Annotated in this window: 242 protein-coding genes, 6 tRNA genes, 1 other RNA gene and 2 pseudogenes (2 of these 251 cut by a window edge); 62 read left to right on the forward strand and 189 right to left on the reverse strand. The window is 31.7% G+C overall.

Annotated features, from left to right (window positions below; translation table 11 throughout):
- From MSM_RS03045 to MSM_RS03060, 4 genes are all read right to left on the reverse strand, one after another.
- A protein-coding gene (locus MSM_RS03045; RefSeq protein WP_004036549.1) for a DUF362 domain-containing protein crosses the window boundary here: on the reverse strand, nt 1-219 show its 5' end (the start). 537 nt of this gene lie to the left of the window's left edge; only the first 219 of its 756 coding nucleotides appear in the window; its start codon is at nt 217-219; the stop codon falls past the left edge of the window.
- A gap of 2 nt (nt 220-221) precedes the next feature.
- Complete coding sequence (locus MSM_RS03050; protein WP_004036548.1) at nt 222-1409, reverse strand: pyridoxal phosphate-dependent aminotransferase; 1188 nt, start codon at nt 1407-1409, stop codon at nt 222-224.
- Nucleotides 1410-1477: 68 nt separating this feature from the next.
- Nucleotides 1478-2182 (reverse strand): DNA repair and recombination protein RadB, encoded by a 705-nt coding sequence (gene radB / locus MSM_RS03055; RefSeq protein ID WP_004036542.1) that lies wholly within the window; start codon nt 2180-2182, stop codon nt 1478-1480.
- 39 nt (nt 2183-2221) lie between these two features.
- Entirely contained in the window at nt 2222-2803 is a 582-nt protein-coding gene (locus tag MSM_RS03060) for an L-threonylcarbamoyladenylate synthase (protein ID WP_004036540.1), read from the reverse strand.
- A 59-nt stretch (nt 2804-2862) separates the two neighbouring features.
- On the opposite strand from MSM_RS03060, the gene pgsA reads away from it, so the two are divergent.
- Both pgsA and MSM_RS03070 read left to right on the forward strand, forming a co-directional pair.
- The gene (gene pgsA / locus MSM_RS03065; protein ID WP_004032366.1) at nt 2863-3429 is read left to right on the forward strand and encodes an archaetidylinositol phosphate synthase; all 567 of its coding nucleotides are present in this window, start codon (nt 2863-2865) and stop codon (nt 3427-3429) included.
- Entirely contained in the window at nt 3426-3671 is a 246-nt protein-coding gene (locus MSM_RS03070) for a DUF357 domain-containing protein (protein ID WP_004032367.1), read from the forward strand. Before pgsA ends, MSM_RS03070 begins: the two co-directional genes overlap by 4 nt.
- A gap of 138 nt (nt 3672-3809) precedes the next feature.
- Here MSM_RS03070 and fbp read toward each other — a convergent pair whose 3' ends face one another.
- The 12 genes from fbp to ftsZ all read right to left on the reverse strand — a co-directional run bounded on the left by fbp (nt 3810) and on the right by ftsZ (nt 26579).
- Nucleotides 3810-4904, reverse strand: coding sequence for a fructose-1,6-bisphosphate aldolase/phosphatase (gene fbp, locus MSM_RS03075; protein WP_011954007.1), 1095 nt, complete (start codon nt 4902-4904; stop codon nt 3810-3812).
- 172 nt (nt 4905-5076) lie between these two features.
- On the reverse strand, nt 5077-16131 hold the full coding sequence (locus tag MSM_RS03080) for an Ig-like domain repeat protein (protein WP_011954008.1): 11055 nt from the start codon (nt 16129-16131) through the stop codon (nt 5077-5079).
- A 279-nt stretch (nt 16132-16410) separates the two neighbouring features.
- Nucleotides 16411-17556, reverse strand: coding sequence for a tRNA uracil 4-sulfurtransferase ThiI (gene thiI / locus MSM_RS03085; protein WP_004036532.1), 1146 nt, complete (start codon nt 17554-17556; stop codon nt 16411-16413).
- A gap of 1 nt (nt 17557) precedes the next feature.
- Complete coding sequence (locus tag MSM_RS03090; protein WP_004032371.1) at nt 17558-18745, reverse strand: potassium/proton antiporter; 1188 nt, start codon at nt 18743-18745, stop codon at nt 17558-17560.
- Nucleotides 18746-18864: 119 nt separating this feature from the next.
- The gene (alaS, locus tag MSM_RS03095) at nt 18865-21558 is read right to left on the reverse strand and encodes an alanine--tRNA ligase (RefSeq protein WP_011954009.1); all 2694 of its coding nucleotides are present in this window, start codon (nt 21556-21558) and stop codon (nt 18865-18867) included.
- A 178-nt stretch (nt 21559-21736) separates the two neighbouring features.
- Nucleotides 21737-22042 carry a 50S ribosomal protein P1 gene (gene rpl12p, locus MSM_RS03100; protein WP_004032373.1) on the reverse strand — a complete coding sequence of 102 codons (306 nt, stop codon included), beginning with the start codon at nt 22040-22042 and terminating at the stop codon, nt 21737-21739.
- Nucleotides 22043-22110: 68 nt separating this feature from the next.
- Complete coding sequence (locus MSM_RS03105; protein ID WP_004036529.1) at nt 22111-23118, reverse strand: 50S ribosomal protein L10; 1008 nt, start codon at nt 23116-23118, stop codon at nt 22111-22113.
- Nucleotides 23118-23786, reverse strand: a complete 669-nt coding sequence (locus tag MSM_RS03110; protein WP_011954010.1) for a 50S ribosomal protein L1 — start codon at nt 23784-23786, stop codon at nt 23118-23120. Before MSM_RS03110 ends, MSM_RS03105 begins: the two co-directional genes overlap by 1 nt.
- A 156-nt stretch (nt 23787-23942) precedes the next feature.
- Entirely contained in the window at nt 23943-24425 is a 483-nt protein-coding gene (locus MSM_RS03115; RefSeq protein WP_004032376.1) for a 50S ribosomal protein L11, read from the reverse strand.
- Complete coding sequence (locus tag MSM_RS03120) at nt 24425-24895, reverse strand: transcription elongation factor Spt5 (protein WP_004032377.1); 471 nt, start codon at nt 24893-24895, stop codon at nt 24425-24427. Before MSM_RS03120 ends, MSM_RS03115 begins: the two co-directional genes overlap by 1 nt.
- Before the next feature lie 233 nt (nt 24896-25128).
- Complete coding sequence (locus MSM_RS03125; RefSeq protein WP_004032378.1) at nt 25129-25308, reverse strand: protein translocase SEC61 complex subunit gamma; 180 nt, start codon at nt 25306-25308, stop codon at nt 25129-25131.
- 137 nt (nt 25309-25445) lie between these two features.
- A complete protein-coding gene (gene ftsZ, locus MSM_RS03130) occupies nt 25446-26579 on the reverse strand; it encodes a cell division protein FtsZ (RefSeq protein WP_004032379.1) in 1134 nt (377 codons plus the stop codon).
- A gap of 822 nt (nt 26580-27401) precedes the next feature.
- Here ftsZ and mtrH point away from each other — a divergent pair.
- Nucleotides 27402-28343, forward strand: a complete 942-nt coding sequence (gene mtrH / locus MSM_RS03135; protein WP_004032380.1) for a tetrahydromethanopterin S-methyltransferase subunit H — start codon at nt 27402-27404, stop codon at nt 28341-28343.
- 72 nt (nt 28344-28415) lie between these two features.
- Here mtrH and MSM_RS03140 read toward each other — a convergent pair whose 3' ends face one another.
- Nucleotides 28416-28928, reverse strand: coding sequence for a pyruvate kinase alpha/beta domain-containing protein (locus MSM_RS03140; protein WP_048058612.1), 513 nt, complete (start codon nt 28926-28928; stop codon nt 28416-28418).
- A gap of 184 nt (nt 28929-29112) precedes the next feature.
- Between MSM_RS03140 and MSM_RS03145 the strand changes: the two genes are divergently transcribed.
- The 8 genes from MSM_RS03145 to MSM_RS03180 all read left to right on the forward strand — a co-directional run bounded on the left by MSM_RS03145 (nt 29113) and on the right by MSM_RS03180 (nt 34594).
- Nucleotides 29113-30318 carry an ISNCY-like element ISM1 family transposase gene (locus MSM_RS03145; RefSeq protein ID WP_011953615.1) on the forward strand — a complete coding sequence of 402 codons (1206 nt, stop codon included), beginning with the start codon at nt 29113-29115 and terminating at the stop codon, nt 30316-30318.
- A 120-nt stretch (nt 30319-30438) separates the two neighbouring features.
- On the forward strand, nt 30439-31296 hold the full coding sequence (locus MSM_RS03150; RefSeq protein ID WP_011954012.1) for a coenzyme F420-0:L-glutamate ligase: 858 nt from the start codon (nt 30439-30441) through the stop codon (nt 31294-31296).
- Between the two features lie 85 nt (nt 31297-31381).
- A complete protein-coding gene (gene tfe / locus MSM_RS03155; protein ID WP_004032383.1) occupies nt 31382-31903 on the forward strand; it encodes a transcription factor E in 522 nt (173 codons plus the stop codon).
- Between the two features lie 6 nt (nt 31904-31909).
- Nucleotides 31910-32404: a TIGR00295 family protein gene (locus MSM_RS03160; RefSeq protein ID WP_011954013.1), complete on the forward strand. Its 495-nt coding sequence runs from the start codon at nt 31910-31912 to the stop codon at nt 32402-32404.
- Nucleotides 32405-32406: 2 nt separating this feature from the next.
- On the forward strand, nt 32407-33321 hold the full coding sequence (locus tag MSM_RS03165) for a DUF5591 domain-containing protein (RefSeq protein ID WP_011954014.1): 915 nt from the start codon (nt 32407-32409) through the stop codon (nt 33319-33321).
- A 204-nt stretch (nt 33322-33525) separates the two neighbouring features.
- Nucleotides 33526-33810, forward strand: coding sequence for an iron-sulfur cluster assembly protein (locus MSM_RS03170; protein ID WP_004032386.1), 285 nt, complete (start codon nt 33526-33528; stop codon nt 33808-33810).
- A gap of 90 nt (nt 33811-33900) precedes the next feature.
- Nucleotides 33901-33975: transfer RNA gene (locus MSM_RS03175), tRNA-Ile, on the forward strand.
- Between the two features lie 103 nt (nt 33976-34078).
- On the forward strand, nt 34079-34594 hold the full coding sequence (locus tag MSM_RS03180) for a hypothetical protein (RefSeq protein ID WP_004036521.1): 516 nt from the start codon (nt 34079-34081) through the stop codon (nt 34592-34594).
- Here MSM_RS03180 and MSM_RS03185 read toward each other — a convergent pair.
- Nucleotides 34588-34863, reverse strand: coding sequence for a HypC/HybG/HupF family hydrogenase formation chaperone (locus tag MSM_RS03185; RefSeq protein ID WP_004032388.1), 276 nt, complete (start codon nt 34861-34863; stop codon nt 34588-34590). The two genes, MSM_RS03180 and MSM_RS03185, sit on opposite strands and share 7 nt — an antisense overlap.
- 93 nt (nt 34864-34956) lie before the next feature.
- Here MSM_RS03185 and MSM_RS03190 point away from each other — a divergent pair, with 93 nt between their 5' ends.
- Complete coding sequence (locus tag MSM_RS03190) at nt 34957-36258, forward strand: FAD-dependent oxidoreductase (protein ID WP_011954015.1); 1302 nt, start codon at nt 34957-34959, stop codon at nt 36256-36258.
- Nucleotides 36259-36260: 2 nt separating this feature from the next.
- Here the strand turns inward: MSM_RS03190 and MSM_RS03195 are convergent, their stop codons facing one another.
- From MSM_RS03195 to MSM_RS03205, 3 genes are all read right to left on the reverse strand, one after another.
- Nucleotides 36261-37307, reverse strand: a complete 1047-nt coding sequence (locus MSM_RS03195) for a glycosyltransferase (RefSeq protein WP_011954016.1) — start codon at nt 37305-37307, stop codon at nt 36261-36263.
- Nucleotides 37308-37313: 6 nt separating this feature from the next.
- Nucleotides 37314-38276, reverse strand: a complete 963-nt coding sequence (locus MSM_RS03200) for a hypothetical protein (RefSeq protein WP_004032391.1) — start codon at nt 38274-38276, stop codon at nt 37314-37316.
- A gap of 104 nt (nt 38277-38380) precedes the next feature.
- A complete protein-coding gene (locus tag MSM_RS03205; RefSeq protein WP_011954017.1) occupies nt 38381-39442 on the reverse strand; it encodes an mRNA surveillance protein pelota in 1062 nt (353 codons plus the stop codon).
- 46 nt (nt 39443-39488) lie between these two features.
- On the opposite strand from MSM_RS03205, the gene MSM_RS03210 reads away from it, so the two are divergent.
- The 5 genes from MSM_RS03210 (at nt 39489) to MSM_RS03230 (ending at nt 47270) form a co-directional block, all read left to right on the forward strand.
- Nucleotides 39489-40799, forward strand: a complete 1311-nt coding sequence (locus tag MSM_RS03210; RefSeq protein WP_011954018.1) for a prephenate dehydrogenase — start codon at nt 39489-39491, stop codon at nt 40797-40799.
- Nucleotides 40800-41180: 381 nt separating this feature from the next.
- Nucleotides 41181-43373, forward strand: coding sequence for a CDC48 family AAA ATPase (locus MSM_RS03215; RefSeq protein ID WP_011954019.1), 2193 nt, complete (start codon nt 41181-41183; stop codon nt 43371-43373).
- A gap of 111 nt (nt 43374-43484) precedes the next feature.
- Complete coding sequence (locus MSM_RS03220; RefSeq protein ID WP_011954020.1) at nt 43485-44318, forward strand: methanogenesis marker 8 protein; 834 nt, start codon at nt 43485-43487, stop codon at nt 44316-44318.
- A 21-nt stretch (nt 44319-44339) separates the two neighbouring features.
- Nucleotides 44340-45614, forward strand: coding sequence for a phosphomethylpyrimidine synthase (thiC, locus tag MSM_RS03225; RefSeq protein ID WP_011954021.1), 1275 nt, complete (start codon nt 44340-44342; stop codon nt 45612-45614).
- The gene (locus MSM_RS03230; RefSeq protein ID WP_004036507.1) at nt 45615-47270 is read left to right on the forward strand and encodes an ATP-dependent DNA ligase; all 1656 of its coding nucleotides are present in this window, start codon (nt 45615-45617) and stop codon (nt 47268-47270) included. It abuts the gene before it with no gap.
- Here MSM_RS03230 and MSM_RS03235 read toward each other — a convergent pair.
- Nucleotides 47264-47902: a queuosine precursor transporter gene (locus tag MSM_RS03235; protein ID WP_011954022.1), complete on the reverse strand. Its 639-nt coding sequence runs from the start codon at nt 47900-47902 to the stop codon at nt 47264-47266. The genes MSM_RS03230 and MSM_RS03235 overlap by 7 nt on opposite strands.
- A 103-nt stretch (nt 47903-48005) precedes the next feature.
- Between MSM_RS03235 and MSM_RS03240 the strand changes: the two genes are divergently transcribed.
- Nucleotides 48006-48401, forward strand: coding sequence for an exodeoxyribonuclease VII large subunit (locus MSM_RS03240; protein ID WP_011954023.1), 396 nt, complete (start codon nt 48006-48008; stop codon nt 48399-48401).
- A 129-nt stretch (nt 48402-48530) separates the two neighbouring features.
- Nucleotides 48531-49910: a phosphoglucosamine mutase gene (glmM, locus tag MSM_RS03245; protein WP_004032407.1), complete on the forward strand. Its 1380-nt coding sequence runs from the start codon at nt 48531-48533 to the stop codon at nt 49908-49910.
- Here glmM (MSM_RS03245) and MSM_RS03250 read toward each other — a convergent pair.
- The 11 genes from MSM_RS03250 to MSM_RS03300 all read right to left on the reverse strand — a co-directional run bounded on the left by MSM_RS03250 (nt 49891) and on the right by MSM_RS03300 (nt 60006).
- Complete coding sequence (locus MSM_RS03250) at nt 49891-50790, reverse strand: DUF116 domain-containing protein (protein WP_011954024.1); 900 nt, start codon at nt 50788-50790, stop codon at nt 49891-49893. The genes glmM (MSM_RS03245) and MSM_RS03250 overlap by 20 nt on opposite strands.
- Complete coding sequence (locus MSM_RS03255; RefSeq protein WP_011954025.1) at nt 50783-51406, reverse strand: TetR/AcrR family transcriptional regulator; 624 nt, start codon at nt 51404-51406, stop codon at nt 50783-50785. Before MSM_RS03255 ends, MSM_RS03250 begins: the two co-directional genes overlap by 8 nt.
- A 139-nt stretch (nt 51407-51545) precedes the next feature.
- Nucleotides 51546-52682, reverse strand: coding sequence for a tetratricopeptide repeat protein (locus tag MSM_RS03260; RefSeq protein ID WP_004036497.1), 1137 nt, complete (start codon nt 52680-52682; stop codon nt 51546-51548).
- Between the two features lie 22 nt (nt 52683-52704).
- Nucleotides 52705-53409 carry an anaerobic ribonucleoside-triphosphate reductase activating protein gene (locus MSM_RS03265; RefSeq protein ID WP_011954026.1) on the reverse strand — a complete coding sequence of 235 codons (705 nt, stop codon included), beginning with the start codon at nt 53407-53409 and terminating at the stop codon, nt 52705-52707.
- Nucleotides 53409-54509: a histidinol-phosphate transaminase gene (hisC, locus tag MSM_RS03270; RefSeq protein ID WP_011954027.1), complete on the reverse strand. Its 1101-nt coding sequence runs from the start codon at nt 54507-54509 to the stop codon at nt 53409-53411. Before hisC ends, MSM_RS03265 begins: the two co-directional genes overlap by 1 nt.
- Before the next feature lie 9 nt (nt 54510-54518).
- A complete protein-coding gene (locus MSM_RS03275; RefSeq protein ID WP_004032413.1) occupies nt 54519-54995 on the reverse strand; it encodes a gamma carbonic anhydrase family protein in 477 nt (158 codons plus the stop codon).
- An 11-nt stretch (nt 54996-55006) separates the two neighbouring features.
- Entirely contained in the window at nt 55007-56296 is a 1290-nt protein-coding gene (gene glmU, locus MSM_RS03280) for a bifunctional sugar-1-phosphate nucleotidylyltransferase/acetyltransferase (RefSeq protein ID WP_011954028.1), read from the reverse strand.
- A gap of 125 nt (nt 56297-56421) precedes the next feature.
- Nucleotides 56422-57795, reverse strand: coding sequence for a phosphoglucosamine mutase (gene glmM, locus MSM_RS03285; protein WP_004032415.1), 1374 nt, complete (start codon nt 57793-57795; stop codon nt 56422-56424).
- Nucleotides 57773-59011: a 2,3-bisphosphoglycerate-independent phosphoglycerate mutase gene (locus tag MSM_RS03290; protein ID WP_004032416.1), complete on the reverse strand. Its 1239-nt coding sequence runs from the start codon at nt 59009-59011 to the stop codon at nt 57773-57775. The genes glmM (MSM_RS03285) and MSM_RS03290 overlap by 23 nt, the downstream gene beginning before the upstream one ends.
- Nucleotides 59012-59082: 71 nt before the next feature.
- On the reverse strand, nt 59083-59271 hold the full coding sequence (locus MSM_RS03295) for a hypothetical protein (RefSeq protein WP_011954029.1): 189 nt from the start codon (nt 59269-59271) through the stop codon (nt 59083-59085).
- 36 nt (nt 59272-59307) lie between these two features.
- Nucleotides 59308-60006, reverse strand: a complete 699-nt coding sequence (locus MSM_RS03300; RefSeq protein WP_011954030.1) for a TIGR00297 family protein — start codon at nt 60004-60006, stop codon at nt 59308-59310.
- 93 nt (nt 60007-60099) lie between these two features.
- Here MSM_RS03300 and MSM_RS03305 point away from each other — a divergent pair, with 93 nt between their 5' ends.
- A complete protein-coding gene (locus MSM_RS03305) occupies nt 60100-60738 on the forward strand; it encodes a LemA family protein (RefSeq protein ID WP_004032419.1) in 639 nt (212 codons plus the stop codon).
- 68 nt (nt 60739-60806) lie between these two features.
- Here the strand turns inward: MSM_RS03305 and MSM_RS03310 are convergent, their stop codons facing one another.
- From MSM_RS03310 to MSM_RS03350, 10 genes are all read right to left on the reverse strand, one after another.
- Complete coding sequence (locus MSM_RS03310) at nt 60807-61388, reverse strand: 30S ribosomal protein S3ae (protein ID WP_004032420.1); 582 nt, start codon at nt 61386-61388, stop codon at nt 60807-60809.
- 450 nt (nt 61389-61838) lie between these two features.
- Nucleotides 61839-62201, reverse strand: coding sequence for a hypothetical protein (locus MSM_RS03315; protein ID WP_011954031.1), 363 nt, complete (start codon nt 62199-62201; stop codon nt 61839-61841).
- A gap of 29 nt (nt 62202-62230) precedes the next feature.
- A tRNA-Thr gene (locus MSM_RS03320) sits at nt 62231-62303 on the reverse strand.
- Nucleotides 62294-62647, reverse strand: coding sequence for a hypothetical protein (locus MSM_RS09055; protein WP_029143417.1), 354 nt, complete (start codon nt 62645-62647; stop codon nt 62294-62296). Before MSM_RS09055 ends, MSM_RS03320 begins: the two co-directional genes overlap by 10 nt.
- A 127-nt stretch (nt 62648-62774) precedes the next feature.
- Nucleotides 62775-63098 carry a NifB/NifX family molybdenum-iron cluster-binding protein gene (locus MSM_RS03325; RefSeq protein WP_011954032.1) on the reverse strand — a complete coding sequence of 108 codons (324 nt, stop codon included), beginning with the start codon at nt 63096-63098 and terminating at the stop codon, nt 62775-62777.
- A 1-nt stretch (nt 63099) separates the two neighbouring features.
- On the reverse strand, nt 63100-63669 hold the full coding sequence (locus MSM_RS03330) for a flavodoxin family protein (protein WP_004032423.1): 570 nt from the start codon (nt 63667-63669) through the stop codon (nt 63100-63102).
- A gap of 58 nt (nt 63670-63727) precedes the next feature.
- On the reverse strand, nt 63728-64486 hold the full coding sequence (gene mtnP / locus MSM_RS03335) for an S-methyl-5'-thioadenosine phosphorylase (protein WP_004032424.1): 759 nt from the start codon (nt 64484-64486) through the stop codon (nt 63728-63730).
- Between the two features lie 6 nt (nt 64487-64492).
- On the reverse strand, nt 64493-65941 hold the full coding sequence (locus MSM_RS03340) for an RtcB family protein (protein WP_004036471.1): 1449 nt from the start codon (nt 65939-65941) through the stop codon (nt 64493-64495).
- A gap of 240 nt (nt 65942-66181) precedes the next feature.
- The gene (locus tag MSM_RS03345) at nt 66182-66502 is read right to left on the reverse strand and encodes a hypothetical protein (RefSeq protein ID WP_004032428.1); all 321 of its coding nucleotides are present in this window, start codon (nt 66500-66502) and stop codon (nt 66182-66184) included.
- Between the two features lie 36 nt (nt 66503-66538).
- Nucleotides 66539-66961, reverse strand: coding sequence for an archease (locus MSM_RS03350; protein WP_004036467.1), 423 nt, complete (start codon nt 66959-66961; stop codon nt 66539-66541).
- A gap of 93 nt (nt 66962-67054) precedes the next feature.
- Between MSM_RS03350 and MSM_RS03355 the strand changes: the two genes are divergently transcribed.
- Complete coding sequence (locus tag MSM_RS03355) at nt 67055-67234, forward strand: hypothetical protein (protein WP_004032430.1); 180 nt, start codon at nt 67055-67057, stop codon at nt 67232-67234.
- A 71-nt stretch (nt 67235-67305) separates the two neighbouring features.
- Nucleotides 67306-67602 (forward strand): zinc ribbon domain-containing protein, encoded by a 297-nt coding sequence (locus MSM_RS03360; RefSeq protein WP_004032431.1) that lies wholly within the window; start codon nt 67306-67308, stop codon nt 67600-67602.
- Between the two features lie 3 nt (nt 67603-67605).
- Here MSM_RS03360 and MSM_RS03365 read toward each other — a convergent pair whose 3' ends face one another.
- The 5 genes and pseudogenes from MSM_RS03365 to MSM_RS03390 all read right to left on the reverse strand — a co-directional run bounded on the left by MSM_RS03365 (nt 67606) and on the right by MSM_RS03390 (nt 71537).
- Nucleotides 67606-68724, reverse strand: coding sequence for an ORC1-type DNA replication protein (locus tag MSM_RS03365; RefSeq protein WP_011954033.1), 1119 nt, complete (start codon nt 68722-68724; stop codon nt 67606-67608).
- Between the two features lie 28 nt (nt 68725-68752).
- On the reverse strand, nt 68753-69472 hold the full coding sequence (locus tag MSM_RS03370) for a 6-hydroxymethylpterin diphosphokinase MptE-like protein (protein ID WP_011954034.1): 720 nt from the start codon (nt 69470-69472) through the stop codon (nt 68753-68755).
- A 48-nt stretch (nt 69473-69520) separates the two neighbouring features.
- Complete coding sequence (locus tag MSM_RS03375; protein WP_011954035.1) at nt 69521-70090, reverse strand: YczE/YyaS/YitT family protein; 570 nt, start codon at nt 70088-70090, stop codon at nt 69521-69523.
- Between the two features lie 108 nt (nt 70091-70198).
- Nucleotides 70199-70853: pseudogene (locus MSM_RS09060) on the reverse strand (YczE/YyaS/YitT family protein).
- A 9-nt stretch (nt 70854-70862) separates the two neighbouring features.
- Nucleotides 70863-71537 (reverse strand): YczE/YyaS/YitT family protein, encoded by a 675-nt coding sequence (locus MSM_RS03390; RefSeq protein ID WP_004032437.1) that lies wholly within the window; start codon nt 71535-71537, stop codon nt 70863-70865.
- Nucleotides 71538-71649: 112 nt separating this feature from the next.
- On the opposite strand from MSM_RS03390, the gene MSM_RS03395 reads away from it, so the two are divergent.
- From MSM_RS03395 to MSM_RS03405, 3 genes are all read left to right on the forward strand, one after another.
- Nucleotides 71650-72792, forward strand: coding sequence for a pyridoxal-phosphate-dependent aminotransferase family protein (locus tag MSM_RS03395; RefSeq protein ID WP_011954038.1), 1143 nt, complete (start codon nt 71650-71652; stop codon nt 72790-72792).
- A 351-nt stretch (nt 72793-73143) separates the two neighbouring features.
- Nucleotides 73144-73722, forward strand: coding sequence for a zinc ribbon domain-containing protein (locus MSM_RS08975; protein ID WP_052287717.1), 579 nt, complete (start codon nt 73144-73146; stop codon nt 73720-73722).
- Between the two features lie 9 nt (nt 73723-73731).
- Nucleotides 73732-74154, forward strand: coding sequence for a DUF4064 domain-containing protein (locus MSM_RS03405; protein ID WP_011954040.1), 423 nt, complete (start codon nt 73732-73734; stop codon nt 74152-74154).
- A 338-nt stretch (nt 74155-74492) separates the two neighbouring features.
- On the opposite strand, the gene MSM_RS03410 is transcribed toward MSM_RS03405, so the two are convergent.
- Entirely contained in the window at nt 74493-75707 is a 1215-nt protein-coding gene (locus MSM_RS03410) for an ATP-binding protein (RefSeq protein WP_011954041.1), read from the reverse strand.
- Between the two features lie 321 nt (nt 75708-76028).
- Here MSM_RS03410 and MSM_RS03415 point away from each other — a divergent pair, with 321 nt between their 5' ends.
- From MSM_RS03415 to MSM_RS03435, 5 genes are all read left to right on the forward strand, one after another.
- Nucleotides 76029-76823: an RpnC/YadD family protein gene (locus MSM_RS03415; RefSeq protein ID WP_011954042.1), complete on the forward strand. Its 795-nt coding sequence runs from the start codon at nt 76029-76031 to the stop codon at nt 76821-76823.
- A 35-nt stretch (nt 76824-76858) separates the two neighbouring features.
- A complete protein-coding gene (locus MSM_RS03420) occupies nt 76859-77062 on the forward strand; it encodes a hypothetical protein (protein WP_011954043.1) in 204 nt (67 codons plus the stop codon).
- Between the two features lie 128 nt (nt 77063-77190).
- Nucleotides 77191-77601: a GerW family sporulation protein gene (locus MSM_RS03425; protein WP_019262429.1), complete on the forward strand. Its 411-nt coding sequence runs from the start codon at nt 77191-77193 to the stop codon at nt 77599-77601.
- A gap of 87 nt (nt 77602-77688) precedes the next feature.
- Nucleotides 77689-78198: a DUF2953 domain-containing protein gene (locus MSM_RS03430; protein WP_048058677.1), complete on the forward strand. Its 510-nt coding sequence runs from the start codon at nt 77689-77691 to the stop codon at nt 78196-78198.
- On the forward strand, nt 78188-78478 hold the full coding sequence (locus MSM_RS03435; RefSeq protein WP_011954045.1) for a hypothetical protein: 291 nt from the start codon (nt 78188-78190) through the stop codon (nt 78476-78478). Before MSM_RS03430 ends, MSM_RS03435 begins: the two co-directional genes overlap by 11 nt.
- On the opposite strand, the gene MSM_RS03440 is transcribed toward MSM_RS03435, so the two are convergent.
- A complete protein-coding gene (locus MSM_RS03440) occupies nt 78471-80009 on the reverse strand; it encodes a thiamine pyrophosphate-binding protein (RefSeq protein WP_011954046.1) in 1539 nt (512 codons plus the stop codon). The genes MSM_RS03435 and MSM_RS03440 overlap by 8 nt on opposite strands.
- Before the next feature lie 2 nt (nt 80010-80011).
- The gene (locus MSM_RS03445) at nt 80012-80467 is read right to left on the reverse strand and encodes a dCTP deaminase (RefSeq protein ID WP_004032444.1); all 456 of its coding nucleotides are present in this window, start codon (nt 80465-80467) and stop codon (nt 80012-80014) included.
- A gap of 67 nt (nt 80468-80534) precedes the next feature.
- On the opposite strand from MSM_RS03445, the gene dmpI reads away from it, so the two are divergent.
- Nucleotides 80535-80723 carry a 4-oxalocrotonate tautomerase DmpI gene (gene dmpI, locus MSM_RS03450; protein WP_004036440.1) on the forward strand — a complete coding sequence of 63 codons (189 nt, stop codon included), beginning with the start codon at nt 80535-80537 and terminating at the stop codon, nt 80721-80723.
- Between the two features lie 13 nt (nt 80724-80736).
- Here dmpI and MSM_RS09395 read toward each other — a convergent pair whose 3' ends face one another.
- The 7 genes from MSM_RS09395 to MSM_RS03475 form a co-directional block, all read right to left on the reverse strand.
- Entirely contained in the window at nt 80737-80871 is a 135-nt protein-coding gene (locus tag MSM_RS09395) for a hypothetical protein (protein WP_004032446.1), read from the reverse strand.
- Between the two features lie 184 nt (nt 80872-81055).
- On the reverse strand, nt 81056-83926 hold the full coding sequence (locus MSM_RS03455) for a DUF3427 domain-containing protein (RefSeq protein ID WP_011954047.1): 2871 nt from the start codon (nt 83924-83926) through the stop codon (nt 81056-81058).
- Between the two features lie 5 nt (nt 83927-83931).
- Nucleotides 83932-84318, reverse strand: coding sequence for a (deoxy)nucleoside triphosphate pyrophosphohydrolase (locus MSM_RS03460; RefSeq protein ID WP_004032448.1), 387 nt, complete (start codon nt 84316-84318; stop codon nt 83932-83934).
- 16 nt (nt 84319-84334) lie between these two features.
- Nucleotides 84335-84796: a hypothetical protein gene (locus MSM_RS08980; RefSeq protein ID WP_011954048.1), complete on the reverse strand. Its 462-nt coding sequence runs from the start codon at nt 84794-84796 to the stop codon at nt 84335-84337.
- Nucleotides 84789-86765, reverse strand: coding sequence for an AAA family ATPase (locus MSM_RS03470; RefSeq protein WP_011954049.1), 1977 nt, complete (start codon nt 86763-86765; stop codon nt 84789-84791). The genes MSM_RS08980 and MSM_RS03470 overlap by 8 nt, the downstream gene beginning before the upstream one ends.
- A gap of 6 nt (nt 86766-86771) precedes the next feature.
- Nucleotides 86772-86939, reverse strand: a complete 168-nt coding sequence (locus tag MSM_RS09200; protein WP_011954050.1) for a hypothetical protein — start codon at nt 86937-86939, stop codon at nt 86772-86774.
- Nucleotides 86936-88960, reverse strand: coding sequence for a DEAD/DEAH box helicase family protein (locus MSM_RS03475; RefSeq protein ID WP_011954051.1), 2025 nt, complete (start codon nt 88958-88960; stop codon nt 86936-86938). The genes MSM_RS09200 and MSM_RS03475 overlap by 4 nt, the downstream gene beginning before the upstream one ends.
- A 506-nt stretch (nt 88961-89466) precedes the next feature.
- On the opposite strand from MSM_RS03475, the gene MSM_RS03480 reads away from it, so the two are divergent.
- Nucleotides 89467-90987 carry a cobalamin-dependent protein gene (locus tag MSM_RS03480; RefSeq protein WP_011954052.1) on the forward strand — a complete coding sequence of 507 codons (1521 nt, stop codon included), beginning with the start codon at nt 89467-89469 and terminating at the stop codon, nt 90985-90987.
- 136 nt (nt 90988-91123) lie between these two features.
- Here the strand turns inward: MSM_RS03480 and MSM_RS03485 are convergent, their stop codons facing one another.
- A complete protein-coding gene (locus MSM_RS03485) occupies nt 91124-91552 on the reverse strand; it encodes a hypothetical protein (protein WP_004032453.1) in 429 nt (142 codons plus the stop codon).
- A gap of 145 nt (nt 91553-91697) precedes the next feature.
- Between MSM_RS03485 and MSM_RS03490 the strand changes: the two genes are divergently transcribed.
- Nucleotides 91698-92075 carry a DUF4258 domain-containing protein gene (locus MSM_RS03490; RefSeq protein ID WP_004036396.1) on the forward strand — a complete coding sequence of 126 codons (378 nt, stop codon included), beginning with the start codon at nt 91698-91700 and terminating at the stop codon, nt 92073-92075.
- Nucleotides 92076-92216: 141 nt separating this feature from the next.
- Here MSM_RS03490 and MSM_RS03495 read toward each other — a convergent pair whose 3' ends face one another.
- The 13 genes from MSM_RS03495 to MSM_RS03555 all read right to left on the reverse strand — a co-directional run bounded on the left by MSM_RS03495 (nt 92217) and on the right by MSM_RS03555 (nt 100214).
- The gene (locus MSM_RS03495) at nt 92217-93674 is read right to left on the reverse strand and encodes a sodium-dependent transporter (RefSeq protein ID WP_011954054.1); all 1458 of its coding nucleotides are present in this window, start codon (nt 93672-93674) and stop codon (nt 92217-92219) included.
- Nucleotides 93664-94749: a CapA family protein gene (locus tag MSM_RS03500; RefSeq protein ID WP_011954055.1), complete on the reverse strand. Its 1086-nt coding sequence runs from the start codon at nt 94747-94749 to the stop codon at nt 93664-93666. Before MSM_RS03500 ends, MSM_RS03495 begins: the two co-directional genes overlap by 11 nt.
- Nucleotides 94739-96151, reverse strand: coding sequence for a signal recognition particle-docking protein FtsY (ftsY, locus tag MSM_RS03505; protein ID WP_011954056.1), 1413 nt, complete (start codon nt 96149-96151; stop codon nt 94739-94741). The genes MSM_RS03500 and ftsY overlap by 11 nt, the downstream gene beginning before the upstream one ends.
- A 116-nt stretch (nt 96152-96267) precedes the next feature.
- Nucleotides 96268-96708: a prefoldin subunit alpha gene (pfdA, locus tag MSM_RS03510; protein WP_011954057.1), complete on the reverse strand. Its 441-nt coding sequence runs from the start codon at nt 96706-96708 to the stop codon at nt 96268-96270.
- Between the two features lie 10 nt (nt 96709-96718).
- Entirely contained in the window at nt 96719-96943 is a 225-nt protein-coding gene (gene rpl18a, locus MSM_RS03515; protein WP_004032460.1) for a 50S ribosomal protein L18Ae, read from the reverse strand.
- Between the two features lie 21 nt (nt 96944-96964).
- Nucleotides 96965-97636 carry a translation initiation factor IF-6 gene (locus tag MSM_RS03520; RefSeq protein WP_004032461.1) on the reverse strand — a complete coding sequence of 224 codons (672 nt, stop codon included), beginning with the start codon at nt 97634-97636 and terminating at the stop codon, nt 96965-96967.
- A gap of 38 nt (nt 97637-97674) precedes the next feature.
- Entirely contained in the window at nt 97675-97920 is a 246-nt protein-coding gene (locus MSM_RS03525; RefSeq protein ID WP_004032462.1) for a 50S ribosomal protein L31e, read from the reverse strand.
- 12 nt (nt 97921-97932) lie between these two features.
- On the reverse strand, nt 97933-98088 hold the full coding sequence (locus tag MSM_RS03530) for a 50S ribosomal protein L39e (RefSeq protein WP_004032463.1): 156 nt from the start codon (nt 98086-98088) through the stop codon (nt 97933-97935).
- Between the two features lie 21 nt (nt 98089-98109).
- Nucleotides 98110-98694, reverse strand: coding sequence for a DUF7411 family protein (locus MSM_RS03535; RefSeq protein ID WP_004032464.1), 585 nt, complete (start codon nt 98692-98694; stop codon nt 98110-98112).
- Between the two features lie 5 nt (nt 98695-98699).
- Nucleotides 98700-99056, reverse strand: coding sequence for a DNA-binding protein (locus tag MSM_RS03540; protein ID WP_004032465.1), 357 nt, complete (start codon nt 99054-99056; stop codon nt 98700-98702).
- Nucleotides 99057-99079: 23 nt separating this feature from the next.
- Entirely contained in the window at nt 99080-99517 is a 438-nt protein-coding gene (locus tag MSM_RS03545; RefSeq protein WP_004032466.1) for a 30S ribosomal protein S19e, read from the reverse strand.
- A gap of 105 nt (nt 99518-99622) precedes the next feature.
- On the reverse strand, nt 99623-99880 hold the full coding sequence (locus tag MSM_RS03550) for a YhbY family RNA-binding protein (protein ID WP_004032467.1): 258 nt from the start codon (nt 99878-99880) through the stop codon (nt 99623-99625).
- Nucleotides 99849-100214 carry a ribonuclease P protein component 4 gene (locus MSM_RS03555; protein WP_011954058.1) on the reverse strand — a complete coding sequence of 122 codons (366 nt, stop codon included), beginning with the start codon at nt 100212-100214 and terminating at the stop codon, nt 99849-99851. Before MSM_RS03555 ends, MSM_RS03550 begins: the two co-directional genes overlap by 32 nt.
- Nucleotides 100215-100495: 281 nt before the next feature.
- Between MSM_RS03555 and MSM_RS03560 the strand changes: the two genes are divergently transcribed.
- Complete coding sequence (locus tag MSM_RS03560) at nt 100496-100906, forward strand: PH domain-containing protein (RefSeq protein ID WP_004032471.1); 411 nt, start codon at nt 100496-100498, stop codon at nt 100904-100906.
- Nucleotides 100907-101195: 289 nt separating this feature from the next.
- Here MSM_RS03560 and MSM_RS03565 read toward each other — a convergent pair whose 3' ends face one another.
- The 7 genes and pseudogenes from MSM_RS03565 to MSM_RS03590 form a co-directional block, all read right to left on the reverse strand.
- Entirely contained in the window at nt 101196-101741 is a 546-nt protein-coding gene (locus tag MSM_RS03565) for an adenylate kinase family protein (protein ID WP_011954059.1), read from the reverse strand.
- 11 nt (nt 101742-101752) lie between these two features.
- Nucleotides 101753-102846: pseudogene (locus MSM_RS03570) on the reverse strand (OBG GTPase family GTP-binding protein).
- A gap of 58 nt (nt 102847-102904) precedes the next feature.
- Complete coding sequence (locus tag MSM_RS03575; RefSeq protein WP_011954062.1) at nt 102905-105673, reverse strand: STT3 domain-containing protein; 2769 nt, start codon at nt 105671-105673, stop codon at nt 102905-102907.
- 206 nt (nt 105674-105879) lie between these two features.
- Entirely contained in the window at nt 105880-108030 is a 2151-nt protein-coding gene (topA, locus tag MSM_RS03580; protein ID WP_011954063.1) for a DNA topoisomerase I, read from the reverse strand.
- Between the two features lie 170 nt (nt 108031-108200).
- Nucleotides 108201-108350, reverse strand: coding sequence for a hypothetical protein (locus MSM_RS09205; RefSeq protein ID WP_004032476.1), 150 nt, complete (start codon nt 108348-108350; stop codon nt 108201-108203).
- A gap of 55 nt (nt 108351-108405) precedes the next feature.
- Nucleotides 108406-109995, reverse strand: a complete 1590-nt coding sequence (gene serB, locus MSM_RS03585; protein ID WP_011954064.1) for a phosphoserine phosphatase SerB — start codon at nt 109993-109995, stop codon at nt 108406-108408.
- A gap of 12 nt (nt 109996-110007) precedes the next feature.
- Nucleotides 110008-110553 (reverse strand): TATA-box-binding protein, encoded by a 546-nt coding sequence (locus MSM_RS03590; RefSeq protein WP_004032478.1) that lies wholly within the window; start codon nt 110551-110553, stop codon nt 110008-110010.
- 194 nt (nt 110554-110747) lie between these two features.
- Here MSM_RS03590 and cyaB point away from each other — a divergent pair, with 194 nt between their 5' ends.
- From cyaB to fen, 5 genes are read left to right on the forward strand one after another with little or no spacing between them, the layout of a single operon-like run.
- Complete coding sequence (gene cyaB / locus MSM_RS03595) at nt 110748-111287, forward strand: class IV adenylate cyclase (protein WP_011954065.1); 540 nt, start codon at nt 110748-110750, stop codon at nt 111285-111287.
- A gap of 55 nt (nt 111288-111342) precedes the next feature.
- The gene (locus MSM_RS03600; protein WP_004032480.1) at nt 111343-112515 is read left to right on the forward strand and encodes a homocitrate synthase family protein; all 1173 of its coding nucleotides are present in this window, start codon (nt 111343-111345) and stop codon (nt 112513-112515) included.
- Nucleotides 112516-112524: 9 nt separating this feature from the next.
- The gene (gene hacA / locus MSM_RS03605; RefSeq protein WP_011954066.1) at nt 112525-113778 is read left to right on the forward strand and encodes a homoaconitase large subunit; all 1254 of its coding nucleotides are present in this window, start codon (nt 112525-112527) and stop codon (nt 113776-113778) included.
- Nucleotides 113779-113785: 7 nt separating this feature from the next.
- Nucleotides 113786-114349 carry a chorismate--pyruvate lyase family protein gene (locus MSM_RS03610; protein WP_011954067.1) on the forward strand — a complete coding sequence of 188 codons (564 nt, stop codon included), beginning with the start codon at nt 113786-113788 and terminating at the stop codon, nt 114347-114349.
- 12 nt (nt 114350-114361) lie between these two features.
- The gene (fen, locus tag MSM_RS03615; protein ID WP_011954068.1) at nt 114362-115345 is read left to right on the forward strand and encodes a flap endonuclease-1; all 984 of its coding nucleotides are present in this window, start codon (nt 114362-114364) and stop codon (nt 115343-115345) included.
- Here fen and MSM_RS03620 read toward each other — a convergent pair.
- Both MSM_RS03620 and MSM_RS03625 read right to left on the reverse strand, forming a co-directional pair.
- Nucleotides 115342-115992 (reverse strand): DUF2119 family protein, encoded by a 651-nt coding sequence (locus MSM_RS03620; protein ID WP_011954069.1) that lies wholly within the window; start codon nt 115990-115992, stop codon nt 115342-115344. The genes fen and MSM_RS03620 overlap by 4 nt on opposite strands.
- A 40-nt stretch (nt 115993-116032) precedes the next feature.
- The gene (locus tag MSM_RS03625; RefSeq protein ID WP_004032485.1) at nt 116033-117283 is read right to left on the reverse strand and encodes an adenosylhomocysteinase; all 1251 of its coding nucleotides are present in this window, start codon (nt 117281-117283) and stop codon (nt 116033-116035) included.
- Nucleotides 117284-117532: 249 nt separating this feature from the next.
- Here MSM_RS03625 and MSM_RS03630 point away from each other — a divergent pair.
- From MSM_RS03630 to MSM_RS03640, 3 genes are all read left to right on the forward strand, one after another.
- Nucleotides 117533-117642 (forward strand) — tRNA-Met (locus tag MSM_RS03630).
- 180 nt (nt 117643-117822) lie between these two features.
- Nucleotides 117823-118989, forward strand: a complete 1167-nt coding sequence (locus MSM_RS03635) for an aldo/keto reductase (protein ID WP_011954070.1) — start codon at nt 117823-117825, stop codon at nt 118987-118989.
- Nucleotides 118990-118998: 9 nt separating this feature from the next.
- Nucleotides 118999-119754, forward strand: coding sequence for a HesA/MoeB/ThiF family protein (locus MSM_RS03640; RefSeq protein WP_011954071.1), 756 nt, complete (start codon nt 118999-119001; stop codon nt 119752-119754).
- Nucleotides 119755-119809: 55 nt separating this feature from the next.
- Here MSM_RS03640 and MSM_RS03645 read toward each other — a convergent pair whose 3' ends face one another.
- From MSM_RS03645 to MSM_RS03815, 35 genes are all read right to left on the reverse strand, one after another.
- Nucleotides 119810-121015, reverse strand: coding sequence for an ISNCY-like element ISM1 family transposase (locus MSM_RS03645; protein ID WP_011953615.1), 1206 nt, complete (start codon nt 121013-121015; stop codon nt 119810-119812).
- A gap of 102 nt (nt 121016-121117) precedes the next feature.
- Nucleotides 121118-125584, reverse strand: coding sequence for a UvrD-helicase domain-containing protein (locus tag MSM_RS03650; protein ID WP_011954072.1), 4467 nt, complete (start codon nt 125582-125584; stop codon nt 121118-121120).
- A 155-nt stretch (nt 125585-125739) separates the two neighbouring features.
- On the reverse strand, nt 125740-126702 hold the full coding sequence (locus tag MSM_RS03655) for an RNA-guided pseudouridylation complex pseudouridine synthase subunit Cbf5 (RefSeq protein WP_011954073.1): 963 nt from the start codon (nt 126700-126702) through the stop codon (nt 125740-125742).
- Between the two features lie 78 nt (nt 126703-126780).
- Complete coding sequence (locus MSM_RS03660) at nt 126781-127002, reverse strand: 50S ribosomal protein L14e (protein ID WP_004033248.1); 222 nt, start codon at nt 127000-127002, stop codon at nt 126781-126783.
- The gene (gene cmk / locus MSM_RS03665) at nt 127002-127520 is read right to left on the reverse strand and encodes a (d)CMP kinase (RefSeq protein WP_004033247.1); all 519 of its coding nucleotides are present in this window, start codon (nt 127518-127520) and stop codon (nt 127002-127004) included. The genes MSM_RS03660 and cmk overlap by 1 nt, the downstream gene beginning before the upstream one ends.
- Nucleotides 127520-127786, reverse strand: coding sequence for a 50S ribosomal protein L34e (locus MSM_RS03670; protein ID WP_004033246.1), 267 nt, complete (start codon nt 127784-127786; stop codon nt 127520-127522). Before MSM_RS03670 ends, cmk begins: the two co-directional genes overlap by 1 nt.
- A gap of 117 nt (nt 127787-127903) precedes the next feature.
- Nucleotides 127904-128479, reverse strand: a complete 576-nt coding sequence (locus MSM_RS03675; RefSeq protein ID WP_004033244.1) for a DUF106 domain-containing protein — start codon at nt 128477-128479, stop codon at nt 127904-127906.
- Between the two features lie 9 nt (nt 128480-128488).
- Nucleotides 128489-129049, reverse strand: coding sequence for an adenylate kinase (locus MSM_RS03680; protein ID WP_004035455.1), 561 nt, complete (start codon nt 129047-129049; stop codon nt 128489-128491).
- A 40-nt stretch (nt 129050-129089) separates the two neighbouring features.
- Entirely contained in the window at nt 129090-130454 is a 1365-nt protein-coding gene (gene secY, locus MSM_RS03685; RefSeq protein ID WP_011954074.1) for a preprotein translocase subunit SecY, read from the reverse strand.
- Between the two features lie 37 nt (nt 130455-130491).
- Nucleotides 130492-130929 carry an uL15m family ribosomal protein gene (locus MSM_RS03690; protein ID WP_011954075.1) on the reverse strand — a complete coding sequence of 146 codons (438 nt, stop codon included), beginning with the start codon at nt 130927-130929 and terminating at the stop codon, nt 130492-130494.
- A 9-nt stretch (nt 130930-130938) separates the two neighbouring features.
- A complete protein-coding gene (locus MSM_RS03695; protein ID WP_004033237.1) occupies nt 130939-131397 on the reverse strand; it encodes a 50S ribosomal protein L30 in 459 nt (152 codons plus the stop codon).
- Between the two features lie 13 nt (nt 131398-131410).
- Nucleotides 131411-132052, reverse strand: coding sequence for a 30S ribosomal protein S5 (rpsE, locus tag MSM_RS03700; protein WP_004033235.1), 642 nt, complete (start codon nt 132050-132052; stop codon nt 131411-131413).
- 2 nt (nt 132053-132054) lie between these two features.
- A complete protein-coding gene (locus tag MSM_RS03705; protein ID WP_004033233.1) occupies nt 132055-132636 on the reverse strand; it encodes a 50S ribosomal protein L18 in 582 nt (193 codons plus the stop codon).
- An 11-nt stretch (nt 132637-132647) separates the two neighbouring features.
- On the reverse strand, nt 132648-133094 hold the full coding sequence (locus tag MSM_RS03710; RefSeq protein WP_004033231.1) for a 50S ribosomal protein L19e: 447 nt from the start codon (nt 133092-133094) through the stop codon (nt 132648-132650).
- Nucleotides 133095-133220: 126 nt separating this feature from the next.
- Nucleotides 133221-133550, reverse strand: a complete 330-nt coding sequence (locus MSM_RS03715) for a 50S ribosomal protein L32e (protein ID WP_004033229.1) — start codon at nt 133548-133550, stop codon at nt 133221-133223.
- Nucleotides 133551-133565: 15 nt separating this feature from the next.
- Nucleotides 133566-134102 (reverse strand): 50S ribosomal protein L6, encoded by a 537-nt coding sequence (locus tag MSM_RS03720; RefSeq protein WP_004033227.1) that lies wholly within the window; start codon nt 134100-134102, stop codon nt 133566-133568.
- A gap of 8 nt (nt 134103-134110) precedes the next feature.
- The gene (locus MSM_RS03725; protein WP_004033225.1) at nt 134111-134503 is read right to left on the reverse strand and encodes a 30S ribosomal protein S8; all 393 of its coding nucleotides are present in this window, start codon (nt 134501-134503) and stop codon (nt 134111-134113) included.
- A gap of 12 nt (nt 134504-134515) precedes the next feature.
- Entirely contained in the window at nt 134516-134659 is a 144-nt protein-coding gene (locus MSM_RS03730; RefSeq protein WP_004033224.1) for a 30S ribosomal protein S14, read from the reverse strand.
- A gap of 16 nt (nt 134660-134675) precedes the next feature.
- Nucleotides 134676-135188, reverse strand: coding sequence for a 50S ribosomal protein L5 (locus MSM_RS03735; RefSeq protein WP_004033223.1), 513 nt, complete (start codon nt 135186-135188; stop codon nt 134676-134678).
- Nucleotides 135185-135913: a 30S ribosomal protein S4e gene (locus MSM_RS03740; RefSeq protein WP_004033222.1), complete on the reverse strand. Its 729-nt coding sequence runs from the start codon at nt 135911-135913 to the stop codon at nt 135185-135187. The genes MSM_RS03735 and MSM_RS03740 overlap by 4 nt, the downstream gene beginning before the upstream one ends.
- Nucleotide 135914: 1 nt before the next feature.
- Nucleotides 135915-136268: a 50S ribosomal protein L24 gene (gene rplX / locus MSM_RS03745; RefSeq protein ID WP_004033221.1), complete on the reverse strand. Its 354-nt coding sequence runs from the start codon at nt 136266-136268 to the stop codon at nt 135915-135917.
- A gap of 8 nt (nt 136269-136276) precedes the next feature.
- Complete coding sequence (locus MSM_RS03750; protein WP_004033220.1) at nt 136277-136675, reverse strand: 50S ribosomal protein L14; 399 nt, start codon at nt 136673-136675, stop codon at nt 136277-136279.
- 5 nt (nt 136676-136680) lie between these two features.
- On the reverse strand, nt 136681-136998 hold the full coding sequence (locus MSM_RS03755; RefSeq protein ID WP_004033219.1) for a 30S ribosomal protein S17: 318 nt from the start codon (nt 136996-136998) through the stop codon (nt 136681-136683).
- Nucleotides 136999-137011: 13 nt separating this feature from the next.
- Nucleotides 137012-137290 carry a ribonuclease P protein component 1 gene (gene rnp1 / locus MSM_RS03760; protein ID WP_004033218.1) on the reverse strand — a complete coding sequence of 93 codons (279 nt, stop codon included), beginning with the start codon at nt 137288-137290 and terminating at the stop codon, nt 137012-137014.
- 73 nt (nt 137291-137363) lie between these two features.
- Nucleotides 137364-137705 (reverse strand): stress response translation initiation inhibitor YciH, encoded by a 342-nt coding sequence (yciH, locus tag MSM_RS03765; RefSeq protein ID WP_011954076.1) that lies wholly within the window; start codon nt 137703-137705, stop codon nt 137364-137366.
- A complete protein-coding gene (gene rpmC, locus MSM_RS03770) occupies nt 137706-137912 on the reverse strand; it encodes a 50S ribosomal protein L29 (RefSeq protein WP_004033214.1) in 207 nt (68 codons plus the stop codon). It lies immediately after the preceding gene.
- A gap of 38 nt (nt 137913-137950) precedes the next feature.
- Entirely contained in the window at nt 137951-138703 is a 753-nt protein-coding gene (locus MSM_RS03775; RefSeq protein WP_004033213.1) for a 30S ribosomal protein S3, read from the reverse strand.
- Nucleotides 138703-139167 (reverse strand): 50S ribosomal protein L22, encoded by a 465-nt coding sequence (locus tag MSM_RS03780; RefSeq protein WP_004033210.1) that lies wholly within the window; start codon nt 139165-139167, stop codon nt 138703-138705. The genes MSM_RS03775 and MSM_RS03780 overlap by 1 nt, the downstream gene beginning before the upstream one ends.
- 12 nt (nt 139168-139179) lie before the next feature.
- Nucleotides 139180-139590: a 30S ribosomal protein S19 gene (rpsS, locus tag MSM_RS03785; RefSeq protein ID WP_004033209.1), complete on the reverse strand. Its 411-nt coding sequence runs from the start codon at nt 139588-139590 to the stop codon at nt 139180-139182.
- 15 nt (nt 139591-139605) lie between these two features.
- The gene (locus tag MSM_RS03790) at nt 139606-140331 is read right to left on the reverse strand and encodes a 50S ribosomal protein L2 (protein ID WP_004033206.1); all 726 of its coding nucleotides are present in this window, start codon (nt 140329-140331) and stop codon (nt 139606-139608) included.
- Between the two features lie 12 nt (nt 140332-140343).
- Nucleotides 140344-140604: a 50S ribosomal protein L23 gene (locus MSM_RS03795; protein ID WP_004033205.1), complete on the reverse strand. Its 261-nt coding sequence runs from the start codon at nt 140602-140604 to the stop codon at nt 140344-140346.
- A gap of 24 nt (nt 140605-140628) precedes the next feature.
- Nucleotides 140629-141393 (reverse strand): 50S ribosomal protein L4, encoded by a 765-nt coding sequence (rpl4p, locus tag MSM_RS03800; protein ID WP_004033203.1) that lies wholly within the window; start codon nt 141391-141393, stop codon nt 140629-140631.
- Between the two features lie 2 nt (nt 141394-141395).
- Complete coding sequence (gene rpl3p, locus MSM_RS03805; protein ID WP_004033201.1) at nt 141396-142406, reverse strand: 50S ribosomal protein L3; 1011 nt, start codon at nt 142404-142406, stop codon at nt 141396-141398.
- A gap of 337 nt (nt 142407-142743) precedes the next feature.
- Nucleotides 142744-143571 (reverse strand): putative RNA uridine N3 methyltransferase, encoded by an 828-nt coding sequence (locus MSM_RS03810; protein WP_011954077.1) that lies wholly within the window; start codon nt 143569-143571, stop codon nt 142744-142746.
- Nucleotides 143572-143789: 218 nt separating this feature from the next.
- The gene (locus tag MSM_RS03815; protein WP_011954078.1) at nt 143790-144404 is read right to left on the reverse strand and encodes an METTL5 family protein; all 615 of its coding nucleotides are present in this window, start codon (nt 144402-144404) and stop codon (nt 143790-143792) included.
- Between the two features lie 70 nt (nt 144405-144474).
- Here MSM_RS03815 and MSM_RS03820 point away from each other — a divergent pair, with 70 nt between their 5' ends.
- Complete coding sequence (locus tag MSM_RS03820) at nt 144475-145968, forward strand: acetyl-CoA carboxylase biotin carboxylase subunit (RefSeq protein ID WP_011954079.1); 1494 nt, start codon at nt 144475-144477, stop codon at nt 145966-145968.
- 16 nt (nt 145969-145984) lie between these two features.
- Complete coding sequence (locus MSM_RS03825) at nt 145985-146902, forward strand: biotin--[acetyl-CoA-carboxylase] ligase (protein ID WP_004033191.1); 918 nt, start codon at nt 145985-145987, stop codon at nt 146900-146902.
- On the opposite strand, the gene MSM_RS03830 is transcribed toward MSM_RS03825, so the two are convergent.
- The 9 genes from MSM_RS03830 to MSM_RS03870 all read right to left on the reverse strand — a co-directional run bounded on the left by MSM_RS03830 (nt 146892) and on the right by MSM_RS03870 (nt 156702).
- Nucleotides 146892-148046 (reverse strand): TIGR03576 family pyridoxal phosphate-dependent enzyme, encoded by a 1155-nt coding sequence (locus MSM_RS03830; protein ID WP_004033189.1) that lies wholly within the window; start codon nt 148044-148046, stop codon nt 146892-146894. The genes MSM_RS03825 and MSM_RS03830 overlap by 11 nt on opposite strands.
- Nucleotides 148047-148373 carry a hypothetical protein gene (locus MSM_RS03835; protein ID WP_004033187.1) on the reverse strand — a complete coding sequence of 109 codons (327 nt, stop codon included), beginning with the start codon at nt 148371-148373 and terminating at the stop codon, nt 148047-148049.
- Nucleotides 148374-148463: 90 nt separating this feature from the next.
- Nucleotides 148464-148985: a FumA C-terminus/TtdB family hydratase beta subunit gene (locus MSM_RS03840; RefSeq protein ID WP_004035464.1), complete on the reverse strand. Its 522-nt coding sequence runs from the start codon at nt 148983-148985 to the stop codon at nt 148464-148466.
- Nucleotides 148986-149171: 186 nt separating this feature from the next.
- A complete protein-coding gene (locus MSM_RS03845; RefSeq protein ID WP_011954080.1) occupies nt 149172-150617 on the reverse strand; it encodes an ABC transporter ATP-binding protein in 1446 nt (481 codons plus the stop codon).
- A complete protein-coding gene (locus tag MSM_RS03850) occupies nt 150610-151329 on the reverse strand; it encodes an energy-coupling factor transporter transmembrane component T (RefSeq protein ID WP_011954081.1) in 720 nt (239 codons plus the stop codon). Before MSM_RS03850 ends, MSM_RS03845 begins: the two co-directional genes overlap by 8 nt.
- Before the next feature lie 9 nt (nt 151330-151338).
- Nucleotides 151339-151920, reverse strand: a complete 582-nt coding sequence (locus MSM_RS03855) for an MptD family putative ECF transporter S component (protein ID WP_011954082.1) — start codon at nt 151918-151920, stop codon at nt 151339-151341.
- Between the two features lie 50 nt (nt 151921-151970).
- Nucleotides 151971-153716, reverse strand: coding sequence for an ABC transporter ATP-binding protein (locus MSM_RS03860; RefSeq protein ID WP_011954083.1), 1746 nt, complete (start codon nt 153714-153716; stop codon nt 151971-151973).
- On the reverse strand, nt 153716-155506 hold the full coding sequence (locus MSM_RS03865; protein WP_011954084.1) for an ABC transporter ATP-binding protein: 1791 nt from the start codon (nt 155504-155506) through the stop codon (nt 153716-153718). The genes MSM_RS03860 and MSM_RS03865 overlap by 1 nt, the downstream gene beginning before the upstream one ends.
- Nucleotides 155507-155727: 221 nt before the next feature.
- Entirely contained in the window at nt 155728-156702 is a 975-nt protein-coding gene (locus MSM_RS03870) for a helix-turn-helix domain-containing protein (RefSeq protein WP_011954085.1), read from the reverse strand.
- Between the two features lie 181 nt (nt 156703-156883).
- Here MSM_RS03870 and MSM_RS03875 point away from each other — a divergent pair, with 181 nt between their 5' ends.
- Nucleotides 156884-158704 (forward strand): DUF2070 family protein, encoded by a 1821-nt coding sequence (locus MSM_RS03875; protein WP_011954086.1) that lies wholly within the window; start codon nt 156884-156886, stop codon nt 158702-158704.
- Here the strand turns inward: MSM_RS03875 and MSM_RS03880 are convergent.
- The gene (locus MSM_RS03880) at nt 158699-158971 is read right to left on the reverse strand and encodes an EMC6-like membrane protein (RefSeq protein WP_004033160.1); all 273 of its coding nucleotides are present in this window, start codon (nt 158969-158971) and stop codon (nt 158699-158701) included. The two genes, MSM_RS03875 and MSM_RS03880, sit on opposite strands and share 6 nt — an antisense overlap.
- Before the next feature lie 88 nt (nt 158972-159059).
- On the opposite strand from MSM_RS03880, the gene rqcH reads away from it, so the two are divergent.
- Complete coding sequence (gene rqcH / locus MSM_RS03885; RefSeq protein WP_011954087.1) at nt 159060-161066, forward strand: ribosome rescue protein RqcH; 2007 nt, start codon at nt 159060-159062, stop codon at nt 161064-161066.
- Here the strand turns inward: rqcH and MSM_RS03890 are convergent.
- Nucleotides 161063-161782: a metal-dependent hydrolase gene (locus MSM_RS03890; protein ID WP_004033157.1), complete on the reverse strand. Its 720-nt coding sequence runs from the start codon at nt 161780-161782 to the stop codon at nt 161063-161065. The genes rqcH and MSM_RS03890 overlap by 4 nt on opposite strands.
- A gap of 11 nt (nt 161783-161793) precedes the next feature.
- Nucleotides 161794-162921, reverse strand: coding sequence for a hypothetical protein (locus MSM_RS03895; protein ID WP_011954088.1), 1128 nt, complete (start codon nt 162919-162921; stop codon nt 161794-161796).
- 183 nt (nt 162922-163104) lie between these two features.
- Here MSM_RS03895 and MSM_RS03900 point away from each other — a divergent pair, with 183 nt between their 5' ends.
- Both MSM_RS03900 and MSM_RS09065 read left to right on the forward strand, forming a co-directional pair.
- The gene (locus MSM_RS03900; protein ID WP_004033155.1) at nt 163105-163314 is read left to right on the forward strand and encodes a class III signal peptide-containing protein; all 210 of its coding nucleotides are present in this window, start codon (nt 163105-163107) and stop codon (nt 163312-163314) included.
- A 1-nt stretch (nt 163315) separates the two neighbouring features.
- A complete protein-coding gene (locus tag MSM_RS09065) occupies nt 163316-163489 on the forward strand; it encodes a class III signal peptide-containing protein (protein ID WP_011954089.1) in 174 nt (57 codons plus the stop codon).
- Between the two features lie 25 nt (nt 163490-163514).
- Here MSM_RS09065 and fwdF read toward each other — a convergent pair whose 3' ends face one another.
- From fwdF to MSM_RS03920, 4 genes are all read right to left on the reverse strand, one after another.
- Nucleotides 163515-164522 (reverse strand): tungsten-dependent formylmethanofuran dehydrogenase subunit FwdF, encoded by a 1008-nt coding sequence (gene fwdF, locus MSM_RS03905; RefSeq protein WP_011954090.1) that lies wholly within the window; start codon nt 164520-164522, stop codon nt 163515-163517.
- Nucleotides 164523-164530: 8 nt separating this feature from the next.
- Complete coding sequence (locus tag MSM_RS03910; protein WP_004033148.1) at nt 164531-164722, reverse strand: 4Fe-4S binding protein; 192 nt, start codon at nt 164720-164722, stop codon at nt 164531-164533.
- Nucleotides 164723-164839: 117 nt separating this feature from the next.
- The gene (locus MSM_RS03915) at nt 164840-165298 is read right to left on the reverse strand and encodes a phosphopantetheine adenylyltransferase (RefSeq protein WP_004033147.1); all 459 of its coding nucleotides are present in this window, start codon (nt 165296-165298) and stop codon (nt 164840-164842) included.
- Between the two features lie 126 nt (nt 165299-165424).
- On the reverse strand, nt 165425-168763 hold the full coding sequence (locus MSM_RS03920) for an Ig-like domain-containing protein (RefSeq protein ID WP_011954091.1): 3339 nt from the start codon (nt 168761-168763) through the stop codon (nt 165425-165427).
- Nucleotides 168764-169296: 533 nt separating this feature from the next.
- Between MSM_RS03920 and MSM_RS03925 the strand changes: the two genes are divergently transcribed.
- Genes MSM_RS03925 through MSM_RS03935 form a run of 3 tightly spaced genes read left to right on the forward strand, consistent with a single transcriptional unit; the run spans nt 169297 to nt 172921 of the window.
- Entirely contained in the window at nt 169297-170841 is a 1545-nt protein-coding gene (locus MSM_RS03925; protein WP_011954092.1) for a radical SAM protein, read from the forward strand.
- Nucleotides 170842-170899: 58 nt separating this feature from the next.
- The gene (locus MSM_RS03930; protein ID WP_004035505.1) at nt 170900-172012 is read left to right on the forward strand and encodes a pyridoxal phosphate-dependent aminotransferase; all 1113 of its coding nucleotides are present in this window, start codon (nt 170900-170902) and stop codon (nt 172010-172012) included.
- Between the two features lie 3 nt (nt 172013-172015).
- Nucleotides 172016-172921: a cation diffusion facilitator family transporter gene (locus tag MSM_RS03935; protein ID WP_004033141.1), complete on the forward strand. Its 906-nt coding sequence runs from the start codon at nt 172016-172018 to the stop codon at nt 172919-172921.
- Nucleotides 172922-172930: 9 nt separating this feature from the next.
- On the opposite strand, the gene MSM_RS03940 is transcribed toward MSM_RS03935, so the two are convergent.
- From MSM_RS03940 to hdrC, 9 genes are all read right to left on the reverse strand, one after another.
- Nucleotides 172931-173014, reverse strand: a tRNA-Ser gene (locus tag MSM_RS03940).
- Between the two features lie 68 nt (nt 173015-173082).
- An RNA gene (gene ffs / locus MSM_RS09070) (signal recognition particle sRNA) lies at nt 173083-173398 on the reverse strand.
- A 313-nt stretch (nt 173399-173711) separates the two neighbouring features.
- Nucleotides 173712-174104 carry a CBS domain-containing protein gene (locus MSM_RS03945; RefSeq protein ID WP_011954093.1) on the reverse strand — a complete coding sequence of 131 codons (393 nt, stop codon included), beginning with the start codon at nt 174102-174104 and terminating at the stop codon, nt 173712-173714.
- A complete protein-coding gene (locus tag MSM_RS03950) occupies nt 174064-174996 on the reverse strand; it encodes a 2-phosphoglycerate kinase (RefSeq protein ID WP_004033138.1) in 933 nt (310 codons plus the stop codon). Before MSM_RS03950 ends, MSM_RS03945 begins: the two co-directional genes overlap by 41 nt.
- Nucleotides 174997-175119: 123 nt before the next feature.
- A complete protein-coding gene (locus MSM_RS03955; protein WP_004035508.1) occupies nt 175120-175809 on the reverse strand; it encodes a metallophosphoesterase family protein in 690 nt (229 codons plus the stop codon).
- 13 nt (nt 175810-175822) lie between these two features.
- Nucleotides 175823-176347 (reverse strand): DUF2096 domain-containing protein, encoded by a 525-nt coding sequence (locus tag MSM_RS03960; protein ID WP_004033135.1) that lies wholly within the window; start codon nt 176345-176347, stop codon nt 175823-175825.
- Nucleotides 176344-176610 carry a DUF749 domain-containing protein gene (locus MSM_RS03965; RefSeq protein WP_004033134.1) on the reverse strand — a complete coding sequence of 89 codons (267 nt, stop codon included), beginning with the start codon at nt 176608-176610 and terminating at the stop codon, nt 176344-176346. Before MSM_RS03965 ends, MSM_RS03960 begins: the two co-directional genes overlap by 4 nt.
- 268 nt (nt 176611-176878) lie before the next feature.
- Nucleotides 176879-177775: a CoB--CoM heterodisulfide reductase subunit B gene (gene hdrB, locus MSM_RS03970; protein WP_004033133.1), complete on the reverse strand. Its 897-nt coding sequence runs from the start codon at nt 177773-177775 to the stop codon at nt 176879-176881.
- A gap of 22 nt (nt 177776-177797) precedes the next feature.
- Nucleotides 177798-178823: a CoB--CoM heterodisulfide reductase subunit C gene (gene hdrC / locus MSM_RS03975; protein WP_048058613.1), complete on the reverse strand. Its 1026-nt coding sequence runs from the start codon at nt 178821-178823 to the stop codon at nt 177798-177800.
- Nucleotides 178824-179011: 188 nt separating this feature from the next.
- On the opposite strand from hdrC, the gene MSM_RS03980 reads away from it, so the two are divergent.
- Nucleotides 179012-179764, forward strand: a complete 753-nt coding sequence (locus MSM_RS03980) for an archaeosine tRNA-ribosyltransferase (RefSeq protein WP_011954095.1) — start codon at nt 179012-179014, stop codon at nt 179762-179764.
- On the opposite strand, the gene MSM_RS03985 is transcribed toward MSM_RS03980, so the two are convergent.
- The 4 genes from MSM_RS03985 to dph5 all read right to left on the reverse strand — a co-directional run bounded on the left by MSM_RS03985 (nt 179756) and on the right by dph5 (nt 182547).
- Nucleotides 179756-180181 (reverse strand): hypothetical protein, encoded by a 426-nt coding sequence (locus tag MSM_RS03985; RefSeq protein WP_004033130.1) that lies wholly within the window; start codon nt 180179-180181, stop codon nt 179756-179758. The two genes, MSM_RS03980 and MSM_RS03985, sit on opposite strands and share 9 nt — an antisense overlap.
- Nucleotides 180182-180184: 3 nt before the next feature.
- Nucleotides 180185-181108, reverse strand: a complete 924-nt coding sequence (locus MSM_RS03990; protein WP_011954096.1) for a coiled-coil domain-containing protein — start codon at nt 181106-181108, stop codon at nt 180185-180187.
- A 186-nt stretch (nt 181109-181294) separates the two neighbouring features.
- The gene (locus MSM_RS09210) at nt 181295-181450 is read right to left on the reverse strand and encodes a hypothetical protein (RefSeq protein ID WP_004033128.1); all 156 of its coding nucleotides are present in this window, start codon (nt 181448-181450) and stop codon (nt 181295-181297) included.
- A 284-nt stretch (nt 181451-181734) separates the two neighbouring features.
- Nucleotides 181735-182547, reverse strand: coding sequence for a diphthine synthase (dph5, locus tag MSM_RS03995; protein ID WP_011954097.1), 813 nt, complete (start codon nt 182545-182547; stop codon nt 181735-181737).
- Nucleotides 182548-182618: 71 nt separating this feature from the next.
- Here dph5 and MSM_RS04000 point away from each other — a divergent pair, with 71 nt between their 5' ends.
- Nucleotides 182619-183626 carry a class I SAM-dependent methyltransferase gene (locus MSM_RS04000; RefSeq protein WP_011954098.1) on the forward strand — a complete coding sequence of 336 codons (1008 nt, stop codon included), beginning with the start codon at nt 182619-182621 and terminating at the stop codon, nt 183624-183626.
- Here MSM_RS04000 and MSM_RS04005 read toward each other — a convergent pair.
- From MSM_RS04005 to MSM_RS04070, 14 genes are all read right to left on the reverse strand, one after another.
- The gene (locus tag MSM_RS04005) at nt 183610-184425 is read right to left on the reverse strand and encodes a CPBP family intramembrane glutamic endopeptidase (protein WP_080513220.1); all 816 of its coding nucleotides are present in this window, start codon (nt 184423-184425) and stop codon (nt 183610-183612) included. The genes MSM_RS04000 and MSM_RS04005 overlap by 17 nt on opposite strands.
- Complete coding sequence (gene mtnA, locus MSM_RS04010; RefSeq protein ID WP_004035519.1) at nt 184426-185355, reverse strand: S-methyl-5-thioribose-1-phosphate isomerase; 930 nt, start codon at nt 185353-185355, stop codon at nt 184426-184428. It lies immediately after the preceding gene.
- 343 nt (nt 185356-185698) lie between these two features.
- Entirely contained in the window at nt 185699-186382 is a 684-nt protein-coding gene (locus MSM_RS04015) for an amino acid ABC transporter ATP-binding protein (protein WP_011954100.1), read from the reverse strand.
- An 11-nt stretch (nt 186383-186393) separates the two neighbouring features.
- Nucleotides 186394-187044 carry an amino acid ABC transporter permease gene (locus tag MSM_RS04020; RefSeq protein WP_004033122.1) on the reverse strand — a complete coding sequence of 217 codons (651 nt, stop codon included), beginning with the start codon at nt 187042-187044 and terminating at the stop codon, nt 186394-186396.
- A 16-nt stretch (nt 187045-187060) separates the two neighbouring features.
- On the reverse strand, nt 187061-187882 hold the full coding sequence (locus MSM_RS04025) for an amino acid ABC transporter substrate-binding protein (protein WP_011954101.1): 822 nt from the start codon (nt 187880-187882) through the stop codon (nt 187061-187063).
- Nucleotides 187883-188060: 178 nt separating this feature from the next.
- A complete protein-coding gene (locus tag MSM_RS04030; RefSeq protein ID WP_004035521.1) occupies nt 188061-188927 on the reverse strand; it encodes a radical SAM protein in 867 nt (288 codons plus the stop codon).
- Nucleotides 188928-188989: 62 nt separating this feature from the next.
- Nucleotides 188990-189550, reverse strand: a complete 561-nt coding sequence (locus tag MSM_RS04035; protein ID WP_004033119.1) for a methanogenesis marker 17 protein — start codon at nt 189548-189550, stop codon at nt 188990-188992.
- Nucleotides 189551-189565: 15 nt separating this feature from the next.
- Complete coding sequence (locus tag MSM_RS04040) at nt 189566-190807, reverse strand: methanogenesis marker 15 protein (protein WP_011954102.1); 1242 nt, start codon at nt 190805-190807, stop codon at nt 189566-189568.
- Nucleotides 190808-190809: 2 nt separating this feature from the next.
- Nucleotides 190810-191253, reverse strand: coding sequence for a methanogenesis marker 5 protein (locus MSM_RS04045; RefSeq protein WP_011954103.1), 444 nt, complete (start codon nt 191251-191253; stop codon nt 190810-190812).
- A gap of 4 nt (nt 191254-191257) precedes the next feature.
- Nucleotides 191258-191734 (reverse strand): methanogenesis marker 6 protein, encoded by a 477-nt coding sequence (locus MSM_RS04050; protein WP_004033116.1) that lies wholly within the window; start codon nt 191732-191734, stop codon nt 191258-191260.
- Nucleotides 191712-193253: a methyl-coenzyme M reductase-associated protein Mmp3 gene (gene mmp3, locus MSM_RS04055; RefSeq protein ID WP_011954104.1), complete on the reverse strand. Its 1542-nt coding sequence runs from the start codon at nt 193251-193253 to the stop codon at nt 191712-191714. Before mmp3 ends, MSM_RS04050 begins: the two co-directional genes overlap by 23 nt.
- 57 nt (nt 193254-193310) lie before the next feature.
- Nucleotides 193311-194315, reverse strand: a complete 1005-nt coding sequence (locus MSM_RS04060; protein WP_011954105.1) for a methanogenesis marker 2 protein — start codon at nt 194313-194315, stop codon at nt 193311-193313.
- 4 nt (nt 194316-194319) lie between these two features.
- Entirely contained in the window at nt 194320-195453 is a 1134-nt protein-coding gene (locus tag MSM_RS04065; RefSeq protein ID WP_011954106.1) for a DUF2117 domain-containing protein, read from the reverse strand.
- Nucleotides 195454-195465: 12 nt separating this feature from the next.
- Nucleotides 195466-195966 carry a type II toxin-antitoxin system VapC family toxin gene (locus MSM_RS04070; RefSeq protein ID WP_004033112.1) on the reverse strand — a complete coding sequence of 167 codons (501 nt, stop codon included), beginning with the start codon at nt 195964-195966 and terminating at the stop codon, nt 195466-195468.
- A 328-nt stretch (nt 195967-196294) separates the two neighbouring features.
- On the opposite strand from MSM_RS04070, the gene MSM_RS04075 reads away from it, so the two are divergent.
- Genes MSM_RS04075 through MSM_RS04090 form a run of 4 tightly spaced genes read left to right on the forward strand, consistent with a single transcriptional unit; the run spans nt 196295 to nt 198712 of the window.
- Complete coding sequence (locus MSM_RS04075; protein ID WP_011954107.1) at nt 196295-197086, forward strand: helix-turn-helix transcriptional regulator; 792 nt, start codon at nt 196295-196297, stop codon at nt 197084-197086.
- Between the two features lie 5 nt (nt 197087-197091).
- Nucleotides 197092-197901: a helix-turn-helix transcriptional regulator gene (locus MSM_RS04080; protein ID WP_011954108.1), complete on the forward strand. Its 810-nt coding sequence runs from the start codon at nt 197092-197094 to the stop codon at nt 197899-197901.
- Nucleotides 197898-198188, forward strand: coding sequence for a winged helix-turn-helix domain-containing protein (locus MSM_RS04085; protein ID WP_004035531.1), 291 nt, complete (start codon nt 197898-197900; stop codon nt 198186-198188). The genes MSM_RS04080 and MSM_RS04085 overlap by 4 nt, the downstream gene beginning before the upstream one ends.
- A 17-nt stretch (nt 198189-198205) precedes the next feature.
- A complete protein-coding gene (locus tag MSM_RS04090; protein WP_004033108.1) occupies nt 198206-198712 on the forward strand; it encodes a MogA/MoaB family molybdenum cofactor biosynthesis protein in 507 nt (168 codons plus the stop codon).
- 44 nt (nt 198713-198756) lie between these two features.
- Here the strand turns inward: MSM_RS04090 and pyrE are convergent, their stop codons facing one another.
- From pyrE to thsA, 6 genes are all read right to left on the reverse strand, one after another.
- Nucleotides 198757-199281 (reverse strand): orotate phosphoribosyltransferase, encoded by a 525-nt coding sequence (pyrE, locus tag MSM_RS04095; protein WP_004033107.1) that lies wholly within the window; start codon nt 199279-199281, stop codon nt 198757-198759.
- 15 nt (nt 199282-199296) lie between these two features.
- The gene (locus MSM_RS04100) at nt 199297-199530 is read right to left on the reverse strand and encodes a PRC-barrel domain-containing protein (protein ID WP_004033106.1); all 234 of its coding nucleotides are present in this window, start codon (nt 199528-199530) and stop codon (nt 199297-199299) included.
- Between the two features lie 68 nt (nt 199531-199598).
- Nucleotides 199599-202268: a PEP/pyruvate-binding domain-containing protein gene (locus MSM_RS04105; RefSeq protein WP_011954109.1), complete on the reverse strand. Its 2670-nt coding sequence runs from the start codon at nt 202266-202268 to the stop codon at nt 199599-199601.
- 70 nt (nt 202269-202338) lie between these two features.
- Complete coding sequence (locus MSM_RS04110; RefSeq protein ID WP_011954110.1) at nt 202339-202803, reverse strand: GNAT family N-acetyltransferase; 465 nt, start codon at nt 202801-202803, stop codon at nt 202339-202341.
- 33 nt (nt 202804-202836) lie between these two features.
- Nucleotides 202837-203859 carry an adenosylcobinamide amidohydrolase gene (locus MSM_RS04115; protein WP_011954111.1) on the reverse strand — a complete coding sequence of 341 codons (1023 nt, stop codon included), beginning with the start codon at nt 203857-203859 and terminating at the stop codon, nt 202837-202839.
- A gap of 54 nt (nt 203860-203913) precedes the next feature.
- Nucleotides 203914-205533, reverse strand: coding sequence for a thermosome subunit alpha (gene thsA / locus MSM_RS04120; RefSeq protein WP_004033102.1), 1620 nt, complete (start codon nt 205531-205533; stop codon nt 203914-203916).
- A 136-nt stretch (nt 205534-205669) separates the two neighbouring features.
- On the opposite strand from thsA, the gene MSM_RS04125 reads away from it, so the two are divergent.
- On the forward strand, nt 205670-206290 hold the full coding sequence (locus tag MSM_RS04125; RefSeq protein WP_004033101.1) for a cyclase family protein: 621 nt from the start codon (nt 205670-205672) through the stop codon (nt 206288-206290).
- A 7-nt stretch (nt 206291-206297) separates the two neighbouring features.
- Here the strand turns inward: MSM_RS04125 and MSM_RS04130 are convergent, their stop codons facing one another.
- The 11 genes from MSM_RS04130 to MSM_RS04180 form a co-directional block, all read right to left on the reverse strand.
- Nucleotides 206298-207149: a coiled-coil domain-containing protein gene (locus MSM_RS04130; protein ID WP_004033100.1), complete on the reverse strand. Its 852-nt coding sequence runs from the start codon at nt 207147-207149 to the stop codon at nt 206298-206300.
- A 204-nt stretch (nt 207150-207353) separates the two neighbouring features.
- Nucleotides 207354-208403 carry an aspartate-semialdehyde dehydrogenase gene (gene asd / locus MSM_RS04135; RefSeq protein ID WP_004033099.1) on the reverse strand — a complete coding sequence of 350 codons (1050 nt, stop codon included), beginning with the start codon at nt 208401-208403 and terminating at the stop codon, nt 207354-207356.
- A gap of 9 nt (nt 208404-208412) precedes the next feature.
- Nucleotides 208413-209234 carry a 4-hydroxy-tetrahydrodipicolinate reductase gene (gene dapB / locus MSM_RS04140; protein WP_004033098.1) on the reverse strand — a complete coding sequence of 274 codons (822 nt, stop codon included), beginning with the start codon at nt 209232-209234 and terminating at the stop codon, nt 208413-208415.
- Between the two features lie 13 nt (nt 209235-209247).
- Nucleotides 209248-210141, reverse strand: coding sequence for a 4-hydroxy-tetrahydrodipicolinate synthase (gene dapA, locus MSM_RS04145; protein ID WP_011954112.1), 894 nt, complete (start codon nt 210139-210141; stop codon nt 209248-209250).
- On the reverse strand, nt 210138-211358 hold the full coding sequence (locus MSM_RS04150) for an aspartate kinase (protein ID WP_004033096.1): 1221 nt from the start codon (nt 211356-211358) through the stop codon (nt 210138-210140). Before MSM_RS04150 ends, dapA begins: the two co-directional genes overlap by 4 nt.
- 192 nt (nt 211359-211550) lie before the next feature.
- A complete protein-coding gene (locus MSM_RS04155) occupies nt 211551-211748 on the reverse strand; it encodes a 30S ribosomal protein S17e (RefSeq protein WP_011954113.1) in 198 nt (65 codons plus the stop codon).
- On the reverse strand, nt 211741-212076 hold the full coding sequence (locus MSM_RS04160; RefSeq protein ID WP_004033094.1) for a chorismate mutase: 336 nt from the start codon (nt 212074-212076) through the stop codon (nt 211741-211743). Before MSM_RS04160 ends, MSM_RS04155 begins: the two co-directional genes overlap by 8 nt.
- A 118-nt stretch (nt 212077-212194) precedes the next feature.
- Nucleotides 212195-213064 (reverse strand): shikimate kinase, encoded by an 870-nt coding sequence (locus MSM_RS04165; protein ID WP_004033093.1) that lies wholly within the window; start codon nt 213062-213064, stop codon nt 212195-212197.
- A complete protein-coding gene (locus MSM_RS04170; RefSeq protein WP_011954114.1) occupies nt 213064-214143 on the reverse strand; it encodes a glycosyltransferase family 4 protein in 1080 nt (359 codons plus the stop codon). The genes MSM_RS04165 and MSM_RS04170 overlap by 1 nt, the downstream gene beginning before the upstream one ends.
- Nucleotides 214140-215225, reverse strand: coding sequence for a cobalt-precorrin-5B (C(1))-methyltransferase CbiD (cbiD, locus tag MSM_RS04175; protein ID WP_004033091.1), 1086 nt, complete (start codon nt 215223-215225; stop codon nt 214140-214142). Before cbiD ends, MSM_RS04170 begins: the two co-directional genes overlap by 4 nt.
- 30 nt (nt 215226-215255) lie before the next feature.
- On the reverse strand, nt 215256-215516 hold the full coding sequence (locus MSM_RS04180) for a thioredoxin family protein (protein WP_011954115.1): 261 nt from the start codon (nt 215514-215516) through the stop codon (nt 215256-215258).
- A gap of 140 nt (nt 215517-215656) precedes the next feature.
- On the opposite strand from MSM_RS04180, the gene MSM_RS04185 reads away from it, so the two are divergent.
- Nucleotides 215657-217738 carry a DEAD/DEAH box helicase gene (locus tag MSM_RS04185; protein ID WP_011954116.1) on the forward strand — a complete coding sequence of 694 codons (2082 nt, stop codon included), beginning with the start codon at nt 215657-215659 and terminating at the stop codon, nt 217736-217738.
- 17 nt (nt 217739-217755) lie between these two features.
- Here MSM_RS04185 and MSM_RS04190 read toward each other — a convergent pair whose 3' ends face one another.
- Both MSM_RS04190 and MSM_RS04195 read right to left on the reverse strand, forming a co-directional pair.
- On the reverse strand, nt 217756-218052 hold the full coding sequence (locus MSM_RS04190; RefSeq protein ID WP_011954117.1) for a DUF2098 domain-containing protein: 297 nt from the start codon (nt 218050-218052) through the stop codon (nt 217756-217758).
- A gap of 30 nt (nt 218053-218082) precedes the next feature.
- Nucleotides 218083-218361, reverse strand: coding sequence for a PRC-barrel domain-containing protein (locus MSM_RS04195; RefSeq protein ID WP_011954118.1), 279 nt, complete (start codon nt 218359-218361; stop codon nt 218083-218085).
- A gap of 115 nt (nt 218362-218476) precedes the next feature.
- On the opposite strand from MSM_RS04195, the gene MSM_RS04200 reads away from it, so the two are divergent.
- Together MSM_RS04200 and deoC are read left to right on the forward strand one after the other, a co-directional pair.
- A complete protein-coding gene (locus MSM_RS04200; protein ID WP_011954119.1) occupies nt 218477-220141 on the forward strand; it encodes a tRNA uridine(34) 5-carboxymethylaminomethyl modification radical SAM/GNAT enzyme Elp3 in 1665 nt (554 codons plus the stop codon).
- Between the two features lie 76 nt (nt 220142-220217).
- Nucleotides 220218-220940, forward strand: a complete 723-nt coding sequence (gene deoC / locus MSM_RS04205) for a deoxyribose-phosphate aldolase (protein ID WP_011954120.1) — start codon at nt 220218-220220, stop codon at nt 220938-220940.
- A 119-nt stretch (nt 220941-221059) separates the two neighbouring features.
- Here deoC and MSM_RS04210 read toward each other — a convergent pair.
- The 8 genes from MSM_RS04210 to tes all read right to left on the reverse strand — a co-directional run bounded on the left by MSM_RS04210 (nt 221060) and on the right by tes (nt 226669).
- Nucleotides 221060-221132: transfer RNA gene (locus MSM_RS04210), tRNA-Phe, on the reverse strand.
- A gap of 3 nt (nt 221133-221135) precedes the next feature.
- A tRNA-Val gene (locus MSM_RS04215) sits at nt 221136-221207 on the reverse strand.
- A gap of 130 nt (nt 221208-221337) precedes the next feature.
- A complete protein-coding gene (locus MSM_RS04220; protein WP_004033084.1) occupies nt 221338-221538 on the reverse strand; it encodes a histone family protein in 201 nt (66 codons plus the stop codon).
- Nucleotides 221539-221737: 199 nt separating this feature from the next.
- Nucleotides 221738-223018 (reverse strand): tRNA (N(6)-L-threonylcarbamoyladenosine(37)-C(2))-methylthiotransferase, encoded by a 1281-nt coding sequence (locus tag MSM_RS04225; RefSeq protein WP_004035564.1) that lies wholly within the window; start codon nt 223016-223018, stop codon nt 221738-221740.
- Nucleotides 223019-223023: 5 nt separating this feature from the next.
- The gene (locus MSM_RS04230) at nt 223024-223650 is read right to left on the reverse strand and encodes an HVO_0476 family zinc finger protein (RefSeq protein WP_011954121.1); all 627 of its coding nucleotides are present in this window, start codon (nt 223648-223650) and stop codon (nt 223024-223026) included.
- A 25-nt stretch (nt 223651-223675) separates the two neighbouring features.
- A complete protein-coding gene (gene hacB / locus MSM_RS04235; protein WP_011954122.1) occupies nt 223676-224161 on the reverse strand; it encodes a homoaconitase small subunit in 486 nt (161 codons plus the stop codon).
- Between the two features lie 9 nt (nt 224162-224170).
- The gene (locus MSM_RS04240) at nt 224171-225160 is read right to left on the reverse strand and encodes a beta-ribofuranosylaminobenzene 5'-phosphate synthase (protein ID WP_011954123.1); all 990 of its coding nucleotides are present in this window, start codon (nt 225158-225160) and stop codon (nt 224171-224173) included.
- 12 nt (nt 225161-225172) lie between these two features.
- A complete protein-coding gene (gene tes / locus MSM_RS04245) occupies nt 225173-226669 on the reverse strand; it encodes a tetraether lipid synthase Tes (RefSeq protein ID WP_011954124.1) in 1497 nt (498 codons plus the stop codon).
- Nucleotides 226670-226842: 173 nt separating this feature from the next.
- On the opposite strand from tes, the gene MSM_RS04250 reads away from it, so the two are divergent.
- Nucleotides 226843-227409 (forward strand): CDP-2,3-bis-(O-geranylgeranyl)-sn-glycerol synthase, encoded by a 567-nt coding sequence (locus tag MSM_RS04250; protein ID WP_011954125.1) that lies wholly within the window; start codon nt 226843-226845, stop codon nt 227407-227409.
- A 20-nt stretch (nt 227410-227429) separates the two neighbouring features.
- On the opposite strand, the gene MSM_RS04255 is transcribed toward MSM_RS04250, so the two are convergent.
- The 3 genes in view from MSM_RS04255 to wecB are tightly spaced (at most 2 nt apart) and all read right to left on the reverse strand, a layout consistent with a single transcriptional unit that may run on beyond the window.
- Entirely contained in the window at nt 227430-228452 is a 1023-nt protein-coding gene (locus MSM_RS04255) for a hydantoinase/oxoprolinase family protein (RefSeq protein WP_011954126.1), read from the reverse strand.
- A gap of 2 nt (nt 228453-228454) precedes the next feature.
- Nucleotides 228455-229552 (reverse strand): ATP-grasp domain-containing protein, encoded by a 1098-nt coding sequence (locus tag MSM_RS04260; RefSeq protein WP_004033076.1) that lies wholly within the window; start codon nt 229550-229552, stop codon nt 228455-228457.
- On the reverse strand, nt 229536-230686 hold the 3' portion of the coding sequence (gene wecB, locus MSM_RS04265) for a non-hydrolyzing UDP-N-acetylglucosamine 2-epimerase (protein WP_011954127.1). It continues 172 nt past the right edge of the window; only the last 1151 of its 1323 coding nucleotides appear in the window; its start codon lies beyond the right edge, outside the window — the gene reads right to left on this strand; it ends in the stop codon at nt 229536-229538. Before wecB ends, MSM_RS04260 begins: the two co-directional genes overlap by 17 nt.

The raw sequence follows: 230686 nt of genomic DNA on the forward strand, positions 1-230686 counted from the left end.
ATTGTCAAAATCAATATTCCATTCTTTCCTAAAATCATCACTTAATTTAGAATAGCTAATGCCTGCACAATTATTTTCAGCAGCCAATTTTTCCAAATCTTTTAAAACAGAATTATCAATTTGAGTTTTGGGATTTGCAGGATTTGAAACTTTATAAAAATTAGGTAGCGGATGATGATATCTGAATCTGAAATCCTCATCCATAATTTCGAAACACATGATTATTTCCTTAATGCTTCAACAGCTTTAGGGAATTCTTCACAGAATACTTTTATTTGCTCCTCAGGAATAGAATAACTTATACGCAAATAATTATCCCCAAATAAATTACTGGTATATTCTCCTTCCCTTGTGAATATTTTTCTCTTAAGCAAGTAATTTGACATATCTTTAGGACTGATACCTGCACCAGATAAATCAATTGCCATCATATTAGCTTCAGACGGATAAACCGGTAAAAACACACCATCAATTTCATCAACAACCTCTTTAATTAATTTTTGATTATTGAATGTGATTGATTTTATTTTATCTTCCCATTCGCTTTTGGATTTTAAACCTGCAATTGCACCATACTGAGCAATTATATTAACTCCCAAATCATTGACAACTGCATTTTTTAAAACATCAATGATATCGGAAGTTGAAACCACTGCCCCAATCCTAACACCAGCCATTCCGAATATTTTTGAAAAACTGTAAATAGTCAGGGTTTGTTCAGGCGCATAATCTGCAGCCAGATAATGATTCCTTGCAAAATCTTTGTATGTTACATCATCTAAAAGATAAATGTCATTTTCAATAGCAATCTCAGCAAACTCTTTTATTTCTTCTTCAGTATAACCTGAACCTAATGGATTTAACGGATCGATTAAAACTACCATTTTAGTGTTTTCATCCATATTCTCACGAAGAAGTTCAGGAGTTAATTTATAGCCACATTCCTCATTATAAACCGGAACATACCTTACTTCACCTGCAAATCTGTTTGCAAAGTTTCCGATAATTAAATAACCCGGATCAGACATGACCACATTATCCTGAGGTCCCAATAATGCCTGCATACAAAGGTATAATGATTCAGTAGCTCCAGCAGTTAATAAAACATCTGAATTTTTAAAACCTAAATCGTCTAAAATTAATTGCTTAAGTTCTGAAAATCCTTCTGGAGGTGGATATTTACAGTATTCTTTAGCTTTAGCACAGCTAGCCATAGCATCAGCTATAATATCACCATGTAAATGATTTGTGTTTTGACCCATCCAAATCATATCTTTATCCATGAATACATCTTCAAAAAAATCGTTTGAAGATTCATATCCTTCAGGAGGAACTCTTACAACCTTTTCAAATTTCTTTTTAGGATGTTTTATGTTACCTTCCTCATAACTGCTTAAATTATTTTTCATAAAAATCACATAATACTAATAAAATTCCAAAGTAATTATTTATTTTAAGTTATTTATAAAATTAATGTTTAAATAATTCCCCTTTCCACTATTTTAAAAGTAGCCTGTTTACCTTCACCGATACTTCTATGTCTTTTTAGTGTAGCTACTCTTTTATTAAACTCATCATTTCGCTCTAACTGAATAATAGTTTTACTCCAGTACTGCAAAATAGTTCCTCCGACTGCTTTAACAACGTCCTTGTTATCATCATCAAAAGAACTGTAAATTTGATTGGTAAGTACAACTGCAACATCATAATTACGAGCTATTTTAGCTAAAATCCCCATCTGTTTACCTAATTCCTTATTAAGTCTTGAAGATTTCATATCATCAACACGATAAAGAGCAACAGCTGAATCCAAAACACATAAATCCACATCATCATGATGCTTTCTAATCCAGAGCTCAATAGTTTTAAGATTTTCATTTTGCTCTAAAAATGAAGTCGGTTCAAAAACTATAATATTATTAACTATTTTAGGAAAATCTTCCCCTGCTATTTGTTTAATTCTGTTGATTGAAATTCCCCCTTCAGTATCAACATAAACAACTTTTTTACCCTGTTTAGCTACATTAACTGCCAATACCAAAGAGATATTACTTTTACCAGAACCGGGCGGACCGAATATCTGAGTAACAGTTCCTTTTTCCACTCCCCCGTCCAATAAATTATCAATACCTGAATTAGTTGGGATTTTATGATTATCCTCAAAATTAGCCAAGACTTTCATAATATATTATTTAGTTATACAAAGTATATATTTTTAAGCTTACCTTTTAACAAAAATAGGTTCTTCAGCAGTCAAATCAATAATTGTTGATGGATTTTTAGATTTTAAAGGACCTACATCAATAACCAAATCAACTTCACATCCTAATTGTTTCAATATTTCTTCAGGAGTGTCCAATGTATTTTCACTTGATATATTGGCGCTGGTGGTAGTTATTGGAAAAAGTTTAGCTAAATTACATGCAATCTCACTTTCAGGAACACGGATACCCACATTAGCAGACCCGCTTGTCAGATGTCTCGGAACAATTTTTGACTTTTTTAAAATAAATGTATAAGGTCCAGGCAAATATTTGTCCATAAAATTAAGCTGGTTTACAGAAGCCCTTGAAACCAAAGGAATTGCATCTTTAGAAGAAACTAAAAGAGAAATCGGTTTTAAATAGCTTCTTTTCTTAATATTATAAACTCTTTTAACAGCTTTTCTATTGAAAATATTAGCTCCCAAACCGTAAACAGTATCGGTAGGATATAAAATAACTCCGCCATCAGCTAAAACTTTAACAGCCTCATCAATGACCTTTTTATCTACTTTATTTTGATTAGTTTTTAATATTTTCATTAAATTACCCGAATATTTTGTGAACAATTATATATGAGTAAAATCTTTATATATAAATTATGCTTGAAAGTCTACGTCCTTTTTTAACAAAAATATTAAATCCGCTGGCCAAACATTTAAATATAAATCCGAATATCGTAACAGTGATTTCTCCGTTTATTGCAGTTCTTGCTGCTTACGGATTTGCCAATCATTTACTGATTATTGGAACATTAGCTATTTTACTAAGCGGATTTTTAGATGTTGTAGATGGTGCAGTAGCCAGATATCACAACAAAACTTCAAAATTTGGAGCATTTCTGGACTCAACAATGGACAGATTTGCAGACGCCATAATCTACATAGGAATAATATTTGGAGGATACTGTGACTGGTTTATCGGTGTTCTGGCCATACATTCAGCAATTACAGTCAGTTATGTTAGAGCTAGAGCAGAGTCCCAGGGAGTTGAATGTAAAGTTGGAATAGCTGAAAGAGCTGTCCGTATGATAATATTAATGATCGGAGCAGTTATCGGATATTTAACAAGCCCAATTTACTTTACATACACCATAATAATTTTAGTAATATTATCCTACATTACAGTAGGGCAAAGAATATATCACGTATGGAGACAACTTAAATGAATGATTTAGAAAGTGCAGAAAAAATAAGTATTGACATTAAGAAATTGGAACGCAATCTGAAACAGGTTGAAGACATAAACTTTGAAGGTAAAGAAAAAGAAGTTTATGACAGAGCTGTTGATTATATGAACGATTCAAAATATTATCTTGAAAAGAAAAAAGATATGCGTACAGCATTTGGATGTATCGAATATAGTCATGGATTATTAGATGCTCTTAGAATGATTCATGGTTTAATTTAAACAAAAAATCAATTAAATTCCACCATTTAATAAAAAAACCGTCCCCATTTACCATCTGCAGCTTAAAAATAAAGTATTTGATTTACAATAATATAAAAAAAGTAAAAAAAAGCAGAGATTAATTAAAATCCCTTAAATTTATTCCATATCTTCGAATCTATCTTCGAGTTTTGCCATTACACCAGGTAATGAAGTATATTCCATTTCTTCAGCAGGTAATCTGTGAGGTTCAAATGGACCGTGTCTTCTGATGTAGGTAGCGATTCTTGCAGATTCTTCCCTAGTAGGATCAAATGCAGGGTCATCAAATAAGTCAACAGGACCTATTAATTTAGCATCAGATACTTGGAAACCTAAACCGATTACTCTAGGTGGTCCGTCAAATCTAATTGGGTTTGCATCTCTTTCAGATACAGGCATCATAGGACCGTTGTGGGAACCTCTCATCCATCCACTTACCATGTGAGGGAATGCAAATGGTTCTACACATTCACCATTAGCTGGGAAACCAGATTGTGCTCTTACAATAGCTGCAGGGTCATCTTTACCAACGTATTCTCCAGCCATTAAGTTTAATCTTTCAGTACTGATAGCTGCTGCGATTTCTCCGTTTTTCTTCCATACTCTTTTAATTACGTATCTTCCAGTAGAACCGATTAATGCGAGTAAATCGTACATTTCTTCAGGACAGTTTAAGATAACTTTTCTGTGTTCAATTACATCAAATACTTCAAATTTGAATCCATCATGTAAACTTGGGTCAATAACAAGACCTGCAGTGTTAAATGGATCTGCGAACATTTTAAAAATAGGTAAGTTAAATGCACCAGGTTCGGTTTTGTCACAGCAGTATACTAAAACAGGGTCACTTGGCCTTTCTTTGAATTCCATTTCAGCAACACCAGGACCCATACCTTTAATGTTTCCAGAAAAGGTGTCAGATAATAAATCTTGACCTGCACCGTATAATTTTAATTCACGTGCTCTTTCAGTAGCTTTCATGAAAGCATTGTAAGCAGTTTCGTGAACTTCTTCGTTTTCTTCCCCATTTCTATGAGTCATAATCAAGTCAATGTCGTCTCCACAACGGGAGATATAATAATCAGTTAAAATATTTGTCTCTAAAGCTTCTGCTAAAACTTCATCACAAATATCCATTAAATCTGGGTGTGCTACACAATGTCCAGACACACTTCCAATATCAGCTTTAATTACACTAACAGTTGTTTTCATTTAAACACCTCAAAATTGTATATTCTAAAGTTTAGTAGAAAATAAAAAGTTAAGCAACTAGCTTAAAAAATTATTTAATATACATTCATATTTTTGGATTGTATACTATTTAATAATTATGTTTTAAAATAAGTTAAAAAAAGAAAAAGATAAGAAGTTAAATTTTAACTTCTTAAGCTGAAATTGTTATTTTATTTGATGCCCAGCATTTGTCATATGTTGATGTTATGATGTAATCGCCAGGCATTAATCTGATGTTTAATCTAGCTACACCGTTTGCGTCGGTTGTTTTATGATAGAATACACCGTTTACATTAAATGTTATGTTTACACCTGTTACTGCTTTACCTTGACCGTCAACAAGTGTTGCGTTAAATGAACTGCCGTCAAGATACTTCATGGAGATATCCTCAGCAATGATTCTTGGTAAAACAGTTACCTCATTAGCTCTTTGTTCACCAGTTTCTGGATTGTAAGCAGTAATAATATATGAATTAGGATCTAGTCTAATATTTAAACTAGCCATACCGTTTTCATCAGTTACACGAGTGTAGAACACACCATTAATATTAAATTTAACAGTAGTATTTGCCAATGCATTTCCATCACTGTCTAAGAATTTAGCCACATATGATGTTCCATTAAGGAAGTATAATGTAGTGTCATTTCCTAAAATTGTGCTTTTAACTAATACAGTAGCATCAGCAGTTGCCATATCATAATCATCAGTTCCGTTAAATACTGCACTTACTTTGTATTCATTAGGAACTAATCCAATACCCATTGAAGCCATACCGTTTTCATCAGTGATTTTAGCATAAACCCTGCCATTTATTGTGAAGTAAACAGTTGCATTAACTATTGGATTTCCAAATCCGTCAACAAGTTTAGCAATAAGTTTTTGAGAACCTCCGAAGTATTTAACAACATCATCCATTATTAAAGTGGTTCTGGTGTTTTTATTAACTGTTATAGTTCCGTTAACAACCATGGAATCATATTTGTTATCTCCAGTGTAGAATGTTACAACTTTGTAGCTTCCTTCATCCAAACCAGGAATGATAACTTTAGCAGTACCGTTAACAACTGTTCCGTTATAATCTGTTCCGTTTATTGTTACAATTACACTTCCGGTTCCGTCTTCAGGAACACTAACAGTTATTGTAGCATTTTCACCTTTAACAATATCTGCAATATCAACAGTCATATTATAATCAGACACTTTGGAAACAGTAAAAGCAGTAGAGTTTTTAATAGGTGCATAAATGTCATCACCATTATAGAACACATCTACACTGTAAGTACCATTAGCCAAATCAGAAATAGTTACACTAGCCATTCCATATTTAGTCATAACAGTGTAATTTTTACCATTAACACTTATAATTACCTCACCAGTTGCATCTTCAGGCAATGCAACACTAATTACAGCATTTTCACCAACTTTAATATTATCAACAGCAATATCAATTGTAGAAGCTAATTTAGTTACATTGAATTTAGCACTATCTTCACTAGCTAAATATTTGTCATCACCATTAAATTTAGCAACAACATCATAAGAACCACTAGCCAAACCAGATAAAGTTAAAGATCCTTTACCATCAACAACAGCAACATTATAAATTGCATCACCAACAGTAACACTAACTACTCCAGAAGTTATTTCAGGAACAGCAATACTAATAACAGCATCCTCACCAACTTTAATATTATCAACAGCAATATCAATTGTAGAAGCTAATTTAGTTACATTGAATTTAGCACTATCTTCACTAGCTAAATATTTGTCATCACCATTAAATTTAGCAACAACATCATAAGAACCACTAGCCAAACCAGATAAAGTTAAAGATCCTTTACCATCAACAACAGCAACATTATAAATTGCATCACCAACAGTAACACTAACTACTCCAGAAGTTATTTCAGGAACAGCAATACTAATAACAGCATCCTCACCAACTTTAATATCACTAACATTGACAGTAGTTGTAGAAGCTAATTTAGCTACATTGAATGTTGTTGAATTGTATGAAGTTTTATAGTATTTATCACCATTATAGTAAGCAAATACAGGACAATCACCAGTAGTTAAATCAGCTATTTTTAAAGTAGCTACACTATCTGTAATATCTACAACATAGGTTTTACCATTTACGAAGAATGTAACAGTTCCTGTTGCACCATTAGTAACAGTTGCAGTAATTACTGCTTCTTCACCGCATTTAATGTTTTTAGCTTCAACAGCAATTGAAGAATCAATTAAATCAATAGTGAATTTAGTGGAATTATAACTTTCAGTTACAATGGAATTTCCATTATATTTAGCTTCAATATAATATACTCCAGCAGGCAAATCACTTAAAGTTAATTTAGCAGAACCATTAACAATAGCTACATCATATTTGTCACCGTCTACAATAACAGCAATGTTTCCAGTAGCTTTTTTATCAATAGTCACATCAATTAAAATTTTTCCAGGTTCTTCAGAAGTAATGTTGAATATTAAATCAGAACTTCTAGGATAGTTGTTTTCAACTACATTGTTTTTACCTGCTTTAATTTCAACAGCAGCATCTCCACCCAGATTACGAGTAATCAATAAGTTGCCAGTTACATTAGATCCGTCTACATTAATAAATGAAACTGCATAATGGCCGTCAACGTATATTCTGTTGTCACGTATATCAAATGAACGGTCTCCGTACATGTATTGAGCATAGCTGATACCATACATATAATTTTCAGGACTATAATCGCCCACGTTGTAAGTGTAGATTGTGTTGTTGTATATTTTTGCATTACCGTTTTGCACTTCAATACCTGAAACTAAAGCCCAGCTACCACTAGCAGAAGCTAAACCTGTTACATTAATTAAGTTATTTGCAATGTAAAGTTCAGATGTTCCGCCAGTCATACTTGCAAAGTAAATACCTAAGTTTGGACCGTTACTTATACTTGTAATGTTGTTTCCAATCATAGATACTTCACATTCTACGCCTTGTATTGCATATGCAGTACCTGCAGCATCTTTACCACCAGCAGTAGACATTTTAAAGTCATTATTGGAAATCATTAAGTTTTTATTGTATCCAATGTTAATTCCATAGAGGTAATTGCTTGTACCAGCAGGAATAAGTGTATCAATCATTGAGAAATTATTTCCATCAATTACACAGTCATTAGATCCGACAATAAACATACATTGTAAAGTAGGGAAGCTGGCACTTCCATCATTTGCAGTAGTGTTTACATTGTTTTTGGAAAATGTTACATTATTACATTCCCTCATCCTAATTGGATTTACAGTGTTTACACCCATCATGAAGTATTTCATATCATAATTAGATGCAAATAGGTAAGGTAAAACAGCAGTAATATTATTTCCATTAATGAATGAATTAGAAACACCATCTATATTAATAACGCATGCAGTTAATGTATCATCTTTAGGACATGATTCAAAGAAAATATTGCTGTTAACAACATTTAAGTTTGAAACACCATTTGCATTAATTGCAACAGCATCTACACTTTCTTTAATAATATAGCTAATGTTCATATTAGAAACATTTACATTATTTCCAGCTACCAATATGAGAGCTCCACCATTATCAGCACATGAAACATTAGAGATTAAAGTTAATCCGTTTAATACTACATTATCTGAAAGCACAGCAAATGCTATGTTTCTTAATACTGCATTATCGCTGGTTATTTTAAGAGGAGTTGTAATAGAAATAAGATTTACAATATCTGAGAATTCTCCTTTAAATATTAATTCATCGAAAGGAACTTCTTCTCTTAATAATCCGTCTTCATCAAAGTAGATAAAGAATGTTTCATTAGTTACAACATTTCCGTAAACTGAAACATCAGAAGTAGCATTAATTAAAGTGTATGTTTCATCACCATAAGTTACAGCAATATCATATTTACCTGCAGTCAAATCAGAAATAGTTACATTAGCTTTTGAATCAGTAAATGAAAGAACATATTCTTTATTATTGATTTTAAGCATGAATTTTTCAGTTAAATTAGATAATGAATCAACAGTCACATCAATTATTACATCAGTGCCTTCAAATACATCTTTTGCAGTAATTGTAACATTGACAATTCCTCCAGGAAGGTTGTCTTTTACAATGTTTGTTTCAACAGTAGAATTAACTGCATTATCACCTAATTTATCTCCAGCAATTAAATAGTTATTGGTAATTACATTATCTCCACCAGTTGCAAGAATTGCTGCATCACCAGTAGCAAGTACAATATTATTATATTTAATTGTGTTTTTAGCACTTTGAACAGTAAGCATACCTCCAAATGTGGAGTTAATTAATGTAGTGTTAGTTGCACTGGATTTAATAGTTCCAACACCACTAATAGATACATTTTCAATAACTGCATTTTTACCGCTTACAGATAAAGAAGCAGCAGTTACATTAGCTACTTTAGCTCCTGCCTGAACTGTTAAAGCTGCAGTTGCACTACTATTAGATACAACAGAATTAGAACTGACAGATATAGCTTTTGCAGTGTTATTGTAAGCAACTGAACCTGATCCGATAGTTAAAGTACCTGAAACAGTGTTGTTGTAAGCAATAGAACTAGCTGCAACACTCATACTAGCTCCTCCAATTAAAACATTGTCACAGTAAGTGTTGTTGTTAGGAGTAGCACCCCATGCAGGAACAATACCATTACCAGCATAATTAATTACATTTCCTGCAATTAAATTATTATTACCGTTAATTCCAATACCGTAACAAAATGCCGCAGCAGGACTTGGACCTGTTATTTTATTATTGATGATTTTATTGTAATCATTACTTAAATCACAGCCTGCATCGTTAAAGGTATTCAAGTAAAGTAAATTACCTACATTACCTTCACCGACAATAGTGTTATTTTCAACAGTACAATTTTGAACGTGAGTTAAAACAATACTGCTTGACCCACCATTATTGCTGGTGTAAATGTAGCTGTTCTTAAGAGTTACATTAGTAGATCCGTGACGTATAGCAGTAGTTCCAACACCAGAACCAACTCTTTTATTTTCAACAATTACACTAATATTATTTAAAACTACATTATGAGCATCATAAATCCAAACCTGAGTGTTATGGAATATAATACCAGACACATTGGATCCGGAACCTCCATTATTGATTGTAAAGCATGAACCTGGATTTTCTCCAAGTAAACTACCTGCAGTAGTGTTTAAATCAATAAATGCATCACCAGTAGTTGAAATCATATTAATTGGTTTATTAATAGCTAAATCAAATTTAACATCATCATGACTATAGAATTTACCTCTGAAGTCTAAAGTTGCACCTTCAGGAACATAATCTGCTAAAGTACCGTTAATAAAGTAATCAAAGAATGTTTCATTAGTTACAATACCATCAAATACTTTAAATGTTGTGCTGTTGGTTGAAGATTTAAATTTGCCATCACCATCATAATCCACTTTAACAGTATTTTCACCAGCAGGCAAATCAGATACTTTTAAAGTAGCTTTACCATCAGTTAAATTAACAGTGTAAGTTTTACCACCAACCATGATGTTTGCAGTACCAGTTGCAGCAGAATTAAGAGTTATGCCAATAACTGCTTCTTCACCAATCCATGCATTATTTACATCAATTATAATATCGGTAGACATAGGATAATTATTTTTAACTACATTATTAGTTCCTGATTTAAATATTGCTGCATCATCACCGTTTAACTCATGTGCATACAATGTGTTTCCAATTATTTGTGAATCTTTAGCAGATTTAATTAATACTGCATATTTTCCTTCAGAATAAATGGTATTATTCTGAATATCAAATTGGTGGCTTCCGCTGGTTGATTGTACATAAGTAATTCCTGCAATATTATTGTCATCATTATATTCGTTTACATTTTGAACATAGATAGTGTTATTATATGCTTTAGCTACAGTATCCTGGAATTCCATACCTGAAACCAAAGCAAATTCGGCAGGTCCAGCAAAACCAGTTACATTAATCCAATTATTCTCAACAGTAATTTCAGTAGCACCATAATAATTTTGTGAGTACACTCCTAAATTAGGACCGTTAGATACTGTGGTTAAATTATTTCCTTTAACTACAAAATTATTATAAGGACCTGTAACCTGTACAGCATAAGCAGCGCCGGCACCCTCTTTACCACCAGTAGTATTAAGTAATACACGATTATCTTCAACAATTACACTGTTGGATTCATAAAAATCAAGTGCATAAATATAACTTGAATTTCCTTTCAGAGTTATTAAATCAGTATGAGAAATAGTATTGTTTTTAATTAATAAATTATTAGCAGTATGAGCAATAAATGCATCGAAAGTAGGGAAATTAGCATTATTTCCTTTAGTCCAAGCAGAATTATCCACTATATTATTAATAATTTTAACATTTTCTGATTTTTCCACACCAATTGCAAATACCAAATCAGTGTCAATACTTCCCCAATGGCTGTACTCAACATCCACTAACGGACATGAAGTAGTAATTATATTTGAATCAACAACAGCATTGTTACTTTTTGCTATTTTTATACCCTGAGCAAATACTTTACCGTCAACATTGTTTCCAGTAAAAGTAATTGTACTGTTTACTAATTTAAAGTTATCTGCACCACTAGCATAAACTGCAATTGCATTATTAGAACCATCAGTAGCATTATAATCAATAGTAATATTATTCACTGTGACATCACTACCGATAGCATATATAAGTACACCATCAGTATCAGCAACATAATCAGTAGCATTTAAAGTTAAATTATTTAAAGTAGTTCCTTGTTCACACATTATTGCAATATTTCTTAATACTGCATTATCACCATTAATAACAATAGCTCTTGGAACATAAACAACATTTACACCAAGATTAGAGAATTCACCTTTGAATATCAAAGTATCAAAAGTAATATCTCCCAATAACATTCCGTCATCACCAAAGTAATCAAAGAATGTTTCATTAGTTACAATATTGGTTAATTCTTTAGTGGTAACTGGAACGGTTAAAGTTTGACTGCCTGATTTAACAGTAATTTGATCATTACCTTTTACAGTGTAAGTTACACTAGCTACCCCATTATCAGTAGCTGCAACATCACTGGATAAAGTTCCATTAACAGCTTCAAAATTAACATTAATAGATGGAATAGATTTAGCTAATTCTTTAATTACGCCATTTGCATTATAATGATTGAAGTTAACTGTTAAAATTTTTTCATTTCCAACTATGACCTTTTCAATACTTGTTGGATCAACACTCATGACAACCCAGTTAGAAACATCAACATCATCACATGGTTCATCATAATAATCTAAACCAGCACCAACTAAAGTTGAAGGATTGCTGTTAGTTCCCCACCAGTTATATTGAGCATTAGCACTTGGTTCACGGCCTTCATTGTAAATTAATTTATTAGTTCCTTTTCCAAGTAATGCAGAGTAATGTAAAGTTAAAATACCTGAATTGTAAATATCATCACCATAATAACCAGTATTTCCATTGGAAGCTGCATTAGCATCAAAAATGGAAGTTTCAATATTTAAGGTACCTTTATTATAAATAGCTCCACCATCTTTATTAGCTTTGTTTCCAATGAATTTGGAATCTTTAATGGTTGCAGTACTTGAATCAGATTCAATGTGAATTGCTCCACCATTTCCTACAGTAACTACATTATTTTCAAATGTTGCATTATTAACATTTAAAGTTCCTTTATTAAGCCAAATACCACCTAATCTAGCAGTATTATCAGATAGTGTAGAGTTAATTACATTTACAGCACCACCATCAATATATAAAAATGCATAAGTAGTACCTTTACCAACATTATTACTGGAAATAGATGTATTGATAATATCAAGATTACCTGAATTAAATATTAATCCGTAACCGTCATTTTCATAAATATTTGAATTAACAATAGTCATTACACCAGTATTATATATTGAACTTACAGTAGGAGTACTTCCTGATTTTTGAGTGTTTTTGTAAATGCTTACATTATTTAAGTTTACAGTTCCTTTACTTTGCATAACTCCACCATAATTATTTAATGCATTGGTAAATGCAACATTAGTGAAGTTAACAATTGTATTCTCATTTATATTCATGATTTTAGAAGCATTACCATCAATGATAACTTTTCCTGAACCAATCATTGCAAATGATTTAGCTATTGTTAAAGAATTAGCAATATAAGTACCTTCACCTACATGAATAGTGTAACCTTCAGCAACTAATTCAATTGCTTTTGCAATAGTAGCTACAGGACTATCCTGACTACCATCATTTGCATCACTACCAGTAGATGATACCCAAACATCAGTTACTGGAAGTTTTGCAACAACTTCAATAGTTAAAGTTTGACTACCTGATTTAACAGCAATCTGATCATTGCCATTTACAGTGTATGAAACAGCAGCAACACCATTAACAGTAGAAACAAGATTACTTGCTAAAGTACCATTAACAGCACTAAATTCTACATCAATAGCAGGAAGAGGTTTTGACAAGCCATTTATAGTATCAAAACTTGAATATTTGTTGAAATTAACAGATATTGTTTTTACATCACCTATTTCAGCATCTGTTACAGTAGTTGGATCTGCACTCATGATTACCCAATTGTTTAATGTTACTGTTGAAGGCACTAAATTCTTAGGAGAATTAGTTCCCCACCAGTTGTAATTAACTGTAGCAACACCAGATGCAGATTCAGCATTAGATATTGCATAGTCTCCTTCAGCAACATTATCTAATAAAACTGAATATGAAATGGTTGAATTACTGCCACCATTTAAGTATAATGCAGCACCTAATTTAGCCTGATTGTTTTTGAAAACAGAATCTGTAACACTGACATTACCGTTTAATGAAGTGTATATTGCTCCTCCCTGACCACCAGTGAATTTTCCAGGATTAGCTTTGTTATTAATAAACATAGATTCTTTTATAATACATTCTCCACCAGAAACAAATAATGCTCCTCCCTGACCAGTATTTGCACTATTACTTTCAAATGTAGAATTAATTATATTAACAATACCTATAGTTGCATCAGATGATTTAGTTGCATAAATAGCTCCACCATATTTAACAGCATTATTTCTAAATACAGTATTGGAGATAGTTGCATTTGCTGAAGTTGTATAAACTATACCATAAGAATTAGAAAATGAAGTCATATCATTATTATAAAACTCAGAATTATCAATAACTAATAATGTATCATTTTGATTGTTTACAACACCTTTGCCTGCAGAATTTTGATAAAATTTAGAATTATTAATATTTAATTTATTTTTATTAGTAATTATAGTTCCAGAATTACCAGTGGCCTTATTTGAATAAAAGTTAGAGTTAGAAATGGTTAACTTACCTTCATTTGAAATAGCACCTACAAGAGCATCATTACCATTTGTGAAAGACAAATTAGTTAAAACAACAGTTGCATCAGCAGTTACTTCCATAATTTTTGAAGCATTACCATCAATTACTGTATTAGCACTACCTTCTAAAGTTAAACTTTTAGAAATGCTTAAAGTTTTATCATTTACATAATTACCATCAGCAATATGAATAGTATAACCATCTCCAGCAAGTTCAATAGCTTTTGCAATAGTAGCTACAGGATTAGCTTGACTACCATCATTATCATCACTACCTGTAGTTGCTACCCAAATATCAGCTGCTGCTTGTTTTGCAACAACATCAATAGTTAAACTTTGACTACCTGATTTAGCAGTGATTTTATCATTAGTTGTAGTAGTGTATGTTACAGTAGCTATACCATCTACACTAGCTACATTATTTTTACTTAAAGTACCACTAACAGCACTAAAGTCAACATTAATTCCAGAAATAGACTGAGCTAAATCTTGAATACTACCAGAAGCATCAGTATAATGATTAAAGTTAACACTTACATCAATAGCTTTACCACTTTCAGCATCAATAGTAGTTTCAGGAGTACTCATAACTACCCATTTATTTACATTATCACCAGTATAAGTATTAGTTCCCCACCAGTTGTAATCTAAATTAACAGTTGGAGTAACTCCAGATGCAATATTTAAATTTTTACTGAATCCATTATTCATAATAGAAGAATAAGTTAAATTAACAATGGAATTTTTAAAAATATAAGCTAATGCACTAGTATCTGCATTACCAAAAGTATTGTTTTCAATTATACAGTTAGTCATATTTAATGCAGTTACAAAATTAGCATAGCCCAAATATAACAAATATTGACCATTAATTCCACTTTCTGTTTTTCCAATTACATTATTGGAAATTACAGTATTGGAAATAGTTAAAGTACCCTTATTTTCTATAAGAGACATCATAGGTCCACTAGCTCCAGTTATACGAGAATTAGTTAAAGTTACAGTTGCATCTTTGTTATCTAAATAAAACACATTTCTTAAATGTACCGCAGCACCAGTTACAGAATCAGATAATTTAGGATTAATAATAGACAAATTATCAAAATTATATTCACCAGTGCCTGAAATATAAACAATAGATCCCCTAGTTACTCCACAGGTCACATCTTTTATTGTAGAATTAATAATATCTGCAACACCTGTTGTGTATAACTGCATTGCACCAAATTTAGCACTAATATCTGTAAAAGTACAATTAATTACTTTAAGATTTCCATTACCACCTACTCTTAAACCACAGGAACTACCACTAGCAGATGAAACCCCTGTGAAAACAAGATTAGTGAATTCTAAAGTACAGTCATTTTCAAGACATTCAAATACATTTGCACCATTACTACTTAATATAACATTACCTTCACCAACAAAAGATAAAGTTTTATTAAGACTTATTTTTCCCTGATTATAAGTTCCTTCTTTAATATGAATAGTAGATCCACTTTGAGCTAAGTCTACAGCTTTGCTGACACTAGCTACAGGACTAGCTTGACTACCATCATTATCATCACTACCAGTAGTTGCTACCCACACCTCACCAGATGGAGAATCGCCAACTACCTGAGAATCCTCTGAACTTATCTGATTAGCAAATACAACATCATCGACAGATATGTCTTCACTAATACCAATTGCATCAGATGAATTCATAACTATCTCATTACTATCTGCTGCACTTACACAAGATATTGAAAATGCCACAATAGCTATGAGACAGATTAATAAAATTTTCTTATCCATGAGTATCCTCCTTTTTATTTTATTTTGAAAATTTTAAGTTTTTGAAAGTTTTTATATTATCAAACATCACCAATATATCATTATAACCCCCACAATAAGTTAAACTAGCTTTAAACCAGCAAAACACACATCTATAAATTCAAAATAAATTTATCAAAACTAAACAAATTTTGAATATGATTTATATTTATATTATAAGGATATATTTAAGATTTATCAAATAATTTTGAAAAGTAAAAAATAAGTTACATCAGAATTTAAAAAAAAGAAGAAAAAAGATTAATCAATGGAATCAAAGGCTTTTTCAATAGCTTCTTTTTGATTCATTGCCCTGCAAGCCTCTTCAACCCTGTCAACATCTGCTTTTGTTTCAGGATATTTGGGAACTGCATGACATCCCCCGTCATCCAATTTAGAAATTTCAAAAGTTCCGATATCTTCAGCTATTCTGGTAATTTCCAATTTGTCCAGACCTATCAAAGGGCTTAAAATCGGCATGTCAACACCATGACGGGTAGCCAATATATTAGACAATGTCTGTGAAGCTACCTGACCTACACTGCTTCCGTCTACAATAGCTGATGCTCCATATTTATGTGCTAATTTTTCAGCTATTTTATACATCCCTGACTTGCATAAAACACAGGTCATTTTTTCCGGAGCACAGTCTTTAGCCTGCTGCAAATACTCCCCATATTTTACAACTTTTTTTGTAATAGGAACTCCTTTTGCATAACTTTGAAGCTGATCAATTATTTTATCAAAGTTTTCATGAACTTTAGGTCCTGTAAATGGAGCATTATCACAATGAAGTGCTATAACCTCGCATCCTCTTTTCATCATAAGATAAGCTGCCACCGGAGAATCAATACCGCTGGACACCAAAACAACAACCTTTCCCTGAGTTCCCAGTGGAAGGCCTCCCGGACCGTCAATTTTTTCATGATAAATAAAAGCTTCATCATCTCTTACTTCAACATAAATTTTAAGTTCAGGATTTGTTAAATCAACAGGACATCCTACTTTTTTAACAACTACAGAACCGCAGAATGCAGCCATTTCCTGAGATGTGAAATCATGGTTTCCAACCCTTCTGCATTTTATGGCAAATCTTGTATCTTTGCCTATGAATCCATCATCAACAAGATTATCTACATATTCACCTAATGTTTTTTCAATATCTTCATAGTTTCCATATGTTGAAACAGCCGGAGAGTAAGATACAACACCAAATACCTTATTTAAATTTTCCAAACACTCGCCATAGTTTTTTGGAAAGATATATATTCTTCCCTGGTTTCTGTCAACTTCACAGTCAATAGCTGCTTTAATATTTTTAACCAATTTGCGCTCAAAACGTGCTCTTACTTTTGAGCTTTTTAAACCAATTTCACCATAACGTGCTATAACTACATCATAATTCATATTATTCCTCTTTTAATACTTTAAGGTGTCCAGCCATAAATTTAAGAGTAGATCCCTGTACCAGTACTGAAATACAAGTAACAACCATTACAATATCAAATATCATTTGTGCATTATAAATACCATGTACCAATGGATAAAATGCAAATACAATAGGTACTGCCCCTTTAATTCCTGCCCATGAAACAAACGCCTTTGAAGGTCTGTCTATATCAAATGGAGCCAAAGATATCAGTACTGCAATTGGCCTTGCCACAAATGTCAGTATCATTGCAATCCATATTGCCGGAATTAACATAGGTATAAGTTCCTTTATTGATGAAAATGCACCAAGTAATACAAACATCACAATCTGCATAATCCATGCAATACCTTCGAAAAAGGATAATTGAGTATATTTATATTTGATTTTACAATTACCTATTATTACTGCCGCAATATATACTGACAGGAATCCATTTCCCCCAACAACTTCAGTAGCTGCAAATGAAAGAATAGCTGCAGACAATAACAGTACCGGATACAATCCCTCAACGCTTAATTTAATCCTTGCAAGCAATTTTGAAAATCCTTTACCTAAAATTGCTCCCATTATTAAACCTAAAGCCAGTGATTTAAAGAAATTAAATATTAGAAGCAACATAGATGTCTCAGGATGAATTATTAAATAAATCACTGATGTTACAAGTATATAAGCCATAGGATCGTTTGTAGCACTTTCTAACTCAAGCATGTGATCCAAATTATCTTTAATATGTAACTTTTGTGTTTTAAAAATTGAAAACACTGCTGCAGCATCTGTAGAAGATATAATTGAACCTATTAAAAATGAATCCAACCATCCTAACCCGAATAGTAAATGAACCAGTATTCCTACAACAATTGCAGTAATAAAAACACCGACGGTAGATAAAGAGATTCCTTCCCATGTTACTCTTTTAATGTTGGCAAGTTCAGTGTCCAAACCCCCCGAAAACATGATAATAATCAGAGCAAAAATACTTATCGATTGAATCATATTATAATTCGTTATCGATGATGATATAACCTGGTTGGTGTCTAAAATCAAACCTACAATTAAAAAAATCAATAATGCGGGAACACCGATTTTAGCTGTGAATTTACTTAACAATACACAGACTAAAAGTAAAAATCCTATAAACAACAGTACCAAATGAACATCAAACATAAATATCAAATTATTTCAAAAAATTTAGATTAAAATCGCCATTACTAAAAAAAATATAACAGCTAATATAAACTTTTAATTTTAACATTTATAAGCATTATTGTTAAAGACCCTATTATCTAAATAAGGTCAATAGCAATATTTAATGCTTCATTCATGTTCTCGCATTTAGGCCCTGCTCCCTGAGCAAGAGTTAAACGGCCACCGCCGCCACCACCAAGAACCCCTGCAGCTTTTTTAATTATTTCATTTACTTTTATGCCTGCATCAATAGCATTTTGGGAAGCTGCACCAACAATTTTACCGTCATTGTTACCCATTAAAACAACATCAGCCTTGTCATTATCTGTAAAGTCAGTTGCAATCTTTTGAAGCTCTTTAAAATCAGCATCAATTAACTGTTTAACAACTTTAAGACCATTAATTTCAGTAACATCATCAGCTAATGAATTCATTTTTAAACTAGCTATTTCAGACTTTAACTTGTCAATTTCATTTTTTTGTGCTTTCCATTCAGAAAAGAACCTGTCACAGGTTTTTGGAAGTTGATCGTCATCGACTTTAAATATTCCTGAACTTTCACGAAGCAGTTTGTTTTCGTTCTGAATTGAATCAACTGCAGCTGTACCTGCTGAGAAATCAATCCTTTCAACACCGTCCTGAACCCTTTCGGTTTTATTGATTTTAATTGGACCGATATCACCAGTTCTTAAAACATGAGTTCCTGCACAAGCCTGAACATCAATACCCGGTATTTTAACAACACGAATTGACTTACCCGGCACAATACCACCCTGATAAAGTTTAAATCCATATAATGATTCTGCTTCATCCCTTGTATAAAATTTAATATCCAATTCAATATTGTCCATTACATATTCATTAGCTAATTTCTCAATTTCATTAAGTTCCTCTTGAGAAATACGTTTATAATGAGATAAATCTATACGGGATCTGGATACTCCTTTTTGAGCACCTGCTTGCCAAATATGTTCACCTAAGATTTTACGGGCAGCTGCTACAATAAGGTGAGTTGCTGAATGATGGCGGGCTAAAGTAATTCTCCTGTTCCAGTCGATTTTACCTTCAACTTTTTTACCAACAAAGTTATCCAAATCAACATCACCATCTACATGATGCAATACCACATTGTTAACTTTTTCAGCATAATTGATATTAACAACAGCACCATCAACAGAAATTGTACCTACATCAGAAGGTTGACCTCCTCCTTCAGGATAAAATACTGTTTTATCAAATACCAATGTGTTTTTACCGTCTTTTTCAACTACTCCTAAAACTTCTGCTTCAAATTCTTTCTGATTAAAATCTTTATAGAATAATAAATCTGTTTCAGGATAATCAATTTCAAAAGATTCCTTTTTATTGGAGGTGTCTTTTTCATGAGCTCCTGCTACAAGAGTAAAAAAATTATCCGGAACATTTACAGTAAAATTATCTCCAGCTATTTCAACAACTGTTTCCGGAGGAATTCCATGAGCATCATATAAATCCATTAACATGTCTAAAGGCATTTCTGTTTTACCTTCTTTTTTAAGACGTTTAATTGATCTTTTAACAATACTGGTTCCTTTTTTAATAGTAGATTGATATCTTTCCTCTTCAAGAGAAATAATATTCATAATATGATCTTCAGAATCTTTAATTTCAGGATAGAATTTAGTTAAAAATTCAAGCTGAATTCCCATAACCTCTGCCAAAGACTCTTTCATGTTTAACTCTTTCATGAAACGGATAGTTCTTCTTAAAACTAAACGGGCCAAATAACCTTCCTTTACATTTGAAGGAATAATTCCGTCAGCCAGCATGAAAGCAAGACAACGGGTATGGTCTGCAATAATATAAATTGCTTCCATAGGTTCTGCAGATTCTAAAAGTTCATCTAAAGTAATGCCTAAACTATTAGCCACCTGTTGACGAAGCTCTTTAATATCTCCAATGTCCTCAATATCCATCATACCAGCTATTTGAGCATTACGGGCCAAAATATCAGTATTGACCTTAACATCAGTTAATTCTTTTAACTTATCCACTACAGGAGCAAAACATGCATCATAAGCAGTAGGAGTTCCCTGAGAAATCCAAGCTATTCTTTCCAAACCATAACCTGTATCTACAACTTTAATTGGAATTTCTTCTTTTTCGCCATTGTCTAAAGTTTTATATTGAATGAAAACCAAAGTAGCTAATTCCACACCACGAACACAAACTTCGTAACAAGGTCCTTCATTACCTCCACCACTCCACCATGATTTGATAAAGCAGATTTCCTCAGTGTTAATTCCAATATATTTAAAGAACTCATGACAAAGTCTTATTGTCTCATCTTCCCAGTAAATGAAATTTTCTTCAGTATTTATTACAGTGTGAGATCCCATTGTAAAACAGGTCATGTGTCTACCTGTTCTTCCAACATTATCAACATCATTTAAACGAACAGAAGGTTGTTCAATTTCTAAAGGGTTTGCTGGCGGTTTAACCATACCTGAAGTAACCCAAGGCTGGAAACAGAATATAGAAGCTCCAACTAAAAATACATCATCTCTCCATCTTTTAGCTAAAATAGGATATCTCTTAATAGGAGTATGTCCCTCTTTTTCTAAAAATTCTCTGAAAACTTGTTGAATTTCATATAAAGTATAAGGTTTATCAGTTGCAGGATTTCCAATAAATTCATATTCATCACATGGAGCATCCCCACAGGTATCCCTGTCAACTTGTGCGTAAAATTCATGTCCACAAGTTTTACATTTTTGTTTTTTATAACCAAGTTTATCGAATATTTCAAGCATTTCAATCAATTTTAAAATCTATTTATTATAATTTACTATTTGTTTTTAATATAATAAATATATTTTTAGAAAAAGTAATCACATTAGTAAGTGCTTAAAATAAGTGTTAAGTTGAAAATAAGTTTTAATTAATAAAAATAGTAGTTAATAAAAAAGAAAAGAAAAAGATAGAAAAAATCTATCCGAATAAAGCTCCTAAACCAGCTGCTGCTGCTTCTTCAGCTTCTTCTTCCTCTTCCTCTTCTTCTTCCTCTTCTTCTACAGCTGCTTCAGCTGCTGCTGGAGCTGCTGCTGCAGGAGCTGCTGCCATAGCAGTAGTTTCCATTGCTTCATCAATGTCAACATCTTCTAAAGCTGCGATTAATGCTTTAATTCTAGCATCATCAGCTTCAATTCCTGCTGCCTCTATAATACTTTTAACATTTTCTTCGTTAATATCTTTATCTGCACTGTGCAAAATCATTGCCGCATATATATATTCCATGTTATCACCATTAGTTTTATAATCTAATTTGTAAGGTTTATAATAATAAAAAATTTTAATTAATTATTTTAACCGAAGAGAGCCCCTAACCCAGCTGCTGCTTCTTCTTCTGCATCTTCTTCCTCTTCTTCTTCCTCTTCTTCCTCAACAGTTTCTTCAACAACAGGAGCTGCTGCAACTGCTACGTTAGAAAGTTTTTCAGCTAATTCATCATCTAAAGCTCCTTCAGTACCTGATACTTCGGATGCTAAAGCTAACATTTTAGCTTGTGCGAGACCAATTATTGGCTCTGAGGTTTCAGAAGTCATTATTGCTGCATCAACACCAACATTGATTGCTCTGGTATAAGCAAGAGTAATGATTGTGGAAATAGTTTCCTCTGTAGGAATAGCTGCATTAACAGACAAGTTGAATGCATTTCTGAATGCATTTTGAACATCTGCTAAAGTTTGTTCTTCGTCGATTGCGAGTACTTCAGAAGTATAAATTGCTTCTTCTTCGTATACTGCTCTTAAATCGATCCCAACTTCCATAGGATTAATATCCATTCTTGATAAAGTACTTGCAACAGCAGCAGATACTTCTTCACCTGCTTCTACAAGAACGGTTTCTTTAGAAACAACAATTTTACCTTTATCAATTTTAGCTGGAATTCCAACTTGTTGTAATTCACCGAGGAATGGACCTGGTTCAAAACCTGTGTCTCCTTCAGGTATAACAATATCATCAGTAGCAATAGCACCTGGTTTAGCAGGAGCTGAAGTTTTACTGTCTTCTAATATTTTATACAATTTGAAAGGATTCATTTCAGTTGCAATAACTGCAACTTGACCTTCCATATGCTCTGATAAATCAACAATGTTGTTTTTACTAGCATTACAATCTTCGAGAGCTAAATCAATAAGATTCTTTTTTGACATTCTGATGACAGCTTTGTTATGAAGAGATTTCCTCATTTCTTGAAGCTGTTTTGCAGGAATGTTTAATAAATCTACAATCCCGATAACATCATATTTATCAATTAAAGATTTAAGCTCATTAACTTCTTCTTTTTTCCATTCAGCAACATGAGCCATTAGATCACCCTCACTATTGGACCCATAGTTGTTTTAATAAACATGGATTTAATTTGATTTCTTCCTTTATCTAAATGGCGGTCTAAGACTGTAAGAACAGTTTCAATATTTTCAGCTAAATCTTCATCTGACATATCTTGGCTTCCAACAATAATCTGAATAGCAGGTTGTTGTTTGATACCAACTTTAACTGTGCTTTGTAATCTTTCTAAAAGTGGATCTAATTTGATACTAGCTGGCACTGGTTTTGGCATTTTATTACGAGGACCAAGAATTGGACCTAAAAATCTACCAACAAGTGGCATCATATCAGCTTGAGCTATAAAGAAATCAACAGAGTTTGCTGCTTTTTTAGCTGCTTTTCTGTCTTTTCCTAACTCTTCTAAATCCGCTTTATTAATCACAAGAGCGACACCAGCATCTTTAGCTTGAACAATAAGTTCCCCATCAGCTATGACTCCGATTTTAACTTCTTTGCCACGGCCGTTAGGAAGAGTAACTTCCTCATTAAACCTATTTTCTGGTTTTTTGACATCTAAGTCGCGAATATTAACAATCATATCCACAGACTGTGTGAAGTTTCTCGGCTTTGATTGTTCTTTTGCCTCCTTCACCGCTTCTAATACTTCTTGTGTCATATTATCCCCCATGAACAAATAAGTGTTCATTGGATTATTTTTTTAAATTTGGTTTCATGAGTAATCGATTAAAGAAAAAATTCTTCTTCGATTGCATGAATTAAACAGTATATCAATTATAATCGCAATTATAACATCATATACACTGTTTTATAAGTTTGAATTTTAAATTTGAATAGATAATGTTTATTCAACTAAAACATCATCGTATTTTCCAGCATCAACATCTTTTTGTGCTTCTCTTGGGTCTTTACCATCAACAGAAAGTCCCATACTTACACAGGTTCCCATTACCTCTTTGACACCTGCTTTGTAATCATTAGCTAATAATGAATCAAATTTCATCCTAGCTATTTTTAAAGCTTTGTCAATAGGTAAATCAGCTACAATATCTGCACCTGGCTCATGAGAAGCTTTTTCAATGCCGAGTTCTTCCATAATGAGAGAAGTAGTTGGAGGAGTACCAATTTCAATTTCAAATTCTTTAGTATCTCTATCAATGCTAACTTTAACAGGTACTTTCATTCCTGCAAAGTCTGCACTTTTATTATTAATTTCTTCAACTACTTGCATCATGTTAATACCGAAAGGTCCTAATGCTGGACCTAATGGAGGTCCAGGAGTTGCGCTTCCGCCTTCGATAAGAATTTCAACTGTATCTTTAGCCATCAGTCAGCCTCCTTTTGAATAATTCTAATTTGATCAGCTTTTACAGTAACCGGAATAGGTACTGCTGCTTCTATTAACTCTAGAACTACTTCTTCACGTGATTCATCAATACGAACCACTTTTGCTCTTTCTCCTTTAAACGGACCAGAAATAAGTTCAACAACACTTCCTTTTTGGATAGAGGAAATGATAGGTTCAGGTTTCAAGAATCTTTTAGCTTCTTCAAAAGTAATTCCATGTTTACCTTCTACAACACCTCTTAAATGAGGCACTTTAAGATCCGGATTCCTTAAATCTATTTTTGTTGAAGATTCTACTAATATATATCCTTTTAAAGATTCTGGGACAAGAATTGCAGAAATACCTATGCCTTCAACACTGATAGCTTTATGAGCTAAAAGTCTAGCAACATTTCTTTCCTGACCTGCAGAGGTTTTAAGAGCATATATGGAACTATTAGCATCTTCCATGAAAAAATCACCTATTTTTAAGTTAATAAAATCATATAGTTAAGTTAAAAGTTATTATAAAAACATAATTAAACAAGAAACGAATCATGAAATAATTAGATTCTTATAATATCTATATCTATATTGATAATAGTATTTAAAGTTTTCAAAAAATTAAATTTTGAAATAAAATTAACATTACAAATTAAATTTTATTATAATTTCCTGAGATTAAATTTGTAAAACTGAATTAATTATAATCCTATTAATTCACCGATTAATACAATTATAAACCCAACAACACCAATAATAGCAATTCCAATTGCTACAATTTTTGAAAATTCCAAATATTCCTGTTTGTCCGGTTTTCTTGATACTTTCAATACCCTTTTACAATCTTTAATAGTTTTATCAAAACGTTCTTGAACATTCATATAAATACCCTTTAATAAAAAACTACAGAATTTAATCCCATAGTAGTGAATTATAATAAAATAATAGTAATGAAATAATTTTTAATTTTATTTATTAATAAAGTTTTCTATGAAAATAAAAAAAAAGAAAAATGGAATTAGAATATTCCATCAATGAAATCATCTAATTGATCTTCATTAGAAGTAGTTTCTTGAGAATCTTCAAAATCATCATCAGTTATAGAATTACTGTCTTTAGATTCAGAAATACCTGAAACAACAATAGTTGTTCTAATAGTATTCTCCAAGCTTTCATCAATTTGAGCACCCCAAATAATGTTAGCTTCAGGATCTAATTTATCAGCAACAACTTGCACGATTTTTTCTGATTCATGTAAAGTCATGTCAGAACTACCTGCAATATTAATTAAAGCACCAGTAGCATTGGAAATATCAATATCTAATAATGGGCTGCTTAATGCTTCATGGACAGATTCTAATGCCCTGTCGCCAGAATCAGATTCTCCCATACCAATCATAGCCATACCGGAACTGCCCATAATACTTTTAATATCAGCAAAGTCCAAACTTACAAGACCACTTTTAGTAATCAGTTCAGTAATACCTTTAACTGCCCTACCTAAGATTTCATCAGAAACCATGAATGCTTTGTTTAAAGGAAGGTTTGGTGCTACTTCCAATAATTTATCATTTGGAATAATAATTACAGTATCAGCTGCTGATTTAAGTTTTTCCAAACCATTTTCTGCATTTTCCCTTCTTCTAATACCTTCAGCTGAGAAAGGCATAGTAGCTACAGCAACAGTTAATGCACCTGCTTTTTTAGCTAATTTAGCAATGATTGGTGCTGAACCAGTACCTGTTCCTCCACCAAGTCCGCAGGTTACAAATACCATGTCTGCACCTTCAAGTTCATCTCTAAGTTCATCTTCTGTTTCTTCAGCACATTCTTCACCAACAGAAGGATCTCCACCAGCACCTAATCCGCCGCATGTTTGTTTTCCTAAGAGGATTTTTTTACTAGACTGGCTATAAAATAAATCTTGAGCATCAGTGTTTACAGTAATTGTTGTAGCTCCTTCGATTCCTATTTCATTTAACCTAGAAATAGTATTATTACCTGCTCCCCCAGCACCAACAACAAAAATATTAGTTTTATTTTGTTTAAATAATTTTATTAAATCATTATCAATATCTGAGGAAATTTTTTTAGGTGCTTTCTCTTCCATTCTTTCTTCGGATTCTTTGATTGCATCATCTATAAATTTCACGAGTTAACCCCACATACTCTTTAAATATGTTAACTATTTTTGTAACAACTAATATTTAAATGCCACTACTTTTTAAATTTTAATTAAAAAAAATTAAAATAAATCCATTTGACCTATTATTCAGCCATGAAATGGTGTATAATTATCTAAATATTTTAAAAATAACTAAAATGCATATTAAAATTAAAATAAAATTATAAAAAAGAAATAAACAATATTTTAGCATGATAAAAATATTAAAAAGACAGTAATACCAATTAAATTCAAATATATCACTTATAAATATCCAATATATCTTTTTTTAATTGCTCAATTTATAATTAATCAAAATACCACTCAATACAACATAAAATAAAATATTAACATTAATAATCAACTTTTTTAATATTAATCATGATTAAATATTAACTTATTAAAAACAGTTAAGTTATACCTCCTATTTTTGAAAAAAAGGCAAAACAAATCTATTTTACGTCAAAAAATTGAAAAAAAATAAAATTATTAAAAAATAAAAATAAATAAAAAAATTAAATAAAAATAAAAAGTTAATTAAAAAATAAAAATAAATATTGAATAAAATACAATAGTTTTATATATATCTAAACAGTATACTATTAAATAATCTCAAAGAAATATTGAAAATAAATTAATTAAAAAGAATATTTAATGAATATTATTTAATAAAATTAAAATATTTTTATATAATTACAATAATGTTCAAATTTTTATTGTGACATTATTAAAGAAAACTGTAGTTTTATTAAATAATATTTGATAATTCATGTATCTTCGAGATTGCAAAAACAAACAAAGGTAATTTAAATGTTTAAATTTGATAAAGAACAAACCGTATTTGATTTTGGTGGAGTAAAAATGGGTGGACAGCCAGGAGAATATCCTACAGTTTTGTGTGGTACTATCTTTTACGGCGGACACAACATCGTTAATGATGAATTAACCGGAGATTTCGACAAAGAAAAAGCAGACAAACTCCTTACTGACATGATTGAAATGTCTGATGTAACAGGGAATCCTTGTATTGCTCAAGTTTTCGGACAAACTGAAGAAGCTATTGTAAAATATCTTGAATTTGTTGGAGACAACTATGAACTTCCATTTCTTATAGACTCCACTTCCGGAGATGCTAGAGTAGCCGGTGCAAGATATGCTGATGAAGTCGGTTTAACTCAAAGAGCTATCTACAATTCAATCAACATGTCTGCAGAAAAATCCGAACTTGAAGCACTTAAAGAAACTGACATTGACTCTTCCATTATCTTAGGATTCAATCCAATGAACAGTACTGTTCAGGGAAAAATAGCTATGTGGGAAGACGGAGACGACGGATCTTACGAAAAAGGTTTACTTGAAGTAGCTGAAGACTGCGGAATTACCAAATTTATGATGGATACTGCTGTAACTCCATTAGGACAGGGTGCAGGTATTGCAGGCAGTGCCACTTTTGCAGAAAAATCCAAATGGGGATATCCTGTAGGATCAGGTATTCACAACATCCCGTCTGCTTGGGACTGGTTAAGAGATTACAAAAACGAAAGCGGAAACAAAACCGCATTTACTGTTTGTGATATCGGTGCAAACATTCTTCAGGTAATGGTCGGAGGAGACTTTGTTTTATTTGGACCTATCGATAATGCAACAATCTGTTTCCCAGCTATTGCACAAACTGATATGTTTATCGCAGAAGCAGCTGCAGAACTTGATACTGAATCTATCGAATCACACCCAATAAATAATCTATTATAAAATTACTTATTTCACATATTCCATTTAACCATTAACCATCATCATATTAAAAAAATAAAAAATAAAAAGAAGCTATTGGCGAGGCATAGCTATAATTTCATGAATATTCAAATCAAAAACATTAGTCATGTTGGCAGGAGTTAAAACAACTGCAGTGTCAACACCCTGTGCACGGCCACCAATAGCTATGATTTCTTCATCAACAGGAATTAAACCCGCATCAGCAGCCATAATGGAGATTTCACAAGCTACTTTTACCCCATGTGAAAACATACGAAGAGTATCTGCTATGATATCCGGAGGATTTATACCTCCTAATTTATTAGTGATTCCGCGACCGACCCCACTAAATGCATGAGACCCTATAAAAGTGTCAACACCTTTTTCTTCAAGTTTGTCAATCATTTCATCGGAGATATCCACTTCATTTGGTCCGCTGAATCCGGCATGATGACTTACATTAATTATTTGTGCATCCCCTTCAATAGCATCTGCTAATTTCAAAGCTGATGCGCCTGATGCTGAAGCAATAAGAATATATCTAATCTCATCAGATTCATCCAATCTTTGTTTAACAAGAGAAATTAATTCATCAGTGTAATTTTCTCCTTCTTTTGAGTCTGTAAAATTTTATAGGCTTATTTGTTTTTTAATTTTTTACAGTTGAACTTTCATTTTGATGAAATTTCATTCTAATTTTTCTTTAATTTTAATATAAATGATTTAAAAATAGTAAAATACTTTAATAAGTGAGGACAAATAATATTTTATGACCAAACAAAACAAATCTGCCCTCAATAGTAATATAGACTTCATACAACTTAAACTTTATGATTTTTTTGATGAAAAAATTGATCAAGAAAAAATTATTTCAAAAAGATTGAATAAAACACCTAATTTTGAAAATACTAATCATAAACTATTTTTAGATGAAAATAATACTTTTAAATATGATAATCCCATTTGTCCAGTTTGTGGAAGCCACAAAATAATCAAAAAAGGCACAATAAAGAAAAACAAACAAAATACTAATGGAAAAACAACAGAATTCAAAGAACAGCAATATCAATGCAAAAAATGTGGAAAAAAATTCGGAATATACAATAATCCATTAATTGGTGAAAATAAACAATTTTTACAAGAAATAATGGATAAAATTCCAGGAATAATGAAAATAGGGTACCAATCACTTCGTAAAATAAGTAAATACTTTGAAATATTCCTTGGAATCAGAATATCTCATCAAACAATCAAGAACTGGTCTGACAAAAATCACGAAGAAAGCATCAGCAATGAAAAATTTGAATATTCTGGCTATTATTTATATGATGAGCAATTTTTAAGACTTAATGGAACTAGACACTACAGATTAACTTTATTTGATGCAATACTCAATATTCCAGTCACAGAACGAATAGTACGTCGCAGAATACCAAAAAACACGAAAAAATTTATCTTAGAATCAACAGAAAATAAACCATTCATTTGCCTAACAACCGATTTATTCCCAATGTATCGTAATGTAGCAGATGAAATAGAAGTAAAACATCAATTGTGCATATTTCATCTGTTTCAAACAATAAACCATAAATTAAAAGTATATTGTAGAAGAAACAAGATTAATGGAAAACAAAGAGACCATATTTACGAAAATGCACAAGAATTAAAAAACTGTTTCAGACAAAACTCAAAAAAAGAAGCAATAGAACAATTTAAACAATATTTACAAAAATATACGGCCATACCAGTTGTTTTAAAAGATTTCATAAGAAAACATATCATAAATCACTTCCACAGATACGTAGAATATCTTGATGATGAAAATATAGAAAAAACATCAAATAAAGTCGAAAATTACTACAGACAAACCAATCCTGAAAAAATAAAGAAAATATACAAAACCAAAAATGGAATCCTGACATTTTTAGACTATCAAATGCAAAATTGGACTGAAAAACACATTAAAATCAAATAAGCCTATAAAATTTTACAGACTCCTTCTTTTTCAAAATATGTTATAGATTTTTCCATTGAAATCACCTTAAATAATAATAAATACAATATATTATTTATATTAAATAGTTGAAGGAATTTTATGAGTAAGAATTTGGAAAATATTAAACACATAACTAATGGAGACTACATTGTAATACCAATTGAAACCGGATATATTAAACCTAATGAAAATTTAAATTCAATCATAAATCCTGCAAAAGAGATTATGGAAGACGGAGATTATTTGGTAATAGCTGAAACACCGGTTTCCGTTTCACAGGGCAGATTAGTTGATGAATCCAACTACAGCCCATCACTTAAAGCCAAATTTCTTACAACAGTCTGGAGCAAATACCTTTGGGGATATGTCTTCGGACCCATTTTAGGAATTAAAAAAAGAACCATTAAAAACCTGCGAAGACTTCCCAAGGAAACTTATGCTCATAAAGAGGTAGTGCTGCAATTATACGGTTTGAAACATGCACTAAAACCTGCATCAGAAGCCGGAATTGATTTAAGTAATGCTCCGGGAACTTGTGTGTCTTTACTTCCTGAAAATCCCCAAAAAGTAGCCAAACAGCTGAAAGCTGAAATAGGCAAAAATGTTTGTGTGATGATTATCGACACTGATGCAACATATAAAAAGAATGGAAAATATTTTACCGGACTGCCAATAGCTATTGACGGTATTGAAGCCAATAAAGGCGTAATCGGATATGTCAAAGGACAGTTAGGAGAAAATATGGGATCAACACCATTGGGTTGCAGTGAGAATATCAGTGTTGAAGAAGGTTTGAAAATAGCCAATATTGCTGAAGACTATCAAAAATCATTAGCTACTGAAATGTCAACAATACACAGTGTCAAATCTGTTTTGGGAACTGATGAAAGCAGTGTAACTATAGAAGCTCTTGATTCAATAACTCATACACCTGCTGTAATTATAAGAAAGAAATAATATTTATAGTAGAAAATACATAATTAAATCATTGATTATTATATTATTATTTTTTTAAAATCAAAGCATTTTTAGGAGAAATTAAATGATAGACGATCCCTTAGTAAAATCCTTATTAACCAATGTTGTGGAAGATGAAAGCAATTTACCTATTGTTCAGGCATTAATTGATGGTGTTGAAACAGATGAGGCAATTGCTGAAAAAACTGAAATTAAATTAAACATCGTTAGAAAAATCCTTTACAAACTTTATGATATGGGATTGGCTACCTACAAAAGAAGTAAAGACCCGGAAACACAATGGTTTACTTATTCCTGGAAATTTGAAGAACAGGAAGTGATTAATCATATTAAAAGCGATTCAGAAGAATATCTAAAAATGCTTAATAAGGAACTGGAAAAAGAAGAAGATACAATGTATTTTGTATGTCCTCAAGGACACATCAGACTTGATTTTGAAACTGCTACAGAATATGATTTCATTTGCCCGGAATGTGGTGAAGAATTAGAATTCTTTGATAATACTAATCTAATTAAACAGATAAAAGATGATATTAAAACTGTTGAAAGCAACTACAAATCTTTCACCAAAAAGGTTGATGCTTAAGATAACATGGAATTGAAAATTTTAAAACAAGAAGAAACACCTGAAAATGTAATTGAACATTCAAAAGCAGTCTGTAAAAAAGCCATGAAAATAGCGGATAATTTTAAAGATGCCGATAAAGATCTTATTAAAAAGGGAGCATTATTGCATGATATTGGCAGATCCAAAACTCATGGCATAACCCATGCTGTTGAAGGGGCCAAAATAGTTAGAGAATACGGTTATCCTGAAGAGGTTCAAAATATTGTAGAAAGACATATCGGAGCAGGCCTTAGTGAAGATGAAGCTATTAAGCTTGGCCTTCCTAAAAAATCTTACATTCCACAAACAATTGAAGAAAAAATAGTTGCACATGCAGACAATCTAATTAGCGGAACCAAAGAAGTGGACGTTGATTTTGATATTGCCAAATGGAAAAGAAAAATAGATGAACCTGAAGAAGATATTAAACGATTAATTGAACTAGATAACGAATTAATAAAAGCATTTGAGGATGAATAAATATGAAAGTAATTTGTTCAAGTGAAGAGTCATTATACCGTCCGGAAGCTGTAAGATGGCGTCAAAGAATGGAGTTAATGAAACCTCTGGGAGATACCGTTGTTTTATTGCCCTGCAGTATGAAAAAACCATATTCAAATTCCAAGTCTCATCAAAAATTTAGAAAAGTAAGCAGATCATTTCAAGAACTCATAATAACATCACCTTTCGGAATCTGTCCAAGAGAATTAGAAAATACTTTTCCAATCCAGTCATATGATGTTGCAGTAACAGGTTCATGGTCTCAGGATGAAATAGATGAGTCAGGAAAGCTACTTGAGAAATATGTCAAAGGCAAAAATGTCATAGCTAATGTGCATGGAGGCTATGAAGAAGTCTGCAGACAATATCTTGACGAATGTACATATACATGTAAAGACGGACGTCCAACATCCCCAGATTCCATTTATAATTTAAGAATGGAACTTAAAGAACATAAAAGGAATAATAGACGAGATAAAGTTTTAAATGAACTTAAATCAATAGCTACTTACCAATTTGGAAAAGAGGGAAGCAAACTTATTCCAGAGGATGTTAAGACAAAAGGAAGATATCACAGAAAAATCATCAGCAATGGAAAACAACTTGCTTTATTAAATCAGGACACCGGATTATACAGACTTAATTTAGCAGGTGGAGAAATATTAAAAGATTTGAATATTAATGTTGTTAACATTGACTTTAATTTAGAAACAAATACTGTCTTTGCTCCGGGAATTAGAAAAGCAGATCATAACATCATACCTAATGATGAAGTAGTTGTTGTTAAAGATGATGAAGTCGTAGGTGTCGGAAAGGCAATATTAACCGGCCGTGAAATGGAACAGTGCACAAACGGTATCGGTGTCAAAATAAAACATAGAGTGAAAAACAACTAAAAACTCTTATTTTTTAAAAATTTAAATTAAAAAGTCTTTTAAAATTGAAAATGTATTATAAAATTTAGGCATATCAAAATATAGTTATTAAATGCTTAAATTTCCTTATTTTATTATTAAACAAGCCATAAATCCAAATAACTACTTATAAATATAACAAAACCAAATACTATTAACAAGTTTAAAAATTAGGAGAAAAAAGATATGTCAGAAGATTTAGTAAATGATATTAAAAATGCTGTTTCAGTAATTAATGACCCACACATGGGTGTAAGTATTGTAGAAATGGGTATTGTACAAGACATTATCGTCAATAATGATGAAGCAAAATTAATTATCAAACCAACAAACCCTGGTTGTATGAGTATTGTCCGTATTGCTGCTGATGCAAAAACTGCAGCTGAAAATGTAGATGGCATCAACAAAGTTGAAATTCAAGTTGAAGGCCATGCTATGGCAGACTCAATTAATGAAATGTTAAACAAATAATCAGTGAAAAAACTAGAATAACCGAAAAGGTTATATATAGTAACAATCATAAGTATAAGTGTTGCTTGTATCATAGCGACACATTATCATAGGCTAGTGGCACAGCTTGGTTAGCGCGCTCGGCTGATAACCGGGAGGTCATGGGTTCGAATCCCATCTAGCCTACTTTAAAACTAATTTTACCAACTAACTTTTACCTATAATTTAAAATACTAATTTTTATATACTAATTCTAACTAAAAATTACATTAATGTACAAAAAGTTGGAATGATGATTAAAATGTGGGAAAAGATTAACGAAAAATTCAAAAAATATCCGGCACGTATGAAAGTAGCCGAAAAAATGATTGAATTAGGACTGTCTCTGAACAATGACGGGAAAATATATTGCGGCAATCTTAAAATAAGTGACAAAGCATTAGCTATTGCTGCAGATGTTGACAGACGAGCTATTAAATCAACAATTGAAATAATTCAAAATGATGAAGATCTATTTAATATTTTCAGCAATGTTTTGCCTGCTGGAACTCTTTTGAAAAACATAGCTAAAAATTTAAATCTTGGAGTTATTGAAATAGAAGTCGGATCCCAAAATGAAGGAATACTGGCTGCAATTACAAAAATAATTTCAAAAAAAGGTATAAACATAAGACAGGCTTATGCTGAAGATAACGAACTTGAAGAAAATCCAATTCTCACAGTAATTACCGAAAATCCAATAGATAATGATTTAATAAGTGAATTTTTAAAAATAAAAGGAGTAAATAGAGTATCAATTTACTGATTCAAATCAGCCATTCTGGCTTTTTCCATTTCTCTATCTTCTTCTTCAAGAACTTCTAAAAGTTCTTCCCAAGCTTCTAAAGATTCTTTAGCAGCTTCTTCAGATAGTTTTTCTATTGCATAACCGGCATGAATAAGAACATAATCACCAATCTCAACATCAGGCAAGAGATTAATTTTTGCTTCCTGTCTTACTCCTCCGAAATCTGCAAATAAACTTTCTTTTTCTCTGTTGATTTCAACAACCTTAGCAGGTGCTGCAATACACATAGTTTTTCTCCCTCTTGTAAAATTAATTCAAAAATATAATATATTATCTATAATAAATTAAACCTATATATAATTATCTATGAGGTTGTATAAATGAAAAATATTGTTATCGGATCAGGACCTGCAGGGAGATTAGGGTCTTTGGAACTTGGAAAATTAGGCAAAGAAGTTACTTTAATTGAAAAAAACCATATAGCTGGAACCTGCCTAAATGAAGGCTGTATGGTTATATGTGCATTAACTGACATTACCAAATTCATTGAAAACAATAATAAGTTTAATAGCTATGGATTCATTAAAAGTCAGCTCGATATTTCATATGAAAAAATAGTGGAAAAAATCACCGAAACTCAAAAAATGCTCAGAAAAATAAACGAAGAAGAAAACAAAGGTGCTGGAAACAATATAGTTTATGGTGAAGCTGAAATAAACGGCAGTCAAGTTGAAGTAAATGGAGAGTCCTTTGACTGGGACAATTTATTAATAGCTACTGGTGCACGTCCTTTTATTCCGGATATTCCCGGCAGCCAATACGGTTTAACCAATAGGGATATTTTGAAAATAGATAAAGTTCCTGAAAAATTGAATATTGTCGGCGGAGGAATCATAGCTGTTGAAGTAGCCAATATTTACTCAACTCTTGGAAGTGAAGTCAACATAATAGCCAGATCAAAAGCACTGAAAGAAATCGACAGCGACATTAAAGATTACATTTTTAAAAATCTCCTTTCTGAAATAAATATTCTAGAAGAAACTGATGTTGTTGAATGCAAGAAAAACAAAGTAATTACCAATAAAAATGAAGAATTGGAAGGAGTTCCTTTTTTTGCAACAGGAAGAGTAGCAAATTCAGAAATAGTCAGGGATATTGTTGAGTTAAATCCTGACAATACCATCAAAGTTAATGAAATGATGGAAACAACCAAAGAACACGTATATGCAGCAGGTGATGTTACTGGAGGATATCAGTTGACACCAGTAGCTAGAATGGAGGGCATAACAGCTGCAAGGAATATGGCCAACTACCCAAATAAAGTTGTTTACCATGCAATTCCTCAAACATTAAGTTTGAACACAGAAGTAAGTTTTGTTGAAGATGAAAAAAATAACTGTTCCGAAGAGGATAAAGTTGATATTGGAATTCCTGGAATAGCAGGACCTGGAGCATTCTGGAAAATATTAAGCGGAGATACAGGTTATACAAAAATATCCTTTGATAAAAAACAAAACAAAATTAAAAAAATAAACTCCATCTCACCGTCTTCAGTTAGTGATATTGCATATTTATCATATTTAATGCGAATAAACTCCCCATTGGATGAATATGGAGACTTTTTAGAAATACATCCTTCAACAGATGCAAATTATAAAATTATAAAAAGTATGTGGTTGTAAATTTATTTAACCACATCAATTATTTTTTGAGCCAAATTGGATTTGGTTTCCAAAGATTCTTTAGCATACTTAACAGCATTCTTTTTAAGTTCGTCAAACTCATCAAATGCCCTGAATATATTGTCATTTAAACTGTCAAGGTCAGATTCTATAATGGCTCCTTTAAAGACACCCGCCATATTATGATATCTTCCCCATTTTACTTTTGTTAGTGTTACAATAGGAAGTTTGGAAGCCAGTGTTTCTTCAAGCAATACACCGTCATCTGTTAAAACTGCCAAATCAATATAAGTTAATAAGTGACTCATCCAGTCAATATAACCCAAATAAATTACATTTCCATCCAGATCATCCAAATATCCTTCTTTTAAAGGCAATCCAACCAATAAAATATTATACTCATCAGAGAATTTGGCAAAGTTATTAGCTCCTTTTATTATTCCTTTAAATATTGAAGAACCTGAAGAAAACAGTATTGTTTTTTTATTTTCATCAAATTTCGGAGATTCTTTTAATTTTTCAAGAGCAATATCAGGATTACCATTGCCTACTCCTTCACTTAAAGGATATAAAGTGTGATTTATATTTTTCGGAAGGTGTTCAGGCAGAAAATACTTCATTTCAGGCAATGCATAACATTGATTAAGTTTAGGACATATCTTAGAATCCAAAGGAGTGGAGATTATTGATACTCCCGGTTTACCAGCTAATTTAGCACCAACAGAACCTACAATAGCTCCTCCACCAATAACTCCTACAACAATATCAACATCCAGTTTTTTAATAAGGCTTCTTGCTTTAAATGTTGCAGTCAACATTTTAAATGCTGCTTTAACAGATGAAGCTTTTGTTGCTGCATGGCCTCCGGCCTGAGGAATTTTTATTTTATGCCATGTTCTGCCTTTTTTCTTAAATAATAAACCTGGTGCAGACTCATCCAGAGCTATTTCACATTGAACTCCCTTGGCTTCAAGACCTTCAATTATATTGTATGCTATAACTGAATCTCCTCCAAGTCCCCTACCAGTAATTACAATTAATGCCTTCATAATATTTTAACTCCCGTCAAGTCTTACTTTATATGATTTTTTCTGTTCATGACTGCCATGAGTTGGAGCATAAGGATTATAAAGAAGTCTTCTAAATCCTAATTTTATCAAAGTCGGATTTTCCACATCATACTGTTTTGTTTTTAATATGATTCTTCTGAATAAATCTCCCAATCCGCCACCAGTTAAAACATCCATGAAGAAATCTCCAAATGTCGGATTTAAAATGCCCAATCTTTGGTTGAAAAATACTTTAAGAGTGCTTCTTCTAACAAATGCTGTAAGACATACAGTCACAAAAGATAGTGCAATTACCCACCAGAATCCTCCGATTAAATAGAAACAAATTCCCAATGCAACTGCAAATGAATGGTTTCCAACTTCCCCCAACATGATTTTTCCAGCAAAATCCAATGGAGAATATGCTATACAAACAATTATCAATAATAAAGGAGTGTAAATAGCAGGCAATTCTGAAACTTGCGGAGATCCGACAATCAGCATACAGATTATACTTACAACAGACATGATGACTGTAACCATACAGGTTGATCCCGGCTGCATATCAGAAATGTTAATAGGCTGTACCAGCAATGCAATGAAAATTGAAGATAAACCCATTCCGGAATAGAATCCTGCAATCATAACAAAAAGCATTCCAATACCTCTGAAAAGTTGACCCCACTCAATACCAATTGGAGAAGGAGTTCTTCCCAAAACATCATCCAAAAATGCAAAAAGACCCATAATTAAAACTAATGTATTATATTCCGGTAAGAAAAAGAAACACAATATAATAAATGGAACTAAACCTATAGCTCGAGGAATTCCACCACGTACATTTGGATACAAGTTACCCAAATAACCTTTTTTACCAAAAAAGCGAAATACCATATTTAAAACCAGTGAACCTACAGCTGATAAAATAAATACAATAATAAATGCTTCAATCATACCTGTATACAACATGTTAATCACAGTTTTTCATTAAAAAATATAGTCATTTTTTAATATTGTTACTAGTTATAACTTATAATAATTAATATTATATAAATCTTTATTTAAAAAAGAAATTAAGCTATTTCATATCTTAAAATAGCTGCCATACTACCCAAACCTTTAAGTTGCTCCCCACCTTCATGCTGGCTACTGATAACCATTACTTCACCATTCATATTTTCAACCATGTCCATTAAATTTCCCATATCATTAATAGCTACTGCAGAATCCAGTACCAATAACTGTTTAACTGCACCAAGGTTTATTGCTTTAACAGTTTCTTTTTCACCATAAGCCACTTTAGATGAATTCTTACCTATTTCTTCAAGAAGATTGTTGATGGCAACCATTTCACTGGCTACCCTATTTTCCACAGTTAGTTTCTCAACAGTCCCTTTTTTAAGAACTTCATGAATTCCAACCCTTCCTCCAGAACCTGTACTTTCAATAATTGCCTTATCAGCTAAATCCTTATGCTTATTTTTAATATAATCATAAAAATCATTTTTAACAAAGCCCGGTCCTGCAACTACAATATTTTGAATATCATGGAATTTATTGACTGATTCAATGACCTTTTCATAAAACTGGGCGATTGCCTTTGATCTGTTTTTATCCACAATGCGCTTTCCTGAAACAGAACCTTTAATCGGACCATAATATTCAATACCGAACTGTCTCATCAAACCTAAAGTAGCTGTGTCATCCTCCAAAAGAACAATGATTGCAGCTAATTTTTTAGATGCTTCAATAGCCTGATTGAGTCTTTTTAGTGCCCAGTTTGCCCACTTTTCCTTTTTAATGGTTATTGGAGTGTTAAGTTTAACTTCAACTGTATGGTGTGAACCTAAAGGAATAAGATCTTCCGGACCTTTTGTAATTACCCCGGTAAGCCTTAATTTTCCGGTAAAAATATGAAAAGTAATATTTTCAACATCAATTCTTAAAGTAAATGTTTTTTTGACCCCTCTGTCACTTCTTAATTTATCTCCAGTATTGTCCTGAATACGTCTGGTAGTTTTGGAAGATACACTGTCTCCAACCTCTACAATATGAGACAAATGCCACAAATCATCAAGAGTTTCTGGAACTAATGTCACAATTCCTTCTTTTTTATCCTGTTTTACAATTTTCATATTTCCACATCTAAATTATTTATATATCTGATAACTTAAATTATTAATGATTGAAATGAAAGTTGGAATAATAGGCGGAAGTGACGGTTTGGGAAAAACCCTCATTTACTTTTTAAGAGATGATTTTGACGTAATCATAAGTGCAAGAGATCACAAGAAAGGAAGAAAAATAGCTAATGAATTAGGTATCGAATATATCGAATCAAACACACAGCTGGCTGAAATGTGTGATGTCGTAATCGTATCTGTCCCTATTCATTTTACACCTGACGTTATTCGTGAAGTGGCTCCATTTATGAGAAAAGAATCCCTGATGGTTGATGTAACTTCCGTTAAAGAAATCCCAAGTCAGACTATGAAGGAATCACTGCCTGATGATATTGAATATCTTCCAACACACCCAATATTCGGTCCGAGAACCACAGAACTGGACAATCAAGTAATTGTCTTAACTCCAGATAAAAAAGGAAAGTGGTTTAATAAGGTCTACAATTATTTGGATAATAAAAATATGAGAATAATCGAAACCACCGCTAAAAAACATGATTATATGATGAGCATTGTTCAGGTTTTAACTCATTTTTCATTTATTTCAACTGCATCAGCTATGGAGAAACTAAAAGTAGATATTGGAGAAACTGAAGACTTTGAAAGCCCAATCTACAATCTCATGATTGATATGATTGCAAGGATTGTAGCGCAAAATCCTTATTTAACATATTACATCCAGTCAATGAACAACAACGGTCCCCAAATAAGAAATACTTTTGCCGAAGCTGTTAACGAACTCAGAGATGTTATAAATAATGGAAATGAAGACAAATTTGTTGATTTAGCTATTAAAGCTACTAAAAATATGGGAGACATTAGCGGAGCACTGGGTAGAAGTGATAAAGCTATCAATTCACTAAATCATGAACACAGCTTACTGAACCAATCCATCGGCAAAGAAATAGGACTGAAACATATATACTCCAGAAAAATTCATGTCGGCATTTTAGAAAGGGTTGACAAAAATACGGCTATTCTAAAAAACGGGAACAAAACTAAAAAATTAGTTGTAGCAAACATTGAAGTTTTAAGTGACAGCGAACTTTATGACTGGAAAGTTAAAAATTTAAATAAGAAAACTGAATCAATAAGTTGTGTTTTCCCAATACGTGTTGATAAACATGTTATTTTAGATACAATAATCAATTTGGACAATATAATTGATGCTAAAATCACTGATGTTTACCAAGGCCCTCAAATTAAAAAAGAGGATGTCAGTTTAACTTTTGAGGTTACCGGCCTTTACAAAGACAGTATTGAAAATGCCAAATCTTTATTAACAGGATTTGGTGGAATCATAAGATAAATTAGTTCGTTTGAATGTATACGAAACAAATTTATTATCACAATACTTTATTAAATTACTTCTTTTTATGAAATAAAATAATAAAGTTGTTAATTTTTAAAATAAAACTTTAAAAAATATATATTAATTTATTATAAATAATTTATCTCTTTTTTAAATAAATAATGCTCAATAATTAATTTTTGATTTTACACTTGAACCGAAAGCTTTATATAGTAACACATATCAATATATAATTGTTTCTAAGAAAAGAAACATAAAATAAGCAAAAAAAAAATTATTATATTATTTTTATTATTTAGTGAATTTAAAGGAATTTATCCTAAGCATGTAGTTTTTTAAAACTATATAGTGCGCCATTTAAAAAAAGGAGATGATACCATGGCACAAAATGAAATTACTTTAAAAGTAGCTGAAGCTCTTTCACAAAGAGATATCGGTCAAGGAATCGCAAGATTAGACCCAAAAACCATGAGCGATCTCGGAATTAATGAAAGAGACCTTATCGAAATTACTGGTGACAAAAAAACAGCAGCAATTGCCCTACCTTCACAAACCGACATTGGTCTTGGAGTGATAAGAATTGACGGATTAGTTCGTAAAAACTCAGGAGCAACCATCGGCGGAGAAGTAACCATTAAAAAAGCACAAGTTATTGAAGCTAAAAAAGTTGTTCTTGCACCAACTGAAAACAACATTCGTGTACAAGGAGATGTACGCGGATTATTCCAAGGAAAAGCAATGGTTCAAGGAGACATTATAGGGTCTCAAATCAGAACCAGACCAACCAGCATGGGAATGGGATTTGACAGCATATTTAGTGATTTAATGGATTTCTCACCAATGAAAGAAATTAAATTTGCTGTAGTGTCCACCAAACCGGCAGGAATTGTTGTAGTTGGACCAAACACCGAAGTGGAATTACACGAAAGTCCTGTAGATGTATCCAACATCGAAGGTGTAACTAATTTAGTTGATGTAAGCTATGAAGATATCGGCGGTCTTAAAGATGAAGTTAAAAAAGTTAGGGAAATGATTGAAATTCCTCTTAAAAGACCGGAACTCTTTGACAAATTAGGAATTGCACCTCCAAAAGGAGTGTTAATGCACGGACCACCAGGTACAGGAAAAACATTACTGGCTAAAGCAGTAGCCAGTGAAAGTGATGCTCATTTCATTGCAATAAATGGGCCTGAAATCATGAGTAAATATGTTGGCGGATCTGAAGAAAACTTAAGGGAATACTTTGAAGAAGCAGAAGAAAATGCACCATCAATTATATTCATTGATGAATTAGATGCTATTGCTCCAAAAAGAGAAGATACTCAAGGTGAAACTGAAAGAAGAACTGTAGCTCAACTTTTAACCTTAATGGATGGTCTTAAATCCAGAGGACAAGTTGTTGTTATTGGTGCAACCAACAGGCCGGATTCTCTTGATCAAGCATTAAGAAGACCTGGAAGATTCGACCGTGAAATTGAAATTGGTGTTCCTGATTCTGAAGAAAGGGAAGAAATTCTTGAAATCCATACAAGGAACATGCCTCTTGCAGAGGATGTGGACTTACATAAACTAGCCAGTACAACTCACGGATTTGTAGGAGCAGACTTGGAATCATTATGTAAAGAAGCAGCAATGAGAGTTGTTAGAAGAATTATTCCGGAAATCAAAAACGATGAAGAAATTCCAGAAGAAGTTCTTAAAAAAATCGTTGTTACAAACGATGACTTTAAATCAGCTTTAAAAGAAATTCAACCTTCTGCATTAAGAGAAGTTCTTGTACAAGTACCTAATGTTAAATGGGATGATGTAGGTGGACTTGACGATGTTAAACAAGAGTTAAAAGAAGCTGTTGAATGGCCATTAAAACATCCTGAAAAATTCGAAAAATTTGGAGTAAAACCACCAAAAGGAACCTTACTTTACGGAGTTCCAGGTACAGGAAAAACATTACTTGCAAAAGCAGTAGCCAGTGAAAGTGAAGCTAACTTCATCTCCATCAAAGGTCCTGAATTACTATCCAAATGGGTAGGTGAATCTGAACAAGGTGTAAGGGAAGTATTTAGAAAAGCAAAACAAACTGCACCTACTGTAATATTTTTCGATGAAATCGATTCAATTGCAAGTACCCGTAGTGCAAATGACAGCGACAGCGGAGTAACCAAAAGAGTAGTAAATCAATTATTAACTGAAATGGACGGTTTAGAAGAACTCGAAGATGTTGCAATCATTGCAGCAACCAACAGACCGGACATATTAGATGCAGGTTTAATGAGACCTGGAAGATTTGACAGACACATCAAAGTTGATTTACCAAACGAAGATGCAAGATTATCTATCTTCAAAGTACATACTGAAGGTATGCCACTAGCTGACGATGTAAGTCTTGAAAAATTAGCTAAACAAACTGACGGATATGTCGGAGCAGATATTGAAGCAGTATGTCGTGAAGCAGCAATGTTAACTTTAAGAAACAACCTTGATGCTGAAAATGTACCTTACAAATACTTTAAAGAAGCTCTTGAAAAAGTCAAACCATCTAACAGTCCTGGCGATCAGGTTCAGTATATCTAGATAGGGAAGATTAAATTTCTTCCCTATTTTTTTAAAACAATCGTAATACTTTTTTTAAAATTAATAATAAACAGTAAATTTTTAACATAATGATTAACTAATATAAAAATCATGAGTGAACATATTGTTGAAGCAATCGGATTAAGTAAGGTAACAATCAAGGACGGAAAGGTAATTGATGTTAGCGAACCTAAACTGAATTACTGTCCATTATTTCATCACCACAGAGGAATGGAAAAAATAACTAAGAAAGCTATTTGGGACAATATGCAATTTAGAATCGATGATTTTGGAATGTGTACATCAAATAGACAGCTTAGAATGAAAGATTTTCTTTCTTTTGGAATTTCTGAAATTTTATCCACATTAATTAAGGAAAATGTAATAGACTGTGTAGTAATGGTTTGTGAAGGTTGCGGAACATTAATAGTAACTGAAAGTGAATTAGTTCAAGGTATTGGAGGAAGAGTCTCAGGACTTGTTAAAACTAGCCCGATTCCTGAATTGTTTGACCAATTAGGCAGAAAAAATATTTTAGAACCTGAAACTGCCAAAATTGATCAGACAGAAGGAATCAAATTAGCTATCAAACAAGGTTATAAAAACATAGCTGTAACAATAACATTAGCCCAGGACTGTCTTAAAATCCGGGAACTTAAAAAAGCACATCCTGATGTAAATATTTACACATTTGTCGTGCATACAAGTAACATAACTAAAAAAGAAGCTAGAATTCTTTTTGATGAATGTGATGTAGCAACCGCCTGTGCATCCAAATACATTAGAGAAATTGGAGAAGCTGAAAGTTTAAAAACAGTCGGCCAGTCAATTCCTATTTATTCTAAAACTGAAAATGGTAAAAAATTCTTAGAAATGAGGCTGGAAAAAATTGGCGGGAAAAAACCTAAAAAAGAAAATCCAAAAATACCTGATCCATTATTATAAACTAACTTATGAGGGGAAACATTGACACAAAAAAGTGAAGCTCAAAAAGGCAATATCACTCCAGAAATGGAAGCTGTTGCTCATGATGAAAATATAAACGTTAACAAACTAGCTAAATTAATTGCTGATGGAAGAGTTGTAATTCCTAAAAACATCAACGGCCATTCAAAAGCCTGCGGAATTGGTGATGGCCTTAAAACCAAAATCAATGCAAACATCGGTTCTTCAAGTAAAATTGATGATATTGAATTGGAAGTAAATAAAGCTAAATTAGCTCAGGAATACGGTGCAGATGCACTGATGGATTTGTCTACCGGATCTGATTTGACAACATTTAGGAAAAAAATCATGGACGCTGTAGATATAACTATCGGAACAGTGCCTATTTACGAATCTGGAGTAATTACACTTAATAAAAACAAAGAAATCATCGATATGGATGCCGATGACCTTTTTAAAGCTATTGAAAATCAGGCTAAAGAAGGGGTTGATTTCATGACTCTCCACTGTGGAATAACCAAAGATTTAGTTGAAAAATTAGAAAAAGCTAAAAGAATGATGGGAATTGTAAGCAGAGGCGGAACTTTCCTTGCATCCTGGATTAAACACAACCAGCAGGAAAACCCATTATATGAAAATTACGATTATCTTCTTGAGCTGTCCTACGAATATGACATTACATTATCATTAGGTGACGGATTAAGGCCAGGATGCCTAAGCGATGCCAGCGACATTCCGCAAATCCAGGAGCTCGTCAATTTAGGAGGCCTTGTTAAAAGAGCTCAGGATGCAAATGTTCAGGTAATGGTTGAAGGACCAGGACATATGCCATTAAACCAAATCAAAGCAAATATGGAAATACAAAAGACTATCTGTTACGGAGCTCCATTTTATGTTTTAGGTCCTCTTGTAACTGACTTGGCGCCGGGTTATGACCACATTACAGGAGCTATTGGAGGAGCAATAGCTGCAAGTAGTGGAGCTAACTTTTTATGTTATGTAACCCCTGCAGAACATTTATCTTTACCTTCTCTTGAAGATGTTAAAGAAGGAGTGATTGCCTCCAAAATAGCTGCTGAAGCTGCTGATGTTTCTAAAGGACTTGACTCTGCATGGGAAAGAGAACGTGAAATGGGAAAAGCACGTAAAGAATTTGATTGGGAAAAACAATTCGAACTTGCATTTGACCATTCCAAACCTCGCAGTTACAGAAACAAATGTGAACTTGACGATGACGAAATGTGTGCAATGTGCGGAGAATATTGTGCAGTAAAAATAGCAAAAGGCGACTTTTAAATGAAATATCAAGAATTAGTAGATGTATATTCTGCCCTGGAAAATACAACTAAAAGACTGGAAAAAACGCAAATCATATCTAATTTCCTATTAAAATTAGACAGCACTACCCTTGAGCAGGTAGGTTTGCTAATATTAGGCAGCATATTTCCTGCATGGAGTGATAAAGAAATTGGAATTGGTAATAAATTAGTTATGCAGGCGGTTGGTGAAGCTGTAGGAGTTACTCCTGACAAGGTTGAAGATGCAGTTCGTGATCAGGGAGACATCGGACTTGCATGCATTAGCTTATATGCTAAAAAATCACAGACCACATTCTTTTCTCAGCCTTTAACAATAGATTTTGTATTTAAAAGCTTAAGAAAACTTTCTGAAAAAAGCGGAGCAAGATCAACAAAACGTAAAATTGACATAATTTTGGAAATGCTGTCTCAAGCTTCAGCCAGCGAAGCAAAATATTTAACCCGTACTATTCTTGAAGAACTTAGAATTGGTGTTGGAGAAGGTGTTGTAAGAGATGCAATAGCTCAGGCATTCAATATTGACAAATCAGTTGTTGAAAGGGCAATGATGCTTACAAATGACTTAGGTTTGATAGCTGTTGTTGCAAAAGAAAAAGGGGAAGGCGGACTTAAAGAGTTAAACCTGACTCCTGGAACTCCAGTAAAACCTATGCTTGCACAGCTTGCACCTCCGATTCCAGAAATCATAAATGAAATGGGAGTAGCTATCTGTGAAACCAAATACGACGGAATTCGTCTTCAGGTACACAGACACAGTGATGAAATAAAAATATTTACAAGAAGACTTGAAAACATCACCCATGCACTGCCTGAAATCGTGGATTTATTTAATGAATACCTCCCTCATGAAGATTATATTGTAGAAGGTGAAGTAATAGCTACAAGAGACGGGAACCCCTTATCTTTCCAGAATATTCTACATAGAGTCAGAAGAAAACACAATATTGACGAAGCTATGGAACAGGTCCCTCTAAAAGTTTTCCTCTTTGATTTGTTATACTACATAGTTCCGATGATTGATGAACCATTACTTAAAAGGAGAAAAAAACTTGAGGAAATCGTCAACACCACACCAGATGAAATCAATTTAAGCAACATGGTTTATGGAACTCCAGATACTATTAAAGAAGTGGAAGATCTGTTTGAATTGTCAATAGCTCAACATCACGAAGGAATAATGATTAAAGATGCTGGAGAGCCATATATTCCAGGACTTCGTGGTAAAAAAATGCTTAAATATAAGGCAGAACCTGAAACATTGGACATGGTTGTTGTTGGCGGAACATACGGTATCGGTAAAAGAGGAGATTTTGTCGGCTCATATCTAGTATCCCTACGTGATGAAGACAATAATCTAAAAACAGTTGCTTATGTGGCTACAGGTCTTGATGATGCTACACTAGAATATCTTACTAAAAAAATGAAAGAATACGAACTGTCTACAAAAGGCAGAGAAATTGTTGTAGAACCTAAAATCGTATTGGAAGTGGCATTCAGTGAAATCGTTGAAAGTCCTGAATATGAAACCGGATACTCATTGCGTTTCCCTGTTGTTAAAAATATCAGAAAAGACAAAGGAGTAGATGATATTGATACAGTTGAAAGGTTAATTTCAATGTATGAAACTCAATAATCATCTAAAGCTTTTACATTTTGTATTACTTTTCTTGTTACAGGGTATACAACAACTTCATAAGCTGTTTTGAATAATGCCTGTGCCACAATCATAGTTAGAAGTGCAAATAGAGGCATTGTTCCTAAAAATCCTATTGTAATAAATATAATTGCATCCATTCCTTCACCGGCAAATGTAGATGCAATACATCTGAAAAATAATTTTTCCTCATTTTTATATTTTAAATAAACCATCAGTTTTGCATTAATCAATGATCCGACCAGATAAGCTATAAAACTAGCTATCAGCAATCTTAAAGTACTTCCCAAAACTGTATGGAAAGCTGCATCAGCTGTAAAATATGCAGGAGCCGGTAAAAACATGGTTATATTATAACAGATTACAGCTATTAAATTAATGAAAAATCCTAAATAAATAGCCATTCTGGCTTTCTGATAACCGTAACACTCTGCAAGTACATCATTAACAATATATATTATTGGAAATATTATAACTGCACAGGGCAAGCTTACCCAATACAATTCAAATGTTTTGCTTGCAATTATATTTGAAACAATCAACGATGCACAAAATATCCCAACAAGTATTGCATATAAATCTGTTTTTTTTAAATCACTGTTACCAAACATACATATTTAAATTATATTTTTGATGTAAAAAAAGATTTTGCAAAACAATATTTTAAAATAAAAACCTATCAGCTATTTTTAAAATAAAAATCAAGATAAATTCATGGAAATTACAGATGACAAATTACTGAAAATAGCTCTTATAACTTCATTGATAGGTTTAATCGGTTTAATAATATTTACTCCTTCAATTGAAGTTAAAAAAGTGGAAATTCAGGATATAAACAGAGGCATGATTGATGAGGAAGTCAGCATTGACTGTGTTGTTAGCGACGTTAAAGCCTCAGCAAGTAAAAGCAGCTATTTTTTAACTATCAATGACGGAACAGGACAGATGTCTTTAATAATTTTTGAGAGCCAGTTAGCCCAGCTGGAAGATAACGGAATTGCTGTTGAAAGTTACAAAGGCAAGAAAGTCAGTGTTGCCGGAACAGTTACAGAATACAATTCCCAGCTGGAACTTATCCTATCAAGCGGAGATGCAATAAAAATTGTCTAACGCAAGCTTTTAAAATAAGCTGAAAAATTAACATTATCAATCAAGTAAAATCCCCTGCAGAATAAAGAATTTTCGACATCATTAACTTTTTATTTATCAAAAATAAAAATAACTGTAATATAAAAAATTATGAGGCAATTAATAATGTCAGATAAAAAAAGATTATTCGGGACTTTTGGAGTTAGAAGAGTAGCTAATGAAGTTTTAACTCCTGAATTTGCATCCAGACTTGCAGCATGTTACGGATCAGTAGTTCAAGGAACAGTAGCTGTTGGTGGAGATACAAGAACAAGCAGTCCTATGTTAATGGAAGCTGTAAAAGCTGGACTTTTATCTTCCGGTTGTGATGTTGTAGATTTAGGAATTCTGCCCACTCCTGGAGTCCAGTATGGAGTTCGCAAGTATTATGACGGTGGAGTTATGATTACCGCATCACATAATCCTCCAAAATATAACGGAATTAAATTTTTAGATGAATTAGGTATTGGAATTCCTGATGAGATGGAATTGGAAATTGAAAAATTATATTTTGATGAAGAACCGAAAAGAGCTCATTGGAGTGAAATTGGCCAATTATACCACAATGACAAAATTATTGATGAATACATCGATGAAGCAATCAGCAAAGTAGATGTTGAAGCCATTAAAAAAGCTAATTTGAAAGTTGTTGTTGACTGCGGTTCCGGAGCAGGATCATACACTGCCCCTTACCTGATTAGAAAATTGGGCTGTGATGTAACTACTCTAAACTGTCAGGCAGACGGATTTTTCCCAGGTCGTGACCCTGAACCAATTGAAGAAAACTTACAGGAGCTAATTAATGTTGTAAAACAGTTAAATGCAGATATCGGACTTGCTCATGACGGAGATGCAGACAGAACCATCTGTATTGATGAAAAAGGAAACTTTGTACTTGGAGACAAAACATTTTCACTTGTTGAAAAACAGATGCTTAAAGAAAACAACGGAGGTACAATAGTTACAACTGTTGCAACTTCACAGGCAATTTATGATATTGCTGAAGAGTACAACGGCAAAGTAATAGCTACTGCTGTTGGAGATTTACTTGTGGCCCGTAAATTAAAAGATGAAAATGGTTTATTTGGTGGAGAAGAAAACGGTGGTTTAATCTTCCCTGATTTTGTTTATGGAAGAGATGCAGTTATGACTGTGGCTAAAATACTTGAAACAATAGCTAAGGAGAAAAAACCGTTATCCAAACTGGTTGAAGAACTTCCGGTTTACTATGCAACAAAAACAAAAATTGAATGCAGTGATGACTTGAAAGATGAAGTTATGAACAACATAGCGGATGAAATAAAAACCACTACTGATTTTGAACTTGATACCACTGACGGTGTTAAAATCCTAAAAGAAGACGGATGGGTAATTATCAGACCATCAGGTACTGAACCAATCTTCAGATGCTTTGCTGAATCTGACTCTCAGGAAAAGGCAGATGCAATGACTGAGTGGGGATTAAGTTTAATTAAAAAATACAAACATTAAGAAGTATTAATTTACTTCCAATATTTTTTTTTAACTCTTTTTTATTGATTGATGAGGGAACATCCTCCTTAAGCCAGTGCCTGCTGCAGGCCACTTTATCAAGGAGTACGCATTGTGGAGGCATTCCAAGTGTTGCTGCTTTCCATCCTCCAGATATTAAATTCAACGGGCATGCAACTCCAACAATAGCCAGATCTTTTTTATCTTCATCTGTTGCATTTTGAAATGCTGAGGATTTATGGGAAACCAGATATATCTCGCAGTCATACTCATTATTTATTTTAGCTATTTCACATTCAGGATTGCAGGCTGTGCAAACTTCACCTAATCTTTTTTCAACAGCCTGACAGTGTTTTTGGTCTATTTTCATACATGTTGGCAGGACAATTGCTTTTCTTTTTCTTGATTCATAATCTGGTCTGAAAATTCTTCCCATTATTTCAGAGCAAAGCATGTTTAAATAATATAGTTCTTTCGGACTATTGAAAAATATTTCCTCTTGCTTTGATTTAGGTATATCTTCATATTTTTTCAAATAATCATTTAAATTAAATGTATATGATGATAAGTATTTTTGTGCATTTTTACAAAACCACTCCCCCAAAACCAGATACGGAGAAAAATCAACATTTTCCCATTTTCTTAAATAGGGAAGCTGATCATTAAAATCACCTATATATTCCAAATAATCAATTATTTGTTCTAAAGAAGAAAATTTATCACAGCACATCTTCCAATATATGCTGACAATCAATCCTTCAAGAATTTTTTCATCATCATCAAAGTAGTTGTGAGCAAAGTCTAAAAATTCACTGGCAAATCTTTTGACATCCCTGTAATAACTGTCATTAACTTCATAAGGTGAATCCAAACTACTCATTTTTATCAGCCCTTACACTATCAAGCAGGAATTTATGATACTCTTCAACTTCATCAAACATGATTTCAATTTCTGCTTTTGGAAAGTCGTCATATTTCAGAAATATTTCCCATAACTTGAACATTGAAAATCCAAAGTACATTTCAGCCAATTTATTTGGATTGCAGTCGCTACCAATTACATTTTTCTGAATCAGTATTTCAAAAACATCACTCCAGAAGTCAGTAGACCCTCCAAGTATCTCCCGCAGGAAAAATTCCTTAACTTCATCTATCTGATACATCTGAACAAAAATCAGCTTCATGATTTTTAAAATCTTTTCTTCAAAAATCTGCTGTTTAAACATTTCAGATCCCTGATGATAAAATTCTTCAGGATTTTCTTCAAGTAATTTTCTGATATTTTCATCATCTAACGGATTTCCTTTAAAATACTCTTCAAAATAGTTTAAAATTGACATTAAAATATCTTTTTTACTTGAATAATGATTATAAATTGAACTTTCCTTAATTCCAACTTCTGAAGCTATTGTTCTAACGGATACTGAATCATATCCCTTTTTAGAAAATAAATCCAAAGCCGTGTCAAATATTTTATCTTTTGTTTGTGTTTTCATGAATATCCCAAAACTAACAGTTGTTAGTTATACTATTGTTTTGATAGTATATAAAACTAACAGTTGTTAGTTAAATAATTGGAAAAAATCCTCAGGTAAAAATACAATTTTATATCCTCAAATAATTGAGAAAGAGATGTTACAAATTATCCAGACATTCCTCTTTTAGGAAAAATGCATCTTCATTATCTGGAGATTTAAGTAAAACTTTATTGAAGCTTTCTACAGCTTCTTCAAATTTTCCCAGCTCCATTAAAACTACTCCTTTATTTAATAAAAAATCAATATTGTGTTTTTCTAAAGAAATAGCTGTATTGAAACATTCCAGAGCTTCATCTAATTTACCCAAATCAATATAAGCATTACCCATACGATTTATAGAACCTGCATCCAATTCAGAATCATCAAAACATACTTCAAGAGCCCTGTCAAAAGATTTAATAGCTTCTTCCAATTTGCCCATATCAGACAATAAATTTCCTCTTGAGTTCCATACTTCAGGATTTTCACTATCTATTAAAATCAGATGGTCGTAAACATCCAAAGCTTCATCAAATTTACCTAAAACTTCTAAAATAAATCCTCTCCAATATAAAACAATTGAACTGTTCGGATTTATGGCCAGTGCAATATCACTAACTTTCAGAGCATCATCCAGTTTTCCGGAGTTAAGTAAAGCTATAGCCTTATTATTTAATATATATTCATTATGAGGTTCTATTTTTAAAGCCTTATCATAACAAAATATTGCCTGATCAAAGTGGCCCAGCCTTGATAGATTATCTCCCTGTTTATTTAATAGATAAACATCATCAGGATCAATTCTTAAAGCAGCATCATAACACATTGTAGATTTATCAAATTTACCGCTGTCAAAAAGAATATCTGCTCTTTGTGTTATCATAGCCTTTTCATCAATTTTATCCCCTTTCCAGTCATTTACATCTAATTTTTCAAAGTAAATGATTTGAAATAGTTCAGAATCCTCAATTTTGCCAGCATACATTTTTTTGAAATCCTTAACCATTTCCACAGCGCTTTCAAATCCTTCTTTTCTGGCAAGTTCATCATTATCTTTCAAATCAGAAAAAGGAATTGTTTGCACATCCAATACTTTAGCTTCAAAAATTTTCTTTTTTTCTTTAGAAACCAAATTCCAATAACAATAAAGTCTGTCGCCTTTTTTAAGAGGAGTTTTCCAAAGCTTACGTATTGTCATTGTCTTTTTTCCAGTGATTATATCAATATCCTGACTTGAAAATGATAAGATTGGCATTTTTTTTCTCCTCCCAGCAAATTTATATTATTTCTTCTCCAAATTCTGCAGATTTTACTTTTACAACACCGTCAAAATAAGGTTTTACGTATTCTGCAAGTTTTCTTAAATCATGAGGATTTGGAACTTCCACTTCCTCCAATGCAGGGTCTAAAACATTCCTATTCCTGAATTGTTGAATGGTATAAACTTCAGCTTCAATATCCATTACCAAATTATAAATATCCTTTTTAGTATGTAATGTCGGGACATAAGTTGTTCTGGCTTCCAGGTGAACCCCATATTTGTTTATAAGATTCATTGATTTGTGAACCTGAGAACCGACATTGGATCCTGTAACTTTCCTGTATTTTTCAAAAGGTGCTTTAACATCCAAAGAAATGAAATCCAAAATATTCAGTTTTAAAATGTTCTCAAGTTTATCGGGATAAATTCCACTGGTATCCAATTTGGTTTTGAGACCTAATTTATGCACATATTTTAGTATTTCAATAACTGCATCACTTTGAACCAGCGGTTCCCCTCCAGATATTACAACTGCATCAATAAAATCAGCAGCATCATTTATTTCTTTTTTAATTTCTTCAAAACTTAATTGGGTGTTGTCATCTAAAAGTTCAGCATTATGACAATAACGGCAAGCAAGAGGACATTTTGACATGAAAATAACTAAAGACATATTTCCATGAAATTCAACAGAAGAAATTACAGTTCCGCCTACATACATTAGGATAATACCTCTTTTACAATGTCTATGAATTTTTTATCCTCTTCTAAAGTACAGATACTTATCCTAATCCAATATTCATCCAATCCTTTAAATGATGTGCAGTCCCTTACAATAACACCTTTTTTCATAAGTTCAAATGCAAATTCAGATGCTGTAAATCCTGTGTCTTTTATGCCAATTAACATGAAATTAGATTTAGACGGGAAAACATTCAATGAATCGATTTTTGACAGTTCATTATAAAGATATTCCCTGCTTTCAATACCTTTTTCAATAGATGTTTCAATGTAGTTCTTATCCCTCAAAGTATTAAGAGCAGCTACATAAGACAATCTTGTTAGAGAAAATACCGGTTTAATTCTGTGCATATATTCAATAATCTCACTGCAAGCTAAACCATAACCCATTCTCATTCCAGCCAATCCCATTACTTTAGACATGGTTCTGATAATGAAAATATTGTCAAATTCATTAATCAAATCCTTATTTGTAACTTCAGCATACTCAAAGTAGGCTTCATCTACAACAATCAGAACATCAGGATTTCCAGAGGCTATATCCCTAATATCCTTTTCATCAATTAAAGTACCTGTAGGATTATTTGGTGTGCATAAGAAAATCATTTTTGTTTTATTGTTTATAGAATTTAAAATTGAATCTGTATCCAATTTGTTTTCTTCCAAATTCCATTTAGCATAAACCGGACGAGCACCGTATTGCTGCAATAAATACTCATAATACATGTAAGAAGGTAGAGGTACAATAAACTCATCACCTTCGTCAATAAATGTTTTAGCTAAAACATCAATGATTTCATCAGCACCATCACCACCAATAATAACCTGAGATTGTTTAACCCCAGAATAATTGGCTAATTCTTGTTGAAGCTCGTTTAAAACTGATTCTGGATATCTGTTTATGTTTTTACATTCTTTTCCGATAGCTTCAATAGCTTTAGCAGATGGGCCAAATGGATTTTCATTAGATCCTAATTTAATTATATCATCTTTATTTAAGTTGAATTCACTAGCTATCTCATCCTGAGATTTACCTGGAACATAGGAATCCATTTCACTAACTATTGCCCTTGGTTTCATTTTTTAACCTTATTTATATTGTTTTGAAAGTTTTTTGTAATTATCTGCATTTTCTTGAATATGTTCAATTTGTTCAGGAGTAACTTCCTTTATTAGTTTGCCAGGAACTCCTAAAATTAGACTGCCTTCAGGGAATTCTTTACCTTCACTTACAACAGCTCCAGCCCCTACAATAGAATTTTTACCAATGTGTGCTCCATTTAACACAGTTGCATTCATTCCAATTAGTACATTGTCTTCCAAAGTACATCCATGAACAACAGCACCATGACCTACAGATACATTATCCCCAATTGTTATCGGGAAATCTTCAGTACAATGTAATACACAGTTATCCTGTACATTAGAGTTGTTACCTATTTTAATAGAATCCACATCTCCTCTAACAACAGCTCCGTGCCAAATTGATACATCTTCACCTAATTCAACATCACCGAGTACTTGTGCACCTGGACATATTACAACAGAGTCTTTTTTATTTTCCATAATATCACCATTTAATTAATTTTTTTCTTTTTCTTTTGAATAATATGAGTTTGTTTTTCCAATACTCTTGTATCGGAAGGCAAATCTTCGTATAACAGCACACCTGATCCGATAGTGGAGTTATGGCCTACTTTTACACCTGGAGAAAAACTTGAGTTAATACCCGTCTTTACAGAATCACCGATAATAGCTCCCAATTTACGTCTTCCGCTGTCTATTTTCTGATTTTTAATTTTAGTTTTAATGGTTGCATTATCAAAACGCAAATTAGCTATATTTGTTCCTGCTGCTATATTGCAGTTAGAACCTATAACAGAGTCACCTACATAACTTAAATGACTAACATTTGTATTTTCCATAATAATTGAGTTTTTAATCTCAACAGCATTTCCAACATGAACATTATCACCAAAGTAAGTATTTCCACGAATATAGGAGTTAGGACCTATATCACAGTTTTTACCAATATATACATTTCCTTCAATGTAAACACCAGCCTTAATAACACTTCCCTCATCCAAAAATACTTCACCATGAATAACTGCTCCAGCTTCCACTGTTCCTTTAATTTCTGTTTTAAGCTTGCCAATTAATTCTTCATTTACTTCAATTAATTCCCATGGCCTGCCAACATCAATCCAATCTTTAGAAGTTTTATGTCCGATAACTGTTTTATTATCTTCAATTTGTAAAGATACTGAATCAGTAATTTCATATTCTCCCCTTTCAGAGATTTCTGTTTCACGGATTTTATCGAAAATATCCTTATTAAATATGTAAATTCCAGCATTGACCAAATTACTTGGTGCCTCTTCACGTTTTGGCTTTTCTACAATGTTTTTAATATTTCCGTTTTCAATTTCAACAACACCAAATGCTGAAGGATCTTCCACTTCAGTTAAAAGCATTAAAGTATCAGGTGACAAATAATTGTACTTCTTAATTATTTCATGAATAATCTCATCATCAAGTATAATATCTCCATTTAAAACAATAATACTATCATCAATAAAATCTTCACCATATGAAATAGCATTAGCTGTTCCTAAAAAGTCTTTTTGAGTTTTATAAGAAATATTGACTCCGAAATCACTTCCGTCTCCAAAGTAATTCCTAACAATTTCTTCTTTATAACGTACAATAAGCAAAATATCAGTTATACCATTATCTCTTAAAGACTCGATATTGTACTGAATAATTGGTTTTCCAGCTACTGGCAACATTGTTTTAGGTTTTGTGAGGGTTAATGGCCTCATTCTAGAACCTTCACCAGCACTTAAAATTATAGCTTTCAATTTCATTACCCCATAAGTTATTACTTATAAACTATTATAATATGTTAAGTTTATACTTATTAATTAATTTTTTTAATTGAAAAAAAGAAGATTAAAAAAAACATGCAGTAATCCGCTGCATGAAAAAGAATTTAAATATTTTCTTTTATGATTTTAACACATGTTTCTTTAATGGCTTGAGCTTTTGTGCTGTCTTTAGACTCTAAAGTTATTCTAATATAATCTTCAGTTCCTGAAGGCCTTACTAAAACCCAGCTATCATCATTGAAAGTTAATCTGACTCCGTCAATAGAATTAATTTCCTTAATATCATCAAAACTGTCTTTTAATAAATCTTCCATATTTTCCATAACGGCTGTTTTGGCTTCTTTAGAACAGATTATTTTTTCACGAATATTTGGGTAAGACGGAATCTCTAAGAGCAATTCGGACAATTTGCCTTTGTTTGATACAAGTTCAGCCATCCTTAAACCTGAAAGTATGCCGTCAGGACACATACAAAAATCAGGATGCAGCCAGGTTCCGGAAGGTTCCCCTCCAAATGCAGCATCTTTTTCTATTATGACTTCAGCTACATTTACATCTCCGACTTTAGTTCTTAAAACATTACCTTTTACAGATTCATCCATACATAAACCTGCATCTACAGTAGTGACTATGTCTCCGTCAAATTCTTTAGACATTAATGCAAGTAAAGAGTCGAATGGGGAAATATCACCATTTTCATCAATTGTAATCATTCTGTCTGCATCTCCGTCGTGTGCAATTCCAAGGTCTGCACCAATGGCTACTACAGTTTTCATCAGATTTTGCAGGTTTTCTGCATTCGGTTCAGGATTTCTTCCTGGGAAAAAACCGTCCGGCTGAGAATTAAGAGTTGTTACCTCACAGCCCGCTTTTCTAAATACCAAAGGAGATATTTCACTTCCTGCCCCTGAAGCACAATCAATGACAACCTTTAAACCTGGCTTAATATTTACCATACCTACCAGATCATCAATATATCTTCCTTTAATTTCCTCATTAACTCTTAAGCTACCTACTTTATCCCAGCTTACTGAAGTGTAAGATTCATTTGAGTAGATTTCTTCAATTTTAGCTTCCTGAGCTGAAGTGTATGCCATTCCGTTAGCATTCCAAATTTTAATTCCATTGTACTGTGAAGGATTATGTGATGCAGTCAGCATTACTCCAGCATCAGCACCTAATTTATCAGTAGCATAACCTACCAAAGGAGTTGGAACCATTCCTATTTTAATTACATCTACTCCGCTTTCAAGCAAACCTGCACAAATAGCCTGGTCAAGCATCACATTAGTAGTTCTTGTATCATAACCTAAAACTACCGTTCCCTCATTACCCAAATAACAAGCTAATGATTTACCGACATTTAATGCAAGTTCACATGTAACTTCAGAATTTATTTTCCCCCGAATTCCAGAAGTTCCGAACAGTTTTTTAACAGCCATTGAATCAACTCTTTTAAGCTCCAAACTTATGAGCATAGTTCATTAAATCCATCATGATGTTCATAACGTCTGCTCCTCTAATTCTGCAAAGCCCTCCTTTTGCAACAGCTACTTCAGAGTATTCACAAACATCATCCACTCTTACTTCAGGTCCTGTAATAATAACCGGCACAGGATCTCCTGAGTGGTTTAAAACAGAAATTGGAGTTGAATGATCAGCAGTCAAGAAAATATAAACATCTTCAAGTTTTTTAAGTTCACTCATAACAACCCTGTCAACTTTTTCAATGAAGTCACGTTTTTCAACAGCCTGCCCGTCATGACCTGCTTCATCTGCCCCATCAATATTTATCAGGAAAAAGTCATGGTCTGAATTTTTAACCTGGTCAATAATTGTGTCTCTGATATTTTCCAAATTGGTGTCAATTCCACCAGTAACATCTTCCATTTCAATAATATCCATACCGGCAAATCTTCCTATTCCCATAATAAGACCAGTTTCAGCAATACATGCAGAATTAACTTCATATTTGTCATTTAAAGCTTCTACAACCGGAACTTCACCTGCACCACGTGGAATTATAATATTTGCAGGAGGTTCATTGTTTTCTATTCTTTCCAAATTAACAGGATGGTCTTTAATCATTTCATAAGATTTAACTACCAATTTATTTAAAATATCTGCAGTTTTTTTAGCTTCAACTGAATCATCTAAAGGTATAACTTCTTTAGGTTTGTTTCCTTCCACTTTAGGATCAGCATCACTTACTTTATCAGATAGACCTTCACCTCTTAATACTAAAACTGCTCTGTGACCAGTTGATTCCTTAAAAATAATTTTAATATCAGGATAATCTTCCAAAACCATTGTATTTAACACTTCAACGATTTCATGAGTTCCCTCTCTGATTCTTCCTGCACGTCTGTCAGTAACTATACCATTTTCATCAGCTGTTGAGAAATTACACCTAAATGCAATATCTCCAGGAATAACATCTACTCCAACACCAGCCGCTTCAAAAGGGCCTCTTCCTGTGTATACTTCGTAAGGGTCATAACCTAAAATAGACAAATGAGCAGTGTCACTACCAGGTATAATTCCCGGAGCTATTGAATCCATAATTCCAGTTATACCATTTTTAGCCATTTCATCCATATTCGGAGTATTGGCTGCTTGGAGAGGGGTTTGATTATCAAATTCTTTAAGTGGACGGTCCCCCATACCATCCATAACTAAAACTATTCCCTTCATAATGTCACCTTAATATAATACTTTTAAATATATTTTTCAATAGTTATAAAATTATTTAAAAAAATCAGATTTTAGAAACCTATTAAAGGTTTAATTAAAACTTTAATTAAATTTGCAACAAAAAACAGCACAAGTATCTTAACCCAGGTACGTTTATCCTTAAAAATCTCATCACCATACCTGCGTTTATAATATACTGCAATAATTACTGCAATAAGTGTTGAAACAGCAATATCAAAATTAAACTCTACTACAGACATGATTTACTATCTGTTTTAACTTATTAAAATAATTAATTAAACAAGTAAAATACCGATTAAAGCTCCGGTAATAGTAGCTATAAGATTTACATGTTCATTTGTAAGCAAATCTTTTCTTTCAAAGACTGCTCCAAGGATACTGTCCATAAAACAACCTAATGTTCCAGGAATAACTGCTAAAATAATAGCTAAAACAGAATCATTAATAATTCCAAGCAAATAAGCACAAATACCAACAATAGCTGCACCAATCATACCTGCAACAGTTCCCAAAACAGATACTGCGCCGTCAGTTCCAGGTTCAACCTTTTTAAAAGTAGTAATTAATCTAGGCTGATGCAATACTCCTATTTCACTGGCTAAAGTATCTGCTGTTGCAGTAGCTATTGCCCCAATAAATCCTCCGACAAATGATAAGTAATAACCTCCAAATGCAGCCATCATAACTGCTACAATACCATTTGAAATAACATTTTTAGAAGTTCTTCTACCTTCAAATTCCCCTAAAGATTTTTTATAGGATTTTGAGAATTTTGTAGCCGCCAAACTTAAAATAAGGAATATTAAAATTAATAATAACCAGTTAAATCCTGCTGAGAAAATAATGATAACTCCCATAATAATCATAACAACTGATCCAAGAGCGTCTAAGGATTTTCTTTTGTATGTTAAGAATCCCAATAAAAACAGGATTAGAACATAACCCCAATTAATCATTATTAACTTTTCAACCATATTATCAACACAATAATATTTCTAAAGGATAATATAAAAAGCTACCTAATTTAACCATATAATTAATATAATATATTAACCATAATTTATTCTATGAGAACATTATATAAAATAATTATCGTACTGGCTATCTTATTTGTAAGTTTTGAAATTGAAATTGCAATTCCAGGAAGAGGAAGTTTCATTTATGCTTTAATTACCTTAATAATAATTGCAGGAATCATTAACTACACCATTTCAATTTACAATGACTTAGTAACTGAAAGAAACAGGGTAAAAAATTCCTGGAGTAAAATTGATGTTCAGTTAAAAAGAAGAACCGACCTAATTCCAAATCTTGTGGAAGTTGTTAAAGGTTATGCAAAACACGAACATAACACATTTACTCAGGTAAGTCAGGCCAGAGCTTCATTAATGAATGCAAGAAATATAGAAGACATACAAAAATCAAATTCCCAGCTATCCCGAAGTCTTGTTAATTTATTTGCAATAGCTGAAAAGTATCCTGAACTAAAAGCCAATTCAAACTTTTTGGATTTGCAAAGACAAATAAGCGACAGTGAAGATAAAATAGCCATTTATAGAGAAAGCTTCAATAATTATGTTTTAGTCTACAACAACAGCTGTGAACAATTTCCAAGCAATTTAGTTGCACAGTTATTCGGATTTAAAACTGCAAACTTTATTGAAATTCCTGAAGATGAAAAAACTGTACCGAATGTGGAGTTTTAATTTATTATTTTTTTACAATGAAATATAACATTGTGATATAATGAAATGAAAAAAATAAGTAAAAGTATTTAGTTTAATACTTTACTTTTGATAATTTCCACTCTTTTAAGAGGGTAGATTTTTTTAGCATTGTGATAAACTTCAGATGCTAATTTACCGTTAACAACAAGTTTTATTAATTCATCGAAAGATTTTTCTGCTGCAGTTTCAGCTAATAAATCATTGATAACTTGTCTCATGTATTTTTGTTGGGAAGATTTAGCTCTTCTGGTAGTTACTGCAAGTACATGAAGTTTAACTTTACGATCATCTTTAGTTTTAACAACAGAAGAAGCATCGATTCTACTGGTTCCTCTTCTAATCATACTTCTTACATAATCAGTAGTAGTTTTGTGACCAGTAAATTTGGTGTTTGCAACATCTCCTGCTACATTATCAATTTCAAACCTGAGTTTGATGTATTGTTTGGAAAAGTCACCAGACAATTCCCTCATAGTAACTTCTACTCCCCTACCGATGAGATAATCAGGGTCTCTTGCTGGAGTTTCTCCAATTTCTTTGTCTTCAAAGTTTACTGGTGTTTTAATAGTATACCAAGATTTTTCTTTCCATGTGTCACGTACTCTACGTCTTGCTTTTGCTTTTGCCATTATATCAACCTTTTATAGTTTTTCCGTAAATTTTATTATCGTTAAAAATATAGCTATCGCTATAGTAAATTTAAAAATAGTCCACCAAATACCGTACCTGTTAAATTAAACACAATACAGAATATAAAATAAGATTATAATTGATTATAGTTTTATAATCCGTTAATCGACTACTGTGAGTTTTACTCACTTATTTTAAAGAACAATACATTATAAAGTTTTAAATTATTAAAATCCGCCCTTAAAGGTTATTATTACTTCTTTTCTTCATGATATATAAAGCTTGTTAAATGACTAAACATTTATTCCATATAATTTATAACCTTAGTTATTACAAACTAAACAAAAAGAATGATTATAATATCATTTTAAAATAGTAAAAACACATTAAAACAAAATAAAAATATGATTTCATAACACTAGTTGGAAAATAAGGAGTATTAAAACTCCTTATTCCATACTAGGCAAATATTTCTGGTCTGAAGCATAGCTGGACCCGATTAATTTTCCGCTAGACGTATTGTACTGTCTAAAACCACCATCAGAATAAGTTACTTCACGATAATAGCTGCCGTCATCTGCCTGATAATTATATTTTACCACTTCACTTACAACATAAACTCCTGAATTCGGCTTAGTGTTGTCACTTGTGTTTGCAGTTGTATTATTGGTTAGATTTTCAGCAGTGCAGTTAGTAGACACAGTATCGTCTTCATCATCATGGATATCATCAGCAAAAGCAATTGCAAATGCTATAATGCATGCCCCGACAATAATTGCACAGATTATTATAATCAAATCTTTAGATTCCATTAAAGCAACCTCCAATTGATTTTTTAAAAAGCCCACATGGGGAATCGAACCCCAGACCTATTGATTACGAGTCAATCGTTCTACCTTCTGAACTATATAGGCTTAACTATTATATTTGTAATTAAGTAATATACAAACATTCCTATAAAATAACACACAACATCCCACCAGTCAGAAACACTTCCAGGTCTTAAAAAAATAGCTATGTACTCACCTAAAAAAGATAGAAATATTGTAATTAAAGTCAGATATTTTAAGGATGTCACCTGCATATTTGACCTGTATAATGAAATGCTGTTTATTAAAGCGAAAAATAATGGCACAGCCAGCAGATCATTGAGATAATTATTGAAAAATGGAATTCCCAAATTCTTCAAAACCAGCTGATTCAAGCCATAAACAGCTAATACAACAACCAATATTACAATATTTGTTTTATTTTCCATATTATCCGCAAATAGAAAATATTACCAGTGCAATAAGCACTCCCAAAACAATAGTACATAAGTCTTCCATAATAATAATATCGTGACTACCATATATAAAACTTGTTAAAAAAATAAAAAGAGAAAATCAGCTATTCATGAAATTGTAGTGATCAATATATCTTTGTAAAACTTCCTCAACAGGACCTTCATCACTAACCAGCTTAATTCCTGCATCCTCTGCCTTAATTTTGGATTTGAATCCGTATTTTGTAGAAATTATAACATCACAGTCATTGCATTCTTGAATAACATCACCGCCCTGATGTTTGGCGTCCTTATCAATAGCCAATTTTCTTGTTTCAACAAAATCAAAGTCATTGTCAACTACATCATAAATAACTAATGATACTGCTTTTCCTAAATGCAAATCAACAATATCTCCATTGGAAGATGCAAGTGCAATTCTCATTTTAATCAACTAATTTTTTAATTATATTGGCAACATTCTGACCAAATAACTTAATAGTGGCTATTCCTTCACTGTCATCTAAAGCTGTACCTTCAGGACCTGCAAATACCATGTTCCAGTAAGTACTTCCGGCTATTATCATATTGTTAATCGGGAAAAACATTGTCATTTCCTGTAAGGTTAAAGTCTGTCCTCCACGCCTTGCAACAGCAATCGGACCTCCAACCATCCATTCTAAAAATTTGTCGTTTCCTCTTGAAACTTTACCTATCCTTTGAAGAGCAGCCATTATGTCTCCTCTTGCAGTTCCAAAGTAAACTGGTGCTGCAGGAATAAATCCGTCAGCCTGTCTGATTTTTTCAATGATTTCATCCAAACCGTCATTTAAAACACAATTTCCTGTTTTTGCACATCCGTTACATGCAACACATGACTGTATCTGTTTTCCTCTTAAGGATATGATTTCAGCTTCAACACCATTTTTCTCAATTTCTTCAGCACAAACTTCCAGAACATCCTGAGTGTTACTGTTAGCTCGAGGACTGGAATTTAATAATATAACTTTTGCCATAACATCAACCTAAATAAAATTTTGTTAAATAAATAATAAATCTTTTTGAAAAAAGAATTTAAACTTCAGCACCATTTAAAGCATGGCGACAAGGACAATCAAAATCGTCGTCTAAATTCCTGATGATTTCATAAATCAATTCAAGCAAATCTGATTCTTTAGCCTTAACCATTTCAAATACTTCATCAATGGTCAAGTTATCTTCAGAAATGCCTGATGCATAATTTGAAACTATACAAATGGAATTGTAACAAATTGCCCTTTCACGAGCCAATGTTACTTCAGGAACTCCAGTCATACCTACCAAATCCCCTCCAAGAAGTTTGAACATTTTGATTTCAGCAGGTGTTTCAAATCTGGGTCCCTGTGTACACACATATGTTCCGCCAGTAATAACTTCCCCACAGTCAGCCATTATATCCCTTAGACGACTGCAATAAGGTTCAGTTACATCTACATGAACAACATGGTCTTCAAAGTATGTCTTATCCCTGTTTTCTGTAAAATCTAAAAAGTCATCGGGAATGACAAATGATCCAGGAGGCATTTCCAGATTCATAGACCCAACAGAATTGGTAGCTATTATCTGTGTAACACCTACATTCCTAAGTGCATCAATATTAGCTCTGAAATTGATTTTATGTGGAGGGATACTGTGTCCTGCAGCATGTCTTGGAATAAAAGCTACTGTTTTATTGAATATATCCAAAATAGAAACTTCAACTTCCCCATAGTCTGTTTTGACTAACTTTTTTTCAACACTGTCTGCCTTCTGAGTTATTTCATAAACTCCGCTGCCGCCAATAATTCCAATCATCTTATCTTATCCTTTTGTAACAGCTAACGGTTTTACTTTTGCAACAAGTTTAGCTATTCCTGTACTGTCAGATATTTTAACTACACTGTCCACATCTTTGTATGCCCCAGGTGCCTCTTCAGCTATTACATTTTCAGTTGTAGCTCTGATTTTTACTCCGTTTGCAGCCAAAGTGTTTTTGATTTCTTCAGGTTTGTAGTCTTTTTTAGCCTGTGACCTTGATAAAACTCTTCCGGCACCATGTGCAGTGGATCCGAATGTTTCTTCCATTGCTGTTTGTGTTCCATGCAATACATAGGATGCTGTTCCCATTGTTCCAGGAATCAATACCGGCTGACCAACTTCCCTGTATTTTTCAGGAATTTCTTCACTTCCAGGTCCGAATGCACGGGTAGCTCCTTTTCTGTGTACCACCAGTTTAATGTCATTGCCTTTGAATTTGTGTGTTTCCTGTTTAGCAATGTTGTGAGCTACATCATAAACAATGTCCATTTCCATATCTTTAGCGGATTTTCCTAAAATGTCTTCAAAGGTTTCCCTTATCCAATGAGTCATCATCTGTCTGTTTGCCCATGCATAATTAGCTGCAGCATACATAGCTTTTAAGTAGTCCTGAGCTTCCCTTGAATCAAATGGTGCACAGGCCAGTTGTCTGTCTGCAAGATCTATTTGGTGATTTTTATAAGCTTTATCCATTACTCTTAAATAATCAGAACATACCTGATGTCCGCAGCCTCTTGAACCGCTGTGAATCATTATTACAACCATTCCTTTTTCAAGTCCGTATACACCAGCCACTTCATCATTATATATTTCATCAACAACCTGAATTTCTAAAAAGTGATTTCCAGAACCTAAAGAACCAAGTTGAGGTATTCCCCTTCTTTTAGCTTTGTCACTGACTTTAGCTGAGTCTGCTTCTTTGATTCTTCCGTTTTCTTCTAAAACTTCCAAATCTTCTTTCCACCCGTAGCCATTTTCTACAGCCCATTCAGCTCCGAAATTTAAAACATCATCTATTTCATTTTCTTTAAGCTTGATTTTTCCTTTGCTTCCTACACCAGACGGAATGTTTTTAAACAATGCTTCAATTAATTCATCAAGCTTGTCTTCAATGTCTGCTTGTTTAAGATTGGTTTTTATTAATCTGACTCCACAGTTAATGTCAAAACCTACTCCTCCAGGAGAGACAATTCCATTTTTTTCATTGAATGCTGCCACCCCACCTATTGGAAATCCATATCCGAAATGAATGTCAGGCAGACCGATTGCATATCTGTGAACACCTGGAAGACATGCAATATTTACAATCTGGTCAATAGCCCCATCTTCCAAAGCTTCAAAACTTTCATCATCAAGATACAATCTTCCAGAAGCTCTCATTTTTTTATTAACGCTTCCTGGAACTTCGTATACGTTATCTCTAACTTTTTTAATGTTATCTTTAATACTCATAAAAATCACAAACTATTTTATAATATTTATAATAGGACAATAAATAATTTTTTGGTAGAAAACAGAATGAAATTAATAAAAAAATTACTCCAAAAAATAAAATCGGCAACAAAAAACCTCTTTTTTACAGTCTAAAAAAAAACAAGTTAAATGAGGCCATAAACCTCACCGGCAAATTGAGAAAAATAAAATCTCTTAAAGATTAATTGTTTATTTACAAAAGCTTTATTAAGAAAATTTTTATTTTCTAAATAAAGCAGATATTCCTGCAACCAACAGCAGCAATGCTCCAAGAACACCAAAGAAAGTAGATCCCAGCAGAACCAAGATTGCAGAAACAATAAACAGGAATCCTCCAACATCACTATCTTTAAATACATGAATAGATGCAAAAATACCTAAAAATGATCCAAGAGTAGCTATAAGTCCTAAAAAGGATGTTGCTCCAAATCCAAAACTTCCAATCAATAAAATAAATGAACTAGAAACCAAACTTACAAGTGCCCCTAAGCCACCTACAATTAGTTCAAATATTCTTGAAACTGATTTTCTTCTTTGCATATTTAATTATTTAACTATAATTCATTATATATGTTTTCATAAATCAACAATTGCTGAAAGTTTTACAGCATTCCCCTCAACAATATTCATTTTGTGAAATGTTATTGCCTTAACTTCATCGCCGCGGTAATGTTTATCCCAATTAATATCTTCGCCTTCAATTGTTGCATTTAAGTGATATCCGTCATCTATTTTATCAATCATGACTTTAAATTCTGAAAATAACATGAATTCTATTTCATGCAAAAATAAAAGTTCCTCTAAAAAATCATATAATAATGAAACTTTGTCTTCCGAGGTTATTTCAAATGATTTGGAAGTTATTGGATTTATATTATCTGTTTTGGAAATTATATTAAATAATGCCAATCCTGCATTTTCAAAAGCTTCGTTTAAGTTGTTTCCATATGCATAAAATCCAATATCTGCAGTTACATCAAAAAATTCAAATTTTTTCATAGTTTTTTTCCTAAAATATTACTTTTCAAATGGGGTGTCTCTCTTTCTTTATATTACACTTTCAAACAATATTAATTTAGCGATGTGATAGAAATGTTAAAAAATTCAGATACCACAATAAAAGCTGATTTAAGAAAGAAAAGTTCTATAATGGATGAAATAGAATATAGTAACTATAATATTCAAGCTTGCATGGTGATACTTGTTATAATGATGGTATTGCTTTTATCAATAATCTCTGTTGTAACTGCGCAAAATCCCAATTTAGTATAATTGGTTTTTTCTGATTATATGCTACCAAACCCTTGGCGCAGAAAAAGCATTAGATCAAAACAGGTTGACCCATGCAAAAATCTAATGTTACAGAGATGATTAATATGAAATTTGATTCAGATATGAAGTTTTGTCAGTCATGTGCAATGCCCATGACTGAAGAATTATACGGCAGCAACAAAGACGGCAGTAAAAACGAAGATTACTGCATTTACTGCTATGAAAATGGTGAATTTACAGCAGATATATCTATGGAAGAAATGATTGATTTTTGTGTTCCGAAAACTGTCGAAAATACAGATATGGATGAAAAAACAGCTAGAAAAATGTTAAATGAAGCATTTCCACAACTTAAAAGATGGAAATGAATTTCATAATTTGAAATCACATGGGTTAAAACGTAAAATAATTTCTCTGGAATTTCCTCTTGATCCTTTTCCTGTGAATTTTGTATCAACTAATCTTAAAAACTCCAATTTTTCAAGGGTTCTGTTAAAGGTAGCATAACTTACATTTTCTTTTTCTTTAAACAGTTCAGATAATTCTCCAGCTGTGAAAATCTTATCTGAATCTGAAATTATTTTTAATAATGCCTTTTCGGTGTCATTTAATGATTTTAAAGTTTCTGAGATTTGCACTGAAACTAAAGAATCAACTGCTTTTTGGAAATGTTCTTCAGTGATTTCTCTAGAGGCATCAGCCTCAGCAATATTACCGCAAGAGCGTAAAAGATTGATACCTACTCTCAAATCACCTACATCATAGGTATGCATAGCTACCAATTCCAATATTTCATCACCCATTACTCCCGGGAAAAATCCTGCATTTACCCTGTCTCTTAATATATCTTCAATTTCTGAGTAAGTATATGGCTGAAATGTAATGTCCTGAGGTATGAAAACCGTGTTTACGTTTTTATCAAAGGCATATCTGAATTCAAGATCAGACAATATTGCAAAAATTCCGGTTTTAACACCAGGATATTCTTCATATGCTCTTAACAAATCATAAAATACTTTATTAGCTGCCTTACTTTGGAACAAATAATTGACATCATCCAATGCAACGATTAATGCTTTTTTATCTGATTGAAGTTTATGCATGATCTGGTCATAAATTCTTGAAAATGGAACTCCTGTTTCCGGAGGAATATGGCCAAACAACTTTTTGTATATTTGTGAAAATATTCCAAAACGTGTTGTATGAAGCTGACAGTTTATATAAACACAAACAACTTTTTCTGTAGTCTTTTCAACTAATTCAAATACTTTTCTGATAGCTGTTGTTTTTCCGGTTGCACATGAACCTAAAACAACGGAATTTGATGGTTGACCTCCACTTATAGCCGGTCTGATTGCCATTGCCATAGCTTCCATTTGCCTGTCCCTATAATTATAATTTGGAGGCACATAATCTGGATCAAAAGCATTTATATTTTGAAAAAGACTTTCATCATGCATTAAAATATCTTCAATTCCCATACTTATCATTTATATTTAAACTATTATAAAAAAATTATTATGACTTTAAATTAATAATTTTAACGTCCTCATTATCGTCAATCCACTTTGTAAACAATTCTGCATACTTCAATTTTTTTGTTTTGATTTCATCAGCCTTTGCAGTCTCTTCTGCAATATTCGGTCTTGAATATTTGGTTACAACATCTCCAAAATCCATTCCTGCCAATGTCAATTCACTGGCTCCAAGTGCAATAGCTAAAAACATTGCCCTGTCCCCGTCTGTAAATCCTCCAAAATTATAGAGGTTTCCATGTGACTGAGCTTGTGTTGTTCCTAAAACATTATCGAAAAATGGAGTGTAATTTCGTACTGCATCCATGTTATTTCCATGACCGTGAATAACTAAACTTGCACCATGTGCATTTGCATATAAAATATCATTTATTTTACCGTCCAAATCAGTAGCTATTATGTCCGGAACTATTTTTTCTTCAACCAGAGCTGTTGTTGCCCCGTCTGCAGCTATTAAAACATAATCTATCAAATCATAGTTTTCTTTTATTTTTTTAATATGCTCTTTTAGAGAAGGACCTGCTCCAAATACTATGAATTTAGTGGAAAAATCTACTTTTTCATGCAAATCCTCCAGTGTTAAACAGCCTTGCTCAAAAAGAATGTCATCCAATACCTGGGCAGTTTTTTCATCATCTTTTCTTTCAAATCCGAAATCATCCAATATTTTCCTATAGTAAGTTTCCCAAAGACCAAAATCCATTTTAAAACACCTTTACATATGAATTTAGTTGCAAATTATTAATATTTTTTATTCCTTATTAACAACTCTAATGTCCTTACCTGTAAAATATCTGTACAAATCATGAAACTGCCTTACAACAAAACCTGTACATGCAGCCGAGATTATTGTACCTGCACTTACACTTCCCAAAACATCACCTAAAAATATCCAGCATAAAATAACTGTTATTATCACCATTGATGAATCAATGCATATTTTAACTGATGAGAATTTCCTATCTGCAGCTATGGCTATTGCCTCTATAAGACCTTCTCCAGGAAGAGGTGCAATATTTGCAGGCATCATTATTAAAATCCCTACAGCTATAAGAACTATGCTTAATGCAAGCATTAAAAATTTGCCCATTAATGAAAGGTTCTGAATCGGTGCCATTACCCCCAATGAAAAATCGACAAAGTATCCGAATAAAAAAGCACTAACAAGCTGAAGAAGTCTTTTCGGATGATACTTGTCTTTCAAAATTGGTTTTTGTATAAAAATAACTACCAGATAAAATAAAACTGATGAAAGCCCCACATCAATATTTGCAATTAAAGCTATTGCATAAGGAATTGAATTGATTGGAGTAACTCCCAATTCAGATTTGATTGAAACCCCTACTGCAAAAGACAGTATGCATACACCGATTATATAATATATTATTCTTTTAATTAACTCTTTTGTAATTTTAATTCTTTCATACCCCTAATTTTCTTTATTAACTACTGTAATTGACTTTCCGGTTATTTTTTCATACAATTCTGTAAGATATCTTATAATAATTCCAATGAATATTGCTGCAAGAATTGTACCTATATTCACACTTCCAAAAATATCCGATGTAAAGAGTCCGCAAATGATTAAAGATAACACAACCATTGATGTATCAAAACATACTTTGACTTTGGAAAATCGTTTATTATATGCCAAAGATATGGCCTCCACAACTCCTTCACCCGGAAGAGGAGCAATGTTTGCAGGCATATAATATTAAAATACCGACAGCTATTAAAAACATACTTACAATCAGCAGTGTAAAGTTAACATCCAAAGGCAGGCCCGGCATCGGAGATAAAATCCACAGTGAAAGATCTGTAAAATACCCGAACATAACTGTATTGATTAATTGCAAAAGCCTTTTTGCTTTAAATCTCTTTTTTAAAATTGGTATTTGCAAAAATACAAGAATTGCATTAAAAATAATTGTTGTAATTCCAATATTTACACCTGAAGCCAGTGTCAAAGAGTAGGGAATTGAGCTGATTGGTGTAACTCCCAAACCAGACTTTATTGAAAGGCCCACTCCAAGTGACATTACAAATAATCCTCCAACAAACAAGATAATTCGTTTAATCCACATTAAAATACCTCACATCTGTTTAAAATCTATTGTTTTTCCGGTCAAATAGCTGTTAAGTTTATGGATATATTTCAAAACAGTTCCAACAAAAACAGCTGAAAGAATTGTTCCAATACCTATGCTGCCCCCAATTACTCCTAAAAATACAAAGCAAAGCACTACAGAAATAACAAGCAGGCTAACATCATAAACAACCTTGGTTTTTGAGAAAGGCATATTAAATGCAATGGCCAATGCCTGAGTTACCCCGTCAACAGATACAGGAATAATGTTTGTAGGCACATAGAAAAATAATCCCAAAGCCACACTGAATATGCTTAGAAATGTCAGCAGCAGCTCAGAGAGGATACTGGTCGGATCCGGAATAAATCCCATCAGCCCAACTGAAAAAGTTGTGAAATATCCGAAGAGCACCCCCACAAAGACCTGCAGGAAGTGTTTAATCTTAAAGTCCTTTCCCAACAGTATCAGTTCTATCAAAACTAAAACTGCATGAAATATAATTGTAGCTTTACCTATTTCAATTCCCCAAATCAAATTTAAAGTATATGGAATTGAACTGACCGGCGTTGCTCCCAAATTAGATTTTATTGAAAAACCTATCCCCAAAGTTATGAACCATAATCCCAAAAGATAGTTAAATACCCTTTTAAAAGTCAATTTGTCATTTCCAAAAAAATCCATGTTATATTATATGTACTACACAATATTTAAAAACTATAAAAATAAGACATTTATATAGCTTTATCATAAGCTAAATCATAAAATTTATTTTTACATACGGAGGAAATTTTAAATGGATGAAATTTTATTAATGCTTCCAGGTCCAACAACAGTACACCCAAGAGTACTTAACGCTATGTCTCAAGCTGTTGTAAATCATAGAGGAGCTAAATATGGGGAAATCTTAACTGAAACCAGTGAATTAATGTCTGATGTTTTCCAAACCTCTAACCAATCCTATTTATTAACTGGATCTGGAACTGCAGCAATGGAAGCAGCTATAAGTAATGTAGTAAATTCCGGAGAAAAAATCTTAAATGTCGTAGGAGGAAAATTCGGAGAACGTTTCATGAAAATAGCTAATGCTCATGGAATTACCACCGAAGAATTAGCAGTAGAATGGGGAACTGCAGTAACTCCTGAAGCTATTAAAGCTGCTCTTGATGCTGATGAGGATATTAAAGCAGTATCTGTTGTTCATAATGAAACCTCAACTGGTGTAGCAGCACCTATTGAAGCAATCGGTAAAGTAATGAAAGACTACGATGCACTCTACATTGTAGATACAGTATCTTCCCTTGGAGGAGACTATGTTGATGTAGACAAATTCGGAATCGATGTATGTATTACAGGATCCCAAAAATGTATTGCAGCACCACCTGGAATGGCTGCCATTACATTAAGTGACGATGCATGGGCTGCTGCAGACAAAGTAGACTCCCACACTTTCTACTTAGATATGCAGGCTGCTAAAAAAAGTGGAGACAAAAATCCGCCACAAACTCCATACACTCCTTCTGTATCTCTAACTTATGCTATGAACGAAGCATTAAAAATGGTTATGGAAGAAGGATTAGAAAACAGAGTTGCACGTCACCACAAAGCTGCTAAAGCTAGCGTAGCTGCTTCAAAAGCATTAGGTTTAGAATTATTCGCAGATGAAAAAGTATCCTCAGCTACTGTAACTGCAGTTAAAATGCCTGAAGGCGTAACTGATGCAGAATTCAGAGGAACTACCCGTGACAAATACGGAGTGGAATTAGCTGGTGGACAAGACCACTTAAAAGGAAACATATTCAGAATAGGACATATGGGAAATATTTCCTACAAAGAATTGGTACAAACCTTTGCAGCTATCGGAATGACCTTAAAAGGCCTCGGTGCAATTGAAGATGCTGGTGCCGGAGTAGCATCCATTACAGAATCATACTTATGATTCTGCTTTTTTTTCTTTTTTAAATAGCTTTTATCAATTATAAAATAAAAACCTTATTTTTATAAAATCATTACTTGAAAAAGCTATATATGAAAATAGATTATTTACAAACCAAATCATCATCCAAATAATTTAATAGTTTGATAAATTTCTTTTTGCATTTACTTAATTCAGGACCCATAAATAACTATTTTAAAAAAAATGATTAATTAAAAATAAAAATTAAGTAATTCATCATTAATAAAAAACAATTAGAAACACTTAATATAAACATGTTATAAACTGTATAATATCTATTTAATGAATAGATTAATAACATGTGAAAAAAATTACTTTGAAAGGAGGTCAAAAATGTCAAAATTTTGTTTAAAATGTGGTGCTGAAAATAAAGATGAAGCACAGTTCTGCGAAAAATGCGGATATGAATGGAATACTCAAACAAAAGCACAAAACCATAAAAATGGAATAATAGATAAATTATTCTACAAAATTGATAAAAAAACTATGCAACGAAGAGTTTCAAAGGGAAAAACTATACTCATGATAATGATTATACTGTTTATATTACTAATCATCATAGGGTCAATGAGTCCTAGCACTCCTCAAACAAATCCAAAAATAACAGATTTAAGTATACAAAGTGAAGGTTATGGTGCTTATTCAGTCAGTGGAACATTAACCCCAGATAAGGATTATGATTATTTAGAAATGGTAGTTGTGTTTTATGACGATAGTGGAGCAGTAATTGATAAAAGCCCCTTAGTTTGGAATATGAATGATATACAAAAAGACCAAATAGTTAAAATAAATGGTAATGCTTATGTAAATGGTGACTCAACACCATCAAAAGCAGAAGTATATATTCTTGATAGTGCATTCGGAGGAAACGATTTATCAGATGCAATATATAACCAAACAATAACAATATAAGGTGAAAAAATGAAATTTTGTGTTTCTTGTGGAACTGAAAATGATGACAATGCTACATTCTGTATAAAATGCGGATACAATTTTGATGGAAAATCTGAAACTTCAACTAAAGAAATAACTGCAAATGAAACATCAAGAACCTTAGAACTAGTTTTAGGAATTATTGGTGCAATTTTTGGTTTGCTTGGTGGCGTGTTTGCAATAATGTTATCATCATTTGGAGGAACCGAAATATTTGCTTTAGGAATATCTGCACTTTTAGCATCCATAGTAGGGATTGTAGGATCAGTATATGTGAAAAATAATGCAAAAACTGGTGGAATAATATTAATTATTTCAGCAATATGGTTATTAATAAGTATTTCAGCATATGGAATACTCGGATTCATATTATTAGGTATTGCCGGACTAATTGCATTAATAAGAAAATAAATGAAGACAATTGTCTTCATATTTATTTTTAAATAATCTTATTTTATTAATTAGATAGTTAAAATATATTTAAAAAATTTAAAGTAAAAATATTTGCAACATTACTCTTAAATACAACTTAATTTAACTTATAATTCCAATTTTTTAAATTTAATTTACTAAACAAACAATTAAATTAAAAATTTTAAAAAACACTAAAACAAAATACAATAATTAATTTTTTTATATCTTCAAAACTGCATTATTTCTTTTTTTGATTTTGTGAAATTTTATCGAATATACTCGATAAATTTTAAAAAATAGTAAAAATTTCTTCCATACTCGATAAAAACCAAGCATTAAATAATATCATTTTTTAAAAATTCAATTATATTCATGTGTTTTATTCCAGTGTTTGAAAAATCCAAATTATCCATACTTAAAACATATTTTTCATAATCATCTCCGATTGCCCTTAGGGAACCGAATTCCCTTTTAACTGTTTCTTTACCTGACAACAAATAAGTAACCTGAATATAAATCTTTCTATCTGCTTTATTACAGACAAAATCCACTTCCTTACCATTTATATCTCCAACTTTTACTTCATAACCCCTTCTAAGCAATTCAATATAAACAATATTTTCCAGTATCTGGCCTGTATTTTCCATATCCTTACCAATAATAGCCTGGTTAAATCCATGATCAACCAAATAATACTTTCCATTGGTTTTTAATACTTTTTTACCTTTTAAATTTTCTTTTTTAGCTTCATGAATGAAGCACGCATTTTGAGAAAAAGACAGATAATTTAAAACCGTATCTGCAGATACTTTTAAGTTTTCATGCTTTAAATATTTGGATATTCCGTTAGCTGAAACCGACTGCCCGATATTTGAGATTATGAATGTTAAAATCCTGTTTAAAATTTCAGCATTTCTTAAATTATGTCTGGAAATAATGTCTTTTAAAAGTATGGTGCTGTAAATATCTTCCAAATATGAAAATTTATCAATGTCCTGCACCTGCTGTAAAGAAGGCATTCCCCCGTATTTTACATATTCATTAAACAACTGCAATTCTTTATTTTTGATATCTATACTGTTTATTTCTTTTTTATATTGTAAAAACTCTTTAAATGAAAATGGATAAACATCTATATGGAAATATCTTCCTGCAATTAATGTGGCCAATTCTCCAGAGAGCAGTTCAGAATTAGAACCAGTTATATAAATATCACAATCAAAATCTACCCTATATGAATTGATGCTTTTTTCCCAGCCCATAATATTCTGGATTTCATCAAACAGCAGATATAGTTTACCTGAAGTGTTTTTTATTAAATTATTGACGCACACATCCAATTCCATGAAGTTTTGGATTTTATTGTATTTTTGAGATTCAAATGATATTAAAAATATGTTTTCTTTGGAAATACCCTGTTCAATAAGTTCTTCTTTTATACTGTGCAACAGATAGGTCTTACCACTTCTTCTAACTCCTGTAATGATTTTAATTGGTTCTGTATTAATTAACCTTCTGATTTTTTCCAGATATAACTCCCTTTTTATCATTTGAAAACACCTGTTTTAAGTTATATTTTTAAAATATATAAATTTTATCGACTATACTCGATAAATTTTAAAAAATAGCAAAAATTTCTTTTATACTCGATAAAAATCAAGATTTCAAAATTACATTAAAATCATTATTTTATTGATTTAAGAATGTAAAATTGTTTTTAGAAAAAACTGACCAATTTATAAACTATAAAAACCAATGAGATATTGGATATCCAATAAAAGCAACAGGGGGTTTTAATCATCAACTATCACATACTGGACATAACATTAAAAGAAATAGCGAATACCTCAATAAATGAACTGTTAGAATTTATGAACATCGATTATGAAATTGTAGAATCAGCCAAAACAGAATTCAGCGAATTAAAAAATAAAAGATATCATCTGGACTACGTAGGTAAAACAAAAGACAAAATTTATATCCATATAGAATTTCAAGCAAGATTTCCAACAAAAAAGGAATTGCAAAGAATCTTCGCTTATGTCGCATTACTACATGAATACACCGGCTGTTTTGTTGAAACCTACATCATTTGTGTTCAAGCAATACCACACGACCAGATTATCCATCAGTACAGTAAAGACAATGTTTTTAAAATTAACATCATGTCCTTAAAAAACATTGACGGAAATAAAAAAATAAATAGTATAAGTAAAAAAATAGAAAACAACGAAAAACTAACACCAACAGAAATACTTGCTTTGAAATTAATGCCGTTTACAAGCTATAAGGAACCAACAGAAGAAATAACATTGAAAACTGCTCAATTAACCAATAAAATAACAACATTAACCATAGACGAACTTAACAACATCAAGTACATTCAACAGGCAGTATGTTCCAAAGTAATAAAAAAAGAACACCAACAACCAATAATGGAGGAAATAAAAATGAGAAACACACTATACGACCAAGCCAGAAAAGAAGGAATAAAAGAAGGAAAAACAGAAGGAATAAAAGAAGGAATAAACGAGGGAAGAAAAGAAGGAAGAAATGAGGGAAAAAATGAAATGAAAAATGAAATAACAAACGAAATAACAACACTAATTCAAAAAGGAAAACTACCCCAAGACACATTAAACCAAATACATTCCTTAAAAATGTAAAAAAACACCAGCAATCAATAATAGAGGAAATAAAAATGAGAAACACACTATACGACCAAGCCAGAAAAGAAGGAATAAAAGAAGGAATAAAAGAAGGAATAAAAGAAGGAAAAACAGAAGGAATAAATATAGGAGAAAATAAGAAAAAAACAGAAATAAAAAACGAAATAACAACACTAATTCAAAAAGGAAAACTACCCCAAGACACATTAAACCAAATACATTCCTTAAAAATGTAAAAATAATTCATAAAATAGGCTTGATAATAACTAAATTATTAAGCCTGAAATTTTTTTTAAATAAACAAAATATTTAATATTTGATAATTAATATTATAATTAACTAAAAAAAATGGATGTGTCAAAATATGGCTGAAAATATTAAAACAAGTGTAGAAGAATTACGTAAACTTATCAGTATTGAAAATGTTGTCGGAAAACCTATTGATGCAGGAGACCAATTTTTAATTCCAGTAATGAGAATGGGAGTAGGTTTTGGAGCCTGTGAAAACATACTGGGCAATGACGGAAACGATACTGTAGGTGCAGGTGCAGGTGTTGAACCTGTTTCCATGGTAATCATTCCAAAAAATGCCAAAAGCGGAGAAGGAGTTAAAGTTGTTAACTTAACTAAAGGAACCGAAACCAACAAAGCATTGTCTGATTTAGGACTGATTGTTTCTGACCTTGTTAAAAATTACTTCTCAAAATCTTCAGATGACTACGATGAATCTGAATATATTGAACCTGAGTTTACAACTACCGAAGACGAACAATAAACTTAAAAAAGGGATATTTTGAACACCATATACATCCTAGGAATGATTTTACTTATAATCATCCTAATTCTTATTATTTTTTTATATATGGGTCTTAGAATATCACTTAGCTTTGAAAAAACCGGAAGCAAACTTTCAGCTATTATTAAAATAAATATTTTTAAAAAAATAACTGTTTATAATTCTTCAAAAGAAAAAGAAACCTCAAAAGACGAAGATAATGAAAAAGAGTCTAAAAATTTAATGAAACCTCTTAAAAATGCTCTGCCTTACATTTCAGATTTTTTAAAAAAAACCGTCAAATCCCTCAAGGTATCAAAATTAGAAAATCATCTGAAATTTGGACTGGCCAGTTATGCAGACACTGCACAGTATATAGGATATATCTGGGCTGTTAACGGATTTATTAAAACATTATATCCTGTTTCTAAAGTAAGTGCAGAACCTGTTTTTGGAGATCCTGTAATTGATTTTAAAGGATGCTTGGATGTTGACATTAATCTTTTAAAGCTGATTTTGCCTGTTGTCAATTTAATTTCCAAAAAAGAAATCAGGATTTTAATTAAAACCTTCAGAGGTGATAAAAATGAAAAATGATTTTTCAGGATTTGCAAAACACCAAAAGGAAAAGCTTGACAAATACTTCAAAAAGGATGAAGAATTAACCTTTAAAAAAATAGCTGTTGGTGATGATGACTTTTATTTTATCTATAAATCAAAAGCAGTTATCTTAAAAGATAAAATAGCCAGTTATGAACTGATACCAGTCGGATTTATCCATAACCAGGATGAGGAATACTATTACTATTCATTTGACGGCAACTGCCTGGGATATGAAGATATTGTAAAAAAATTTGTTGAAGAGTGCCTTATTTAGGAAGGGGAATATCTTCAAACCTTACAGCAACATCTACAATATCATAATCATCCACATCCTGGAGATCTTCAAGTTTTTCTGCCCTTTTTGCTTTTAATCCGTATGCTTCAGCTACTTTTACAAAGTCAGGATTTTTTAAATCTATCTGATAGGGTTCCATATCATATTTATTAACTTCATGCTGCCTTATAATGCCGTATTGTGAGTTGTTTATTATAAAAATTAAAATATTCAAGCCATATTCTTTTATTGTAGCCAGTTCCTGAATATTCATCTGGAAATCTCCGTCTCCGTTGATTACAATTATTTTTTTATCAGGATTTGCAACTGCAGCTCCGATAGCTCCCGGAATTCCGTAACCCATTGGTCCAAGTGCTGACTGAAACAGCAGCTGGCCAAAGTCAGAGGATTTTTTAAGCAGAGTTACCCATGTAATATGACTTCCGGCATCACCGATTATAATATTGTCCTTATACTGATTTAGAATTTCATTAATAGCCACCTGAGGTCTTAACGGAAGTGTTTTATCCCCCAAACCTTCAACAGCTATTTTGTTGTCAATTTCCAACAGTTCATCTAGCCAGTCTGCTTTTTTAAAGTCTACTTCATATAAGAAGTTTTCAACACTTCCCTGAATCGGATAATTTCCTTTAAGATGCTTTTTATTAATATTTACATGAATCAGCTTATCTTCAATTTCATCCAAAGCAACAAATGTCCTTTCAGAAGCTCTTGCACCTAAAGCTATGATACAGTCTGAATTTTTTATGGCATAATTTGCTCTGGGAGTTCCTCTGGTACCTGCCATTCCCAGATTTAAAGGATTGCTTTCAGCTATGATTCCTTTTGAATTAAAAGTAGTTGCTACCGGAATTCCATTACTTTCAGCTATCAGTTTTAAAACTTTTCTTTGTGATATTGCTCCAGAACCCAATACAAAGAGCGGTTTTTTAGATTTGTTTATTAATTCCTGGGCTTTTTTAACATTTGACAGGTCATTTTCACACAAATAACATAAATCAAAGTCCTGAAACTCCTCGCTTAACAGGACATCATTTGACAAGTTTATATGAACCGGGCCTTTTGGGTCGTGCCTAATTTTATAAATAGCTGCCCTTAGTGCATATACCGCTTCAGTTCCGTTTAAGGGATTGAATGTTTCGTCAACAATATTTCTAAAAATTTCAGATGTCGGAAGTGACTGGAAAACATCCTCATTTCTCAAATCAGTGGGATTGTCTCCTGTCAAAACCAGAAGAGGCACATTGTCCTTATATGCTCCTGCCAGAGCCATTGTAAAATTAAGTGCTCCCGGTGCTGCAGTAGCTACACATGCACTTAATTTATGGGATGATTTGTAATATGCATCTGCCGCATGCATAGCTGCCTGTTCGTGTCTTACCAGAATATGATTTATTTTGGAGTCTTTAAGAGCCTTATAAAACGGCAGAATCTGTTCTCCCGGAAGTCCGAAAATATTTTCCAGACCTTCCTCTTCAAGGATTTTAACTAAATAAGCAGCTACATTCATTATTATTCCTCTTCCTGATAAGATCCGCTGTATTGCCCGGAGCCTTCAACTTCAAAAACAACTCCCTGAGCTATTCTGTCCCCTTTTTTGATTTTGTATTCATAATCTCCGTGATTATAAATCATAAACATTAAAGTTCCGAAAAAACCAGGGTCTCCAACAGCTGTCTGAACTGAGACAAAAGACCTCAGTAATGTGGATCTTGGCAGATATAACATTGAATAGCCCTTCGGAATTTTGATTTTCCTGTCAATTGAAGCAAGATAAGCAGTATGAGGTTTTAAAGTGTAAACAGGCCCTTCCAATTCTTTAATTTCAGGAAGGTTTTTTTCATTGTCAATCAAAGACCCCTCACTTTCCTGAATATAAATTTTATCTAAAGCCAAATCAATTCCTGAAGGCTGAACCAAATCTTTAAAATCCGGAAACAGTTTAACAAGTTCATTTTCACCAAGCATAATAATCACTTAATAGATAGTTTATTATATCTGATTAATAAATTTTAAAAACAGGGAGGAAAAAATTATGCCTGTAATAACAATAGCCGGAAATGACACAATCAGTGTTGAAGATAAAAGAGAAATGGTAAAAAAAGTAAGTGAAATAGTAGCTGACAGTTACGGATTGCCAATAGAGGCAATAACAGTACTTGTTCAAGCTTATCCGAAAGAAAGCATAGGAGTAGCTGGTGAATTATTAAGTGATAGGGAATAAATTTCCTTATCATTTAATCATAATATTCATACCATCCGCTGCCATCTTCTGTATAATGAACTTCCCGTTCACCACTGGGAACTTCATCCATACTATGCATCTGCTTATGAGGTCTTTCATCCAAATACCATTCAGTATCCGCATCCATAGGGTCGCTACTATAATCAATTTCATAGTAGCTTTAATCTATAGTCCCAACATTGTTTGTTATGTTAACTACTGGAGGATTCTTATTTTCTTGCATATTAATTGATAAAAACATATAAGCAATTGACAATGAAAGTACAAGCACCATAACCACAATTAATATATTAATTTTCTTATTAATTCACCTATATCTTGTTCTCAAAATAGTCATACAGCTCATCTTTAACTGGAATATGGAGATTATATTTAATATTGACAATCGGCAGGTCTCCGTCTTTGCTTTTGATAGTTGTCTGGATAAAATCAAATGGTTCGACCTGACCCATATAGTAGAAATCCTTACCTTCATCATCACTTTTCTTAATGAAGAGATGTATCTTTAAATTAGTTTTCTGATAATTTTTAATAGCAACTACTTCTTTACTATCTAATTTAAGCCTACTTCTAGTCATCCAGCTGAAAACATCCCTATTTACAAACTCATCTAGATACTTTGTACTATCTGAAATGTCTTCTTTTTTATCATAAGTTACAAAAATAGGGCAGGTATTGTGTTTTACCCTATATCCATATAATGTGGAACTGTCATCATTTGGCCAGTTTAACAGTCTACAAACATCCCTTCTTGAATACTTGGCATATAATGTTAAATTTTCACCTTCAACTTGAGCATTATATTCTGTTTTATATTTAAGCAATCCATAATTAATTACATCCAAAATATGTTTTCTGTAAGTTTCATGAGATAAATATTTTTTAAAATCATTTGAAATTTGAAATTCATTCATAAAAGATAATTCAGGAAAATCTTTTTTATCTTTTTTACTGAAATCAAGATTTAAAACATCGATTGCACTTTCAATTGATTTTACATCATTTTGAATATCATATTCTGTTTTTAATAATTGTTCAATTGATTCAACTGAGAAATAACCATTATAAATTAAAGATTTTAAAATCAGCAACTCATGAGGTCTTTTTCCACTGGCTAAGTTTTTGGATATGAATTTTAAAGATGAAATTTCCTCTTCTGAGAGATATTCGTCATAATCTTTATCTGCCTTTTTTAAAAATGAATAATAGCAATCCATTGCAGTATGATTTAAGATTAATAAAGGATCCATTTCTCCATTTTCATAGAAATCCAAAAGCATTGGAATTCTGCCTAACTTAAACTTCAGATTATTGTATTTTTCTTTAAAAAGAGCTATTCTTGAAAATGAAGTGTTGTTTATAGAATTATAAATCCTCTTTTTAGAAACTTCATCAAAACTGATTGAAGAAGCTCCAGGAATTACTTTATTACCCTCCATCAGATAACGGCGAATATTATCCTTATCATAGGATCTGTCACCTGAAAGAGCTATCGGAATCATGAAATTGTTTTTATAATTTCCGATAAAATCCAGTATAACAACATAGTCTTTGTTTTTAAATTTCCTAAGGCCTCTTCCCAATTGCTGAATAAATATAATTGGAGACTGTGTTGGCCTTACAAGTAAAACCTGATTAATTTCAGGAATATCTACCCCTTCATTAAAAATATCAACTGTAAAAATGTATTCCAACTTGTTTTTAGCCTCATCATTAGTCAGTCTGTAAATTGCATCCTCCCTTGTCTGCTGTGAATCATCACCTGTTAAGACAATTGCCGGATGGCCTCTTTTATTGAAAGCTTTTGAAAGTTCATTTGCTTCCTTTTTCCTGCTGCAAAATACCAAAGCTTTAATTCTCTCACCAGAATATCCGTAATAGGCTGATTTTTCAAGTAAATAATTTACCCTGTCATCTGAAACCAACTGATTGAATTCTGTTGAATCATCAACAGTTTCTCCATCAATTTCCAAATCAGATATTCCAAAATAATGAAAAGGACATAACAAATCCTCTTCTAAAGCATCTTTAAGTCTGATTTCACATGCCAGATTATGGTCAAAGAGTTCATAAATATCAATACCGTCAGGCCTCTCAGGTGAAGCAGTCATTCCCAAACAGAATTCAGGTTCAAAATAATCCATGATTTTTTGATAGGAATAAGCACCTGCTTTATGGACCTCATCAATCACAATATAATCAAATTCATCTTTTTTAAACTTGGTATAAACATCATCTTTAGACAATGTCTGAATTGTTGAGAATAAAAAGTTGGAATCATAGTCTTTAGAATTACCAGTCAGCAATCCGAAATCTTTTGTATTTTTAAAAACATTTTTATAAGCATTAATAGCCTGTTTGGCGATTTGTTCTCTGTGAACTACAAAAAGAAATTTTTTAGGATTGAAATCCTGAACAGCAAAAGCAGAAGCATAAGTTTTACCAGTACCCGTTGCGGATACCAGAAGTGCCTTTGATTCGCCACTTTGAATTAAAGACCTTAAACTTTCCATAAAACCAACCTGCATAGAATTTGGGACCAAATCCTCAGAGCTGAGTTTTTTGTAGTTTTCTTTTAGCTTTGTAAAGTTCTTTTGAGAATCATATAACTTTTCATAAGCCGGAAGAACATCTTCCAGATTGTTTGCTTCATCCCACAAGTTGTTAAATTCAGATAATAAATTATTCAACACTTCACCGTCATGTAAAGAGGTAAATTCAACATTCCACTCCTTGTTAACAGTTAAAGCGTTTAAAGTCAAATTAGAACTGCCTACAATACCTTTGTAGATATTGCCTTTTCTAAAAACATAACCTTTAGTATGAAAACCGTTCTTTTCCTGAGCATACAGCTTAACTTCAATGTTATCTAAAGACTGAAGCTTTTTTAAAGCTTTAGGATCTGTAAAATTAAGATAATCAGTTGTAAGAATCTTACCTTTAATACCTCTTTGTTCAAGTTCCAGAAAATCCTGTAAAAGAGGAGTCAAACCACCTAAAGTAATAAAAGCAGAGCTTATGAAAAATTCATCGCAATTCTGCAGTTCATCCTTAATGGAATTTAAAACCTTATGATTAAAGTTGTTTGAAAGGAATTTAGGTTTGAAATCATTTGCAGGATTATAAGTTTCATTGATAAAAGCAGTTTTAGCTCCCTCTAAAATATCATTCTGATTATCCATAAAAATCACATGTTTTCTTTTAGATAATTAACTGCATCAATATCTGCCGGAAGCCAATTTAAAGTGTTTAATTCTTCTTTTGTAATCCATTTACCATCATTATGCTCTAAAAGTTCGATTGAACCTTCCTTAATTGAACACATAAAACAGGACATGAATAAATAAAAGTTAGGATACTGATACTCAATATCTATGGCAAATTTATCAACACTAATTTCAATGTTTAATTCTTCTTTAATTTCACGAACTAGGGCCTGCTCTTTGGTTTCACCTGATTCGATTTTTCCTCCCGGAAACTCCCACATGTTTATAAACTCGCCATATCCTCTTTTAGTAGCTAAAATTTTGTTTTCTTTTTGAATAATAGCTGCCACTACTTTTATTTCTTTCATGTTTTTTACACCTGAATTAAATGTCCAATTCCCCTAATTTTTTAATAATTCTATCATCTTCATTTAATTTTAATAATATAAGTCTTAATTTTTCAATGAATTCATCTCCCCCCTCCATATATTCAGTTTCTAAAATATCCAAACCCCCATTTGCATATTCCTCAGCAAATTTATAAATTTCAGGAGTATCTTCAGACAATATTTCAATACCATCACTAGATTTAGTTATTGCTAATGCATTTATTAAAGCAGGCAAATCTTTACCAAAATTTTCTTTATTTATAAATAGTTGTCTAGATTCAATAGGTAACCTACTACCCTGAGAATAACCATAAGCTAATGCTAATGCAAATATATCTTTTGAATGAAATTTATTCTCCTTTAAAGGACCATTACTCTCTAACAATTTGTTATATATTTTAGAAGTGTCTTTTTCACGAGACAATCTATTTGAAACTGTTTTATCTTTATTAACCATGTTTAACAATCTCCGTTTTATTTTCATAAGGTTTTAATTCATATTCATCAGCAATATTTTGCAACATATTTGCCCTAACATCATCAGTGTATTGACTATCCGTGAATAAGAATATTATCTGTTTATCAGAAGTATACTCATGTAATCCTGAAATAAATTCAATACGTTTACTTTTATCTAATTTTTCCAAAGGAGCATCAATAATTAAAGGAATTTCAAAACCACTAAGACTATGTAATGCCATCATAAAAGACAAAGCCAATAAATTCTCCTCACCATCGGATAAATCCCCAGGAGTAATTTTCTGACCAGTACTTTTTGTTATTACAATTTTATAATCATCTTTAATTGTAACATCCCTATATTTATCATATGCCCAATTGATACTCGTAAATTGTTTTCTAGTTTTATCATTGACTTTCTCACGAATATGTTTCTGAACATTATTATTTAAATCTGAAAGAATAGTAATTGCTTCTTCACAAAATTTAATTTTATTATTCAAAATCTTTAATTCACCCTCTAATTCTCCAGCCTCACTCCTTTTACGTTTAAGTTTTTCTATATCTTTTTTTAAGGTATTGATATCTGCACTTAAAGATTTATTCCTTTTACGCAAATCTTCAATGATTTTTTTATTTTTTTGAGATTGACGTTCATATTCTCTAACATCTTCAATATCAAACTCAGCCAATTCATCGGAAATTTGATTAATTTGAATATTAATCTCATTAATATTCTCTTCATTTTGTTTTATAGACCTCCTTAAAGATTCTATTTTTGGAAGATCTTTCAGTTTAGTTAAAACTTTCTTAAGATCATAATAATCTTCGTAAAATACTTCCTGTTTTATTTTACTAGTATTATTTAATCTTTTTTTAAGTTCAGTTACACACTCAGGATGGTCTTCTAGTTTAACACCACAAATACAAAATCCATCTTCCAAAATATCATTCAATAAATCTCTTTCAATTTGAGGAGGTGCAGTTTTTTTCTTCCGTGCATCATCAGCAATATTAATTGAATCAACTAATTCATCAAACAACACCGCAATTGGGAATAATTCTAAAATCAATTTTTCATAATTTTTACGATCTTCTTTAATATTTTGTTTAAGTTTTTTTTCCATTGATTCTTTATTTTTTCTTTTTTGGGTTAACTCGTTAACATAACCTGAATCAACTTGTTTCAATTTTTCAACACATTTATTAACATTTCGAATAGCAATATCAATTTTATTATGATTATCTTTAATTTCAGATTCTTTATGTTGTTGTTCCTGCATTTTTTCATTGATTAGTTTATTATAATTTACACTACCTTTAGGCTTTTTCTTGTTAAATCTCTTATTAATTGAATCAGATGTTTTAACCAAATGATCATAAACTTTATCAATTAAACCCACTTGAGAAATTTGCTCTATAGATGTTTTTAAACTCAATTCAGATTCATTTTTAAAATAATTGGACAAAGTAGCTCCATTAAAAAAGAAATATTGGAACATTTCTTTAGGGATTTTATTATTAATTGCATTTTGTGCAACACCATCCTCCAAAATATCTTTATCTGTTTCATCAACAATCAAATGGTCCGCAAATGCATCCCCCCATTTTCCATTACCCCATTTTTGAAAAGATAACGATCTATAAATTGAAAAATATTTCTTTTTTTCATCTTCAAATGAATAAAATCTAATTTTAACTTCAACTTTAACTTCATTTATACTATTTTCATTTGATTCTAATTCTTTAGCTGCTCTAAGATTATACAATGGTTCTGATTTGTTTCTTACATCATGAAGCTCCTCCCCATACAAACACCAAGTTAATGCATTAACCAATGAAGTTTTACCACTCCCATTATCTGCCAAAATTATAGTTAAATTTTCCAAATCATTAAACCCAAAATCAATTTTCTGTGTTCCATAAAATGGCCTAAAATTAGTTATTTCAATAGAATCTAAGTACATTATTAATCATTCCCCCATAACATTTTCAATCATGTTTTCATAACTTGCTTTATAATGCATCTTTTCAGGATTTCTTAATTCATATAATATTGCAGAAATGAAAAAATTTTTTAAATTTTCATCAAAATCAGCTTCCCTAATATAATCAATTATTTCTAAATTTATTTTAGTCATGTGATTTCCTCCCATTTTTTTAAGAATTTTTGGCTACATTCTGAAGAATTATCTGCCAAGTCAGCATATTCATCATAACGTTTCTGTTCGTTTTTAAAAATTGTTTTAACAGAATTCGATTCACCTTTAAGTTTTGGAAAAATTATTAAATCGTAAATATTAGCTTTTGATTTGCCCGGACTTTTTCTTAATACTCTTCCCCTTCTTTGAATATGTTGTCTAGAATTTAATGTACTTGCCATTAAAAATGCTGTTTGAGTAGATGGAACATCCACTCCTTCATCCAAACATTTAATAGCAACTAAAGACTGGTAGTAACCCTTAGAAAACAATTCTAAAATGCGGTCTCTTTCAGATTTACCATTAATTTTTTTAGTGCTTTCTTCACCAGTAAATTTATGATTGGAAATATCAAATTCATCCAAAATATTCTGAACTTTAGGCAATTGTTTGCCAGTACAATAAATAATTAAGTCCTTAATATCTTCTTGATCCTTCAAAAAAGTATGTAAATGAGCAAATTTATCTTCAGCATTATTAATTACATCTCTTCTCTTAATAAGTAATGTATTTAACCGTTTTTCATCCAACAATGTTTTTTTCTTTTTTTGTAAAATAATGCTAATTTTATAAGTATAATCTTTATATAACTCCATTTCTTCATTATTTAAATCAACAAAAATAGGATGGTAATTGTAACGAGTTAAAAACCCTTTTTGAATAGCATTTTCCAAATCATAATCATATATTATGCCATTAAAATAATCATAGACCAAATCAGTTCTTTCAAAATCATCTTCAATTTCAGGAGTTGCACTTAAACCTAATCTATGATTATATTTATTCAACAAACTCTTCCTATACTCAAAGGAACCTATGCCATGAACTTCATCTACAATTACTAAACTATCCCCCTCAAAAAAATCAATTTTTTTTCTAAACTTTTCACTAGCAAATGTTTTAAATGTGGTAAAAACTACAACCTGATTATTTGAATTAAAAGAAGACTCCAAATCCCCAATTAAACCCAATAATTCAGAAGACCATTTATTATTATCTCCAGATGCAATAAGAATACTTCCATTAAAACCAAATTCTTTCAAATTACTTTCCCATTGACTTATTAAATGTTTTTGAGGACATACAATGATAGTTAAAAGATTATTTTTTTTATTTCGTAAATAATCCCAACAGGATAATGCAGTGAATGTTTTTCCCGTACCTGTAGCCATGCTAAAGATACCGCGATAATTATTATTTATCCAATTTTCAACAGCTTCTTCTTGATAATCACGCAATTTTGGTTTAGAGTCTAATTTTAAATTAAAAAGTTCATCTTTAGAATTGGGAGCTATTTCAATTAACTTCTTTTTTGTTGCATCAGGAACATCAAACAGCTCCAAAGATGGGTCGTTACCCTCCCAAAAATTTTCAAAATCTTTTTTATCATTTTCCATAAATTCCGGATTTTTCCAACTTTTAAATACTTTTAATGATTCAATATTATTTTTCCATCCGAAAGCAGTTTCATTTACAGACCCATCAAATAATATTGAATCATCCAATTCATCATACATTATCCCAATTTTAGAATGTATCATTCCAGATTCATAAAAACCATCCTTTTTACGATTAACCCCAATTTTAATTTCCAAATAATTATTAGCCACCATCCATCCCAATACTTTAACATGATTCTTTACTATTTCATCTTCAATAGAATCATAATCTTTTAAAAAATTAATATCAATAATATTTTTCAAATCATCAGAATTGTTAATAGATTCCAAATCAGCAACATTCAATTTAGCGCCGCAAATAAGGCGCATATGCCCATTATTTTTTATAAATTTATCAATACCTCTTGCAGCAATCGCCAAACTAGTGGAATTAAAAAATCCAGATATACGGTCATATTTTATTGCCTCAGATAATACCAAATTATAAAAATTATTTACAATATCATCATGTGCAGAATTATAACTTGGACTCACCTCCGAATCAATATCTTTAAATACCATATAAATACCACATAAATAAATTAGAAAGAAAACAATATTCCTTACTCGAATCAATTTTTCAAATTGAAACAATTTAATATTATTTTATTAACTATTACAATATATAGTTTACTAAATAAATTTTAAGCACATAAAAATAAATTTTACAAATAATATGAACAAAATACTAATTAAAACAAAAATAAATTAATTTTTAAAATATTTAATAAAAATTTTTTATAAAGATAAACAAACAAAAAAGTAATTCTATAAACACAAGTTTAACACATGTTTGAATTTGAATACAAACTCCCACAACATTCAAACAATATTAACTAAAAATAACTTACAATATGAAAAACATCCAATATTTTCCCAATTTTAATAAAAAAATATTTAATAAAAAATATTGATCCAAAAAATGTTTGTCTTTAAAATACCTCAAAATTAACATCATTGTTTAAAAAAAATTTTAAATAGGATTAACACCAAAACATTATTAAAAATAATTATTTGGTGAAATTTTTATGGCTTTTGAAGATTGGATAACAAAGGATGTTAAAAATGTTTTATTAGTCGAACCTAACTTTCCTATCCCTAATAAAAGTAGAAACCATGCTAATTTTTTACCAATAGGCTTATTGAAGATAGCAGCATATCTTAGAAACAAATCAATAAACATAAAATTAGTAAGACATGACAAAGAAAATTTAAAACAAACAACACTATTTCCAAAAAAGAATCAAGAATTTAAACCTGATTTAATATGTGTAACTTCTATTTTTACTTATTGGTCAAAATATGTTAAAAATACAGTATCTTACTATAAATCATTATATAAAAATATCCCAGTAATAGTTGGTGGAATATATGCCTCATTAATGCCAGAACATTGTAAAAATTATACAAAATGTGATGATGTTATTTTAGGACCCATATATGAAGCAGAAAAATTATACCCCGCATATGATCTTGTTGATGTGGATTACCAAATAGTTCACACAAGTAGAGGTTGTGTAAGACAATGTAAATTCTGTGGAACATACATCATAGAACCTGAATGGAAATGTAAAAAAAGCATAAAAAAAGAAATAAAAAAGAAAAAAATAATTTTTTACGATAATAATCTTCTAGCTAACCCCTATATTAAAAACATATTAAATGAATTAATTGAACTAAAACAAAACCATGAAATTAGTTATGTAGAATCCCAATCTGGATTTGATGGTAGAATATTACGAAAACATCCGGAAATAGCTAAAATGTTAAAAAAAGCAGGATTTAAAAATCCAAAAATTGCATGGGATTATAATCTAAAACAAGCTCCAAAAATAAAAGAACAAATAGATTTATTAATATCCGGAGGATTTAAAGCAAAAGAAATCTCCATATTTATGATATATAATTATGATTTAGATTACAATGAAATGGAAAAAAAAAGAGTGCAATGTGCTAAATGGGGAGTTCAAATAACTGATTGTCGTTACAGACCGTTAGATCAAACATTTGACGAATACAGTCCCTATAAAACAAAAGGACAAACTAATAAAGATTACTACATCCATCCAAATTGGACAGATAAAGAAATTCGTAAATTTAGAAGAAATATAAGGCGTCATAATATATGTATGCGTCACGAGGTAGATTACCATTCCTCAATTCTTGAACGAAAAAAAATACCTCAAGAATTAGCTCAAAAATATAGAGAAATGGATTATAACGAAGTTAAACAATATTTGCCCGACGCTTGGACCCCTGTTAAATCACATGACCTTAATGAAAAAGATTATTTTAAAATAAGTGATACTTTAACACATATTAAAAAACCTGAAAAAACTCAAAAAAATCAAACATTACTAAATCACGATTATTGTCCTCCAAAACAAAATATTATTCAAATAAATTATTTAACCACTTACAATAAAACAAACTCCCAAATAGTAGAAAATAAAAATAAAAAAGATAACATTGATGAATGCATAAAATATATTATTAATACAAAACAAAAAAATGAAATTGAAATTCCATACAGAATAAATGCTAAATAAAAATAATTTTAAAAAAAAAGATAGGAAAATGCTTAATTTTAGTTACATAAGCTGTATAAATAATTATGTTATTAAATTATAATAACCAACAAACAACTACAAAAATAAAATTAAAGCGAGAAAAATCCTTTCTCACTTAAACAATAACTTTTTCAAACAGCCCTTCGTCTTCAGCAGTAATCATGACAATCTTATCATTGTCAACATATGTGAAAAAGTACAGTTCACTTTCCTTATCAAATTCAAACCAGCCCTTATGACCTTTTATGGTTTTTTCAACCTCGGAAGGTTCCTTAAGACTGTTAAAATCTACACTACCCCCGTCATAAAAAACAGTTACACTTAACATGTTGTAATTACTGTCAAAATAGGTATGATCAAATGTTTTAAAACCGTTTTCATCCACTTCACCATTTTTAGCCATGGACATGTCTTCTGTATATCCATCAGGAATGGCGAACTTTATTCCGTCAACTTCAATATTTTGCACAGCAGCTACCGAAGCGATTCCAATAGCTAAAACAGCAAATACTCCCAAAGCAATCAAAATTTTTCTAGAAACCATGAAAAACATCCAATAAATATTAATTTATAAAAGGAAATTAATATAATTACCTATATTCTCCTAAACAAAATAAGCTGATTTTAAAAATATTCTAAACAAATTAAAAACACAAGCTATAAAAGCAACTAAATATGAAATTAAAAGTATGGACATTTTTGACGAATATATTGTCGGAAACCTCAGCTCCATCAACTGGTGTTTTGAAAATACCCATTTTATTCAGAGGCTTGATGACAACGGAATCTCAAGAGACTATATTGTAGACACAGTATTGAATGAAGAGCCTTTAAGATATGAACCTAGCGGAAATCACCAGTATGAAGTTATTTTTCCGGCTCCGAAAACTAAGAAATACTCTGAAATCAAGGTTGTTTTTGCCTGTGACAACAACACGATAAATTTGGTAACGGTAATGCCCAATGCCACTACAAACAGACAAAAGAACACCTACAAATCACAGAATTATAAAAGTCTGGAAAAAAAGAAACAGAAAGCCTATTCCAAAAGAAAGAAACTTTATTAAAAGTGTGTTTTAAGGAGTATAAAACCCCTTTAAAACACGTGAGAAGGTTTTAAACGAATCAAAAAAATAAATTTTTTTGTTGATATATTAGAATATGATTTAAAAAAAACCATATTACACCTTACTATTTGTCATTAACAGTTATTTATAATCTTCGAATTTTGTCAGCATAACACTTGCTATTAAAATGCTGAGTGTAATAACAACATCAACAGCCAGTTCCAGAAATCCCCCTGTTTTAATCAGGTCAATAATTCCGAATGTCCAAACTATGAAAATTACACATGGGAGTATATATTTAATGATTGCAACCCATAGTTTTCCAACATGCATTACAGAATCCTTGTTTACAACTTCAATTAAATCATCAATTCCTAAAATCCATCCAAATATAATACACTGCAATGCGATTAAAAACAATATTCCGAACTGGTTCAAAAATCCGTCAACTATTTCCACAAGATAGCTGGAGATTCCGCATGTGAAAAACATTGAAATCACAAATCCGACACCACATAATATACTGGCTGATTTTTTACGGGTAAATCCAAACTTATCACATACAGAATTAAGTAACGGCTCTAAAAATCCCAGAGCAGAAGTTATTCCTGCAAATAATATAGCCAGGAAAAACAGAGGTCCCAATATCTTACCTGCTATACCCATTGTATTGAATATTGTCGGAAATACAATAAATACAAGACCTGTACCCTGTCTGATTAGGCTTTCAATCGGAACGCCTGATGTTACTGACATGAAACCCAATATGGAAAAGACTCCAAATGCAGTGAATATCTCAAAACCTGAGTTTGAACTAACTACAATCAGCACATTATTGATTAATTTTGAATCTTCAGGTAAATAACTTGCATATGTAAGTGCAATAGCCATTCCCAAACTTAATGAAAATATAATCTGTGAAAATGCAGCAAGCCATATGTTTACATCAAAAAGCACTGACCAGTCAGGAGTCAGCAGTGTTTCAATTCCCAAATTATGGCCAGGCAATGTCAGGGAAAATATTACAATAGCTGCCATTATAACAAACAATAATGGAATCAGCACTTTGGATACTTTGCCTATTCCTGAGTTCAGCTCTTTTTTTGAAATAAACCATATCATCACCCATACAATAACCAGTCCCGCCACTGTCGGAAGTATCAGATGTGACCAGTCAGAAATTGTAGAGTCTCCACCAACATAGTTTAAGAAAAATCCTGCAGGATCAGCCCCCCATGCCAGAAACGGACTTGCTCCAAGATAAACTATATCCCATGCAAGAATAACCATATAATATGTTACAACACCAAATGCCAGAAGACCTAAAATCCATCCTATTACTTCAAACCTCGGTCTTATCTTGTGGAGCAGATTTGAAAATGATGTTTTGAATTTGAACCCCAAACCATATTCCAAAATAAGAAAGGGAATTCCCAGAAGCCCAATAGCTACAAAATAAGGAATAAAAAAGGATCCTCCACCATTGGAGTACAGCACATAGCTGAAACGCCATATATTACCTAATCCAACAGCAGCCCCAATCATTGACATTAAAAACGCAAGAGAAGAATTCCACTCGCTTTTATTATCATGATTCATTGGTATCACCTGTTAAATTAAAATACAATTTACCGGTACCCTCCGGTGTTATTTCCAAATCATCACATTGAGGATACAATGAATTAAGTAAACTGGTTCCCTCATCAGGTCCCATAAAGTAAGGCAGGTATCCTGAAATAATCACAGGATAAACTGTACACTCTCCAGTATCATTGACAAAGTCTATTTTGACTATATATGCAATGTGAGTTGCTGAATTTGACATGTCAAATATGAAGTTTCCCAGACTGTAGAATATAGGTTTGCCGTTATACATTTCAATTCCCTGTGTTACATGAGGATGTGAACCTAAAACAGCATCTGCCCCATAATCTATTACTTCATGAGCCATCTTTTCCTGATCAGGATTTGGTGAATGGGAGTATTCATTTCCAAAGTGGAAATAAACAATTACAACATCTGAACCATTTGCCTTTGCATCCTGAATTTGACATTTTGCAACATCACTGTCATATGCGGAATAACCTGGATTAGAACCATTAGCCTGAGGCATTACATCAGTACTATATTCTTTAAAGTTGTTTGAATCCATATAATTGATTATAGTAATATTTCTTCCGTTTATATCGCTGCTTGCAGTTTGGCGAGCCTGAGATTCATTATTTCCTGCGCCGATATGAGTGATGCCTGCATCATCCAAAGACTTTAAGGTATCTTTCATACCGTCAGTGCCGTAATCAAATAAATGGTTGTTAGCCAGTGCTGCAACGGTATTGTTGTTGGCTTTAGCTAATGGAACATAGGAAGGATCGCATTTAAGCGGAACATCACCTTTTACAGCACACCCAGAAGTTGTTGCAGCATTTTCAAAGTTAATCAACAGCAAATCCGCACTTCCCGTTACATTTTCCACATGTCTGAAAGGACTTTCATCCAAACTTAATACTCCAGCCATATTACGTGCAAACATCACATCACCCGTTACAACAACAGAAGCATTTCCCTTAGGTGTTTCTATTATTGAATTGTTGCTGGTGAATGTGGCTGCACCAGCTATCAAAACCAACACTGCCAAAATAATAATTAAAATTAATGTTATTTTTTTAAGCTTCATTAATGTTTACCTCTTCTCCGCTTTCAGAAAAGAGCTGATTCAGCATCCAGTCAGCATCATATTCCTTAATGTCATCATATCCCTGACCCATTCCCAAAAAGAGAATAGGTTTTTTGATAACATAACCAATAGATAATGATGCTCCTCCTTTACTGTCAGCATCTGCTTTAGTTAAAATAACACCGTCAAGGTCAATAGCTTCATTAAATTTGGAAGCCTGCTGGGTTGCATCATTACCTGTTAGGGCATCCCCTACAAAGACAACCAAATCAGGTTTTGCAACTCTCTTAATCTTTTTCATTTCATCCATAAGATTGGTGTTGGTCTGCATCCTACCTGCAGTATCAATTAAAACCAGCTCTTTACCTTGAGCTTTTGCATGTTCAACTGCATCAAATGCAACAGCTGCAGGATCTGAACCCTTCTGGTGTTTGATAAGCTTAACTCCAACCTTGTCTGCATGGTAATTAACCTGTTCAATAGCACCTGCTCTGAAAGTATCTGCAGCAGCTATTACAGGAGTATAACCTTTTTTAAGATAATAATTAGCTAATTTACCGATGGTTGTTGTTTTACCTGTTCCGTTAATACCGACAAACATTACAACAAGAGGTTCGCCCTGTGCTTTTTTGGCTTCAATCATTTCAGTCATTGACTTGCCCGGAATATCAATAATTTCAGCTACAGCATTTCTTAGTGCATTGTAGGTATATTCAGTAATGTCATTGCTTCTTTTGATTTTACGGCCAACCAGATCATCTTTAACAGAATCCACTACTGCACTAGCTACTTCCATAGCCACGTCCCCTTCCAAAAGACCCATTTCAAGTTCCCATAAAATATCTTCAAGGTGTTTTTCTGAAATGGTTTTGGCAGTAATAAATGAAAACATTCCGCTTGATTCTTCATCTTCATCATTTTCTTCAGAAGAATCATTATCTTTATTTCTGCTCCAGAAACGGGATTTTTTCTCTTCTGTTTTTTCATCGGCATCTTCTGATTCTTCAGTGTCTTCCTCTTTATTTCTGCTCCAGAAATGAGATTTTTTAGGTTCTTCTTCCTCTTGAATCTCTTCAGCTGATTCTTCTTCCTCCTGAGGCTCTTCCTTATTATCACTGGATTTTTTACCAAAACTCCAGAAACCAGATTTTTCATCTTTATCATCAGAGGTTTCATCATCTGAAGTGTCAGTTTCTTGAATACTTTCAACTTCCTGAGGAATTTCCGCTACATCACTTTTAGAATCCTCTTCTTCTTTTTTATCTTTCCTGCCAAATGAAAAAAAGGAGAATTTTTTACCGGATTCCTCTTCAAGATTGTTTTCTTCCTGTGCTTCTTCAATAAGCTCTTCTTCTAATTTATCACTAGTTCGTGAAAACTTCTTTTTCAAAGATTCAAACAAATTTTACACAACCTTATGGTTTAATTAGAAAATAATATGTTTTTTATAATATTTAAAAAATAAGCAAAATATGGAAAAATAAATTAAATAAAAAAAGTAAAAAAAGGAAGTTATATCTAGTTTAATCCGGTAGCTGACATGTTTCCTTGAGCAACAGCAGCTAACTGTTCTGCCTGAGCAGATAAAGATCCGATAATGTCAGACACCTGTTGCATATTAGCTAACATTTTATCTAAACTGTCTTCAAGATCTTTTTTCTGTCTTGCAATAGTTTCTCTTGCTCCGTCAACATCTTTTTTAACAGCTATTCCAGAACCAATACTTACAATAACTTCATCGGTGTTTTTAAGTTCACCTTTAATGAAAGAACCAGCACCTACAGGTACGAAAGCTTCAACAGAATCTTTACCTTCCAAATCATCCAAAGTGTTGGTTAATGCATCAACTTCAGCAATGGAAGCTCTGACTAATTCAATTTGTTGCTGAATTAAGTCTCCTTGCTGTTTGTATACATTTATTTCATTAAGTAATTGATTAAATTTTTGCTGACCTTCCATAGTAACACCCTTATAAAATTTCTTTTAAAATTGGGTCTACAACATCTTCAGGTGCGATTTCAGCAATATCTTTAATAGAAATTTGGTTTCTGTTTAAACCATGTTTACTTCCAAAACGTTCATAAATTTTTTCTTCTAAATCAGCTACATTGGTAGCTTTGTATTCTTTAGTAAATTTATGATATGAATCGCCCATTACAAAAGTACCTTTAACTCTGTAAATTTTTGTTATCATATTAACTCCTCAGGATATTATTTATAAATCGTCTAAAAAGCCTAATGCTTCTTCAACTCTAGCCATTTCAGGACCTGTACTTTCTTTAGCTACAATAGCTCCACTTGAATTTGCAAGAGAGCATGCCCCAACTAAAGAAATACCTCTGCCTACAGTACCAATATCTCCTTCAACACCAAATACATCACGAGCAAAGTCTACTTCAGTTTCAGTAGCATTTTTATCCATTAAAAATCCTTTGTTGGTAACTGTAATCAGTGAACCGATAATATCGCTTCCGACCATGGAAGTTGATTCAACATTTACATCTAAAGTATCTTCAATGACTTTAACTGCCTCATCAGATAAAAACGGACTTACAATAGCACCAGTATCATTAGCTGCAACAATATTACCTACTGCAGTATAATTTCCGGGAATTGTAGCTACATTTAAACCTAATTCTTCAAACTGTTTAACTTCTCTATCTAATACATGTGGGGAAACAACAATACCGTTTGAATTAGCTACAGCTAAAGATCCAATAAGGTTACATCCGGAAATAGAAGATTTTACAGCATCAACTTCTAGTGTTTCTTCAATCAGCTTAACCTTTTCGTCAAGAAGATTGTAAGGAACAACAGCCAAATCATCAGTTGCTAAAATAAATACTCCTATATTAGGATTATCTACAATGTTTATTCTTCTTAACATATTGTTACCTCACGTAGTATTGAAGTAGTATTATATAGCTATTCTGCTAAAGTAGCTTCTACTACGCCATCATCATCTTTAACTGCTTTTACAGTAATTTTAGAAGGTATTTTTTGGATACCTCTTGCCCAAATTTCATGATTAATAGATTCATCGAGCTTTACTTCTTCAGCTTTCATGTGTTTGAATAAGAAGTTTTGTACTTCTCTGATAGCTCTAGGAGCTCTAATAGTCCTTTTGACTTTTTTTGCGTTTCTAAGTGGAATTGTATAAACTCTTTCCATGAAAAATCCCCCTTATAATTTAAGACTGTTTCTTCTCCAATGTCTAGGTTTAGGTCTGTATCTAAGTTTACGGTTAGTCTTAGCATAAGCCCAGATTGGAATTCTTCTGTTTTGTTTATTTGCTTTTGCCATTCTCAATTTTTTAGCTAATGGTTTATTTCTACTCATTTTCTCACCTTATAATAATAATTATTTTTTATACCCAGTAACACGAGTTTGATAATGCTCAGGGAAAATATCCAATGAATTTCCTCCTTTTTCATCAATTAAAGTCCTTATTTCAACCTCATAATCAGAGCTGTTATCCTTATTGCTTTTTTCATGAGATATTTCAAATAAATTAGATGTGATTAATTTAATTGTCTTGTGACCAAAACTATCCAAATTAATATACTGAACATCTTTTCTATCTTCAAGACTTTTAATTTGATTTATATTAAGTTTAGGAGTTCTATCATCCCTTCTAGTTCCATCGGCTATAATATCATACATTTCAGAAATCTCTTCAACAACACTTTCATGAAGGAATTTTATTCCGTCATTGGGAAATCCGTCTTCCATAATCATGTCACAGGTTTTGTCTAAAAGTTCAAAATCCAAATCAAGAACCCTATGATTAAACCCAAGAGATTTGGCTGAAAGGCTTGCTGGAATATAAGAATCGTAAACACCGAAATTGGCAGTGCACAATTCAACATCAAGACCAAGTCTTTTAAGCATAACACCCATAAAAGAACTGTCTTTTCCTCCACTGTATAATACACAAGCTTTCATTAATATTATTTCCTTGTAATTTTAATTTCTCTTTTCTGACCAGCTATTTGTCTCAAGAGTACTTTTAACTGTTCATCAGTTACTTTACCTCTTAAACTGCCGGCCTGAGCAGATTGAATTAACTGAATTTCAATTTGATTAACAAGCTCTGGCTTAGTCAATTTAAGGTTAGCTAATCTGGAACGTGCTTCAGTAGTCAAAATTTGAGCTATTAAAGCTTTCTTTTGCTCCTCAAATTGTCTTTGTGCTTCTTGCTGTTGCATTTGTTGTTGTGCTTGTTGTTGCATTTGACCTTGTGCAGCAGCTTGTCTGGCTTCTAATTCCGCCATTCTTTTGCGGCGAATTTCATCAAGATCACTCATATCAAACTCTCCGAATAATTTAATTAATATTTTGCAAGATTAGGAATATCCTTAATGATTTCAGCAGAAATTTTATCTAAGAATGATCTTCCTGCTGGAGTAACAACTCTTCCACCTACAACTTTTTCAACATATCCTGCATCTTCTAATTGGTGTAGCGCGTTTCTTACGATAGCTCCACTACCTTTTCTGAATACTTCAGGAGTTACTCCACGGTCTTTTTTACCACCGTAGAAAGTTCTTAAGCTCATAACTCCTACAGGTCCGTCCATGTACACTCTTCTGATGATAGATGCACATCTGGTATACCACCAGTCGACATCTTCAGGTTTTCTTTCTTTGTGAACACCGGTTTTTACAAAATTGGACCATGCAGGGGAATTGATTTTATCATTGTTTTTAAATTCTTCTGCGACTTTTTTAATTAATAAATCTGCAGGTACATCAAATACAGTAGTCATATTAATTCTCCAATATTTAATTTTAAATAATTGTCCTCATAATCAACTGTAAATTTAAGACCTAATAAAAATAGGGCCTGTAACTCTAAATTTAAGCAATGTTTTCTAAGGCTTTTTTTTATAAATGACAGCGACATTTCCTCTAACATCTATAAGTTTAGATCTGGTTTTCTGGACAATGTCAGCTATATAATCATCTTTATTTTTAGCGATATTTTTTGCAAATTTAAGTTTAACAATTTCATTAGCTTTAAGTTGGCGTTTGATTTCTTCAATGACATTGTCATTAACACCAGCCTTACCAATATTCATTGTCATAGCGGAAAGAGCTCTATTCATCATTTCTTTTTTTGATTGACTCATATCTAGCTCTCCTTTTATTTTTTTTCTCCTTATGATAAGGAATTTTCATAACATGCCCACACTCGCCACATAAAATGTTAACTTCTTCGTTAACCAGCCGGACTGTAGCGTTGTGACCAGGGTAGAGAAACTTATTACACCTTTTACAATACCTTCTTGCCCATTTATCGGGAATTTTGGTATTGTACTTGGTAGATAATTTCTTAGCTAATACAACATAACGGTTACTTCTTTCCGGGTGCCTTTCGAATTCCATCTCAGCACGCTCAAAAAGAATATTCATACGTTCAATAGCTATTTCAATCATCCATTTTGGTCTTTTTCCTCTACTCAAAGATATCCTCCTCATAATTATAATAATAACTATTAAATTAGGATATAATATTCAAAAATTGAATTAAAATGATTTGCGCATATTAAAACAAAAACCATAGTTAAAATAACCTTAGGTTAATATGAATATTAGGAATAAATTTGTTTTTCTATATTTATAAAGGTTGTGTTAAAAACAAGTGTTATATATACACATATTAGAAATTCATTATAAAAAAAGATTTCCACATCATCTAAAATTAAATAGTAAAACATTAAAATATTAATATATAGGTGAAAACTATGGCATTTTTAGATAAAGTAATCGGACATGGTGATGTAAGTGAAGAGATGGACAAAGACTATGTATCAGAATTCTTTTTTGATGATGAAGAAGTAATTCAGTCATACCAATTCATAAGAGACCAAATAATTTTAACCAACTATGGAATCTACGAAGTAGACGTTCAGGGATTAAGCGGTAAAAAAGTAGAAGTCAAATTTTTCCCAAAAGACACAATCAAAACCATTTCTTTTGAAACTGCAGGAACCTTAGACTTTGATGTAGATATTAAAATCGGAGTGACAAACAATACTGTTGTTAATGTGGACGGAGCAGCTTACAGTGAACCATTATCATTTAAAGTACCTTCAAGTCAAGCTGCAGAAGCAAAAGAAGTTGTACGTTTAGTAAAAGAACATTATTTATTTTAAATAATGTTTTAACTTTTTTTATCACAAATAATACAATATTTTAAATGAAAAAAAAAACAATATAAAAATTAAACAGCCATTACCGCTCTTTTTAAATGTTTTTTACTGCGTTCCAAATTAACCAAATCATAGCTCGAACACATTATATAAACTGTTGCTCCAGTTACAATTAAACCTGAGAGCCAGTACAGTCGGACTAATTTATAAATGCCCCGGACAGCTCAAAACAAACTAAATAAAAAGAAATATTATTTCAATTATAAAAATAAACTGAACCGCAAAAGTTTCATCATCCAATCAGCCAGTCCATAAAATCAATCACACCAAATGGAAAGTCTTTTTTATCAAAAATAACATCTACCACCAGGTTAATTGTCTCATCAATAGACAAATCACTTACATCTATTTCACAGACATCTTCACCATATGCCTCGTATGCTTCAGCTCCACATACGTCAAGTGCCTCTGCTTCAAGGTTTTCACGAATTTTAGAATCAGAATATTTGCGCCCAGCCAGCCTTTCTTCCAAAATACTTGGATGAACTCTTAAAATTATTACTTTATCAGCACCATTACACAAATGAGACAAATGCCCTTCCACAATAAGTAATTTATCTGAATCAAAATTATCAATAATTTCTCCCAAAACTACATCTAATTCAGGTATGTCAATTATTTTATAACCCTTTTTATTATCGATTCCCAAAACTAAATCATTACTAATAGCCAATTCATTAACTCTAACTAAATTAGCACCCAATCTTTTAGAAAGTTCACTAGCTAATGTAGTTTTTCCAACACATGGAGTTCCACTTATAAAAATAACTTGATTCATATTACCCACAATTATTTCTTAAGAATAATCCTTAAAACATCCTCATCTTCCAAAACATGATCAGGACCTACCTTCTGACCCGGGAATTTAACTGATGTTCCCCATATTTTAGCATGACGGAAGTTTTTCACAAATTCCTTGTGCAATTTGTCACAGGCATCAATGACTGTTGAACCCTTTTTAATAACTAAAGGATCGTTCATATCTGCTTTTCTTCCTTGCGGTTTAAGATAAACACGAACAAGGTTTAAATTTTCAAAGATTGTTTCCTTAAGATTATCTATATTTAATTTTTTATCTGCAGAAATTGGTATAAATTCAGGAAGCTGTTTTTTCATCTCTTCAAGATAAGCTTCATCTACAAGATCCACTTTATTTAATAGAATCAACATTGGAACATATGATTTATTTCTATCAAGAACATCAATAAACTGATCCATTGTTACATCATCTCTAAAAAGTACGTCTGCATTTGCATACCATACTCATTTATGATAGACCTGATTGTTTTTTCATCCAAATGTGTAAGCGGAACTGTTGAAGACACATGAACACCACCAGTTCTTCTCCTGTTTACAGTTACATCAGGAGGCCTTTCATTTGGTCTGATACCAATATTTCTTAATTCTTTTAAAATAACATCCAAATGCTGCGGATTTAAAACATCCAAAACAACCACAATCAGTTCTGCTGTTCTGGCTACAGATAAAATTTCCCTTCCTCTACCTTTACCAGTACTTGCTCCGGTAATAATCCCAGGAATGTCAAAAACTTGTATTTTAGCGTTTTTATACTCCATAACCCCTGGAACAATGTCCAAAGTAGTAAACTGATAAGCTCCCACCTTACTTTCAGCATTAGTAAGTTCATTTAAGAGGGTAGATTTACCAACAGAAGGAAATCCAACAAGAACAACAGTAGCATCACCAGATTTCTTTACATGAAATCCCTGACCTTTTGTTCCGGAACTACTTCTTTGAATAGACTCCTCTTTCAATTTAGAAAGTTTAGCTTTAAGTTTACCAATATGGTGAGAAGTAGCCTTGTTATATGGTGTCTTTTGAATTTCATCCTCAATATCTTTTATTTTCTCCTCTATTCCCATTAAATCACCATATTATTAATTAAAAAAAGAGATTAGGATTAAAATATCCTAATCAAAATTAAGCCCTGTCCGGACTAGTAGTACCAATATTTCCATCAGTAGCACCAGATGCAGCAGGTGTACTAGTTCCGCCAGCAGCCGTGTTGTTATAATTTACTTGCCATAATGAAACTCCATTTTCCATATGAACCATGGAGAATACATTCTGACCCATACCACCTAAAAGGTACAATCTGGTAAACATTGAATCAGCCAATTTATTATGCATTATAATAGGTGTGTAAACATTATTTTCACCCATCAGGAATAATGTATAATTGGAATCGCTAGGAGCTCCAGCTATTGATTCATTTTTCACTAATTGATTACCTTCAATTACCATGATACGGGATACATTCAATGGATTAAATTCTGATCCGTTTATTTTAAGTAAAGAACCGTTATTTGAATATACTGCTTCAGTATGACCAGTAGTAGTGTTGTTTCCAGTACCTCTAGTAATAACTGCATCATATTCCAAACCGGATTCATTAATTAAAGCTAATCTGCCAGTAGATCCAGGTTCAACAGTTACTTGCTGGGAAGGCACGTAATAATTGAAGTTTGTGGAATTCTGCTTATCAAAGTCCCACGCACCAAAGTAACTCCACCAGCCAGCTTTTTGCAACATATCTGAACTTGCTACAAAGATAACCGGTCTTGGATTATCAGGATGAGTAAGCGGAATAATAGTATTAGCCTGCTCAGTAGTTAAACCATATGTATTAATTAATGCATTTTTAGCATCCTGTGCGTTTTTCGGCAGGATATCAATTAAAATATCAGTTGCTTTACCCGGACTGCCAGTATAATCTGTTAATGTATTAGTAGCATTTTCACCGGAAGTTCCCAACATTCTAAATATTCCTGCAGACAAATCCATATTATCCGTCGTCATCGCCTGACCTAGCCAGAATGCCCTACTGTTACCACTTTGACTACCTCCATCAAAGATTACCTGTCTGTCAGCAGCAATCTCAAAGAGGTAACCGAAGTCCCACCAGGATGCAACAACAGTATTATCAGCAGTATTTTCATTAATCCATACCATTGAATCCCACATAGCATCACTAGTACCAGGCACTACCTGATTAGCAGTCTGATAAGCACCACAAACAGTAGGTGTTATCAATGCAAGAGCAATAGCAATAATAGCAACATACTTCTTAACAGGTACTTTAGTAGATGCAGACTTACTGGATTTCAGTCCGTATATGGTTATTCCACCAGCTATAGCAATTAACAGGAATAATATAATACCGAATATAGGTACTGTAACTGCTGCTAATGGGTATGATGCAAAGAATCCTGTTACCAATATAACTGCCATTAACATTTTGTCATTATCAAGTTTAGTTTTGACATAGTCAGAAGCATATCCTACAAATATACCTGCCATTAAACCGAATGGCAATACAATAGTGGTAATGAACCTTGAACCTCTACTTACTGCAAGTGCTGTAATTACTACCCATACTATAAATAGAGTAGCAAACATTAAGTTCAAACGTTTAGCTTCAGTTACTTCATTATCTTTGGCAAATTTACTTACGCTACCTAAAGATATTTTAAATTTACGGTCATCATCAATTTTTTTAGAAGATGCCAATCTTTGGGATTTAGGCGGTTTTTTAGTTGTGTTTCCGTCTTGTTTAACATTTCTATAATCATATATCCTTTTTGCAAAGATAAATAATACCGTTAAACCAGCGAAGAATACGAAAATTCCACCAATACCGTTTATTACACCATTGGAATTAGCAAGCAAGAATGAATCCATACCTGCTCCAAGCATACTTGGCATTTGCAATTCCGCAACAGAAATAAGTACATTAGGGAATCCACCTACAACAGTTGAAGTTGATTGCAAGGACAATAAACCAGTTAAACTGCCAAATATTCCAAGTACACCGTCTACTCCTTTAAATGCTGCAAGACCGATAAATCCAATAACACCTAAAATAACAATGGACATTAAATCCTTCTGGTGTACGAACCAAGCAGCCTTACTTGGGTATAACTCTCTTTCACTATCACCAATGTTAAATACATAACATAATATTAAGTACACAACTGAAAAGATACCCATAAGACCTACATAAAAGATGTATCCTGTCCATGATTGGGAGAAAAGACCAATAGATACAATAGACAATATTGCAAAGACAACTTTTGCAATAAGATTTTTAGACCTCAAGCTCTCCATAAAGAACATTATGAAGAATAATGAGAAGATATAGTAGAACATATCTGTATCAAAAAATCCAGGGAATGTGTGTGCAAAATAGTTTGGTGCAAGCACAATTATCAATGTAGCTGTTATTGCACCCAAATCATTAGTCAGACGTCTAGCAAAGATAAATGCAGGAACAACTGCAAGAGATGCTACAATAGCACCGGTCCAGAATGCAACTTCCTGAACAGTGTAATCACCGAAGAACTGGTTTGCTATATTGTAGAAAAATGACGTTACCCATACAATAGCTAACTCATAATTAATCTTATCTCCATCTGGGGAATTCCTATGCATATCCCAGTTTGAACCATCGACTAGTTCATCTCCTACATAACCGTGATCAACGAAATTTTCAGTCAACCTTAAGTTATAATATGAATCCATTTCACTAAAATAAGGAAGACCTGAAGCATCTTCATATTCTGCCTTCAAATCACCGGTAGGCAAAATATTAAGGTCCGCTGCAGGAGCTCTTAATGCAAAAACAACAGCTAACAGAATCAAAATAATGATTGCTGATTTACTTATTGTTAATATTGTTTTTTTATTCATCAAAATCCTCGATATTATTCAATTAACATAAAAATAGTTACATCAACTGAATTTATTATTTAAAAAACTTATTTGAAATTTATAAGAATGTTAAAGAAATAAAAATATTTTTGGGCAAAACCATCAATACTTTTATTAATTTATATCTATTATTTTTAACATTATTAAAGATTATGCATTTAAAAAAAAATTAGAAAAAATAAAGTCTATTGGACTTTATCTTTTAACTCATCTAAAGAACAGGTAAAGCGACATTTTGGAAATCCTCTGCAACCAACAAATTCTCCATACCTTCCGGACCTTTTAATCAGTTCTTTACCACAACTAGGACACACACCAACTACTTTCATCTCACGAGGCTTAGTATTCTCTTTACCACAGTTAGGGTCAAGACATGCATGCTGACGTGGCTTACCAAAGGAAATAATAGGTAATCCACATGTTTTACAGGTTTTCTTTAAGAAATTTGCTCCTTTAGGAACAGAGTAAGTTGCTTTACAGTCAGGATAATTAGAACATCCCACAAAAGTGCTTTTATTTTTAGGAGAGTATTTTTTAACCAGATTTCCGCCGCATTTACATTTTCCAACAATATTGCTTTCCTGATAGGCATCATAAATCTGTGAACCGATTTTAACTTTGTTTTTATCAATATCTCCCAAAATAACCTTAACTTCCTTTTCACCTTCAGCTACAACACTTTCACGGGTGGCTTTATCATTGTCTATGCCTTCAAGTTTATTTTCAAAGTCACGGGTCAGCTCTTCACTTGTTAAGTTAGAACAGTACTCGCTTAAAGTGTCGATTATGTTCTCACCAAGCTGATTAACCTCAATTTTGTTTCCAGTTATATATTTTCTGTCATATAACTTATCAATAATATCTGCACGGGTAGCTTTGGTTCCAAGTTCTCTTTTTTCAAGTTCCTTAATTAAAGAAGCCTGATTATATCTTGCAGGAGGTTTGGTTTCTTTTTCTTCTGATACAATCTCCTTGACGATGATGGAATCTCCTTCCTTAACATCAGGAAATTCCTCATTATCTATTTTCTTAAATGGATAGTGTTCCAGCCATCCTTTATGGGTAACCCTTCTGCGTCTAAACTTGAATTTTTCACCGCCAATGTCCAAAGTGGTACTCATTGTTTCAAAGGTAGCTGCTTCGAAAAATACTGAAATAAACCTGTAAACAATCAGTTCATAAATTTTTAACTCATCCTTGTCCAATTTATCAGGTAAAATACCTGTCGGATGAATAGCAGGGTGAGCAGCATCTTCCTTTTTACCTTCATTAGGTTTTAATTTAGCCGGAAGAGCTGAAATATGTGTTCTGAATTCGGAATTTTTGGACAGCTGTAAAAATATGCTTTTGAAATCCAGGCTTTCAGGCAACTTTTGGGATGAAGTACGTGGATAAGATGTATATCCTGCAGTATAAAGGCTTTGAGCAATAGTCTGAGTTTTTTTAGGTGAAAAACCAAAGACATTATAAGCTTCAGACTGCAAACCACCTAAATTAAATGGAACAGGAGGTTTTGTAGTGGAATTGGAATATTTGATTTTATCGACAGCTGCATCACTATTTTCACAGTTTGAAAAAATCTCTTCAGCCCTTGTTTTATCGAATATTTTTCCATCTACATGATCCGCTTCAATTTCACCGTCAAGTAAAGCTTTAATTAACCAGTAAGGTTTAGGTACAAATTTTTTAATCTCTTTTTCACGGTCAACCAAAATAGACAAAGTCGGAGTTTGAACTCTTCCTGCAGATAACTTTAAAAATCTTTTTTTGGCTGCGCTTACAGATTTCATTAAAGCCTTTGATATGTTTACACCAAAATAAAAGTCCAGAATATGTCTGGCTACACCGCTGTCTACCTGATGTCTGTCAATAGGTATTCTATTTTCATATGCTTCCACAATATCCTTTTTAGTTAAAGTGGAAAACTTCATTCTTGAAGATTTTTTTAAAGCATCATCGCCACACCCATATTTTAATGCATGATATCCGATTAAAGTTCCTTCAATATCATAATCGCATGCATGAATGTAGCTGTCAGCATCTTTAGCATATTTTTTAATAGCCCTTACATAATCCTTGGTATAGTTCTTATATTTTTTGTCAATCTCAAATAATGGTGCCCAATGCAAATCAAAATAGACTTTATCCTTGGGATTATCCGGAGTTAAAGAATATAAGTGTCCGACAGCAGACAATACTGTTATATCCTTACCGTCTCTTTCCAATGTCCAATATTTAACTTTTTTATTAAATACGTTCTTTTTAGCTTTAGAAGACAATGCTTTAGCTATTTTTTCTGCAGATTTTGGTTTTTCGCAAATTATTACTTCATTCATTGTACCTGTACCGTTTTTAAATTTTTAAATTATAAAAATTTGTAAATTACTGATTTAATATTTAAAATAATTAATCCTATAAAAATATTTCTATTGAAAGATTTTAGTTTATATGAAGTATTTTTAAAAATAAGATAAAATCAATGCAAAAATATGAAAATTAAAAATAATTATAAATCTTCTTTGTAAAAACTGTAAAATTCAGCACAGTAATCGCAAATAGGATATTTGTCATAGCGATAGTAGGCAAGTTCGGACTTATTCATGTCAAATTTCTTGCCGCATAAAAAACAGGTTTCAATTTTTTCTTCATCAGACATGATATTACCTTAAAAAAAGAAATAAATAAAAATTAAAGTAATTTCAGTAAATTACTTAATTAATATTGTATTTTTGTAAAAGTAAGAGCTCTTCAGTAGATAATTTTCCACCGTGTTTGAATTTATCGAAGATTTCTTCAGCTCTTTCTTTTTCTTCACGATTTTTGTTACCGTTTGATGAGGAAGATTTGTTACTAGCAGATCTTCTTTTTCTAGGTCTGTTGGAACCTAATTTTTTATTGATAACATGAATATCGCTTAAAATGGATTTGAACTCTTCATGTTTTGCAGAAGCATTTTTACGAGCTTCGATGAATTTTTTGTGAGCTTCATCAGCTGCAGTTCTGATATCATCAGTTTTTCTGAAGAATTTGAGCATTTCTTCGTGAGCTGCTTGAGCTTTTTCAGAAAAGTCAATAACTTTTTCGTGTTCTTCTTCAGATAATTTTTTAAGCTCTTGTGCTTCACCTTTAACGGATTCATCTTCATGAATTTCCATTAACTGTTTTCTTAAATCGTTTGCATTTTTAACAAGTTGATTTTCTTTTTTAATATCTAAAACACGAGTTTCAATGATTTTATCAATCTTTTTAATCTCATTTTCTATTTTAATTTTGTCACGTTTACCAGAAGACCATTCTAAGTTTCTAATTTTGTTGTTAGCTTCGTTACGTGCTTTTTTAGCTTCTTCAACTTTTTTGTTGATTTCGTTACGTTCATTTCTGAATTCAATAGCTTTGTTTAAGTTTTCTTTTAATGATGCGTTTAATTCATCACGAATTTTACGTTGTTCTTTAGCTATCCTGTTGAATTCTTCTCTTTCTTCAGTAACTTTAGCTATTTCAGCTTCTTTTTCATCTTTTTGTTTTCTTACACCTTCCATGGTGTCAGCTAAAACAAAATCAGATTCAGGAAGACCGTCTTTTTTAGGTTTTTCAGCTTCTTCAGTAGATTCTTCAGCATCTTCTGCTTCTTCTACTTGTTCAGTTTCGTCATTTTCAACAACATCAGTGGATAATTGATTAATAATTTCATCTAAGACTTTGGTTAAGTCTTTTTCATCTACTACAACATCAGCTTTTTCTTTAACAGAATCTTTTGCATTGAAAGCAATTCCAATACCTGCTGATTCGATCATGGAAATGTCGTTAGCTCCATCTCCAACTGCAACAACTTCTTCTAAAGAAGTGTCATTACCTTCAATATGTTCTTTTAATACGTCCAATTTAGAACCAGATACTAAAGGTCCAGTTACTTCACCAGTCAATTTACCGTCTTCAACAGTGAAACTATTAGTGTATGCATTTTCAATACCGAGTTTGTCTTTAACGGTTTGTGCAACAACATCAAAACTGCCACTAATAATAGCTACATCTAATCCTTCTTCTTTTAAACGTGCGATGGTATCTTCAGCACCATTCATTAATGGAAGTTCATCAGCAACTTTTTGAATATCTTCAATGGAAGTTCCTTCAAGAAGTTTAACTCTATCTTTAATAGAAGTTTCAAAGTCGATTTCACCTTGCATAGCTTTTTCAGTAATTTCAGCTATTTCATCTTCAACATTTGCTAATTTCCCTATCTCATCAATTGCTTCTCCATCAATAATAACGTTATCTAAGTCAAATACTACAAGTTTAATCAATCATACCACCAATTATATTAAATCTAGCTCACTTAATCTATCGTAAGCTCTTTCGACACCTAATTTAGCGTCGCTACGTGTTTTAGCTCCAGTACAAACAACTTTACCGGAACCGAATAATAATAAAACAACTTTAGGGTCAGATAACCTGTATACTAAACCCGGAAATTGTTCAGGTTCGTATTCAGTATCTTCAAGTTCTAAAGCTACTGCTTCTAAATTTAATGTGGATTCTAAGTTTGCAGAAGCCACAATGTTTTGAATTTTAATTTCGAATTCATGAGGAATTTCAGTATCAATAGTCCTCATTAAATCAACAGTCTTTTTAATAGCTAACTTTGAGTCATCTATAGACTTAGCCCCAGTACAAACAAGCTTACCAGAGCTGAAAATTAATGCTGCTGTTTTAGGATCTTTAAGTTTAAAAACTAATCCTGGAAACTGTTCACGATTAAAATTAACCCCTTCTAAAGCTTCGGAAACTTCAGTTAAAACTATATCTTTTCCTATGCTTGCAGAAGCCACAATGTTTTCTATTTTTATATCAACATCGGTCAATTTAAAACCTCCAATTAATTATTAAAATGAGTACAGTAAAGATTTAAAATCATTAAATTTTTACTAATTAAATATTTTATTTAAATAGTATATAAACTTATGTTTATTTATAAAGTAAAAACAAAAATATGTAATAAACATATTTTTTAATTAACTTCAAAAAATATTAATAATTATATTAAGGTCTGATAGAAATGATAGAAGTTGAAGTAAAAGCCAAAATTGATAATTTTGAAGATATGAGAAAAAAATTAAATGATCTGGGAGCTATTAAAACTAAAGAAGAATTTCAGGAAGATATTTATTTTAACAGCCCAATAGTAGATTTTGCCAAAACAGATGAAGCCCTTAGAATAAGAACAACAAAACAGGGCGATGAAAAACACATTTTCATAACATATAAAGGGGCTAAAATTGATTCTGAAAGTAAAACACGTGAAGAAATAGAGTTCGGAATTGAAGATAGCAAAAAATGTGCAAAAACATTCGAACATATAGGATTTAAAAAAGTCAGAACTGTGCGTAAAAACCGTGAATATTATGCTTATAAAAATTTTGAAATAAGTTTGGATGATATTGAAGGTTTAGACCCATATATGGAAATTGAAATAGGTCTTGAAGACGGAAACGATTACAAAGAATCTCAGAACAGCATTTTTGAAGTGTTTAAACAACTTGGGATTACAGATGGTTTTGAGAGAACCTCATATCTGGAACTTTTAGAAACTTTATAATATAACATAATACAATATTATTAAATTAATAAAATAATTTAAGAGAAGTGATTATTTGCAATATTATATCAGTCATTATAATAAAGAACCGGAATTAAATTTTCCTGATGAAATTACAGTTTATGATACAACTTTAAGAGACGGTGAACAAACCCCAGGAGTTTGTTTTAGTCCTGAAGAAAAGTTAGAAATTGCTAAAAAATTAGATGAAGTTAAAATTAAACAAATTGAAGCAGGTTTTCCTATAGTTTCCAAAAAAGAACAGGAATCAGTGAAAGCCATAACTTCAGAAGGCCTTAATGCTCAAATCATTTCTTTATCTAGAACAAAAAAAGAAGACATTGATGCTGCTCTTGATTGTGATGTTGACGGTGTTATTACATTTATGGGAACTTCAGACATCCATTTAGAACACAAAATGCACATCGGACGTCAGGAAGCACTGAATACATGTATGAACGCTATTGAATATGCTAAAGATCACGGATTATTTGTTGCATTTTCTGCAGAAGACGCAACCAGAACTGATTTGGATTTCTTAAAAAGAATATACAACAAGGCTGAAAGCTATGGAGCAGACAGAGTACACATAGCAGACACTACCGGTGCTATAACTCCGCAGGGAATTACTTACCTGGTAAAAGAACTTAAAAAAGATGTAAATATAGATATTGCTCTACATTGTCACAATGATTTCGGTCTGGCAGTTATAAATTCCATATCCGGAGTACTGGCAGGAGCTAATGGAATTTCCACAACAGTAAACGGTATCGGAGAACGTGCAGGAAACGCATCTCTTGAAGAAGTAATTATGTCTCTTAAATTATTATACGGTAAAGATTTAGGATTTAAAACCAAACATATTAAAGAACTTTCCGAACTTGTATCAAAAGCTAGCGGATTGCCTGTTCCCTATAACAAACCTGTAGTAGGAAACAACGTATTCAGACACGAATCCGGAATTCATGTTGATGCAGTTATTGAAGAGCCGTTATGTTATGAACCATATATTCCAGAACTGGTAGGACAAAAAAGACAGCTTGTATTAGGTAAACATTCAGGCTGCAGAGCAGTCAGAGCCAAATTAAATGAATGTGACCTTGATGTAAGCGACGATACCCTTATTGAAATTGTTAAAAAAGTTAAAAAAAGCAGAGAAGAAGGAACATACATTAACGATGATGTATTCAAAGAAATTGTAAAAAGTTGTAACTATAAAAAAGAATAGGTGACGGTTTTGAATATTACAGAAAAAATATTATCAGCTAAAGCAAAAAAAGAGGTTACACCCGGAGAAATTATTGAAATTCCGGTTGATTTAGCTATGTCTCATGACGGAACATCACCACCAGCTATAAAAACCTTTGAAAAAGTAGCTACCAAAGTCTGGGACAATGAAAAAATTGCAATTGTATTTGACCATAATGTTCCTGCAAATACAATCGGATCTGCAGAATTCCAGAAAGTATGCAGAGACTTCATAAAAAAACAGAAAATTACTAAAAATTACATACATGGTGACGGAATATGCCACCAGGTACTTCCTGAAAAAGGACTGGTAGAACCTGGAAAAGTTATTGTAGGTGCTGACTCACACACATGTACTTATGGTGCATATGGAGCATTTTCAACAGGAATGGGTGCTACTGATTTAGCTATGGTTTATGCTACAGGTAAAACATGGTTTATGGTTCCTGAAGCTATTAAAATGGAAGTCAGCGGAGAGTTAAATTCATACACTGCTCCAAAAGACATCATTTTAAAAATCATCGGTGAAGTGGGAATAGCTGGAGCTACCTACAAAACTGCAGAATTCTGCGGAGAAACCATCGAAAAAATGGGAGTAGAAGGCAGAGCTACAATATGTAACATGGCTATTGAAATGGGAGCTAAAAACGGAATAATGGAACCGAATAAAGAAGTTATCCAATATGTTTCCCAAAGAACCGGAAAAAAAGAAAGTGAATTGAATATTGTTAAATCCGATGAAGATGCACAGTATTCAGAAGAAATGCACTTTGACATAACTGATATGGAACCTCAAATAGCCTGCCCTAATGATGTAGACAATGTTAAAGACATCTCCAAAGTTGAAGGCACAGCTGTTGACCAATGCTTAATCGGTTCTTGTACAAACGGCAGATTATCTGATTTGAAAGATGCTTATGAAATCTTAAAAGATAATGAAATTAATAATGATACTAGATTACTAATTCTTCCAGCATCAGCTGAAATTTACAAACAGGCAATCCATGAAGGATACATTGATGCATTTATAGATGCGGGAGCTATTATATGCAATCCAGGATGCGGACCATGTCTTGGAGGACATATGGGAGTTTTATCTGAAGGTGAAACCTGCCTATCCACAACAAACAGGAATTTCAAAGGAAGAATGGGGGATCCGAAATCCTCAGTATATCTGGCTAATTCAAAGGTTGTTGCTGCTTCAGCTATTGAAGGAGTTATTACAAATCCTAAAGATTTATAGTGAAAAAATGACTATTGAAAAAAACGAAGCAAACAAACGTCTGATTGAAAAAATAAATCAGGTAGAAGAAGGATATACAAAAGACTTTTCAAATACTCAAAAAATTCTGCTGACAACAGACGGATCAATTACAGCTATTTTAGATGTGCTGTACGGTAAAATTACATTAAGTACCTTAGAACAGCACTTTGATACAGCAGACCGTGAAATCAGCGAATTAATCCATGTTGATGAAGGTGCACAAATCAATTACCGGGAAGTTATAATGCATAAAGACGATGAAAATCTAATTTATGCACTGTCATACATTCCATTGGAACGTTTAACCGATGAGATTTGTTGCGATTTGGTTAGAGCAGACATACCAATCGGAAGAATTTTAAAAAATTACCAGATTGAATCAAGAAGGGAAGTAAATAAAATCTATATTGAAAAACCTAATGAAAGGTTAAAAGATTTATTTAACACGAAAGAAGATATGCTTGCCAGAGAATATGTAATTATCCATAAAAACAATGTATTGATGTGGATTAAAGAAGTATTCCCAGTCAGTAAATTTACAAATATTTAAACAGGTGATAAAATGGGTGTTAAACTAAAAGACATAATCCAGCCGGAACAGATTGATTTTAAAGATTTGAAAGGAAGAGCAATCTCTATAGATGCATTTAATACCCTTTACCAGTTCCTGTCTACAATCAGACAAAGAGACGGAAGACCCTTAAGTGACAGCAATGGAAATATAACCTCTCATTTAAGCGGAATTTTATATAGAAACTCCTCAATGATTGAAAAAGACATAAAACCGATTTATGTATTTGACGGAACACCATCCTATCTTAAACAGGAAACCATTGACCAAAGAAGACAGACAAGAGAAGAATCTGAAAAAAAATGGAAAGAAGCACTGGCTAAACAGGATACTCAGGAAGCCAGAAAATATGCAATGAGATCTTCCAAATTATCTCCATACATTATAGAATCCTCCAAAAAGCTGCTGACAATGATGGGAATACCATACATTGAAGCATATGGTGAAGGAGAAGCACAAGCAGCTTACCTTGTTGAAAATGGAGATGCATGGGCAGTAGCTTCACAGGATTATGACTGTCTCTTATTCGGAGCCAAAAGGGTTGTAAGAAACCTTGCCATCAATTCCAACTTGGGAGATCTGGAATATTACAATTTAAAAAGAGTTTTAGATGAACTGGACATAAATAGAGAACAGCTTATTGATATGGGAATACTAATCGGAACTGATTTTAGTGAAGGCTTAAAAGGAGTAGGTGCAAAAACAGCTCTTAAACTAGCTAAAAAAGGAGAACTTGAAAATAAATTAGCCAAACTTCAGGAAGAATCATCACATGACATCTCTGAAGTCAGAGAAATATTCCTAAACCATAATGTAAATACCAATTATAAAATCAGATGGAAAAAACCGGCTAAAAATGATATTATTGACTTTTTATGTGAAGAACACGGTTTTTCACAGGACAGAGTTTCAAAAGCCTGTGATAAATTAAAAAATTTAAATTCAAGTCAGAAAAGCCTTGAAGACTGGTTCTAATAAGGGGGAAACTCCGGACCAAATACTTTTTTGGCATAATCAACAGCCAGTGCAACCTGATTATAATAATTTTTCAGCATTTCCTTTTCAAAATACTCCCTGTCCGGTGCTCTGACAATTAAATTAAGAAGCTTTTCATAGGTTTCAACAGCTGATTTTTTATTGAAATTATATTTTTCTTCTTTTTCTGCAGACAGCTTTTCAACACAAGGAAATTCCAATGTTTTGCAAACAGTGTCAGTTGAAAAATATGTCATGCGAATTAATGGAGAAACAGAACTTACCAGCACATGATTTCCCAAATTTATTAATGGAGGAATTCCTGTTTTAGTGTAACGTTCCATAGAAGTTAATCTGTCAAAATGCGCCAGATCGTAACAGTGAAGTTCAGTATAAAAATCAGGTTCAAAATACTCAATCAGATCCAAAATCTTCAAACCGATTTCTGATTTATAATATTCCTTTTTAATTGTAGAAATATATGGAGTTTTATCAAAATTGTAAAAATAAAACTGTCCTTTTGAAAAATCATCAATATTCAAACGTTTAATAAATTTTAAAGAAGTTTTACCTTCATTGCCATGGACTCCACCTATAAATAACTTAGTTGGACCTTCACCATTGTCAACATATCTGAAATAAGACATATTATCCAAATAAAAAAAAGAAAAAATCAAAGAAGAAAACTTAAGTTCCTTCTTTCCAGCTGCACATATACTCTTTTTGGCGGTCAGATAAAGTATCAATTTCAATATCCATAGCTTTTAGTTTTAAATTAGCTACTTCATAATCAATGTCATCAGGAGCTTTAGTTACACCGACTTCCAAATCGTTGTTTAAAATGTATTTTGCAGATAATGCCTGAACAGCAAAACTCATGTCCATGATTTCTGCAGGGTGTCCTTGTCCCCTGGCTGCAGATAAGTTTACTAATCTTCCGTCTGCAAGCAGATATATTTTTCTGCCGTCTTTCATGGTAAACATTTCAATACTTTCTCTTACTTCACGAACACTGGTTGATTGAGCTTCCAAGTCACGTCTATTAATTTCCACATTAAAATGACCGGAGTTACATAACATACAGCCGTCTTTCATGTATTTGAAGTCATCACCATGAATAATATTGATATTACCAGTTACAGTAATGATTAAATCAGCTTCTTTTACAGCATCTCTAATTTTCATTACTCTGTAACCATCCATTCTTGCTTCAAGTGCTCTGATTGGATCGATTTCAGTTACAATAACATTAGCTCCAAGACCTTGTGCCCTTAAAGCTATTCCACGACCGCACCATCCATATCCACATACAACAACAGATTTACCAGCTATTAACATATTGGTGGTTCCCATAATTGCATCAAAACTGGATTGGCCTGTACCATATCTGTTATCAAACAAATATTTGGTATAAGCATCATTTACAGCTACAACAGGGAATTTTAAAGCCCCATCTTTATGCATAGCTTCCAATCTGTGAACACCAGTAGTAGTTTCTTCACATGCTCCTTTAATATGTTTTAAAACATCAGTTCTTTCATTGTGAAGAACCATAATCATATCTGCACCGTCATCAATGATTACATCAGGTTTGTGATCAAGAACCATGTTGATAGTCTGATAATATTCTTCATCATCCTGATCTCTCCAACCGTAGATGTTCAAACCTAAATCAGCAGCTCCGGCCACTGCATCATCATGAGTGGATAACGGATTACATCCAGTCATAGCTACTTCAGCTCCACCTGCCTGCAAAGTTAAACCTAAATTAATAGTTTTAGGTTCTAAATGTAGGCAAGACCCAATAGTGATTCCTTTGAAAGGTTGAGTTTCTTCATATTCTTTTTTGATGTGTTCAAGAACTGGCATGTGTCTTTGAACCCATTCAATTTTTCTTATACCTTCTTTAGCAAGAGACATATCTTTAACTTTACTCATAATATCCCCTATAAAAATTAAATAATATTATAATATATCATTTGAGGGTTATTAAATATTATTATTCATAAATAATTTTAAAAATATATAATGCAACAAAATATTTCAAATTAACTACATCCATTATTAATTAATTATTATAAAAATAAACAATGTTTAATTACAATCAGCCAAACTTAAATTATAATCAAAAATAAGAAAAACAAAAAGTATAAATGTAATGAGAATTTAATATAATAAATGTCTGATGCCGGGGTGGCTCAGCTGGTTAGAGCGCACGGCTCATAGGGTAATTAAGCAGTGCTCTGACTAATTCCTGGGATACCGTGAGGCCGCGGGTTCGAATCCCGCTCCCGGCATCTTCAATCCCCGGAATATTTTTTATAAACTATTTTTTTAGGAAATTTTTAATTTTACAAGCTGATTTTATCGCTGATTTCAAAAAGGAGAATCTGAGTTACTTTAAACATCACTAATCAAAACTATTTTATAACTCATTAATAAATATATCAAGTGTTAAGATTTGAGGATTTATTAAAATGCAATATACAGAACTTGGAAAAACCAAAGAAAATGTTTCAATTCTTGGTTTCGGAGCTATGCGATTACCGACAAAAGGTTCCAATGACAATATCGATGAAAATACAGCTAGTGAAATTCTTAGCTATGGAATTGATAATGGAATTAACCTTATTGATACAGCTTATCCTTATCACAGTGCCGGAATCGACGGTAACGGAAACAGCGAAGTTTTCATAGGAAACTTTTTAAAAGAAAACAGCTACAGAGATGATGTTTTAATCTCTACAAAATCTCCATCATGGTTAATGGAGGAAAAGGGAGATTTTGAATATTATCTTGACAAACAGCTTGAAAAACTCAAAACAGACAGTATTGATATTTATTTACTCCATGCTCTTACAAAGGATGATTGGAATAAAGTCCGCAAACTTAGAGTTTTGGATTTTCTTGATGACAGTTTAAGCAGCGGCAAAATAAAACATGTAGGGTTTTCATCACATACTGAAATTGATACATTTGTAGACATTCTTGACGCATATCCCAAATGGGAAGTTGTCCTGACACAAATGAATTACCTTGATGAATACTACCAGACAGGAGTAATGGGTCTTGATGAACTAAAACGGCTGAATATCGGAAGCATGATTATGGAACCACTGCGCGGAGGCAGATTAGTTCAGAACATTCCTCCAGAAGTCCAAAAACTTTGGGACTGTGCTGAAGTTAAAAGAACTCCTGTCGAGTGGGCTTTAGAATATTTATGGAATAGAGACGATGTTGACTGTGTTTTAAGTGGTATGAACTCCTTAGAACAGGTTAAACAAAATATTCAAATAGCTTCAAATGTTAAAGAAATTAGCGAAAGCGACCAGGATCTAATTAGAGAAGTTGCCAGAACATACAAGACGCTGACCGGAAATGAGTGCACCAGTTGCGGATATTGTATGCCATGTCCAGAAGGTGTTGATATCATCAATTGTTTTAACGAATACAATATCGGCAAAATGCTGAATAATCCAAAAGGAAGTGCAATGCAATATTTTAGTCTGATTGATGAAGACTGCAGAGCAGACAGCTGTATTGACTGTGGAGACTGTGAATTTGTTTGTCCTCAAATGCTAGATATTCCACAGGAACTTGAAAAAGTAGATAATTATTTCGGTAGAGAATTTAATCATTTTTAAGGTGAAAAAATGCCAACAAGATATATAGGTGACGGATATTGGGAACTGATAAGCCGTCAAATGAGTATTGTAACTAGAAGTCAACAGGAAAGATTTAAAGAAGCTAAAATAGCAGTTATTGGCTGTGGAGGAATAGGTGGTCAGACTATTGAAATGTTAGCCAGAATGGGAGTTGGCCAGCTTAATTTAGTTGATGAGGACGCATTTGATTTATCCAATTTAAACAGACAAACATTAGCCAGCATTAAAGAACTAGGCCTTTCCAAAAGCAAAGTAACCAAAGAAAAAGTCAGACTGATTAATCCTTATGTTAAAGTTAACTGCTTTGAAGAAACTGTAACTAAAGAAAATGTTGATAAAATAATCGGTGAGTGCGATATTGTTATTGATGCTCTTGATAATGTCAAAACAAGAGTAATTGTTTCCAGAGCAGCTGAAAATAAGAAAATCCCATTTATTCATGGAGCCATTCATGGAACTTTAGGTCAGATTACAGTATTTTCAGCAGATAAAGATATAAACTATGAAACAATGTTTAATCTCCCATCAAAAGATAAAGATTTAACTGAAGATGTATTGGATGACTTATCAAGTGTTACATCAGGTGTCCCTCCAGTTATTGGGCCTACTCCAAATTTAATCGGATGTCTTGAAGCTATGGAAGCTTTTAAAATAACGACAGGAGTTGGCAAAGTTACCCAAGCCCCGGAAATTTTAACTTTTGATTTGTTGGATTTAACTTCATTTAATGTAAATGAAATTTAAACAACATTACTTTTTCTTATTTTTTATTTATTTGAGTCTGTAAAATTTTATAGGCTTATTTGATTTTAATGTGTTTTTCAGTCCAATTTTGCATTTGATAGTCTAAAAATGTCAGGATTCCATTTTTGGTTTTGTATATTTTCTTTATTTTTTCAGGATTGGTTTGTCTGTAGTAATTTTCGACTTTATTTGATGTTTTTTCTATATTTTCATCATCAAGATATTCTACGTATCTGTGGAAGTGATTTATGATATGTTTTCTTATGAAATCTTTTAAAACAACTGGTATGGCCGTATATTTTTGTAAATATTGTTTAAATTGTTCTATTGCTTCTTTTTTTGAGTTTTGTCTGAAACAGTTTTTTAATTCTTGTGCATTTTCGTAAATATGGTCTCTTTGTTTTCCATTAATCTTGTTTCTTCTACAATATACTTTTAATTTATGGTTTATTGTTTGAAACAGATGAAATATGCACAATTGATGTTTTACTTCTATTTCATCTGCTACATTACGATACATTGGGAATAAATCGGTTGTTAGGCAAATGAATGGTTTATTTTCTGTTGATTCTAAGATAAATTTTTTCGTGTTTTTTGGTATTCTGCGACGTACTATTCGTTCTGTGACTGGAATATTGAGTATTGCATCAAATAAAGTTAATCTGTAGTGTCTAGTTCCATTAAGTCTTAAAAATTGCTCATCATATAAATAATAGCCAGAATATTCAAATTTTTCATTGCTGATGCTTTCTTCGTGATTTTTGTCAGACCAGTTCTTGATTGTTTGATGAGATATTCTGATTCCAAGGAATATTTCAAAGTATTTACTTATTTTACGAAGTGATTGGTACCCTATTTTCATTATTCCTGGAATTTTATCCATTATTTCTTGTAAAAATTGTTTATTTTCACCAATTAATGGATTATTGTATATTCCGAATTTTTTTCCACATTTTTTGCATTGATATTGCTGTTCTTTGAATTCTGTTGTTTTTCCATTAGTATTTTGTTTGTTTTTCTTTATTGTGCCTTTTTTGATTATTTTGTGGCTTCCACAAACTGGACAAATGGGATTATCATATTTAAAAGTATTATTTTCATCTAAAAATAGTTTATGATTAGTATTTTCAAAATTAGGTGTTTTATTCAATCTTTTTGAAATAATTTTTTCTTGATCAATTTTTTCATCAAAAAAATCATAAAGTTTAAGTTGTATGAAGTCTATATTACTATTGAGGGCAGATTTGTTTTGTTTGGTCATAAAATATTATTTGTCCTCACTTATTAAAGTATTTTACTATTTTTAAATCATTTATATTAAAATTAAAGAAAAATTAGAATGAAATTTCATCAAAATGAAAGTTCAACTGTAAAAAATTAAAAAACAAATAAGCCTATAAAATTTTACAGACTCAAATTTATTAAATTCTCTTTCAAAGTTTTTATTAGGATATGAATAAATCTTTTCATAGGTATACTTAATTCCATAAATAAACAGAAAATTAGCTATATATAACTCTTCATAACTTCTTACAATTTCATTATTTAGTGTTTCCCTCTGTTTATTTTTAAACCGTCTTTTTAATGTTGAAAAATCTACTCCTTCCTGCCAATCTAACAAATCCCCTTCATATTTAATATCATCCTCAGATGGAGGGACATTTATATAAAAACTGAAAAATTCAATTAACTTTTTACTTATATCCTCATTTTTCAATGCTTTTTTAGTTAGATATCTTTTAATAATACGTTTAAGAGCAGAAGTATCAGGTCTAGAATATTGATTATACTGCGTTAAAATATCTTTTCCAACTTTATGAAATGTTTTAATATCAATAGGTTCCGCAATTCTTTCTTTCAAATCATCAACAGATGCATTGGAAAAGGAAATTGCTAAAATTTCACTAGGATCAACATCTCTTTTTTCAGTTAAATATTTAACTTTACCTTGAATTGTAAAAGTTTTACCACTTCCAGCACCTGCAATAACTTTTACTGCATCTTCATCAACGACAATAGCTTCTCTTTGTTGAGAATCTAATGATTTTCCATCCAAATCATCAAATAAATCAGAGTTATCCTTTAATTCCTGATTTATATACCGTTCATTAGCTTGTTTAGTGTCCGTTTCAAAAGTTTCAGGTTTATTATAAAATTTTTCAAAAAATTTTTCATCTTCTGAAGAAATGTATTCTGCATAATCTTCTTTAAATTTTTTAACTTTAGAGATTGCATTTTTATGCCAAAGCAACAATTTCTGTTTCCAATTATGGGAAAAATAATTATCAGGAGCATAATCCCCAATTTTAGCAAATTTTTTAACAACAGAATTTAAATAATAACTTACATTCCATTTAATTACCAAATCATCAATATTATCATAGTTTCTGATAGCACCATCCATTAACTCAAATTTATCCTCGCTGAAAATATGTTTTTTAACACAGTACTGGTTAACTTTAGTTAAATTAGAATAAATTTTCTGAATACCTGTTTTATACTTTTCCTTTTCCTCATTTTTTATAAAATAAAATGGGTTAACCTTATTCAAAGATGCTCCCCATAAAATAATTTCATAATTATCTTTAAAGAAAAACTCAACATTCAATTTAGTAATTATATCATCATAATTATTATAATCCTCAATAAATTCACAGATAATATCTAAATCAAGATTTGATGGAAATACATTATTATGAAAATCAACTATTTCATTTAATTTATTATAACAGTCTTCAGATGCTTTTAAAGTGTCTTTTTCTTCCTCAGATATATAAGAAGTAATAGTTTTAGATTTTATACTTATGAAATTATTAATATCATTTAAATTATTAGAAAACCATGTCTGATAATTAATTCTTTGAACTATATTCTCGAAATTTTCATATATTTCAATGAATTCCAATGTTAAATTTTTCCTATATTGTTTAATATTTGGATTTTGATTAAAAACATCCCTAATCTTTAAAAGAATATCATAAATATAATTAACCTCTTTTTTACAATTATCCCTGTTCTTATCAGAAATTTCATGTTTTTTAGTTCCTTTTGTAAACAGAATAAATTCATTAATTTCTTTTAAATGTTTATTAAAAAAAGAAGCTATTCTCAAATTACAAATTTCATTATCTAAATTGTCATATTCTTCAATGAAATTTAAAAATTCATTTTTTTGAGAATCAGTAATTTTATCATCAAATGAATCAATAATCCTTTTAGAAATAACACAATAATTAGAAAACAAATCTTTTTGTTTTTCTAAATACTCAGAAGAATTACTTTCAAAATTCCTCGCATTTATTTCATTTAAAATTTGTTTAATCTTAAATTTACAATTCTTATCAGCAATTATATCCTCTAAATTTTCAAAATTATAAACAAAAGAAGACACAACCCCATTCTGAAGTAAAAAAGGACAATAATTTTGAAATTCAACAATTTTATTATAAAAACCCTCAGTTTTCCTTTTTAACTCCTCAACATCATCATCCAAAACAAGATTAGAAATTTCCCCAGATATTTCATTATTAAAATCAATTAAGTTATTTCTATTAGAATCTAACCAACTATTAACCTTAAGTTTATAAATTTTACTATCAATAGAAGAATAAACATCCTTAAACTCATTAATCTTAACCTTTTCAGATTCTAACAAATCATCACTAACACGTGAAACAAAAGAATCGCATTTATCAAAGAAAACTTTAAAATCTTCCTTCTGCTTTTCCAAAACACCAACAGAATCACCTAAAACAAAACCAGAAACAGAACCGAAAAAATCTTTAATATCAAAACGATTATTCAAATAAGAAACAATAGCCCCAATACCCTCATAATTAGACCTAAATTCATCAACCAACTCCCAATCACAAATATCCAACAAATCCAAATCCAAATCAAGACAATCCTCATACAAATGCCTATAATCATCCTTAATTAACTCAACATCAATATGATCAGTAATCTCAGACTCCCTTAAAGCATTAAACCTAACAAAATCATCTTTGTTCTCATTCAACCACTTCTTAAGCTGTTTCCTCTTAATCTGCTGAATTTTACCATCTAAAGAATCATAATAATCTATAAAATCAATTAATATTTCTTCATTCTTTTTAGATAACCATTTTGAAAAATTGGCAATTGCATCTTTTGAATAAATATAAGCTTTTTTAAATTTCAATTGCTGATTTACAAAATCATCTAACTCACAAACCTGCTCAATTTTATTAATTTTAATCAAATATGAATTTAACTTATAATGAAAATTAATTTCATCAATATACACTGCAATATGTGAAAAATTAAAAATAAAATCATCAAGATCTATTTTATTATCATCAGTTATAAACTCCCGAACATTAATAACTTTTTCATTCAAATCAGCATATTTTTTCTCAAAACTCTTTTTATCGTCTATTTTTATACTGGTAGAGTTTTTTAAACTATTAAAATAAACTAAATTATTCCAATTATCATCAACATATATGGCATCATCAAGTTTATTATCCAATAATTCATAATCATTTTTTATACAATCATACTTAAATGATAAATTATTTTCAAATTTATGCAAAATTTCTGATTTGAAATGTTCAATATTGTTAAAATTAGCGGTTTTACTGTTAATTTTAAAATAACAATTAGATTCTTCAACAATATATGGAAATTTCGTATAATATTTTATAAAATCCTTTAACAGATTTCTATATTGGTTGCTAATATCAATACCATTATCCAAAATACAGTTTACATTAACAAGTAACCTTTTAAAATTAAAGCATAATTCTTTAAATTTAAAATTATCTATAAACTCTTTAGGAAATTTAGTTTCATAATTTTTTATAGATTCCAACCTGCTAAAATTATCTTTAATCCAATTTTCAGATTGAACCAATTTTATTTTACTGTTTAATTTTTTATAAGCCTTTTTGAAATTGTTTAAATTATTTCTGTTAAGTTCAATCTTATTTTTTAAATAATAAAATGACTCATTATCTTCAAGCATTTCAATAGCTAAATTATAAAGCTCTTTATGATTTTCTTTTTCTTTTAGAAGCTCATCAAGATTATTGGACCTTGAAATTTCAGAAGATAATTTTATTATTAAATTTAACTTTTGGTCCATATCATAATTATTGTTTAAATCATCTACATTCTGGTTAAAGTTATCGAAATTTGAAATAAAATTAGATATAACTTCCTCTTGGGACTCATTAAAAACATCTGAATTATTTAAAGCATAATCTTTAATTGGTTTAATTAAATCATAACTATCTTTAAACTGGTTTTTATAAGATAATTTATCTTTAGAAATACGTTCATTAGGAATTGAAACTGAAAAAAAATCATTTAACTTTTCTAAATTAAATTTAATACTGTTAAATGTATCAATACAATATTCATTATTCTTTTTAGGGATAATATCATCTAATTCATCATAAATTCTTTTAAATGTATAACAAGACTTTCTTTGATTGATGGGCAAATTAAACTTTTTTTCTTCAAAATAATCAGTTAATTTACAAATCATTTCATAAATAGGTTTATTTTCTTTTTTAATAGCTGAAATATCCAAAACCAAATTTTCAAAAGAACTCTGATATTTACTTATAAAACCAGCTATTTTACTTTCATTATTTAATAAAAATTCATTTAAATCTTTTTTATCATTTTTAGACAACCCTTTACCGAAAGTTCCTGAAAATGAATTTTTAAGTTTTTGAAATGATGTAAAATCAGTAAAAATATCCTCATTAATATTAGTTCCACAGTATGAACAAATTTCTTCATTATTTAAAACTTTAGAACATATTGGACACTCTACAACCATTTATTATCCCTCAATATCAAATAATCAAAATATATGTATTCAATTACATTTATTTTTCTTATTTAATGTATATAAGTAATTTGAAAGTTATTAATATATTTCTTACAAAAAAAAGTAAATCTAATTAAAAATAAAAAAATAAAGTTTTTAATAATTTATTTCCACATTTTAGGATAAATATCTGTTTTCATAAAAACTTTAGAAACATTAACAGCAAATCCTGATTCCAAATCTAAAATCTCATCACTGCTAAATAAAGAATTACCTGAAGCAACCAGTTCACCTTTAAGTGTTTCAATAGCTACTATGGAATTTTTTTGAATATTGTCAGACAGATAAGCTATTCCCCCACTGGCCAAGTTGGCACCGTGACATATTGCATCAACTGCAGAATCTTTAATAACTACTTTTGGCAGGTAATCTGCAGCTCGCTCCATCGGCATAATAGCTTTTCTTAAAAATGACTCGTCACCATCTTCTTTGTAGAAATGATATGCATCAGTAACATCCTGAAGAGTGGATAAATGGTTATCCTCTGTAAATGAACCTACCTGTGTTCTTCTAAGCTCTGCCATGTGTGCACCAACACCAATTGCTTCACCTATATTATGGCAGTAAGTTCTAACGTAAGTTCCAGCTTCACAGCCTATTCTAAATAAGACATCCCTACCATTAATTTCATAGATAGTGGAATAATAAACATTACGTGATCTTAATTCACGTTTAACTGCTGATTTAACCGGAGGAAGTTGGAAAATTTTACCTGTAAACTCATTAAACACTTCACGAATTTTATCCTCATCAACTTCATGATGAAAAGTCATTACACAAACATATTCTTTAGGAGCTGTTAAAAGAAGTTGAATAGCTCTTGTTGCATCTCCAAGTCCTACAGGCAAAACACCTGTAACTTTTGGATCCAAAGTTCCGCCGTGTCCTGATTTCTCCAAATTTAAAATACGTTTTACCCATGAATCAATTTCATGAGAAGTTGGTCCTGACGGTTTATCTAAATTAATAACACCATGAGAAATATAATCTGAAATTTCACGTTCTTCAGGAGCACATCCATATTCAGGATTTGTAAAACTTTTGGATTTTGTAAGAAAGTCTTTCATGAAAAATCACTAAAAATCAATAAATAAAAAAAATAAGTAAATAAAAATAAGTAATGAATAATTTAATTAATTATCCATTTATAAATCAGCTAAAGCTGCTTTAATAGAGTCAGCATCACCAGAAACATCTACAGAATCTGCAGTTGGTTCTAAATGAGCAATGTTACATCTTCTATTTTTAACAGATTCACCGATTACTTCAACGAAGTTTTCGTCGATGATTTCTACGATTGCACATTTTTCGCCAGCTTCTCTACCAGCGGTTTTAACACAAACTCTTCCTACTTCAATTGCTGCCATTATATCACCTTTAATGTTGTTAGAATAATTTTTGTTATACTTTCAGGGTCAAAACTGTCAGTATTAATCATTAAGTCATAAATATCTAAATTACTAATATCTATGTTATGAATATCTAAATATCTTAAAGCTTCACTTTCTTCACGAATTTTAATTTCTTCTTTAGCCACATCAACAGATTTAGATTCTCTTTGACTAATCCTTTGAGCACGAACATCAAGAGGTGCCATTAACCAAAGTTTTAAATCAGCTTCAACAAAATAAGCTGATAGTCTTCCTTCCAATATTAAATTCTCTGAAGATTTAGCAAGTTCAGCTTGTCTTTTATCAATTTCTTTATCGATATTATCATTACTTTCAGCAAACTCACTGAATTCAAGAACAGACATGCCTTTTTCTTCAGCCATAGCCCTAAAAATAGAGCCTGAAGAAACAAAAGGAATACCTAATTTCTCAGACAACAGCTCTGCAGTTGTTGTGGTTCCAGTTCCAGCCAGTCCACCAACAGTAATTATCATTATTTTCTAGCCTCGTTTTTGAAATGTTTACGAGCACAGCTTGAGCATAAATACCCACCATATGGACGGTTAGGTCTTTTATGGGATTTTGCTAATTTATTAATTTCATATGGACGTCCACGTGGAACTCCATGTAATAATTTACCACATTCAGCACAAACATGCTTAGATGGTTTTTTCTTTTTGTATCTTAAAACATTTTCTCCGCCAGGAGTGTTTTTATAAACTCTTTTATATGATCTTGACCTATATCTGTTTGCAGGCATTTAATCACCTAAATTAATTTTAAATAATAAATTTAATAATTGTGTAATAGCGTATTCAAAATAGAATATTATACTATATTGTTTTCATTATTAATAAATACATAGGTTAAGGATTAATTAAAATCCTTGTTTGAAACCTAAAAATTTCCTTAATATTTGACTCATACCAAAGGTACATATGAAATACCAGAATAACCATCCAATATTATATCCGACAGAATGTCCTCCATACATAAAACTACCAATAAAATGCCAAATCGGAGCTAATGATACATAAAATGCACCCGGTGGCATAGAGATAACTAAACCACTAATTGGAGAAGCTCTCATCCAAAAGAATATTAAAATAATTGGGATAAAAGTAACAATCATCGGTTTGAAAGAATTAGTCATCATCTTACTTTGATTTTGCATAATTTCAGCTTGTTGAGCTTGAAGTTTAGCTAATTTCTTTCCATCACCAGATTTTTGAGCTTCCCTAACTTCTTTTTGGTAGTCTTTCATTTTCTGTTGTATTTCATTCATTTCGTCTTGGTCAACTAATAATTTATTAGCTATTGTAGTTATTAATGAAACAATGAATGCAATAACTAAAACAGTCAATGCTGGATTTTGAGGATTTGGATCTAAAGCAAGCAACGGACTGAATATTGCATTTAGTGCCTCAAATACCATGTTAAATATGTCAATCATGAAATTCCTCTATTTATTTAAAACATCCACTAATTTTGAAACTGTAGAAGGTAAATGATTATCGTGATTTTCAATAATTTTTACAGTAGCACCAGTTAATGTAGCATAAGCCATAGATGCTGCCCTGTTCATTTCTTGATGTAATTGAATATCTTTTGCTCTTTCAATATCTCTAGAACGAGTATCATCATTTAATCTTCTGTAAATAATTTCATCAGGATTAGCTTCAATCATAACAAAAAGATTAGGTTGCAATTCATTTAAAACCCAAATTGGAAGACCTGGTAAAAATCCGGATGGAGTATTAATAGTACAATGAGTATCTACAATAACATTTTCACTTTCAGATCTTTCTTTAATTCTTTTTGCTGCTTTTTCTTGAATTTCTTTTTGAACATCTGGAGATAATTTTCTTAAAGCATCCCTATCATCAACAATTTTTTCTTCAATTGCGATTTCAGTCATTATATCTCCATAATTTAAATGAACATAATCTACTTCTTCAAGTGCTTTATTAAGCAAAGTGGTACTTCCAGAACCTGGAATACCTGTTAATACTACCAATTTCAATTTAATCCCCCATTTTAAAAAGATTAATGAAGAAGAATAATTATTCTCCTCCTAAAAATTTCCTAAGTACTGGATTTGCTGACATGAGTTGTTCTTCAGCCATTTCCTCATATATTTTATGTATAATACCAACAGTAAGCAATACACCAGTACCTCCACCTAATGCTCCAGTTAAGTCTGCACAAAATGCAATTATACCAACATAAAGACCACTTATAATGGTAAGTGCCGGAATGTATTTTTTCAATATTTTATATAATTGACGTTTACTGCTTCTGAAACCTGGTATCTGAATACCAGACTTGTAAAGTTGTTCTGAAATTTTCTTAGCATTTAATCCACTAATTTCAACCCAAAGATATGAGAATAAAACTGCACAAAGTAAGAAGAAAAATGCATAGACAATTACACGAACAGGATCAGTTACCAATAAACTAACATCATTCGGTGTAGATAAATATAATGCAATACCGCTTACAGCCTTACCGTTAACAATTTCACCCAAAATTGGGAAACCAATTTTTTGGAAGACACTTGCAAGAAGTGAAACGTTTACAAGCAATGCACTGGTTAAAATAACAGGCATGTTACTTGCATATACAAATTTTAATGGATATTTACCAACAGAACCTCTAATTCTTCCATGTCCCCTTACTGAACCATGAGAAATAGGAATTTCCACTCTCATAGATTCACCATATACAACAACAAAGAATACAGCTGCTGTTGCAATTAATGGAATTAATACTGAAAAGTCAATAGAACTTGACCAGAAGGATTGGATAAATGCAGGAATTGCTCCACCATAAACACCGCCAGGTCCAGGTATGAAACTGAATGTACCTACAATAATGGCTTCACAAACACCAGCTGCAATAAATAAACCAATACCACTACCAAATCCCCATTTGGATATAACTTCATCAAGATAAATTATCAATATTGCTCCAATAACAAGTTGAAGGAATAATACACCAAGATATGAATTATCAATTGGTACTAAACTACCTGTCAATACCAATACACCAGCTTCAAACATTGTGAAGACGATGGATAATATTTTTTGTGTGGCCTGATACTGTGACTTATCCTCAGGAGAAGACAAATCCAAATCTAACAACTTGGAACCAACTAATAATTGCAATACAATTGAAGCAGTTACAATAGGTCCAATTCCTAATGTTAAAATTGAACCGAAACTTCCCGCCATAACTGCTCTTAACTGAGCAAACTGGTCCACTGCTGCAGAACTCAAACCATATAATGGTATTTCAGTTAATATAAAGTATAATACCAAAATAAGAGCAGTCCATTTAAGTTTTTCATTAAAATCTTCATGATGAACAGGAGATTTTACTTCTGGTAAAAACCTAAATAATGGCTCTAAAACTTTTAATGATGACATTTTATTCCTCTAATAAAAAAGAAAAGAAAAAAAGAAACTATAATTCGATAGCTTCTCCTCCCATTTCTTCAATTTTTTCAATAGCTGAAGCAGAAAATTGAGGTGCTGAAATAATGAAAGATTTAGTTATTTTACCTTTAGCTAAAACTTTATCATAACCTAATTCAGTAACATCAATAACAATGGAATCTCCATCTTTAGATGCTTTACCGCTTTCAATTAAATTATCAGCTTGTTCTTCCAAGTAACTTAAATTAACTGGATTTACTTTTTTAATCATTTTTTGAGGTCTTTTGAATCCATGTTTACCATAATGGTCTGGGTCAAATTTTGCAGTCCAAGTCCAATGTTGTTTGGAAGCTCCTGCATTACCTCTACCACCTTTGTTACCTGCACCTCTACGTTTTTTGGTACAGCCTCCACCGTTGGATCTAGAACCTCTGAGTTTATTAATTTTACGTTTTGATCTAATCATCTTATACACCTAAAGCATTCTTTCTGCAAGATCTTTAATATTTTCTCCCCTGTAACCTAAGGATCCTCCTTCTTTAACAGAAAGACGGATGTCTTCGTATCCTTTTCTTGGAGGGTGTAAACGGAATACAGGTTTAATATCTAAGTCCATTAATTTAACTTCGCCAGCAATTACAGCTTTAGCTAATTCATCAATATTTTTGTAATCGGAATTTTCAGCTACATATTCATCAGTAACTTTGTTGTTACCAGTGAATTTACCTCTTTTAGCAATAATTTCAGCTAAAAGATCTGCATCAATTTCACCCCAAGTGATGTAATCCTTAGCTTTTTGAAGCATACCGTTGTAACTTGGAGTATCTTCAACTAAAACTGCATGGCTAATTCTGTTAAGTCTTAACATGTCTAAAGTATCAGCGATGTTTTTAATAACACCAGTAGTTCCTCTAACTCTTATAACTAAAAACATATTTAATCACCGTCTAATATTTAACTCCCATTTTCTTAAGGTCAGCTTCACTAGCTTTAACAGCACTTAAAGTTTTTAAAGCATCGAATATAGCATTAGCAAAGTTTACAGTAGTTTGGGTTTGACCGAAAGATTGAGACCATACATCTTTAATACCAGCAAGATTTAAGATAGTTTTACCGACGTCTCCAACTACTAAACCTACTCCAGCAGGTGCAGGCATAAGGGAAACACTTACACTACTTGCTTTACCTTGTACTTTGAAAGGTACAGTGTGTTCTTTACCACAAACACAACCCCAATCTCCACAACCTCTTCTTACTTTAATAAGGTTGTATTTAGCATTGTCAACAGCTTTTCTGATAGCTGGACCTACCTCTTTAGCTTTTCCTTGACCTAATCCAACATAACCGTTTTTGTTACCTACAGCAACAATTACTCTGAAGTTAACTTTCCTACCAGATTTGTGCATTCTTTGAACTAAGTTAACATCCATTACTTCTTCTTCTAAATCTGGAACTAAAGCATCTACAATTTCTAATTCCATTATAGGAAGACCTTTTTCAAAGATTTCATCAATATCTGTAATGGTTCCTTCTTTAACTAATTTACCCATTTTAGTTTTAGGTTCCCATTCATCTATATTAAAACTCATAGTTATTCCTCTGCCTCATCGATATTCTTTTTGGTTTCTTCAAAGTTTTTAGGTAAATCTGCTGGTTGAAGACCTCTTTCTAAATACTTTGAGAATAATTTTGCAATTTCATCATCATCTAAAGACTCAGCATAGTTTGCTACATGTTCTCCATTAATACGGGATTCATCTGGTAAAACAGCTTCACCATAAGGGATATCTAAACCTGCATCTACAGCACCTTTAAGAGCTGCAAATACTTTAGATCCTTTAATAGCAGATTTTAAACCAATGTCTAAAATTGCAGAGTCAACACCTTTAGCTAATGCTCTTTTAGCACAAAGGTAACCAGTTAAATATACTGCAGAAGTATTACTTGCCCCACCTAAGTAACCGTAATTAGCTAATTGTTTACTTACTGCAGATGCTAAGGTAATATCTCCTTCAGGAGCATAATCAATAACTTGAACAGTTGCATGAGCATTAGAAAGTCTTACAACTAAACGAGATTTGTCATAATCGACTAATTTCATCCTAGCTGCGTAATCAGTTTTTCCTTCTCTTCTCCTTCTAAATGGTACTTTATAATTTGATCCTTGAGCCACGTTTATTCCTCCTATTTAATTAAATCATGGTCACGAGCATATGTTTTCATGTAAGATTTACTTCTGAAAGCACCACCCTTAGCCATTTTATATAATTTACGGTATGTAGTAGCATCAATTTCGTTTGCATCACGCATTTCTTTAAGGTCTTTTCTTAAAGCTCTAATTGTAGTCATCCATTCTTGTTTTTTAGGATTACGAGCTTTTTTAGCTCCTTTTACACTACCTCTACCTTTCCTTTTTCCTTTTTTCTTTTGTTCTGCTAATTTTTTAGACCTGTAGCTACTAATACCTTTTTGAGGTTTAGCTTTAATAGCTCCATTATTTATTAACTGCTTTACACCTTCCCTAGTAATTGCCATGGATACTTCTTCCATTCTTTCAGGATCAATCCATACACGATTGAGTCCTACTTTAAGTATACTAGCAGCTAATCTTTTTTGAGTTGTAAGATTCATATATATAATCCTCCATTTTCAGCATAGCTGATAAATTTAGATAAAAATCTAAATTCCCTTTAAATCAGAAAAATCAATTCAAAAAACCCGGAATTGATTCAACTTGAATAAATGTGAATATAATATTTATTTATTTAAAACTTTAATACCTAATTCTGATGCTTTTTCTAACATCAAGTCTTTTTTCCTTTTACCGATAGAAGCGCTTATTCTTGCAGCGTCAGTAGCTGGGTTTAAGTCTTCTAATTCCGCCATATTATGAACAAGAACATCATTATAACCTGAAGGATGTAAGTCCCTAACAGCTCTAGGAGTTCTATAACCGATAGCAGGCATATCAGGTTTTCCTGCTTCGTATCTTCTCATTTTACTGGTTTTACCCCTAGGACGTCTCCATTTGATTCCAAGTTTTTTATAACGAGCATATTCTTGTCTTTTAAATCTTTTATTAGCCATTTAATCACCAATTCCCTATTCTTTGCTAATTAAATATATTCCATCTTGGAATACTCTAGGATCTCTTCCTTTAATTTTAGTTGCTTGTTCCAAGTTAGCCATGGTTTGACCAACATGTTCCTTATTGATACCAGTAATTGTTACCTCATCACCTTTAACTACTACTTTAGCACTACCTACTACTTTAGCAGTTCTTGGATGTCTTTCCCCGAGGAAATTGTCAATTACTACAACGTCTTTGTTTACTTTCACAGTCATTGGAAAGTGAGCAAATACGATTTTCATATGATATTCAAAACCGTCAGTAACACCAGTAATCATATTACTAATGTGAGCTTTTGTGGTTCCAATCATTGCTTTATCTTTTTTTCTTGGGAATGAAGTTTCTAAAACAACATTGTTTTCAACTTCAGTAATATCCACGTTAGGATATGTAAATTTTCTGGAGTCTTCTCCATTAGGTCCTTTTACAGTGACCTCATTATTATTAATTATAACTTCAACGCCTTCAGGGATTTCAATTTCTTCCCTTATAGCTGCAGCTACTACCATTTTATCACCTAATACATGTAAGCCAACAAACGTCCGCCAATTCCTCTTTCTTTTGCCTCATAATGAGTCATAATTCCTTCAGGAGTTGTAACGATTAAAATACCAAAGTTTTTTGCTGGCAAATATCTTTTTTCAAATTTCTCAAATTCATCTTTTTTAACAGCGTGACGAGGTTTGATAACACCACACTTGTTAATGTTACCTTCTAATTCTACTTTGAATTGACCTGCTCTGTTATCATCAATATATTCAAAATTACCAATGTAATTTTCTTTTTGCATTGTGCTTAAAACTTCTCCAATTAATTTGGATGCAGGTGAAATAACACAAGAGTCTTTTACTTGTAATTCGTTATTTCTAATATTAGTTAAAGCATCAGCAAGTGGATCCATGAGACTCATATTAAAACACCTCTAATTATATTTTTTAAAACCTATTTTAGGAGCTATTTCCCTAAAACATTGTCTGCATAAGCTAAGACCGTACCTGCTAATCATAGCAGAGTGGTCTCCACAACGAGTACATTTTTTTGCAGCTTTTCCATATTTTCTTGGCAAAATATCACCTTAACATTTATTCAGTCACGTAATTGACATTAAAATTATCTTCCATGTATTTCATAGTTTCTTCTTTAGAAATTCTATGTTTTGCTGGAACTTTCTTTTGTTGGATTCTTCTTTTAGCAATCCTGTAACCTGGTTTTTCAAAAGTAACAGATACATTCATACCAAAAATACCAATATCAGGATTATATTTCATACCTGGAATATCAATATGTTCTTTAATACCGAAGGAAAGATTTCCTTGAGCATCAAATTGAGTAGGTTTGATATTTTTATTAATTCCTTCTAAAACCATTTCAATAGCTTTATCAGCTTTTTCCCCACGTAAAGTTAATTTACATGCGATTGGTTGACGTTTTCTAATACCAAATTCAGGGTTGGTAACTTTAGAAAATGTTTTAACTGGAGTTTGATCGAACATTTGTTCTAAAAGGGTAATAGCACGGGATAATTTTTCACCTGCTTCACCGACACCAATGCTGACAGTAGCTTTAGAAATTTGTACTTCGTTCATTGGGTTCATTTATTAACCTCCAATAAAGATATTGCTGGTGCATCTTCACCAACTACAAATGCATAATCTTTTAAAGTTAAAAATTCATCTTTAGCACTATTTTCAATAATAATAGTGTTCGGATTAGAAGATTCGTTTACAATAATTTCAGAAACTGTACCTAATTCACCAGTGTGTTTACCACCAGTAATGAGTACACAAGCACCTTCTTTTAATTCGAAAACTTCATTGATTTCGTGATCAGGTACTTTTAAGTCAATAACATCTCCTACATTGTAATCATTTTCATCAATAATTACGTTTTTACCATCATGAAGGTTTACTTGGATTTTTCCACCTTTAATAGTAGATTTATTAACTATTTTACATAATTTAGAATCGTTTTCTTCAATTTTATTTAATTGTAATCTTCCTTTTTTATCTAAAAGCACTCTATAAACTTCACCAGTTTTTGGGATTTCAATAATATCCATGAAACCAACTGGGAATTTATAATCTTTAATTACTCTTCCATCTACAAGAACATTACCTGAGTTGATGATTCTTTTAGCTTCCCTAGAATTATCAGCTAATTTTAAAATATCTCTAATAACTAAAGTTAAAGATAAAGAATTCTCAATAGAATGTGAACCTGCTGAAGGTTTGACAGTCCAGGTATCTTCTTTAGGATGAATAGGCCAAGTTTTTGGTGCTTTGTATGTTTTTAAATGTTTTCTAGATCCCATTTTAGCCATTTTAATTGTCTCCTGTTACATTTTTAATTCTTCTATCGTCATCCATATCTGCATCAATAATCATTACGTTAGATGGATCTACTGGAAGGAAAACTGCAGTTCCGTCAGGTTTTGATAAAGTTACTTCTTCAATAGTTATTTTGTATGAACCATAGTCCACACCTAAAACTGCACCTTCATGTCCTTTAAAATCTCCACGGAGAACTTGAACTTTGTCTCCTTTCCTAATAGGTAAAGACCTTTTACCAATATCTGCTCTTAAGTCTTTACTTAAAGTAGCGCTCATGTGTTTTCCACGTGCATGAGCAGGAGCATTGTAAAGAGCTTTTCTTTGTTTTCTTGGTTGTTTTGACATTTTTTCACCTATACTAAAATACTTGCTGCACTACCTACACTAGGCCATCTGTCAGCTGCTTCTTTAGCAACAGGACCTCTTACTTCAGATCCTTTTAAGATTCCTTCCGGAGTGATGATAACTGCTGCATTATCTTCAAATTTAACACGAAGTCCGTCAGCACGCATGTATTCCTTTTTTTGTCTGATTACAACAGCGTTTACAACTTCTCTTCTCATGTCAGCAGTTCCTTTTTTAACAGAAGCAACAACTAAATCTCCAACACCAGCAACATCTAATCTCCTTCTTACACCTTTGAAACCTTTTACAGATATAATTTGGATTTCACGTGCACCAGTATTGTCCACACATTGGAGAGTAGCTCCAATTGGTAATGCTTTAGATACATTTGATGTTAATGCTTTCATAACAATTACTCTCCTTTTACTTCAACTAAAACAAAATGTTTAGTTTTACTTAATGGTCTGCATTCTGCAACTTTTACAGAATCTCCAACATTCACACTTAAACAATCTGGTTTGTGAACGTTAATTTTGGATTTCCTTTTTTCATATCTTTCATATTTTTTTATGAATTTATAGTAACTACGTTCGACACTAATGGTCCTTTCTGCTTTGTTACTCACTACAATTCCTTCAAGAACTTGACCTCTTAAAGGTAAAGTTCCATGAAATGGGCAGTTAGGATCATCGCATGTAGTTTCTGGTTCTTGAACATTAAGCCCAACCATATTATCACCGTATTTATATTTTTTTAAATCTTTTTTTTATTCTATCTTCAGGACGAATTGACAAAATATTACCATTAATTTCAACTTTCTCTCCAGTTGGAAGTTCGAATACAAATATTGAACCCTTTTTTGGAATTATTTTTTCAACATTATCGTCAACTTCAATTTTAATGGTATTCTTTGTCTCATCAATAACAGTTCCTTTTAATCTAAGAGACTCGTTAGATACACTAGTAACACTTACACTTAATCCTATAAACTCATGATGGACTAAATTATTTACCGTAATCATATTTGCATCTCTTAAAAAACTGTAATCAGCAAAAAATTATAAAATTTTTATTGAAATGTATCGAAGAGATGAATTACCTTCTTCTTTTTTTATTATTTTTTTTAGATTCACGAATTTCTATTGTATCTGATGAAAAACCCATGTCAGATAAAACTTCTTTGACTCTTACTTTATGACCCCCTTGAAGTTCTATTTGACCGTTTTTAGAAGTACCTCCACAAGCACATTTTGCCTTGAGAGTTTTTGTAAGTTCTTTAATATCAATATCGTGTTCATCTATACCTTCGATAATAGTCATGAGTTTTCCGAATCTTCTCCTTACTGTAAATACTTTAACAGTTTGAACTTCACGTGCAATTTCTTCACACACACAAAGTTCTTCCGGAAGCCCACAGACATCACAGATTTTTGACATTTAATTCTCCTTCTGTTTTTCATTCAATATTGTAAGAACACGAGCAATTGTTCTTTTCAATTCTCTAATTTTTCCTGGGTTTTCAATTACCCCAGCAGCTGCACTTTTAGAAACATTTTTGGATAATTCAGCTCTGAGTTCAACTAATTTATCTTGAATCTCATCAACTTCCATGTCCCAAATTTCTTTACTTCTTAAAATCGCCATTGTTCCAACTCTTTTGAAATAATTAAATTTTTAATAATTTAACTATCCTCTTTTGCTTCTTCAGCAGATTCCTCTTCAACAATCTCTTCTAATTCATCGAGGTCTTCTACTTCTTCCACAATTTCTTCTTCCACGATTTCTTCGCTGTCGTCAAGTTCTTCAACTTCAACTACTTCATCGTCTTCAATAATTTCCATTTTTGGAGGAAGAATCTCAACTGAATCAGGTAATACAGTTTCTGGAGGCATGATTCTTACATATATACCAAGTACACCTGGTTTTAATTGAACTGTAGCAAATCCTTCTTCAACTAATCTGATTGATGGTTCACCACATTTTTTGATGTAACCTTCAACAAATTTAGCTACAGCAGATCTTGAACCTCTGATTTTACCAGAAATAGTAACTTCTACACCTTGAGCTCCAGCGCCCATGATTCTACGAATGGTAGAGTAAGCAACTCTTCTGAAATGCATACCTCTTTGTAACATGTTAGCTATTTTATAAGCCATGATTTTTGGGTTGAGTTCAGGAACACTTACTTCTTTAACTTCAATTTGAGGATTGTCTAAACCGAAGTCATTTTTAAGAGTGTTGGTAATAGCCCTTACGTTTTTTCCACCTCTACCAATTACCATACCAGGCCTTTCTGCATAAACAACAACCATAGTACCTAAAGGTGTAATTTGAACATCCATACCACCGTATCCTGCTCTTTCAAGTTCTTTTTCTAAGTATTCATCAATTCTGGTTCTTTTAAGGCCCTCAGTGACGAAATCTTTTTCTATCATTAGTTAGCCTCCTGTAATACTATTTGGATATGAGTAGTTGGAGTGTTGAATGGGGTCATCCTACCGAATGCTCTTGGAATAACTCCAGGAAGTACAACTCCTCTGTGACTGGAGATATGTTCAATGAATAAGTTTTCAGTGTCCATACCTTTGTATTCAGCATTAGCTTCAGCATTTTCTAAAACTTTTAATACTTGTTCTGCTGCTTTTACAGGGTATCTACCTGCTGCCCATCCTTCTTGTCCTTTTCTGTGACCAACTTGTCTGTTGTGTCTTTTGAAAGGAACAGATTTTTTCATATCAATAACATCTTCCAAATAATTTTTAGCTTTAGTTACTTCCATTCCTCTTATTGCATTGCAAATTTCAACACAGTGTTTTGGAGAAATCTTAAGAGATTTTGCCATAGCACGTGCAGTTTTTGCTTCATTAGTTTCTTTATTATAAGCATATTTATTAGCCATGATCTAATCTCCCTATTTAAGTGGTACAAACATAGATGATCTTGTAGCTCCCATACCTGGGTCTCCATGTTGAACTTTTTGTCTTGTTGGTGCAAATTCACCAAAGTAACAACCGATCATTTCCGGTTCGATTGTAACTTCAACAAAGTTTTGACCATTGTAAATTCCGAAAGTTGTTCCGACCATTTCAGGTAAAACAATCATATCTCTACAATGGGTCCTGATTACAACAGGCCTGCCATCTTTGCTGCCTTCTTTATTTAACTTTCTCATTTTATCCAAAACAATTTGTTGTCTTGGTAAAAATCCTCTTTTTAAAGACCTTCTTTGTCTTGCAGGGAATAATTCCATTACTTCCTCTAAAGACATGTCTTGTAATTCTTCAAGAGTATAACCTTTATATTTAAATATTTTTCTTGCCAATGAAACACCCTCTATCTATCTTTTTAATCCTGTTCTTTTAGCTGCAATTGAACCAACTTTTCTTCCTGGTGGTGCATGTCTTGAAACAGTAGTTGGACGACCAGGATGTTGCCTGTTACCTCCCCCGTGAGGGTGATCAACAGCGTTCATAGCTACTCCTCTTACGGTCATGAACTTCTTACCTTTAGCTTTGTAAGCATGCCATCTGTTACCAGCTTTAAGGAATGGTTTTTCTTTTCTTCCTCCTCCAGCTACAACACCGATACTTGCACGGCATCTTGGGTTGAGGTATTTTAATTCACCAGATGGTAATTCTACAACAGATTGATTAGCATCATGAGTAATTAAAGAAGCATAAGTTCCAGATGATCTTACAAAACGACCTCCGTCTCCAGGAGTATTTTCAATATCATAAATAGGAGTTCCTTCTGGAATTTCAGCAAGAGGTAAAGTATTACCAAATTTAATAGGAGCAGAAATACCACATTCAATTTCATCATCGATTTGAATGCTTTCAGGTGCTAAGATAAATTTCTTTTCACCATTTTCAAATTTCACTTCTGCAATTGGAGCAGTTCTTGCTGGGTCATGTACAATATCAGTAACGATTCCTTTAATACTACCTTCTTTTTCTAATGCATCGTAAGATCTGTATCTGATTTTATCTTTAAAACGATGAGAAGCAACACGGTGAGCAGGAGTTCCTCTTCCTCTTCTTTGAATTATTAATCGTTTTCCCATTATAATTCCTCCTTAGAATACTCCTATTTTGACAGCAAGTTCTTCTGCCATTTCTTCTTCAACAAGTTTAATAAATGCTACTTTATTACCACGAGGAGTGATATGAGTAGTTACTCTAGCTACTTTTTCTTCGTATAACTCTTCAAAAGCCCTTTTAATTTGACCTTTGTTAGCGTCACGTTTTACAACAAAAGTAATCTCATTGTTTTTATCGATTAAATTCATGGTTTTTTCAGTAACATGAGGTTTAATAATAATTGAGTATGAATCCATAATAATCACCTTATTTATCCAAAATTATTGGAATAAACCTCCTAATTTTTCAACAGCTGATTTAGTGAAAATAGTGAGTCTTCCTGGGTGAGTACCTGGTGCTAATAATTCTGCATTTAAGTTTTCAACAGTTACTACATCTACACCAGCATGGTTTCTTGCACCTAATTTGATACCGTTATCTTCACCGACTACTAAAAGAGGTCCTTTTACTTTTTTGTATTTTCTTCCTCTAGTTTTACCCCTACCCGCTCTTATTCTTTTACCTTCTTTAGCACGGGTAATGTCGTCGTAAACTCCTAAGTTTTGGAAAATTTCACGAGTTTGTTTAGTAGTTTTTACAGAACAAATATCATCTTCAACAATAATAGGTACTTGTTCAAGGTCTCCTAATCTGTGACCTCTGTTTTCAACAAGTTCTTTATTTGCAGTAGCTGCTACAGCAGACCTGATTGCAAATCTTCTTTCTTTTATGTTGATTTTTTCGTGATGATTTTTTTCAGCTCTTGTAGGATGTGCACGTCTACCACCAACAGCCATTGGTACGAATGCTGCTTTGGAACCGTTTTTGATCCTAGGTACTCTAGCTGTACCTCTACCAGATCCCCAACCTTTTGCAGAAGTTCTTTTACCTGCTTCAGGGTCATTACCCCATGGTTGTACTCTAGCGGTTTGTGCTGAAATAACAGCCCTTTTTATTAAATCAGGCCTGTATTCTTCATTAAAAATAGCTGGAAGTTCAATTTCTTCTTTAACTTCCCCTTCCATTGAATAAACATTTGCTTTCATGATTAGACCCCTTGTTTAGATTTTGTACTTATGTAGTTTATTTGAGGCATGTCCTCAGATTTGTTATTAGGCCTAATAGGTTGTCTTAAAATAACCAATCTTTTAGATGGACCTGGTAATGAACCTTTTACTAAAACATAGTCGTTTTTAACAAGACCATATTTTACAAATCCACCGTCCGGATTAATTTGATCAACTTCATCAGCAGATGCGATTTTTAAGATTTTTTTATTGAACTCAGTTCTTTTATGGTATCCCATTTGACCTGCTTGTGCTACGGTCCACATGGTTCTTGATGGAGTCCAAGGTCCAATAGAACCTACGTGTCTTCCTTTACCTGCTCTTACAGCTTTACCATATTGAATTCTGATTCCCCATCTTTTAACTACACCTTGGAATCCTTTTCCTTTAGTAGTTGCAATTGCATCTACAAATTGACCTTCGTTTAAGATGTCACTAGCTTTTACTTCATTACCTAATAATTCTAATGCAGTATTTAATTTTTCTTCAGGATTTGCTCCTCCAATACCACATTCAAATATGTCTGGTTTTTTCTTAGGTACGCTAGTTACTTTTGGATTAGTATGGACTAAAACTTTAATATCTTCAGTTTTGTCTAATACACCTTGTATTTTTGCAATAGCTTCAGATTTATTGTATTCTTTAGGAAGAGAAATTTTCCTTGAGAGTTCTTCATCTAAATTATCTGCAAGTACTTCGGTGATCACTTTTAATCCACGAGAAGTTTTTTCGTATGCTCTAATTCCCATTACTACGACTGGAGGTACTTCCAATACGGTTACTGGAGTGAAAACATCCATACCATTAGTTGGAGAGTTTTTGTCAGAATCAGTCACTAAAGCGTGAGTCATACCGACTTTATAACCTGCGAGGCCGAGTAATTTTGGTTCGTCATTTTGTGGCCAAGATTTTATCCTAGGGGTTTCTTTAGCTGCTCTTTTCCTTGGACTAAAAGCAACAGACCCTTTTCTTGGCTGGTGATGTCTTACCATTTATTTTACCTCCTTAACTAATATTTTCCTTTATTTTATTATATTCAAATTTTTAAACAATAGCTATAAATAGCTATTTTCAGATTTGGACAATATTACACCAAGTATAATATTATCCGAGTAATAAATAACCGCAATAATATCACAGTTAAATAAACATTAAAGTTTAATATATTCTTTTGAGCGAAATTAATTGAAACATAATTAAGCGCTCGTTTAATGTATAAACTATTCTGCGCTAAGTAATTTTTAGGAGAGTCCTAAAAACATCAATGTATAAAAAGTTGAGCAAATTATCTATTAGCCATGTATAAAAACTAATAATATATAAAGAGAATTAAAATCTCAAAATGTTGAATAAAGAAAGTGTAGCGACAACTGCCTCTTCAGTTCTGACAGTTTCAGTTCCTTGGTTAGGTACAGTATTTAATTTAATATGTTCCCAATTACCACTAGAAACATCTTCCGGAATTGAAGAATATGGGCCACCAAACAAAATAGCAATATTTTTAAATTCATCTACTTTAAGTTTTAATTCATCAAAAATAGAATCAATATAATCCCCATATCTTGTAGTTTCAACAATAAAATCTGGTTTAATTAATTTTAAGCTATTTTTAAGACTCTTATTAGAAGATATTACATTATATCCCCAGTAAATGTCATCTGGTTTATCAGGTGTGACTATTACTTCTTTCTTAGCAATTTTTGTAATCTTAAAGTTAAAAATTTTCTTAACAGTAAGTTGCTCTTTGCAGAATGCAAGTTTATCCATACCTATATCCACAAAAGTTCCTTTCTTATTTCTTTTAACAGTAAATCCCTGTCTATAGTCGCCCACGTCTGGTTGACTATTTACTGGATGATGAGGAGCTCTAAGTGGTGGAAGAATACCTACATGCTTAAGTTCAGGTCTTATAGGAAATGCACTTTTCCTCAAATACTGAGGAGTGTTCATATAATTTAAAACTTCAGCAATGAATTCTCCATCTTCTTCCCCATTTTCATTTTTAATATAGTCATCATTATAAATAACAACATTATCAATCTGAAATACTGCTAAAGCTCTGCCTAAAATTCCCACTTTAAAAGTACGAACTTTAAGATCTTTAGATTCAGACAGAAAAGAATTCGGAATAAATACAGATAGCTCATCTTTATACATTATTTTAATATTAGTAAAATAAAGTATATAAAGATTTCCCTACATTTACATAGCTATCACTAATAGACTTATACATTTTATAAATATTATATCAATTATAATATCCGTAGCCATCTTATTATGCTACCAACTTTTATACTCATAAGGAATATATTAATATAATATATAGATTATGTAGTATATAAAGGTATTGTTTTTCTATTTAAAATAAGTAAAATTTAAAGAAAAGCTCGAATTACTATTACTTCAACATTTGCAGATTCCCTTGTATGAAATTCATAAATTTTAGGAATAGGAAAATTATATCTGAAAATATGAGTAATTTCCAAATCATTTTTTTCAAAATAGCTAATTAAAAACTCTTCAGTTGACGCCATGTGAAATGAATACAAAACTTTTGGAGACAGTTCAATAGCCTTACTGATAAATTTTAAATCAGCACCTTTTTTTGCATTTTTTTGTGATCCGAATGGAGGATTTTGAAAAATAGTATCAACATCAAAGTCATTTTCCAAATCACAAATATCACTGCATATAAAATTAACATCCCCGCAATAACTGCTGGCCAGATCAGTTGAATCCTTATCAATATCCACACCAATAGCTGAAGCTGCACCTAATAATTTAGATGCAATTGCAAATATTCCTGTTCCGCAGCCTAAATCCATTACTTTTTTATCTGCGATATCCCCTAAAGAATATGCATTCCACAGCAAATCTGCTGCAATAATGGCAGGTGTAGAATACTGTTCCAGGTCTACTTTCGGATTTGGATGCTTTGGAACCTTTTGTATGGCCATTTCCAAATGTTTCTTTTTAGTAATTTTCTTCATCTAAACAACATATTTAATTATTATTTCTTATATAATTATATTATTAATAAAAATTAAAAAGAGGTTTCGAATGTTTGAAAAGATATTAATTGCAAATAGAGGAGAAATTGCAATAAGAGTTATGCGTGCCTGTCGTGAGCTTGATATCCAAAGCGTAGCTATATACTCTGATGCAGATACAACATCTCTTTATACAAACTATGCTGATGAAAGCTATCCTTTAGGTAACCCTTCTCCAGCCAAGTCTTATTTAAATATAGAAAAAATCATAGATATTGCACTTGAATCCGGATCAGATGCTATTCACCCAGGATATGGATTTTTAGCTGAAAACCCTAAATTTGGTGAAGCATGTGAAAAAAATGGAATTAAACTTATAGGACCTACAGGTGATGTAATCCATCAAATGGGAGATAAAATAACTTCAAAAGCTCTTATGAAAAAAGCTGGAGTTCCTGTTATTGAAGGTACTCCTGAAGGAGTTAGTGACATTGAGGAAGCTAAAGAAATAGCCAGACAAATTGGATATCCTGTAATTGTAAAAGCTTCTGCAGGTGGTGGGGGAATTGGTATGCGTGCTGTTTATGAAGAAGATGAATTAGTACGTGCAATTGAATCTACCCAGTCTGTTGCTTCTACAAACTTTGGAGACTCAACTGTATTTATTGAAAAATACCTTGAAAAACCTAGACACATCGAATTTCAGTTATTGGCTGATGAACATGGAAATGTTATTCATGTAGCAGACAGGGAATGTTCCATCCAAAGAAGACATCAAAAGTTACTTGAAGAAGCTCCTTCTCCAATTATGACTGAAGAGCTTAGGGCTGAAATGGGAGCAAGTGCAGTAAAAGCTGCAGAATATATCGGCTATACCAGTGCAGGTACTGTTGAATTCCTGTACGACAACGGCCAATATTACTTCCTTGAAATGAACACACGTATTCAGGTAGAACACCCAATTACAGAACTTGTTACCAATACTGATTTGATTAAAGAACAAATAAAAATAGCTAATGGTGATGAACTCAGTTACGAACAAAAGGACATACAAGTATCAGGTCATGCAATAGAATGTCGTATTAATGCAGAAGACCCGTTAAATGACTTTGCACCTAACCCTGGTAAAATTACCGGTTACAGGTCTCCTGGAGGACCTGGTGTACGTTTAGACAGTGGAGTTTATATGAATTATACCATTCCTACTTTCTATGATTCAATGATTTCAAAATTAGTAACCTGGGGAAGAACCAGAGACGACTCCATAGCCAGAATGAAAAGAGCATTAAGCGAATACATTATTTTAGGAGTTAAAACTACAATTCCATTCCATAAAGCTATCTTAAGAAATCCTAACTTTATCAGCGGTGACTTAAACACTCACTTTATTGACCAATACAAAAACGGTATTGAAAGTGAAATGGTTAATGTAATTGCAGAAGATTTGGAAAATGTAAATAAAATGAAATCCACTTTCATGCCAAGTAAAAAAATAGCTGCAATTTCTGCTGCTGTTGGATCTTACTTAAATACTGCTAAAAACCAACAAATGAATAAAAAATAAATTTGGGGATTTACAAATGCAAAATGAAATAGTAAAGCTATTAAAAAAAGAGGGAAAATTATCTGAAAAAACTATTGATGAATTAAGCAATATTGAAATTAGTGATTTTTCCGATTTAGTTAGAGAACTTGGAAAAGAAGAAACTAAGTATATTAAAAGGGACAAAATCTCAAAAAATCTAAATACCAAATACATTGGTAAAGATATGTATATATTTAATGAAGTAATGTCCACAAACACAATAGCTAAATTTTTATCAATGAACGGCGTTGGAAACGGGGCAGTTGTAATTTCTGAAAAGCAAACAAAAGCTAGAGGACGATCAGGTAAAAATTGGGAATCTCCTCTTGGTGGTGTTTGGTTGTCAATTATATTGAATCCAAATGTAACCCACTCAAAAATCCCATTAATTACCCTTGCAACTGGTGTAGCTGTTGAAAATACATTAAAAAGAATAGGCATTGAAAATGCTGAAATAAAATGGCCTAATGACATTTTAATTCAGGATAAAAAAGTGTGCGGAATACTAACCGAAGCTATAACCAGCTTTAACACTATTGAAAGTGTCATCATTGGTGTTGGAATTGATGCAAACATAAATACTGAAAACTTCCCTCAGGAATTGCAGGAAAACATGACAACATTAAATGAGGAAATAGGTGAAAAAGTTGATGAAAACCTTCTAATTAGGTTATTCTTAGAAGAATTTGAAAAAATCAGCGAACAGTTCATAAATGAAGAATACGAAACTATCTTAAAAGAATGGAGAAAAAACTCCTATACCATCGGAAAAATCGTAGAAGTGCATGAACCATTTAGCAAACCTTATGACGGTTATGTTTTAGGCATCAGCAGAGACGGATCATTAGTTGTGGAAAAAATTGACGGAACTTTAGAAAAAGTAATATCTGGAGAATGTATAATTAAGAAGTAAATACAATCTCCCTGCATTTATCTTCATTTGTAACTACTTCCTGTAGCTTATTAAATGAAGATTCTATTTTTTTATTTAAATCATTTAAATCTAAATTAAATGCATCTTTTGTAGACAAATCAAATCTTATTGTTGTAGATGCACCAGGCATTGAAACTGGGGGAATTGTAATAATTCCATGCTCTTTTAATAATATAAATGCAAAAATAAATGCCAAATCATCATCAGATAAATTATGTGAAACTTTGATTTCATTAGCTAAATCATGAGATGAAATCATGACCCCTGTCGGAGTTTCACTAAAAGCATTAAAATTCTTATTTAATAATTTAAACAGCTCTTCTTTTCTTGAAAATCCTCTAATTAAATTTTCACCATTGAAATTTTTAATACCATTAACCATAGCTAAAATAGCTGGCGGTTGTGCTTCAAGACCAAACTGGTTAGCTTTAACTTTAATTTTATCAACTAAATCTTTACGACCAGCCATCAATCCTCCTCTAGGACCTGGCATTAATTTATCAGTACTTGTAATTGTAATATCTGCACCTAAATCACAGGCTTTTTTCTGGTTAAATACAACAGTTCTAAGTCTGGCTCCTGATGCATCATCGACCATGACCGGAATATTTTGTTCGTGAGCCATTTCAATGACTTTTTTGAAAATATCTTCATCAATTACTTTATGGTCCATTGTTGAGCCTGTTACAACAACTAAAGAAGTATTTTCAGGTATTTCAAATTTATCAAAATCATCAGTTTCAAAATAATTAGCTTTAACTAATTCACAACTTCTTGGAATAGACGGATGAGCCGGCAATTGGGCAAGGTAGTGAACTACATTGGAACCTTCATCAACTAATGAAAGAATAGTGGCCAATATACCTGAAGAAGTTCTGTTAAGTGGAAGAATTTTTTCTCCACCTAAATGTTTTTTTCCAACTTCCTGAATTTCATCCTCAAAAATAGCCGGTCCGACATAAGTTTCAAGTAAGCTTAATTGGGATGATGAAGCAATAAATCCTCCAGATAAACCTGTTAAATCATATAATTCATTACGACCTTTAGTTTCAATGATGTTTTTTATAATAGATAAAGCATTTTCTCTTTTTTTAACTTCATCTAAAGAATTGTTAACTATCATCTAATCAGAGTCGAATTCTAATGTAAAGTCTTTGAAAGCTTCAACAAATGCTTTTAAATCTTTTTCAGGTACTGGCATTTGAACAAACTGTTCGTTTTCAGGTTCCTCATAGGAATATTCCGCATCAGTAATTTTACCTTCAGGTGTTGTCCACAAAATTAAGCTGTCACTTAATTCTTCAGGTTTTTTGTTAGGGAAAAATATTTCTACAGAAGCTCCTAACTGTACAAAAAACTTTTCTTTTTCTTCATCACTTTTATTTACTTTTTTGATTTTTCTTACTCTTGATTTCAATTTTTTTTCAGCAAGTTCATTTATATCTGGCATTTATAACACATCCTGAAACTTTATTTATATATAATCTAAATTATAGTTAAAATTCACATATTATATAAGCATTCTTATTTGATTTAAAAATCAGTCATATAAACTGTTGCCTTCACTATCCATAGCTACTATAAGCGGTCCAAAATCTTTAACTTTCAAATTCCACATAGCTTCCGGCATTCCTAAATCCAGCCAGTCAACACTTTCAATTTCTTCAACTGCATCAACATAAAGTGCTGCACATCCACCAGTAGCTACAACATACAATGCATTGTTTTTAACTAAAGCTTTCCTTACTGTATCATCCATTCCTCCCTTACCTATTACTATTTTAGGCCCCATATCAATAACATCACTTTGATAAGGATTCATTCTCATGGAAGTGGTTGGACCTACAGCTACCATTTTATATCCGTTTTCATCTTCAGATATAATTGGTCCTGCATGAAATATTGCTGCACCTTCAATATCCAACGGAGCACCCTGTTCCAGAATTCTTTTATGTGCTTGGTCTCTTGCAGTGATAATATTTCCAGTTAATGTAATTACATCTCCAATTTTTAAGTCAGTTAAATCTTCGTTTTTAACCGGCACTTTAATATTTTTTTCCATTTGGTCACCTTGTAAATTATTATAAATATATAAAATTTTTAGCTTTTATAAATTTAATGGGTAGACACCAATGCTCTTTTCAAAACTTTGGTGATTTAAAATTTTCTGATAAAAATTAGTTTAAAATTTTTAATCCTGTTTAAAAAACTTAAAATAATCGGAATTAATGACTTATTATGTTTCGAATCAGTTTTTTAAGAAAAAATTTTCTAGTTTTTCTTCATTTATTTTATAATTATCAATAATTTTTCCATCTTCCATATGCAAAATATGGGAACACACTTCCATTATTAATTCAAAATCATGGGTGATGATAAATGAAGTAACACCTAATTTTTGAAGATAAACTAAATTTTCGCTAACTTTCATCATATTCTTCAAATCAAGCCCACTTGTCGGTTCATCAAAAATCAGAAATTCCTTACCTGAAGCAATAGCAGATGCAATGGCAACTCTTTGCTTTTCACCGCCGGACAATGCCATAGGGTGCATTTCTTTTAGATGAATCAGATTTAAGTTTGTTAAAATTTCCTCAGCAACACAGATATTTTCATCATCCATACTCAGCAATACTTCATCCAGTACACTTTCAGTGAATAATTGATGATTAACATCCTGCATCACCATATATGTCTTTTTAAGCAGGTCCTTTCTTTTCAAATGATTATCTCCCCAAATAATTTCCCCTTTGCAGGACTTTTTAAGTCCACATAGACAATTTGCAAAAGTAGATTTTCCAGCACCATTTTTTCCAATGACTGCAATTATTTCATTTTTTGGGATTTTAACTTCATCAATATTTAATACCTGATTTTTGCCATATTTAAAATTAAAATTTTTAAGTTCAATCATTTCATGATTATTTGAATAATACTCACTATGATTAACAACCAATTTTTTCAAATTTAATTGTCTTAAACCGTAATCCCTATGGTCAATATGTCTGAACTGGTCCATAGACCATTCATTAGTAATTTGCCCTTTTTCCATAAATATAACTCTATCAACAACATTACTTAAAAAGAACAGTTTATGTTCAGCTACAATAACCGTTTTTCCGGATTCTTTCCATTTCTTAATAATATCTTCCAAATCCCAACTAGATTCCGAATCTAAATTTGATGAAGGTTCATCAAGAACAAATATGTCGGGAAAAACTGCAGATACTGATGCTCCGGCAATTTTTTGTTTTTCGCCACCAGACAGTTTAAAAATGTTTTTATCAAGAAGATGCTGTAATTTAAAGTCGTTTACAACATAATTCAATCTATTTTTTATTTCATCAGTATTCATTGCAAGATTTTCGCACCCGAAAACTATTTCACTTGTTGTATCCACATTGAAGAATTGTGTTTTTGGATTTTGAAAAACAGAACCTACATATCTTGATATTTCATAAATTGGCATTTCACTTATTAAATTACCATCCAAATATACATTTCCCTGTCTTGTTCCATCGAAAAAGTTGGGAATAATTCCATTTATCATACGCGTTAATGTTGTTTTTCCGCAACCGGATTCACCACAAAGCAGAATGACTTCACCTTTTTCAATATTCTGATTAATATCTGCCAGATTACAGTTATTCTTACTGTTGTCATATGAAAATGAAACATTATCTATTTTAAGCAAAAAAGACACCACCTAAAAAATAATATACATAAACTCCCAAACCGATTAATGAAACTGTCAGTAATGTATAATCTATTTTATTTAATTTAACTTCCATAAAATGAGTTCTGGGTTCAGGATTACTTAATCCCCTTGTTAAAGAAGCTGCAGAAAGTTCATCTGCTGTTTTAATAGCGCTGACCAGAATAGGAATCATATAAAATTCCACCAGTTTTAAAGGATTTTTCAATGATTTAACATTCAAACCAAAACCTCTCATTTTCATTGCATTAGTTATTGATTTAATTTCTTCATAAACTGACGGAATATACCTAAAGATAACTGAAAGCGGAATAGTAACCTCTTTTGGAATATTACTTTTTTCCATGGACACTATAAATTCACTCACTTTTGTTGTTGTGACTGTATAATACCCCATCATCAAAACAGGCAACATTCTAGTGGTCGTATAACTAAACATTATCATCAATATTGCAATTATGCCTGTTGCAGTTGGAAGAAGATAAATCTGAATATATTTTGCAACAATATACATTAAAATATAACTTAAAGCAATACCAATACGATTTGAAAAAAATAAACAAATAAATGGAATTAAAACTAAAATTCCACTAATGTATAACGGCACTTCATTAAAAACCATGAAACTTATCAAAACCAAAATTATAATTTTAGTTCTTGGATCCAATTTAAAATTTAGTTTTAATCCCATAATATCACCTTAGGCAATACCTGCTTTTTCAAAATGTTTTTTCAAAACAATTTTTCCAATATATGCACCGATTAAAGCAACAACAAATGTAGCAATTATCAAAATAATCAGCATTTCATTTGTTAAAAACGGTAAAATTACATTTACATAGTCAGTTCCCATTGACGCACGAATTGATTCAACAAAATAATCTCTTAAAATGTAAAACGGTAGCATATTACCAAATATTCCCAATGAGAAAAATCCATAACTGATAATTGAATTTTTAATAGAGGAATAATCTCCAATTTTTAAAACTACATCAGCCACCAATCCACAAAGCGTATAGACTACAATTGGAATCCATGTGTGACCGCTTAAAAACATTACAATTCCCAAAACCAAACCCAACAATGAAGTCATTCCAAATTTATCAACTCTTGTTAAAAACAGCATATATGGAATTCCTGCAATTAATGCTACAATGACCGGCAATGCAATCATCAGTATTGGGATATATCCCAGCATTCCAAAAATAAAAATTGAAACTGTCAGTATCACTGCAAAAATACCTACAGTGATTAAATCTTTTACATTTAACATTTTACTCATTAATATTACCTCCTATTTTATATTATACTAATGAAAATAATCCGGAGAATCTAAATTTGCCATTCTCCACTTAAGCTCTGTAAATCAACCATCTTTTTAAACAAACCATTATCTGCAATTAGTTCTTCAGGCATTCCCTGCTCCACAATTTTGCCGTCATCTAAAACAACAATTCTATCAGCATTAGCTATTGTTCTCATCCTATGAGCAATGATGATGACTGTCTTGTTTTTAATCAACTCAGACAATGCCTTTTGGATTTTAGATTCATTTTCAACATCTAAAAATGAAGTTGCTTCATCCAATAAAATTACATTTGCATCTTTTAGAAGTGCCCTTGCAATTGAAATTCTTTGTCTTTGACCGCCTGAGAGCAACTCACCATTTTCACCAATTACAGTATCATATCCATTTGGAAGTTTAAAGACAAACTCTTCACATTCTGCAAGACGGGCAGCTTCAATCACTTCTTCATCAGTTGCATCTTTTCTTCCAACACGAATATTTTCCAAAATTGAATTGTTGAACAATATTACATCCTGAAAAACAATTGAAAAGTTTTCCAGAAGCTTTTCTGAGTCCAATTTTGATAAATCCTGACCTCCAAGTGATACTGTACCTGATACAGGATCCCAAAATCTTGCGGCAAGCTTTGAAACTGTACTTTTACCTCCGCCAGACGGCCCTACAAGAGCTGTAACTTCACCCTGCTTTGCAGTAAATGAAATATCAGTTAAAACATCCTTCAAATCATCGTAATTAAAACTGACATTTTCAAATTCGACATCATAACTGTCCAAAGAATAATCAGCCAAACCTCCTTCAACTACAAGACTTTCAATTTCCTGAGCCCTTGTAATTTTATTGTCCATCATAAATATTTCTGCCAAAAATATCAATCCGTTTTCCAGTGGAGAATAAACTGTTGCAGATGCTATCAAGAATATTAAAAAGGTAAAAATTGATATTTGCGAATTTATTATTAGATATGAACCTAAAAGGATTACAGATACAATTCCTAAATTTAATACAACTTTTCCAACTATTACTCCCGAAGTAGCCATTAATTCAGCATTAATTCTTGATTTTTCAATTGTTGAAGTTAAACTGCCAATTTTTCCATAATATTCCTCTTCACAATTGTAGGATTTCAAATCCCCAATTGATTCAATGCATTCTTGCACAGCATCTCCACAATTAAGCAAATCAGCCATTATTCTATCCCCACCAATATAAATAAGTCTTTTGGAGATAAATAAGAATATAAATGCAACAGGGACTACCCATAAAAGCGCAATAGCCAATCTCCAGTCAAATAGAAACATTCCCACTGAAACAATACATAGTGAAATGATTGAACCCATCAATTGCGGAACCGCATGTGAGAAAACATGCTCCAAATCAGTACAATCATTCATTATTGTTGCAGTCAGATCAGCCAAATCCCTATTTTCAAAAAAGGATAATGGAAGTTTCCTTAAATTCTCACCAAGGTTGATTCTTCTGTTTCCACTTTCAACATATGTTGTATTGAATACAAAGTGATACTGCTTCCATGCAAAGGCAAAAATAATTCCTAAAATAATCAGTATCAATAAAATAAATATTCCAAGATTTGGATCAATTATTTCACCCACTGTTAATTGCTCCACCCACAGATAAATAAGTAATGCATATAAACCAACGGGAAACATAAATGATATGTTCAAAAGTGCAGTATAGAAAATTCCTTTAATCAAGTTGTCAGAACCCTCTTTTGTAAGTCCAAATCTTTTAGTAAAAAACTTAGATAACATCATATCACCTCGCTTTTAACTTTCCACTGGATTGATTGGTTAAATTCATCCCACATTCTAGAGTAAATGCCCCCACTATCAATCAGAGTATGGTGGTTGCCTTCTTCAACAATTCGTCCATTTTCAACCACATAAATTTTGTCTACATTTTTAACTGAGGACAACCTGTGCGCAATCATAATGACTGTTTTGTCTTTAGTAATTTCTGAAATTGCTTTTTGAATCAGATATTCATTTTCCGGGTCTGCAAGTGCAGTTGCTTCATCCAAAATAATTATTGGAGCATCCTTAAGAACCGCTCTTGCAAGTGCAATCCTTTGCTGTTGACCTCCTGAAAGATAGGTTCCTTCACTTCCTATTACAGTATTTATTCCGTCCGGAAGCTCATCAATAATATCGTCACATTGGGTTAAACTCAATGCTTTTTTAACATCATCTCTTGATGCACCCTTACGACCAATTGCAACATTATTGTAAATTGAATCTTTAAATAATGTCGTATTCTGGAATACGAAAGAAATATTTTTCATCAATTCCTTTGTTGAAATATCTCTTACATCAACATCCCCAACTTTAATTGAACCCTGATTAACATCCCAAAATCTTGGAATCAATGATGCAATTGTGGTTTTGCCCCCTCCAGAAGGGCCAACTAATGCAACAGTTTCATTTTCATTAATTTTTAAATTCACATCATTTAAAATATGTTCATCACCATCGGCATTTTCATAATCAAAATAAACTCCTTCAAACTCTATTGAATGATTTTTAGGTTTTTGAGGATTGATTGGGTCAACTAAAGGGTTTTCATTTAGAATAGCTTCTATACTGTCTAAAGCACAACTTGCCAACATCCAATCTTGTGAAACTGTCATTATTTTCATCATCATTACAGCACAGATTGGTGTGAAAATAATGTAAAACATGAAGTTTGCAAAGAATTTTACATCTACAACTGATCCTGCAAGAAGTATTCCTGCTGGAATCAACAATGCAAAAAATCCGTTGATGGATACTGTAAATGCAGTCATAGGAATGTGAGTTGACATAGAATATTCAGCCGAAAATTTTCCGTAGTTTTTGATGGCATTGATAAAGTTTTTAAATGAGTAAATACTTTGTTGAAATGCTTTTGTAACTGGAATTCCTCTTACATATTCTACTGCTTCTCCATTCATTTCCTCCAAATATTTCTCATATTTCTCCATGCTATTTCTGGATTCTTTTGAAAACATAGGATACATAAATACAAAACATAATATGATTGGAATCAGACAGATTAACCCTAAACGCCAATCAAAACTAAATAACAAAATTAAAAATATTATTGGAGTCACAATAGCTCCTGTCAAATCAAACAATTGATGAGCGAGGAATATTTCAGTTTTTGCAGTGCTGTAATCAATTATCTTTCTAAGACCCCCACTTGTATGGTTTGAAAAATAACCTAAAGGCAACTTAAGTAAATGCTTTATAGCTGCATCTTTCATGTTTTTCTCATTTTTAAATGCGGACAAATGTGTACCCATCAGACCAAAAAAGTTTAAAATTATTCCCAGTACTGCAAATGTAAACGCATTTATCGCATAAACATCCAAGTTTTGGGCTTTTGTAAAATCAGGGGCAACCGCCAATAGGGCATTGACCACATCCCATATATAAACAAATGGAACCAATAAACATATTGCACTTAAAGCTGATAAAAACATACCTACAATTGTCAAATATTTATAATTACCCGAGTAATTCAATAATCTAATAAATTTATTTTTATTTTGAGTTTCTGGCATTATTATCGCCTCAAATAATAATTTAGGTTTACCTAAAAATTTAAAATTAATCTAAAAGGACAAAACACTAAAAATATTCTAAAAAAACAATTAAGAAATAATTTAATGTATTTTAATTAAAAATAACTAGATAACCTAATATTTACTATAAAGTATTATTTAATTAAATATATAAATATTTTTGAACTAAAAAGACAATAAATATACCAAAAAGACAAAATCTATTTTTTATACTCCGACGGAGTGCAACCGATATATTCTTTAAATGCCTGAGTGAATTTTGAAGGTGATGAATAACCTACCATTTTTGATATTTCAGAAATTGTATAGGAACCTCCTTCGATTAGTTTGCAGGCATATTCCAATTTATATTCCTTTCTCCATTTAAAAATAGGTTTGCCGTGAACTTTTTTAAAACACTTTTTTAAAGTCGTTTTGCTGATGCCATAATTATCTGCAAGTTCATCTATAGTAATTTTACTTTCCAAGTCATTAATCAGCTCATTTTTTACATCATCAACAATTTTAACCTGCTGTTTGGTAAGGGAAATATTTTCATGAACATCAAAGTTTGTAATCGAGAAAAACAATAATAATTCAAGACATTTTAATTTAAAATAAGATAATTTAATTCTATTGTCAACATGGTACAATTCACCAATAACATGGTCAATTTTATTATTTGAACGAAGCAATACATATCCGTGAGATTTTTTCAGAAGTTCATAAAATTCAATCAAGTCAAAATCAGGAATATACTGCTTGACATAATCATTAGCCATATCAACATCAATGAAAATCTCTAAACCATTATAAAATCCTAATGGAAAGTCAGAACATGTTTTTGTCATATCATAAATATTAATGCACAAATCCCCTTTTCCAAAATAAATTATTTCATCATCACCAACACTATAAGCATACCTGCCGTCCAAACAATGATTTATCATAAGCAATCTTGAAGAAAGTTTTTCTTCAACATATACATTTTCATGATTTTGCAAATTGATGTCAATAAATGCTAAGACTATTCCGGGGAATAGAGAATATGTTTCAAACTGACCGTATTCACCCAAATCAATGATTTTTTTATAGTCATCTCCAGTTATGGAAAAGTCAGTGACAAACACCTCCCCAAATAATTCAAAAAGATTTTCATTCATGCCTTTAATTATATCCACTCTGATATAAAACATTTCAACATACACCGCATTAACTAATCAATGTTAAATTTAATATACTTCTGTGACCAAATTTTTAATTAAATAAAGTATGCTCTGGTCAATTAGGAAAATGTTTTCTATTTTGACAAATTTAATATATCTGTTAGGACCAACTTTTATATGAGTATAAAACAAAAAATTAGGATAAAATACCATGTCAAGTATGAGTAGTGTTGCAGGACTATCTAAATATATTACAACCTTGCCCAAAACTGAAAAATCAATAACCGCCATGTTTATTATAAGCTTCATATCAGGAGCAGTCTACTTTATAATTAATCCAAGCCCCGAACTTGGTATGGTAGAAAATATTATTTTAGGAGGATTATTCAGCTTAATAATACTTGGAATCAGTTCAATAATTGGTGGAGGAGTCAATCAACAGATTGTAAGTGGTCTACATGGTATTAACTTAAAAATCAAACATTCCATGTTTTTATCTGCACTTTCAATGACTATTGTCTGTATTCTTTTAATAATCGGCGGAATTCTTACACACTTTTTTGAAACAGACTTCTTTTTGAATTCCTTACTGTTCGGATGTGTTTTAATTTACGGAGTCAATACGCTGGTATTTTGGACAACCTCCAAAATCAGTTTTACAAAAGCTGCAACTGTTGGAATAATCCAGCCATTAATCATGCTGGCCATGTATGTGCTGATTACTTTTTTAGTAACTGACACAAGCTTTTTAGGTTCTGATTTAATCCAAATGACAATAAAAGTAATAATAGCAAGTATCATTTTTATATTGGCTATTTACTCATTTATTACAATAGCAGGATCTCCTTTAAAGAAAAATCTCGGTATCGGAATGCTTGATTTGCTCAGTCTGTTTATTGCTCATATGAATGAAGGATCAAACTCCCTCGAATCATTGTTTGAAAACATGAGTGAAACTGTTGAAACAATGGTTACATTTATTAGTTTCAAAGGAAAAAATGGGATAAAATCTTTATTTATTTCACCATTTGTCCATCCCGGACCTTTGGGGGATTTAGGCGGTTCCAATATGCCGACAATACTTGCAAATAAGTTTGACCATTTTACCATGGTGGCTCACGGACCTTCAACCCATGACTTCAATCCTGTCAGAACAACTGAAATTGACAAAATAGAAAATGCTGTAAAAGAAGGTTTGGAAGAAATTGAATACTCAAAAGATGCAAGTATTTTTACCAGATACAATTCAGAAAAAGCAAACATTGGAGTGCAGTTCTTTAATAAAGGTATGGTTATTTTAAGTACATTTGCACCAAATGACAGTGATGACATTGAATTTGGGGTAGGTCTTACAATGATGACTCAAAGTAAAAGTAAATGTGATGTTAAAGACTCCGTCATTGTAGACTGTCACAATTCATTTGCTCCTGAAAGTGGAGAAGTTTTACCTGGAAATGAAGAGGTATTCCAATTAATTGATGTTATTGATAAAATCCAATGCAATCATCAAAGAGATACTCTAAAAATAGGATGTTATGAAAACATAATGCAGGATTTAAATAAAAATGAAGGTGTCGGTGAAAGCGGTATTAAAACCATGGTTGTAGAAGTAGCTAATCAGAGAACTGCATATGTCCTGTTTGATTCAAACAATATGGAAATCGGATTTAGACAAGAAATTATTGATGCTACAAAAGATTTGGATATTGATGAAATAGAAGTGATGACAACTGATACTCATACAGTCAACACAATATCCAGAGGATACAACCCGATTGGAATTGTAAAAAGAGACGAAATTATTGAATATGTTAAAATCAGTATTAATGAAGCTATAAAAGATTTAGAAGAAGTTGAAGTTGGAACTGGAACAAAAAGAATTAAAAACCTTCATACATTCGGTCCTAATAACTCAACAGAATTAATATCAACAATCAGTTCAATTGTTGCAGTTAGTAAAATTATAGCTCCAGTTTTATTAATTACTGCATTAGTAATTGTATTTATTTGGATATTTTATGGTGGTTTATAAATATGCCACCAATAAAGTATATGTAATAACCCATCCAACAAGGAACGGCATTATTCCATCCCATAACCATTGGGAAAATCCGGAGATTTCATCTCCAAATTGTTTTTGAGCAAGTTGCCCAACAAAATATAGTATAATAAATGCAAGTGCGGTTGCAAAAACATCGTTTTTAATTCCAAACCAGCTTAATGTGAATCCAGTAGAAATAATACCTGTAATGATACCAACTACTAAATGAAGACTTGTTATTTTAATTGTAGTGTCCATTTATTTCCTCCAAAAAATTAAATAAATATAATTATTATTAATTATACTATATTAAACTATTGATATTTATAATAAAAAGGTGTAAACAATGAAACCTATGTCTAATGTAGACATTTTTACAATAACTGATGAATTAAATAATTTATTAACCGGTGCAAGAGTAGACAAATCATTTCAACCAACAAAAGATATTGTTGTAATGAGATTTCATGTAGCTGGAACCGGAAGGATTGATTTAGTAATGGAATGCGGTAAAAGAATCCACACCAGCAAATATCCTCTTGAAAATCCTATTAATCCTCCTGTTTTTCCAATGCTTTTAAGAAAAAGGATAAAAGGTGCCAATGTAGTTAGTATAACCCAGCATAATTTTGATAGGATTATTGAAATTAAAGTTAAAAAAGACAAATACTACACTATTGTTGTTGAACTGTTCGATAAAGGAAATATTATCCTTTTAGATGAAGACAACAACATAATATTGCCTCTTAAAAGGAAACGTTTTAGTGATAGGGACATTAGTTCTAAAAAAGAATACCAGTTTCCAGAAGAAAGGGGAATTGATCCTATCAGCATAAGTGAAACTGAACTAAAAGAACTGTTTGCCAGTTCAGATAAGGATTTGGTTAGAACATTGGCTATGAATAATTTGGGAAGCTTATATGCTGAAGAAATTATTAAAAGAGCTAACGAATTTGAAGAAATTGACAAACATACTCCTTCAGCTGATTTAAGTGAAAGTCAAATAGCTAACCTAAATAAGGCTATCCATTTGCTGTTTGATAACCTGCAAGAAGAACATTTCAAACCTCAAATTGTTAAAAAAGACAGCAAAGAAGATGTTGTTGCTTTTGATTTAGTAAAATATGACGGATTTGAAAAAACATATTTTGATAACTTCAATGAGGCCTGTGATGAATTTTATTCCAAAAAGGTAAACACTGACATTAAAAATATTAAAGAAGCTGCATGGAATAAAAAAGTAAACAAGTTCGAAAAAAGATTAAAGCTACAGGAAGAAACACTTGATAATTTTCATAAAACAATTGAAACTAGCCAACATAAAGGAGAAGTAATTTATTCTAATTACACCACCATAGAAAATTTGGTAAAAGTAGTAAACAACGCTATAAGTAAAGATTATTCTTACAAAGAAATTGGAAAAACACTGAAAGAAGCTAAAAAGAACTGTCTAAAAGAAGCTGAAATCTTTGAATCCATTGATAAAATGGGCGTTTTAACACTTAAACTAAATGAAACTTCAATAAACATTAATCCAAAATTGACTATTCCTGAAAATGCTGAGATTTACTATGAAAAAGCTAAAAAAGCTAAAAAGAAAACAAAAGGTGCTACAATAGCTATTGAAAATACTAAAAAGCAACTTGAAAAAATCAAAGCTAAAAAAGAAGTGGCTATGGAACACATTTCAGTTCCTAAAAAGAGAGTTAAGAAAAATCTTAAATGGTACGAGAAATTAAGATGGTTTGTAACTTCAGACAATGTTTTAGTAATTGGGGGAAGAGATGCCGGTACCAATGAAGCTGTTGTAAAAAAATATATGGACAATAATGATATTTATTTACATGCAGATATACATGGAGCAACATCAACTGTGATAAAACTAGAAGGCAATAAAGTAAATGATAGTATCCTTAAAGAATCCGGAGAGTTTGCAGCATCATTTTCAACTGCTTGGTCCAAAGGTTTCACAACACAGGATGTATTTTGGGTCAACCCTGAGCAGGTTACAAAAACACCTGAAGCCGGAGAATTCCTGCCAAAAGGATCATTTGTAATAAGAGGTAACCGTAATTACATCCGCAGTGCAAAAGTCAGAATTGCTATTGGAATTGTTGATTATGAAGGAAAAAGGTTAATGGCCGGTCCTGTTGATGCTTTAGAAACACATTGTGACAATTTTATTGTGTTGAAACCCGGATATACTAAAAAAACAGCAATAGCTAAAAAAATACTTCATGAAATAAATGAAGACGACTTAATAACTTTAGATGATATAATCAGAGTTTTACCATCTGGAAAATGTGATGTTGATGAAGAATATCACTTAAGAAAAAAATATGAAAAGAATTAATCCTGATAATTTTCAGGATTATATTCAAAATATTCACCGGGATTTAAAATAACCACATCAATATTCGGATTTAACTGACTGACAAAGTTAGCATAAATAGAAGGGTCCTGTTCAATTGGCGGAAATGTATTGTAATGCATTGGAATAGCTACTTTTGAATCAATCCACCTTGTAGCCAGTGCTGCTTCAAAAGGACCCATTGTAAACTTATCTCCAATAGGAAGCAATGCAATATCCGGTTTATATATTTCCCCAATAATTGTTTTCATATCCCCAAATAATCCAGTATCACCAGCATGGAACAGTTTAGTTCCGTCTTCAAGTGTTATTAAAAAACTGGCTGCATCTCCAGCAGGAAGTGGCTCTTCAACAATATCTAATACTGAAGAATGTTTAGCATCAAGCATTGTAAATTTAACTCCACGGTATATGAATGAGCCGCCGATATTTACACCAATATTGTTAATTCCCTGTTTTGATAAAAATAAAGAAATCTCATGAATTGCTGCTACAGGAACATTATTTTTATTGGACAGTTCCATTGCATCTCCCAAATGATCGGAATGTCCGTGAGTAACCAATATGATATCCGGATTAAATTCTTCAACAGGAATTTGACAAGCCGGATTATTGCTAATAAAAGGGTCAATTAAAATATTTAAACCCTCATCAGTTATTATTTCAAAAGCTGAATGACCTAACCATCTAATTTCCATTTAAATCACCTTTACTGTATATAATTTGCAACTAAATTTTCATCCAAGTTTGCTGCAATATCCCAAGTTTTCTCAAAGCTAGTTCTGATTTCAGAAATAGATTTCCTATCTTCATAAATAGCTCCATATTCCACATCACTGTTATTGCTACCTTTAGAAATAATCATAGCATTAGAATCATCTGTGATTAAGTTAATTGAATGTACTTGAGGAACTGTTTTAATTTGTACTCCCTGTTTAAGAAGTGAAGAAACTAAAATCATGTAAGACATATCAGATACATCAAAATCATTGATAATTACCCTTGAATATACTGTCGGAACATGTGATAAAAACCTGTCAGACAAATCATTTAATGATGGAATTTCCAGCATTATCTCTTTATGTACATCATTAGCCAGTTTATCAAATGCTTCACTGGAAGTTATTAAACCTCCATCATAAACAACAAAGCTTCTAAGCAACTTAGGAACAGGCAAACTTTCAGGATGATTAACATCTATTTGGATATCTCTTGGTTCGCCTATTTTTCTAGGTTTAGGCGGTTCAAAGGTATCATTTTTTATATAATCTTCATCTTGGCGTAGTGCCCTTTTAATTTCTTCAGATTTATCATATTCAGATTGAGCATAGCTGTGGGAACGTTTTTTAGGTTTTCTAGTGATCTTTAAAGGTTTGTCGTAATTTGGAGTGAACTTAAGATTATTTCCAAAATTGGTTGTAGATTTGTCATTGCTAACTCTTAAAACTGATTTAGAATCATCTTCCTGATTAAAATCAAAAAATTCACTTGGAGATGTTTCATAATACTCTTCTTCAACATATTCTGGAAGATCATCTTCATAATAATTGTCAAAAGTATCTCTAATTTTTAAAGGACCATTAGAATTATCAGAATGTTTATTAAATGATGGAGCTTTAATATCATTAGATTCTAAAAATTCTTTAAAAATAGAAGATGTTTTATCGGCATTAGCATCAACAAAATAGCTGATAATCATAATTATACCAACTATTGCAATAATAAATCCAACAACCAGCAAAAGGTCTATCAAATTATAAACATTTGCCTCATATATTATGAGAACCCCAACTACAAATAAAATAAAACCTGAAATTAATTTCAATGTGTTTCCCACTATCTCACCTGTTAATAATTATAATCACTCTATTAATTAAATTTTGTATAATACACTTAATAAATATGTTGATAAAAACGCTATTTTTCAAGAGAAATTTAGAAAAAAAGACATGATAATAAATTTTATAAAAATAGTAATATTAATATAATATGAAAAATAATTATTACTACCGGTGATAATATGAAAATTTTAGAAAAAATCAGCAATGACAAATCAGGACAAGGCGCAGCAGAATACATATTATTGTTTGGAGGAGTAATAGTTATAGCCATTTTCGCTTTAACCATCTACAAATCATATATGCAAACAAGCGACAGCAATTTAAAAGTAAAAGATGATATATCAGAGGTTAGAACCACTGTTCGTGAAAACAACAGCATATTAGGATAAAATGAAAACAGACAACAAAGGACAAAGCAGTGCTGAACTAATTTTAATAATTGGAGGTCTAATTGTAATAATTCTATTCATTGGAACATATATCTCCAACATAACAGACACTACTCAAAACAAATTAAAAACAGCAATAACAAAAGAAAGAAATTTTTTAATAAATAAAATTTAGAAAGAAGAGCGTAAAATCTCTCTTTCTAACTTAAAAGATTAGAAGTTAAAATATCTCTCCAGGATTCGGAGTTGATATTATTTAATTTCATTGAAGTTCTTGTGACTTCCCTAATGTTTTGTGGACATGCATTGACACAGGCACCACATAAATTACAGTAATCTAAATTAATAGTTGCCTTATTGTCAATAATTTCTACTGCATCACATGGACAAACATCTTGACATGCGTGGCAGGCGTCCCCTTTACATGTTGATTCATCTGTTTCAACCAGTTTTAAAGTTCCTTCAAACGGTTTGGTTACATTAATTGTATCAACAGGACAAACTTCTTTACACCAAGAACAGTTTACACAGCCATCCTTAAGAATGGATGCAGTACCATTAATTTCAGGAGCTTTAATTTGATCTTGAAGCATACATGTTGAACATACTGCTTTAATTGCATCTTGAGGACAAGCCCTCTTACAAACACCACAATAAATACATTTGGAAGTATCTACTTCAATAGTATTATTAAGATTGTCATTAGAGAACTCAGGATTATTAGTTAAACTAATAGCTCCTGCAGGACACATTTCTGAACAGATACTACAGTAAACACATTTATCCTCATCGACACTGATTTCACCAATAACCAAATCTTCTCTAGACGGTAACTCTCTTTTAAATAAGATAGTGTCTCTAGGACAAACAGAATAACATCTTCCACAGTATATACAATCATCATCATTAATTTCTGATTCAACTTCCCATACGGGATAATTTCCTGTTTCTTTAATATCATTACCGTTAATGGTTAATGATAAAGCATCAAATGGACATGCAACAGAACATAATCCGCATAAAACACAAGTATTAGAAGTTACAGAAACTAAATCCATTTCAATTAAACCACGTGCAATCGGTACAATAGGTCCTAATCTCAAAGAAGATGTAGGACATACATCAGTACAAATTCCACAACCTACACACCTATCATTGTTATGTGATAACTTACGGGTTTCTTCCCCGCTCCTCTCAACATTAAACATAAAATCCCTCATGCTTTAGATATAGCTTGATTAGGACAGTTTTGGATACAAAGGTCACAGTCATCGCATTTTTCAGGGACAATAGTTACATCGCCATCTTCTTCAATGAGAGCGCCTTGTTCACAAATCTTTACACATAAACCTTGTACTGGACAATTTTCAATGTGACCGCAAAGATCTGAATCTATTTTTACTGCCATATAACCACCTCAAATTTGATATGAAAATTATTTTATGAAAAAATAATATTTTAATATCAATTAATACATTGTCGAACTGCATATATAAACATGTCGATTTAATTCGATAATAAAATACTATTTTAAAATATTTCCTTTTTTATTAATTTCACCACTCCTAATTCGTGTAGACGAAATAGGATGACCATCATCTGCTAAAACAAAGCTAACAACAACAATATCTAATGGAGACATTCCTTTAGAATCTCTAATTTCATTAATTTCAACTGCTACAGGTTCAGTTTCTTCACTAACAACAATTGCATCAAATTCATCATCGAATACAGTTGTCCCATATGCATCATCTAAAACCATAACAGTGTAATTTAATCTGTCCTTAAAAAATTCCTTAAGACATCTCATCCTATCTTCACAGGAATCAATATCTCCCTTAAGACCACCAAAAGCATTAGAAGTTACTCCGATTTCAACCTCTTCACCTAATTCAAAAGCAGTTGCAAGTAACTTTTTATGACCATCATGGAACTTATCAAAAGTTCCCCCAACAGCTATTTTCTTATATTTTTTATGATCCATAATATTGTCCTATAATTAGTTTGCTAATATAAATTTATATAAACTATTATAAAATATTAGCGATTAAAAAAAATCATTTTATGGATAAAAAAGAATTAAAAAAAAATAAAAATAGAGTAATAAAAATTAGAATGGTAAAGATGTATAATAACTCTTAAAAGTAAATGTATTAATATTCCAATTCTTTATTACACCTAATGAGTTTCTAGAACTTACTGGATCAGCAACTACCCATGTATCACCAATTAATACCTGAGCCCATACATGACCAATTGTACCACTTGAAAAAGTACAGCTTCCATGAACATATCTTGCTGGAAGATCTGCTGCTCTAAATAATGCTATAACCAAATGAGCCTGGTCACAGCAGTTACCTCTTTTATCAGTTAAAGTTTTTTTAGCACCACGACTAGTATCATAATAACTAGCATAAGCTATATTATCAATAACATAATCAAGTATTGCACTAGCTTTTTGTGTTGGTGTTGATAGTCCCGCAGTTAATCTCTGAGCTAAAGCAACAATTGTAGGGTCATTAACTTGACAATTAGCAGTAGGCTGCAAATATGTGTTAATATTAGCCAATTCACTTTCAGTAGCTTTTACATTGACCCTATTGATTACAAATTGAGAAGATTCAGAATCTATTGACTTAATAGTAACATAAGCAGGCAGCTGTTGATTATTACCATAAAATGCAACAACACGAGCAAATGCATATACCAAACCGTCAAAAGTTATAGTTCCTACATTAGAGGGTACTGATCCTGGAGCTTTTCCATTAGCATTTACATAATCTATAATAGATTGTGCAACACTAATATAATCTGCCAGATTACCTAAATTACCGCACTTATTGTAGTTATCAGGATTAGCAGCATCTTTAGAATCCAAATCGCTGAAATCACCATTATTTATATTTATAGTTGCTATAGCTGCAAGATATAAGAATTGTGCTAAAGTATAACTTTCACCATTTATTAAAACGGAATCTGGCAATTTGCCCTCTGATTCAATAAATGATTTTACAACTTTAGATGCATCAATTATATTTGCAATTGAGATAGTGCCAGATACATGAATATATGACTGTCCGCTGTTTGAGTAATTACCGCCAATTGTAGGATAATAATAATAAGCTATCGGATAGTCTCCTTTTCCTAAAGAATCAACAGTTATTGTAGCTATACCCTCAGCATTAGTAATTGCATTTTTAGTAATGCCCTCATAATAGAACTTAATAGATGCTCCACTAATTGGATTGCCTTTAGCATCGGTTAATTTAACTGAAAAAGTTCCATTAGTTCCTGCATTTATGTTAATATCCTCTGCAATGATTATGGTTCCATTAACCAAAATCATATTTGATCCGGAACCCTGACAAAATGTATCATTAATTGCATATGAAATATCATAATAACCTACATTAAGATGAATATTTAATTTAGCAACACCTGACTGATCAGTATATTTAGTATAAGTAATTCCAGAGACTGTAAATAGAACAGCAATGCCACTAACAGGTTTCTTATCTTTATCAGTAACTGTGACTTCAAAAGCAGAACCGTCATTTGGCAACATTACTAAATCTTTTCCTTCAATATTTAAAGTTTGTTTAGCAACGACCACATTGTTTGATCCATTATTATAATCTAAAGAGCCTTTATTGGAATAATAATATGAAACTAAATAAGTTCCAGGATGCAATCTAATATTTATACTTGCTACACCATTGGAATCTGTTGTACGATTATAAGCAATACCATTAATCACGAAAGTAATAATCTTATTAGCTAAAGGTTTACCATATAAATCAGTTAATTTAACTTTAAATTCAGAACCATCATTATAAACCATGGTTAAATCATTACCTGTCAAAATAGTAGTTGAATTTACAACATGCAAGATACTGCTTGAACTGGAAGAACAATAACCCTCAACTCCATCAAAACCATAAGTTATATTATAGTCACCATTTTTCAAACCAGAAATAGTGATGGTAGCATTACCATTTTTATCAGTAGTTGCAGTTACCTGTTTATTATCATATCTGAAGTAAACAGTTTTATTCCCAATCGGATTTCCTTTCACATCAACTAATGTTACAGTATAATTACTATTAATACTATCCATAATAACATATGCATCTTTACCAATTATAGTGGTATTTGAACTACTAACATTAATTCTATTAGATACCTCAAGACCATTATAACTACTTGTAATAATATAGTTATTTGGATAAAGTCTAATACCTAACTTTGCAATACCATTTTCATCAGTAATCTTATCATAGAATACACCATTAACATTAAACCTAACAGCAGCATTTGCTAAAGGTTTACCTTGACCATCAAGAACAGTAATGGCAAATGCAGTACCGTCCCTATAATACATATTAATATCTTTATTATCTATTAATGTAGTTAATACACTAATATTATAACCCTTAGCTTCACCATTAGGATGATAAGCAGTCAATATATAATTACCAGGATAAAGTGAAATAGTTAAATTTGCAGTACCTTTATCATTTGTTCTTTTTTCATAGATAACACCATTAATATTAAACCTAACAGTTTCATTAATTAATGGATTACCCATACCATCATAAAAAGTTGCATAATATTGAGTACCATTCCTGAAGTATTTAATTATATCACTACTATTAATAGTAGATAAAACAGTGATATTATAACCCTTAGCTTCACCATTAGGATGATAAGCAGTCAATATATACTTATCAGGATATAAAGCAATATTTAATTTAGCTATACCACTACCATTAGTATTGCGAGTATAGAAAACACCATTAATATTGAATCTAACTTCTGCATTAACTAATGGGTTTCCATTTCCATCAACAAATTTTGCATAATATTGAGTACCGTTTTTATAGAATTTCACAACATCATTTGCAGATATTGTAGACAATACTTCAACTAAATTTGTAACTGAAGAACTTCCATACAATGAAGAACCTGCATAACTTGCTGTAATCTTATATTTTCCAACAACCAAGTTAATATTCATAGATGCAACACCGTCACTACCAGTAGTACGATTATAAAGTTTACCATTTATTAAAAATGATACAGTTTGATTAGATAATGCTTTACCAGTAATATCAGTTAATTTTACATCATAAGTAGTGCCATTTTTAAAATACAAAGTTGTATCATTACCACTTAAAACAGTGTTTGAAACAGAACTTTGAGGTTCAGAAATAACATCATTGTTTGAAATCTGTTGTGATCCTATAACATTATTATTCTCATAATTAGATTTGATTACTCCGCTGCCGGAATATTCACCATTAAAATTATAAGAATAATTGTCTGAGATAGATCCATTACTAGAAACTTCTAAATTTTGATAAGATAATTGATTATCATCTTGTATCAAGTTTGAATTTTCGATATCAGAAACATTATTTAAATCCGCTGCACATACAGACCCTAACATTAGGAAGAATGCACATATAATTGAAATGAACAATGCTTTATTTATCTTTGAAATTTTTCCACCTCTTAGTTCTCATTACGAAAATTTTAATAAAAATATTATATTATACTAACATATAGTATTCATAATGAGTAATTAAGTATTTAGGATTTATTATTATATAAATGTTTTTACAAGTTTATTGATAAAAAAACCCATTTAAATTAGCTAAATCAGTAAGAAAATGATTAAAACTTTTATAAAATTTAAATTAAAAACAAATAACATTGAAATAGGTAAAAAAAGGATAAACTATCTTCAATTCAAATTCAAAAATTAAACACACAATGAAAAATAAATCTTACATATAACCAATTAGCATATTTAAAATCTAATTATAAGGAAGTTTTAAATACAAAATACATTGAAAATTTATTTTTATAATAAAAAATAACATGATAGAACTCAAGAATTAGAAAATAATGAATTTAAGTTAAATATTCTAAAAACAAGTAAATTTTTCAAAAAAACCTAAAAATTTCATAGTTGATTCCATGATTTACGAGAAAAATATTTTCCAGAAAAACCATAAAAATATAGATTTAAGATTTGGGCTTGCATATCCAAATATCTATAAAACAGCTATGTCATCATTAGGTTATAATATATTATATAATTTAATTAATGAAAGGCAAGACACATGGTGTGAGCGAATCGTTTATCCCCATACCACTTCTATTGAGTCAAATAATCCTATGAAAAACTTTGATATAATCAGCTTTTCTCTACAATTTGAAGAAGATTATTTTAATGTTTTGGAAATGATTAAACAATCAGGAATCCCCCTTAAAAGAAAAGACAGAAGTGAAAATGATCCTTTAATAATAGCTGGAGGACCATGTGCAACTGCAAACCCAATGCCATTATCTGACTATATTGATGTGTTTGTAATCGGTGAAGGAGAATTTACTATAAATAAATTTTTAGACAGATACCTTGAAAATAAAAATTTGGATAATTTTTTAGATATGGATGGAATATACATTCCTGAATTCAACAATAATGCAAAAATAGCTCTCATAGATGATATGAAAAATGCATACCATATAACACAGCCAATCATTACCAAAACTGACAAGGAAGATTATAAAACTGTGTTCAGTGATTCAATTATGCTAAATGTTTCAAGAGGATGTACAAGAGGTTGTAGATTCTGCATGTCCAGCTATCTTTACAGACCTTTAAGAGAAACTACAATAAAAGAATTAGTTAACATAGCACTTAAAACACGAGAAAATACTAATTTAAACAAAATAACATTAATCGGAGCAGCTGTTGGAGATTATTATGATTTGGAGGGCCTTACAAAAGCTCTTGAAAGTGAAGGTTTTCAAATAGCCACACCATCTCTACGTATAGATTCACTTAGCCGGGAAACTTTAGAAACCTTAAAAAAAAGTGGTTTGAAAAGCATTACAATTGCTCCGGAGTCTATTTCAACACTACGTGAAAGAATTAATAAAAGCATTTCAGATGAAAAAATATTTTCTGTAATAAAAAATGCAGTTGACCTTGATTTCAATATTAAATTATACTTTTTAATTGGAATTCCCTATGAAAGTAAAGAAGATATAGAAGAGTTAGCTAACTATATTGAAAAAATAGCAAATATGCATAAAAACAGAAACTATATAAAATTCAGTATCAATCCAGTTATCCCAAAACCTCAAACACCCTTACAATGGGAAGTTTATAATTTTAAAGAGATTAAATCAAAAACAAGATATTTGAAAAAGAAATTAAGGAAATATAATGTTAAATTCGAAAGTCCGAAAAAAGGGTTGATTCAATATATATTATCTTGTGGAAATAGGGAAGTTGGTGCAGTTATTGAAAAATCTTTAACAGAAGAGGTAACATTGAAAGAATGGCAGAGTTACTTGCCAAATTATAATATCAATGATGAACTACCTTGGTCTAAAATTGATATTGGAATTAAATCTAATTTTTTAAAAACAGAAAACAGAAGATTAAAAACAAAAAAGCAAACTCCATGGTGTGGAGATTCCCCATGTTATAACTGTGGGCCATGCAACTAGAAAAAATTTTTAAATTAAAAATAATATAATAAATAATAATACTTAGTGAGGAAAAAATATGATAAATCCCGCAAAAAGAACCAGTACAATTGAATTATCCCAGATAAGAAAAATGTTTGAAGTTACAAATCCTAATGCTATAAACTTAGGAATCGGAGAACCTGACTTTGATGTTCCTGAAAACATTAAATTAGCTATGGAACAATCAATAAAAAATAATGAAACACATTATACACCAAACAAAGGTTATATTGAATTAAGAGAAGCAATTACTCAAAAATTCAAAAAGGACAACAATATAAACACAAATCCCGAAAACATAATAGTTACTGCCGGAGCCAGTGAAGCATTATATATGTGTGCACAGGCATTTATTGAGAAAAATGATGAGGTAATTTTACCAGATCCAAGTTTCCTTTCATATGAAGCATGTATAAAGTTAGCTGACGGAAAAGTTGTTGGAGTTAACTGTGAAATGGAAAATGAATTTAAATTAAAGGCAGAAGATGTTCAGGAAAAAATAAACAAAAATACCAAAGCTGTAATCTTAAATTCACCGTCAAACCCAACTGGAGCAGTGATGGATAAAGAAGATATTAAAGCTATTGCAGATTTATCTATGGATCATGATTTCTTAATCATATCTGATGAAATATATGAAAAAATCATTTATGATAAAAAACATTACTCCCCTGCAGCATATAGTGACAATGTAATAACAATCAACGGATTTTCAAAAACATATGCAATGACTGGCCTTAGAATAGGTTATTTAAATGCCAAAGAGGAATATTTGGAAGAACTGCTTAAAATCCATCAATACAATATAGCATGTGCTAACTCAACAGCCCAAAGAGGAGCTTATGAAGCATTAACAGGGCCTCAAGATACAGTTAACAAAATGGTTAATGAATTTAAAAAGAGAAGAGACCTGATTGTATCAAGATTAAATGAAATGGGATATGAAACCGTAAATGCACAGGGTGCTTTTTACGTATTTCCAAAAATTGAAAATCCTGAAGAATTTGTTAAAAAATCAGCTGAAGAGGGAGTCATAACCGTTCCTGGTGCTGCATTTGGACAAAATGGTAAAAATCACGTAAGAATGTCTTATGCAAACTCCTATGAAAATATAGCTAAAGCTATGGATATTCTAGAAAAAGGTGAGTAATATATGGATGAATTTAGAACCAAAGGCGGAACAAAAGCAGCAATTGTTGGAATAGGTTCAAATACTTTCCTTACTATTTTTAATATTGGAATTGGGATCATATCCGGAAGTTATGCATTAATCTCTGAAGGAGCTCATACTTTATCAGATGTTGCAACTTCCATAATTGCATATCTTGGATTTAGAATAGGTCAAAAACCTGCTGATGAAGAACATCCTTTGGGACATGGCCGTGCTGAAGCTATTGCCGGACTTATAATCGTATTATTTTTAACTATGGTAGCTTATGAAATCATGACTGGAGCTATAAACAAAATAGTCCATCCCGAACTTATAACAACCCCAAGTTATCTTGCTGCAGTTATGGCATTAATTGGAATAGGCGTTAATCTTTGTATAAGCAGATATATTATTGCACTTGGAAAAAAAATAAGAAGTCCTGCTATTGTAGCAGACGGAAATCATCAGAAAGTAGATATTTTCTCATCAGTAGCTATATTGGTTGGAGTTTTTGCATCAAATAGTGGATACTCTATAATTGATCCTGTCATAGGTCTTATTATTGGATTATTTGTTTTAAAAACTGCATATACTATTGGAAAAGAAAATATAGATAATATTATGGGAAAAATACCTTCTAAAGAATTGATTAAAGATATTGAAAAAGCAGCTACCAAAACTCCTCAGGTACTGGGAGCACATAATATTAAAGTGGAATATTTGGGGTCTTATTCCGTTGTTTCACTGCATATTGAACTTGATGAAAATATGACTTTAAAAGAATCACATAAAATAGTTCATAGAGCTCAAAATAATGTGCTTAAAAAAGTTCCATTAGTAAAATCAGTAACAATACATGCTTGTCCAGCAGGAATAGAATATGACCATAAACAAGAAATAGATAAATAAATTAAAAAACGCCGGGAACGGGATTTGAACCCGTGTGATCATAAGATCATCGGATTAGCAGTCCGACGCCGTACCAGGCTGGGCCATCCCGACAATACATAAAAAAACAAAGTAATATATAATCTGTTTAAACTTATTAATAAAGTTAATTGTTTTTTATAAAAATGGCATGTTCAAAAGTGGACTAATCTCAAAACTACAAGTTATCTAAAAAACCCAACTCCACCCCGTGGTTCTACAAGCATCAACTGTTAATGGTAGAGCTGCTCCCTTCCGGGCCTGACACATTCCCATATTTAAGATAATTAACTTTTACCCTCCAGTAAAAGTCCCATCACCATCAATCCTGTAGGACGAAGTTTCTATGTCGTTTTTCTTAGGCTCATAATTCCTTAAAAAGCCGCCTTTTGAACTTCAACTGCACCAAAGGGGGTGTGTGCTTACAGAGGACCCCTAACCCTCCAGTCTAGCCATATACATATATGAAATTAATATTATATAAATGTTAGGTAAAAAATTTCAATTCTGGAAAAAAAACTTATTACTGAAACTAAAATATAATCCAATTTATCCAACAAGAACCTATGTAAATCCCACATATATAAAAACAGAAGTTTAAAATTCAATAACCCCAAATAAAAGATATTTTAAATAAACAAACTTCAAAATCAAAAAATCACGTTATTTTTAAAAATATAGCTTAGAAAATAAAATACTGGAAAAAAAACTTATTACAGTAAACCAATAAAATTTATTAAAATAAGAAAAAAATAGAAATTATAAAAGGATTTTATAATATTAACTTAATTATGTCTCCATCGGAAATAATTCCTACTAATTTGCCATTTTCAACAACAGGCAACTGATTTAATATGTTTGAATCAGGAGCGTGAGACTGCATGATTTCAATAGCTTCCTGAATAGTATTTTCAGGTGAAACAGTTACAACATCTTTAATCATAATAGATTTAACATCAGTTCCTAATTCATATTTATCCAATATTAAATTATGACCCAAATCAGTTGCAGTGATAATACCTACCAGTTCACCATCATCAACAACCGGCATTGCACTTATTTTATGTTCCATAAGTTCTTCAAATGCATTAACCACATCTACATTAGAAGGTGTAGTAATTACATCAGTTGTCATTATTTCCTTTACTTTCTTGTCTAACATCATAACTTCCTCCATATTTTTCAATAATGTCATTAACCATTATATCAATAGTATATTTAACATCAACATTATCAATAATTTTTGAATTATGTTTTATTGCCTGATCAATCATAAAAGACTGGGTTTTCCTGATTAAATGAAAATTACTCAAATAATTATCAAGTGAACGTTTAACCCATGGCTGTCTGCATCTTGAATAAAACCGGGATTTGTGTGTATCTTCATCCCTAACAATCAAGGTAAATAAAATCACATTGCTTTTACGGATAAGGTCCTCTTTTATGAATCCCGGTACTATATGAACTCCCTCAATAATGATACTTATTCCTTCTTTTAATGCTCTTTCAATAACAGCTTCCACACCTACATTCACAACATCCACATGACTAATAAAACCTTCAACAACAGGATCAGGACCTAAAAGCGGTGTTCTAATACTCTCATATGCATTAAAACTAGATTTATGAATAACAGGACTTAATTCTTTAGAAACTATTTTACGCATAACCTCACGTATCATATCTGTACTGATTAAGTTTTTTAATCCTAAACGACTGGCCAATTCAAATGCCATAGATGAAGTTCCAACTCCTGAAGCTCCACCAATTAAAATAATAAGGGGCTCTTTTGATTTTCTAACATTTCTCCACTTGATATATTTCTCTGCAAGAACAGGGTCCACATAATTTTTCAAATAATTAGTTACAAAGATAGCCAAATCTTCAATAGAAATTTCAGAAATATTTTCTTCAAGAAGTTTATTTTCAATACATGAAGCTATTTCATAAGCTTCATCATGTCCCAAATCAGTGATGTGTAAAGAACGAGCCATTATACCTTTCGAAAAAGGTTCTTTGTACTCCTTTTTACCAACAGCACCCTTAATCATAATCATAATAATCACAAACTAATTATTTAATTTTAGAAATATAAATAGATATCTTAAATTAATATTAAATAAAATTTGTGATTTGATTTTAGCCACTAAAAAAAATAATAAAAAAGATAAGTAAGATATTTACTCATCTAAAGAGATTATATTAATTGTATAATCCGCACCTTCACCAACATCAATTAAAACTGCACCATTATCCTTAAGCATTCCAGGATTAGCTACATCTGTAGTATTTCCAATTTTACTAATGGATTTTGCTTCATGAATATGACCGCAGATATTAATTTGAGGCTGGAACTCGTGAATAGATTTTAAAATTCCCTGACTGCCGACGTGATCTCCGCTTTCAGTTAAATCGGCACCAGTATTATAAGGAGGAGCATGAGTAACCAATATTTTTACTTTAGGTACTTCATCATTAGCTACAAAATCATAATTAGCTAATAATTCATAAACATCCCCATAGATTTTATTATCTTGAATCTCACCAGGAGTATCAAATGGTGTAGGATTGGAACCACCGTATCCGAATAAAACAACATTATCAAAAGATAAAATGTTATTGTGTAAACAGATTGCATCTGATTCTCTAATTGCATTGCATATTCCTGCAGGATCACAGTTACCTGGAACAGCCATCACTTCACAGTCACAATCAAGTATTTTGCCAATAAATTCATCAACAAACTCCAATGGGCCAAAATTAGTAATATCTCCAGTGATAATGACAATATCAATGTCATTATTATTAAGATATTTGTATAAATTCTCGTTGTCTTCTCCGTGAACGTCACTTATTGCTAAAATTTTCATAAATATCACTTACTTATTCTAAAAAGAAAGATCCCATTTCTTTCAAACCTGTTTTAAGGTCTTCTTTATCTCCATGAAGATCGACAGTAACATCATCTTCAAATTCAATTATTAGACCATTCCATTCAGCTATTTCTTGAACTCTTTCTTCAGCCAATGCTTTTTTCAATGTTATTCTCCCTGTTGTTAATCCCGGAGGAGTGTTAACAATGAATGTTGAACGGGATTTAGGAAATTCAAAAACTTCTTTACCATGCATTGCATCTTTGAATAAACCTAACCATTTGTCAACATATTCTTCACCTTCTTGTGAAGCTAATTCCAAGAGTGTTTCTTGAATACTGTTTAAAGACATTTCAGCTTTAGCTAAACTATTAATTAAATCAGGATGAGATGGGTCTTTTTTATATGAGCTTATTGAAGATCTGATTAAACCTAATTCCGGATTAATTCCTTTAGGAATATCATAACCTTTTTTATTTAAATCGGTTAAAAGATTAAAAACAATTAACCAATTTTGCTCAGAAGGTAAACTCATAAATGTCCACCTATGATTTTTAAGGTTGTGTGATTAATTTTAGCATCAGCATCTTTTAATTCTTTTTCAATTTCTCTAATGTTATTATAAGAATCTAAAAATAATACATGGTGGCTATCAGTACCGGAAATACTTAATATAGCTAAATCATCACCATCTTTTACTTCTCTTTTTTCAATAGTTGCTTTGAATTGTACGTATGGTTCGTACTCTTCAGGAATATCTGGATATTTAAATATACCATCTAATGTTGCTACAAACATATTATCACCTTAAATATACTTAATTTAAATCATTGAATTTTAACAATCATATCTTTTATACTAATAATATATAAAGTTAATTACGAATTATTCGTAAAATATAAAACTAAAATTTAAAATCGCAAATATGCAGGATAAAAAAATAATAAAATTAAAAAAAAATCTGTAAAAAATGAATGAAAAAATAATTTCATTCAATGATTAAAACCAAAGTGTGTTTTCAGTGCCTAAAAAAATGAAAAAATTGAAAGGAAATTAATCCTTACAATTATTTAGCGTTTTCACCTAATGCTTTAGCTAAAGCAGGAGCTGCATCAATAGCTTGTGCATCTAAAGTTAAATCATCAGCTGTTAATCCCATAGCTAATCCATATAATTGAGCTAAGTGGAAAACAGGTAATGCGTAGTCGGTTCCGTATTTATCATTTACTTCAGTTTGACCTTGGTCAAATTGTAAGTGACAGAACGGACATACATTAACGATAGCATCTACACCAGCTTCAGTCATGTGTTCGAGTTTTTCTTTAGTGTAGCTTAAAGTTACATCTAAATCTCTGGATCTTAATCCTCCACCTGCACCACAGCACATCATTTTGTCTTCGTAAGGTACAGATTTAGCACCAGTGATTTCTACTAAATCATCTAAGATAGATGGGTCTTCTGCTTGTTCTTCAATACCGATTTCAGCAGTTGGTTTTAAGAAGTGGCATCCGTAGTGAACAGCAACATTTAAGTCTAAAGGTTTTTCAATGAGGGATGCTAATTTTTCGTATCCTACATCGTCTCTTAAGATTTGTGCAAAGTGTTTTACTTCAGTAGTTCCTTTGAATTCTTTACCAACTTCAGATAAAACTTCATTAATTTCTGCTTTTTTGTCTTCACTTTCTTTTAACATGTGATTACATTCAGTTAAAGAACCGAAACAACCATTACATTCAGTCATAATATCCATTCCCATATCTTCTGCAATGGATAAGTTACGAGCTGCAATGGAAGCCCATGTTTTTTCATCAAAAGAACCAAATACACCAGGAGCAGGACAACAAGATGCTCCTTCCATGTCTTTTAATTCAATATCTAATGCGTCAAATAATTGTCTGGTTGCTTTTTCAATACCAGGGTAACGGTTGTTCATAATACAACCTAAGAAGTATGCAATTTCCATATTAATACTCTCCTCAATTAAATTATTCTTTTAAATCTCCGGTTGCTTTATCATAACCAATTAATTCATCAAAAGCAGTGATTTCACATATTTTTTGTACTTCTTCTAAAGCTTCTGGGAATGAATGAGTGGTTGCAGGTAATTCTGAAAGACCGATTTTGGATCTTAAAGCTTTAGTTGCATCATTAATAGGTACTCCGTGACCGGTTTTAATTACAAATAAACCAGTTTTTTTGTGAGCAAGAGCCATGTAACCAGCATGAGCAGCAACGTTACGTGCTTTTTTAATGATTTCAACGATTTTAACACTTCTAGGACATCTTTCTTGACAGGTGTAACAAGTAGTACACATCCATAAAGCATCATCGGAAATTACTTCTTCTTTTAAACCAAGTAAACATTTCCTTACTATTTGTCTTACTTTATAAGGAGTTCTTCTTCCAGAAGGACAACTTCCACCACAGGTACCACATTGGAAACAATGTTTAACTGTTTCGATTCCAGCATCAATGAATTCTGCTGTAAATTCTTTATCACGATTTGCATCGGTTAATAATTCTTTATCAGTCAATAAAGTCATATTATCTCTCTTTTTATCATTATCTTTTGAAACTTCGTTTTCAACTTTTTCGTCGTTAACTACTTCTTCAGACTCATCAATTGACTCGTCTTCAGTTTCAGTGGTGTTATTTTCATCTTCAGAAACTTCATCATCCTCATTTGAATCATCAGTTAAAATATCTAGTTCGTCAAGAACTTCAGTTTTTTCCTCTGCATCATCAATTTCCGGAGCAATTTCTTCGTTTTCTTCAACATCACTAGTTTCAGAAGTCTTAACGTCTTTTTTAAAAGTCATATCCTCAGTGTCATCTGAACTAATTTTAATCTTAACCATAGGTTCAGTAGTTTTAGTTCCTGAAACAATACTTTCATCAAGATTGTTGGAAGATGTAACTTTGGTATCTTCAGATTTTAAATCATCAATACCTTTTTCTTCATTATCTTTACCTCTTTTAAATAAAGATTTTAGATTATCAATAATAGACATTGAAAACACACCTCGGATAATCATCGGAATATATTCCTCAAATCCATACTAATATTCTGTCAAAAAACCATATATAAAGGTTACTAAATTTTTCAAAAGTGTAAGCTAAAAGATTACACTACCAGTTATATTTTGGATAACCTTAAAATAGAAAGTAAAACCAATATAATGTTAAGAAAATAAATGGAATGTTTAAATTGATTGAAAAATTTGAAATAAAATCACATGATGGACCTGGAAGAGTTGGAAAAATAAACGATGCAGCTACCCCCAAATTATTTTTTAAAAATGATATTAAAATAGCACCTTCTGAAGGGTCTGCATATAATATTGACCGTGAAATTGCCCAATTCAATGTTAAAGAAACTTTAAAACTAGCTAAAGAAAATGTAGATAAATGCAATGTAGCTGTAATTCAAGGTTCAAAATATATTGATTTAAGAATTGATTGTCTAAAACAGTTAGAAGAAATAGGTTATAACGGATTTATAATAGCTAACAGTGATGAATTATTATTACATCCGAAAGATCTAAGCAATATGATTGTTAATTTAAGAAAAAATATGCACCCGACCAGCTATTTAATATTTTCATTTGCTGAACCATCATTTATGCCTCTTTTAGCTTACATAGGTGTTGATGGATTTTTAGCGGATTCCAGCAATTATTATAGTTATTTAAATGTTCTGTTAACTCCAACTAAAACATATGACCTGGAAACTTACCCCATTTATGAAAACATAACAAGAGAAGAACTTGAAGAAAAAAATATTGAAGCTCTTAATTTTGTAATTAAAGAAATCCAAACTCATATGAAAAACAGTTCATTGAGAAATTTAGTTGAAGAAAGGTCACTTACCAGTCCTCAAAATGTTTCTGCTTTAAAAATATTAGATAAACAACATAAAGATTATCTTTTAGAATACAGTCAATTATTTTAATACTAAAGTATTAATCATATCTTTAAATTCTGTAACTGGTTCCAAAGAAGCTTCAACAGTTCTCAATTCAAAGATATAAATATTTCCATTTTCTATAAACACATAATTGTGAATGTCAAAGTTGATATCTGGAGTATCCATATTTGCATGTGTTTTAATAGCATGTTTTCCGGCGATTTCAACAAAATCGGATTCTAAAATAACACCACCATCATCACTGATAGCATCCTCCATAAATAACTTATAATCTTCAATATTTGTTCTTGTTGGAAACATTACAACATTAAGTAAATTTTCTTCCCCTTTAGACAATGTAGCTACACAATCAGGATTATTATAAGTGTCTGCTTTTTCTTTTTCCCAGGTTACAGGATATTTGAATGTTAAATTAGAAGTATTGACGTTTCTAAATTCCATAATCTAATCTCCCTTTTTGTGTTTAACATCAATAGGTGCTGTTTCATATTCATCATCATCTAATGTGTCAATATATTTGGAAAATGGTTCAGGAAGTTTAGGCATTACTTCCTTTAAAATTTCAGACGCATCAAGTTCTAATGCCTGACCTGACAAAAACTGTTCGACACTGAAATCAAACTCAAAAGGTTTAAGCAAATCCTCAGTAGGTACTTTTAAATTAATCTTGTTTTTATTTAATAGCATTTTAATCATGCTTGTCTCACGAATTTGTTCATTCATGTCATCAATAGTACTATTTATCTCAAATGCTATAGCTTTATTCTTCTCATTTACATCATGTTTAGCTTTAGATATGGATTTTTCTAAATCTTCAACTAACTGAGCATTTCTCTTATTAATATTGTCTCTTGCTTCATCAATGACAACATTAATTGCATTAAGAATAGACTTGTTTAATTCCACATTGTAAGCTAAAATCATCTTATTTTTATAATCAAGCTCTTTAAAAATAGCTACTCTTTCTTCATCTACTTTATTAAGTTTTTTATTAAGTTCCTGAATTTCATCCTTAGCTTTAATCAGTTCATCCTTATCATTAATCTGTTCTTTTAAATCGTCCACATTATCAAAAAATGAATTTTTAAGTATATTTATCTGATTATTTAAATCGGCAATCTGATTGTCTTTTTTATTAATAATTTCTTCATACTCGTTTAATTTATCCTGAGAAAACTGATTGCCAACCAATTCCTCATATTCTTCACTTGAAAGAACACGAACAAGATCATTATCTTCAAAAGGGTCTTCTTTTTTGAGACTAACCTGTTTTTGTTTTGATTCCTTTTCAATAGCATTACCGTCTTTGTCTTTGCTAGTGTACTTTTTAGTATAGACTCTGACAGTTCTATAATCATCATTTTCCATTTTGAACACCTATTAATAATAAATACAACTTATTAATTTAAATAGTTTATCCAAAAAAGTAAGAAATTAATTAAAATCCATTTAAGCAGTTACAATTTTGTTTCCAATTTGCAAATCATTTAACTTACTACCATATATTTTAGCCACAGCCAAACGGATCAAAAAAAAAAATAAAAAAATAAAAATTTAAAGACTTTCATTTTCAATCCACAGCTCCATTGCTTCTTCAACAGCTTTAGAATACCACCCCGTTTCAAAAAGCATCTTGGAAGAAGCCAGTTTACGAAAATGCAAGTCCAAATCATTATTGATAGTAATGGTTACACGTTTGTTTTTTGTCATGTATAATAGTACTGTAACTTATTATACATAAATTAGTAAGTGTTTTTTCACATAAATTCACTAAACAAAAAACAAAAATTACATCACTTTCCTAAAAAAACAAATAAAAACATTTATATGTGATGAAAATAAAGTATAATACGATGTGAAGTAAAATTCATGTCAGACAATGAACATCAGTCAACCATTTTATAATCTCCAAAAATATATTAGGATATGTTTCATTGAATTTAAGAAGTAGAAAATCCAAAAAACACGTTCTACTTCTCTCCCCTTATTTTAATTTAAATTTCATCAAGAATTTCACTGTCAGCTCCAGCTATCTCAACCAGATATTCTGCTTCAACAATATGAAGTTTGGAAGGAATAACAATACAGTGAAGAGGTCCTCCAAAATCATAATCAATCAACTGACTAATTTTACCGGCTTTTACAACAACATCTTTAGAGCCTACCCTTGCAATACCAACAGCAAGAGTATCTTCAGTAACTGCCCCATCATAATCTAAAGTATTTTTAATATTCATCAGATATTCCAAACCCTGATTAACAGTCATGTAACGGTCTTTATGAGCTTGAATATCAAGTAAAACTAAAGTATGTAACTCCATAGCCAAGTTCTCTTCAATAGCTGTATATGGAGATTTTGGATAGAAATTATGATCAGGGAAAGGAATGGTTGTAACCTTACCGAACTTATAGCCTTGAAGTCCGGAAATAGCCGGTGCAGAAGATAAAATAGATGATCCGTGAATCACTTCGTAATCAATGCCTTTTTTAGAACATTGAACTAAAAAATCACTGTGGGTAGTAGCTATTAAAGGATCCCCTCCAGTAATTAAAGCTACATCCAAATCAATAGCTTCATCTAAAAATTTACTTTCTTCTTCAACTTCATTTCTAACTAAAACTTCAATTTTTTTACCTATCTGAGATTCAATCTCATCAAAGCTAGAACCAAATAATCTGGAAGTGAAAAATTCCGCATAAATTTTATCGACACTTTTTAAACATTTCAAACCTTTAAGACTGATATCGCCTGCATCAAATAATCCTAATCCAACTAAATAAAACATAGTATAAGATTTTAAAAACATAGTATAAAAGTGTTTTTTTAGAAAATATTATAATAAAACTAAAACAAAGATTAGTATTAGAGGTATTTAGTATGAAATCAGTTAAAGTTCCATTAAAAGAATTAAATAACACAAGAAAAAAGCTGATGGAAAAACAGTTAATGAATATGGATTACAAAATAAAAACAGAAGATGAATACGGTTTCATACCAATAAATACTGATGCTGATTTTAAGTGCAATTATGAAATTGTTGATGTCGAATTAGAAGCCATGAAAAGATATCCTAAAAACATAAGTGAACTGCTTAAAGATGATTTAACTTCTAAAGAAATTGAAGATTTAAAAACATCATTTGATATAATCGGAGACATTGTAATTGTAGAAATTCCAGAGAATTTGGAAGAAAAAAAATCAAAAATCGGAAAAGCTACCCTTGAATTTACCAAAAGAAAATCAGTTTACATGAAAAAAAGCGCAATACACGGAACAATAAGAATTAGGGATTTGGAACTTATTGCAGGTAAAAACAATCCTGTAACCATCCATAAAGAACATGGAACACGCTTAAAGCTAAATGTTGAAGAAGTTTATTTCTCACCAAGACTAGCTACTGAACGAAAAAGAGTAAGTGACAGTGTAGAAGAAAATGAAAATATTCTGGATATGTTCTGTGGAATCGGCCCTTTTCCTGTAGTAATAGCTAAAAACAATAATGTAAACATTACTGCTGTTGACATTAATAAAAATGCAATAAAATACTTAAATGAAAATATCCGCTTAAACAAACTACATAATATTGAAGCTATCTGCGGCGACATTAATGAAGTTAGTAAAAATCTAAATAAAAAATATGACCGGATTATAATGAATCTGCCTGGGCTTGCTTATGAGTTTTTGGATTTGGCCATGACATTAACAGCGAATAACGGAATTATAAATTATTATGAGTTTTCTGATTCCTACGGACAGGGAATAGAACGCCTGCAAAAAGCTGCAAAAAAAGAAAATAAAAAAGTCGAGATTTTAAATACCCGCAAAGTTAAATCCAGCAGTCCCGGAATGTGGCATGTTGCAATTGACGCTAAAGTAATTTCTTAGTTATATCATCAATCAAAACATAAGTTTCAATAACCCAAAGACAAACAAATCCAAATATTGACAATATAAATGTTACCGGATTCATAGCTTGGAAATTTGGCATCACATAAGGCATTGTATAGGCAGTTAAATTCAATATGAAATGAAGAACAATAGTGGAAGCTAAACTTTCTGTTTTGATATAAATAACACCAAATAATAATCCCATAAATGATGCATAAACTATTTGAATAGCTGTATTAGTCCAGTCTCCGCCAAAACCTGTGATAATATGAGCACATCCAAATATGAATGCAGATAATATCACTGCCTTAACAATACCTCCTTTAGAGTTACCCCATTTTTTAAGCATATTTGTAAGAATAACTCCACGGCAAAGAAATTCTTCCCACAAAGCTATTGCCGCACAGTAAATTAAAGCAGCTACCACACCAAATACATTAACTACAATACTGCAATCATAGGTTGCCTCTAAGATTCCGGATAGCTGAACTAAACAGAACAATAAAACCGGAATTCCCAAAAGCAATCCTTTAGAAATCCCCCTAACATTCCATGGAATGTCCTCAAATAACCCTAGTTTTTTAGCTATAATTATTAAAATAACAAAAGCAAAAAGATTATTAATTGAAGATAAAACATAATCCATTGCGGGCAAACTAAGTATTTCCGGAGGCAGTATAAATATTAAACCAATTGTTACTGCCCCAAATCCAAAAATTACAACAAAAGCCAATGCTAAAAGTATGCTGAACAAAATAACATGCTTTTGTGAAAATTTTTCATTAATATCAATCACCTAAATTGGATCAATAATTCCATTTTCAGTTATAATACCAGTAATAAGCTCCTTTGGCACAATATCAAATGCAGGATTAATAACTTCAGTTCCCTTAGGACAAATCCTACATCCGCCATAATATCTTACCTCATCGCCGTCTCTTTCTTCAATTTCAGTGTCAAATACAGAAGCATCCATGTCAAAAGTAGATAATGGAGCAGCTACATAAAATGGAACATGGAAATGTTTAGCTGCTAAAGCAACCATTAAAGAGCCTATTTTATTTACAACACCACCTTTAGCTATCCTATCTGCACCAATTACAACTTTATTAATTTTGTATTGAGACATCAAATAACCTGAAGCCACATCAGGAATTAATTTGACTGGAATGTTTTCCTGCTGCATTTCCCAAACACTTAATCTGGCTCCTTGACCTCTTGGACGTGTTTCATCACATATTACATTAATATTTTTTCCCTGATGGAATGCAGAACGAATAACACCTAAAGCAGTACCATAATCAACACAGGCCAGTGCTCCAGCATTACAATGTGTTAAAACAGTATCTCCATCCTCAATTATTTCGGCACCATATCTCCCAATAGCTAAATTAGTATCAATATCTTCTTTATACATGGTTAAAGCTTCTTCCAATGGGTCATCACTATTTAAAACCCTGTCAACTGCCCAAAATAAATTGATAGCTGTTGGTCTTGCTGCTTTAATTTCATCTGCAGCATTATCTAAATCTTCACCATGCAAATCAGCCAATGCCATTCCAAAAGCTGCTGCAACTCCAATAGCTGGAGCTCCCCTAACAATCATGTCCTTAATAGCTACAATAACTTCCTTATAATCATTACAATAAACATAAGTCAATTCATCTGGAAGTTTTGTTTGATCAATAAGCTTTAATTTATTATCTTCCCATTCAAGTGTTTTCATAAATAATACCTTCTGTTAATTAGAAATAATAAATCTTTAAAAAAAGGAAAAGCATAATTCCCCGTTAGTTTCTAATTTAAATCCATTAATTAAAAATATAATTAATAGTTTTTTAATTTTAAAATTATGCTTTTCTTCCTAATGAAATATCCATTATATTGGAAATTGATTAGAGATGTAAAAATACATCTACTTATATTTTATATTTGAAATATTATATATATTTTAAGATTTTATTGAAGAAAAATAAAAAAATACCAAAAAATATTAGTGAATTAATTTAATTAATCCTAAATTTTATAAAAATTAAAAAAAAGATACAAGATAAAATCTTGTATATCAATTAATCATAGAATTTTCCTAAGAATTCTTTCATTCTTGGATTATCAGAAGCAAATACTTCTTCAGGACTTCCATTTTCAACTATAAAACCGTCATCCATAAATATAACTGTATCTGCAACCTTTTTAGCAAAGCTCATCTCATGTGTAACAATAACCATAGTCATCTTTTCAGTTGCTAAATCCTTTATTACCCTTAAAATTTCACCAGTTAGCTCCGGATCAAGGGCAGATGTTGGTTCATCAAAGAATAAAATATTAGGATTCATTGCTAAAGCTCTTGCAATAGAAACCCTTTGCTGTTGACCACCAGATAATTCACATGGATAAGAATCTTCCTTATCAGTTAAATCTAACTTTTTAAGTAAATTTCTGGCATCCCTGTAAACATCATCTTTATTTCTTTTTTGAACTTTAATAGGTGCATTAGTAATGTTTTTCATAACTGAATGATGAGGGAATAAATTGAAATCCTGGAAAACCAATCCAAATGTTCCGTCAAAATCAATGATTCCACTATCTTTGGTTTCTAAACCAGTTATGCATCTGAGTAATGTAGATTTACCTGAACCAGACGGTCCAATTATACATAAAACTTCACCTTTATCCACTTTAAGAGAAATATCCTTCAATACTTCATTTTTACCGAAACTTTTTTTAAGATTTTTAATTTCTAATAAACTCATGATATTTCCCCCTAATCATAATAATCCAATTTTTCTTCAATGTATTCCATTACAAATGCAACAATTACATTGAATATGTAATAAAATACACCCGCTATAAGTAATGCCATAATTGAAGCTTCTGCAGCAGCAATTTGCTTAGCTACTGTGAACATTTCTGGAATAGCTATTACAAAGGACAAAGATGTATCTTTTACAAGAGTAATTACTTCGTTTGTTATTGAAGGAAGGACTATTTTAATGACCTGAGGCAAAATAATTATAAAAAATGTTTCTAATTTGTTATAACCTAATACCTGTGCAGCTTCATACTGTCCTTTAGGAATAGCTTCAATTCCCCCTCTGTAAATTTCAGCAAAGTACGCAGAATAATTAATTGAAAAAGCAATGATTACAGATATCATCCTATAATCAGGAGATAATGAAGCACCAAAAACATAATACGGTGCAAAGAACACTACAATTAATTGTAACATTAATGGTGTACCTCTCATAATTGAGATATACACTTTCATTAACCATCTTAACGGTTTGAACTTACTCATTCTTCCCCAAGCTACTACAAGACCTAGAGGAAGTGAAAATAATAAAGTGAGTAAAAAAATTTCTATGGAGGTAATCATACCTCCACATAATTCTGTTATTACAGTACTTAATAACATATATTATTCGCCTAATTTATTTCCTTATAAGAGAATCTTTAATATCATAATCACTGTATTTGTCAGCAATTTTATCAATAGTACCGTCTTTAAACATTTCATCTAAAGTGGATTGTACTTGGTCTCTTAATTCAGTGTTACCATTTTTAAATCCAATAGCATATTGTTCTGATGATATATTGTCATTTAATATTACAAAATCGCCATCATTATCTTTTGAATTTATTTGGTAATGTGCAACACCAATATCAACTGCAATAGCATCACATGCTCCAGATTCTAAGTCCATAAATGCAGTATTATAATCAGCTACTTCAACTAAGTTTCCAAATGTATCTGCTAATGCTTTTTGATCACCTTGAAGTGCAGCTAATGCAGAGGAATCTTTTTGAGTTTCTACATTTTTACCTTTTAAGTCACTTAAAGAATCAATACCTGAACCGTTTTTAACAACAATAACCTGTTTGTTATCAAAGTAAGGATCAGACCAGGTGTATTGGTCTTCTCTGCCATTCATAGTAAATCCATTCCAGATACAATCAATACTTCCGGAATTTAATTCACTGTCTTTAGCATCCCAGTCAATAGGTTGTTTAACTAAAGTCCAATTGTTTCTGTCACAAACTTCCTGTGCTACATCTAAATCAAAACCTACATACTCCCCATTGTCATCTTTGTAACCATATGGAGGAAATTCTGCATCAAATCCAACAACTAATGTCTTATCATCGTTAACTACTTTACTTTCCCCATCAAATACGCCAGAATATGCCGCCACACCAACAATTAAAGCTATTATGACGATTATACAAGCGATAATTCCAATTTTCTTATCCATATTTTAACACCAAAATATCTATTAAACATATCTTAAATTCTTAAATTAAGTAAAAAATCTAAGCTATACAATAAGTTTTATTTCTTTAAATATTTATTATTTTATACTATTAATTGCTGAAAAAATGAATGGATGCAATAATAAAAAAAATGAAAAAAATTAATTAAAAAAAGAAAAATTAGTAATGACTTTGAGGAGTCATTCCTAAATGATGGTCTTCGCTTTTTTTACCTGGAATACCATAAGCATCTGCCCTACATTGAGTACATGCTCTAAATACAGGAATAATTTCTTCAACTTCTTCACGAACCTTTTCCATCATGGAACATCCCGGACGTTCATAAATTTTCATTTTATTTAATGGAATAAGTGGTAAAACATTCATTAAAGAAGCTCCTCGTTTTTTAACTTCCTTAGCTATTTCAACAATATGTTCATCATTTAATCCTGGAATTAAAACAGAATTAACTTTAACAACCATACCATTTTTAGCCGCTTTTTCAACACCATCCAACTGATTTTTAATTAATATTTCAGCGGCTTCGTATCCTTTGTAAACTTTCCCTTCATATTTAATAAATGAGTAAATATCCATTGCTATATCAGGATCAACTGCATTAATTGTCACAGTAACAGAATTTACTCCAAGTTCAGCCAATCTGTCTGCATATTTAGGAAGTAAAAGACCGTTAGTACTCATACATTTTATTAAATCAGGATGAGTTTTACCTAGCTTTTCAAAAAACTCAAAAGTTTCCTCATTCGCTAATGAGTCTCCAGGTCCAGCTACACCAACTACAGAAATTGGTCCTTCTGCAGTTACATCATCAACATGGCTGATAGCATCATCTGGTTTCATTATACAGCTAGTAACCCCCGGTCTATTTTCCTCATCATTTATATTCCTAGTACAGAAATTACAGTAAATATTACATTTTGGTGCTACAGGCACATGAGCTCTACCTACCTTATCATGCATTTTTTCATTAAAACATGGATGTGCTTTAGTTATGTGTGCAAACCTGGAACCGTTATGTTCATTCATATAACATCACTCCCCTACTTGTAATTATGTTTGTATATAATCGAACTATATTATAAAGTTATCTACAAACCCCTATTCAACTCTGCAATATAGTCATTAGCTTTGTCAATCCAATCATCCTTAATTAATTCATCAGTAGCTATTACTGCCACAATATCTCCAACAGAAACATCTTTAATTATTTTAAATCCTTCAGGCAAAATTCTAAAGATTGCATCATAAATTCTTCTTTGAAGATTTGAATGAGGATCATCAACAACCAAATCTTCCAATTCCATCTGATTTCCGTCAAGATCAATATTGTATCTGGTCGGCTGATAAAGTTCATCTCTAGAATATCTTCTCCACAATAACTTTAAAATATTTGGAAGATAATTCTCATTTTCAATAAATATTTTAGTAACATTATTATTTTTATCATAAGTGAAGTTAGCCACATCACCAAATTTAATAACTCCAGAAGTCTTTTTCATTTTAATAGCTAAAATAAAAACTGCTTCATCAGGGTTAGCAAAAGCTTTTAAATCTTCAACAGCAGGACCAAGAACCAAATCCTGAAAAATCTGTTTAATAATCATTTCATAGACTTCTGCGCCTTTTTCATCATAGCATTCTACTAACATCAAATCAACTCTTGACTATTTATTATCTTGCCTGTGACCCATTCCAGATACTAAAAGAGCAGCACCTACTGCTCCAATGTGTTGAGAATACGGAGGTACAATAACATCAATACCACCTAACATTTCACTAACAGCTTCAACAAGTCCGGAAATTAATGATGTTCCCCCTACCTGTATAAGAGGTTCTCTTAAATCAATTTCCTGAAGTTGTTGTTCATAAACTTGTTCAGCTACAGAATGACAGGTTGCAGCCGCTGCATCAGCTTTAGAACCTCCAGCTGCAAGAGTAGTAACTAAATCCTGAATACCGAAAACAATACAATAACTGTTAAGTAATGCATTTCTATAATCCCCCTGTAAAGCAAGAGGACCTAATTCTTCAATAGAAACATCTAAACGGCGGGAAGCCAAATCTAAAAATCTTCCAGATGCACCAGCACAAATTCCCCCCATAGTAAAGTTGTCAGGAATACCGTCATTAACAGTAATTACCTTATTGTCCATACCACCAATATCCAATACAGTGGCTTCTCCTTTTTGATGACCTGCCAAATATACTGCACCTTTTGCATTAACAGATAATTCCTCTTGGATTAATTCAGCATTTAACTGTTTACCAATATTTATACGACCATAACCAGTAGTACCAATTCCATCAACATCATCAATTGTGTATTCAGTATCTGCAAAAGCTTCTTCAACACCTTTGTAAACAGAACCCATAATATCTTTTGTTTCTGTCCAGCCAGTACCAATAACCTTATTATTTTCCATAGCTACAACTTTTGTAGTTGTTGAACCTGAATCAATACCTAAAGTAAGGCCTTCCTGTTTTTCACGGGCAAGAATACTTCTACGTGTTACAGTAGTAGCTAGTGCTTCCATACGAATAAACAATTCATCCGCTTTTGTTCTTTCTGTAAATGAATATGTAACTACCGGAATACGGGTATTATCCTGCAGGAATTTACGTACTGCATTTCTTACAAGAGCTCCTTCTGCACATCTGAAACAGGAAGCAATAAATACTGCATCAGGTTTGCATCTTCCTTCAACAATTGCCATTGCTCTTGCAATCATTAATTTTAAACTTGAACTTTGAGCAGAAAATCCAAATTTAGCATATGATTCATCAATATAATCCAAATCAATTTCCGGAAGAATAATTTCTGCACCAAAAGTATTAGCTGCTTTTTCAATTTCTTTTTGAATTCCACTATATTCAGTTCCGCATGAAACTAAAGCAATTTTAACCATTATTATTCCTCCTTAAGAGAGTCTAAAAACTCATTAATTTGATTTACCATTAAAAATGTTCCATCCCTATTTTTTGGATATGTAATTTCAAGTATAGGAATATTCCTTTGCCTAAGCAGGAATATTGACAATTCATTTGTTCTAGCACAACCTACACAACCAAAACCAAATGGAGCACCATCAACTAAAATAGCTGCTTCAGCTTCATCTATCAAAGGACCTATAATGGACATTCTTCCACGAACACCTGAAGGAACTTCAATAGCCGCGTATTTAAGACCTTTAATCGGGTCTTCTTCAGTAATATTCATTGGAGGAGAATCAATTTCCGGATCTTTAATTTTTTGCCTTATTTGTTTTTGAAGAACTAAAGGAGTGTGACCTTTCCTTTCAATTAAATCTGCTAAGATTAATGAATTTGGAGGATAAATAGCTACTTTCACCATGTTTTCACCTATCATTATTATTTTCTAAACATTCATTCATAATTTTTTTAAATTCATCAACATCAATCGGTTTTTCAACCTCAACTTCTACATCACGAGGATTTTCCAAAGCATCTGCCACATCACCAAGTAATCTGTATTCATCTTCCATTTGGTGGAAACCTTCTCTTGGTCCAAATCTGTGGCCTCTGCATCTTCTAGGATCTCCAGGAGCAAAACCTCTTTCTTTTGTGAAAATGTGATTCGGATCCAATTTTCTTATTTCGCGAATCGCTTCAAAAACATCCTTTGTTTTTCCACTTACCATAGAACCGTAACAGGTATTTTTTATTGTAAGAGGCAAATCAAGCATATGCAACTCATTAACAATTTCACTTTCACTAACATGAGCTCCAGGAGCAATTATAATCATACGGGTAATTACATCAGGGTCCCAATCTTCCTTATCCAATTCCGGACTAATCGTTAGATTCCTTAACATAAACTATCTCTCCATCTTTAAATTTTTCAAGTTTAGAATAATCAGAGACAACTTTACCTAAAATGTTTGTTGAACTAAATGATTCTGCAGTCGGCCCGAATTCTTTATTATCTTCAAATCTTACTCCGATTAAACCAACATTCTTTGCAGCCATATTAGTTATACCAATTTCGCATGCTTTTACAATATTTTCAGGAGTATTTTCCGGAACAAGACCTTTTGAAGTATTTGAATCACCTTCAAATATTAATATGTGCATTCCAGGTACTGAAAAATGAACTTTAATTTTACCAATCGGCTCTTCCAAAAGACCGGATACTAATTTAAAGTATTTGACCGTTCTTGGAGCATTATCAGTAAAGTTAATTTCACATAAATCATCTTTATGGATGGATTTAGTTGTCACTTTTCCCTCATTTAAAATATCAATAGTATATTTTGGAGTCTGCTCTACAATTAAAGCATCCTCGCCAGTTACTCCCTCTTTAATATGTTCAATGTTTAAACTAGCTAATTTTTCATCAATTTCATTTTGATTATGACCAAGCAACATTAATCTGTCCTGATTAGATTTAATAGTTATAAAATCTCCTTTTTTAGCTATATCAACAATTTCCATTCCTTTTATGATTTTACCTACATTGGTGTGATTTGGACTTAAAACCCTATTTTCTCTGTAAATATATAATTTTCCAACACCCACACCACTGTTTCTCACAGTCACAGTTCCTCTTGTTCTGGAAACGACATTTTCTTTAGGTTTATTTATTCCTTTCAACTCATAAAATCCTAAAAATGACTCTGATTCAAAATCAACTTTAATTCTGCCGTCTTTAATAACTGAAAACAGATGCTCAACAGAAACCGGAGAATCATTGTCAACTTCCAGTGAAACATAAGTAAATAACTCATTGCCTTCTTCCAAAACAGTGTCCAAATCAGATACTGCAGAAGAATCTGTAGTTGTGCTTCTCTCAATAATAGGTTCAATAGCTTTCACTTCATCATCGTCCGTCAGTAAGTTTAAAGTTTTTTTACCACCAATGACTCGTGCAAATATTCCTTTATTAAATGGAGGAACACTGTAAACATTAGTAGTGTTTTCTTTAATAAGAATTAAATGTGTAGACTCATTACTAAAACTGGATAAACTTAAAACAACATCCCCTTCATAATATTTATACTCTTCAGAAGTAGGTTCCAAATCAGTAACAACAGGACCAATAGCCACTTCATTTGAAGTTGACCACCTAATAGACAAGTTTTCAAAATCCTTATACTGTTTTTTCCAAACATCAACTAAAGGCTGTGCTTCTTTAGTATCAAGAAGTTCCAAAATAACTGATCCTTGCGTTGTTTTAATTTTAAATTTGCTGACATTCTTTTCAAGTTCTTTTTTACCCTTAATTAAACAGATAATACTGCCGGGAGTGTATGGAGCATTAGATTCATCAATAACATCTTGAATTGTAGAACCTTCTGCTACATTCATTTCTTCTCCATTAATTTTTATTAACATATAATCTCCCACAAAGAATTTTAATTAATATATAAATTTTAAAGCTTATAAAAATAATTATTCCTTTTTAGATTTAAAAACCGGATTGGTTTTTTGATTGAAAACTTCCAGTTTTTCACCATCGCCATTAACCAAATATAAAGAACACTCCCCAGTAACTTCACCGACAACATTTGCTTCAATAGAATAATCCTTCAAATACTTTTTAATAAATTCACAGTTTTCCTCATTTGCTGTAAATATAAAACCAGAACCAGGATATGATTTTAACCAATTTTCCCAACTGATATTTTCATTTTTCGGAATATCCTCCAAATTGACAATTGCTCCTTTATCAGATGTTTCAAGCAACATTTCCAAAGTTCCTAAAATACCCGGATTACTAATATCCTTTCCAGATTTAATATAATCTCTTTCAGCCAAATACTGAACCGCTGTAATTTGGTCCTGAACCAGTTGTTTATCCTTATCATAAGTAGTGTCCCAATTTAGTTCAAACATTTCATGAGGTTTGCCGTCTAAATCAATAGCAACGATGATTTTATCACCTACTTCTGCTCCAAAGCTAGTGATTAATTTATCTTTCTTTGCAATTCCTACAATAGCTACTCCCAAAGAATCAACTTCACCATCAGGATGTAGATGACCTCCAACCATAGGCACACCAAACTTCAAACAGCCGTCTTTAATACCTGCCAGTAAATTTTCATAAATTTCATCATGTTTTACTGACATTATATTAACCATAGCCAAGGGTTTTCCACCCATAGCTGCAATATCATTTACATTAACAAGAACAGAACAATAACCCGCCCAATATGGGTTAACATTCATTATTTGACCCCATATGCCATCTGCAGCTATTAAAACTACCTGATTATTTCCAATATCAATAGCTGAAGCATCATCACCAATGTCAATTACAACATCACCTGAAACATTATATGATTCAGTCAAAAGAGAGGTTACAGTATCAATAGAAGACTTACGGGTCACTCCCTCAAATTCTTGAACTGCTTTTACAAGGTTTTTAAAATCTGAAATAAAAACACCATCCATCATTTTTTTAGATATTTATAATATTATATTTGCAATTTAAAAGATTTGTTATTTTAATGATTTCATCCCTAATTTCATCAATATTTTTAGAATTTCTGGATTTGACTAAAATCTTTTCCTTTTTAAAAATCAATTCAAATATTTTTCTACCAACAACATCATCAGTTCCGCTTTCAAATTCAAATATTATGGAATTTTTAGCTTTAAAACCATCTTCAACAACTTTATCCAAATCACCATCGGTAATCCCGACAATTGGAATATTGAATCTATATAAAATATCTGAAGCTATTAATGTAGTATCATCTCCAACAGTAACTACCAGATCTGCATCCTTAAACTGATAAACATCCTCTCCGGCATGGTCTAGAAAAGCTATTTTAAAAACATCTTCAGATTCATTTTTTTTCAGGACTCTAGGTTTTACCTTAGATTTTCTTAAAAGCCCTGTTTTTACAATAGCCTTTGCCAAATCAACTCTTCCTAATTTTTCAACACCGTGTTCTTTTATTGTTCCGCCAATGATTTCTGTAATGTAACCGTCTTTGGCTATCAAAGTGATTTTATCACTATTTGATTTGCCAATAACAATACTGTTAACCATTATATTCTCATCAGGGCTAACACCATGCACTATTCTTTGAATCTTAGTATCATCTATTTTATCCTGTTTAAAATGATTGTCATAAATTTCTTCAGGAGTGACAATATTCAAATCTAATTTTTGAGACAAATCATCGACTAGATTTTTATTATTTCCATTCCATGAAATTATGCTTCCATCACTTTCACCGGGCCTTTCAATTTGAATTACCGGAATGTTATTTTTATTTATTTTTGAGAGATAATGATTATAAACCTTATAGCCAAAAACCTGACCTGTTACATCAGACTTTCCATAGTTTATTAAAAATATAACATCCACATCTGCATCATTGAATAATTTTAAAGAGTCGCTTGGAACTAATTTTTTAGATATGTCAATAATATCTTCTAAAGACCCATCAATAACCGCAGTTCTTCCCATAGTCCCACCTAATCTGGCTGAAACATCACCATATCCAGATAATAAATTAATTAACTTTAAAGCCCAGTTAGAATCAATAATATTAGGTCCGTGAACCACTACACCAATTTCCATAAAAACACCGAATTACAATTTTATTCTCTTTTTAAAAACCTTAGATCCGCAAACATCACAATCATCAAAAGGATAATTTTCATCAAATTCTTTTTTACAACCTTCACAAACCTTTTTCCAATTGTAAACACCTTTAATTCCATCAGTCATGATTCCGGAATAAGGAATATTAATAATTTTTAAAGTATTCTGAATAGTATAATCATCACTTATAACTTTAATATTTTTGCCTTCATCTCTAAGCATTAAAGCTAAAGCTATTAATTTTTTATCAGGAACAGATAAACGTAAAACATCCCCTGATTTTGATATGATTTCATTAACTTCTTTAATGTATTTTTCACCAACATCCTGAATAATTAATTTTCCATCTCTAATAGCCATATCCAATGTTAATTTTGACTCAAAATCTTTAACTTCATGAGTAATCTCAGGAGCAGTATAATTATTATTTGATTCCAAGCCAAAACCGTTGATAAAAGCAGATGCATCTAAAACAAAATAAATTTCCATGATTTTTATTATGATTTTAAAAATTAATAAATATTGTCAAATCCACATAACCCATTAAAAAAGAGTTATAATCAAGTTATCAACTAATTAACAAAATAATTAAAATTTACATTAAAGTGTACAAAAAATTCTTAAAAATAGCTTAAAAAAGACATGAGTGTTCAAAAATTTTATTAAAGAATTGGAGGAAAATTGGGAACAAATTGGAGGAAAATTTGATGAAAATTTGAAAAATCTATTTAAATCTGTATAAGAAACTTGATATTATACAATTATTGTACAAAAATTGAAAATTGGAGTACATATTGAAAAATTAAATGAGGCAAAAATGATGTCAACAAAAGTAGAAAATATAAATCAGAAAATACAGTTTTTAACAAAGTCTGGAATACGACTCCATATATTAAACATACTAAGTAAAAATCCCCAAAATATAAAAGAATTGGTCAATACAACACAAATAACTTATAGTACCCTATCAAGTAATCTCCACAAATTACAGCAAGAAAAATATATTCAGAAAATAAAAAACAAATATTATTTAACCCAAACAACAAAAATGTACTTAAATATAATATTAGAGTTTAAAAATGCAATAAAATTAATAAATCAATTTGATGAATTTTGGGATAAGCATGATGTAAAACAGATTAATTTAGATTCCCTGAAAAATATAACCAGTTTGCATGATTCCCAATTAATTAAAACAACCCCTATTGACATTTATAAAACTCATAATACCATAAAAGGACAGCTATTAATGTCATACAACATTAAAGCAATATTCCCATATTTACATCCTGATTATCCTGTTATTATTGAACAGGTACTACAAAAAGGAGGTAACGTTGAATTAATAATAAATGATGAAATTTTTGAAAGTTTAATGGATAATATAGAAACAGAAATTAAAAAGAAAAGTATTAGAAACGGATGTTTGAAAGTGCATAAGTTAAAAGAGAATTTAAACTTATATCTGATTATATCCGATAAAAATACTAATTTGGGACTTTTTAAAAGTGACGGTAGCTTTGATCAGAACAGACTTCTAACATCTGAAAACCAGCAAGCCATAAAATGGGCTAATAATCTTTTTGAAAACGTAAAAGCGAATTGGTGATTATTATGGCAACAAAAATTAAAAATGATTTAAAAGAGGAATATCAAGGTATCAAGTATATACTTACATCAACAATGCGAACAAAATTATTATTAAGCATTTATAATGAATCAAAAAACTTAGATGATTTACGAATAGAATTAGAAAAGCCATCAGCAACAATACTGCATGGTTTAAAAGAATTGGAAAATTTAAATTTTGTTAAAAAAGTTCAAAAATATTATCAATTAACATCAAACGGTTATCTGTTAACCACAAACATGATCAAATTAATTGATAACTGGTATGCAACTAACAAAAACGAAGATTTTTGGAATTCCCATGATTTAACAGCCATCCCCCAAGAAAATCTTAAAAACATTTATCTTTTAAAAAATGCAGAATGTATATCTTCTACAACAAGTAATTTATCAAAAGCTTACAATAGCTACACCAAATTAATTGAAAATGTCGAAGAATTAAAAATAACATTACCTATTTTTTCAGAAAACCATTTAAGGCAAATTGTTCAATTAATCCAAGAAAAAACACTGCACAAACTTGAATTAATCACCCACCAGGACATACTGCCATTAATTCATAGAAATCCATTATTTAAAAAATGGCTGATTAATAATGAAAATGTAAAAATAATTTGCATAAAAAATCCTTTAAAAACCTTTTTAACATTGGGGGATGAATTTATGTCACTTACATTATTTTTTAAAGACGGGCACTACGATGACTCACAAATCCTAATTGATAAAACCCATGAAGGATTGAAATGGGGAGCATTATTATATAATCAAACAAAAGAGTGGAGATGGAACCAATGACAATTAAAAAGTTACTTCACCAAATCTTTTTAAAAAGAAAAGGAGGAAAAACTTCTGCAAAAATTGTAGATTTGCTGCTGATACGCCCATATAACGGAAGTCAGATAGCAAGAATCATAGAAATGGATTACAATACTATTGAATACCATTTAGAGATTTTATGCAAAAGCAAATTAGTAATGTGTGAATCTGACAGCTATGGTTCATTATACTATCCTACAGATTTACTGCTAAAAAATCATGAAGAATACGAAAAAATAAAAGAGATGATGACAATAACTGCATAATATAAGGGGATTTAATTATGAAAAGTGAAACAACCGAAAAACATAAAAAATTATCATCTACTGATATTACCTGTGGTGTAATAACATTAAGTGACAGCATCACTACAAATGAAGATGATTTATCCGGACAATATCTTGCAGATGAAACATCAAAAAGATACACCTTAAAATCCAAAATAATAATACCTGATGACAGGGAAGCATTAATTAAGACTATTAAAGAAATGGTTGATGAAGATATTGATGTTATCTTAACAACCGGAGGAACAGGACTAGACAGTAGAGATATAACTGTTGAAACTGTAGAAGAACTTTTTGATAAAAAAATTGAAGGCTTCGGTGAAATTTTCAGACATCAGTCTTTTTTAGAAATCGGTTCAGGAGCGCTTATTTCAAGAGCAACAGCAGGAGTATATAAAAAAACAGTGATTTTTTCAATGCCTGGCTCACCTAATGCAGTTAAAACAGCATCCAACATCATAATAGATGAATTTCCCCATCTAGTATTCCATGCAAAAAAATAAAAATTTTAAAATGATGAACTTAACCATTCATCATCTTTTTTTAATTAGAAAAATTCGTCAACAGTTATTAAAGGTTCTAATTTAACACCTTCACTATCAAAAGCTTCAATAGCTCCTTCCTGCCTATCAACAACAACAAAAGCTCTTTTTACACTACCTCCATTGTCTTGAATAGCTTTAATAGCTTTAAGTAATGATCCTCCAGTAGTTGTAACATCTTCTACAACAATGACATCATCACCTTCGTTTAATTCACCTTCAATAAGTTTGGAAGTCCCATAACCTTTTTTCTCTTTTCTAATCATTAACAAAGGAATTTCAGATTCGAGAGAAACTGCAGTAGCTATTGGAACCGCCCCAAGTGCAGGACCTGCTACTTTATCAATATTATCTTCACTAATAGATTTTGTGATTAGTTTAGCTATTGTTGACAGGATTTCAGGATCAGTAATAGCCTTTTTCATGTTTATGTAATAATCACTTTTTTTACCGGAAGATAATGTAAAGTCCCCTTTTAAGAAAACACCATTTTCTTTTAATAAATTAATTAAATATTCTTTAGTAATCATCTAAATAACCAAAATTTAAATATCATCATCACTTTTAAGTAAAATTTTATCCCCAATAACTTTTACAAGTTCACTAGGAACAACATTTTCCCCTCCAGCTTTAATTTGGTCTGCAATACCGGTTTTTTTAATAACCAAATCAGTTACTTCAAAAGTGTCTTTATCCATTACAACATCAACAACTTTACCAATTAACTCAGCACCACCGTCAAGGACTTCTTTGTTAATTAAATCTTCTTTAATCCTCATAAATAATCACCTTAATTTTTTAATATGTTTTATTATAAACTTCGATATATATTAAATTTTTCCAAATTTTATTTGCTATCTAAAATACAAATACTTTCATCATTTTGCATGTCATGATAAAATTCAAGCTTATTTTCATTGAATTCAAAAATTTTAACCATATCATACAATTCCTTATCAAATTCCGGAATAAATTCACATAATTTATTTGGATAATCTTTAAATAAATTTTTATTAAACTCTAACCTGTTGCTATTTTCAAAAATAGCTCCATAATATATATCCGTTTCAACTAAATCCTGGAACATATGACTTCCAAATGACAATTCAGGAACATAGCCAACTTTACTGTAGGACTCTTCCAGAATAGCGGAAAATTTACTAATGTCTGCAAATACTACTGGAATTCCAAGTTCTGGTGAAGAAGTGCCTAACCTGCCTGGAACAATCAGCATAGCTTCTTTGTCATGATTTCTACAGTAAGCATTAATAGCGCTGATTAATTTAGCTAATGAAGCTTTTTTAGTAAATGGATATTCATAATACTTATGAGGATCAACATAAACTAAAATATCAAAGTTCTGTTTTCTTGACCTTCCCATTGAAGAATTCTTAATATGGAAAAATACTTCCCCATTACCTTTAGGAATTTCAACAGCCTCTTTAGTAGTTGCAACCTGCAGAGGCCTGCACTGCAACAGATTAATAACAAAAGAACCTTCAGGACCTACATTTACAGTATATTCAATGTCAACAGGATAGTCATAAGCTGCCTCTAAAGTTTGAAGCAATTCCTTCATCAATGATGTAAATTTATCATTGTTAACTAAACCGTTACAATTTACAAAGGTTACCTCTCTTCTTTGACCCCTTTCACGAAATCTGCGCTCTGCATCAGTGTCATGTTCAACTACTGCCCTTTTTGCATAAATTGGAACTACCTCAATACCTTCATCAACAGAAATTTCACTTACTTTAATATTTTTTAAATCCAAAACATCCAAATAATGCTGAGAATGTTTATGCCTCTCAACAACACTTGGAACTTCCATAGCTTTCGGTTTATCCAAATTAACAATACGGGGATAATCTCTTTGAGTCCTATCTACCGCTTTTGTACCTAAACCCATGACTAATCTTAACATTCCCCCATTATGTCCCATATCAGGCAATGGAGAATATGGACTATACGAAAATCCAACTCCTGCTGCAGAAGGGAAGAAATAATCCTGATAATAAGATCCTGACACTCTCTGAACAAGTAAAGACATTTGTTCATCGTTATCATCCAAATCATTTAAGCTCCTATACTCTAAAGCAGATATATTCATTGTACTTGCATATACTGTTTTAACAGCTTCTTCAAAAGCTTCCAACCGTTCTTCAATAGACCCTCTATTAACACAGAAAACAGACTCATATTTTCCGGCAAATGCATTCCCAAAACCGTCTTCTAAAAAACTACTTGATCTTACAATAATCGGACTTTGACCGAAATAATCCAGAAGCCTTCTAAACTTCTCACGAATATCATCAGAAAAAGTACCGTTTTTCAAACCTTCCTCAAGTTCTTTTCCAGCCTCGTAATAACCTTCTTTAGTTCTTTGCTTTACCCGAATATCCCACAAATCATTTGAAACAATATATGTATAAAACAAATCAGAACATATGTAAAATGAATCATCAGGTTCAAAATCAGCATAGATATCCGGACGGTCATGTTCTATGATTTTACGTGAAAGCAGCATACCGCAGGCTTTACCTCCAATCATACCACTTCCAACAACACGATTATAAACTGAAAAATAGTCTTCAGGTGCAAAATATTCTTTAACTTTCTGAATCATGTTTTTATCTTTAGTCATGAGCATTCTGCACATTAAATCGCATTTATCAGAAATATCCTCATTATTTTCATGCTGTAACTTGGTCAATTCAAAGAATCTTTCCCAACTATCTGTGTTTTGCTCATTATGATAATCAGCAACCCTGTTAACAACCTTATAAAAATTACTTACTTCCAAACCGTCAGTCAATGTTGTTAAAATTCCTTTTTTAGTTTCATATTTATGACCTAAAAACATATTCTGAGAATATCTGTTCCATACTTTCAGAGGATGCACATACACATCATCCCTATGAGAGTACAAATCTAAAAAAAGCTGTGTTGTTTCACGAATTTTAGCTATCGCTTCAAAAGAATGCTTACCTCTAATAATCGGGAAATAAGCTACAGTATCAAGAGAAAATAAATAAGGGCATGTTACTCTAAAGAAATTTCCCATCATCAAATCGGTAGACCATGCAGCCTGTAAATCAGACAAACAGTCAAATACATAAAAAGCATCCCTACCCTCTTTTGTAATGATGTTATGAACTTCCAAAGTAAAAGGTTCAAACTGCTTGTTCGGGTCCACATGATAAATTTTAATTCCGTCACGTTCAATCATTGCAAAGTCAGTTTCAGAATTATTCTTTTCAACCTCCAACTTTAAAAAATCATCAGCAGTCATGTCTATTAATGGCTCATGCTGACCAAAATTTATGTAAATCAGGTTTTTATTATCTTCCTGAGCTTGTTTAACAAAAGGCTTCACAAAATATAAAAATTCATCTAAATTAGAAACTTGCCATACTACATTATCTCCTAAACGAATATTATCTAAGGTTTCGTCTAGCTGCGGAATACCGGATTTTATTCTTTCGAAAGCAACCATATTAAAAACTCCTAAGAACATTCAATTTTTCAGCTAAATTTTAACATCAGTTATATATATGTTCAAAGAAGTATTAAAATATTGAAGATTTTTATAATATTTGTTCCATGGAAACCTTTTGAATTTTCATTCCAATATTTTCATAAAATTTTATGGCACTGTCATTGCCTTCCCAGACATTTAATGTGACATTATGACATCCGATACTTTTTGCATATTCCAAAACATACTCGTATAATGCAGTTCCAATTCCTTCATGCCTTGCATTTTCATCAACACACAAATCATCAATATAAATAGTTTTATGGTCGCAAAAAGAAGTATCGTTATGATAATTGGTTACAATACAAAATACATACCCCACTACCTTATTATCTGATTCATAAACAAATACTGGAGTTTCACTATTTTTTATAATCCCCTCAAGTTCAGAATCATTATATTTTGTTCCGATATATTTAAATAAATCCGGACGAATGTCTGAATGAACTTTCTGAACCTGAAGCAGCAGTTCATTAATTCTTCTGATGTCTCTTATACTTGCCAGTCTTATCATGCAATATATATTACTAGCTAGTATTATAAAAAATTAACTTAAAAATTTATTAATCCAAAACTCTAAAAGCTTCTGAATACAATAATCCTTGCAGTTATTTTCTAAAATAGAAGCAGCTAAGTTATAAGCTACTTTTTTATCCAATAAATCATTTTCAACTTCATCAATTAAATGTAAAATTGAAGTGGTTAATGCTACATTTTCCTGTTTTCTTGCAGCTTCCTGTAATGATTTTATAAATTCTTCCTTATCGTCACCAATATTACTATAAAACTCATTAATATCCAAATCATATCTTCTTAAACGAGCTAAAACACTGCATTGAGATTCTTTTGTAATCCATACCTGTCTTTTAATAGCTTCACTTATTGATTCAATAACACATTTAGCTATCAATTCACCAAGTTTCGAATGTTTTCCTGCATTGGATAATCTGTTTTTGGATTCCATATTTGAAAAAATAGCTATTCCGTCAGTTCCTGTTCCTGTTGCAAATCCATTTGAAAACTGACTGGGAATTCTTAAATTGTTTAAAGCTACAGTTTTTGCTTCAGTAGCAGTTACTAATCCATTAGCTAATGTTCCTGGTTCTAACGAAACATTAGTTAAAACAATTATATTGATTGTTCCAACATCAAAGTGAAACTCTCCATTTTCCTCATAATAGCTTGCACTGTCTCCTGCTCTTGAGGCATTTACTCTTACACCTGCAGTAGTTATTGCACTGACTTCAAGATTTTTATAATGTTTTGTAACAACACATGCATTTTCCATCTGGGCGGAAGTTAAAAGACCTGTTGTAAAATCAGAATCAATTCCTAAAATTTCGCTTTGCCTAAGCAGATAATCATTTATGCTATGGTTTTCTAAAAAATCAATGTTTTCCTGAGATAAATAATGGTTGAAAGCTGTTTTAAAATCTTTTTTGTAGCCGCCATTTAAATCAGACGTTGAAATTCCATTCCTGCAAACTCCAAACTCAACCACTATAGAGTTTTCACAGATATATGCTCTGTCTCCAGTTGAATTTTTAAAAATAAGTCGTTTAGCTTGCAAGATAATACCTTAAAAATAAAAAGAAAAAAAGAAATTAAATAATTTCTTTTAGATTTACATCATTGGAGGCATACCGCCCATAGCAGCAGGATCCATACCGCCCATGTCAGCATCACCTTTACCGCTAGATGCGATTACGTCATCAATTCTTAAAATCATTTCAGCTGCTTCAGAAGCAGATTGGATAGCTTGTTTTTTGACACGTTTAGGTTCAATTACACCAGCTTCTTTCATGTCTGCTACTTTACCGGTAAATACATCTAATCCCATTACAGCACTGTTTTCATGAGCAGCTCTTAAATCTACTAATGAATCTATACTGTCTAAACCTGCATTTTCAGCTAAGGTTTTAGGAACAATTTCTAAAGCTTCTGCAAATGCATTTACAGCTAATTGTTCTCTTCCACTGATTGAATCAGCATAGTCTTTGAGTTTTTTAGCCATTGCAATTTCAGGAGCTCCTCCACCAGCTACAACTTTGTCATCTTCAACAGTAGCTGCTACAACACCAATTGCGTCTTCAATAGCTCTTACGATTTCATCAACAATGTGTTTGGTACTTCCTCTTACGAATAAGGTTACAGATTTAGCTACACTGCATTCTTCTACAAAGATCATTTCTTCGCCAGATACTTTTCTTTCTTCTACAATACCTGCTTCACCTAAATCGTCAGCAGTTAAGTCTTCTAAGTTAGTTACTACATTAGCACCAGTAGCTCTAGCTAATTTTTCAATATCTGATTTTTTAACCCTTCTTACAGCTAAAATACCTGCTTTAGATAAGTAATGTTGTGCTAAATCGTCAATACCTTTTTGTGCGAATAATACATTAGCACCGGATTCAGCTACTTTATCTACCATGTCTTTAACCATTTTTTCTTCTTGTTCAATGAAAGCTTGCATTTGAGCAGGGTCAGTTATTCTGATTTCTGCATCAACTTCAGTTTCTTTTACTTCAAGAGGAGAGTTAACTAATGCGATTTTTGCATCTTTAACTTCAGAAGGCATACCTGGGTGTACTCTTTCTTTGTCAACAATTACTCCTTCAACTAAAGTAGAGTCTTCTACAACAGCACCGTCTTTTTTCTCAATTTTAATATTATCAGTGTCTACTGCACCGTCTTCAGCTACTTTTTGAACTGCATCTACGATTAATTTTGCTAATGGTTCACGTGCTGCTTCAGTTCCTTTACCAGTCATAGCAGTCATAGCTACTTTAATTAAAGTTTCTTCATCAACTGAATCGATTGCAATATCATCTAAGATTTCTTGTGCTTTTTCAGCTGCTTGTCTGTATCCCATTGCAATGATTGTTGGGTGAATATCTTGATCTAATAAAGATTCGGATTTTTTCAATAATTCTCCAGCAATGATTACTGCAGTAGTAGTTCCATCTCCAACTTCGTCTTCTTGAGTTTTAGCTACTTCCACTAACATTTTAGCTGCAGGATGTTCGATATCCATTTCTTTTAAGATTGTAACACCGTCATTGGTTACAACGATATCTCCAAGTCCGTCCACTAACATTTTGTCCATTCCTTTTGGACCTAATGTGGTTCTTACGGTTTCAGCAAGTACTTTTCCTGCTAAAATATTGTTTCTTTGAGCATCTCTTCCGACAGACCTGTTTGTTCCTTCAGGTAAAATAAAAATTGGTTGTCCACCTTGTGCCATTAAAATCACCTTTTAAAATTAATTTATTATTTATAGAACAGTTTAAATATCAACATAAAAAATAATTATATTGTTGAATAACCCTTCTACCATATAGTGAGTTTAAGGTTATATAAATACTTATCGGTTGTAAAAAATGGAATATATTGATCTTACACACAAAATAAAAAATGAACTTTCAGAATACCCGGGAGATCCTAAAACAAAACTTAATTATTTTAAAAAAGCTGATGAAACTGACAGTTCCACATTGCTTAAATTAGAAACTGGACTCCATACAGGCACACATATGGATTCCCCATTCCATTATATCATAAACGGCAAAAAAATATCCCAATTGCCTCTTAAAAATTTTATTGGTAAAGCTAGTATAAATTATGTGGAAAGCAAAAGTAAAGAAATTTTAGTTAAAAATTGTAATTTAAAAAATTCAAAAGAAAAGATAGCCATAATAATCACAGGATGGAGCAAATATTTTGGTAGTGATAAGTACTTCTATGAAAATCCTTACCTCTCCGATGAATTAACTGAGTTAATCATAGAAAAGAACTTTAAAGGAATTGCAATAGATACATGTTCAGTAGATAAATATGGAAAAGATACAAATCATAAAAAGTTACTTGAAAATAATGTGTGGATTGTTGAAAATATAACCAACTGTGATAATTTAAATAAAACTAGTTATAGTTCATTCTTTATTCCGTTAAATATTGAAGCAGAAGCTTCTCCAGTCAGAGCATTTCTAAAAAAAGATTAAAAATAGATTATTTTTTATTAAATCGCTTTTTCTCCAACCTAAATGGAGGAGTTCTGTCCATAGTTTCATAAGCTTCCTGTTCTTCCTGAAGCTCATTAAAGAAATTATTGATTTCTTCCAAACGTTTAATTTTATCATCTCTGGAAGACAATTCTTTTTGAAGACTGATGTAATCTTCTTTAGGAATAGTAGACTCCCTTAAAAAAGACAATTCTTTTTGAAGATTAATGTAATTATCTTTAGGAATAGTAGACTCTCTTAAAAGAGATACCTCATTTTCTTTAGCAGTAATCATGTTATTTTTTTCAGACAACTCATTATTTTTATATTCAAGTTCCCTTTCAAGATCAGAAATCCTGCTTTTGAATTCTGCATTATTTTCTAATTTGATAACCTGAATCTTATAATCATCAATAGTTCTTGAAAGTGTATTAATTTGAGCATCTTTCTCAGCAATACTTTTAAAAGATTCGTTTAATCTTTCATTAACTTCAGCAAGCTCTTTTTTCTTATAATCCCTTAATTGCTCTGCAAAATATTCTTTAATCTCATCAAGAGAATTGTTTACATAATCTAATTCATAAATTCTATCTTCCTGATTTTTAATTAAAGCATCCTTTTCCTCTAGCTGTTTTTTCAAAAGACTAATTTCATCCTCAGCTTTAAATTTAATAAGAGAAACTTCTTTTTCTTTGTTAAGAATATGATTTTCGAGTTCCTGAATCTTCTGAGGAGTGGTATCTCTAGCTTTAGCTATTTCCAATTCAGTTAAATCGAATTTAAGCCTGTTTAGCTCCAATAAACAATCACGAATTAAATTTTGTAAGGTTTCGTTTTCAATACCAGCACCTAATTCCATGTTATCCCTTTAATTCAAAAATTTTTATCCCAATATCTAGTTGAATAATAAAAATTCAAATATTATAACTATTAAAGTATTATGAAATTCATACTATTTAAATTAAACTCTAAAAACCACCAAAAATTGAAATTAAAACTAAACAGAAATTATATGAAAAATAAAAAAAATATTAGAAAAAATAAGAAAATAAAAAGGATAAAATTAGAGTATTTTATCATTGATTAATTCAGCATTTAATACAGAAGCTCCAGCAGCTCCACGAATTGTATTATGCCCAACCAATACATATTTGAAACTGTTATCAAATGCTTGGTCTTTCCTTAACCTTCCAACAGAAACAGACATACCATTACCAGCATTTCTGTCCATTCTTGGTTGAGGCCTGTCAATTTCTTCTTTGACAATTACTGGATTTTCAGGTGCAGAGAACAAATTTAATTTTTGAGGCAATGCTTTGAAATTAGCCATTTTTTCTTTAACATCATTAATATCAAAGTCATCATCCAACTCAACAAATACTGCTTCAGTATGGCCGTCAATAACAGGAACCCTATGACATGAAGCACTTAATTTGAAATCAGCATTGGAAACTTTTTCCCCGTCATAGTTACCTAAAAGATGTAATGTTTCACTTTCCATCTTTTCCTCTTCACTGCCAATATAAGGAACGAGATTATCAACAATAGCCATAGAAGGCACACCATTATAACCTGCACCAGATACTGCCTGCATTGTTGACACTCTAATTGCATCTACATTAAAATTATCAACAATTGGTTTTAATGACAAAGTTAAAGCAATAGTTGAACAGTTAGGATTGGTTACGATGAATCCATCCCAATTATTTTCCTTTTGCTGAGCATCAATCATATCCAGATATTCCGGATTAACTTCAGGGATAACTAAAGGAATATTTTTTTTCATCCTGTGAGCACTAGCATTACTTGCAACAACATAATCACGAGCAAAATCTTTTTCAACTTTAGCTGCAAATTCTGTTGGAAGAGATGAAAATACAATATCCACATCATTATCCATTGCATCAGCATCAGTTTCTTTTACAATAATGTCCTTAACAGAATCAGGCATTTCATTATCAAGATACCATGTAGTAGCATCCTCATATCTTTTACCTGCAGATCTTGAAGATGCAGCTAATGCTGTAATTTCAAAATCTGGATGGTTATCAAGTAATTGGATAAATCTTTGACCAACCATTCCAGTTGCACCAAGTATACCAACATTCACCATAGATAACACCTATTCTAATCCTAAAACATCATTCATACTACTTACAATACCTGATTCCGCATCTGGAATGTATCGAATAGCTCTAATTACACCTGCAATAAAAACTTCCCTGGTGTGAGCACGGTGAGTGAATTCTATTCTTTCACCATCTCCGATAAACATTACAGTGTGGTCTCCAACAATGTCTCCACCACGAATAGCATGTAAACCTATTTCCTCTTTGGTTCTTTTACCAACCATTCCTTGTCTTCCATAAACTCCTACTTCTTCAGGGTCACGGTCAAGTTCATTAGCTATTACTTCAAATGCAGTCATTGCAGTTCCAGATGGAGCATCTTTTTTCTGATTGTGATGTGCTTCAATAATTTCAATGTCAAAATCATTTAAGATAGGAGTTAATTTTTTCAAAGTATTGAAAAATACATTTACCCCAATAGACATGTTAGATGAAATAACTGCTTTTACATCATTGTCTTTTACATTTTTAATATTTTCAGCCATTTGTTCATCAGTAAAACCAGTAGTACCTACTACAACATTAACACCACATGCTGTAGCTTTTTTAACTGTTTCAACTGCTGCATGAGCTATGGTGAAATCAACTAAAACATCTGCTTTAGATTCTTTTAATGTTTCTTCTAATTTTTCAGCACCGACTATTTTAACTCCAAGTTCACCAGCACCTGCTTGAATACCTGCATCCACTCCAGCTAATGGAGAATTAGGAATTTCAATAGCTGCTACTACTTCCATATCATCTTGCTGTGTTATTTTTCTAATAATACCGGAGCCCATTCTTCCAGCTGCTCCGGTGACTGCTACTTTAATCATAAATATTACCAACTTAAATTAAATCTGCTTCTTTTAAAGCATTTTTGAGAATTTCAACATTTTCATCTTTCATATCTGTTAACGGTGCCCTGAGAGGTCCTGCAGGAAGACCCATTATGTTCATTGCTGTTTTTGCAGGTACAGGATTGCTTTCAATGAAAAGAGCGTCAATTACATCAATCATTTCGTAATGAAGCTCCTGAGCCCTTGTATAATCATCATTTAATATACTGTCAACCATTAAAACCATCCTCTTAGGATCAACATTAGCTGATGCACTGATTACACCAGTTCCTCCTAAAGCCATGATTGGTAAAGTCAAGCCGTCTTCACCAGACAATATATTGAAATCTTCTTCAAGACCTTCTTTTGTTAAAGCTTTATAAAGTTTGGATACTTTATTTACACTCCCACTAGCTTCTTTAACTGCATCCACACCATCAATTTTAGCTAATTCCACAATAGTTTCAACACTCATGTCTACACCAGTACGTGACGGAACATTATATGCTATAATAGGAATATCAGTTGCATCACTAATAGCCTGATAATGTTTAATTAATGCATGCTGTTGTGGTTTATTGTAATAAGGAGTAATTACTAAAGCGGCATCAGCACCTAATTCTTCTGCAGATTTAGTCAATTCAATAGCTTCATGTGTAGAATTACTACCAGATCCGGCTACTGTTTCGACTCTGCCACCAACTTCATCAATTAAAATTTCCACTACTTTTCTGTGTTCCTCATGAGTTAATGTAGCTGATTCACCAGAAGTTCCGGCACCAAGCAAACCAGTTACACCTTTATCAATTAAATAATTAATATTGGATCTAAATCCTTCTTCGTCAATGTTACCATCATCAGTAAATGGAGTTACCATTGCAACATATGTTCCTTCAAAATTCATTTTAAAACCTCTTTAATTAATTCAAGTGCTTTTTCACCATCTTTCCAATCGACAAATAATACCACAGCAGTTTGAGAGGAAGAAATCTCAACAATGTTGATATCGTTTTTTCTAAGCGGGTTTGTAATATTAGAAATAATGCCAGGTTCATCGATAAACTCAGGACTGACTACAGTAATCATAGCTGTATCATCACCAAGAGACAATGAACTTAAAACATCTTCATCAATTACCCAACTGTGTAATAAATGATATGCTTTATCAGAATCCTTTTTTTCTACAAATACAGTTATAGAATTCTGACCTGCTGAAATGCCAAATATGTTAATTTCATTTTCTGCAAGACATGAAGTTAAATCTGCTAAAAGTCCCACTTTTTTGAGCATTTCTTCTCCAACAATAGCAATGACAGAAATAGGATTTTTATACAAAGATACAGTTTTTAACATGTCTCCTTCAAAAGGGCCAGTTATTTTTGTACCTTCAGAACTTAAATCACCATTATTGAAGTTGATAATTTTTGCACTTATAAGCGGATCTTTATATTTTAGAGCATGAGGATGTAAAACCTGTGCTCCATGAGTAGCTAAGTCCCTCATTTCTTCAACAGAAATTTCATCTAATAATTCAGCTTCTTCTATTTTATTAGGGTCAGTTGACATTACTCCGTCAACATCAGTGACAATAACTACATTATTGGCACTTAAACAATGCCCAAGTAAAAATGCAGTTACATCACTGCCGCCCCTCCCAATAGTCGTAATTTCACCACTAGGACCTTTTCCTAAAAATCCGCAAATAACTGGGATAATACCTTGGCTAATAAGATTTTTTATTCCTTCGCATTTTTTATCAGTTGTTGCAAAATCAATTTTGGCATTGAGTGAATTGGAATCAGTTATAACCGGCCATTTATCATTGTATGGATCGATAAATTCTGCCTTTACACCTAAAGATTCAATAGCTGCAGCAAATAATCTTGAGCTAGTTAATTCACCCATAGCCATTATTTCTGCCTTTTGCTTATCAGTTAAACCTCCACCAATAGCTTCATTAGACAATTCAATTAACTCATCAGTTGCATTATTAACTGCAGAAACAACTACAACTAATTGATTACCTTTCATATATTCATTTACCACAGATTGCGCTGCTTTTCTAATTCTGGAGCCATCTCCAACCGATGTACCTCCGAATTTCGCTACTATTAAATCCATTAATATTCACCTATTTCCATAAAAATTTCACTAGATTTTTGATTAAACAAAAATACCTAATTATTTATATGAATAAACACATTAATAAACTTTTAAAATAGGTTACAAAAGAATAAAATTAAAAAAAGTAGAATGATAAAATTGAACAAAATAATGATAATAATAAAAAAAATTAAAAAAAATGAAAAAGACTTATTCTTGAGTTTGTTCTAATCTCACAAGTCTTGTAACATATCCAGCGATTTTATTTCTTAAATGTTTAGTACTTACAGTGGAATATTCCATAACTAATTTTTTATTTTGGTCAAAATCAGTAGTGAAGACTCCTTTGTGAGTTTCTATAAGCTCTTTTGCTAAACGTTTAACAAATGAAGTTCTAATATTACCCATTAACATTCCTCCTTAAAATTTCTTTTTGCTCATTTTTACTTAATGTAGTTAGCATATCCATGATTTGATTACTAATATCAACATCAATATGGTTTTTTTCAGACAACTCCCCAATTTTTTTATGAATTGAATCCTCTCTTTTCTTATCATATACAGGCATGCCAATATAGTCCTTTGCAAGAGCTATATCCATAGCAAATGAAGTTCTCTGACAAATTAAATCAAAAATTTCATTATCAATTTCATCAATGCGTTTTCTAGAGTCTAAAAGCACTTTCTCGGCATCTTTTTTATCTTTAAAAGATTTTAGCTTGTAATTATTTTTCAAGAAATCACCATCTTTTGATAATAATGATAATAATATAATTTATTAGTATTATACTATTTAATACTATGGATTATTTGACGTTTCTAATAAAAATTTATTTTGGTCATACATAAAATTATTATCCTATAAACTGACACCCGATGTTATCAACTTTTGTTTCAATAACCCTTCCTTCATATTTGGACCAAGTTTCCTTAATATCATCAATTGCTTCATCCTCACATATAGCTACAAATGATGATCCAGTTCCAGATAAACCTGAAGCTATTGCACCAACTTCCAAAGCATCAATAGCTATATTGGAATCAAAACCTAAAGTGTTTGCATAAATTAAACCATTTAAATTAAGTGCTTTAAAATAATCTCCTGATCTGGCCAATCCGAAAGCTGTTTCAACAAGTGGTGACAGCACTTTCATACGGCCAACATCAGAACTTCCGGATTTAGAACCAAAATTAGGCATATAAACCAAAACAGGATATTCTTCCATTTTCTCTTTGATGATGAATTTTCTATTTTTGTTATCTGTAACAACAACTCCTCCAAAATATGAAGCTGTTGCATCATCAAATGATCCGGTTATAGTAACTTTTGCCTCAAGAGATGCATCAATAGCTAAATTGATTATTTCCAAATCATCAAGAGGCATTAAATTAAATTCTTCTGCAATAATTTTGGAAGATATACTTACAACAGCATTAGATAATGCACTGCTGCTTGATAATCCTGATGCCATCGGCAGTTCTGATTCTGTCTTAAAATTCATTCCAAAATCATCTGAAGAAATTCCATATTTTTCAAAAGTTTTTTTAGCACAAATCTCCATCAATGTAGTTGGTGCTCCAACATCATTAGAGCAGGTTATAGAACTATTTTGAGTATTGGCACAGCATTTTATATCCAAACCTATACCAAAAGCAGCACCGAAACCTGTAGCTATTGCATTAATTACTGTTGCTGAACCTGGAGACCTTACTGATTTTTTCATTATTTTACCTCATCATAAGGAATTTCAACTTTACTGAATATTTTAGCCCTGTTTCTTGCATTTGAAGCTAAATTACTTCTAAATTCATCATCCAAAATCATCTTATCAATAGCATCAGATATAGTTTCAGGACTGTTCGGGTCAATTAACAGCCCCACTCCAGGAGTTATAATTTCTTTAATTCCCCCAACATCACTTCCGATAACGGGTTTTCCGCAGGCCAGAGCTTCAATTAAAACCAGCCCGAAACTTTCTGAAAAAGACGGCAACACAAGCATATCTGCACATGGCATAATATTTTCCACATCATTTCTGGCCCCTGTGAAATAAACATCAGAAATATTTTCTTTTTCTGCTTTATCCTTAAGCTGTTTTAAAAGAGGACCATTTCCTACAACAACAAGATTATAATCAGTTTTAGCTATTTTTTTAGCTTCCAGTAAAGAATTTACATTTTTACGTTTGATAATATTGCCTACAAAAAGAACAATGGGCTTATCATTTTTAAATTGTGATTTGAACTGAGTATTTGAATTATTATTAAACTTATCAATATCCACAGAATTCCAATACAACCTTGTTTTATTTTCAATTCCAGGAACTTTAGTAGCTAATATTTCATCTTTCAAAGCATTGCTTACTGCAAAAATAACATCTGCCTTTTTTAATACTTTTTTAATAATAGGCCTCATGAAAAACTGTTTTTTATACATTTCAAACATGTCAGAACCATGTGCAGTTATATATGTTTTAATACCATGTTTTTTTCCAACTTCAACACTTGCTGCCCCTGCAGGAAACAGGTAATGGCCATGGATAATATCAATATCAACTTCTTTTAATAAGTTTTCCAATGCTTTTTTTGCATTTATCTTAAACATCAATCCACGGATTCCAGGAATATTAACTCCTTTGGTTCCGATTACATGAATACCCTCAATATCTTCAATATCTTTATGAGGATAAGTTATTACATAAACTTTATGACCTTGTTTTACAAGTTCCTTGGATAAAGTATGAATATGAACCCCTACACCACCTACATGAGGCGGAAACTGACCGACCATTGCTATTTTCATAATAAAAACCTTTCAAAATTATCATTTAAATAGTTACCTTCCATATCAACCAAAATAACATTTAAATCTAAATCAAATCTCTGCATACATCTCTCTTTAATAGCCAATGCAATACTATTACAAACATCCAAATGCAAATTTTCTTCATCTAAAATATCCAACATGTCTTCAGTTGTTTTAGAATCATACAGTTTCTGAAGTGTTTTTGTATCAGCACCGCAAATACCTGCATGAGTAATCATTATTTCCCGTCTTCCGTCTGCTATTGCATGTTTGGTGTTAAAAATTCCACCGGCTATTTTAATCAGCTTTCCAATGTGACCAAAGAAAGTAAATTCATCAATTCCTCTTTTTTTGGCTTCCTCAAACATAAAACCCACATAATTTCCAGTCTGAATAATATGCTGCTTTGTAATGTCAAGTTGCTTTAATGCCAATTTTTCACCAATATTTCCCGGAACAAAAACCAGATTATCCAAATTTAAAGCCAATGCAACATCTATTTGAGTAACAATGGAATTTTTATAAGCTTCACTAGACATGGATCTGGCTATTCCAGTAGTTCCAATGACAGATATTCCTCCAACAATACCCAATTTAGGATTCATTGTTTTTTTAGCTATCTTTCGACCTTCAGGAATTGAAATTGTTACTTTAGCTACTTTATCTTCCGGCAAAATCCTTTCCAAATTTTTCCTAATCATTCTGCGGGGAACCGGATTTATTGCATATTCCCCCACTGGAATTTGAAGGCCAGGTTTTGTTATTTTACCAACACCCTCACCACCAGTTATTATGACACTATCTCCATCACTGGTTTTATCCAATAATTCAACAGTAGCAACAATAGCCAGACCTACAGTAACATCAGGATCATTATAAGGATTCTTATGAGCTACAGCACAGGCAGAAGAATGAGATAACCTTTTGCATTCATCAATTATAATGTCTAAAGTTTTTTTAGGTGTTTTGACTTTGACACAATCAATATCTGAAGTATCCAAAATAGATTCCAAAGCTGCAAGAGAACAGGCAGTAGCTATAGTTCCAGTAGTAACTCCAGTATAATTTTCATTTGTCATGTTTACAAGTTATAAAAAAAGAAGATAAAATTAAATCAAAGATTTAACTTTATTAACAAGTTCATCTAAAGCAGGTGCACCAACAAATGCCACTTCATCATTAATAGCTATTGTAGGAACAGCCATAATTCCAAGGCCAATTGCTTTTTGCCTATTTTCTTCTGAAGCAATATTACAAACAATAATATCCGCAGCATCACCTAAAACTTCTTTTGCTTCATTAGCAACATTAACTGCAGCCGGACAATGAGGACAGCTATCAGATGTAAATACTTCTACTTTCACTACCATGGTTTTTATCTCCTATTAAATTAATTGATTGAATAATTTATGAAAACTTATATATAACTGTTAGCACAAGTTTTTAAGAAAAATTATTCATCAAATGGACACTACAAATATTTATTATATATGAAAAAAATAAATTTTAAATGATTACTATGGAAAATTTGTCAAATGATATAAAAACAATAATAAATACTGCTTATCCGTACATAAAGGAATTCAATCCCGCGCAAAAAGCAGTAATCGAATCAGGATACTTAGAAGATAAATCTAATTATATTATATCAATTCCAACGGCCAGTGGTAAAACAGTACTTGGAATTCTGCCTGCTCTGAAAACTATTTTAAATGGTGGAAAAGCCATTTATGCAGCACCCCTTCTTTCAATTCAAAATGAAAAAGTAAAAGAATTTAAAGCCTTTGAAGAACATGGAATTAAAGTAGGCAAACACCCATCCAACTCCGATTTATCTGTTATGGTTTTTGAATCATTTGATGCGCTTACAAGATTTTCCTGGAATGTACTTCGTGAAGTAGATACACTGATTATTGACGAATTCCATATGATCGGAGAATACTCAAGAGGACCCACATTAGAATCAGCTATTACAAGAGCTAAAATTATCAATCCAAGTTTAAGAATAATTGCTCTTTCAGCTACTTTAAAAAACATAGATGAAATTGAACAGTGGCTTGACGGGAAAACTGTAGAACATAATTACAGACCAGTGCCTTTAAATAAAGAAGTTTTGGATGCTGAAATGTTCAATACAAAAAATAAAAACGATGTTATTGTAAAAATTGTTGAAAAAGCTATTGAAGACAATTCACAAGCATTAAGTTTTGTGTCAACAAGAAGATTTACAGAAAGCTTAGCTACCTATGTCGCTAAAAAAATAGATAAAAAAACAACAAAGGAACAAAAACAGAAATTTAAACAGGTAGCTGATAAATTACTGGAAGTTCCAAAGAAAAAAGGATCACTTCCAACTACAACCTGTCTTAAACTGGCTGAAGCTGCTGAAAAAGGAGTTGTATTCCATCATGCAGGACTTTTCAATGAACAGAAAGAAATAATTGAAGATGAATTCAGAAACGGGAATATACTGATGATTACTGCAACTCCAAGTTTGATGTATGGTGTTAATTTGCCATCAAAATATGTGGTAATCAGAGACCACACCCGATGGACAAGCAACGGTCCTGCATCAATACCTGTTTTTGATTATGAACAGATGTCCGGAAGAGCCGGAAGACCGCAATATGATGATGTAGGGTATTCCTATTTGGTAGCTAAAACAATGGATGAGGCATTTGACCTGGAAGCTCGTTATGTTAACGGTGAAATTGAATTAACAAATTCAAAATTAATAGACAACAAAGATGCCATCTACAAACAGATTATAGCACAAATCGCATCTTCACTTTCCAAAAACCTTGATGATTTAAATGATTTCTTTGGAAAAACATTATACGGATTCCAAATGAAAAACAATCCATCCATGTCCATGTTTGCTCAGGACAGTTTAAACTGGGAGCTTGAAAGCGCTCTTGAATTCCTGCTTCAAAATGGAATAATAAGAGCCACCCCAGAAGGACTTAAAACAACAGACTTCGGTAATCTAATAGCTAAATCAAACTATGCAGTTGAAACAGCTGTAAAAATTAAGGAATATGTTTCAACTATGGAAAAATTAAACCCTGCAGAAATGATTTATGCATTAGCTGAAACTCCTGATTTACCATTAATTTCATTTAAAGGAAGAAAAAGCAAAGACCCTGTTCGTGACAAACTGTCTGAATGCGGCCTTTTTGCAGTTGATATAGGAAACCCCGAAGCCACTGCCGTTTCTTTAATCGAATGGATTGATGAGCGAAATGAGTATGAAATTGAAAATGCATACAATGTTTATTCAGCATCTACCAGAAGATCAGCTTATGAAGCTTCCCGTTTAGTTAAATTTGCTAAAAACACACTTGAAGTTCTTGGCAATTATTCCAACCTGAAAGACATGGATTATTTATCTGCCAGATTATATTACGGAGTAAAAGAAGATATAATCCCCCTTGTTGTAGGAGTTAAAAGACTTGGAAGAAAAAGAGCAAGACTTCTTATGAAAACATTCGGCGATAATTTAAGTGAAGCCAGTGAAAAAGATTTACAAAAAGTAGAAGGTATCGGTCCAAAACTTGCAGGTAAAGTTAAAATATTTACTATGAATCATTAAAAAAAGAAAGGATGAAACTATCCTCCACCATTAGCTGCACTGGAAGATATTTCAACATCCTCAAACATTTTTTCAGAGTTTTTAATGGCTTCAATATCTATATCCTTATCATCATGATAAGTTTTAGTTTTAAAATCTTCATCATTTAATAATTCTAATTTATTTGCAAGATACCATAAATTAGTTTTATCGATTTTAACCCAGGAAGCATCATTTTCCACTTTACTGTCAGTAACCTCACCAACAGTTCCAGTATCTACATATCTTACATGTGATCCAAGATCTATTTCCCTATTTCTTGCATCAACAATCATTTTTAAAAACCCCTTTTTAAGAATACTTATTTATTCTTCTTTTTCTACTTCAACTTTTTGAGCTTCAACTTCTTCTTCAGCTTCTTCAGGTTTAGGTAATTCTTTAGCTAAAATAACATATCCACCAATGGTTTCAATGTCTTCGAAAGGTACTTCAAGTTCTTCTTTAGAAAATACTCCTTTTTTTAAAGAAACAATCATGGAATTGATAGTTCCTTCTTTTTGATCAATATCAAAATCACTTACAGTTCCAACTTCATATGCGTTTTTATCTAAAACTTTAGAGTTTAAAACTTCTTTAATATTCATAGTTATCACATTATTTTTAGATATTTTAAAGAAAATATCTTCTATAAAACAGTAAATATTATAATTATATCAATATAAATAATTAACTATTAAATTTATAAAAGGTTAGAATAATATGGAAAATGCTTGTCGCATAATAATTGAGGACATTTTAAAAAACAAGATAAACACCAGAAAAGAGCTGGAAGTCAAAAAAAGACAGTTATGTCGTGACTTAAAGCTATCCAGATTTATGAGCAATGCAGATATTTTGGAATATGCAACTCCCCAAGAAAAAGAAATTGTTTCAAACATCTTAAAGAAAAAACCTACCCGAACAATGTCCGGTGTTGCAATAGTTGCTGTAATGTGCCATCCTCATGAATGCCCTCACGGAAGGTGTTTTTACTGTCCAAAAAATAACAATGCACCACCAAGTTATACCGGTGAAGAACCTGCAGCCCTAAGAGGTAGAATGTATGAATTTCATCCATATATACAATGTTTTAACCGTTTGAAACAGCTTAAAAAAATAGGACACCCAATTGATAAAGTGGAACTCATCATAATGGGCGGAACATTCCCTTCCAGAGACTTATGTTATCAGGAATGGTTTGTATCACAATGTCTAAAGGCAATGGTTGATTTTGGATTGATACTTAAAAACAAACCTGAAGACAACGAATACAATTTAGATCCTGCAGAAATAAAATGCTTTGAAAAAGATATTCTTAAAAGCTATGAACCAAGCAATTATGTACTTATTGATGATGTTCAAAAAGCCAATGAAAATTCCAAAGTAAGATGTGTCGGAATGACATTTGAAACACGTCCTGACTACTGTAAAAAAGAACACATAAATAGAATGCTTGATTTTGGAGTTACAAGAGTTGAATTAGGTGTTCAAACTTTATCTGACGAATTATACACTAAAATTAAAAGAGGCCATACAATAGCTGATGTAATAGAATCAAATACACTTCTTCGTGACAGTGCCGTAAAAGTAGCAATGCATATGATGCCTGGATTGTTTGTAAGTCCTGATGAAGATTTAAATATGTTCAAAAAGCTATTTAGCGATGATAATTTTAAACCGGACATGCTTAAGATTTACCCGTGTCTTGTTACCAAAGGCAGCGAGTTATATGACCTGTGGAAAGAAGGAAAATATAATCCGTATACTGATGAAGAAGCTGTTGATTTAATTGTTAAAATTAAACAGATTCTTCCAAAATGGGTTAGAACCATGAGAATTCAAAGAGACATTCCATCAACATTAATTGAAGCAGGAGTTCAAAAATCCAACCTTGGAGAACTGGTTTACAACAAATTAAAAGAACATGACATTAACTGCCAATGTATCCGCTGCCGCGAAATAGGTCATAAAAAAACAAGTCAGGAATATAGTTTAGATGATTTTAAATTATTTAAAGAATCATACAATGCATGCGGCGGTGAAGAAACCTTTTTATCAATTGAAGATAAAAACGAAGAAAGTATCGCAGGATTTTTAAGATTCAGAATTCCTTCACCAAATCACTACAGACCTGAAATCAGCGATGAAACTGCACTTATACGTGAATTGCACGTCTATGGAAATATGATTAAAATAGGTGGTAAAAATCCAAAAATAGGTCAACACACAGGATTTGGAGAAAAACTATTAAAAGAAGCTGAAAAATTAGCTATCAAGAAAGGAAAAGATGAAATAGCTATAATTAGCGGAATCGGAACCAGAAATTATTATCGTAAATTTGGATATGAAAGAAAAGGTCCATATATGGCTAAAAAATTAATCTGAAAAAATCAAGACAAAAGTATTATATAGATTATTCGTAATATTACTAATTAAATTACTTATATAGGAGTGTTATATAATGTATAAAATAAAAAACTCAAAAGAGTTAGCAAGCCTTATCAATTGTATAAACTTAAATAACATGATAAGTGAAGAAGAAATGGAAGAATATTTAGATAAATTGGGAGAACTAAACTTTAATTCCATTACAATAAGTCCGACATATGTATCATTAGCTAAAGAAAAATTAGCTGACAGTACTACAAAAATAAGTACTGTTGTTGGATTTCCTTTAGGTTTTGAAACAACAGAAGGTAAAGTAGCACAAGCAGCTAAAGCTCTTGAAGACGGAGCAGATGAAATTGAAGCAGTAATCAATTTAAACCACCTAAAAGATCATAAATATAACTTAATCCATGAAGAACTCAGCCAGTTAAGAGAACTTTTAGGAGATAAAACCTTAAAAGTCATTGTTGAAATGCAGGCAATAGAAGACAGTGAAAAAGCAAGTATTGCAAAAGTACTGGAAGAAAATAAAGTGGATTTCATCAAAACATCCACAGGATTCATTGCCCCAGACAATATTTATTCAAAAGTTAATGATATTAACATAATCCAAAAATATGCACCACAACTTAAAATTGAAATTTATGGTGGCGTAGATACATATAAATTAGCTAATCAGCTTTTAACAGGTGGGGCTGATTTAATCGGCAGTGACAACGGATACGAAATTGTAGATAAATACCGTACTTTAAGAGAAAACACTCAAGTAACACCAAAACCAATAAGATTCGATTAGAATCTTAATCCATCACTTTTTTTAAATTTAAATAAAAAATAACTTTTTTTAATAAATAACAATATTTTAAAAAAATAGTCAGTTCAAATAAAGATAATAAATATTTTAAAAGTAGTTAATGCCATGGGCCGGACTTGAACCAGCGACATCCAGATCTTCAGTCTGGCGTTCTCCCAACTGAACTACCATGGCATATGGACCGAACGAGATTCGAACTCGTGATCTCCTCCATGTCAAGGAGGAATCATACCCCTAGACCACCGGTCCTATGCAACATTACTTATTTTATTTAACATAGTATATAAAGTTATCTGTTACAATAAAAACCGATGAAAAATAAAAATATAAAAAATTGACCAAGAAAATGGCCAATAGATTTAATAAATTGTTAAAAAGCCTATTTGATAGCTAATTTGATATCTTCAGCTTTTACAGTTTTTCTACCAGCGTGGCGTGCGAAATTTACAGCTTTTTGTGCAATTGCGTCACCTTTTTCTTCTAATGCTTCAGCTAATGCAATTTTTGCATCATCACTAATTCTTTGTGCGCCAGCATTTTTTAAGATACGACCGACTGGTGCGATTGGTAATTCACTCATAATGACACCTCCAATTAAAACATAGTACCATATAGTATATAAATGTATCGGCAATAATGGCTATTTACCCTTTATACAATAACCATAAACATAATAGTATATCATTTTCCAAATTGGAAAATTTAAAAAACAAAGTTAATAATTGAAGAACAAAAATAAGCAATGATAGAAAAATAAACCATAACAGAAAAATAAAAAATTATTTTGACACAACATCACCCTTAAGGTAAGTAGCTGTTGCATCAGTGATTTTAACCTTAATAAAGTCTCCTAAATTAACACCGTCAACAATTACTGGAATATAAGAATCTGTTTTAGCTATAAATCCACCTTTAGAACCTACTTCCACAACAACGGCATTTTGAACAGAACCAACTAATTCTTTGTTTTCTTCTTCAGTAATTTCAGTTTTGATTCTAGACAAATTCCTAGACCTTTTTTTCATGACTTCATGGGGAATTTCCTTAAGAGAAGATGAAACTGCACCTTTCCTATGCTGATATTTTGACAAATGAATCAAACTTGGTTTTATATTTCTAAGTAAATCAACAGTTAACTGGAAATCTTCATCACTTTCAGTTGGATATCCGACAATAATATCTACCGCCAAGGTCAAATCCGGAATTTCACTTTTAAATTTTGAAACAATATCCAGATACTGATCCAGTGTATGGCCTCTTCTCATTTCAGATAAAACTTTATTGCTTCCTGTTTGTACAGGCAAATGAATGAAATTATATACCTTCGGATGTTTAATTGCATCAATTATTTCATCAACATTATTTAAAATGTTTTTAGGATGCATCATTCCAACACGAACACGAAATTCTCCATCCAAATTAGCCACTTCTTTAATTAAATCAGACAGTTTTTCGCCACTATCATATCCGAAAGCGGCAGTGTCCTGAGCAGTAAGCTGAATTTCAACAGCACCATCATCAATAGCTTTTTTAGCTTCGGCAACTATATCCTTAATCGGATAACTGTTTAATGGTCCTCTTGCAAAACGAGTACAGCAAAAAGTACATGCTCCCAAACAGCCCTCAGCTATTTGAATTATGTGAATTAAAGAACCATCAGAAACTTTAGGAACCCCAACTTTACTGTCTTTTGAAAATCCGCACTCACGAATAACCCTGCCACAATAAGTTCCGTTAACTACATCTGCTGTTTTATTAAGTTGATGAGGTCCTATCCAGCTGCAGTCAGGAGCTACTTTTTCTAATTTTTCAGGATCAATTTCAACCATGCACCCGCTTACGATAACTTTTTTATCTGGAAATTTTTCCTGCAACTGCTGAATTTTATAAACTACCTTATTTTCAGTCGGGAGCTTTACATAACATGTATTTACAATTATAACATCTGCCAGTTCAGGAGAATCAACCAAATCAATATGATTTTCTTTTAAAACTCCCCCCATTATCTGAGCGTCGGCTTTATTGAATGTACAGCCATATGTGTCAATATATACTTTCATGAAACTTACTCGCTTAATGTTTTCTTAACAATATATTTGGTTAAATCATAATCGAAATTATTGAATTTAACAGGTTTTCCATAAACTCTTTTAATTACTTCAGCTCTTGCAAATCCGGAAGTAATTTTACGTTCCTGTGTTTTAATAACATGTATTCTAACAATGTGCTTATCAATTTTAACAATATCTTCTGTAGATATCTGGAAATCCCTGTCCAAATCCAATTTATATGAATCGACTTCACCATGCAAATCAACAGAAAATCCTATACGTGCAGGAATTTCAACTGAATTGGCCCATATTGTAACAATATCTTCAACTAAAGCTTTTTTAACACGTTTATTTTCAGTTTCAATACTTGTTATTTCAACCTGACCTTCTTCAGTAAGCAAACTATCTCCAACAGCCAATTCATCATTAGGGGATAATTCGATGAATGTTTTTATAGATTCACCCTGCTTTGAAATAATAACCCTATACAATTGAGGTTTTTTAGATGAAACAACATTTTTAAAAACATGACCGCAATCTACACATTTTAATAAATATTCTTCCGTAATCTTCTTTTTAGATGATTTCTGCTTTGAATTTAAAATATCAAAATCATCAGAACCGCAAATTGGACACTCCATTATTAATGCCTCCAAAAAATAAAAATTATTGTTTTTCTTTTAGATAATGATTAACAAGACCATTATCTTCTAAAATATCTAACATAAACTCTTTAAAAGGTTCAAAAGTAACTGATTCACCAGTAGTTTCATTAGTTAATATTCCTTTTGACAAATCAATGTTTATAATATCTCCGTCTTTTGCCTGAATATCACAAACAATTACTGGCAATCCAATGTTAATTGCATTTCTGTAAAAAATTCTGGCGAAAGATTTAGCCACAATAGCATCTACACCTGCAGTTTTAATAGCTACTGGAGCCTGCTCTCTTGATGAACCGCAACCAAAATTTTCATCAGCTACTATTATGTCTCCTTTTTTAACATTCTTTGTAAAATCTGGACGTTCTCCTTCAAGTACATGATCAGCCAAATCTTGAGGATTAAAGGTTCTCAAATATCTTCCGGGAATAATAACATCCGTATCAATATTTTCACCAAAAGTCCATGTTTTTCCTTTAATTATATCCATATATACCACTTATTTTTGGATTTCATGACCATAATTTTGTGCTTTAGTTGTAAGAACTATGCCTCTGTTTCCGACATACTCTTTAATCTCTTCAACTATGTGTTTATTATTTTTATCAAATACTGAATAAACTGTAGGTCCAAAAGAGCTCATACCTACACCATAAGCTCCAATTTCCCTTAATTTATCCGTCAAATCCCTGATTTGTTGAGACTGAAGCGAAACTTCCACATTTTTAAATCCTCTTTTTTGAATTTCATCAATTGAATGGCCAAATGCTGGCAAATCCCTTTCAAGTAAAAAAGGAATCATATTCATAAATATAATGTGGGAAGTTTGTTCCACTTCATTTTTAGGAACAGGACAGTAATCCTGAAATATGTTTACTTCCTTTTGACCGTTTACTGTATTTTTGGAATCAAGAATAACCAGTAAAATCTCCCAATCATCAGGAAAATCATAGTGAGCCAATAATTGAGGAGGTTTAGCTTGTGAAGCAGATGATGGTAAAAATGATGATTTTGATTTTAAGCTATGTCCACCATCTACAATAAATCCCCCAAAATCAAATGAAAACACACCAATTCCGGAAGTTCCTCCACGTCCGATAATTTCTCCTAAAGAATATCCGTTTGAATAAGCACCAATATGTTCAGCAATAAGCTTTCCGGTTGATAAACCCATTTGAGTTCCAGAACCTAAACCAGAATGAGGAAGATAAGCTTTATCCACTCTAAAATAAAATCCTTCGTCAATATCAAAATGGTCAATTACTTTTTGTGCTGCAGAAGTTATTTTAGATACACATTCATTACGAATCACATCGTTAAATTGAGTATTATCCTTGAAATCAACAGTGATTCCTTTTTCTGCCGGTTCTCCGTATAAGACAAAGTTAGGGTCTTTAATTGTAAGACCTATTCCTCCATCTATCCTTCCATAAGACCCATTCATATCAATTAAAGTTAAATGAAGTCTTGAAGGTGACTTAATAATCATGTATTTAAACCCTCAGTTTTTATCTTCTTTTAAAGGTGTTGAGAATTCTTCTTCCACACTTTCACGATACATGGAATTCATAGTACAGAACGGAATAATTCTACCGTCTGGAGTTGCATAATGAATAATACATTTTTTAACTCTATCTTCATCAAAATTAAATGGATCCATAAAGTGCATACAGGAAATAAGCATAGCATCTTTTGAAAATTCTCCTAAAGCATCATAAGATCTTTTAGTAAATACATTTAACAATATTTTCTTAATATCCAAACCTTCAGGTACTTCATTAGTATTAATCAATTTGGGAAGGTTTTTCACAGCACTAGCTTCAACCCTTTTCTTAATTCCAAATCCACCTTTTTCAAGTTTGTCGGAATATTTGTCCAATAATTCAAATAACCCTTCAACATCAATGAATTTAGTAATAGGAATCAAATTGTTTAATGTATTTTTCCCTTCAGTTTCTTCCATAAACACATAAGTAGCTATTCCACAGTGCTGATTACAGTTTAAAGTAACACCCGGACTTTCGCCTTCAAGAGCACCGATAAAACGTGCAAATGGTTCTACAGAAGATGGAGGATAAAAATCATCAACATTTACATCACCATGAGTTTGTTTAGCAATCTCATTAACAAAATCAGGAATAGTTATCCTTTGTTCTTCAACCTGACTTGCAGGAGTTCTTCCTGAAAATGAAACCGGCTGGAAATTGACTCCATAAACATTTTCCCTATGATCAAATGCAAATTTAATAATTTCACCGATTTGCTGATCATTGACACCTTTAATTAATGTTGGAACAAGAACTACACCAAGACCTGCTTTTCTACAATTTTCAATAGCCTGAATCTTTTGAGGAAGTAAATTTTTACCTCTGTTATTGATATATGGTTCAGGAGTTACACCATCAAAAGCCAAGTATACTGTGTTTAAACCAGCATCTTTTAATTCTTTTGCAAAATTTTCTTTTCTAGCTAATCTTAAACCATTAGTAGCTATTTGAACATGAGTAAAACCTTCTTCTTTAGCCATAGCTACAAGTTCGACCAAATCCTTCCTAACAGTCGGTTCACCACCCGCATATTGAATAGCTGGAGTTGGATGAGGTTTTAAATTCCTCAGGTTCCTTAACATTTCCCTAATTTCATCCTGTGTAGGTTCATACAAACGTCCGGAAACAGCCGCATTTGCAAAACAAACAGGACATCTTAAATTACATCTATTTGTAACATCAATTAAACCTAACACAGTGGAGGTTTCATGGTCTTCACAAAGCCCACAATTATTAGGACAATCTCCGAATTTCTCTACAGAAGGGTTTTCAACTGAAGTTATTGTAGGTTCAAATTGTTTAACCCTATTATAAAGCTTATCATCACTCCAATATGTATTTACAAACTCACCATGTTCATCACAGGTTTTTTTAATCAAGATTTTACCGTCTTCATCAAAAACCTCTGCATCAAGTGGTTTGAAACAAATTGGACACAAACTTTTTGTCATTTTTATTCTCACAAAATCACCCTTTGCTAATAATTAATAAACTATTAACCATTCATTACATAATATAAATATATTAACTCAATTTAATATTTAAAGTTAATTAATGTTTTAACATTAAATATAAAAGATAACACATACAAAGATAAAACTTAATAAAAAAATGAGGAACATATATGGTTGATAATACCCAAATTTTTATAATGGCTTGTATTACTATCCTATACTTTATATTGCCTGCTTATGTGTCAAACGGTTCTGCATTAGTCTTTGGAGGAGGCCTTCCTTTAGATTTCAAAAAAACAGACAAAAATGGCAACCGATGGATAGGTAACGGAGTTACATGGAGAGGATTAATCGGTGGGACAATTATGGGAACCCTTATGGGAGCAATTCAGGGATTGCTTGGGCCAATAATACTTGAAAACTTTGGAGAATTTATTTATACTCCCATCTGTACAAATTTAGTAGAAGGAATAATAGTAGGATTTTTACTTGGATTCGGTGCAATGGTTGGGGATGCAGTAGGAAGTTTTTTAAAAAGAAGAGTGGGAATTGGACAGGGAAAACCTGCCCCCATTTTAGACCAGATTGATTTTCTTATTGTTGCTTTAATATTCAGTTCAGTAATGGTAAGCTTTTCCATAACAATTATTGCAATAGCTGTTGTATTAACATTGATTATACATTTAGTGGCCAATACCGGAGCTTACTTAATAGGAATAAAAGATGTATGGTATTAAACCACACATTTAAACTTTTTTTAATTTAAAAATTTGTTCATCATCACTGCAGTACCAACTGCCGGTGCAACAACACATTCTTCATCAGTTAAAATGGTATCCATAGATTTAACTTCAAGACCTAAGAATTCTGCAGCTTTTTTATCTAAAATATCTTTTCCAAGACCAGTAGTTACAATTAAATCCAAATTTTGAGTTTCAGATACCTGTTTTAAAGCATCTGCAATTTGTTCAACCTGCTTTTGATGAGTGAATTTAGCTAATTCAACAACATCATCTTCACTTAATGAATCCAAATCAGCACACAATACTCTTGCTATTCTTTTCATACAACTTTTTTTAGACTTGTTTTCACCATCAAAAGTATCGCAAACATAATCATCTAAAGTTATTAAATCCAAAACAGTATAAACATCTGCAGTTTGTGCAAATAACTCGGAAGCTACCCTGTATTCTTTTCCATGTAACTGAACCTTATCCAAGAAGCTGGCCAAATTGGTTCTTAATGTTCCTGTATATACCAGTTCGCCGGTAGCCAGTCTTTCAAAATCTGATCTTCCAATTGCACATTCTTTTCCGTCTTTAATTGGAATAATATCAGTTGTTGTACTTCCAGTATCTATGAAAATACAATTATCACTTATTAATGTAGCTATTTGGGCAGTAGCTATCCAGTTAGCAGCTGCTGCCTTTAAAGGAGTTTTTTCAATTTCTTCTTTTGATAACATCCCATCAATTCCAACATAAGCTGTCGGACACTCAAAAGTTTCCTCACATTTTTTAACAACATCTAAAACTCCGTCTTTTTTTGTATCATATGCATCCACCAATTCTGCAGTCATAGATATTCCTACAGCATCAATTTCATCAATCGGACAAATATTTTCAATCAATTCAGTTAAAACTTTAGGTAATGCTTCATTATTGCTCCACATCGGAAGATAAGCAAAATCCACTTCAATATTTTTTACTTCATTATTTTCAAAATCAACAACTGCCAAGTCAGTGTTTGCACCGCCAATATCAAAACCTGCTACTTTCATTCTTAAATACTCCTAATTACTAAATTATCCCCTGATTTTTTAAATTCAATTTTTCCATTTAAATCTATTTTTTCATTTAAATCTTTAATATCTACATTTTTATCAATCAAATCAATGATAGATGAACCAATATTAATATTGGCTATTTTTTTAAGACCTGCGTAAGGAGTGGTGAATCTGGAATTAATTTCAAGGACATAAACATCCTCAATGTCTTTTTCATCATTGCTGATTACCAAATCCACACCAACAAATCCTTTTAAGCCATCAATTGATTCAACTGCTTTAATGGCTGTTTTAAAAGCCAAATCTTTAAATTTGCTTTCAAATGGGATTTGTCCCCCTAAATAAGTTCCCTTATCACCAGTTAAATCTATAATCTGTTTATTTAAACTTATTGGAATAGCTGTACTGCCGTCACAAAGCAAACTAACACTAATATCTGTTCCTTCGATAAATTCCTGAACTATTACTCTGGAACCTGGAAGAAATATTTTTTCCAAACTATAATCCAAATCATCAATGCCATTTATTATTTTAATATTTTCACAATCCACACCAACAAGAGGTTTGATTATAAGTTTTAAATCATCCAATGGTTTTTCAGCATGCCATTTTTTATAAAGGTTTTCCAATGCTCTTTTCCAATATCCCACTTTGTCTATTTTTAATTTAAAAGTTCTAGGCTGTGGAACAATATTGTATAACAATTCATAAGAAACAAATTTGTCAGAGGAATTGTAACATGCTTCAGAAGAGGAATTATAAATTTTTACATTATTCTCTTCTAAAATTTTTGTAATATTGTATAGGCTATTATTATTTTCTGCAGCTATGAAAATAGCTTTTTTAAAACTAGCTGCATTTTTTTCAAGCCAGGAAATTATATCTTCATTAATAAATATTGGTGTAACATTATCATAATCCTCTATAATCTCCTTGTAAGATTCATTAAGAACAACTGTTACATTATAATCTTTTAAATCATCTAAAAGTGAAAATATTAAAGCTTCTGCTTCTGAAATAATACATTTATCTTTTTCACCGGAAGCTGTAAAATATTCGAACAGTAAAATTGAATCATCATTGATAGACATCATAAGTAATCATCATACCTTTTAAATTTAAATTATTCAATGGGAAAATCATTTTTTCACCATCAAAAACCATATGCACTAATGCATTTTCATTTTCTTCAAATTCCTTAACAGAAACATCTTCATTAATTTTTATCATTTTACGGTCAAATGATGACATTATATTTTCAGGGGCTTTAATATCCAATAAACCATTATTATATGCTTCTTCGATTGCATCAATAGTTTTAATAGCTGCATCCCCTTTTCCATAAGGATTTTTAGCATTTTTCATTTTATTTGCAAATTCTTCATCATTGAGAATCTTTTCAGCGTTTTCTAAAATATTATTTTTATTAGCTCCCACCAAAATATTTCCCCCTGCACTGACTGTTTCAGGCCTTTCAGTATTATACCTTAAAGTTAAAACAGGAACATCCAAAGTAATTGCTTCTTCCTGAAGACCTCCGGAATCTGTTAAAATTAAAGTAGAATGTGAAGTTAAAATTAAAAAGTCCAAATATCCCAACGGTTTAATAATATGGACATTGTCCAATTCATTTAATTCATCAAATAAATTAAAGTTCTCCAAAGTCTTTTTAGTTCTTGGATGAATCGGAAAAATAATATTCATGTCTTTAAGTTCTTTTAAAGAAGAAATAATATTTATTAACCTTTCCTTATCATCAACATTTTCTGCCCTATGCATAGTCAAAGTTAAAATATTATCCATATTTTCAATGTCCAAGTTAGCCAAAGACTCTTCCTGAATTCCCGCTTTGTTTGCTATTTCCAAATGCCTGAAACAGGCATCAACTACAGTATTTCCTGTAATAAATAGTTTTTTTCTTGAAATTCCTTCAGCTAAAAGATTAATTGCAGATTCTTCAGTCGGAATAAAATACATTAAAGAACAGGCATCTGCAGCCATCCTATTTAATTCTTCAGGCATCGTAATATCAAATGATCTGAGTCCCGCTTCAACATGTCCAACAGCAATATGTAATTTAGAAGCCACCAGTGCTCCTGCAAGAACTGCATTTGTATCTCCCTGAACAAGAACTATATCCGGTTTTTCATCAAGCAAAACTTCTTCGATACCCTGCATCATCAAACCAGTTTGTTTTCCATGGGAACCAGAACCAACGTGAATATTAT

It is taken from the genome of Methanobrevibacter smithii ATCC 35061 (genome assembly GCF_000016525.1).
Taxonomy (GTDB): Archaea; Methanobacteriota; Methanobacteria; order Methanobacteriales; family Methanobacteriaceae; genus Methanocatella; species Methanocatella smithii.

Excerpts from the sequence above, each read along its gene's own strand:
- MSM_RS04100 (WP_004033106.1), bottom strand. The coding sequence starts at position 199,530 with ATGAGGATTAAAGAAGATTTAATTAACAAAGAAGTCCTTGACGGTGGT.
- MSM_RS03300 (WP_011954030.1), bottom strand. The coding sequence starts at position 60,006 with ATGGTTGAAAAGTTAATAATGATTAATTGGGGTTATGTTCTAATCCTG.
- MSM_RS03645 (WP_011953615.1), bottom strand. The coding sequence starts at position 121,015 with ATGACCAAACAAAACAAATCTGCCCTCAATAGTAATATAGACTTCATA.
- MSM_RS09395 (WP_004032446.1), bottom strand. The coding sequence starts at position 80,871 with ATGGATGCGGATACTGAATGGTATTTGGATGAAAGACCTCATAAGCAG.
- MSM_RS03455 (WP_011954047.1), bottom strand. The coding sequence starts at position 83,926 with ATGGATAATCAGAATGATATTTTAGAGGGAGCTAAAACTGCTTTTATC.
- MSM_RS03115 (WP_004032376.1), bottom strand. The coding sequence starts at position 24,425 with ATGGCTAAAGATACAGTTGAAATTCTTATCGAAGGCGGAAGCGCAACT.
- MSM_RS03440 (WP_011954046.1), bottom strand. The coding sequence starts at position 80,009 with ATGAATGTAGCTGCTTATTTAGTTAAAATCCTTGAAGAGGAAGGTCTG.
- MSM_RS04035 (WP_004033119.1), bottom strand. The coding sequence starts at position 189,550 with ATGTTAGTAGAATGCTATGATGAAAAAGGCGCAGAAGTCTATGAAATG.
- MSM_RS03695 (WP_004033237.1), bottom strand. The coding sequence starts at position 131,397 with ATGTTTTTAGTTATAAGAGTTAGAGGAACTACTGGTGTTATTAAAAAC.
- MSM_RS04130 (WP_004033100.1), bottom strand. The coding sequence starts at position 207,149 with ATGGAATTAGGTGCTGGTATTGAAAACGAAACCTTACAAAATTTAATT.
- rnp1 (WP_004033218.1), bottom strand. The coding sequence starts at position 137,290 with ATGATTACGGTAAATAATTTAGTCCATCATGAGTTTATAGGATTAAGT.
- MSM_RS03210 (WP_011954018.1), top strand. The coding sequence starts at position 39,489 with ATGATTGAAATGAAAGTTGGAATAATAGGCGGAAGTGACGGTTTGGGA.
- MSM_RS03960 (WP_004033135.1), bottom strand. The coding sequence starts at position 176,347 with ATGAGTTTACCTTCTGAGCAAAATTGGTTAATTGTTTTTAATCTTTTA.
- MSM_RS03120 (WP_004032377.1), bottom strand. The coding sequence starts at position 24,895 with ATGGAAGATGCTAATAGTTCCATATATGCTCTTAAAACCTCTGCAGGT.
- MSM_RS03200 (WP_004032391.1), bottom strand. The coding sequence starts at position 38,276 with ATGTTGTATACAGGTATGATTGAAGCATTTATTATTGTATTTATTTTA.
- MSM_RS03550 (WP_004032467.1), bottom strand. The coding sequence starts at position 99,880 with ATGAGTCAATCAAAAAAAGAAATGATGAATAGAGCTCTTTCCGCTATG.
- MSM_RS04240 (WP_011954123.1), bottom strand. The coding sequence starts at position 225,160 with ATGATTATTAAGTCACCTTCAAGACTTCATTTAACTTTAATTGATATG.
- MSM_RS03235 (WP_011954022.1), bottom strand. The coding sequence starts at position 47,902 with ATGTTTGGTAACAGTGATTTAAAAAAAACAGATTTATATGCAATACTT.
- dapA (WP_011954112.1), bottom strand. The coding sequence starts at position 210,141 with ATGAATTTTGAAGGAACATATGTTGCAATGGTAACTCCATTTACTGAT.
- MSM_RS03475 (WP_011954051.1), bottom strand. The coding sequence starts at position 88,960 with ATGGTATTTAAAGATATTGATTCGGAGGTGAGTCCAAGTTATAATTCT.
- MSM_RS03850 (WP_011954081.1), bottom strand. The coding sequence starts at position 151,329 with ATGGGATTAAAACTAAATTTTAAATTGGATCCAAGAACTAAAATTATA.
- MSM_RS03365 (WP_011954033.1), bottom strand. The coding sequence starts at position 68,724 with ATGATAAGTATGGGAATTGAAGATATTTTAATGCATGATGAAAGTCTT.
- MSM_RS03420 (WP_011954043.1), top strand. The coding sequence starts at position 76,859 with ATGAGAAACACACTATACGACCAAGCCAGAAAAGAAGGAATAAAAGAA.
- MSM_RS03545 (WP_004032466.1), bottom strand. The coding sequence starts at position 99,517 with ATGACTACTGTATTTGATGTACCTGCAGATTTATTAATTAAAAAAGTC.
- MSM_RS03870 (WP_011954085.1), bottom strand. The coding sequence starts at position 156,702 with ATGTTTTATATCAGAGTGGATATAATTAAAGGCATGAATGAAAATCTT.
- MSM_RS03145 (WP_011953615.1), top strand. The coding sequence starts at position 29,113 with ATGACCAAACAAAACAAATCTGCCCTCAATAGTAATATAGACTTCATA.
- MSM_RS03295 (WP_011954029.1), bottom strand. The coding sequence starts at position 59,271 with ATGTCTGTAGTAGAGTTTAATTTTGATATTGCTGTTTCAACACTTATT.
- MSM_RS03775 (WP_004033213.1), bottom strand. The coding sequence starts at position 138,703 with ATGATAGAAAAAGATTTCGTCACTGAGGGCCTTAAAAGAACCAGAATT.
- MSM_RS04040 (WP_011954102.1), bottom strand. The coding sequence starts at position 190,807 with ATGGTTAAAATTGCTTTAGTTTCATGCGGAACTGAATATAGTGGAATT.
- MSM_RS03220 (WP_011954020.1), top strand. The coding sequence starts at position 43,485 with ATGAGTGAACATATTGTTGAAGCAATCGGATTAAGTAAGGTAACAATC.
- MSM_RS03205 (WP_011954017.1), bottom strand. The coding sequence starts at position 39,442 with ATGAAAATTGTAAAACAGGATAAAAAAGAAGGAATTGTGACATTAGTT.
- MSM_RS04255 (WP_011954126.1), bottom strand. The coding sequence starts at position 228,452 with ATGAAAGTAGCAGGTTTTGATATTGGCGGTGCAAACACTGACTTGGCA.
- MSM_RS03675 (WP_004033244.1), bottom strand. The coding sequence starts at position 128,479 with ATGATTGACATATTTAACATGGTATTTGAGGCACTAAATGCAATATTC.
- MSM_RS03655 (WP_011954073.1), bottom strand. The coding sequence starts at position 126,702 with ATGAAAGACTTTCTTACAAAATCCAAAAGTTTTACAAATCCTGAATAT.
- hacB (WP_011954122.1), bottom strand. The coding sequence starts at position 224,161 with ATGGATATAATTAAAGGAAAAACATGGACTTTTGGTGAAAATATTGAT.
- MSM_RS04020 (WP_004033122.1), bottom strand. The coding sequence starts at position 187,044 with ATGTTATTAAGTACTGTAATAACAGAATTATGTGGAGGTATGATTACC.
- thsA (WP_004033102.1), bottom strand. The coding sequence starts at position 205,533 with ATGGCACAAGGTGGACAACCAATTTTTATTTTACCTGAAGGAACAAAC.
- MSM_RS03840 (WP_004035464.1), bottom strand. The coding sequence starts at position 148,985 with ATGGAAAAAAATATTAAAGTGCCGGTTAAAAACGAAGATTTAACTGAC.
- MSM_RS03660 (WP_004033248.1), bottom strand. The coding sequence starts at position 127,002 with ATGGCAGCAATTGAAGTAGGAAGAGTTTGTGTTAAAACCGCTGGTAGA.
- MSM_RS03945 (WP_011954093.1), bottom strand. The coding sequence starts at position 174,104 with ATGATGTTAGACAAGAAAGTAAAGGAAATAATGACAACTGATGTAATT.
- MSM_RS03350 (WP_004036467.1), bottom strand. The coding sequence starts at position 66,961 with ATGAAAAAATTTGAATTTTTTGATGTAACTGCAGATATTGGATTTTAT.
- MSM_RS03050 (WP_004036548.1), bottom strand. The coding sequence starts at position 1,409 with ATGAAAAATAATTTAAGCAGTTATGAGGAAGGTAACATAAAACATCCT.
- dmpI (WP_004036440.1), top strand. The coding sequence starts at position 80,535 with ATGCCTGTAATAACAATAGCCGGAAATGACACAATCAGTGTTGAAGAT.
- MSM_RS03635 (WP_011954070.1), top strand. The coding sequence starts at position 117,823 with ATGCAATATACAGAACTTGGAAAAACCAAAGAAAATGTTTCAATTCTT.
- yciH (WP_011954076.1), bottom strand. The coding sequence starts at position 137,705 with ATGTCAAAAATCTGTGATGTCTGTGGGCTTCCGGAAGAACTTTGTGTG.
- MSM_RS04260 (WP_004033076.1), bottom strand. The coding sequence starts at position 229,552 with ATGATGTCTATCAATGATGATTCAATTTTACTGTTCGAATATTTTACA.
- MSM_RS03080 (WP_011954008.1), bottom strand. The coding sequence starts at position 16,131 with ATGGATAAGAAAATTTTATTAATCTGTCTCATAGCTATTGTGGCATTT.
- MSM_RS09065 (WP_011954089.1), top strand. The coding sequence starts at position 163,316 with ATGAAAACAGACAACAAAGGACAAAGCAGTGCTGAACTAATTTTAATA.
- glmM (WP_004032407.1), top strand. The coding sequence starts at position 48,531 with ATGAGGCAATTAATAATGTCAGATAAAAAAAGATTATTCGGGACTTTT.
- MSM_RS03340 (WP_004036471.1), bottom strand. The coding sequence starts at position 65,941 with ATGAGTATTAAAGATAACATTAAAAAAGTTAGAGATAACGTATACGAA.
- MSM_RS03625 (WP_004032485.1), bottom strand. The coding sequence starts at position 117,283 with ATGAGTAAAGTTAAAGATATGTCTCTTGCTAAAGAAGGTATAAGAAAA.
- MSM_RS03150 (WP_011954012.1), top strand. The coding sequence starts at position 30,439 with ATGAGTAAGAATTTGGAAAATATTAAACACATAACTAATGGAGACTAC.
- radB (WP_004036542.1), bottom strand. The coding sequence starts at position 2,182 with ATGAAAGTCTTGGCTAATTTTGAGGATAATCATAAAATCCCAACTAAT.
- MSM_RS04060 (WP_011954105.1), bottom strand. The coding sequence starts at position 194,315 with ATGATGGATGGTGTTTTTATTTCAGATTTTAAAAACCTTGTAAAAGCA.
- MSM_RS03915 (WP_004033147.1), bottom strand. The coding sequence starts at position 165,298 with ATGGATCATAAAAAATATAAGAAAATAGCTGTTGGGGGAACTTTTGAT.
- MSM_RS03230 (WP_004036507.1), top strand. The coding sequence starts at position 45,615 with ATGAAATATCAAGAATTAGTAGATGTATATTCTGCCCTGGAAAATACA.
- secY (WP_011954074.1), bottom strand. The coding sequence starts at position 130,454 with ATGTCATCATTAAAAGTTTTAGAGCCATTATTTAGGTTTTTACCAGAA.
- MSM_RS03715 (WP_004033229.1), bottom strand. The coding sequence starts at position 133,550 with ATGGCTAATAAAAGATTTAAAAGACAAGAATATGCTCGTTATAAAAAA.
- MSM_RS04070 (WP_004033112.1), bottom strand. The coding sequence starts at position 195,966 with ATGGAAATTTATTTTGTTTTAGATGCATCTGCTTTTATCAACGGTTTT.
- MSM_RS04190 (WP_011954117.1), bottom strand. The coding sequence starts at position 218,052 with ATGATTGTTGATGCAAGAAATAGGGAAATAGATCTTGGATCACATGTA.
- MSM_RS03305 (WP_004032419.1), top strand. The coding sequence starts at position 60,100 with ATGAGAACATTATATAAAATAATTATCGTACTGGCTATCTTATTTGTA.
- rpl3p (WP_004033201.1), bottom strand. The coding sequence starts at position 142,406 with ATGGTAAGACATCACCAGCCAAGAAAAGGGTCTGTTGCTTTTAGTCCA.
- MSM_RS03835 (WP_004033187.1), bottom strand. The coding sequence starts at position 148,373 with ATGCCAGATATAAATGAACTTGCTGAAAAAAAATTGAAATCAAGAGTA.
- MSM_RS03325 (WP_011954032.1), bottom strand. The coding sequence starts at position 63,098 with ATGAGAATTGCACTTGCATCTTCCAATGGAGATATTGTTGATTTGCAT.
- MSM_RS03330 (WP_004032423.1), bottom strand. The coding sequence starts at position 63,669 with ATGGCAAAAGTTATATTATTAAATTCCAGTCCTCGAGCTAACAGTAAC.
- MSM_RS03880 (WP_004033160.1), bottom strand. The coding sequence starts at position 158,971 with ATGGACACTACAATTAAAATAACAAGTCTTCATTTAGTAGTTGGTATC.
- MSM_RS03855 (WP_011954082.1), bottom strand. The coding sequence starts at position 151,920 with ATGAGTAAAATGTTAAATGTAAAAGATTTAATCACTGTAGGTATTTTT.
- MSM_RS04225 (WP_004035564.1), bottom strand. The coding sequence starts at position 223,018 with ATGAAAGTATATATTGACACATATGGCTGTACATTCAATAAAGCCGAC.
- MSM_RS03565 (WP_011954059.1), bottom strand. The coding sequence starts at position 101,741 with ATGAATCAAGTTATTTTTATAAGTGGAACTCCATGTGTTGGAAAAACT.
- MSM_RS03955 (WP_004035508.1), bottom strand. The coding sequence starts at position 175,809 with ATGAAAATTTTAGCAATAAGTGACGTTCACGGAGAAGACAACGAGAAT.
- MSM_RS04155 (WP_011954113.1), bottom strand. The coding sequence starts at position 211,748 with ATGGGTAATATTAGAACTTCATTTGTTAAACGTTTAGCAAAAGAGCTT.
- topA (WP_011954063.1), bottom strand. The coding sequence starts at position 108,030 with ATGAATGAAGTAATAATTTGCGAAAAACCAAAATCTGCAGAAAAAATA.
- MSM_RS03430 (WP_048058677.1), top strand. The coding sequence starts at position 77,689 with ATGGGTCTTAGAATATCACTTAGCTTTGAAAAAACCGGAAGCAAACTT.
- hdrB (WP_004033133.1), bottom strand. The coding sequence starts at position 177,775 with ATGGAAATTGCATACTTCTTAGGTTGTATTATGAACAACCGTTACCCT.
- MSM_RS03495 (WP_011954054.1), bottom strand. The coding sequence starts at position 93,674 with ATGAATCATGATAATAAAAGCGAGTGGAATTCTTCTCTTGCGTTTTTA.
- cyaB (WP_011954065.1), top strand. The coding sequence starts at position 110,748 with ATGATAGAAGTTGAAGTAAAAGCCAAAATTGATAATTTTGAAGATATG.
- MSM_RS03795 (WP_004033205.1), bottom strand. The coding sequence starts at position 140,604 with ATGGATTCATACTCAATTATTATTAAACCTCATGTTACTGAAAAAACC.
- MSM_RS04050 (WP_004033116.1), bottom strand. The coding sequence starts at position 191,734 with ATGTTAAGGAATCTAACGATTAGTCCGGAATTGGATAAGGAAGATTGG.
- MSM_RS03315 (WP_011954031.1), bottom strand. The coding sequence starts at position 62,201 with ATGGAATCTAAAGATTTGATTATAATAATCTGTGCAATTATTGTCGGG.
- pyrE (WP_004033107.1), bottom strand. The coding sequence starts at position 199,281 with ATGATTACTAAAGAATATTTAATTAATTTATTAAAAGAAAATGGTGTT.
- MSM_RS03910 (WP_004033148.1), bottom strand. The coding sequence starts at position 164,722 with ATGGCAGTAAAAATAGATTCAGATCTTTGCGGTCACATTGAAAATTGT.
- MSM_RS04170 (WP_011954114.1), bottom strand. The coding sequence starts at position 214,143 with ATGAAAATAGCAATGGTCGGTCAGTTTCCGCCTCATGTAGGTGGTGTA.
- MSM_RS09200 (WP_011954050.1), bottom strand. The coding sequence starts at position 86,939 with ATGACTAAAATAAATTTAGAAATAATTGATTATATTAGGGAAGCTGAT.
- MSM_RS03310 (WP_004032420.1), bottom strand. The coding sequence starts at position 61,388 with ATGGCAAAAGCAAAAGCAAGACGTAGAGTACGTGACACATGGAAAGAA.
- MSM_RS03125 (WP_004032378.1), bottom strand. The coding sequence starts at position 25,308 with ATGAATGTTCAAGAACGTTTTGATAAAACTATTAAAGATTGTAAAAGG.
- MSM_RS03250 (WP_011954024.1), bottom strand. The coding sequence starts at position 50,790 with ATGAGTAGTTTGGATTCACCTTATGAAGTTAATGACAGTTATTACAGG.
- MSM_RS03530 (WP_004032463.1), bottom strand. The coding sequence starts at position 98,088 with ATGAGTAGAAATAAACCATTAGCTAAAAAATTGAGAATGGCAAAAGCA.
- MSM_RS03240 (WP_011954023.1), top strand. The coding sequence starts at position 48,006 with ATGGAAATTACAGATGACAAATTACTGAAAATAGCTCTTATAACTTCA.
- deoC (WP_011954120.1), top strand. The coding sequence starts at position 220,218 with ATGTATAAAATAAAAAACTCAAAAGAGTTAGCAAGCCTTATCAATTGT.
- MSM_RS03650 (WP_011954072.1), bottom strand. The coding sequence starts at position 125,584 with ATGGTTGTAGAGTGTCCAATATGTTCTAAAGTTTTAAATAATGAAGAA.
- MSM_RS03480 (WP_011954052.1), top strand. The coding sequence starts at position 89,467 with ATGGCTTTTGAAGATTGGATAACAAAGGATGTTAAAAATGTTTTATTA.
- MSM_RS03820 (WP_011954079.1), top strand. The coding sequence starts at position 144,475 with ATGTTTGAAAAGATATTAATTGCAAATAGAGGAGAAATTGCAATAAGA.
- MSM_RS04185 (WP_011954116.1), top strand. The coding sequence starts at position 215,657 with ATGATTACTATGGAAAATTTGTCAAATGATATAAAAACAATAATAAAT.
- MSM_RS03690 (WP_011954075.1), bottom strand. The coding sequence starts at position 130,929 with ATGATTAGATCAAAACGTAAAATTAATAAACTCAGAGGTTCTAGATCC.
- mmp3 (WP_011954104.1), bottom strand. The coding sequence starts at position 193,253 with ATGTTAATAAAAATTAATGGAGAAGAAATGAATGTAGCAGAAGGTTCT.
- MSM_RS03390 (WP_004032437.1), bottom strand. The coding sequence starts at position 71,537 with ATGGATTTTTTTGGAAATGACAAATTGACTTTTAAAAGGGTATTTAAC.
- MSM_RS03160 (WP_011954013.1), top strand. The coding sequence starts at position 31,910 with ATGGAATTGAAAATTTTAAAACAAGAAGAAACACCTGAAAATGTAATT.
- MSM_RS04015 (WP_011954100.1), bottom strand. The coding sequence starts at position 186,382 with ATGAGTTTATTAGAAATTAAAAATCTTAAAAAAAGTTTCGGTAAAAAT.
- MSM_RS03255 (WP_011954025.1), bottom strand. The coding sequence starts at position 51,406 with ATGAAAACACAAACAAAAGATAAAATATTTGACACGGCTTTGGATTTA.
- asd (WP_004033099.1), bottom strand. The coding sequence starts at position 208,403 with ATGGTGAATGTTGGTATACTTGGTGCAACTGGAATGGTTGGTCAAAGA.
- MSM_RS04075 (WP_011954107.1), top strand. The coding sequence starts at position 196,295 with ATGATGTCAACAAAAGTAGAAAATATAAATCAGAAAATACAGTTTTTA.
- MSM_RS04025 (WP_011954101.1), bottom strand. The coding sequence starts at position 187,882 with ATGGATAAGAAAATTGGAATTATCGCTTGTATAATCGTCATAATAGCT.
- MSM_RS03860 (WP_011954083.1), bottom strand. The coding sequence starts at position 153,716 with ATGTTATCTAAGTTTTTTACTAAAAGATTTGGACTTACAAAAGAGGGT.
- pfdA (WP_011954057.1), bottom strand. The coding sequence starts at position 96,708 with ATGGAAGGTCAGCAAAAATTTAATCAATTACTTAATGAAATAAATGTA.
- fwdF (WP_011954090.1), bottom strand. The coding sequence starts at position 164,522 with ATGTTTAATGTTGAGAGGAGCGGGGAAGAAACCCGTAAGTTATCACAT.
- MSM_RS04000 (WP_011954098.1), top strand. The coding sequence starts at position 182,619 with ATGAAATCAGTTAAAGTTCCATTAAAAGAATTAAATAACACAAGAAAA.
- rpsE (WP_004033235.1), bottom strand. The coding sequence starts at position 132,052 with ATGAGTTTTAATATAGATGAATGGGAACCTAAAACTAAAATGGGTAAA.
- MSM_RS03780 (WP_004033210.1), bottom strand. The coding sequence starts at position 139,167 with ATGGCTAATAAATATGCTTATAATAAAGAAACTAATGAAGCAAAAACT.
- dapB (WP_004033098.1), bottom strand. The coding sequence starts at position 209,234 with ATGATTAAAGTAGCAGTCACCGGAGCAGCTGGAAGAATGGGCTCCGGT.
- tes (WP_011954124.1), bottom strand. The coding sequence starts at position 226,669 with ATGACAAAAAGTTTGTGTCCAATTTGTTTCAAACCACTTGATGCAGAG.
- dph5 (WP_011954097.1), bottom strand. The coding sequence starts at position 182,547 with ATGTTTTTAAAATCTTATACTATGTTTTATTTAGTTGGATTAGGATTA.
- MSM_RS03180 (WP_004036521.1), top strand. The coding sequence starts at position 34,079 with ATGATGATTAAAATGTGGGAAAAGATTAACGAAAAATTCAAAAAATAT.
- mtnA (WP_004035519.1), bottom strand. The coding sequence starts at position 185,355 with ATGAAAACACTTGAATGGGAAGATAATAAATTAAAGCTTATTGATCAA.
- MSM_RS03215 (WP_011954019.1), top strand. The coding sequence starts at position 41,181 with ATGGCACAAAATGAAATTACTTTAAAAGTAGCTGAAGCTCTTTCACAA.
- MSM_RS03925 (WP_011954092.1), top strand. The coding sequence starts at position 169,297 with ATGATTTACGAGAAAAATATTTTCCAGAAAAACCATAAAAATATAGAT.
- MSM_RS04180 (WP_011954115.1), bottom strand. The coding sequence starts at position 215,516 with ATGGTAGTGAAAGTAGAAGTATTTACATCTGATAGCTGTCCTCATTGT.
- MSM_RS04065 (WP_011954106.1), bottom strand. The coding sequence starts at position 195,453 with ATGGAAATTGGTGTAGTGGTTCACGGACCTAATATTATTGATTCTAAC.
- MSM_RS03810 (WP_011954077.1), bottom strand. The coding sequence starts at position 143,571 with ATGTATAAAGATGAGCTATCTGTATTTATTCCGAATTCTTTTCTGTCT.
- MSM_RS04105 (WP_011954109.1), bottom strand. The coding sequence starts at position 202,268 with ATGTTCTTAGGAGTTTTTAATATGGTTGCTTTCGAAAGAATAAAATCC.
- MSM_RS03575 (WP_011954062.1), bottom strand. The coding sequence starts at position 105,673 with ATGAATAAAAAAACAATATTAACAATAAGTAAATCAGCAATCATTATT.
- MSM_RS04125 (WP_004033101.1), top strand. The coding sequence starts at position 205,670 with ATGGAATATATTGATCTTACACACAAAATAAAAAATGAACTTTCAGAA.
- MSM_RS03500 (WP_011954055.1), bottom strand. The coding sequence starts at position 94,749 with ATGAAGCTTAAAAAAATAACATTAATTTTAATTATTATTTTGGCAGTG.
- alaS (WP_011954009.1), bottom strand. The coding sequence starts at position 21,558 with ATGCTTGAAATATTCGATAAACTTGGTTATAAAAAACAAAAATGTAAA.
- mtnP (WP_004032424.1), bottom strand. The coding sequence starts at position 64,486 with ATGATTGGAATTATTGGCGGCAGCGGAGTTTATGAAATAACTCAGAAG.
- MSM_RS03540 (WP_004032465.1), bottom strand. The coding sequence starts at position 99,056 with ATGAGTGATCTTGATGAAATTCGCCGCAAAAGAATGGCGGAATTAGAA.
- MSM_RS03930 (WP_004035505.1), top strand. The coding sequence starts at position 170,900 with ATGATAAATCCCGCAAAAAGAACCAGTACAATTGAATTATCCCAGATA.
- MSM_RS04090 (WP_004033108.1), top strand. The coding sequence starts at position 198,206 with ATGAAAAGTGAAACAACCGAAAAACATAAAAAATTATCATCTACTGAT.
- MSM_RS03620 (WP_011954069.1), bottom strand. The coding sequence starts at position 115,992 with ATGTCTTATTTCAGATATGTTGACAATGGTGAAGGTCCAACTAAGTTA.
- MSM_RS03355 (WP_004032430.1), top strand. The coding sequence starts at position 67,055 with ATGTTAAAAAATTCAGATACCACAATAAAAGCTGATTTAAGAAAGAAA.
- pgsA (WP_004032366.1), top strand. The coding sequence starts at position 2,863 with ATGCTTGAAAGTCTACGTCCTTTTTTAACAAAAATATTAAATCCGCTG.
- MSM_RS03920 (WP_011954091.1), bottom strand. The coding sequence starts at position 168,763 with ATGTTAGGGTCTGTATGTGCAGCGGATTTAAATAATGTTTCTGATATC.
- MSM_RS03985 (WP_004033130.1), bottom strand. The coding sequence starts at position 180,181 with ATGGAATTTAGAAACGTCAATACTTCTAATTTAACATTCAAATATCCT.
- MSM_RS03435 (WP_011954045.1), top strand. The coding sequence starts at position 78,188 with ATGAAAAATGATTTTTCAGGATTTGCAAAACACCAAAAGGAAAAGCTT.
- MSM_RS03825 (WP_004033191.1), top strand. The coding sequence starts at position 145,985 with ATGCAAAATGAAATAGTAAAGCTATTAAAAAAAGAGGGAAAATTATCT.
- MSM_RS03990 (WP_011954096.1), bottom strand. The coding sequence starts at position 181,108 with ATGGAAAATGATGATTATAGAACTGTCAGAGTCTATACTAAAAAGTAC.
- MSM_RS03370 (WP_011954034.1), bottom strand. The coding sequence starts at position 69,472 with ATGGATTTTGGTCTTTGGGAAACTTACTATAGGAAAATATTGGATGAT.
- MSM_RS03900 (WP_004033155.1), top strand. The coding sequence starts at position 163,105 with ATGAAAATTTTAGAAAAAATCAGCAATGACAAATCAGGACAAGGCGCA.
- MSM_RS03755 (WP_004033219.1), bottom strand. The coding sequence starts at position 136,998 with ATGGTTGGGCTTAATGTTCAAGAACCAGAAACTACATGCGATGATCCT.
- MSM_RS03470 (WP_011954049.1), bottom strand. The coding sequence starts at position 86,765 with ATGTACTTAGATTCTATTGAAATAACTAATTTTAGGCCATTTTATGGA.
- MSM_RS08980 (WP_011954048.1), bottom strand. The coding sequence starts at position 84,796 with ATGGTTAATAAAGATAAAACAGTTTCAAATAGATTGTCTCGTGAAAAA.
- MSM_RS09210 (WP_004033128.1), bottom strand. The coding sequence starts at position 181,450 with ATGACAAAAAACAAACGTGTAACCATTACTATCAATAATGATTTGGAC.
- fbp (WP_011954007.1), bottom strand. The coding sequence starts at position 4,904 with ATGAAAACAACTGTTAGTGTAATTAAAGCTGATATTGGAAGTGTGTCT.
- MSM_RS03345 (WP_004032428.1), bottom strand. The coding sequence starts at position 66,502 with ATGCAAAGAAGAAAATCAGTTTCAAGAATATTTGAACTAATTGTAGGT.
- MSM_RS03965 (WP_004033134.1), bottom strand. The coding sequence starts at position 176,610 with ATGTTTGTAGCAACATTAGATGGTATATTTAAATATCCAGATATTCCT.
- MSM_RS03490 (WP_004036396.1), top strand. The coding sequence starts at position 91,698 with ATGGACATTTTTGACGAATATATTGTCGGAAACCTCAGCTCCATCAAC.
- MSM_RS03265 (WP_011954026.1), bottom strand. The coding sequence starts at position 53,409 with ATGTATGTAGGCGGAACTGTAATTTCTTCTGTTGAATTTCATGGAAAT.
- MSM_RS04230 (WP_011954121.1), bottom strand. The coding sequence starts at position 223,650 with ATGGAGTGTCCAATTTGCGGTTCTGATGATTTTGATATTTTAAATTCA.
- MSM_RS03425 (WP_019262429.1), top strand. The coding sequence starts at position 77,191 with ATGGCTGAAAATATTAAAACAAGTGTAGAAGAATTACGTAAACTTATC.
- MSM_RS03395 (WP_011954038.1), top strand. The coding sequence starts at position 71,650 with ATGGATGAAATTTTATTAATGCTTCCAGGTCCAACAACAGTACACCCA.
- MSM_RS03185 (WP_004032388.1), bottom strand. The coding sequence starts at position 34,863 with ATGTGTATTGCAGCACCTGCTAAGGTTGTTGAAATCAACAGAGAAAAA.
- MSM_RS03720 (WP_004033227.1), bottom strand. The coding sequence starts at position 134,102 with ATGGTAGTAGCTGCAGCTATAAGGGAAGAAATTGAAATCCCTGAAGGC.
- MSM_RS03865 (WP_011954084.1), bottom strand. The coding sequence starts at position 155,506 with ATGCCAGAAACTCAAAATAAAAATAAATTTATTAGATTATTGAATTAC.
- MSM_RS04220 (WP_004033084.1), bottom strand. The coding sequence starts at position 221,538 with ATGAGTGAATTACCAATCGCACCAGTCGGTCGTATCTTAAAAAATGCT.
- MSM_RS03740 (WP_004033222.1), bottom strand. The coding sequence starts at position 135,913 with ATGGCTAAAATGGGATCTAGAAAACATTTAAAAACATACAAAGCACCA.
- MSM_RS08975 (WP_052287717.1), top strand. The coding sequence starts at position 73,144 with ATGTCAAAATTTTGTTTAAAATGTGGTGCTGAAAATAAAGATGAAGCA.
- glmM (WP_004032415.1), bottom strand. The coding sequence starts at position 57,795 with ATGCTCATAAGTTTGGAGCTTAAAAGAGTTGATTCAATGGCTGTTAAA.
- rpmC (WP_004033214.1), bottom strand. The coding sequence starts at position 137,912 with ATGGCGATTTTAAGAAGTAAAGAAATTTGGGACATGGAAGTTGATGAG.
- MSM_RS03165 (WP_011954014.1), top strand. The coding sequence starts at position 32,407 with ATGAAAGTAATTTGTTCAAGTGAAGAGTCATTATACCGTCCGGAAGCT.
- cbiD (WP_004033091.1), bottom strand. The coding sequence starts at position 215,225 with ATGACAAATGAAAATTATACTGGAGTTACTACTGGAACTATAGCTACT.
- MSM_RS03710 (WP_004033231.1), bottom strand. The coding sequence starts at position 133,094 with ATGAATCTTACAACTCAAAAAAGATTAGCTGCTAGTATACTTAAAGTA.
- MSM_RS04165 (WP_004033093.1), bottom strand. The coding sequence starts at position 213,064 with ATGAAAAAATCAGTAAGGTCTCCAGGTTCAGCAACAGTAATTAATGCA.
- MSM_RS03950 (WP_004033138.1), bottom strand. The coding sequence starts at position 174,996 with ATGATTATGATTAAGGGTGCTGTTGGTAAAAAGGAGTACAAAGAACCT.
- MSM_RS03090 (WP_004032371.1), bottom strand. The coding sequence starts at position 18,745 with ATGTTTGATGTTCATTTGGTACTGTTGTTTATAGGATTTTTACTTTTA.
- MSM_RS03520 (WP_004032461.1), bottom strand. The coding sequence starts at position 97,636 with ATGTTAAGAAGAATAAACATTGTAGATAATCCTAATATAGGAGTATTT.
- MSM_RS04110 (WP_011954110.1), bottom strand. The coding sequence starts at position 202,803 with ATGATAAGACTGGCAAGTATAAGAGACATCAGAAGAATTAATGAACTG.
- MSM_RS04030 (WP_004035521.1), bottom strand. The coding sequence starts at position 188,927 with ATGAATGAACATAACGGTTCCAGGTTTGCACACATAACTAAAGCACAT.
- MSM_RS03485 (WP_004032453.1), bottom strand. The coding sequence starts at position 91,552 with ATGGTTTCTAGAAAAATTTTGATTGCTTTGGGAGTATTTGCTGTTTTA.
- MSM_RS03360 (WP_004032431.1), top strand. The coding sequence starts at position 67,306 with ATGCAAAAATCTAATGTTACAGAGATGATTAATATGAAATTTGATTCA.
- MSM_RS03735 (WP_004033223.1), bottom strand. The coding sequence starts at position 135,188 with ATGAACCCAATGAACGAAGTACAAATTTCTAAAGCTACTGTCAGCATT.
- MSM_RS03445 (WP_004032444.1), bottom strand. The coding sequence starts at position 80,467 with ATGCTTGGTGAAAATGAACTTGTTAAACTGTTTCCGGATTTTAAAGAT.
- cmk (WP_004033247.1), bottom strand. The coding sequence starts at position 127,520 with ATGATAATTACTGTTGGTGGACTGGCTGGAACTGGAACCACAACAACT.
- MSM_RS03935 (WP_004033141.1), top strand. The coding sequence starts at position 172,016 with ATGGATGAATTTAGAACCAAAGGCGGAACAAAAGCAGCAATTGTTGGA.
- MSM_RS04200 (WP_011954119.1), top strand. The coding sequence starts at position 218,477 with ATGGAAAATGCTTGTCGCATAATAATTGAGGACATTTTAAAAAACAAG.
- tfe (WP_004032383.1), top strand. The coding sequence starts at position 31,382 with ATGATAGACGATCCCTTAGTAAAATCCTTATTAACCAATGTTGTGGAA.
- MSM_RS03260 (WP_004036497.1), bottom strand. The coding sequence starts at position 52,682 with ATGCCAATCTTATCATTTTCAAGTCAGGATATTGATATAATCACTGGA.
- MSM_RS09205 (WP_004032476.1), bottom strand. The coding sequence starts at position 108,350 with ATGTCTGATGAAGAAAAAATTGAAACCTGTTTTTTATGCGGCAAGAAA.
- MSM_RS03525 (WP_004032462.1), bottom strand. The coding sequence starts at position 97,920 with ATGGAAAGAGTTTATACAATTCCACTTAGAAACGCAAAAAAAGTCAAA.
- MSM_RS03060 (WP_004036540.1), bottom strand. The coding sequence starts at position 2,803 with ATGAAAATATTAAAAACTAATCAAAATAAAGTAGATAAAAAGGTCATT.
- thiI (WP_004036532.1), bottom strand. The coding sequence starts at position 17,556 with ATGAATTATGATGTAGTTATAGCACGTTATGGTGAAATTGGTTTAAAA.
- rpl18a (WP_004032460.1), bottom strand. The coding sequence starts at position 96,943 with ATGATAACAAAAATTTACAGAGTTAAAGGTACTTTTGTAATGGGCGAT.
- MSM_RS04250 (WP_011954125.1), top strand. The coding sequence starts at position 226,843 with ATGGTTGATAATACCCAAATTTTTATAATGGCTTGTATTACTATCCTA.
- rpl12p (WP_004032373.1), bottom strand. The coding sequence starts at position 22,042 with ATGGAATATATATATGCGGCAATGATTTTGCACAGTGCAGATAAAGAT.
- MSM_RS03790 (WP_004033206.1), bottom strand. The coding sequence starts at position 140,331 with ATGGGAAAACGATTAATAATTCAAAGAAGAGGAAGAGGAACTCCTGCT.
- fen (WP_011954068.1), top strand. The coding sequence starts at position 114,362 with ATGGGTGTTAAACTAAAAGACATAATCCAGCCGGAACAGATTGATTTT.
- MSM_RS03275 (WP_004032413.1), bottom strand. The coding sequence starts at position 54,995 with ATGGAAAATAAAAAAGACTCTGTTGTAATATGTCCAGGTGCACAAGTA.
- MSM_RS03290 (WP_004032416.1), bottom strand. The coding sequence starts at position 59,011 with ATGAAGGGAATAGTTTTAGTTATGGATGGTATGGGGGACCGTCCACTT.
- rqcH (WP_011954087.1), top strand. The coding sequence starts at position 159,060 with ATGAAACCTATGTCTAATGTAGACATTTTTACAATAACTGATGAATTA.
- MSM_RS03890 (WP_004033157.1), bottom strand. The coding sequence starts at position 161,782 with ATGGAAATTAGATGGTTAGGTCATTCAGCTTTTGAAATAATAACTGAT.
- MSM_RS04085 (WP_004035531.1), top strand. The coding sequence starts at position 197,898 with ATGACAATTAAAAAGTTACTTCACCAAATCTTTTTAAAAAGAAAAGGA.
- MSM_RS03750 (WP_004033220.1), bottom strand. The coding sequence starts at position 136,675 with ATGAAAGCATTAACATCAAATGTATCTAAAGCATTACCAATTGGAGCT.
- MSM_RS03170 (WP_004032386.1), top strand. The coding sequence starts at position 33,526 with ATGTCAGAAGATTTAGTAAATGATATTAAAAATGCTGTTTCAGTAATT.
- MSM_RS03110 (WP_011954010.1), bottom strand. The coding sequence starts at position 23,786 with ATGAACACTTATTTGTTCATGGGGGATAATATGACACAAGAAGTATTA.
- MSM_RS03190 (WP_011954015.1), top strand. The coding sequence starts at position 34,957 with ATGAAAAATATTGTTATCGGATCAGGACCTGCAGGGAGATTAGGGTCT.
- glmU (WP_011954028.1), bottom strand. The coding sequence starts at position 56,296 with ATGAAATTGAAAGCTATAATTTTAAGTGCTGGTGAAGGTTCTAGAATG.
- MSM_RS03560 (WP_004032471.1), top strand. The coding sequence starts at position 100,496 with ATGGCATTTTTAGATAAAGTAATCGGACATGGTGATGTAAGTGAAGAG.
- MSM_RS03875 (WP_011954086.1), top strand. The coding sequence starts at position 156,884 with ATGTCAAGTATGAGTAGTGTTGCAGGACTATCTAAATATATTACAACC.
- rpl4p (WP_004033203.1), bottom strand. The coding sequence starts at position 141,393 with ATGAAAGCAAATGTTTATTCAATGGAAGGGGAAGTTAAAGAAGAAATT.
- MSM_RS04195 (WP_011954118.1), bottom strand. The coding sequence starts at position 218,361 with ATGAATATTAAAGAAGTTTTAAACTCTAAAGTTTTAGATAAAAACGCA.
- hisC (WP_011954027.1), bottom strand. The coding sequence starts at position 54,509 with ATGAAACCAAGGGCAATAGTTAGTGAAATGGATTCCTATGTTCCAGGT.
- MSM_RS03725 (WP_004033225.1), bottom strand. The coding sequence starts at position 134,503 with ATGAGTCTCATGGATCCACTTGCTGATGCTTTAACTAATATTAGAAAT.
- MSM_RS03980 (WP_011954095.1), top strand. The coding sequence starts at position 179,012 with ATGTTTAAATTGATTGAAAAATTTGAAATAAAATCACATGATGGACCT.
- MSM_RS03405 (WP_011954040.1), top strand. The coding sequence starts at position 73,732 with ATGAAATTTTGTGTTTCTTGTGGAACTGAAAATGATGACAATGCTACA.
- MSM_RS04080 (WP_011954108.1), top strand. The coding sequence starts at position 197,092 with ATGGCAACAAAAATTAAAAATGATTTAAAAGAGGAATATCAAGGTATC.
- rplX (WP_004033221.1), bottom strand. The coding sequence starts at position 136,268 with ATGTCAAAACAACCAAGAAAACAAAGAAAAGCTCTTTACAATGCTCCT.
- MSM_RS09055 (WP_029143417.1), bottom strand. The coding sequence starts at position 62,647 with ATGGAAAATAAAACAAATATTGTAATATTGGTTGTTGTATTAGCTGTT.
- MSM_RS03830 (WP_004033189.1), bottom strand. The coding sequence starts at position 148,046 with ATGATAGTTAACAATTCTTTAGATGAAGTTAAAAAAAGAGAAAATGCT.
- MSM_RS03410 (WP_011954041.1), bottom strand. The coding sequence starts at position 75,707 with ATGATAAAAAGGGAGTTATATCTGGAAAAAATCAGAAGGTTAATTAAT.
- MSM_RS03670 (WP_004033246.1), bottom strand. The coding sequence starts at position 127,786 with ATGCCTGCAAACAGATATAGGTCAAGATCATATAAAAGAGTTTATAAA.
- hdrC (WP_048058613.1), bottom strand. The coding sequence starts at position 178,823 with ATGTCTATTATTGATAATCTAAAATCTTTATTTAAAAGAGGTAAAGAT.
- mtrH (WP_004032380.1), top strand. The coding sequence starts at position 27,402 with ATGTTTAAATTTGATAAAGAACAAACCGTATTTGATTTTGGTGGAGTA.
- MSM_RS03640 (WP_011954071.1), top strand. The coding sequence starts at position 118,999 with ATGCCAACAAGATATATAGGTGACGGATATTGGGAACTGATAAGCCGT.
- MSM_RS03535 (WP_004032464.1), bottom strand. The coding sequence starts at position 98,694 with ATGAAAGCTTGTGTATTATACAGTGGAGGAAAAGACAGTTCTTTTATG.
- MSM_RS04150 (WP_004033096.1), bottom strand. The coding sequence starts at position 211,358 with ATGGATTTAATAGTAGCGAAATTCGGAGGTACATCGGTTGGAGATGGC.
- MSM_RS03070 (WP_004032367.1), top strand. The coding sequence starts at position 3,426 with ATGAATGATTTAGAAAGTGCAGAAAAAATAAGTATTGACATTAAGAAA.
- MSM_RS03815 (WP_011954078.1), bottom strand. The coding sequence starts at position 144,404 with ATGAAGAAAATTACTAAAAAGAAACATTTGGAAATGGCCATACAAAAG.
- MSM_RS03460 (WP_004032448.1), bottom strand. The coding sequence starts at position 84,318 with ATGAAAGAAATAAAAGTAGTGGCAGCTATTATTCAAAAAGAAAACAAA.
- MSM_RS03195 (WP_011954016.1), bottom strand. The coding sequence starts at position 37,307 with ATGAAGGCATTAATTGTAATTACTGGTAGGGGACTTGGAGGAGATTCA.
- MSM_RS03415 (WP_011954042.1), top strand. The coding sequence starts at position 76,029 with ATGAACATCGATTATGAAATTGTAGAATCAGCCAAAACAGAATTCAGC.
- MSM_RS04045 (WP_011954103.1), bottom strand. The coding sequence starts at position 191,253 with ATGGTGAAAGTAGCTATTTATCCTCCAAATTCATTAATCTTAGCAGAT.
- MSM_RS03610 (WP_011954067.1), top strand. The coding sequence starts at position 113,786 with ATGACTATTGAAAAAAACGAAGCAAACAAACGTCTGATTGAAAAAATA.
- MSM_RS03105 (WP_004036529.1), bottom strand. The coding sequence starts at position 23,118 with ATGGCTCATGTTGCTGAATGGAAAAAAGAAGAAGTTAATGAGCTTAAA.